183 protein-coding genes, 7 tRNA genes and 2 riboswitches (1 of these 192 cut by a window edge) are annotated in these 230,686 nt (G+C 46.6%); of the genes, 148 read left to right on the plus strand and 42 right to left on the minus strand.

Annotated elements, in window-relative coordinates; genetic code table 11:
* Positions 1–85: 85 nt before the first annotated feature.
* The 7 genes from ACTHPG_RS24015 to ACTHPG_RS24045 all read left to right on the plus strand — a co-directional run bounded on the left by ACTHPG_RS24015 (position 86) and on the right by ACTHPG_RS24045 (position 668).
* A tRNA-Gln gene (locus ACTHPG_RS24015) sits at positions 86–160 on the plus strand.
* A 9-nt stretch (positions 161–169) separates the two neighbouring features.
* A tRNA-Lys gene (locus ACTHPG_RS24020) sits at positions 170–245 on the plus strand.
* Between the two features lie 6 nt (positions 246–251).
* Positions 252–332: transfer RNA gene (locus ACTHPG_RS24025), tRNA-Leu, on the plus strand.
* Between the two features lie 10 nt (positions 333–342).
* Positions 343–417, plus strand: a tRNA-Gly gene (locus tag ACTHPG_RS24030).
* A gap of 6 nt (positions 418–423) precedes the next feature.
* Positions 424–500 (plus strand) — tRNA-Arg (locus ACTHPG_RS24035).
* 16 nt (positions 501–516) lie between these two features.
* Positions 517–590 (plus strand) — tRNA-Pro (locus ACTHPG_RS24040).
* A gap of 7 nt (positions 591–597) precedes the next feature.
* Positions 598–668: transfer RNA gene (locus ACTHPG_RS24045), tRNA-Gly, on the plus strand.
* Positions 669–861: 193 nt separating this feature from the next.
* Here the strand turns inward: ACTHPG_RS24045 and ACTHPG_RS24050 are convergent.
* Positions 862–1,197: a WGxxGxxG family protein gene (locus ACTHPG_RS24050; protein ID WP_440391873.1), complete on the minus strand. Its 336-nt coding sequence runs from the start codon at positions 1,195–1,197 to the stop codon at positions 862–864.
* Between the two features lie 578 nt (positions 1,198–1,775).
* Between ACTHPG_RS24050 and ppc the strand changes: the two genes are divergently transcribed.
* The 8 genes from ppc to ACTHPG_RS24090 all read left to right on the plus strand — a co-directional run bounded on the left by ppc (position 1,776) and on the right by ACTHPG_RS24090 (position 13,601).
* Complete coding sequence (ppc, locus tag ACTHPG_RS24055) at positions 1,776–4,568, plus strand: phosphoenolpyruvate carboxylase (RefSeq protein WP_440391874.1); 2,793 nt, start codon at positions 1,776–1,778, stop codon at positions 4,566–4,568.
* 260 nt (positions 4,569–4,828) lie between these two features.
* The gene (gene sigW / locus ACTHPG_RS24060) at positions 4,829–5,395 is read left to right on the plus strand and encodes an RNA polymerase sigma factor SigW (protein WP_017692117.1); all 567 of its coding nucleotides are present in this window, start codon (positions 4,829–4,831) and stop codon (positions 5,393–5,395) included.
* A 136-nt stretch (positions 5,396–5,531) separates the two neighbouring features.
* Positions 5,532–6,146 (plus strand): zf-HC2 domain-containing protein, encoded by a 615-nt coding sequence (locus tag ACTHPG_RS24065; protein WP_440391875.1) that lies wholly within the window; start codon positions 5,532–5,534, stop codon positions 6,144–6,146.
* A gap of 314 nt (positions 6,147–6,460) precedes the next feature.
* On the plus strand, positions 6,461–7,297 hold the full coding sequence (gene cdaA, locus ACTHPG_RS24070; RefSeq protein ID WP_017692119.1) for a diadenylate cyclase CdaA: 837 nt from the start codon (positions 6,461–6,463) through the stop codon (positions 7,295–7,297).
* The gene (locus ACTHPG_RS24075) at positions 7,290–8,783 is read left to right on the plus strand and encodes a CdaR family protein (RefSeq protein WP_440391876.1); all 1,494 of its coding nucleotides are present in this window, start codon (positions 7,290–7,292) and stop codon (positions 8,781–8,783) included. Before cdaA ends, ACTHPG_RS24075 begins: the two co-directional genes overlap by 8 nt.
* 72 nt (positions 8,784–8,855) lie before the next feature.
* A complete protein-coding gene (gene glmM / locus ACTHPG_RS24080) occupies positions 8,856–10,196 on the plus strand; it encodes a phosphoglucosamine mutase (protein ID WP_440391877.1) in 1,341 nt (446 codons plus the stop codon).
* A gap of 886 nt (positions 10,197–11,082) precedes the next feature.
* Positions 11,083–12,915 carry a glutamine--fructose-6-phosphate transaminase (isomerizing) gene (glmS, locus tag ACTHPG_RS24085; protein ID WP_440391878.1) on the plus strand — a complete coding sequence of 611 codons (1,833 nt, stop codon included), beginning with the start codon at positions 11,083–11,085 and terminating at the stop codon, positions 12,913–12,915.
* A gap of 173 nt (positions 12,916–13,088) precedes the next feature.
* Positions 13,089–13,601 (plus strand): cysteine hydrolase family protein, encoded by a 513-nt coding sequence (locus tag ACTHPG_RS24090; RefSeq protein ID WP_440392084.1) that lies wholly within the window; start codon positions 13,089–13,091, stop codon positions 13,599–13,601.
* 280 nt (positions 13,602–13,881) lie between these two features.
* Here the strand turns inward: ACTHPG_RS24090 and ACTHPG_RS24095 are convergent, their stop codons facing one another.
* A complete protein-coding gene (locus ACTHPG_RS24095; protein ID WP_440391879.1) occupies positions 13,882–14,532 on the minus strand; it encodes a nitroreductase family protein in 651 nt (216 codons plus the stop codon).
* 129 nt (positions 14,533–14,661) lie between these two features.
* Here ACTHPG_RS24095 and ACTHPG_RS24100 point away from each other — a divergent pair, with 129 nt between their 5' ends.
* On the plus strand, positions 14,662–15,027 hold the full coding sequence (locus ACTHPG_RS24100; RefSeq protein ID WP_440391880.1) for a MerR family transcriptional regulator: 366 nt from the start codon (positions 14,662–14,664) through the stop codon (positions 15,025–15,027).
* Positions 15,028–15,069: 42 nt separating this feature from the next.
* Here the strand turns inward: ACTHPG_RS24100 and ACTHPG_RS24105 are convergent, their stop codons facing one another.
* Together ACTHPG_RS24105 and ACTHPG_RS24110 are read right to left on the minus strand one after the other, a co-directional pair.
* Positions 15,070–15,744 carry a VOC family protein gene (locus ACTHPG_RS24105; RefSeq protein ID WP_440391881.1) on the minus strand — a complete coding sequence of 225 codons (675 nt, stop codon included), beginning with the start codon at positions 15,742–15,744 and terminating at the stop codon, positions 15,070–15,072.
* A gap of 28 nt (positions 15,745–15,772) precedes the next feature.
* A complete protein-coding gene (locus tag ACTHPG_RS24110; protein WP_440391882.1) occupies positions 15,773–16,648 on the minus strand; it encodes a LysR family transcriptional regulator in 876 nt (291 codons plus the stop codon).
* 168 nt (positions 16,649–16,816) lie between these two features.
* Between ACTHPG_RS24110 and ACTHPG_RS24115 the strand changes: the two genes are divergently transcribed.
* Entirely contained in the window at positions 16,817–18,001 is a 1,185-nt protein-coding gene (locus tag ACTHPG_RS24115) for an MFS transporter (protein ID WP_440391883.1), read from the plus strand.
* A gap of 39 nt (positions 18,002–18,040) precedes the next feature.
* On the opposite strand, the gene ACTHPG_RS24120 is transcribed toward ACTHPG_RS24115, so the two are convergent.
* Positions 18,041–19,012 (minus strand): helix-turn-helix transcriptional regulator, encoded by a 972-nt coding sequence (locus ACTHPG_RS24120; RefSeq protein WP_440391884.1) that lies wholly within the window; start codon positions 19,010–19,012, stop codon positions 18,041–18,043.
* Positions 19,013–19,099: 87 nt separating this feature from the next.
* Between ACTHPG_RS24120 and ACTHPG_RS24125 the strand changes: the two genes are divergently transcribed.
* Complete coding sequence (locus ACTHPG_RS24125) at positions 19,100–19,543, plus strand: VOC family protein (protein WP_440391885.1); 444 nt, start codon at positions 19,100–19,102, stop codon at positions 19,541–19,543.
* A 152-nt stretch (positions 19,544–19,695) separates the two neighbouring features.
* On the opposite strand, the gene ACTHPG_RS24130 is transcribed toward ACTHPG_RS24125, so the two are convergent.
* Complete coding sequence (locus ACTHPG_RS24130) at positions 19,696–20,175, minus strand: DMT family transporter (protein ID WP_440391886.1); 480 nt, start codon at positions 20,173–20,175, stop codon at positions 19,696–19,698.
* A 9-nt stretch (positions 20,176–20,184) separates the two neighbouring features.
* Positions 20,185–20,619, minus strand: coding sequence for a DMT family transporter (locus ACTHPG_RS24135; RefSeq protein ID WP_440391887.1), 435 nt, complete (start codon positions 20,617–20,619; stop codon positions 20,185–20,187).
* A gap of 186 nt (positions 20,620–20,805) precedes the next feature.
* Here ACTHPG_RS24135 and ACTHPG_RS24140 point away from each other — a divergent pair, with 186 nt between their 5' ends.
* The 7 genes from ACTHPG_RS24140 (at position 20,806) to mmuM (ending at position 29,866) form a co-directional block, all read left to right on the plus strand.
* Positions 20,806–21,645 (plus strand): helix-turn-helix domain-containing protein, encoded by an 840-nt coding sequence (locus ACTHPG_RS24140; RefSeq protein WP_440391888.1) that lies wholly within the window; start codon positions 20,806–20,808, stop codon positions 21,643–21,645.
* 349 nt (positions 21,646–21,994) lie between these two features.
* The gene (locus tag ACTHPG_RS24145; RefSeq protein ID WP_440391889.1) at positions 21,995–22,915 is read left to right on the plus strand and encodes a methyl-accepting chemotaxis protein; all 921 of its coding nucleotides are present in this window, start codon (positions 21,995–21,997) and stop codon (positions 22,913–22,915) included.
* A gap of 207 nt (positions 22,916–23,122) precedes the next feature.
* The gene (locus ACTHPG_RS24150; protein ID WP_440391890.1) at positions 23,123–24,835 is read left to right on the plus strand and encodes a spore germination protein; all 1,713 of its coding nucleotides are present in this window, start codon (positions 23,123–23,125) and stop codon (positions 24,833–24,835) included.
* Positions 24,836–24,867: 32 nt separating this feature from the next.
* Complete coding sequence (locus tag ACTHPG_RS24155) at positions 24,868–25,968, plus strand: spore germination protein (RefSeq protein ID WP_440391891.1); 1,101 nt, start codon at positions 24,868–24,870, stop codon at positions 25,966–25,968.
* A complete protein-coding gene (locus ACTHPG_RS24160) occupies positions 25,965–27,167 on the plus strand; it encodes a Ger(x)C family spore germination protein (RefSeq protein ID WP_440391892.1) in 1,203 nt (400 codons plus the stop codon). The genes ACTHPG_RS24155 and ACTHPG_RS24160 overlap by 4 nt, the downstream gene beginning before the upstream one ends.
* 74 nt (positions 27,168–27,241) lie before the next feature.
* Positions 27,242–27,344, plus strand: a riboswitch (SAM riboswitch).
* 91 nt (positions 27,345–27,435) lie between these two features.
* Positions 27,436–28,848 (plus strand): S-methylmethionine permease, encoded by a 1,413-nt coding sequence (gene mmuP, locus ACTHPG_RS24165; RefSeq protein WP_440391893.1) that lies wholly within the window; start codon positions 27,436–27,438, stop codon positions 28,846–28,848.
* On the plus strand, positions 28,826–29,866 hold the full coding sequence (gene mmuM / locus ACTHPG_RS24170; protein WP_440391894.1) for a homocysteine S-methyltransferase: 1,041 nt from the start codon (positions 28,826–28,828) through the stop codon (positions 29,864–29,866). Before mmuP ends, mmuM begins: the two co-directional genes overlap by 23 nt.
* Before the next feature lie 100 nt (positions 29,867–29,966).
* On the opposite strand, the gene ACTHPG_RS24175 is transcribed toward mmuM, so the two are convergent.
* From ACTHPG_RS24175 to ACTHPG_RS24195, 5 genes are all read right to left on the minus strand, one after another.
* Positions 29,967–32,369: an ABC transporter permease gene (locus ACTHPG_RS24175; RefSeq protein ID WP_440391895.1), complete on the minus strand. Its 2,403-nt coding sequence runs from the start codon at positions 32,367–32,369 to the stop codon at positions 29,967–29,969.
* Positions 32,370–32,372: 3 nt separating this feature from the next.
* The gene (locus tag ACTHPG_RS24180; protein WP_440391896.1) at positions 32,373–33,131 is read right to left on the minus strand and encodes an ABC transporter ATP-binding protein; all 759 of its coding nucleotides are present in this window, start codon (positions 33,129–33,131) and stop codon (positions 32,373–32,375) included.
* Between the two features lie 146 nt (positions 33,132–33,277).
* On the minus strand, positions 33,278–34,717 hold the full coding sequence (locus tag ACTHPG_RS24185; protein WP_440391897.1) for a sensor histidine kinase: 1,440 nt from the start codon (positions 34,715–34,717) through the stop codon (positions 33,278–33,280).
* 21 nt (positions 34,718–34,738) lie between these two features.
* Positions 34,739–35,437 carry a response regulator transcription factor gene (locus ACTHPG_RS24190; protein ID WP_440391898.1) on the minus strand — a complete coding sequence of 233 codons (699 nt, stop codon included), beginning with the start codon at positions 35,435–35,437 and terminating at the stop codon, positions 34,739–34,741.
* A 424-nt stretch (positions 35,438–35,861) separates the two neighbouring features.
* Positions 35,862–36,692: a helix-turn-helix domain-containing protein gene (locus tag ACTHPG_RS24195; RefSeq protein ID WP_440391899.1), complete on the minus strand. Its 831-nt coding sequence runs from the start codon at positions 36,690–36,692 to the stop codon at positions 35,862–35,864.
* A gap of 377 nt (positions 36,693–37,069) precedes the next feature.
* Between ACTHPG_RS24195 and ACTHPG_RS24200 the strand changes: the two genes are divergently transcribed.
* On the plus strand, positions 37,070–37,846 hold the full coding sequence (locus ACTHPG_RS24200; RefSeq protein WP_440391900.1) for a sugar phosphate isomerase/epimerase family protein: 777 nt from the start codon (positions 37,070–37,072) through the stop codon (positions 37,844–37,846).
* Between the two features lie 57 nt (positions 37,847–37,903).
* Positions 37,904–38,923 carry a Gfo/Idh/MocA family protein gene (locus ACTHPG_RS24205; RefSeq protein ID WP_440391901.1) on the plus strand — a complete coding sequence of 340 codons (1,020 nt, stop codon included), beginning with the start codon at positions 37,904–37,906 and terminating at the stop codon, positions 38,921–38,923.
* A 211-nt stretch (positions 38,924–39,134) separates the two neighbouring features.
* Here ACTHPG_RS24205 and ACTHPG_RS24210 read toward each other — a convergent pair whose 3' ends face one another.
* Together ACTHPG_RS24210 and ACTHPG_RS24215 are read right to left on the minus strand one after the other, a co-directional pair.
* Positions 39,135–40,082: an aldo/keto reductase gene (locus tag ACTHPG_RS24210; RefSeq protein WP_440391902.1), complete on the minus strand. Its 948-nt coding sequence runs from the start codon at positions 40,080–40,082 to the stop codon at positions 39,135–39,137.
* A gap of 20 nt (positions 40,083–40,102) precedes the next feature.
* Positions 40,103–41,107: a Gfo/Idh/MocA family protein gene (locus tag ACTHPG_RS24215; protein ID WP_440391903.1), complete on the minus strand. Its 1,005-nt coding sequence runs from the start codon at positions 41,105–41,107 to the stop codon at positions 40,103–40,105.
* A gap of 118 nt (positions 41,108–41,225) precedes the next feature.
* On the opposite strand from ACTHPG_RS24215, the gene ACTHPG_RS24220 reads away from it, so the two are divergent.
* The 23 genes from ACTHPG_RS24220 to ACTHPG_RS24330 all read left to right on the plus strand — a co-directional run bounded on the left by ACTHPG_RS24220 (position 41,226) and on the right by ACTHPG_RS24330 (position 86,061).
* Entirely contained in the window at positions 41,226–42,065 is an 840-nt protein-coding gene (locus ACTHPG_RS24220) for a helix-turn-helix domain-containing protein (RefSeq protein ID WP_440391904.1), read from the plus strand.
* Between the two features lie 106 nt (positions 42,066–42,171).
* On the plus strand, positions 42,172–42,585 hold the full coding sequence (locus ACTHPG_RS24225; protein ID WP_440391905.1) for an RrF2 family transcriptional regulator: 414 nt from the start codon (positions 42,172–42,174) through the stop codon (positions 42,583–42,585).
* 210 nt (positions 42,586–42,795) lie between these two features.
* Positions 42,796–43,245 carry a nuclear transport factor 2 family protein gene (locus tag ACTHPG_RS24230; RefSeq protein ID WP_074096526.1) on the plus strand — a complete coding sequence of 150 codons (450 nt, stop codon included), beginning with the start codon at positions 42,796–42,798 and terminating at the stop codon, positions 43,243–43,245.
* 301 nt (positions 43,246–43,546) lie between these two features.
* Positions 43,547–44,068 (plus strand): antiterminator LoaP, encoded by a 522-nt coding sequence (loaP, locus tag ACTHPG_RS24235; protein ID WP_440391906.1) that lies wholly within the window; start codon positions 43,547–43,549, stop codon positions 44,066–44,068.
* A gap of 294 nt (positions 44,069–44,362) precedes the next feature.
* Positions 44,363–45,358 (plus strand): 3-oxoacyl-ACP synthase III family protein, encoded by a 996-nt coding sequence (locus ACTHPG_RS24240; protein WP_440391907.1) that lies wholly within the window; start codon positions 44,363–44,365, stop codon positions 45,356–45,358.
* A 14-nt stretch (positions 45,359–45,372) separates the two neighbouring features.
* A complete protein-coding gene (locus tag ACTHPG_RS24245; RefSeq protein WP_440391908.1) occupies positions 45,373–46,089 on the plus strand; it encodes a thioesterase II family protein in 717 nt (238 codons plus the stop codon).
* Between the two features lie 25 nt (positions 46,090–46,114).
* The gene (locus ACTHPG_RS24250) at positions 46,115–46,984 is read left to right on the plus strand and encodes a phosphopantetheine-binding protein (RefSeq protein ID WP_440391909.1); all 870 of its coding nucleotides are present in this window, start codon (positions 46,115–46,117) and stop codon (positions 46,982–46,984) included.
* Positions 46,985–46,988: 4 nt separating this feature from the next.
* Positions 46,989–50,795, plus strand: coding sequence for an SDR family NAD(P)-dependent oxidoreductase (locus ACTHPG_RS24255; RefSeq protein WP_440391910.1), 3,807 nt, complete (start codon positions 46,989–46,991; stop codon positions 50,793–50,795).
* A gap of 19 nt (positions 50,796–50,814) precedes the next feature.
* Positions 50,815–58,524, plus strand: coding sequence for an SDR family NAD(P)-dependent oxidoreductase (locus tag ACTHPG_RS24260; protein ID WP_440391911.1), 7,710 nt, complete (start codon positions 50,815–50,817; stop codon positions 58,522–58,524).
* A 13-nt stretch (positions 58,525–58,537) separates the two neighbouring features.
* On the plus strand, positions 58,538–62,566 hold the full coding sequence (locus tag ACTHPG_RS24265; protein ID WP_440391912.1) for an SDR family NAD(P)-dependent oxidoreductase: 4,029 nt from the start codon (positions 58,538–58,540) through the stop codon (positions 62,564–62,566).
* Positions 62,567–62,580: 14 nt separating this feature from the next.
* The gene (locus ACTHPG_RS24270) at positions 62,581–71,685 is read left to right on the plus strand and encodes an SDR family NAD(P)-dependent oxidoreductase (RefSeq protein WP_440391913.1); all 9,105 of its coding nucleotides are present in this window, start codon (positions 62,581–62,583) and stop codon (positions 71,683–71,685) included.
* A gap of 46 nt (positions 71,686–71,731) precedes the next feature.
* Positions 71,732–72,577 carry a 3-hydroxyacyl-CoA dehydrogenase family protein gene (locus tag ACTHPG_RS24275; RefSeq protein ID WP_221820648.1) on the plus strand — a complete coding sequence of 282 codons (846 nt, stop codon included), beginning with the start codon at positions 71,732–71,734 and terminating at the stop codon, positions 72,575–72,577.
* Between the two features lie 83 nt (positions 72,578–72,660).
* On the plus strand, positions 72,661–72,903 hold the full coding sequence (locus ACTHPG_RS24280) for an acyl carrier protein (RefSeq protein ID WP_076212934.1): 243 nt from the start codon (positions 72,661–72,663) through the stop codon (positions 72,901–72,903).
* 81 nt (positions 72,904–72,984) lie between these two features.
* Complete coding sequence (locus tag ACTHPG_RS24285) at positions 72,985–74,142, plus strand: acyl-CoA dehydrogenase family protein (RefSeq protein WP_440392086.1); 1,158 nt, start codon at positions 72,985–72,987, stop codon at positions 74,140–74,142.
* A complete protein-coding gene (locus ACTHPG_RS24290; RefSeq protein WP_440391914.1) occupies positions 74,139–75,164 on the plus strand; it encodes an HAD-IIIC family phosphatase in 1,026 nt (341 codons plus the stop codon). The genes ACTHPG_RS24285 and ACTHPG_RS24290 overlap by 4 nt, the downstream gene beginning before the upstream one ends.
* Before the next feature lie 30 nt (positions 75,165–75,194).
* The gene (gene fabD / locus ACTHPG_RS24295; protein ID WP_440391915.1) at positions 75,195–76,454 is read left to right on the plus strand and encodes an ACP S-malonyltransferase; all 1,260 of its coding nucleotides are present in this window, start codon (positions 75,195–75,197) and stop codon (positions 76,452–76,454) included.
* Positions 76,455–76,539: 85 nt separating this feature from the next.
* A complete protein-coding gene (locus ACTHPG_RS24300) occupies positions 76,540–80,196 on the plus strand; it encodes a non-ribosomal peptide synthetase (protein ID WP_440391916.1) in 3,657 nt (1,218 codons plus the stop codon).
* Positions 80,197–80,466 (plus strand): acyl carrier protein, encoded by a 270-nt coding sequence (locus tag ACTHPG_RS24305; protein WP_440391917.1) that lies wholly within the window; start codon positions 80,197–80,199, stop codon positions 80,464–80,466.
* Positions 80,453–80,926: a hypothetical protein gene (locus tag ACTHPG_RS24310; protein WP_440391918.1), complete on the plus strand. Its 474-nt coding sequence runs from the start codon at positions 80,453–80,455 to the stop codon at positions 80,924–80,926. Before ACTHPG_RS24305 ends, ACTHPG_RS24310 begins: the two co-directional genes overlap by 14 nt.
* A gap of 11 nt (positions 80,927–80,937) precedes the next feature.
* The gene (locus ACTHPG_RS24315; protein ID WP_440391919.1) at positions 80,938–82,683 is read left to right on the plus strand and encodes an ABC transporter ATP-binding protein; all 1,746 of its coding nucleotides are present in this window, start codon (positions 80,938–80,940) and stop codon (positions 82,681–82,683) included.
* Entirely contained in the window at positions 82,680–84,446 is a 1,767-nt protein-coding gene (locus ACTHPG_RS24320) for an ABC transporter ATP-binding protein (protein ID WP_440391920.1), read from the plus strand. The genes ACTHPG_RS24315 and ACTHPG_RS24320 overlap by 4 nt, the downstream gene beginning before the upstream one ends.
* 32 nt (positions 84,447–84,478) lie before the next feature.
* Entirely contained in the window at positions 84,479–85,042 is a 564-nt protein-coding gene (locus ACTHPG_RS24325) for a hypothetical protein (protein WP_440391921.1), read from the plus strand.
* On the plus strand, positions 85,039–86,061 hold the full coding sequence (locus ACTHPG_RS24330) for a BtrH N-terminal domain-containing protein (RefSeq protein ID WP_440391922.1): 1,023 nt from the start codon (positions 85,039–85,041) through the stop codon (positions 86,059–86,061). The genes ACTHPG_RS24325 and ACTHPG_RS24330 overlap by 4 nt, the downstream gene beginning before the upstream one ends.
* An 86-nt stretch (positions 86,062–86,147) precedes the next feature.
* Here ACTHPG_RS24330 and ACTHPG_RS24335 read toward each other — a convergent pair whose 3' ends face one another.
* Positions 86,148–87,515, minus strand: a complete 1,368-nt coding sequence (locus ACTHPG_RS24335; RefSeq protein WP_440391923.1) for an MFS transporter — start codon at positions 87,513–87,515, stop codon at positions 86,148–86,150.
* A 205-nt stretch (positions 87,516–87,720) separates the two neighbouring features.
* Here ACTHPG_RS24335 and ACTHPG_RS24340 point away from each other — a divergent pair, with 205 nt between their 5' ends.
* The 6 genes from ACTHPG_RS24340 (at position 87,721) to ACTHPG_RS24365 (ending at position 91,926) form a co-directional block, all read left to right on the plus strand.
* The gene (locus tag ACTHPG_RS24340; protein ID WP_105601952.1) at positions 87,721–88,044 is read left to right on the plus strand and encodes an ArsR/SmtB family transcription factor; all 324 of its coding nucleotides are present in this window, start codon (positions 87,721–87,723) and stop codon (positions 88,042–88,044) included.
* Between the two features lie 179 nt (positions 88,045–88,223).
* Positions 88,224–88,412, plus strand: coding sequence for a hypothetical protein (locus ACTHPG_RS24345; protein ID WP_440391924.1), 189 nt, complete (start codon positions 88,224–88,226; stop codon positions 88,410–88,412).
* A gap of 93 nt (positions 88,413–88,505) precedes the next feature.
* A complete protein-coding gene (locus ACTHPG_RS24350) occupies positions 88,506–89,417 on the plus strand; it encodes a helix-turn-helix transcriptional regulator (protein WP_440392087.1) in 912 nt (303 codons plus the stop codon).
* Between the two features lie 28 nt (positions 89,418–89,445).
* Positions 89,446–90,444 (plus strand): hypothetical protein, encoded by a 999-nt coding sequence (locus tag ACTHPG_RS24355; RefSeq protein ID WP_440391925.1) that lies wholly within the window; start codon positions 89,446–89,448, stop codon positions 90,442–90,444.
* A 24-nt stretch (positions 90,445–90,468) separates the two neighbouring features.
* Complete coding sequence (locus ACTHPG_RS24360; RefSeq protein ID WP_440391926.1) at positions 90,469–91,485, plus strand: hypothetical protein; 1,017 nt, start codon at positions 90,469–90,471, stop codon at positions 91,483–91,485.
* A 249-nt stretch (positions 91,486–91,734) separates the two neighbouring features.
* Complete coding sequence (locus tag ACTHPG_RS24365) at positions 91,735–91,926, plus strand: Spo0E family sporulation regulatory protein-aspartic acid phosphatase (protein ID WP_440391927.1); 192 nt, start codon at positions 91,735–91,737, stop codon at positions 91,924–91,926.
* Between the two features lie 67 nt (positions 91,927–91,993).
* Here ACTHPG_RS24365 and ACTHPG_RS24370 read toward each other — a convergent pair whose 3' ends face one another.
* Complete coding sequence (locus tag ACTHPG_RS24370) at positions 91,994–92,872, minus strand: carbohydrate ABC transporter permease (protein WP_017692164.1); 879 nt, start codon at positions 92,870–92,872, stop codon at positions 91,994–91,996.
* 33 nt (positions 92,873–92,905) lie between these two features.
* Positions 92,906–93,826 (minus strand): ABC transporter permease, encoded by a 921-nt coding sequence (locus ACTHPG_RS24375; RefSeq protein ID WP_440392088.1) that lies wholly within the window; start codon positions 93,824–93,826, stop codon positions 92,906–92,908.
* 318 nt (positions 93,827–94,144) lie between these two features.
* On the opposite strand from ACTHPG_RS24375, the gene ACTHPG_RS24380 reads away from it, so the two are divergent.
* From ACTHPG_RS24380 to ACTHPG_RS24390, 3 genes are all read left to right on the plus strand, one after another.
* Entirely contained in the window at positions 94,145–95,905 is a 1,761-nt protein-coding gene (locus tag ACTHPG_RS24380; RefSeq protein WP_440391928.1) for a sensor histidine kinase, read from the plus strand.
* Positions 95,880–97,472 carry a response regulator transcription factor gene (locus ACTHPG_RS24385; RefSeq protein ID WP_440391929.1) on the plus strand — a complete coding sequence of 531 codons (1,593 nt, stop codon included), beginning with the start codon at positions 95,880–95,882 and terminating at the stop codon, positions 97,470–97,472. Before ACTHPG_RS24380 ends, ACTHPG_RS24385 begins: the two co-directional genes overlap by 26 nt.
* Positions 97,473–97,606: 134 nt before the next feature.
* Entirely contained in the window at positions 97,607–99,259 is a 1,653-nt protein-coding gene (locus ACTHPG_RS24390; protein WP_440391930.1) for an extracellular solute-binding protein, read from the plus strand.
* Between the two features lie 68 nt (positions 99,260–99,327).
* On the opposite strand, the gene ACTHPG_RS24395 is transcribed toward ACTHPG_RS24390, so the two are convergent.
* Positions 99,328–99,570 carry a DUF7662 domain-containing protein gene (locus ACTHPG_RS24395; RefSeq protein WP_440391931.1) on the minus strand — a complete coding sequence of 81 codons (243 nt, stop codon included), beginning with the start codon at positions 99,568–99,570 and terminating at the stop codon, positions 99,328–99,330.
* A 341-nt stretch (positions 99,571–99,911) separates the two neighbouring features.
* On the opposite strand from ACTHPG_RS24395, the gene ACTHPG_RS24400 reads away from it, so the two are divergent.
* The 3 genes from ACTHPG_RS24400 (at position 99,912) to ACTHPG_RS24410 (ending at position 103,485) form a co-directional block, all read left to right on the plus strand.
* Positions 99,912–101,627, plus strand: coding sequence for a DUF6138 family protein (locus tag ACTHPG_RS24400; protein WP_440391933.1), 1,716 nt, complete (start codon positions 99,912–99,914; stop codon positions 101,625–101,627).
* A gap of 89 nt (positions 101,628–101,716) precedes the next feature.
* Complete coding sequence (locus ACTHPG_RS24405; protein WP_440391935.1) at positions 101,717–102,769, plus strand: hypothetical protein; 1,053 nt, start codon at positions 101,717–101,719, stop codon at positions 102,767–102,769.
* 2 nt (positions 102,770–102,771) lie between these two features.
* Positions 102,772–103,485 (plus strand): hypothetical protein, encoded by a 714-nt coding sequence (locus ACTHPG_RS24410; protein WP_440391936.1) that lies wholly within the window; start codon positions 102,772–102,774, stop codon positions 103,483–103,485.
* Positions 103,486–103,578: 93 nt separating this feature from the next.
* On the opposite strand, the gene ACTHPG_RS24415 is transcribed toward ACTHPG_RS24410, so the two are convergent.
* The gene (locus ACTHPG_RS24415; protein ID WP_440391937.1) at positions 103,579–104,688 is read right to left on the minus strand and encodes a stalk domain-containing protein; all 1,110 of its coding nucleotides are present in this window, start codon (positions 104,686–104,688) and stop codon (positions 103,579–103,581) included.
* Positions 104,689–104,888: 200 nt separating this feature from the next.
* A complete protein-coding gene (locus ACTHPG_RS24420) occupies positions 104,889–105,095 on the minus strand; it encodes a hypothetical protein (RefSeq protein WP_440391939.1) in 207 nt (68 codons plus the stop codon).
* Positions 105,096–105,430: 335 nt separating this feature from the next.
* Between ACTHPG_RS24420 and ACTHPG_RS24425 the strand changes: the two genes are divergently transcribed.
* From ACTHPG_RS24425 to ACTHPG_RS24445, 5 genes are all read left to right on the plus strand, one after another.
* The gene (locus tag ACTHPG_RS24425; protein WP_440392089.1) at positions 105,431–107,053 is read left to right on the plus strand and encodes a copper amine oxidase N-terminal domain-containing protein; all 1,623 of its coding nucleotides are present in this window, start codon (positions 105,431–105,433) and stop codon (positions 107,051–107,053) included.
* A 189-nt stretch (positions 107,054–107,242) separates the two neighbouring features.
* The gene (locus ACTHPG_RS24430; RefSeq protein WP_440391940.1) at positions 107,243–107,701 is read left to right on the plus strand and encodes a disulfide oxidoreductase; all 459 of its coding nucleotides are present in this window, start codon (positions 107,243–107,245) and stop codon (positions 107,699–107,701) included.
* 19 nt (positions 107,702–107,720) lie between these two features.
* The gene (locus ACTHPG_RS24435) at positions 107,721–108,164 is read left to right on the plus strand and encodes a FixH family protein (RefSeq protein ID WP_440391941.1); all 444 of its coding nucleotides are present in this window, start codon (positions 107,721–107,723) and stop codon (positions 108,162–108,164) included.
* Positions 108,165–108,350: 186 nt separating this feature from the next.
* Entirely contained in the window at positions 108,351–109,847 is a 1,497-nt protein-coding gene (locus ACTHPG_RS24440; RefSeq protein ID WP_440391942.1) for an alpha/beta hydrolase, read from the plus strand.
* A 31-nt stretch (positions 109,848–109,878) separates the two neighbouring features.
* On the plus strand, positions 109,879–110,271 hold the full coding sequence (locus ACTHPG_RS24445; protein ID WP_440392090.1) for a MerR family transcriptional regulator: 393 nt from the start codon (positions 109,879–109,881) through the stop codon (positions 110,269–110,271).
* Between the two features lie 108 nt (positions 110,272–110,379).
* Here the strand turns inward: ACTHPG_RS24445 and ACTHPG_RS24450 are convergent, their stop codons facing one another.
* From ACTHPG_RS24450 to ACTHPG_RS24465, 4 genes are all read right to left on the minus strand, one after another.
* A complete protein-coding gene (locus ACTHPG_RS24450; RefSeq protein ID WP_440392091.1) occupies positions 110,380–111,057 on the minus strand; it encodes a deacylase in 678 nt (225 codons plus the stop codon).
* Between the two features lie 96 nt (positions 111,058–111,153).
* Positions 111,154–112,122 (minus strand): ABC transporter ATP-binding protein, encoded by a 969-nt coding sequence (locus ACTHPG_RS24455; protein ID WP_440392092.1) that lies wholly within the window; start codon positions 112,120–112,122, stop codon positions 111,154–111,156.
* Positions 112,123–112,144: 22 nt separating this feature from the next.
* Complete coding sequence (locus ACTHPG_RS24460) at positions 112,145–112,945, minus strand: ABC transporter permease (protein WP_440391943.1); 801 nt, start codon at positions 112,943–112,945, stop codon at positions 112,145–112,147.
* Positions 112,942–113,718: an ABC transporter permease gene (locus tag ACTHPG_RS24465; RefSeq protein ID WP_440391944.1), complete on the minus strand. Its 777-nt coding sequence runs from the start codon at positions 113,716–113,718 to the stop codon at positions 112,942–112,944. The genes ACTHPG_RS24460 and ACTHPG_RS24465 overlap by 4 nt, the downstream gene beginning before the upstream one ends.
* A 305-nt stretch (positions 113,719–114,023) precedes the next feature.
* Between ACTHPG_RS24465 and ACTHPG_RS24470 the strand changes: the two genes are divergently transcribed.
* The 10 genes from ACTHPG_RS24470 to ACTHPG_RS24515 all read left to right on the plus strand — a co-directional run bounded on the left by ACTHPG_RS24470 (position 114,024) and on the right by ACTHPG_RS24515 (position 123,072).
* Entirely contained in the window at positions 114,024–114,875 is an 852-nt protein-coding gene (locus ACTHPG_RS24470; RefSeq protein WP_440391945.1) for a DegV family protein, read from the plus strand.
* Between the two features lie 200 nt (positions 114,876–115,075).
* Positions 115,076–115,741, plus strand: coding sequence for a response regulator transcription factor (locus ACTHPG_RS24475; protein WP_440392093.1), 666 nt, complete (start codon positions 115,076–115,078; stop codon positions 115,739–115,741).
* Positions 115,738–116,670, plus strand: coding sequence for a sensor histidine kinase (locus ACTHPG_RS24480; protein ID WP_440391946.1), 933 nt, complete (start codon positions 115,738–115,740; stop codon positions 116,668–116,670). The genes ACTHPG_RS24475 and ACTHPG_RS24480 overlap by 4 nt, the downstream gene beginning before the upstream one ends.
* Positions 116,671–116,797: 127 nt before the next feature.
* Positions 116,798–117,721 carry an ABC transporter ATP-binding protein gene (locus ACTHPG_RS24485; RefSeq protein WP_440391947.1) on the plus strand — a complete coding sequence of 308 codons (924 nt, stop codon included), beginning with the start codon at positions 116,798–116,800 and terminating at the stop codon, positions 117,719–117,721.
* Entirely contained in the window at positions 117,711–118,412 is a 702-nt protein-coding gene (locus ACTHPG_RS24490; protein WP_440391948.1) for an ABC transporter permease, read from the plus strand. The genes ACTHPG_RS24485 and ACTHPG_RS24490 overlap by 11 nt, the downstream gene beginning before the upstream one ends.
* A gap of 105 nt (positions 118,413–118,517) precedes the next feature.
* Complete coding sequence (thiD, locus tag ACTHPG_RS24495) at positions 118,518–119,330, plus strand: bifunctional hydroxymethylpyrimidine kinase/phosphomethylpyrimidine kinase (protein ID WP_278298228.1); 813 nt, start codon at positions 118,518–118,520, stop codon at positions 119,328–119,330.
* 250 nt (positions 119,331–119,580) lie between these two features.
* The gene (locus ACTHPG_RS24500) at positions 119,581–120,261 is read left to right on the plus strand and encodes a response regulator transcription factor (protein ID WP_440391949.1); all 681 of its coding nucleotides are present in this window, start codon (positions 119,581–119,583) and stop codon (positions 120,259–120,261) included.
* Positions 120,258–122,006: a sensor histidine kinase gene (locus ACTHPG_RS24505; protein WP_440391950.1), complete on the plus strand. Its 1,749-nt coding sequence runs from the start codon at positions 120,258–120,260 to the stop codon at positions 122,004–122,006. The genes ACTHPG_RS24500 and ACTHPG_RS24505 overlap by 4 nt, the downstream gene beginning before the upstream one ends.
* A 21-nt stretch (positions 122,007–122,027) precedes the next feature.
* On the plus strand, positions 122,028–122,573 hold the full coding sequence (pssA, locus tag ACTHPG_RS24510; RefSeq protein WP_440391951.1) for a CDP-diacylglycerol--serine O-phosphatidyltransferase: 546 nt from the start codon (positions 122,028–122,030) through the stop codon (positions 122,571–122,573).
* Between the two features lie 13 nt (positions 122,574–122,586).
* Entirely contained in the window at positions 122,587–123,072 is a 486-nt protein-coding gene (locus ACTHPG_RS24515) for a DedA family protein (protein WP_091019228.1), read from the plus strand.
* Positions 123,073–124,114: 1,042 nt separating this feature from the next.
* Here the strand turns inward: ACTHPG_RS24515 and ACTHPG_RS24520 are convergent.
* Complete coding sequence (locus ACTHPG_RS24520; RefSeq protein ID WP_440391952.1) at positions 124,115–125,305, minus strand: cation:proton antiporter; 1,191 nt, start codon at positions 125,303–125,305, stop codon at positions 124,115–124,117.
* A gap of 380 nt (positions 125,306–125,685) precedes the next feature.
* On the opposite strand from ACTHPG_RS24520, the gene ACTHPG_RS24525 reads away from it, so the two are divergent.
* From ACTHPG_RS24525 to ACTHPG_RS24550, 6 genes are all read left to right on the plus strand, one after another.
* Positions 125,686–126,258 carry a DUF420 domain-containing protein gene (locus tag ACTHPG_RS24525; protein WP_074096493.1) on the plus strand — a complete coding sequence of 191 codons (573 nt, stop codon included), beginning with the start codon at positions 125,686–125,688 and terminating at the stop codon, positions 126,256–126,258.
* Positions 126,259–126,331: 73 nt separating this feature from the next.
* A complete protein-coding gene (gpmA, locus tag ACTHPG_RS24530) occupies positions 126,332–127,075 on the plus strand; it encodes a 2,3-diphosphoglycerate-dependent phosphoglycerate mutase (protein WP_440391953.1) in 744 nt (247 codons plus the stop codon).
* A 220-nt stretch (positions 127,076–127,295) separates the two neighbouring features.
* The gene (locus ACTHPG_RS24535) at positions 127,296–127,466 is read left to right on the plus strand and encodes a hypothetical protein (RefSeq protein WP_190945097.1); all 171 of its coding nucleotides are present in this window, start codon (positions 127,296–127,298) and stop codon (positions 127,464–127,466) included.
* A gap of 191 nt (positions 127,467–127,657) precedes the next feature.
* Positions 127,658–128,566, plus strand: coding sequence for an aldo/keto reductase (locus tag ACTHPG_RS24540; protein ID WP_440391954.1), 909 nt, complete (start codon positions 127,658–127,660; stop codon positions 128,564–128,566).
* An 85-nt stretch (positions 128,567–128,651) separates the two neighbouring features.
* Entirely contained in the window at positions 128,652–128,978 is a 327-nt protein-coding gene (locus ACTHPG_RS24545; protein ID WP_017692202.1) for a thioredoxin family protein, read from the plus strand.
* A gap of 232 nt (positions 128,979–129,210) precedes the next feature.
* Positions 129,211–129,393, plus strand: a complete 183-nt coding sequence (locus ACTHPG_RS24550) for a hypothetical protein (RefSeq protein ID WP_440391955.1) — start codon at positions 129,211–129,213, stop codon at positions 129,391–129,393.
* 271 nt (positions 129,394–129,664) lie between these two features.
* On the opposite strand, the gene bacA is transcribed toward ACTHPG_RS24550, so the two are convergent.
* Positions 129,665–130,474, minus strand: coding sequence for an undecaprenyl-diphosphate phosphatase (gene bacA, locus ACTHPG_RS24555; protein WP_315939421.1), 810 nt, complete (start codon positions 130,472–130,474; stop codon positions 129,665–129,667).
* A 214-nt stretch (positions 130,475–130,688) separates the two neighbouring features.
* Between bacA and ACTHPG_RS24560 the strand changes: the two genes are divergently transcribed.
* The 5 genes from ACTHPG_RS24560 (at position 130,689) to ACTHPG_RS24580 (ending at position 134,298) form a co-directional block, all read left to right on the plus strand.
* The gene (locus ACTHPG_RS24560; RefSeq protein ID WP_440391956.1) at positions 130,689–131,321 is read left to right on the plus strand and encodes a TetR/AcrR family transcriptional regulator; all 633 of its coding nucleotides are present in this window, start codon (positions 130,689–130,691) and stop codon (positions 131,319–131,321) included.
* 162 nt (positions 131,322–131,483) lie between these two features.
* Complete coding sequence (locus ACTHPG_RS24565; protein ID WP_074096488.1) at positions 131,484–132,335, plus strand: substrate-binding periplasmic protein; 852 nt, start codon at positions 131,484–131,486, stop codon at positions 132,333–132,335.
* 32 nt (positions 132,336–132,367) lie between these two features.
* On the plus strand, positions 132,368–133,012 hold the full coding sequence (locus ACTHPG_RS24570; RefSeq protein ID WP_017692207.1) for an amino acid ABC transporter permease: 645 nt from the start codon (positions 132,368–132,370) through the stop codon (positions 133,010–133,012).
* 16 nt (positions 133,013–133,028) lie between these two features.
* A complete protein-coding gene (locus tag ACTHPG_RS24575) occupies positions 133,029–133,775 on the plus strand; it encodes an amino acid ABC transporter ATP-binding protein (protein ID WP_440391957.1) in 747 nt (248 codons plus the stop codon).
* A 100-nt stretch (positions 133,776–133,875) separates the two neighbouring features.
* Complete coding sequence (locus tag ACTHPG_RS24580) at positions 133,876–134,298, plus strand: OsmC family protein (RefSeq protein WP_421894792.1); 423 nt, start codon at positions 133,876–133,878, stop codon at positions 134,296–134,298.
* A gap of 94 nt (positions 134,299–134,392) precedes the next feature.
* Here the strand turns inward: ACTHPG_RS24580 and ACTHPG_RS24585 are convergent, their stop codons facing one another.
* Positions 134,393–135,004, minus strand: coding sequence for a TetR/AcrR family transcriptional regulator (locus tag ACTHPG_RS24585; RefSeq protein ID WP_440391958.1), 612 nt, complete (start codon positions 135,002–135,004; stop codon positions 134,393–134,395).
* Between the two features lie 141 nt (positions 135,005–135,145).
* Between ACTHPG_RS24585 and ACTHPG_RS24590 the strand changes: the two genes are divergently transcribed.
* The 23 genes from ACTHPG_RS24590 to ACTHPG_RS24700 all read left to right on the plus strand — a co-directional run bounded on the left by ACTHPG_RS24590 (position 135,146) and on the right by ACTHPG_RS24700 (position 168,532).
* A complete protein-coding gene (locus ACTHPG_RS24590; protein ID WP_440391959.1) occupies positions 135,146–136,324 on the plus strand; it encodes an MFS transporter in 1,179 nt (392 codons plus the stop codon).
* A 205-nt stretch (positions 136,325–136,529) separates the two neighbouring features.
* Positions 136,530–138,320 (plus strand): sensor histidine kinase, encoded by a 1,791-nt coding sequence (locus ACTHPG_RS24595; protein WP_440391960.1) that lies wholly within the window; start codon positions 136,530–136,532, stop codon positions 138,318–138,320.
* Positions 138,313–139,914, plus strand: a complete 1,602-nt coding sequence (locus ACTHPG_RS24600; RefSeq protein ID WP_440391961.1) for a response regulator — start codon at positions 138,313–138,315, stop codon at positions 139,912–139,914. Before ACTHPG_RS24595 ends, ACTHPG_RS24600 begins: the two co-directional genes overlap by 8 nt.
* 174 nt (positions 139,915–140,088) lie before the next feature.
* The gene (locus tag ACTHPG_RS24605) at positions 140,089–142,998 is read left to right on the plus strand and encodes a glycoside hydrolase family 2 protein (protein ID WP_440391962.1); all 2,910 of its coding nucleotides are present in this window, start codon (positions 140,089–140,091) and stop codon (positions 142,996–142,998) included.
* Between the two features lie 278 nt (positions 142,999–143,276).
* On the plus strand, positions 143,277–144,260 hold the full coding sequence (locus ACTHPG_RS24610; RefSeq protein ID WP_440391963.1) for an ABC transporter permease: 984 nt from the start codon (positions 143,277–143,279) through the stop codon (positions 144,258–144,260).
* Positions 144,261–144,275: 15 nt separating this feature from the next.
* The gene (locus tag ACTHPG_RS24615) at positions 144,276–145,178 is read left to right on the plus strand and encodes a carbohydrate ABC transporter permease (RefSeq protein ID WP_036606894.1); all 903 of its coding nucleotides are present in this window, start codon (positions 144,276–144,278) and stop codon (positions 145,176–145,178) included.
* Positions 145,179–145,363: 185 nt separating this feature from the next.
* On the plus strand, positions 145,364–147,052 hold the full coding sequence (locus ACTHPG_RS24620) for an ABC transporter substrate-binding protein (RefSeq protein WP_440391964.1): 1,689 nt from the start codon (positions 145,364–145,366) through the stop codon (positions 147,050–147,052).
* 377 nt (positions 147,053–147,429) lie between these two features.
* On the plus strand, positions 147,430–149,133 hold the full coding sequence (locus ACTHPG_RS24625) for an ABC transporter substrate-binding protein (RefSeq protein WP_440391965.1): 1,704 nt from the start codon (positions 147,430–147,432) through the stop codon (positions 149,131–149,133).
* Positions 149,134–149,457: 324 nt separating this feature from the next.
* Positions 149,458–151,155, plus strand: coding sequence for an ABC transporter substrate-binding protein (locus tag ACTHPG_RS24630; protein ID WP_440391966.1), 1,698 nt, complete (start codon positions 149,458–149,460; stop codon positions 151,153–151,155).
* 202 nt (positions 151,156–151,357) lie between these two features.
* A complete protein-coding gene (locus ACTHPG_RS24635; protein WP_440391967.1) occupies positions 151,358–153,739 on the plus strand; it encodes a glycoside hydrolase family 95 protein in 2,382 nt (793 codons plus the stop codon).
* 16 nt (positions 153,740–153,755) lie between these two features.
* A complete protein-coding gene (locus ACTHPG_RS24640; protein ID WP_440391968.1) occupies positions 153,756–155,117 on the plus strand; it encodes a GH1 family beta-glucosidase in 1,362 nt (453 codons plus the stop codon).
* Between the two features lie 355 nt (positions 155,118–155,472).
* The gene (locus tag ACTHPG_RS24645) at positions 155,473–155,736 is read left to right on the plus strand and encodes a hypothetical protein (RefSeq protein WP_091038518.1); all 264 of its coding nucleotides are present in this window, start codon (positions 155,473–155,475) and stop codon (positions 155,734–155,736) included.
* 319 nt (positions 155,737–156,055) lie between these two features.
* On the plus strand, positions 156,056–157,030 hold the full coding sequence (cyoA, locus tag ACTHPG_RS24650) for a ubiquinol oxidase subunit II (RefSeq protein WP_440391969.1): 975 nt from the start codon (positions 156,056–156,058) through the stop codon (positions 157,028–157,030).
* Positions 157,031–157,051: 21 nt separating this feature from the next.
* Positions 157,052–159,022: a cbb3-type cytochrome c oxidase subunit I gene (locus ACTHPG_RS24655; RefSeq protein ID WP_124118137.1), complete on the plus strand. Its 1,971-nt coding sequence runs from the start codon at positions 157,052–157,054 to the stop codon at positions 159,020–159,022.
* Positions 159,023–159,643 carry a cytochrome o ubiquinol oxidase subunit III gene (gene cyoC, locus ACTHPG_RS24660; RefSeq protein ID WP_215077952.1) on the plus strand — a complete coding sequence of 207 codons (621 nt, stop codon included), beginning with the start codon at positions 159,023–159,025 and terminating at the stop codon, positions 159,641–159,643.
* On the plus strand, positions 159,644–159,973 hold the full coding sequence (cyoD, locus tag ACTHPG_RS24665; RefSeq protein WP_091019256.1) for a cytochrome o ubiquinol oxidase subunit IV: 330 nt from the start codon (positions 159,644–159,646) through the stop codon (positions 159,971–159,973).
* Between the two features lie 216 nt (positions 159,974–160,189).
* Complete coding sequence (gene kduI, locus ACTHPG_RS24670; protein ID WP_440391971.1) at positions 160,190–161,029, plus strand: 5-dehydro-4-deoxy-D-glucuronate isomerase; 840 nt, start codon at positions 160,190–160,192, stop codon at positions 161,027–161,029.
* A gap of 94 nt (positions 161,030–161,123) precedes the next feature.
* The gene (locus tag ACTHPG_RS24675) at positions 161,124–161,882 is read left to right on the plus strand and encodes a DeoR/GlpR family DNA-binding transcription regulator (RefSeq protein ID WP_440391972.1); all 759 of its coding nucleotides are present in this window, start codon (positions 161,124–161,126) and stop codon (positions 161,880–161,882) included.
* A gap of 78 nt (positions 161,883–161,960) precedes the next feature.
* Complete coding sequence (gene kduD, locus ACTHPG_RS24680; RefSeq protein ID WP_076333584.1) at positions 161,961–162,713, plus strand: 2-dehydro-3-deoxy-D-gluconate 5-dehydrogenase KduD; 753 nt, start codon at positions 161,961–161,963, stop codon at positions 162,711–162,713.
* Positions 162,714–162,750: 37 nt separating this feature from the next.
* Entirely contained in the window at positions 162,751–163,596 is an 846-nt protein-coding gene (locus ACTHPG_RS24685; protein ID WP_440391974.1) for a sugar phosphate isomerase/epimerase family protein, read from the plus strand.
* A 236-nt stretch (positions 163,597–163,832) separates the two neighbouring features.
* A complete protein-coding gene (locus ACTHPG_RS24690) occupies positions 163,833–165,140 on the plus strand; it encodes a homocysteine synthase (protein ID WP_440391975.1) in 1,308 nt (435 codons plus the stop codon).
* A 422-nt stretch (positions 165,141–165,562) separates the two neighbouring features.
* Positions 165,563–167,578 carry a heavy metal translocating P-type ATPase gene (locus ACTHPG_RS24695; protein ID WP_440391977.1) on the plus strand — a complete coding sequence of 672 codons (2,016 nt, stop codon included), beginning with the start codon at positions 165,563–165,565 and terminating at the stop codon, positions 167,576–167,578.
* Positions 167,579–167,722: 144 nt separating this feature from the next.
* Positions 167,723–168,532, plus strand: coding sequence for an alpha/beta fold hydrolase (locus ACTHPG_RS24700; RefSeq protein ID WP_440391979.1), 810 nt, complete (start codon positions 167,723–167,725; stop codon positions 168,530–168,532).
* 167 nt (positions 168,533–168,699) lie between these two features.
* On the opposite strand, the gene ACTHPG_RS24705 is transcribed toward ACTHPG_RS24700, so the two are convergent.
* Positions 168,700–169,431 carry a ZIP family metal transporter gene (locus ACTHPG_RS24705; protein WP_017692233.1) on the minus strand — a complete coding sequence of 244 codons (732 nt, stop codon included), beginning with the start codon at positions 169,429–169,431 and terminating at the stop codon, positions 168,700–168,702.
* 256 nt (positions 169,432–169,687) lie between these two features.
* Between ACTHPG_RS24705 and trxB the strand changes: the two genes are divergently transcribed.
* The 3 genes from trxB (at position 169,688) to ACTHPG_RS24720 (ending at position 173,181) form a co-directional block, all read left to right on the plus strand.
* Positions 169,688–170,629 carry a thioredoxin-disulfide reductase gene (trxB, locus tag ACTHPG_RS24710; RefSeq protein ID WP_036668032.1) on the plus strand — a complete coding sequence of 314 codons (942 nt, stop codon included), beginning with the start codon at positions 169,688–169,690 and terminating at the stop codon, positions 170,627–170,629.
* 62 nt (positions 170,630–170,691) lie between these two features.
* On the plus strand, positions 170,692–170,922 hold the full coding sequence (locus ACTHPG_RS24715) for a glutaredoxin family protein (protein ID WP_036668031.1): 231 nt from the start codon (positions 170,692–170,694) through the stop codon (positions 170,920–170,922).
* A 279-nt stretch (positions 170,923–171,201) separates the two neighbouring features.
* Complete coding sequence (locus ACTHPG_RS24720; protein WP_440391982.1) at positions 171,202–173,181, plus strand: AraC family transcriptional regulator; 1,980 nt, start codon at positions 171,202–171,204, stop codon at positions 173,179–173,181.
* A gap of 117 nt (positions 173,182–173,298) precedes the next feature.
* On the opposite strand, the gene ACTHPG_RS24725 is transcribed toward ACTHPG_RS24720, so the two are convergent.
* Both ACTHPG_RS24725 and ACTHPG_RS24730 read right to left on the minus strand, forming a co-directional pair.
* Positions 173,299–173,496, minus strand: coding sequence for a hypothetical protein (locus ACTHPG_RS24725; RefSeq protein WP_440391984.1), 198 nt, complete (start codon positions 173,494–173,496; stop codon positions 173,299–173,301).
* 147 nt (positions 173,497–173,643) lie between these two features.
* Complete coding sequence (locus ACTHPG_RS24730; protein WP_440391986.1) at positions 173,644–174,810, minus strand: ROK family protein; 1,167 nt, start codon at positions 174,808–174,810, stop codon at positions 173,644–173,646.
* A 198-nt stretch (positions 174,811–175,008) separates the two neighbouring features.
* Here ACTHPG_RS24730 and xylA point away from each other — a divergent pair, with 198 nt between their 5' ends.
* The 9 genes from xylA to ACTHPG_RS24775 all read left to right on the plus strand — a co-directional run bounded on the left by xylA (position 175,009) and on the right by ACTHPG_RS24775 (position 192,015).
* On the plus strand, positions 175,009–176,325 hold the full coding sequence (gene xylA / locus ACTHPG_RS24735; protein WP_440391988.1) for a xylose isomerase: 1,317 nt from the start codon (positions 175,009–175,011) through the stop codon (positions 176,323–176,325).
* A 506-nt stretch (positions 176,326–176,831) separates the two neighbouring features.
* Positions 176,832–178,325, plus strand: coding sequence for a xylulokinase (gene xylB / locus ACTHPG_RS24740; RefSeq protein ID WP_440391990.1), 1,494 nt, complete (start codon positions 176,832–176,834; stop codon positions 178,323–178,325).
* Between the two features lie 222 nt (positions 178,326–178,547).
* A complete protein-coding gene (locus ACTHPG_RS24745; RefSeq protein ID WP_440391992.1) occupies positions 178,548–179,264 on the plus strand; it encodes a glycosyltransferase family 2 protein in 717 nt (238 codons plus the stop codon).
* A 1,082-nt stretch (positions 179,265–180,346) separates the two neighbouring features.
* Positions 180,347–181,417, plus strand: coding sequence for a glycosyltransferase (locus ACTHPG_RS24750; protein ID WP_440392094.1), 1,071 nt, complete (start codon positions 180,347–180,349; stop codon positions 181,415–181,417).
* 253 nt (positions 181,418–181,670) lie between these two features.
* Positions 181,671–182,297 carry a bifunctional 4-hydroxy-2-oxoglutarate aldolase/2-dehydro-3-deoxy-phosphogluconate aldolase gene (locus tag ACTHPG_RS24755; RefSeq protein ID WP_440391994.1) on the plus strand — a complete coding sequence of 209 codons (627 nt, stop codon included), beginning with the start codon at positions 181,671–181,673 and terminating at the stop codon, positions 182,295–182,297.
* 165 nt (positions 182,298–182,462) lie between these two features.
* Positions 182,463–183,389 carry an alpha/beta hydrolase gene (locus ACTHPG_RS24760; protein WP_440391996.1) on the plus strand — a complete coding sequence of 309 codons (927 nt, stop codon included), beginning with the start codon at positions 182,463–182,465 and terminating at the stop codon, positions 183,387–183,389.
* Between the two features lie 227 nt (positions 183,390–183,616).
* Positions 183,617–186,010: an S-layer homology domain-containing protein gene (locus ACTHPG_RS24765; RefSeq protein ID WP_440391998.1), complete on the plus strand. Its 2,394-nt coding sequence runs from the start codon at positions 183,617–183,619 to the stop codon at positions 186,008–186,010.
* A gap of 189 nt (positions 186,011–186,199) precedes the next feature.
* Entirely contained in the window at positions 186,200–187,327 is a 1,128-nt protein-coding gene (locus ACTHPG_RS24770; protein ID WP_440392000.1) for a transglutaminase domain-containing protein, read from the plus strand.
* 164 nt (positions 187,328–187,491) lie between these two features.
* A complete protein-coding gene (locus tag ACTHPG_RS24775; RefSeq protein ID WP_440392002.1) occupies positions 187,492–192,015 on the plus strand; it encodes a SpaA isopeptide-forming pilin-related protein in 4,524 nt (1,507 codons plus the stop codon).
* 134 nt (positions 192,016–192,149) lie between these two features.
* Here the strand turns inward: ACTHPG_RS24775 and ACTHPG_RS24780 are convergent, their stop codons facing one another.
* The 3 genes from ACTHPG_RS24780 to ACTHPG_RS24790 form a co-directional block, all read right to left on the minus strand.
* Entirely contained in the window at positions 192,150–192,791 is a 642-nt protein-coding gene (locus tag ACTHPG_RS24780; RefSeq protein WP_440392003.1) for a class D sortase, read from the minus strand.
* A gap of 235 nt (positions 192,792–193,026) precedes the next feature.
* Positions 193,027–194,505 (minus strand): amino acid permease, encoded by a 1,479-nt coding sequence (locus ACTHPG_RS24785; protein ID WP_440392005.1) that lies wholly within the window; start codon positions 194,503–194,505, stop codon positions 193,027–193,029.
* 116 nt (positions 194,506–194,621) lie between these two features.
* Positions 194,622–194,837: riboswitch (Lysine riboswitch) on the minus strand.
* Positions 194,838–194,984: 147 nt separating this feature from the next.
* Positions 194,985–196,127, minus strand: coding sequence for a virulence factor (locus ACTHPG_RS24790; protein WP_440392007.1), 1,143 nt, complete (start codon positions 196,125–196,127; stop codon positions 194,985–194,987).
* Between the two features lie 246 nt (positions 196,128–196,373).
* Between ACTHPG_RS24790 and ACTHPG_RS24795 the strand changes: the two genes are divergently transcribed.
* Entirely contained in the window at positions 196,374–196,793 is a 420-nt protein-coding gene (locus ACTHPG_RS24795) for a hypothetical protein (protein ID WP_440392009.1), read from the plus strand.
* 48 nt (positions 196,794–196,841) lie between these two features.
* Here ACTHPG_RS24795 and ACTHPG_RS24800 read toward each other — a convergent pair whose 3' ends face one another.
* Positions 196,842–197,540, minus strand: a complete 699-nt coding sequence (locus ACTHPG_RS24800) for a response regulator transcription factor (protein ID WP_440392011.1) — start codon at positions 197,538–197,540, stop codon at positions 196,842–196,844.
* Positions 197,541–197,884: 344 nt separating this feature from the next.
* Between ACTHPG_RS24800 and ACTHPG_RS24805 the strand changes: the two genes are divergently transcribed.
* From ACTHPG_RS24805 to ACTHPG_RS24825, 5 genes are all read left to right on the plus strand, one after another.
* Positions 197,885–200,731 carry an ATP-binding protein gene (locus ACTHPG_RS24805; RefSeq protein ID WP_440392013.1) on the plus strand — a complete coding sequence of 949 codons (2,847 nt, stop codon included), beginning with the start codon at positions 197,885–197,887 and terminating at the stop codon, positions 200,729–200,731.
* Positions 200,732–201,113: 382 nt separating this feature from the next.
* On the plus strand, positions 201,114–202,460 hold the full coding sequence (locus tag ACTHPG_RS24810; RefSeq protein WP_440392015.1) for a cytochrome ubiquinol oxidase subunit I: 1,347 nt from the start codon (positions 201,114–201,116) through the stop codon (positions 202,458–202,460).
* Positions 202,457–203,491, plus strand: coding sequence for a cytochrome d ubiquinol oxidase subunit II (locus ACTHPG_RS24815; RefSeq protein ID WP_440392017.1), 1,035 nt, complete (start codon positions 202,457–202,459; stop codon positions 203,489–203,491). Before ACTHPG_RS24810 ends, ACTHPG_RS24815 begins: the two co-directional genes overlap by 4 nt.
* A gap of 277 nt (positions 203,492–203,768) precedes the next feature.
* Positions 203,769–204,818 (plus strand): MBL fold metallo-hydrolase, encoded by a 1,050-nt coding sequence (locus tag ACTHPG_RS24820; RefSeq protein ID WP_440392019.1) that lies wholly within the window; start codon positions 203,769–203,771, stop codon positions 204,816–204,818.
* 215 nt (positions 204,819–205,033) lie between these two features.
* On the plus strand, positions 205,034–206,659 hold the full coding sequence (locus ACTHPG_RS24825; RefSeq protein WP_433747183.1) for an ABC-F family ATP-binding cassette domain-containing protein: 1,626 nt from the start codon (positions 205,034–205,036) through the stop codon (positions 206,657–206,659).
* Positions 206,660–206,773: 114 nt separating this feature from the next.
* Here the strand turns inward: ACTHPG_RS24825 and ACTHPG_RS24830 are convergent, their stop codons facing one another.
* Complete coding sequence (locus ACTHPG_RS24830) at positions 206,774–206,962, minus strand: hypothetical protein (protein WP_017692261.1); 189 nt, start codon at positions 206,960–206,962, stop codon at positions 206,774–206,776.
* Between the two features lie 290 nt (positions 206,963–207,252).
* Here ACTHPG_RS24830 and ACTHPG_RS24835 point away from each other — a divergent pair, with 290 nt between their 5' ends.
* A complete protein-coding gene (locus ACTHPG_RS24835; protein ID WP_440392022.1) occupies positions 207,253–208,119 on the plus strand; it encodes a cation diffusion facilitator family transporter in 867 nt (288 codons plus the stop codon).
* A 112-nt stretch (positions 208,120–208,231) separates the two neighbouring features.
* On the opposite strand, the gene ACTHPG_RS24840 is transcribed toward ACTHPG_RS24835, so the two are convergent.
* Both ACTHPG_RS24840 and ACTHPG_RS24845 read right to left on the minus strand, forming a co-directional pair.
* Positions 208,232–208,744 carry a hypothetical protein gene (locus ACTHPG_RS24840; RefSeq protein ID WP_440392023.1) on the minus strand — a complete coding sequence of 171 codons (513 nt, stop codon included), beginning with the start codon at positions 208,742–208,744 and terminating at the stop codon, positions 208,232–208,234.
* A gap of 370 nt (positions 208,745–209,114) precedes the next feature.
* Complete coding sequence (locus tag ACTHPG_RS24845) at positions 209,115–209,279, minus strand: DUF1328 domain-containing protein (protein WP_017692264.1); 165 nt, start codon at positions 209,277–209,279, stop codon at positions 209,115–209,117.
* 220 nt (positions 209,280–209,499) lie between these two features.
* Here ACTHPG_RS24845 and ACTHPG_RS24850 point away from each other — a divergent pair, with 220 nt between their 5' ends.
* The 11 genes from ACTHPG_RS24850 (at position 209,500) to ACTHPG_RS24900 (ending at position 221,780) form a co-directional block, all read left to right on the plus strand.
* A complete protein-coding gene (locus ACTHPG_RS24850) occupies positions 209,500–210,009 on the plus strand; it encodes a DUF948 domain-containing protein (RefSeq protein WP_440392025.1) in 510 nt (169 codons plus the stop codon).
* Between the two features lie 68 nt (positions 210,010–210,077).
* Positions 210,078–210,611: a hypothetical protein gene (locus tag ACTHPG_RS24855; RefSeq protein ID WP_440392027.1), complete on the plus strand. Its 534-nt coding sequence runs from the start codon at positions 210,078–210,080 to the stop codon at positions 210,609–210,611.
* Positions 210,612–210,705: 94 nt separating this feature from the next.
* A complete protein-coding gene (locus ACTHPG_RS24860; RefSeq protein WP_339305640.1) occupies positions 210,706–211,050 on the plus strand; it encodes a general stress protein in 345 nt (114 codons plus the stop codon).
* 349 nt (positions 211,051–211,399) lie between these two features.
* A complete protein-coding gene (locus ACTHPG_RS24865) occupies positions 211,400–212,569 on the plus strand; it encodes a PP2C family protein-serine/threonine phosphatase (protein ID WP_440392029.1) in 1,170 nt (389 codons plus the stop codon).
* Positions 212,566–216,291 (plus strand): response regulator, encoded by a 3,726-nt coding sequence (locus ACTHPG_RS24870; protein WP_440392031.1) that lies wholly within the window; start codon positions 212,566–212,568, stop codon positions 216,289–216,291. Before ACTHPG_RS24865 ends, ACTHPG_RS24870 begins: the two co-directional genes overlap by 4 nt.
* Before the next feature lie 86 nt (positions 216,292–216,377).
* A complete protein-coding gene (locus tag ACTHPG_RS24875) occupies positions 216,378–217,250 on the plus strand; it encodes a CheR family methyltransferase (RefSeq protein WP_440392033.1) in 873 nt (290 codons plus the stop codon).
* Positions 217,251–217,266: 16 nt separating this feature from the next.
* The gene (locus ACTHPG_RS24880) at positions 217,267–218,943 is read left to right on the plus strand and encodes a response regulator (protein WP_440392035.1); all 1,677 of its coding nucleotides are present in this window, start codon (positions 217,267–217,269) and stop codon (positions 218,941–218,943) included.
* Positions 218,944–219,029: 86 nt separating this feature from the next.
* Complete coding sequence (locus ACTHPG_RS24885) at positions 219,030–219,368, plus strand: STAS domain-containing protein (RefSeq protein WP_036606989.1); 339 nt, start codon at positions 219,030–219,032, stop codon at positions 219,366–219,368.
* An 18-nt stretch (positions 219,369–219,386) separates the two neighbouring features.
* Positions 219,387–219,839, plus strand: a complete 453-nt coding sequence (gene rsbW / locus ACTHPG_RS24890; RefSeq protein ID WP_440392037.1) for an anti-sigma B factor RsbW — start codon at positions 219,387–219,389, stop codon at positions 219,837–219,839.
* Positions 219,836–220,609 (plus strand): sigma-70 family RNA polymerase sigma factor, encoded by a 774-nt coding sequence (locus ACTHPG_RS24895; protein WP_440392039.1) that lies wholly within the window; start codon positions 219,836–219,838, stop codon positions 220,607–220,609. Before rsbW ends, ACTHPG_RS24895 begins: the two co-directional genes overlap by 4 nt.
* Before the next feature lie 142 nt (positions 220,610–220,751).
* Complete coding sequence (locus ACTHPG_RS24900; RefSeq protein ID WP_440392095.1) at positions 220,752–221,780, plus strand: magnesium transporter CorA family protein; 1,029 nt, start codon at positions 220,752–220,754, stop codon at positions 221,778–221,780.
* A 20-nt stretch (positions 221,781–221,800) separates the two neighbouring features.
* Here ACTHPG_RS24900 and ACTHPG_RS24905 read toward each other — a convergent pair whose 3' ends face one another.
* From ACTHPG_RS24905 to ACTHPG_RS24920, 4 genes are all read right to left on the minus strand, one after another.
* Positions 221,801–222,166 (minus strand): DUF5665 domain-containing protein, encoded by a 366-nt coding sequence (locus ACTHPG_RS24905; RefSeq protein WP_278298293.1) that lies wholly within the window; start codon positions 222,164–222,166, stop codon positions 221,801–221,803.
* Positions 222,167–222,249: 83 nt separating this feature from the next.
* On the minus strand, positions 222,250–222,657 hold the full coding sequence (locus ACTHPG_RS24910) for a YtxH domain-containing protein (protein WP_440392041.1): 408 nt from the start codon (positions 222,655–222,657) through the stop codon (positions 222,250–222,252).
* A gap of 67 nt (positions 222,658–222,724) precedes the next feature.
* Positions 222,725–222,982, minus strand: coding sequence for a GlsB/YeaQ/YmgE family stress response membrane protein (locus tag ACTHPG_RS24915; protein WP_017692278.1), 258 nt, complete (start codon positions 222,980–222,982; stop codon positions 222,725–222,727).
* Between the two features lie 134 nt (positions 222,983–223,116).
* Complete coding sequence (locus ACTHPG_RS24920) at positions 223,117–223,818, minus strand: phosphatase PAP2 family protein (protein WP_440392043.1); 702 nt, start codon at positions 223,816–223,818, stop codon at positions 223,117–223,119.
* A 176-nt stretch (positions 223,819–223,994) separates the two neighbouring features.
* Here ACTHPG_RS24920 and ACTHPG_RS24925 point away from each other — a divergent pair, with 176 nt between their 5' ends.
* Together ACTHPG_RS24925 and ACTHPG_RS24930 are read left to right on the plus strand one after the other, a co-directional pair.
* Positions 223,995–225,014, plus strand: coding sequence for an asparaginase (locus ACTHPG_RS24925; RefSeq protein WP_440392045.1), 1,020 nt, complete (start codon positions 223,995–223,997; stop codon positions 225,012–225,014).
* Between the two features lie 138 nt (positions 225,015–225,152).
* Positions 225,153–225,878: a pirin family protein gene (locus ACTHPG_RS24930; protein WP_440392047.1), complete on the plus strand. Its 726-nt coding sequence runs from the start codon at positions 225,153–225,155 to the stop codon at positions 225,876–225,878.
* A gap of 64 nt (positions 225,879–225,942) precedes the next feature.
* Here the strand turns inward: ACTHPG_RS24930 and ACTHPG_RS24935 are convergent, their stop codons facing one another.
* Positions 225,943–226,167, minus strand: a complete 225-nt coding sequence (locus tag ACTHPG_RS24935; protein ID WP_017692283.1) for a DUF1128 domain-containing protein — start codon at positions 226,165–226,167, stop codon at positions 225,943–225,945.
* A gap of 158 nt (positions 226,168–226,325) precedes the next feature.
* Between ACTHPG_RS24935 and yyaC the strand changes: the two genes are divergently transcribed.
* The 5 genes from yyaC to ACTHPG_RS24960 form a co-directional block, all read left to right on the plus strand.
* Positions 226,326–226,883, plus strand: coding sequence for a spore protease YyaC (yyaC, locus tag ACTHPG_RS24940; RefSeq protein ID WP_440392049.1), 558 nt, complete (start codon positions 226,326–226,328; stop codon positions 226,881–226,883).
* 60 nt (positions 226,884–226,943) lie between these two features.
* Positions 226,944–227,735, plus strand: a complete 792-nt coding sequence (locus ACTHPG_RS24945) for an alpha/beta fold hydrolase (protein WP_440392051.1) — start codon at positions 226,944–226,946, stop codon at positions 227,733–227,735.
* A 251-nt stretch (positions 227,736–227,986) separates the two neighbouring features.
* Positions 227,987–228,691: a DUF6483 family protein gene (locus ACTHPG_RS24950; protein ID WP_440392053.1), complete on the plus strand. Its 705-nt coding sequence runs from the start codon at positions 227,987–227,989 to the stop codon at positions 228,689–228,691.
* 96 nt (positions 228,692–228,787) lie between these two features.
* Positions 228,788–230,035, plus strand: a complete 1,248-nt coding sequence (locus ACTHPG_RS24955; RefSeq protein WP_440392055.1) for a class I SAM-dependent methyltransferase — start codon at positions 228,788–228,790, stop codon at positions 230,033–230,035.
* A gap of 197 nt (positions 230,036–230,232) precedes the next feature.
* Positions 230,233–230,686, plus strand: the 5' portion of a protein-coding gene (locus ACTHPG_RS24960; RefSeq protein ID WP_440392057.1) for an O-antigen ligase family protein. It continues 2,183 nt past the right edge of the window; 454 of the gene's 2,637 nt are visible here — the first part of the coding sequence; the start codon lies at positions 230,233–230,235; its stop codon lies off the right edge, out of view.

Raw genomic sequence — 230,686 nt, forward strand, 5'->3', positions numbered from 1 at the left:
AGGCTTAGCTCAGCTGGGAGAGCATCTGCCTTACAAGCAGAGGGTCGGGGGTTCGATCCCCTCAGCCTCCACCATATTCTTTTAATGGGGATTAGCCAAGCGGTAAGGCAACGGACTTTGACTCCGTCATGCATAGGTTCAAATCCTATATCCCCAGCCATTTCATTATGAGTCATTAGCTCAGTTGGTAGAGCACCTGACTTTTAATCAGGGTGTCGAAGGTTCGAGCCCTTCATGACTCACCATTATATGCGCGTGTGGCGGAATTGGCAGACGCACTAGACTTAGGATCTAGCGTCTTTGACGTGGGGGTTCAAGTCCCTCCACGCGCATCCTTTATTTGCGGAAGTGGCTCAGCGGTAGAGCATCGCCTTGCCAAGGCGAGGGTCGCGGGTTCGATTCCCGTCTTCCGCTCCATATTTTGCGCCCTTAGCTCAGCTGGATAGAGCGTTTGACTACGAATCAAAAGGCCGGGAGTTCGAATCTCTCAGGGCGCGCCATTATTTTCATAAGTATCGGGATGTAGCTCAGCTTGGTAGAGCACCTGGTTTGGGACCAGGGGGTCGCATGTTCAAATCGTGTCATCCCGATTGTTATGCGGGTGTAGTTCAATGGTAGAACTTTAGCCTTCCAAGCTAATAGCGTGGGTTCGATTCCCATCACCCGCTTATGTAATGAGAAAGCCTTTGCTGATGCAGAGGCTTTTTTATTTTTACACAATTATTTTATGTAGAGTGAAATTTATTTAGAAAAAGAGCCAAGCTCCCCTTTTTATGCAGATAGGGACTCTTGGCTCTTCTGTTTACTTCTGTTGATTTAGATGTTTTATAATCGTAGAAGCTAAGGTGAAGTGACCGTAATTTAACGATCGTTGTGATCGGTTACTCTTCTACGCATGCCAGCTAAACCAAGCAGCCCCAGCAAACCAAGCCAGCCCCAATCCATGTTGTTGTCACGATTGGTTGTCGTGGCGTTGGCACGTACACTGTTGGTACGGTAGTCACCGTTGTTGCGGTAGTTCCCATCCATGTTCATGTTGGTGTTAGTACGGTTCATGTAATTGGTGTCCTGATACGATTGAACACGTGAACCATTGGTATCCATTCCTTTGCTCATATGTCCATCAGCAGCAGCAGGGCCAGCTATTGCGGCTACCAGAAGCACGGAAGCAATGATTGTAGTACCTTTTTTTATCATGTGGAATCCTCCTTTTTGGTTAGATCTATAGATTAATCTGCCCAACAAGATAAGAATATTATGTAGTAATGGTCTGTTAAGATATCCCTATTATTACAGTAGTTCAGCGCTATACATAAGAAACTTCCCTAATAAGCAGACTTGTAGTGGGAAGAAATTTATAATTACATCTTTAATTTATTGCGTCACTGTGGTAAAGTATACAAAAGCTTGCTTTGCCGGTCATGTTTCTTTGTATATCATCTGTTCTCAATCAATGAAATTATGCGGTTTAACCTTAGTTTCAGGTATATTGGACTAGATCTAAAATAACTGTATATTTATGAATTTTTAAGCATAGGTATGAGGCATTTGGTTTATGTAAAGTACGTGAAAAAGGTATCATGCGACAACATATGATCATTAATTGAAGCAGAACAAGAAAATGAATAAAAAAGCATGTTTTTGTGCTGTAAATCGGGGATAATCCCCATTTTTTCTAGTAGAAAAATAAAGATTTTCGTACCATTTTATTGTATGATGTTATGAAGGTGTCAAATTTACGTGTACGAATGGAACGATCAGATGGGAGGATAAGCATGACTGAAACTATGGTAACCGCCAGCAAAAGCCAATCCAACAACCTGCTTCGGCGAGACGTGCGGTTCCTGGGCAATATACTCGGAGAAGTTCTTGTCCATCAAGGCGGCACGGAGCTTCTAGATATCGTTGAGAAGATTCGGGAAACGAGCAAATCGTTACGTGCAGAATTTCTGCCAGAGCTCTATGCAGAGTTCAAAACGATGATCCAGGAATTAGACTCGGACAATCGTCACCAGGTTATTCGGGCTTTCGCTATTTATTTTCAATTAGTTAATATTGCTGAACAAAACCATCGGATCCGGCGTAAACGGGATTATGAACGTTCTGCAGGGGACGCTGTGCAGCCAGGATCGATTGAGAAAGCAGTACAGGATCTGAAGGAACGTGGATTGTCTCATACAGAGGTGGAAGAGATTCTGGACGATTTGTCGTTGGAACTCGTTATGACAGCTCACCCAACCGAAGCCATGCGCAGAGTTATTCTGGACATCCATAAACGGATATCTGAAGATGTCATGCTTCTTGATAATCCTACGCTGACGTTGCGTGAACGTGAACAGTTGCGTGAGAAACTGCTGAATGAGGTTATTACGCTCTGGCAGACAGATGAACTTCGCGACCGCAAACCGACTGTACTCGATGAAGTACGGAACGGGATGTACTACTTTCATGAAACGTTGTTCCACGTACTTCCGGATGTATATCAGGAGCTGGAACGCTGCCTGAACAAATTTTATCCTGACCATGACTGGCATGTGCCGACGTATTTGCGGTTCGGTTCCTGGATCGGTGGAGACCGGGATGGAAATCCTTCGGTAACTTCAGATGTAACATGGCAGACGTTGTTGATGCAGCGCAAGCTCGCTTTGCGTGAATACCAACGGATTATGATTGAACTTATGGGACACCTCAGCTTCAGCACGAACATCATCCATGTATCGGATGAGCTGGTGCAGTCGATTGAGCAGGACCGTAATTCTGTTACATTGAAGAAAGTGGATATCTGGCGGAATGAAAAAGAGCCATACCGCATCAAATTGGCTTATATGATTGCCAAGCTGAACAATGTACTGGATGAGAACAAATTAGGTCAGGCTGACCGTTATCATAGCGCTCAGGATTTGATTGATGATCTGATGATTATTGATCGAAGTCTGCGCCATCATTTTGCCGATTACGTAGCGGATACGACCATTCGCAAAATGATTCGCCAAGTCGAGTTGTTTGGTTTCCACACTGCGGCATTGGATGTACGTCAGCACAGTCAGGAACATGAAAATGCGATGTCGGAGATTTTGGCGAAAATGAACATTGTAGAAGACTATGCACGTCTAACTGAAGACGGTAAAATCGATCTGCTTGCTCGTTTGCTGGATGACCCACGTCCGCTTACTTCTCCTTATCACCAATACACGGAGGGAACCAAAGAGTGTCTGGATGTCTTCCGTACCATCAAGCGTGCCCAAAACGAATTTGGGACCGGCTGTATCACGAGTTACCTGATCAGTATGACGCAGGGCGCAAGTGACTTGCTGGAAGTTATGGTATTTGCCAAGGAAGTAGGGTTATTCACCAAAGGAAACAATGGTGAGGTTGTAGCTACACTTCAAGCGGTACCGCTGTTTGAAACGATTGACGATCTTCATGCGGCTTCGGACATTATGCAGAAGCTGTTCAACCTTCCTGTATACCGCGCAAGCGTGAAAGGACGGAATGAACTGCATGAAATCATGCTTGGTTATTCAGACAGTAACAAGGATGGCGGAGTGGTTACAGCCAACTGGGAACTGCGCGTAGCAATGAATGCGATCACGGCTGTGGGCAATGAACATGGCGTTAAGCTGAAGTTCTTCCATGGACGTGGCGGAGCACTTGGACGTGGCGGCATGCCACTCAACCGCAGTATTCTTGCTCAGCCACCGCATACCATTGGCGGAGGGATCAAGATTACAGAGCAGGGTGAGGTCATTTCTTCTCGTTACTCTCTTCAGGGGATTGCATACCGTAGTCTGGAGCAGGCAACTTCTGCTTTGATTACAGCAGCACTGAATGGTCTTGAGCCGCAAGAATCAGAATCCGAGCGTCATTGGGATAGCATCATCAAAGAGATCTCGGAAGTATCCCTGACGAAGTATCAGGATCTGATTTTCCGTGATCCGGACTTCTTTACCTTCTTCAAGGAATCCACACCGCTTCCAGAGGTGGGTGAACTGAATATTGGTTCACGTCCATCCAAGCGGAAAGGTAGCGACAAGTTCGAAGATCTCAGAGCGATTCCTTGGGTATTTGCATGGACGCAAAGTCGTTATCTGCTTCCGGCATGGTATGCGGCAGGAACAGGGCTGCAAAGTTTCTATCAGGATAAAAAGGAAAATCTGGTTGTCCTGAAAGAAATGTATGCAAACTTCCCATTCTTCCGCACACTGATTGATACGGTTCAGATGGCTGTAGCCAAGGCAGATCTGGTGATTGCCAAAGAGTACTCAGCAATGACTTCCAACAAGGAAGCACGGGATCGCATATACGGTCAGATCGAAGCCGAATTCATGCTTACCAAAGAGCTGATTCTTAAAATTACTGGAGAAGCTGGAATTCTGGATGATGTACCGGTTATTCAAGAATCCATTCGCCTTCGAAACCCTTATGTGGATCCATTGTCCTACATGCAGGTTCAACTTCTGAGCGAACTCAGAGATATGCGTGAACGTGGTGAGGATGATACGGAGCTGCTTAGAGAAGTGTTGCTGACAATCAATGGTATTGCTGCAGGACTGCGTAATACAGGCTGATCATTGAACTGCTGCATTTGAATAATTATATGTAACCAGTTACCCATTACTTTGTTGAATAAAAGCAACATTCTCTGCTCTACGGGGCGAGAGATGAAACGGGACTCCTGTGGGAGTTCCCGTTTTTACTGTTTTTGGCGGATATTTGTCATACAGTCTTGATTTTTGACCAAAGTTGAATTACGATTTGATTGGTGAATTACAAGTGTGGACGGGTATCAGAAGACGGAAGACCCATCAGCATGTCTGGGGGAATAAGGGTGGACAATTTGGAGAACAGGCTTGTGAAACTGGTGCTCAAGGGCGACCAGAGAGCCTTCGCAGAAATCGTTGAACTATATAAGGACAAGCTATTTCATTTGGCATACCGGATGCTGAACAATCGTCATGAAGCTGAAGACGTTGTGCAGGAGACATTTTTGCGTGTGTTTCGCAATATGGAGAAGTATGATCCGAACCAGAAATTTTCAACCTGGATATACCGGATCGCGACCAATCTGTGTATTGACCGACTGCGCAGAAAGAAACCTTCATACTCTTTGGATGCTGAACTGAATGATCAGGAAGGATCTGATGGTTATGCGATGCTCCCGAGTGACGATCGTACACCGGAGAGTGAAGCGCTCCTGTCAGAGACGCAGACGCTTATTCGGGAGGCCATTGACAGTTTGCCGGCCAAGTATAAGTCCGTTATGATTCTGAGATATTTACAGGACTTGTCGCTACAGGAAATCAGTGACGTGACAGGTATGCCCGTAACAACGATCAAGACACGCGTTCATCGGGGCCGTGATTTTTTACGTAAAAAATTGGAGTATAAGTTATAAATGTTAAACGCCTTTAAATATGGGCGAAATTATTTGAAACATATCCGAAACGGATGCGTATGTAATGTATGCAAGTCTTATGCGTGCTTTATAATGGCTCATGGACTAAGTGATTTAAGAAAGGATTGGCTCTCATATGGATTGCAACTCGGCCGTCTCTTTAATGCATGAATGTTTGGATGAGTCGTTGTCCCCGGCCCAGAAGGTTGAATTGAAAAGTCACCTTGTGATCTGTCCGGATTGTCGCATGCGCTTTAAAGAGTTGGAACAGACGGAAATGCTACTCTTTGCCATGAAACACTATTCACCGTCTGCCTCTGATGAGCTGACCAATCGAATTATGAATGCTCTGCCCCAGCCCAAGAGACAGCAAGTATGGCTCAAATGGGTCAAAGGACATCCCGCGCTGACGGCGGCAGCCTTCTTTTTGGTCGTGATGCTCTTTAGTGCCTTGAATTTCTGGAACCAGAATAACGAAATGGTTGTTAAGGGAAATAATCTGGACCAGATCGTGATTCAGGGTAACACGGTAATTGTTCCTGAAGGTAAGTCAATTGCTGGCGATCTTACGATAGAAAATGGAACCGCACAAGTATATGGGGATGTGAACGGCAATCTGACGATTATCGACGGACAACTGTTTCAGGCTTCAACGGCGCATATTTCAGGTCAAGTGAAAAGCATTGATCAGGCGCTGGACTGGTTCTGGTACAAAATAACCAATATGGTAAATGAAGTGGCTTATCGCTAGAACAGGGTAAAATCTTCAATGGTATATACCAAGCAGGGTACCTCCAGATTGCATGGGGTACTCTTTTTTTATACGAAACTTTGTAATTCATGGTAAATGTAATGTTTATGTGCAGTTTGAGACTGCCGTAACTTGCAACCGGAACGTTAACGTTATAACCTAGATACTAAAGAGAACATACTACTACATATAGACACGTATTTTTTCTCAAAATCGAATGAAGCAAAATGCTGAGACAAAGGATTATATAAAATCCTAATGGGTTAATATGAGATCAGGGTTTACTCATCAATGGGGATAGCGGGGGCTGGCTTATGAATTATTTTGCTGACTTAACGTGGACAGAGTCCATTAAGGACGTTATCGATATATTGATCGTTACCTATATTATGTACAAACTGATTTTACTTGTGCGGGGTACACGTGCGGTTCAGCTCCTGAAAGGAATTCTGTTCCTTGTGCTGATCTGGGCATTAAGTACGTGGCTAAACCTGTATACGCTCAAATGGTTAATGAACCAGATGTTTACGTTTGGTGTCGTTGCGGTGTTCATTATCTTCCAACCGGAATTGCGTCGTGGTCTGGAGCAATTGGGACGCGGTAAGCTGTTTGGTCGTTCAGCAGCAGCAAGTGATGAAGAATTAACGGTGTTAATTGGTGAGATTATTAAGTCAGTTAATTATTTGTCACGGCGTAAAATTGGCGCATTGGTCGTATTTGAACGTGAGACGGGTCTGAACGATTATACGGAATCGGGCATTAAGATGCACTCTCTGGTCAGCTCGGAGCTGATGATCAACATCTTTATTCCAAATACACCGCTCCATGATGGAGCGGTCATTATACAAGGAAAACAGATTTCAGCGGCAGCCTGTTATTTGCCATTATCAGAGAATCCGTTTATTAGTAAGGAATTGGGAACACGTCATCGTGCAGCCATCGGGATTACCGAAGTTGCAGATGCGATCTGCTTGGTTGTCTCCGAGGAGACAGGACAAGTGTCACTGGCAATGAATGGACAGGTCGTTCGTGATATCAAGGAAGAATCGCTGATTGCGAAACTGTATGAGGAGTTGCGCCCTACATCCAATCTGAAAAAGAATGGCTGGACGACCTTCTGGAAACGGAAGGGAGGACGTAACAATGGATAAGTGGTTTAACAATAATAATTTTGCCAAAATACTTGCACTTGCAGTGAGTCTGCTGCTCTGGTTCATGATTCATCTGGATGAAGTACCAACCACGCCTACGATCACAACAGGCACAACCAACAAGGTTGTGGAACGTACGGTACCTGTTCAACCTTATGGATTAGACAGCAACAGCTATGTGCTGACTTCATTAAGTACGGATGAGGTCCGGCTGGAGATCAAAGGGCAACGCTCGATGCTAACATCGATTTTCACCAATGATGATTACAAGGTACTGGTTGATCTGAGTCAGGTGAAAGATGGGTCCAATACACTGCCGCTGGTACCTGATTTGCCTTCCGGGGTAGAAGTGGTCAGTATGGAGCCTTCCATGGTTACCGTAAATGTAGAAAAATTGGGCACCAAATCCTTCAATGTGAATATTGTACCCGAAGGGGAACCAACAGCCGGATACAGCGCTGGAACGCCCGTAATTGAGCCTTCGACGCCGGTTAAGGTAACTCTGCCCGAGGGACAACTTGAGGCTGTAGCGAAGGTTCAGGGCAGTGTGAGCGTGAAAGATGCCAAGGAAGATGTTATACAGAAAAAAGTGAAGCTTCAAGCATACGATGCTGAAGGTAAGGTCCTTGAAAATGCGATTATAACGCCTCAAACGGTTGAAGTCCGTGTTCCGGTCAATCAGCCCTATACATCTATACCCTTAAGAATCAAATATTCGGGACAGCTTCCAGAAGGACTGGTTCTCTCCACAGTAGAGCCTAACGTGAAAGAAGTCTCGGTTTATGGATCAGAGGATGCGCTTGCGGGTATACAGTCCTACGACCAAGTAACCCTTGATCTTACACAGTTTGATCAATCGGGTACATCAACAGTTAACGTGGACTTGACGCCGCCTTCCGGTTTTGAGAAAATCGAGCCTAGTTCGATTCAGATTAAGGTCACCATATCACCATTTGACGAGGTTGAGGAGACAACCAAAGTTTTTCCGAACGTCCCCATTACGCTTACAGGTGCGGGGAATGGACTGGAAGGGACACTGGTTACGCCTCGAAGCGGCGGTCTGAACCTTACACTTACAGGCTCACCTAGCATGCTTGAGGGTCTGAGTAGTGAGGATCTCACGTTGACAGGCGATCTTGCTGGACTTGCGGTTGGAACGCATGAGATCAAGCTTGAAGCCGACCTGCCCCGTTTTGCCAAACTGGATGAATCATCTACTGCTCTGAGTGCAACGGTCAAAATCAGCGAAAAGGCTGAGGACACAACGGCTACTCCTAGCGAAGATCCGACTGACGAGGGAACGGTAGCACCTGACCCTTCACCAGCCGAGGTCGAAAATGGGGAAACGGAGCCTGTTCCTGATGAAGAAGAAACAGAATCGAATACGGATACTCAGGATCAGGGGCAACAGGGGAGCACAAGCAATCGAGGTAGTTTAAATAACAATAACAGCGGTACTGGCAGTAAAAGTGGCTCAAATCCGTAAACGTTCTAATTCTAAAAATTCTTAAAAATAATAATAGTGCTCGTATATGATGCGAATAGAAGGAGTTAAATCATGGGGAAATATTTTGGTACAGACGGTGTAAGAGGGGTTGCCAATAAAGAGTTAACGGCAGAGCTGGCTTACAGCATTGGACGTTGTGGTGGTTACGTGCTTGCAGGTGGTGTGGAAAGACCAAAAGTGGTTATCGGCATGGATACTCGTATCTCGGGATTGATGTTGGAATCCGCACTGGTTGCAGGTCTGTTGTCCATTGGGGCTGATGTGATTCGTCTGGGCGTTGTATCCACTCCGGGAGTGGCCTATATTGCACGTTTGTTGAAAGCTGATGCGGGCGTGATGATCTCGGCTTCTCACAATCCGGTTGAGGATAACGGAATCAAGTTCTTTGGCGGAGATGGCTTCAAGCTGTCGGATGAAACAGAGAACCGAATTGAAGAGCTGATGGATGCGGAGACAGATCAATTGCCACGGCCAGTTGGTGGCGGTCTGGGTACCGTAACGACGGATGAAGAATCCCGTTATCGTTACCTCGACTTCCTGAAAACGACTGTCAATGAGTCATTCTCTGGTCTTAAGATTGTTTTGGACTGTGCAAATGGAGCAGCTTATGAGCTGGCACCGAAATTGTTCAGTGAACTCGGTGCAGAGGTCATTGCTATTGGCGCTGAGCCGAATGGCCTGAATATTAATGAACAATGTGGTTCAACTCATCCAGAGAACTTGAAACAAGAAGTGCTCAAACATAAAGCGGATCTGGGTCTTGCTTTTGACGGGGATGCAGATCGTCTGATTGCTATTGATGAGACAGGCGCTGAAGTGGACGGAGACTTCATTCTGTGTATCTGTGGTGATGCGATGAATCGCGCAGGCAAGTTGAAGGACAGTACCGTTGTATCAACGGTTATGAGTAACATCGGATTCTACAAAGCAACAGAAAAACTCGCACTAAAAACAGCTAAAACTGCAGTAGGTGACCGTTATGTGATGGAAGAAATGCGCCGCGGCGGTTACAATCTGGGCGGAGAACAGTCTGGCCATGTGATTTTCCTGGATTACAATACAACTGGAGACGGTATGCTGACTGCGATTCAACTCGTGGATACGCTCAAGGCTTCAGGTAAAAAACTGAGTGAACTTAAAGCGCTGATGACCCAGTACCCACAAGTATTGGTGAATGTGCGTGTTGAAGATAAGAGCAAATATGAGGGCAATGCTGCGATCGAGCAAGCTATTGCTGTAGTAGAAAAACAACTTGGCGATAATGGACGTGTACTCGTTCGTGCTTCCGGTACGGAATCCCTGATCCGTGTTATGGCGGAAGGACCAGATAAAGACGAACTTGAACAATTTGTGTCTCAAATCGCGGATGTAGTTCAAAAAGAACTGGTATAGGATTGGTACGTGTTCAAAAAGTCTGGTTTTCAGTACCGAGAAGATGGAATGAAGCTAGAAATGGAGTAGCGGAGCGTAGGCAAATTACGTGAGCAACCACAATGTTTCCAAAGGAAACAACCTTCGTAAGCCTCCCGCTTATTTCGGCTGAATTCCATATTCGATGCTGATGATGCCGTTAGGCATGATTCGTAATCAAAAGCGGACTTTTTGAATTTCCTCTAAGGATGAATATTCCTGCGTCCCGGCCTGGTGAGACCATAGGTCCGTATATCCGGTCGGGATTGTGGGTAAATATGCTGAAATTGTCACAGGTACTTTGCTCCATTGCAAAATGGACCTGACGTGCATATAATGAGTGGAGTCGTCATTCAGACACAGAAAGTGAGGATTGTAAGGTTACAGTTACACAAGCGCCAGAGCTTGGAGTTGCGCGGGATGATGTGAATTAGATTTTCCCTTCGTAGGACGAAGAAGAAAAGACGATTAACATCAACGGCAATCAAGCTGACGAGGTGGAGGTGTTCGGATTGTTCGGCGGGGACCTCCCGGTGAAGCACCAGAGCCGTAAACCGGATTGCGGAAAATGGATGGGTGACTGTCCACACAACGCGCCGGTGCAGGTGCAAGAGTTAAACTAAAATTCAAATGAATGTGCGTGAAGAGCGTAAACAGTACGCGGACGGGAAAATGATGTACATTCATGATTGCATTCATAACAGCTTATGATGACTGCGGGGCGACACGAGGTCGCTCTGATCATTGATAATTGAATAAGTAACAAGTATTCATGAAACGTTAGGCAATCACTCATTTTTCCGATATGCCGCCTCTGCCTGTTTCTCTTCGTGACACAGTATTCATATACAAACGGAGGAAATAAACTATGTGCGGTATTGTTGGATATATTGGTAATAAGAACACTCAATCGGTATTGGTCGAAGGATTGAAGAAACTCGAGTATCGTGGTTATGATTCTGCAGGTATCGCTGTATTCACACCGGAAGGTCTGCAAATCACGAAAGCTCTGGGTCGTCTTGCGAACCTTGAAGCCAAACTGGATGGTGCACCATTGGTAGGTAATGCCGGAATTGGACACACACGTTGGGCAACTCATGGTAAACCATCGGATGAGAACTCTCATCCACACACGGATGGAAGTCAGAAATTCTCTGTTGTGCATAACGGTATTATTGAGAACTACCTGGATCTGAAAGACGAATTGATGGCTCAAGGTCACACATTCACTTCCGAAACAGATACTGAAGTTATCTCTCACCTGATCGCACGTGAATACAATGGTGATATCGTTAAAACAGTGCAAAAAGTGATCACGTTGTTGCGTGGTGCATTCGCATTGGGTGTATTGACAGAGCATGAGCCTGAGAAACTTGTAGCTGTGCGTCAAGCAAGCCCATTGATTATTGGTATTGGTGAAGGCGAGAACTTCATTGGTTCCGACATCCCGGCCATTCTGGAACATACACGTAACGTGTACATTCTGAATGATGGTGAGATGGCTGTATTGACACATGATGCTGTCGAATTGATGACGATTGAAGGCAACTTTATTTCTCGGGAAATGATTCGTGTCGATTGGGATGCTGTTACCGCAGAAAAAGGCGGATTCGAGCACTTCATGCTGAAAGAAATTCATGAGCAACCAAAAGCATATCGTGATACAATGCTGGGTCGCATCGATAATGAAAGCAAAAAAGTTCAACTTCCTGAGTTGAAAATGACTGAAGAACAAATTAAAAATATCCGTAACGTTCAAATCATTGCATGTGGTACAGCGTACCATGCAGGTCTGGTTGGACGTACAGTGATTGAGCAATTGGTTCGTATTCCGGTTGAAACAGATGTGGCTTCCGAATACCGTTACCGTTCCCCAATCGTGCACAAAGATACACTCGTAATCGTAGTGAGCCAATCCGGTGAAACTGCCGATACGCTTGCTGCATTGCGTGAAGCACAATCCAATGGCGCACATGTACTTGCAATCACAAACGTAGTCGGCAGCTCCATTGCACGTGATGCAGATGATGTTATCGCAACATTGGCAGGTCCTGAGATTGCTGTAGCTTCTACCAAAGCGTATACTTCACAGTTGATCGCTTTCAACTTGCTTGGTCTGTATCTTGCTCAAGTTCGTGGTACACAATCTGCTGAAGAGATTGCACACACACTTGCAGCGATGCAAGCATTGCCTGAGCAAGTAGAATCCATGTTGGAGCAAGCCGATGCAATCAAAGGATATGCAGAGCAAATCTCCAAACATGAACATCTCTTCTTCATCGGCCGTGGTCTTGACTATGCAGTAGCTCAAGAAGGATCGTTGAAACTGAAAGAGATCTCTTACATTCACTCCGAAGCTTATGCTGCAGGTGAGTTGAAACATGGTACGCTTGCATTGATCGAAGACGGTATCCCTGTTATTGCCCTGGCAACGCAGGAGAACGTACTTGAGAAAACAGTGAGCAATATCAAAGAAGTGAAAGCACGTGGCGCGGATGTACTGGCGATTACGTACGAAGAGCACGTAGCACCATTGCTGAAATCCGTAGACCAAGCGTTTGCCATTCCTAAGACGCTGCCACTCTTGAGCCCGGCTCTGTCTGTAGTTGCGCTGCAATTGCTGGCATACTACGCTTCCCTGGCACTGGGTCACGATGTGGATAAACCACGTAACCTGGCGAAAAGCGTAACGGTTGAGTAAGGTTAAATCTGGATTTAATATCTTTTAACAACAAGTAAATAGTTATTCGAAAAGATGATATGACCAGGTCATATCATCTTTTTTTGTTATCCAGTATACTGATCATAGGAATTTTTCATCATGAATAGATCTAAGTTGAATGAACTTATAGTAAACGAAGAGGGATGAAAAAGATGGAGACTTGTACTGATGTATTGATCGTGGTTGATCTACAAAATGGCGTTTGTTATGATGGGGATCACTTGTATGATTTGAATAATTTACTCAATAGAGTAAATAGAAGAATTGCTTTGTATAGAGAATTACATAAACCGATCATTTTTGTTCAACACTGTGATGAAGCATTAGTGCCAGGAGAAGAACCATGGGCGATACATGCCCATATTGATGTTCAAGAGCAAGATTTTTTAGTGCAGAAAACACATGCGAATTCGTTTTACGAAACAAATCTGAAACGTCTCTTGGATCAGTTAGCTGTACGTCGTATCGAGTTTTGTGGTGCCCAAACAGAATACTGTATGGATGCTACAATAAAATATGCTCATGGATTGGGATACGACAACTATATGATCCAGAATGGAACGTCCACTTTAGATAATCCATGGATGTCTGCAAAAGAGACGATTTCTTTTTATGGAAACATATGGAATCATAGATTCTTAAAATGGATAGATGGTGAATCGTAGAAAAGCGGATCGTATAAATTCATGACATGAGAATTTTCATCTGAAACGAGATATCTGAATCATGAAAATATAAGATTGAAGGCATATACAAAGGGTCCTAATGACATGAAGTATCGTCATAGGACCTCTTTTTCATTTAAATACAAGTACGCGTTTTCTATATTAACTAACAGTGGTTTAGATAAGAAGGATTGACTGAATGGCCAAGCTAGAGCTACTCGCTCCAACTATGCAAAGAAATGATCCTGCTGTCACTTCAAGTAATTTGTAAAGCTATTGATTATGCCCATGTGGTAGTCGTTTCAACCGGGAGACGATAGGAAGGATAGCCATCTTTGACTGCTTTCCCTATGGAGATCAACATCACGGGCTGAAACCGTTCTTTATCGAGGCCGAAGGTCTCAGCGATCTGGTCTTTATCATAGCCGGCCATAGGGTTTGTATCATAGCCATGAGCACGGGCAACGAGCATAAGTTGCATGGATATCAGGCCTGAATCAATGAGGTTCATATCACGGAGTTCGGATGAACTTATGTTTGCATAATAAGGTTTTACCTGTTGCATCTGCATATCCATAATGTCTTGGGGCATGTATCCAAGTTCCACCGATTTGCTGAAGATCTCTTCCATGTAATCAACGTTGTTGGCATCGTAAAATACGGCAATGACAGCGGAAGACGTTAGTGCCTGGGTTTGGTTAAAAGAGGCCAGTGGTGCAAGTTTCTCTTTGCCCTCAGCACTGTCGATGACAAGAAAACGCCACGGTTGCATGTTAATGGCCGAAGGGGCACGTGAAGCTTTTGCCAATATTTCGGTCATCTCCTCGCGGCTAATTTTCACTTCAGGATCGTAGGCTTTAACGGAATGGCGCTCCAAGACGATGGTATCAAAATCATTGGTTTTGTTAAATTGGCCGGTAATTGTATTCATATGCATATCTCTCCTCATATCTAATAATAGTGAGATTGGGGTATGGGTTATACCCTCATCCGTCTTACTATGAGGATTCTAAACTATGAAGTATACTTTATAGCAAGAAGAAGAAACGGGGAGATCCATATGAAAATTAGTGAAGTAGCGAACCATGTAAACCTTCCGATATCCACGATTCGGTACTATGAAAAAATAGGTATTATCACAGACGAACATGTGCTGAGAGATCATAATAACTATCGGATCTATGCGCAGAGCATTATTCAGCATCTGGATGTGGTCAAACAATGTCTGGCTGTGGGGTTTACGATTCATGAGATACAGTTGATGATCGCCAAAGATGGGTTTTCAAGTAAGGATCAAGCAAGCATTATCGAAGCGAAAATATCAGAAATTGAAGAAGCACAAAAACAATTAGAGAATTCCAAACAAAATCTGTACGAAATTCTTAAAGCAGATATCACGTGTGAGGAGGGTTTCGGTAAGTATTGAGCCGTATGTTCCTCTTGAGCTTTCAGTCAGTAGGTTTGTACTTCAAATCGAAACAATAGAGTACAGACCCTCTTGTAAATGTAGACTACCGGGCTTGCCAGTTTCCACCTTCACCTCCGTGGCAAATACACCGGGCATGCGCCCGTCTGGGAACCAGGGCATCTGTTTATCAATGACAATAAACATGCCTTCTGCATCACCCGTGGGAGAGAATTTTTTTCCGTCTCCTGCAAAGGGTTCAAGTCGATAATGCCCATTCAATGTGCTCATCGTCTCGGGAACATCATCCACAGGCAGGCCGATTTCACTAATACATAACAGATGCCTCGCTTCGAAAGCTTTATCGACAGCATTATCGAGTGAATGGTGAGCGATGAATTCCATCAAGTTGCCGCTTGGATCATAGAAATAAAAGGCGGTTGCATCCCAGTAGGGGAAATAAAATTCATCCTGTCCATCTTTGGAGAGTAACGGAATGTTACGATCTTGGGTCCACCTTTTCGCATCAGCAAGTTTATTCGATGGAATCGTAAATGCTACATGATAGTAAGGCTTCTCTTGTTCAGGAGCCTTCTTGAAAGAAAGGACTGAGTCTCCCACATGGAATGAAACGAAATTAGGCCTATCCTCCACAACATTCAACTCCAGTAGTGTACGGTAAAACTCCCTCATGGCCTCGATCTGATGTGTCAACAAACCAACTTCTTTTATTTTCATTTCAATACCTCTCTTTCTAAACTCATCATTAATTGAAATACTCGATCGTCTTCTCAATAAATGCCTTGGCGGATTGCGTCAGGAAACGGTCAGAGCGATGAATAATCTCAAAGTGTCGGTATGGCGGGTCATCCGTAATTCGAATACAACGTAATGATGATTCATTCATGGCTTGGATCAGAGGATAAGGCAGCAGTGTTGCTCCGACGTTGGCTTTGACCAGACTAATGATGGATGTTGCCGAACTGGTCTCCATGATGGTATTGAGGGTGAATCCGTATTTACGGCAATAACCGTCAACCAATTCTCTACCGGTAAATCCTTCGGGGAACATCACCGTTTGAATATCACGCAGTTCCTGGATTGCAATCGTACCTCGTTCTGCCCAATCATGATTCTCGGAAACGACCAGTACATATTCTTCACTGCACAAAGGAATGCGAACAAGCCGATCATCAGGGGCAGATGTGATCTCAATGCCGATGTCGACTTCATTTTCCAAAACTTGATTCACGACATAGATCGAAGAAATAACCTTCAATTGCACTTTGGGGAATCGGGCATGAAAATCAACGAGCAATGGAGTGATACGGTAATCCAAATCAGATGGAAGAACACCAATGACTAACCGACCTCGCTGATCATTGCGGAATTCTGCTAGCGCATCTTGGGTATTCTGCAGATGCCGGATCATCTGTACACAGTGCTCCAGAAACAGAGTGCCTGCCTGGGTCATCACAATCTTTTTGCCGACACGGTCAAACAAAGGAACACCAAGTTCATCCTCCAACCCACGTATTTGTTGACTCAACGTCGGTTGAGATATGCCAAGTTTCTCAGCTGCCCGAGTAAAATGAAGCTCCTCGCAAACGGTAATAAAGTTTTCCATCTGACGAATTTCCATAAACTCACCTCTAATCATTGTTTTTACTAATCATTTTAATAGAAATAATAGTATTGTTCAATCAATGTGATCATCCTATACTTAATCTTGCACCATCTGAAGATCCAGTCATTAACGAATAGGAACTATAGTGAAGGCAAGCATACTACTACCATGAGGTGATCCATAATGAAACTTTTTTATATTGTATTGGCGTTGATTCTGGCTTCACTGAACTTAAGACCACCGATTACCTCCATTTCTCCCCTAATGAGCATCATACAGAATGACCTCGGTTTGAGTGGCATGACTGCCAGTCTGTTAACGACACTCCCGGTATTATGTATGGGCATATTCGCTCCGTTCTCTGTAAGACTTAGTAGAAGGTGGGGGAACGAAGGGGCCATTGTACTGGCTTTAATCCTTATTGCGATAGGTACAGGCTTACGATTGTTCGTAGGCGCAACTCCGTTGATGATGTTCACTTCTTTTCTGTCGGGTGTAGGGATTGCATTGGCAGGGCCGCTGTTGTCCAGCTTTATTAAGCAGTATTTCCCCAACCGAGTGGCTGCCATGGTAGGCGTCTACTCTACAGCGATGGTGATGGGGGCCAGCATCAGTGTGGGATTATCGGTTCCGCTCCAGCATACGCTGGGTGAATCTTGGAGAGGGTCTTTAGCCACATGGGCATTACTAGCATTCATTGCATTACCGATCTGGTTAAAATTAACCTGGTCTGCACGTGCAGAACGGCAATCGGGACATACCTCGGCTGTAATCCATGCACCACTCCCGGTGAAGAACCGACGTGCATGGATACTGACCTTATTCTTCGGACTGATGGCAGCGATTTTCTATTCATTAACCGCTTGGCTTGCACCAGCGATTCAAAGTCAAGGATATAGCCAAGAGACAGCTGGCAACATCCAAACGTTATTTACACTGATATCACTGCCCTCAACGTTATTCATTCCGATGCTTGTACACCGGTACCAAAGACGTGTATTCTGGCTTGTTGGATGTGCAATGATGGAGTTGATAGGTATCCTGATGTTGAATCTCTCTGTCAATCCGTGGCTCGCGGCGATTCCGCTTGGTATTGGTGCAGGTGGACTATTCCCGATCGCACTGATGCTGCCGATTGATGAGACTAGCAATGCGCAGGAAGCCAGTAGCTGGTCTGCTATGACACAATCTGGTGGTTACATTCTCGGAGCACTTGGGCCACTTGCGATTGGTTCGCTTCGCGATCTGACAGGCAGCTTTGTGCAAGCATTCTATGGTTTGGCTATTATTATTGTGCTTCAGATTATTGTGCAAATAGGTATTGGCAATAAAAAAAGCGCAAATGTTGTTGGCCAGGAGTGGAGCTAAAAGTCATGTGAAGTAAAATGGACGCAGAAAATATATTCTTTATACATGGTCTAACAAGTCCATATAATACTGCCGTAATGATTCCTTTAACATGTCCGGTTCCATGATTTGAACGGATTTACCGAATCCTGCGAGGTACCGAACAATGAAATCAAGTTCATGAGGCTCATACGTACCTGCAAGAAGCATTTGTGCCGATTCACTGCCCGGTTCGTTGACGTGTATGATTTGCATGGATGGAAAATGTTCTTGCTGGAAAAGTTCAACCCCGACTTCATCAATGCGACATTGAAATGGAATAGCATCTGGTGAGGGTTGCCATAAGGAATGGGGATCCTGAGCATAAAGTTCAATAACATGAGGCAAGGGTTCAATGTCGGACACTTCCGTTGAAGTGATCCGGTCGCAACGGAACACACGATATGCCTGCTTATGCAGATCAAAAGCCTGGCAATACCAGTAGCCTTTCCTTGCATAGAGTGCAATGGGTTGAATGGTGCGAAGAGATGGCTTTTGATCAGGGGATATCCGCTGATTAGTGTAAGTAATCTGGATCACTATATTCTGCACAGCAGCCATCAATAGAAACTCCAAATGCGCGCTATTACGAATCTGCTCTGTATGCCGGAAGGAAACCCGGTGTTGAATGTTCTCAATATCCTGTCGTTGTTTGTCCGATAAGGCGCTCATAAATTTCTCATGAATGGTACGAAAAGAAATCTGAAAGGGTAAGCTGGAGAAGCTGCGGAGAGCCTGCATCGCAAAATATAGGGCATGAAGTTCACCCGTATTAAACGAAATGGGAGGCAGCTGCATCTGTTGCAGCAGTCGATATCCACCGTAGCGTCCGTATTCGACATAGATGGGCGCACCCAACTCTTCCAATGAAGCGATATCTCTGATCGCGGTTCGTTTGGAGATTTGGAACTCCTGCATAAGATCTTGCAAGGTGAATTGTTGTTTTTGATTAATAAAGCGGAGCATCTGGTTCATGCGTTCTGATTTTTTCATATCAAACCCTCTTAATGTTGTCACAGATTGGCACCTTTGATTGTTATAGTGATAAGTGTAATCCAATCGGAACAAGGAGGCAATATTATGAATTTTGAAGTGATACCATTTTTGTCGATGAACGGGGATGCGGCGGCAGCCATTGCTTTTTATGAGAAGTTTCTGGGCGCTAAAGTCATATTCAAGAAAAGTTATAAAGAAATGAAGGAGATGAACCCGGGCTTCGATTACCCTGCCGGTCAAGATGAGTATATTACACATTCGGTGCTTGCGATTGGGGTTAACAAAGTCATGATTGCGGAAGAAGCAATGGATACGGAGAGAGCATGGCAGCTGGGGAACAGCACGTCACTATGTATTCAATCCAAGGACAAACTTGCAATCGATCAACTGTATCATTCTCTGATGCAACATGAGGACGTGAAGGTACTGGTACCTTACGAGCAAAATGAATTTAGCCCGGGTTATGGCATTGTGCGGGACCCGTTTGGCATTGCAATTCAGCTATGTGTAACTGTGCATGATTTCTAAATTTAAAATATCAAAAAAGAAGAGCCATGGATATCATGTGCTCTTCTTTCTTTTGATATCTATACAAGGTCGTTTGAGCAACCAGAAATTTTGGGTTTTGGGGAATCCAAACGTAACGTTACTGGAGAACAAACATAGGGCATTACCGATCATTATTTGCCAAGCGTTAACGCTTGAGCTCGGTCATTCTTTTCACTGAAAATCAGGGCTAATGCTGCCAACATCAGGACAAGTGAGACAGCTCGCTGCCAAGAAAATGCAATGAATTCACCACCGAAAAGCCCCATGCCATCGATGATAAAACCGGCCACAATCTGACCTACGATCGCCGTAAGGTTGGCAGGTGTTACGCCCAGTTTATTTACGGCCAATGTGGACAGAAATAAATATCCGAAACCAAGGAAAACCGCAGAAAGCTGTAATTTGGGCGCATGAAGCAAATCGAGCAGATGTCCACTGCCAAAAAAATTAATGAGTACAGCCAGAATCAGTGTACCTGAGGCAAATGTGAAGAAAACCGTCTCCAACAGCCCGATATTTCGGCTAATCGTACCATTGATCGAGGACTGCGCACTAAGTACAGCTCCACCAACTAAGGTGACAAGAACAATCAATAAACCTATACCCATCATAATCCTCCTCTAGAATAAAGTAAGAGCCAGCGCCCCTAGCATAAGTATCAAGGCGGCAATTCGTTTGCTTCCTACCGGTTTGCGGTTGCTTCCCAGCCAACCGTAATGATCGATCAGAATACTGGTCACCATCTGCCCGATAACAATGGCAATCATGGAGATCCCTACACCCACAATGGGAACACCAATGACTAATGTAAGCAGGTAGGTGACCCCAAGCAATCCACCAAGTAGGTTCCACTTTGGAAATTTGGTGATGGCCGCGAGGTTTCCTCTACCGAAGAAAATCAGCAGAATCAGTGAAATAATTGCCCCCATGAAGAAGTTATAGAAGTCAGCTTCCAGTGTCCCGACTTGTTCTCCAAGTTTGCCATATAGTGCCCCTTCAAAGCTTAGAAGAGCTCCTGTTGCAACGGCGATCATATAAAAAATCAACTTTTTCAATCTATTCTCGACTCCTTGAAATGGTTTGGATGTAAAGGTGCATGACTCATCATAAGAAAATTGGGAGGGGAAGACAATGAAAGATCTTGCTTTGTTTTATCGAAAAATTATAGATCTTGCTGTGGTAAAAGGGGTATAGTAATACATCTAGAAAATAATCAGACACGAATGCAGGAGGAGACCAAAATGATCGATACAAGCAAAGAAGAATCCTCCAGGTTGTTATATATAGGAAAAGTGCAAGGCAATCCGAATTGGAATTTTCCAAGTCACATGCATGAGGATATCAGTGAAATGGTGTATGTGTCTGATGGCGAAGGTGTTATCAAGATTAATGAACATCCATATACGGTCAAAAAAGGTGATCTGTTAATTTACAACCAAGGTGTAATTCATGAACAATGCACCTCTCCCAAATGTCCACTCAGTCTGTATTATTGTGGAATAGCCAATATCTATTCGGATGGAACGCAAACAGAGCACATCATTCCTGAACACGCATCTCCGTATATCGAAACGAAGGAATACGCCAGCAGGATTGGAGATCTGTTCGAGTTTATGTATGAGGAATCCTCCAATCAAAAAGGAGGTTACGACAAGATCTGTGAGGGATTGCTTGACGTGCTATTTGCCATAGTTCAGCGGTTGGCTCAACCGAATACCTTACAAAAACAAGATTCGGATCATCTCGCCATACGCATCAAGGATTTTCTCGATGAGAACTACCTTCAGCACCTGAAGCTTCAGGATATCGCTGCGTACTTTCATATGAACCCTTATTACTTATCTCATGTGTTCAAGGACAAATATAATGATTCCCCGATTCGTTATATCGTCTATCGAAGAATGGGGGAAGCGAAGCGTCTGCTTACCACAACGGATATGAAAGTAAGTGAAATTGCACATATATTGGGCTACCAGAATGCCAATTATTTCACTATTTTGTTTACGAAGACGATGGGCGAATCACCTACCCAATATAAGAAGAATGAAAGGGTGGAACGTGTTAATCTACTGGAGACTTGAACCCGGGGATGTTTCCCGTGATGGTACACGGAGGGAATGGGAGAAGGTTATAGCGGATACAAAAAAACAGAAAAATTGTTAGAAATACAGAAGTGTATCTATATTGCTTTGTGTTACGATACGTAAAAGTAGATATAGAGACATTTTACGGATGGGGTAATCCATTACCAGCGGATGAGGTGAAGCAGATTTTCTTACGAAAAAATAAATGACGACAGGTGATCTAAAATGCCGCAAATCGGGTATCAATAGTAGAGTCATTAGAACCTGATGGATACATATGTTGCTGTAATCGTTGTTTTGCTACTTAAAGGCTGTCTATTATGGAATGAACTGTGGGGGTTATCAAGTGCCTATATTAGCTATGGAAAAGAAAGATGTTGTCACCGATGAACTGGTCATCAAGGCGATGGAGAAAAGTCTGGCTATTATTCGATTCGATCTGAATCGACGGGTAACCTATGTGAATGAAGTTTTTGCCCAGACGATGGGATACACGGTAGCTGAGATGTATGGCATGAAGCATCAACAATTATGCTTTGGCGATTTTGCGAATACCCCGGAATATGATGCTTTTTGGAATAGTATATTAAATGGTGTGAGCTTCCAGGACAAGGTCGAACGCAAGGATGCAAATGGAAATTCCGTATGGCTTGAGGCGACGTATATGCCGGTGTACGATGAGATGAATCAGAAGATACTGGGTGTCTCCAAGATTGCCACCAACATCACCAGTCGTCAAAAAAATATTACCGTAGTAGTGAATGAGTTGAAAACGATGTCACATGAGCTGAATGAGCAGGCAGATGTAGGCATTGAACGGAGTCAGGAATTAATGTCCAGTATCTCCTATATCTCAGAGGTGTCAGCTGCTAACCGTGCAACATTGACGCATCTGCAGGAACAAGCGGGATTGATTCAGGGCGTGGTTCGCACCATACGCGAAATTTCATCACAGACACAGTTGCTTGCATTAAATGCGGCCATTGAAGCTGCACATGCAGGGGAGTTCGGACGAGGATTCGATATCGTGGCTAAGGAAGTCAAGAAACTATCCACAATGGTGGAGAGTTCAATCAACGAGATTCGTGATAGCGTGACTGGAATAACCAAGGAAATTGGTAATATTACGGGTGGCACAAAAAAGGTAGAGGAATACGTCGAACGGAGCGAGAAGCAGATTGAGATCGCTTTGAATGACTTTATGGAAATTGCTGCCTCGGCTCACTTGCTGGATGCCAAGGCGGAGCATGTAACCAGAATCGTATAATACTATATATTGATAGCGGTTCCTCACAGAGGAACCGTTTTTTTGTCATGGGTACATTGTTATACACACAAGGATATTACGAGTTTGTATTTGCTGCATTTCAGGTTAGATGGTCTGCAAAAAACGGGAATTATTGTGATCAAATGGGGACACAATACTTGGGAATACCTGCAGATTCGTTATGCAGAGAAATGTTGGGGTGGGAACATGTGGTCAACAATTGTATCCTACGTGCCAGAATGGTCCTTATGGATGCAGGCATTCTTGGTCTTGATCATTCCTACAGGAATTATGATGACTACACGCTGGATCAATGCCGCCATTAAGCGTGGAAGTTTCTCTCGTTCAAAGAAACCTTCAATATCCTCCAAGGATATCTCGCCTGCAGCTGCGGGACTGGGTCCAGGTACGGAGACAGGGCAGTATGCCAATATTAAACTAACCGGTAAATACAGTGTCGATCTAATTAGTGTTAGAGAGAGCTTCGGTCAGAATGCAGATGTGCATATTCGGGAATTTACCATCAGGGGTACGAATACACAAGTTGCGGTCCTGTACACGGAAGGACTGGTGGATATTGATCTCATTGAAACACACCTGATTACGCCGTTAATGATACATGGGGTGCCTGAACTGAAACAGGAAAGTTTTCTTGACTCTCATCAAGCCAATTTTTTGTCCGAATATCTGAAAAGTCAATTGCTGCCTGTTAGTCAGATCCAGGAGACCCATTCTCTTCAAGAACTCGCAATTGGAGTACTGCTGGGTAAAAATGCATTATTGGTGGATGGACTGCCAGGAGCCATGCTGATTGGGACGTCACATGGGAAATCGCGTGGTATGGATGAACCTCTTTCAGAAGGTTTGCTTCGTGGTCCCCGTATTGGCTTTACCGAAGAGTTGAGTGACAATACTGGCATTTTGCGGCGTTATGGAAGTGATCAAAACTTATTTATACAGAAATTTGAAGTGGGTAGCCGGGTTAAAAAAGATTTGGCGGTTGCTTACATTCAGGATATTGTTGATCCGAATCTCGTTACTGAGGTCTTAAAGCGTCTGAAAACAATGGATATGGATTCCATGCTGGAATCAGGTTATGTTGAACAACTCATTGAAGATAATACACTGAGTCCGTTTCAGCAGGTTCTGAATACGGAAAGACCTGACCGTGTCATTGGTGCTTTGCTCGAGGGGCGAGTGGCTATTTTATTGGACGGAACGCCATTTGCCCTCGTGGTCCCCGTCACCTTTAGCATGTTGCTCCAATCTCCCGAAGATTACTATGAACGCTGGATTCCCGGTACATTTCTCCGGGTCCTGAGGTTTATGTCTGCCATGCTGGCCCTTCTTGCTCCAGCGCTCTATGTCTCTTTTATATCGTTTCATCCAGGGTTGATTCCGACCAAGCTGGTACTAACGATTATAGAAACCCGTACTGGGGTTCCGTTTCCTTCCATTATTGAAGTACTGATCATGGAACTCTCCATTGAGATCCTGAGAGAGGCGGGAATACGTTTACCCAAGCCGATTGGACCTGCGATGGGTATCGTTGGCGGTTTGATTATTGGTCAAGCTGCCGTACAGGCGGGAATCATCAGTCAGTTTCTTGTTATCGTTGTAGCCGTTACAGCCATATCCTCTTTCACCATTCCTGTCTATAGTGCGGGATTAACGCTACGGATTCTGCGGTTTGCTGCCATGTTTAGTGCTGCAATACTGGGTCTGTTTGGTGTCGTTATGTTCTTCTTGCTGGTTTGTACACATCTTGCACGACTCTCCAGCTTTGGAGTGCCTTATGTCGCACCAGCTGTTCCATATCACTTGAGTGATTGGAAAGATTTTGTCATTCGTGCTCCACTCAACATGATGAGAAGACGTCCAGAGATGACGAATCCGGTAGATGCAGATCGCAAGAAGTAGACAATCCACAGAAGGTCTGGAGGTACAACAAAGTGAATGACTCGCAAGTAAAAATTAACACCACACAGGCCGTTGTCATCATCGTCAACTACATGCTTGGCGCGGGCATTCTGACGTTACCGCGAACGACTAGCAGAGCGGTTGGAACGCCGGATGTCTGGATTTCCATCTTGCTGTCTGGGCTCATTGTCACAGGTATTGGTCTGATTTTGGTTACCCTGTGCCGCAGATTTCCTGAGAAAACCGTGTTCCAGTTTACCCGGGAGATCACCGGGCGCTGGATCGCCTACATACTGGGTTGTGCGACAATTTTGTATTTTATGATCATTGCAGCATTCGAAATTAGAGTCATGGCCGATGTCACGGGGATGTATCTGCTTGAGCGTACGCCTACATGGGCTATTGTGATGGTTTTTATGTGGATAGGTATCTATATGATCTCCGGTGGGCTTGTGGTCATTATTCGCGTGTTTGAGATTATCCTGCCGATTACCTTAATTATATTCGTCATGGAGATATTGCTCAGCAATCAGCTATTCGAGATTAGTAACCTCAGACCCGTATTGGGTGAGGGTATCATGCCTGTGATCAAAGGGCTGAAACCATCGCTACTCTCGTATACCGGGTACGAAGTCATGTTAGTCGTTACTGCATATATGCAAGATCCGAAGAAAAGCAACAAGGCCATGACATGGGGGTTAACTATCTCTACAATGATATATCTGATCACTGTTGTAATGGTCGTAGGCAGTCTATCCTTGGATGGAATTAAGACCAGAACGTGGCCAACATTGGATCTTGTCCGAAGTTTTGAGATACAGGGACTGATATTTGAACGATTCGAATCGTTATTGCTGGTGATCTGGATTATGCAAATTTTCTCGACATTTGCCATTACCCATTACTGTGCTTCTGTAGGAATCCGGGATTTGTTTCGGGCAAAGAAGATACGCAGGATTATGTATGCCCTGCTTCCATTCATTTATCTGACGGCAATGATGCCTAAAACTGTATTTGAAACTTTTGCACTTGGCGATATGCTAGGTAACGCATCTGTAGTGTTGTTCGCGATATTACCTCTGATATTGCTGCTTATTAGCATAATTCGCAAAAAAGGAGGCAAACACGCATGATTTCATTCCGCATGTGCTTACGAGTAACTTGTGCTTTGTTCATCCTGTGTATAGTATCAGGTTGCTGGAGCAGTCGGGAGATAGAAGATCTGAGTTTGTATGTAGGTCTCGGAATTGACGTTGGACAAGAGACCGAATTCGAGAAGAAGATTTCAGAGCAGGGCGGGCATTATCCCAAACAAAACAATGTCACAGCAACCGTTCAGATTGCCCCTGGGAATTCGAGCAGTCAAAAAAGTCAACAATCTGGTTCACCCTCTTCTGGAAAAGAGTCTTATTCCAATGAGCGGCTTACAGGAGATTCCATGTTGCAGATTTTTCGTCAGTTTTCTTTGCGGCGAGATCGTCCGCTCATTGGACATCATCTAAAGGTTATCGTGATCTCCAAGGATATTGCCAAAAAGTATGGACTGGATCAACTGCTCGATTTTGTACTCCGGGATAACGATATTCGACCAAACTGTCTCGTACTGATTAGTCATCAGCGAGCGGTTGATGTACTAACCTCAGATGATCCTTCCCGTATTCCTGCATTTTACCTTACAGGCATTACGAACAATTCATACATTTCCAACAAGATTCTGGAACCCGTTTCGCTGGCAAAACTGGATGCACAGATGCAGTCCGGTTCCAGTTTCCTGCTCCAAAATGTGCTGAATGCAAGTGGCGAGGATAAGTTCTCCGGAGGCAGCATATTTGCTGCAAAAACAACCAAATTTCTGGGGGAACTCAGCCAAACTGATGTGGAAGCTCTGTCCTGGCTTATGCCTAAAGAACGAGGTGGTGTTATAAAGACATATAGTAAGGAGGGATTCACGGTACTTTATGAAATCAAGAAGAAGAAAACCAAAATCATTCCCAAGGTTATTGGCGATGATATCTCGTTCCATGTAAAGGCAGAGTCTGAAGGATGGCTAATGGAGGATTGGCGAGCACCGGAAGAGGAGGAAAAGGGTGCATATCTGAAAGAATTGGAAAAGGATTTTGCTGAACTGGTCGACCAACAGATCAAACAGTTACTGTATAAGCTCCAGCACACCTACAAAGTTGATGTTGCTGATTTCCGCGATAGCATCCGTATTAAATATCCAAAAACGTGGAAGAAGGTTAAAGGGAACTGGGATGAAATCTTTGCCACTGTACCCATCACGTATGAGGTCAAGACCAACATCATCAATCCGGGGTCTTCTACGGAATAGCGTGGAATGTGAACACGACGGTATTTAAATATTGACACATTCATGATCAATCGCTATATTTATAAAAAATCATTTTCTTATCCAGAGAGGTGGAGGGACTGGCCCTTAGAAACCTCAGCAACAGATCTGAAGGATACTGTGCTAATTCCAGCGGGTGAACAGCCTGATAGATAGGAGCGTTTGTTTTTATTTGTCAGTAACGGCGCACTCTTTAGGCAGAGTGGGTCTTTTTTTGTTTTTCTGGATGAAGAAGTAGGGAGCAGCAAGTATGGAGAACAACAATGACAAAGGGCATTTTCAGCGGAAAATGCAGGCACGGCATGTGATCATGCTCTCTCTCGGCGGAGTCATTGGAACGGGATTATTCCTGAGCTCAGGTTATACGATCCAGCAGGCGGGGCCTCTGGGCACCATTCTGTCCTATCTGATCGGAGCCATCGTGGTATATCTGGTCATGCTCTGTCTTGGTGAACTGTCTGTTCACATGCCGGAGACGGGGGCATTTCATAGTTATGCAGCCAAATATATCGGGCCAGCAACAGGCTACACGGTAGCTTGGTTGTACTGGTTAACCTGGACCGTTGCACTGGGTTCTGAATTTACGGCTGCCGGTCTGTTGATGCAGCGCTGGTTCCCATCGGTAAACGTATGGATATGGAGCGCGCTTTTTGCACTGATGATCTTTCTGTTCAATGCGTTAACGGTGAAATTATTCGCAGAATCCGAATTCTGGTTCTCATCTGTCAAAGTAGTCACCATCGTAATATTCATTATTATCGGTGGTGCAGCCATGTTTGGGTTCATTCCGATGGCAGACTCTGAAGCGGCTCCGTTGCTGTCGAATATTACCGCATCCGGGTGGTTCCCTCACGGGGCTACAGCGATATTGATGACCATGCTTGCTGTAAACTTTGCATTCTCAGGCACTGAGTTAATCGGTATTGCCGCTGGGGAGACGGAGAATCCGGAAAAGACGATTCCCAAGGCTATTCATACCACACTGTGGCGTTTGGTTATTTTCTTCATCGGAACGATTGTGATCTTGTCGGCCTTGCTGCCCATGTCGGATGCCAGTGTATTGGAAAGTCCGTTTGTAGCCGTAATGGAGCGAGTGGGTGTTCCTTATGCAGCAGATATCATGAACTTTGTTATTCTGACGGCGATTCTCTCTGCTGCGAATTCAGGTCTGTATGCTTCGTCGCGGATGCTCTGGTCTCTGGCAGATAAAAAGACGATCTCTCCCTGGTTTGCCAAACTGACCAAACGCGGGGTACCGCTTAATGCACTTCTGATCAGTATGGTAGGTGGTCTGCTAGCTTTGCTGTCCAGCATCGTTGCGCCAGATACGGTATATATTACTCTTGTCTCCATCTCAGGTCTGGCTGTCGTTGCCGTATGGATGAGCATCAGCGCTTCCCAGTACATGTTCCGCAGACAATATATCCGGGAAGGACATGCGGTCAAAGATCTGGTCTACCGGACACCTCTGTATCCAGTGGTACCCATTGTTTCATTTATATTATGCCTGGCTTCATGCATAGGTATTGCCTTCGACCCGACACAGCGAATTGCGCTGTATTGCGGGGTTCCGTTTATCGCAGTATGTTACGCAGCTTATTATCTGACAGAACGTGTGAATAAGAAAAGAGGACAAGTACATGACGCAAGCACAACAGACTAACCCCATAGAACAGATTCTGCGTAAACATCCGGTCATGATTCTGGATGGAGCGCTGGCGACGGAACTCGAACAGCATGGATGTGATCTGGATGATCCGCTCTGGTCTGCCCGAGTGTTGCTTGAGAATCCGGATGTTATTGTTAAGGTCCATACGGATTATTTTCGAGCAGGAGCCGACTGTGCGATTACATCCAGTTATCAGGCGACAGTGGATGGCTTCCGCAAGAGAGGAATCGGAGAGCCGGATGCATTGGACCTGATTGGCAAGACGGTTAAACTGGCTGCAAAAGCGAGAGATGACGTATGGGCGGAATTGCAGGGTAACGGAGTTGAAAACAGGGAAGCCAAACTGGAAGGCAATCTAGTATCTGGCACGGAACGCCAAATGTCTGATATCTCGGAAACAGGGATCTTGGCTCGGCCACGACCGATGGTTGCTGCATCCGTTGGACCCTATGGCGCTTATCTAGCTGATGGTTCAGAGTATATCGGTCATTACGGGGTGACAGATGAGACATTGACTGCATTCCATCGTCCGCGGATGGCCGCGTTGCTTGAAGCGGGCGCTGATATTCTGGCTTTTGAGACGATTCCATCCTTGCAGGAAGCACAGGTGCTGGTAGATTTATTAAAGGAGTTTCCTCATGCGTATGCCTGGCTATCTTTCTCCTTAAAAGACGGGACGGCAATCAGCGAAGGCACACCGCTTGAGACCTGTGCACGATTGTTTGGTTCCGAGCCGCAGATTGCTGCAATTGGCCTGAACTGTGCTCCCATGGAAGTGGTGACGGAAGCCGTGAGTATTTTGAGCCGTGCCAGCGATAAACCGGTTATTGTGTATCCGAACTCGGGAGAAGTATACGATGCAGCAACGAAGACCTGGAGTGGTCAGGGTACCTGTGGCAGTATGAGTGATGCTTCGGAACAATGGGTAGCTGCGGGTGCAAAAATCATTGGCGGCTGTTGTCGAACTACCCCGCATCAGATTGGCGAACTTGCGAAGAAGTGGCGGAGCTGAGGTCTATTTAGCACAGCCAGACCTGCACAGAGAAGCCCTTTCTTATCTTATAAAGGATAGGAAAGGGCTTCTTCTGCATGAGCAATCTTCTTTGTACATGTTATTCGACGACAAGAATGCGCGGCGATGCCTGACGAATCACCTTGGACGATAACCAGGATCCTATAGCTGCGGCAAGTATACTCAGACAAGCAAAGAGTATAATGCCTCCCCAGTTCAGAATGAGAGGAATCTGCACGATACCATATCCCGATAGGACTTTTTCAAGTAACAGGGGGAGAAGGTACACGCCTACAAAGACTCCAAGCATTGAACCAACCAGAGCTAATGCAGATACTCCAGTAGCAATGGAGAAACGGATTTTTCCAGATGTCAATCCAATTGACTTATAAATACCATACGTCTTGCTTTCTTTGCGAATGCTGATTCGGCAGGTGCTGAAGATAATGATAAATGTAACCAAAATGAACAGCAGACCAATCAGAGCCATGGGGTACAAAAGGATGCTTGCAGCTTCTGCATAAACGGAATCCAGAAGCGTTTTTTGTGTGACGATGGAAGCAGAGTCTCTGAACCGCTCATTCAATTGGTTAGCAATAGCTCCTGCCTGTGAAGGATCGTTGACATTGATAAACGCGACATCTACATCTCCGTAATTCGGATTTACGCTTCGAACCGCTTGGGCTGTGACTCTTCCGGATACCGACATATTGGAGATGGCCTGATAGATACCCGAGACCATGAACGTGCGCTTTTCTCCTTCAATGTAGAGATCCATGAGATCTCCCAAATCCTTGTTTAACATCTTGGCAACACTGACCCCGATTGAAATTTCATTTTCGCGTTCCGGGTTGTTCCCTCTCAACGTCTCAAAACCAAGATCTTGATAGCTTCCATCCAGTACACTTAGATAAAGGCTTGTAGACTGGTTGGCCACGTCGGTTGACTCATCTGGAAGGATAACTCCAGTGATGTTTCCTTGCCAGCCCATATTTTTGATGCGAGGGTCTTCTTCCAAAACGTTCTGCAGCTCTGCTCTCGGAAACGTAGTTTTGTTCACAACGACAGCGGCAATGTTGGCATTGTCATAACCCCATTTGGCTGCCGTCTGATAAATTCCGGTAATGCTGGTTAGTACAACATACCCGAGGACAAGTACGGAAGCGGACATCGTCGTTAGCAATAACATCAATACCGAGCTTTTGCTGTTTTTGATCAGATTTCGTATGCCGATGACAAAAGAGACGGGCAATCGTCCAAACAACGCCCGGTTTGTGAGCGGCGAATTCATTCGTTGCGCCATACGTATATTGTCGCTCTCCGACATACCATAACGAATAGCCTGAACAGGCTCGATTGTGCGAGCTTTTTTGGCGTATAACACGACAAATGCAATAACCATGACGTGTAACAGTAGCCCTACAACTATCGCTGTGCCAATGCCCTCCATTGGAATATCACCCTGGCCAGTCCGCAGGGACGATACGGAGATATTGATGATGAATTTGGACACAGATACGCTCAGTGCCAGCCCGGGAAAAACGGCGATGATGGACAACAGGGCATATTGAATGACGTAAGTACCAATGGTCCCCCGGGAAGTGAGTCCCAGCGATTTAAGAATACCTATCGTTTTGTAGTTGGCCAGAATGGCATCGGATATGGTGAAGCCAATCGTAATGAGGGCAATAATCATCATGACGGACCCTAAGAAAATCATAATGAACCCGACGATCTGATTGATGATCAGATAAAAGGATGAGATGCTTTCAAATTCCATTTTGGTTTCCAGAAATGGGGTGCCTGTCTCGGTTGTATAACGATCCCAATAGCTGGAGTTCGTACTGTAATCATCAAAATGGATGCCCATCATGTGACTATCTTTTCCTGCAAGCGTACTAAAATCATTTTGGTAATCCGTACTGTTCATCCAGATTCTTGCCGTATTTGTGAACGGTGCTCCATAAGGGACATCCACAACAATAGCGGATACTGCGAGGTCAAGGATGGTAGATCCGGTTTTGAATTGGATGGTATCACCGACAGCAATGTTATAACCATTCGCCATGGAGGTTGGAATCCATACGTTTCCTTGCTCAGGAGCTAAATGCTGTGCACCACTTGCAAATAAAAGTTCGTCTACACTCCACGGCGGAGGAGGTGTATTCATCATGTACAGATACAGGTTAGGGATGTCAGTGCCGTCAAAAGTGATGCCCGACAAGGTACGGTAAGTAAGCAAAGGTGAGACTTGAACACCGTTCTGGGCGCCCCACCAGTCATGCACAGTTTGGGGATCATTCAGTCCTTTGTCGAACGTTAATATCTGATGGGACCCGTTGGTGCGACTGTGCATCTCCTTGAACTGGTTACCCGTATTGGCCAAAATGATGACAGATGTGGACACCAGCAGGGTAGACAGCAAAATAAGCAGGGTGATGAACAGGTTTTGAATTTTATTTTTACGCAGATAAGAAAAGCTCAGCTTTAGAATGGCGGCCATGGGTTACTCCTTCCCCGACACAAAAGCGAAGACCATGGATTCCCGATTCTGAATCTGGCTTTCGTCATATTTATCGAACTCGAGAATGCCTCCGACTTTACCATCTCGGACAAAGATCAGGCGGTCGGCCCGGCAAGCGGCCTTGATGTCATGGGTCACCATAACGACCGATTGTCCTTTCCGGTTAATATCGGTCAGGATGTCCAGCACTGCTTTCCCATGATCATAGTTCAAACTTCCGGTAGGTTCGTCGGCGAATATAATATCCGGTGAATTGATGAGTGCGCGTGCAATAGCCGCCCGCTGCTGCTGCCCGCCGGAAGTCTGGGAGGGCAGGCGATTGTTCTGGCTGTCGATGTCCATGGCCTTCATAAGATGGGTCGCCCGAGCGTTTACTTCATGTTTTTTGTTCCCGGCAATATATCCCGGAAGAGCAATATTATCCTGAATGGAAAGGTCTGGAACCAGGTTGATGCTTTGATAGATGTAGCCAATTCGGCGGGTACGGAAATCAGACATCTCTCGCTCACTGTAGGCATCGATGCGCTGATCCTGAAAATAAACCTCTCCAGCTGTCAGATGATCGAGTCCGCTAAGCAAATATAAAAGCGTGGATTTGCCTGAACCCGAATTACCCATGATCACTGTGAAGTCGCCTTCATAGATATCGAGATCGACATTACGAATAGCGTGATACTGTTCACTTCCGGTATTGTATGTCTTACATAAGTTTTGGGCACGAATGATAGATGTTCTGGTCAAGTGGATCACTCCCCGTTGCGGTATAACATTCATAATAAAGGGAAGATGTTGAGGAAGAATTATCAAATTATGAATAAAGTATTACACCATTCCGGATATATCCGAAAACAGGAAGGTGCCAGTAAAGTGACGTGATAGAGTGCAGCTTAACAGATCGGCAGGCTGAATTGAAAGAGGGTGCCCTGACCTACTTTGCTGGAAAAGCTGATCTGCCCTCCATGTGCTTCAATGATGCTTTTACAGATGGAGAGTCCAAGCCCGGTTCCTTCATATATGCTGGAAGACAAGGACGAGCTTCCCCGGAAATAGCGTTCAAACACAAAAGGCATATCCTGAGCACGTATGCCTTGACCGGAATCGGCGATCGTAAGCTTGAATTGTCCATGATCCAGTTCTGCACGAATACGAATGTAATCCCCGGGAGCGGTGTGTTTGAGCGCGTTGGATACGAGATTGGAGACAACCTGTTCGATGCGTACAGGGTCCATTCGTATGAGCACATTTGGAATAGCTTCGGACTCTTCGTATGTAAGTCCATTGATTCTTACGACATGTCCAATGGGTCTGAGCATGTTTTCAAATACGGCACGACTGTATACCTCTCGCGGCTCAACCGAAATCTGTCCAAGCTCCTGAAGCGCATGAACCAGCAAATCTTCAACGAGCCGAGCCGTTTTATCTGTATGGGTTCTCATAATCTCCATATATTCCATTAGTGTTTCCTCATCCGAGCAAAGGCCTTCCGATATGGCTTCTATGTATGCTTTTACCGTTGTAATTGGCGTTTTGAGTTCATGAGAGATGTTGGTGATGAGTTCTTTTTGGGCTTTCTCCTGCCGTATGCGCTGTTCACTCAAATGCATGATCTCCGTCCGCATCAAGTCAAGCATGGCGTAAAGTTCGCCCATTTCGTCGTTACGATTATATTGAATCTGTTCATCGTATTGTCCTTTGAGTATCGATTCGGCATGCTGTTTTAATTGGTTAACAGGAGTCAGCATACGTTGCCTTACCTTGCGAGCCATGATGATGAGAAAAAGCATCAGTATAAGGGACATGATGATCAGGCTGCCCAGAATGATTAACGGAATAGTGACAGGCTGCTGAGCAAAAACAAGTGATTTGGGTACCGTAAAAATGGCGTTTCCGATCTGGCTGCCATCCGGGCCATCCATTACGGGAAATGCAATGGCCAATGAATCGTTTCCGTCTGCGAGGTACAATGCATCTTTCAGATTATAATGAAGGGCGGATCTGAGGTTCACTTGGGTGCCTTCGGACGAAGGAGAGGAGGACAGCAAAATCACCCCATCCAGTCCGACATAGGAAAAATGAATGTTCTTTTCAATGGCAGCCGAACGAAGTTTGTCCTGAATCATCAGATCATGCAGCTTATGGTGGTTTTGCTCCAGTTCAAGCAGAAGCGGATTAATCTTGAGCCGAACCTGATTAATGGTTGGGTTGGATTCACCCGCAGTTCGTCCGGCGAGAAGATCCACAAACAAAACAACACTGCAGATCATGACCATCATCAGAAGCGTTAAGGATATCTTCAGCCAACGTGTGGACCAATTGTGAAGTGACATGAAGTAGTCTCCATTCCAGCTTTATTCATGATTGAATTTATATCCAACCCCCCAGACGGTTTTAAGTAACGTGGGATGAGAGGGGTCTTCCTCGATTTTTTCCCGCAGTCTGCGTATATACACCGTTACCGTATTTTCGTCTCCATAAGCAGCATAGCCCCAAATAGCATCCAGCAATTGGGATTTCGAGAAAACCTGATTTTTGTTGCTGGCCAGATAATGCAGAAGTTCAAATTCCTTTGCAGAAAACGAGACCTCGAGGCCCTTTAGTGTAACTTTATATGCTTTTTTGTCAATTTCGAGATCACCCAGGCGCAGCGAATCAGAGGGAGCACGTTCTGGAACGAGACTGTCATATCTTCTAAAATGTGCATTTATCCGGGCGAGCAACTCACTGAGCGAGAAGGGCTTGGTCATATAGTCATCTGCACCGAATCCAAGGCCAAGCACTTTGTCCGTGTCACTTCCTCTTGCACTCAGGATGAGGATCGGAATATTGTTCCGACGCCGAATCTCGCGGCATACATCGATGCCGTCCATATCCGGGAGCATAATATCGAGAATGATATAATCCGGATGAATAAGCTCCATGATCTGAAGGCCATCCTGTCCGGTCGCGGCAACGGCAGCGTCGTATCCATTTTTGATCAGGTAGTCTCGCAAAATGCGAGAAATATCATGTTCATCCTCGATGATGAGAACTTTGCGTTTAGAGTTCATTGTAATCTCTCCATGTATAGAATGTCAGAACGCGGGAATTCTATGGATTCTTGTTTCCTCCCTATTTTATGTCACTTTTCACCATAATAGTAGAGGAACAAAGAATAAGAGATGAATTGAATATTAAAAAATGCAACGCTTTGAAGAAGTATCTGGATGTTTGCCTCGCATAGTTATTAACGGAGAGAGAGTTGAGTTCAATAAAGTACTGTTCCTCGATAAAGGGAAGATTGTTGAGGAGGGTAGAGCGTGCCAAGGAGTTCCTGCAAAACTATTTCCGCAACAAAGGGGATCAGCGCTAACTCAGGCAGATCCAACTAACGCCTTGTGCAGACACAGGATGGATGTGCTGCCCAAGGCGTTAGTTTGTTTGTAGGGTGTGTGGGTTTGCTCTCAGGAAGGTTATTTCATGAAAGCGAGTGTGTTACACATGCTCCAGATCATCGATAGGCTCATGCTGCTTGGATTTGAGATATTCCGCTGGAGACACACCGAAGTGCGCCCGGAATACCCGGTGGAAGTAGGAATAGCTTGCAAAACCGCAGGATTCGGCAATATGCTCCAGTGTCATTTCACTATATTTCATGCGTTCCAGCGCCGCATTCAGACGGATCTCAATCGCATATTGAATCATGGTCTGGTTGTAGTGCTCCTTAAATAAGCGTACTGCACGTGACAGGCTGAGTCCCGCATAACGTGCGGCTTCCTCGAGCTTGAACGTAACCGTGGCGTGTTCTTCAATATAACGTTTTAACTTCAACGCAGAGGAAACCGCCCGATCGGTCTGAATATTCTCGGTGATTGCCCGGTCAATATACAGGCACAATCCGCGCAGTAACGCATCCTTTAGCTCCGCATTTTCTTCAAGAGGCCCACGACGCTTCTCAAGTAACATATTTCTCCACAGGCTGATGAGCTTATCATCAAGTCCGATCCGGCTGACGGTAGATCGATGCTGCCGTTTCCACCAGTTATCGATCCAGCTGCCCTCGCAGAACAGATAATAATCTCCGCTGGACAATCGTCCTTCCTTATGTGGTTCATCGACCACGAGATGATAGTCGTCGCCAGGTTTGAGCAGCAATAAATCTCCGCTAGTCATCCTGAATTCTTCTTCCTGTACATATACTTTGCACGAGCCTTCCGTCTGCAGGCGGAACAGATAGGTTTGCAGCTCGCCCCTCATATTATGAGTGAACGCCTTATAGTGGTATGAGTAGTCACAGATCAGCACAGATGTCTCTAACGTATCCAAAGATAAAATCCCCCAATATATCGATCTCTTACATAGATAATGGTTTAACTTAACATTTACACGATAACGTAGAGGACAGAAAGAACCTGAAGAAACGAAGTGTTCGCCTTTATCTCCGGATTTTATCCTTTTGAAAAGGAATTCAAGAAAATCTGGGGATAACAGCGATCGGAAGGTTGTTCTGTCATCGGAGTGCCAGTGTAAATATCTTCAGTTAAAATTAGGTACAGTGAATAGATGCAAAATGATGGAAATAAAATTTGACCAGATAGTTCATGTTCTGACTATATTGTATATGTTCATTCTAGCCTGTTTTGCGTTAGGATGATACCAGATAGAGCAATGAAAGCAAATTTGAGAACAGAGGTGTATCCTACATGAAAAAACTTAATATTGGTTTGCAATTGTTTACACTCCGTGATGAAACTGCAGCAGATTTTCGTGGTACGTTGCGTAAGGTAGCGACCCTTGGATATGAAGGCGTGGAGTTTGCCGGATATGGCGATATTCCAGCTGAGGAAATGAAAGCGCTACTAGATGAACTTGGACTGAAAGGATTCAGCAGCCACGTTTCATTACATGCGATGCGCGAAGACTTGCAAAAACAAATTGATTATCTGAAAACAATTGGTGCGCAATATATCATTTGTCCTTACCTGATGCCTGAGGATCGTCCTGAGAATGCAGAAGGCTGGACCAAGCTGTTCGATGAATTGCAACAATATGGAGCTGAAGCAGCGAAGCAAGGGTTGATCTTCGGATACCATAACCATGACTTTGAATTCCATGGCCAGGTTGGCGATGCCAATGCTTTTGACGCCATGTTCGCTCAAACATCACCGGAAGCGGTAAAAGTGGAAATGGACGTATGTTGGGTACAATTTGCGGGACAAAATCCGATCGAGTATATTAATAAATATGCGGGTCGCTTGCCGCTGCTTCATCTGAAGGACTTCAGCAAAGACGAACAAGGCCAGATGAAAACCCTGGAATTGGGACAAGGTTCGGTTGACCTGCCAGCTGTTATTGAAGGGGCTACGAATGCAGGAGTGGAGTGGTTGATCGTGGAACAAGACGTGTGTCAGAATCCTCCACTTGAGAGCGTATCCAATAGCTACAACTGGCTGAAAGAGAACTATTTGAACCAATTCTAACAGAAGTATCGAACGCTGCTAAAATGCTAATCTATTTGTCAAAGGAGACTTATATACATGAGTAAAATTAAAGTTGCTGTATTCGGCTGTGGAGCCATTGCCCAGCGCAGACATATTCCGGAGTACGCTGCCAATGAGAACGTAGAACTTGTCGCTTTTGCCGATCCGATCGTGGAGCGTGCTGAAGAAATGGCCGAAACTTACGGAGGTAAAGCTTACTCCAGTTACGAAGAATTGCTTGCTAATGAAACGGTGGATGCAGTCAGTGTGTGTACACCGAACTATCTGCATGCGTCAATGGCGATTGCTGCTGCCAATGCAGGCAAGCATGTATTGGTTGAGAAACCAATGGCGGTTTCCACTGAAGAAGGCGAGCAAATGATCGAAGCTGCCAAGAAAAATGGCGTGTATCTGATGGTTGGTCACAACCAGCGTCTGATGCCTCCTCACGTCAAAGCGAAAGAAATTCTCGACTCCGGCAAACTCGGTAAAGTCCTGAATTTCCGTACATCGTTTGGCCACCCGGGTCCGGAAGGATGGAGTGTGGACGGTGCTGAAAGCTGGTTCTTCCGTAAAGAAGAAGCTATTATGGGCGCGATGGGTGACCTTGGCGTGCACAAATCAGACTTCATCCGTTACTTGCTGAATGATGAAGTATCTGAAGTGGCTGGTTTCATCAGCACACTGCACAAGGAAGGCACTCAAGTTGACGATAACGCAACATGTTTGCTTCGTATGAAGAGCGGAGCGATTGGAACGCTTGTAGCAAGCTGGACACAATACAGAGCTGGAGATAACAGTACAGTACTGTGGTGCGAGAATGGCGTTATGAAGATCGGAACAGTGGAAGGCGATGAAGTTATCGTTGAACTGATCAATGGTACAGTTGAGACATACAAAGTTGGTGCCATGGCTACCAACGAGAAACAAGTGCCGAGTGGTGTAATTGACGCATTTGTAGAGTCCATTGTAACTCAAACACCTCCAGCGATCTCCGGGGAAGAGGGTTTGCGTTCCCTGCAAGTGATCTTGGCAGCATTCGAATCCGAGAAAACAGGTCAGATCGTTAAACTGTAATCCATACGAATGACAGTGCAATTTCTAACATTGTATATGGCTTAATCTATGATATAAGGGACTTATCTTCAGAGAAGTGTTCTGGAGTAAGTCCTTCTTTATTTGAGTTTAGCAATATCACCAAAAAAAGACTGGCACTTCCGATATCATGCGGAAGTGTCAGTCTCAATATGAAGGTTGAACCGTTCATTCGTTCAACCGAAAATCCGTCTTAGATGCCGGCAGGTACATCACTTCCCAGATCCAGCCATGCGATTTCAGCAGGAGTCAGCGTGATGCGGGAGCCTTCGTCACAGGAGAGCAGTTCCGCCTGATTCTGGGCACCGATCAGCGCACAGGTAGGGAACGCCTGATTCAATACATAAGCGAGTGCAATCTGAATGGGTGATGTTTTCTTCGAATTAGCCAATTGTTCAGCCCGACGCAACCGTTCCCAGTTGCCATCACTGTAGAATACACGCACCAGATCTTCATTATCCCGAACTTCAGGTGTGAATCTTCCAGTGAAGAAACCACGTGCTTGGGAAGACCAGGATAGCAATGGCAGCTTGGTTTGCTCATGCCATGCGAGTGTCTCTGCATCTGCTGACACACAGCCTGCCCAGAAAGGTTCGTTTGCTTTGGCGAGACTGAGATTCGGACTGCTGAAGGTGAAACCCTTCAGGCCATTCGCCGCAGCATACGCATTGGCCTCCTCAAGCCGTTGCCAGGTCCAGTTAGAGGCACCGATGGCTCCGATTTTGCCGGATTCAATATGTTCGTTCAGTGCTTCAAGAATCACATGTACAGGGGTGTTTGGATCATCCCGGTGCAAGGCATACATCTCTACATGATCTGTCTGAAGACGCTCCAGACTTTCCATCAGGTCGCTGCGGATGGCATCAGCGTTCACGCGTGGCCCATTCTGGTCATGATGTGCGCCTTTGGTGAGAATGACGATCTGGTCACGGTTACCACGTTCCTTCATATAACGACCAAGGACCTCTTCACTCTGTCCACCGCAATAAATATGTGCTGTATCTACGGTGTTACCGCCAATGGCTAGAAAAGCATCCATGTTCGTAGCTGCTTTATCATAGGCATCATGCACGAAATAATCCGTTCCTTTAATCAATCGGGAGACGCGTTTACCTGCACCAGCAATTTCAATATATTCCATAAGTCAGATCATCCTCTCAATTATAGTGTAATTCGTGTACGTTCTTCGGCTGAACGAAGGCAGGCTTCGAGCACTTTCATATTAGCTACTGCATCGGAAGGGGCGAAACGCAGATCCTTGCCCTGAAGTACGGCACGAGCCATATCATCTCCTTGCAGTGAATAGTGATTTACTTGGGGAACTTCAATCTCCCTGCGTTCACCACCTGCTGTAACATAGAAATTGGAACTGCGATCCTGACGACCGATAAATGCCGATGGTACCTCAATGATGCCATCAGAACCTAGAACTTCGAGCGTATTTCGGAAGGCTGCCCACATGCTGCTGTCAAACGTCACACCAACATGATTGTTGAATTCCAGCAGTCCGGAAGCCATCATATCGACTTGATCATGTTGTGGGGAGAACATGCCAATAACGGTAACTGCGCTTGGTTCCTGACCTAGCAGCAAACGGGCAACACTGATGGAATAACAACCGATATCATAGAGTGCACCGCCACCCCATTCTTTACGAAAGCGAACGTTGCCGGATGAATCGGAATTGTTGAACGAAAATGTGCTGTGTATACCGCGGATCTCACCAATCTCACCGCTGGCAATGATATCTCTGATCTGCTCATAACGTGGATGATGGCGATACATGAATGCTTCAGCCAGATGCACACCTGCATCTGCACAAGCTTGCACCATCTCCTGAGCTTCCAGCTCTGTCAGAGCCAGTGGTTTTTCACACAAAATATGTTTGCCTGCTTCAGCAGCCCGGATCGTCCATTCGCGATGCAGATGATTCGGTAGCGGGATATATACGGCATCAATGGAATCATCGGCGAGCAAAGCTTCATAACTGCCATATGCCTTCTCGATTCCAAGTTGTTCGGCCGTCTGTTTTGCTTTATTTTCGTCTCGACTGGCAATCGCGGTTACTTCATTCAACTCGGATTGCTGCAAGCCTGGAATGACGGATTCCACAGCAATGCTAGCGCTACCAAGAATGCCCCAACGCAATTTTTGAACTGGATTCATGTGTTATATCCTCCTGTGTGTAAATGTATATTGTGATTATAAAGAATAGACCAATGAATTAAAATGATAATATATTGAAGTTAGTTAACACAATATTGTTGATCAAGGAGAACCGGCTATGATGAGACAAAGTGTATTGCTTACCCTGCAGGATATTCCATATTTTTGTTATCCCGAGTCCGTTGGGCATTATATGGATCACGTCCAGCATTCCGTGCTGCGGGAGGCAGGTGTATTGAACAACTTTAATATCCACTACGTCGCTTCGGGTAAGGGATATGTGGAAGTGGACGGGGTCGAGCATGAACTTCGTGCAGGTCAGGCCGTACTCTATTTCCCGCAGCAGCGACAGCATTATTATAGTAGTGAAGATGATCCGTGGGATGTACGATGGGTTCATTTTTACGGTGAACGTCTGCATGATTATATGATCGAGCGGGGGTTACATCGCAATCTATTATGGACACTGCGGCAACGCAGCTCTTGGGAAGAGGCTCATCTGGCCTTGTTGACTGAAGCGGAACAGAACACCATGCTGCGTCCGGCTCAGCTATCCACATTGACCTATGCCGTACTCGCCGAGTTCGTGCAGCATGCGGTACCTTTAAAGAGCACACGTACCACAAGTAAGGCGGAGAGTCGGGTACTGGCACTTCTTCCACAGATGCAGCAGGAGGCCTGTCAACCGTTCCTGTTACAGGACTGGGCGGATCTCGCAGGTGTGAGTTCGTATTACTTTTGCAAAATGTTTAAGAGTGCTGTGGAGATGACGCCCATGGAGTTCATCACCCGTTCACGACTACAGATGGCGAAGCAATGGTTACTCGAACGGCCTACGGCCAACATTGGACAGATCGCGGAAGAAGCGGGGTATCCGAATGCCAGTTATTTTAACCGCCAGTTCATGGCCCACGAAGGGATGACACCTACGGATTACCGCGGATTGTATCATAATTAACCGGTATCCTTTCGATGTTGCCGGCGCTTGAAGTGCAGTCGTTTGACAGAGAGCCTAATCAAGTCTATTATGGATAAATTAAATCCGTGTATAATGAGGTGCCCTCATGAAATATTCAAAAGCGACAAATTATGCTTTGCACACGATGCTTCATCTTGTAAGCACTGCCCCCGAACAACTGGTTAGTGTACACCAACTTGCAGAATTGCAGAAGGTATCGCCAACCTACCTGTCCAAAATATTGACCAAATTGGTTAAGGCGGGTATGATCGAATCGACTTCTGGCGCCAATGGCGGCTACCGGCTTAGTCGTAAAAATCCCGACCCTTCCTTCCTGGAGATCATTCATGCGATTGAAGGTCAGGCGTCCCTGTTTGAATGTTCCCAGAATCATAACGCAAGCTGCTTGATCCAGCAGGTGATGGTGCAGGCGGAAGAAGAGATGGAGAGTTTCTTGAACAATAAAAAGATGTCAGAACTGGCTTCCCAGATGAAGAGTTGGAGTGCACAGTCTCAATAACTTGGTGCTGGAAGTGAAGCTGCAATCGACATGGTTAAATCGTCCGGCCATAGGTATAACTAGATCTTTCCTCATCCTCGCAAGAGGCAAGGAGAGATTTTTTGTATCGTTGTACCTAATAGAAATCGAATGGTACAATAAGGAAGGTATAGATGCATACATATTCGAGCCAATCTTACATCACATTTTACATCTCTGGAGGGACAACACATGAGCCAATCAACGATCACAGGACTGGAACAATTGCTCGCACTGGAAAACATTCGGAACACCAAGGCGCGCTATTGCCGCTATATTGATACGAAACAGTGGGACACCTTGGGTGATGTGTTTGCTCCGGATGCAGTTGCCGATTTCAGTACAGAAGGCAATCCTATTCCGGTATTAACAGGTCGCGATACCATCGTACAAGTATTCCGTGATCTGGTGGATGTTGCCGTAACCGTACATCATGTTCACAGCGCCGAAGTTGAATTTGTATCCGAGAATGAAGCGAAGGTCATCTCCCCAATGGAAGATTGGGTGACGTTCCCGGAGGGCAATGAGAACAAATCCTTCCACGGATTTGGGCACTACCACGAAACTTTTGTCAAAATTGACGGTCAGTGGTACATCAAACATACAAGTCTGAAACGTCTTCGTCTGGACCTGTTTGAATAGGATAAGGATGGATAAAGATCACTTACAGAGGTTCGGTGCTGTAAGTGATTTTTTGATTACCATGGAGACGAGTATTGTTCCGAAGTTCGATATCAGACAAAATGTGAGTGGTTTATGTGAATTCTAAGGTTATTTTACATAAAATTGAATTAATAGCATTGACGTTCCAAAAGTCTTGAGTTAAGATATTTACAACAAAACAATTACATTTTATTTCACAAATTGAAACTTAGGGATTTAATTCTTTCATATTTATATGTATATTTCCGCTTGGCTAATTTGTTAATCAGAGGATGATGCCATGAACTGGTACGCATTGTTTGTACATACAGGAAGCGAAGAAGTCATTAGGAAATACCTACATATGTATCTAGGAACCTCCATCCGAGTTTTAATTCCCAAGAGAAGAGTTCCGGAGAAGAAATCAGGTATTTTTGAAGCCTGTACCAAAAAAGTCTTTCCTGGTTATGTATTAATTCAAGTCAACATGTCCGCCGAAACATACCACTTAATCTGTTCTATTCCTCATATCATTAAAATGCTGGGAACGAATGCAAGCTGCTCGCCAATCCCGGATCATGAAATGACCACATTGCTTAACCTCATCAATCCGGAAGATATTATCGATTATTCAACCGTATATATGGAAAATACCAAAGTTGTGGTGCTGGATGGCCCGTTGATGGGACACGAAGGCATCATTAAGAAGATTGACAAGCATACACGCAGAGCAAAGGTGTGGCTTCACCTAACAGGGAATGATGAACCCAAATTAGTTGATTTGGGTGTTGAGATTTTATATGCAACACAAGAGAAACGATAATGTACTCAGATATGCTAAGGTCACATCGACAACCAAAACCGGAGGAGCAGAATGAAGCTTAGGCACATTATGCAACCAAAGGAGTCATATGCATAAACGCTGAAATACACAACGTGTATCGACAGGGCGAAGCTATGTACGTTGGAGCATTCATCCCTACATTTTGTTGAAAAAGGTATTCCTGTGACAGTACAGCGCAAACAAGCGGCTGAACTGTTTTTTTGTTGTTTTCACGAAATTTATGGTTTTCAGAAGGGCTGCTCACCTTAGATTCAGGAAAGGAAGACGTGATGCATGAGACAAATGACCATTCGGGGTATTGGCATGTATGTGCCGGAATCCGTGTTGACGAATCAGGGGCTGGAGGCCATGAACATTAACGCCAATGCGGACTGGATTTACCATAACCTTGGAATCCGTGAACGAAGAATCTCGCATGAGCATGAGTACACCAGTGATTTGGCATTGGAAGCTGCGAGACAAGCTATAGAGCAGGCTGCGATGGATGCCGAGGATATTGATATGATCATTATGGCGACCTTCACACCGGATCGTTTAATACCACATCCGTCCGCTCTCGTGAAGGAAAAGCTTGGAGCAGGCCAAGCCATTTGTCTGGATCTTCGCGCGGGCTGTGCCGGGTTCAGCTATGGATTATTGAATGCGTATTATACGTTCCAGGCTGAAGAAGATATAAGCAATATTCTAGTCATTGGCGCTGATACCTATTCGAAAGTAACGGATTGGCAGGATCGAGCAGCGTGTTCCAGTGTTGGGGACGGCGCAGGAGCATTTGTCTTACAGGAATTAGATGAAAATGACTCTTATCACAGTGTTTTTTTGAACGGAATCATGCATCACGAGAATATGGAAGATATCAGTTATGGAACACTGCCTGTTCATTATGGACACATTCCTGACGGATCTGTTTCCGTCTATACGTCCAATGGCCGATATTTATATGAACAATTGGTCAGAGGTATTCCACGGCTCGTGAACCGTCTCTTGCGCAAAGTAAAATGGAATATGGGGGAAGTAGATCTGTTTATTTTCCCGCAAACGAACAGTAATCTGATTCGGGAACTCGCCGTTGCCTTGGGCATCCCACAAGAAAAAGCCTATATGACGATGGAGAAATACGGGTATACCTCTAACGCCTGTTTGCCAATTGCGGTGTCCGAGGCTGTGAGGCAAGGGGCACTGAAAGCAGGTGATCGTGTCGTGTTGGTTGGGGCCGGGGCTGGGACGTATTATTGCGCTACAGCGATTAGATGGGGAGAAGTCGTGTAAGTGGAGAGGAGATTATGACGAAGATGCGATTATATTGTGTACCTTATGCTGGAGGATCAGCATCAATATATAACAAATGGAAAAAGGGGTTATCCGAATCCATTGTGCTGAATCCTGTTGAACTTGCAGGACGTGGATTAAAATTCTCCAAGCCGCTTTATGAGAGTATTCATCAAAGTGTAGATGATGTATTTGATTATATATCTCGCAATCTGCCAGATGAGGAGCCATATGCCCTATTCGGACATAGCCTTGGAAGTCTGATTATCTATGAATTGTATAACAAAATGCATGAAGAGCAGTTCAGGAAACCCATACACATGTTTTTCTCGGGGCGAGAGACGCCAGATTATAAGAAAGATCAGGTCTATTACCATTTGCCCGAAGGACAGTTTATAGACCGCATTAAGGAAATGGGCGGTACCCCGGATGAGTTCTTTGAGAACCAGCAACTGATGGATATGTTCATCCCCATATTACGTAAGGATCTGGAGATGAATGAGACGTATACTTACGAAGAGAAGCCTTATAAGCTGCAATGTGATATCACGATACTGAACGGAGCAGAGGATGAAAGTTACATTCTGGATTGTGCAGAACGATGGAGAGGTTATACGGAACAAGGAAGTGCCGCCCGGATATACAAAGGGGGGCATTTTTATTTATTTGAAGGCAGTATGCATCGGGTGACCAGCATGATCAATCAGACATTAACAAGTTATATGGAGTAGATCCTATACGGAGGTGAGGTGTCCAATGAATCAACGGCAGATTACTTCAATTGAACAGCTGGAGGCAACTATTCTGGACGTGTTTCATGTTGTGCTGGGGAATGAGGCGGGAGTGACAACCACGATTAATTTTTTTGATTTAGGGAGTGATTCTCTGCTTCTTGCCCAGGTCTATAATCAACTTGAAAAGTTATATCCAGCCCAAATTACGTTAACCAATATGTTTGCCTATCCTACGATCTCCAGACTTGCCAAATTCATCGCAGACCAGGAAGGCATGGAACTGGAAGCATATCCTGTTCCATTGGATTACATGCAGAATGGTGGACAGGCCCTTCAGGACCATCGGTATGAATTTCGGATCGAGAAGGATCGCTTTAATGAAATCAGGAACTTGTCCAAAACGGCAGGTTGCACGCCCGTAGAATGGTTGTGGTCTTTGTTTGCATATCTGTTGACAGAGATTGGCAATCAGCCGCAACTCACGGTATATACCCTGATTTATCGGATGAATCATATCAGTTCCATTCCGCTGGATGTGCAGGAGGTGCAGGATTTCAATGAGTTGTTTGCCGTAGCTAAACAAGCATTACATACAGCAGACGAACAGCCTGGTCATCATATTCAGGATCTGGTTAGAGCAGGGATGAAATCACAGCATGACGCCATCCGTCCGCTATTCTATGAGGCCGATTATGTCAGTGGAGGCAGGGGGGCGCTGGAGGAGCTGTTTGATGTCATCTGTGAAATTCAAAATGAAAAACGAAATATGGTGGTTACGCTGTATTGTAAACCCGGAATGAATACGGTTCAATGGAACCTTTTTTTCAGAACCTATGATCAAATGCTTGCCAAAGTGATTGAAAGTCTCCGCTCAGCGGTTGAAAGGGGATAAATCAATGAAAAATAAACTGATGGATTTCAGTGAACTGGGTATTCGTGACACAGCTAAGACAGAGTCGTCTAGTCAGCTGCCACCAGCGGCAACCTCAGCTACTATCCGCCCGGGGGATATTGCGATCGTTGGGCTCAGTGTTCGTATGCCCTTGGCAGATGATGCGGAGCAATTCTGGGATAACTTGTTGCATGGTCTGGATTGTACGAGGGATCTGCCCGAGCAGCGACGCCAGGATGCCGATAATTACATCTCTCGTAAAATGAATCCTGGTGAAGACACCAAATATTTGGACGGCTCTTATCTGGAACATATCGATACCTTTGATTATCCCTTTTTTCGCTTTACACCAAAAGAAGCCAGTTTAATGAATCCGGCTCAACGTATCTTTATGGAGACGGCTTGGGCCGCTTTTGAAGATGGAGGATATACGAGTGAAAAGCTGGCAGGAAGCAATACAGGTGTATATGTTGGACTTGTATCCGATCTGGAAGGTTATCGGTATAAAGAGATGATTCATGACGTGGAGCCGCAATCTCTGCCGATCTCGGTCACAGGCAATTTATCCTGCATTTTACCCAGCCGTTTATCATACCTTCTTGATCTGAGAGGGCCGAGTATGGTGGTGGACACAGCCTGTTCCTCCTCTTTGGTTGCAGTGCATCATGCCTGTAATGCCATTCGTTTGGGTGAGTGTGACATGGCGCTGGCAGGAGGCGTAAAACTGAATGTGCTTCCGCTGGACAAGGACTACTACCGAATGGGCATTGAATCATCGAATGGCATGACACGGCCCTTTGATGATAGCTCAGATGGTTCCGGAATCGGTGAGGGCGCGGCAGTCATTATGCTGAAACCGCTTCAGGATGCCATCAAGGACAAGGATCAGGTGTATGCGGTCATCAAGGGCAGTGCCATTAACCAAGACGGGAACTCCATGGGGATTACAGCGCCGAATGCCAGAGCCCAGAGTGAGGTCATTATGAAGGCGTGGAAAGCTGCAGGGGTCGATCCGGAAAGTATTGCTTATATTGAGACTCATGGAACCGGGACTGTCTTGGGAGATCCGATTGAAATCGATGGCATTAAGGGAGCATTTGAGCAGTACACCGATAAGAGGCAGTTTTGTGCGATCGGTTCAGTGAAGTCCAATATCGGACATTTGTATGAAAGTGCTGGGATTACCGGACTTGTTAAATCCGTATTGTCCTTAAAAAAAGGGATTTTACCCGCGGTGCAACATTTCGATCGCCCGAATCGCAATATTGATTTTAGTGGCACGCCTGTGTATGTAAACACACGTAACCGAATCTGGCCTGCTGAGGGTGAACCTGTACGAATGGGTGTCAGTGCATTTGGTTTCAGCGGAACCAATTGTCATCTTATTCTGGAGCAGGCAGGTGCAGTGGAAACGAACAGCGAGACTGAGACGCGCGAGTACCTTTTTCCTCTTTCAGCCAAGACACTTCAAGCCTTGCAACAATATATATCCAAATATACGAAGTATCTGAAAACAACCGATCACTCGTTAGCCGATATATGTTATACGGCAGGCACATCGCGGACCCATTATGAACATCGTGTGGTACGGATTGCTTCCAGCAAAGAGGAGTTGCTCGCCCAACTGGCCGAACTTGAAGAAGGCGGATCGGAATCCATTCGAGACAAGTCAGTCCCGAAGTCCAGTCAGCTGCATTTAACCGCTCATTGTGAAACCTATCTTGGGGGTGGGGAGGTAAGCTGGCCAAGCCTGTATTCAGGTGAGGATGTTCGCCGAATCAGCATTCCGACGTATCCATTTGAAGCTCATCGCTGCTGGATTGAGCTATCTGCTCCTCCTTCCCTAGCCAAGACGGATGCCAGCGCTATGGAGAACATACACCATTATGAGTTGGGTTGGGTTCCTGAACCGGAACGTAATTCCGATCGGAAGTTATCGGAAGGTCATATCGTTATTTTTATGGACGAAAAAAGAGAGGGCAAAAGAGAAGATCGTTCTCTACGCAAGGCACTACAGCAGCAGGGTCGTCAGGTTATTGAAGTGTTTGATGGACCTTCGTTCCTTCAAGTATCTTCCGAGGAGTATGTTATTTCAGACCGTCGTGAGAGCATGGAACAATTGTGGGCTCATTTGGACGAATTAACGATCACCCGGATTATTTATATTCAACAGGATCAGTCTTTTCATCCATTTTTCTATCTCCTTCAGGAGATGATAGGTGCCCAATTGTTGGAGCCTGTTGACCTGGTGTTGTTGACGAATCCAATCCATTCCATCACCGGGACCGAAGAAAATGTATTTCCTCAGGCTGCCCTGATGTTTGGTCTGGGTTTGGCTGGACGAAAAGAAGATTCACGCTTGCAATGCCGCTCCATCCAAGTGGATGCGGAGACTTCGCTCCACGATATTGTGGCTGAACTGGATCATGAAAGTGATGATTATGGTGTAGCTTATCGTGCAGGTACGCGTTACATTCAGCAGTTTGGAGCGCTGGACCCAAGTTCGTATCCTAAGTGGGACTACACGATTCACAATGACGGATTGTATCTCATTACTGGCGGACTGGGCGGCATTGGTCTGGAGCTCGGATTACAACTCGCGGAGCGATACCCGGGAATTACACTCGCACTCGTGAACAGAACTTCGCTCCCCGCACGGGAAGAGTGGGATAGCATTGTAGCAGCATCATCCAACGAAGTGTTGGCTCGGAAAATCGAAGCTGTGCAACACATGGAAGCTGCCGGAGCGACGGTTCTTCCTTACCAAGCAGACGTTTCAGATGAAGCTTCCATGCGATTGATTCTGAGCGAATTACGTCAGAAATATGTTCGCATTGCAGGTGTCATTCATGGTGCGGGGGTCGCTATAGGTGGAGATCATCCGCTTAAGGATAGAACGATAGAAGAAGCTGAACGTGTATTATGCCCTAAAGTGCAAGGAACCCGGGTCGTGGATCAACTCACCAGAGAGGACAATCCAGACTTTTTTGTGATGTTTTCATCCATTGCAACGATATTTAGCGGGCCGGGCCAGGCCGATTATGTTGCTGCCAATGCGTATCAGGATGCTTATGCAGCCTATCGCAACCAAGAGATGGACGGAACGATGACGATCAACTGGTCAACCTGGAAAGAGACAGGCGCAGCTGCCGCAACGGGATACGGAGTAGACACGCTGTTCAAAGCCATGACCAACAAAGAGGCTCTGACCTGGCTGGATCAGGTGGAAGGACGTCAGATTGAACGTGTATTGATAGGACAGATGTCAACAGATCGTGGCATGTTGAAGATGATTCGCAACTATCCGTTTAGACTTTCTCCTGAAGTGGAGAGCTGGATTGATTCACGTCTACAGAGAGCTTCATCTCCGAAGGTGCCAGCGCCAGTGACTCCGCAAAGTGTAGCCCGGCAGGACACCGTGCTGAATGGTGCGGATGACGGAGAATACACGCCATGGGAGAGAAAGGTTGCCGAAGTGTGCCAAACTATTCTGGGCTTTAATGAAATTGATATCCATGACAGTTTCTTCGAATTAGGAGCTGACTCGATTCTGGTGAAACAAATGTATGCACAACTTGACCGTCAGTACCCGGGAGTACTCGTTGTTGCAGATCTGTTCGAACATCCATCTGTGCACCGATTGGGTGGATATCTGGCTGATAAAACAGGTGATAAACGGGAGAAGAAACAGGTAGATGAGCCTGTAGGTGGTGCAATTGCGCTGGACGAGGAAGTCCATTCTCTTTTTGATCAGTTGGAAGATGGCAAGATCAGCATGGAGGATATGCTCAAAGGATTAAAACATATCTGATATGTAAGGGGACGATACATTGGAACAGTTGCTTAAATACATTATTGAGAATACGTCTGGTGGCAAAATCGATAAAAAAACGGCGATTGATATGATTACGCTGTTGAAACAGCAGAAAAAGAACACTCGTGAAGATATTGCCATTATCGGCATATCTGCGCACATGCCCATGGCTGATCATGTGGAGGAGTTCTGGAACAATATCGAGAACAAAGTGAATTCCATTGTGGAGTTCCCTGAAGCGAGACAAGAAGATGTGCTCAAATATGTACGTTTCAAACAGCAGGATGAAGATGGGCTGAGCTTTATTAAAGGTTCCTACCTGGATGAAGTGGACAAATTCGATTATCGCTACTTTAAACTGACACCCAAAGAAGCAGCACTGATGAGTCCTGACCAGAGAATTTTTCTCCAGACGGCATGGGAAGCAGTGGAAGATGCAGGTTATGGAGGCTCGAAGTTATCCGGTAGCAATACGGGACTGTATGTAGGATATTACAGCAGTACCCGGGACAATTATGCCAATATTATCGCCGATGTAGAACCGGAATCCATTTCCATCTCGGTAACGGGCAATGTGACTGCGGTACTGGCGGGGAGAATATCCTATCTGCTGAATTTGAAAGGCCCCAGCATGGTGGTGGATACCGCATGTTCCTCATCTCTTGTTGCTGTTCATATGGCCTGTCAGTCGATCCGAAGTGGTGAGTGTGATGCAGCCATAGCGGGTGGGGTGAAAGTAAATACGCTCCCTGTTTTTAATAAATATGAGCAATTTGGCATTGAGTCCTCCGATGGGGAGACGCGGACATTTGATGATGCCTCAGATGGGGCAGGTGTGGGTGAAGGTGTGGCTGCCATTCTTCTGAAACCGTTAAGTCGGGCCATTGAAGATGGGGATCATGTCTACGCCGTCATTAAGGGAACTGCTGCCAACCAGGATGGAACCTCCATTGGGTTGACTGCACCGAATCCGCGTGCCCAATCCGAAGCGATCGTGAAGGCATGGGAAGAAGCGGGGATTGACCCTGAGACCATCCGTTATATTGAAGCCCATGGTACAGCGACGGAGCTGGGAGACCCGATTGAGATTAAAGGGATTACCAATGCTTTTGAACAGTTTACCTCCAAAAAACAATTTTGTGCGATTGGCTCTGTGAAATCCAATATCGGTCATTTATATGAATGTGCTGGTGTGACCGGGCTGCTCAAAGCAGTGATGGCCTTGAAACATCAGAAGCTGCCGCCGTCTCTTCATTTTGCCAAACCCAACCGCAACATCCGGTTTGAGCAAACACCTGTATATGTGAATACACAACTCCGACCCTGGGATGCGGAAGAGGGCGTCCCGCGCAGATGTGGTGTCAGTGCTTTTGGATTCAGCGGAACCAACTGTCATGTCGTGCTTGAGGAAGCCCCAGCCGTAACTGTACAAGAACCGGGAGAGGATCAGGCTTCAGGCAAGCAACTGTTTGTGTGTTCAGCTCAGACGGAAGAAGCCCTGGTTCGATTGCTTCAGCGGTACGAGCGTTTCTTGAAGGAGAATCGTGAAGTTCCTGTTGCGAATGTATGTTATACGGCAGCTACAGGTCGTGGGCATTATGAACATCGTCTGTCCCTGCTTGTGGAAGATACGGCTCAACTGATTCACCTGTTGGAACAACCGTGGACACAATTGAAGACACAAGAGGGAGTCTATACCGGTGCTCCCGCTCCTAAGCCTACTGGAGCTGAGCGAATGGGAGCGGAAGAACGTGAGCGCACCAGACGTCAATCGTCCCAGGCACAGGAACGGATCAAAGAACTTGCTGCCAGTCCTCTTGTATGGGATGAATCAGCACTTCGGGAGCTGGCTTTACTATATGCCGAGGGTGCAACGATGGATTGGGGGCAGCTATATCAAAGGAGACAGGTACGGAAGTTGAGTTTACCCACGTATCCGTTTGAGCCCAGCAGATGCTGGATTGATATACAAGATCCCTCTGCTGTGTCGTTAAAAGACTATTTTCATACGGTACGCTGGATAGAGGACCATGGGGATACGACTTCACATACCTCGGTGCCTTCCTCTTCAGGCACGATCATGATGATCGGTCATGGTACCGAATTGGAACAGGAACTGTCCGCAGAACTGGAGGGCGAATGCAAGCGGGTAGTCCATGTGAGACCGGGTAACCAGTTCCGGCAAATATCGGAGAATCAATACGAAGTCGGCGGAGATAATCCGGCGGCCTATATTGAGCTATTAGACATGTTCACAGACGGTGAAATTACTGAAATTATCTATTTATCCTTGATGGGCAATTCATTATATCCTGAAGATCTGGCAGCTATTGAAGCCAGACAACAGGAAGCATTCTACTCACCGGTCTATCTGATTCAGGCGCTTATGAGCAAAGGCTTTGCTGAAGAAATTCATCTGAACCTGATTGCTGAATACGCTGGACAAGTCACAGGCAGAGAAGAGAGAATTACCCCTCATAATGCACTCTTAATGGGACTTGGTAAAGTGATTCAGCAGGAATATGGACATATTCGAAGCAAGTTTATAGATGTGGATCAGTCCATATCTGCAAAGGATCTCCTCAAGGAAAGACATATCAACGGTGAAGCTTATGCTGTTTCGTATCGTGAAGGCCGGCGTTATACGGAGACCTTCACAGAGATAGACCTTAATGAAAGTGAGAACGTGCCTTTCAAGGTGCGTCCAGGCGGTTTATATCTCGTGACGGGTGGTACAAGCGGTATTGGTCTGGAAGCAGCACGGTTTCTGGCTTCTTCGGAGCAAGTGAAGCTGGCGATTGTTGGTCGGACACGTCTTCCGGCAAAGGAAGAATGGGAAGACATATTGGAAACAGGCCAAGATTCCCGCTGTACCAAGATGCAAGGCATCCTTGAACTGGAAGCATTGGGCGCAACCGTTCATTATTACAGTGCGGATCTGGCCGATGTTGCGGGCATGACGGAAGTGATTCAGGATATCACCCACCGCTACGGCGACATACATGGTGTTATTCATGGAGCAGGTATTCCCGGAGACGGATTTATATATCGCAAAAGCGATGAGGAATTCCAGACTATTCTTGGACCCAAGGTAAAGGGAACCTGGATTCTGGAGAAACTGACGCGGGATCAAAAAGACATGGACTTTATGGTATTGTTCTCCTCCGGAATATCTGTCATCGGTGAAATTGGACAAGGGGATTATACGGCTGCCAATTGTTATTTGGATTCATTCGCGGCATGGAGGACGGGGCAGGGTCGCAGAACACTCTCCATTGATTGGGTATCGTGGAAAGAGACCGGAATGTCCGTGGAATTTGGTATCAATGTGGATGGCATGTTCAAGACCATTCCTACCACGGATGGTATCGCAGCGATGGAAGCAGCCATGAGCAGACGACACTCACGAGTATTCATCGGTGCGATGAATTATGGAAGCAGACATCTCGCTGCACTTGGGCAGTTCCCGTTCCGGTTATCGGATAAGTTGGAAGCTGGAGTGAAGCGGAGTAAGGAAATTGCTGACCAGGGAGCATCGAATCGTTCCAACCGGACCGTACCACAGGAGAAACATACGGGGCCCGTAGATCTTTCCGGGAATGAAGGGGGGCTCTATTCGGAAACCGAGCAGCAGGTAGCGCGCATATACAGTGAGATTCTGGGTTATCAGGAGATCAATATCTATGATAATTTCTTCGATCTCGGGGGCAACTCCATCATGCTGATCCGTATGCATGAGAGGCTGAACGAGGAGTTTCCCGGGAAAGTGAAGATTGCTCATTTATTTGCACATACATCCATTCATAAGCTGGCACTGCATGTGAACCAGGGTAACGACACGGCTATAAAAGCAAAAGCGGCTGCTCCCCTGGAGCAAAAGAAACCAATCGTTGAACAGGATGACGCCATCGCCATCATTGGGATTGCTGCGGAAATGCCAATGGCGGATACGGCAGAGCAGTATTGGGACAACATCTTGAACGGTGTGGACTGTACAACGGATTTTCCAGAGGGACGCAAAAAAGACATGGACGCCTATCATCAATGGATGAATGCCAAGCTGGGCTCGGACAAGGAAGTGCAGTACCTTCAGGGTGCATTTCTGGATGAAATTGATCAGTTTGATTATAAATATTTCCGTTTGTCTCCAAAGGAAGCCGGATTAACGGACCCGATCCAGCGGTTATTCATGAAGACGTCATGGCATGCGGTAGAGGATGCTGGTTACGGAGGGCGCATTGAAGGAACAAATACAGGTGTCTATATGGGTTTTGCAAGTAGCTTGAACGATTCCTATCTCAAAATGATCTGTGATCTGGACCCCTATCAATATCCAATGTCCATTGTCGGGAACATCACAGCCATGATGCCGACTCGTATTGCCTATCCATTGGATCTCAAGGGGCCTACGATGGTGATCGACACGGCATGTTCTGCATCACTTGTCGCTACCCATCTGGCCTGCCGGGCCATTCGTAATGGTGATTGCGAGATGGCGATTGTCGCTGGTGCACGGATCAGCCTCAGTCCGTTGGATCATGATTATTTGAAAGTCGGCATTGAATCTTCGGATGGATTAACCAAGCCATTTGATCAGGAAGCAGATGGTTCGGGACTGGGTGAGGGCGGAGCCGCCGTGGTATTGAAGTCACTAAGCAAGGCGATTGCAGATAAAGACAATATCTATGCGGTGATCAAAGGAAGTGCCATTAATCAGGATGGCGCTTCAATTGGCATTACGGCTCCGAATCCTGAAGCACAGACGGATGTCATTGTGAAGGCATGGCAGGATGCCGGTATTGATCCTTCGACCATTGGTTACGTGGAGACGCATGGTACAGCGACAAAGCTTGGCGACCCCATTGAAATGGATGGACTTACCACAGCACTGCGCCGATATACAGACAAGCATCAGTTTGTTGCCATAGGCTCGGTCAAGTCCAACATCGGCCATTTGTTTGAAGCAGCTGGTGTGGGCAGTCTGGTTAAAGCGGCTATGGCCTTGAAGCACCGGGTATTACCACCTACGCTTCATTTTGACAAGCCCAACTCATCCATTTCATTCCAGGATTCGCCGTTGTATGTCAATACAAAGTCGAGGCCATGGGATGGGAACGGCGAGCCGCTTCGCTGCGGAGTCAGTGCCTTTGGGTTTAGCGGAACCAACTGCCATCTGGTACTGGAAGAGCCGCCTGTTATCCAGGAACGGAAGATTACCAGAGATGTGGAAGTGTTCACGCTAAGTGCCAAGAGCCGCAAGTCATTACTTGCGCTGGTTGATAACTATATCCGTTTTATCTTGGAACGTCAGCAGGAACTTTCACTCAAAAACATATGTTATACCGCGAATACGGGGCGCTGGCATCATGTATATCGGATTGCCTTTGGAGTGACGGACACATCCGATCTGCTCATGAAGTTGCGGCTACTCGCTACATCAGGTCTCGAATCCGCAGGTGAGCATCAGCTCTATTATGGCGTGCATAAAGTAGTCACAGAGAAGAACGAAGGGAAAGACCATGAATTGACCGGGCAGGAGAAGTCCATCTTGAAGCAGGAGGGCAGAGATTGTCTATCCCGATACATGGAGTCTTCAGATCCGGGATTATTACATGAATTATGCAGACTGTACACAACAGGCAGTGACGTGGATTGGAGCCTGATGTACAGGGAAGAGGAAATTCGTAAAATCAGTCTTCCATTGTATCCATACGATAATACACGCTGCTGGGTGGATCTTCCCGAGCAGTCTTCAGTGTACGCACAAGCGGGCACCAGGTCGGTACCGGAAGCCTACGAGCTTGTTTGGCAACAAAAGGAGATAACAGAAGGGAACTCCGATCAGCCGATTGAAGCGAGTCACGGTAATACATTGATACTTCTGGATGGGTCCGATTATGCAGCTGAGCTAGCGGCACGTATGGAACAGACGGGGATGCAGGTATATTCCGTACTACAGGCGGATGTTCTGCGATCTGACCCGGATCGTCGAAATCTGGAACAAGTGGAAGTCTATCAGCGTGTGCTGCAACAGGCGGGCCTGGACCAACTTTCCAGAGTTGTGTATCTGAACGGTGTGGGCAGTGATGAACATGCAGCAAGTAGTTCTGGTGACATGGAATCATTAGAGTCTGTTCTGGATGAACGTGTATACGGATTCTTCCGGTTTATTCGAGCGCTGTTGTCCAGTTCTCTGAGTCAGCCCATGGAGTTAGTGCTGATATCACGTGAGGTCAATTGCATTACCGGTACGGAGCGGATAAAGCCTCATCTGGCTTCTGCCTTTGGAATGGGCAGAGTGGTAGGCAAGGAAAACATACAGGTTCATTGCCGCTGTATAGATATGGATGAGCACTCTTCTCTGGAACAGTTGTTGCAAGAGATCGGTACGACATCTTCCTATTATGAGGTGGCTTATCGCAATGGAACACGATATGTTCAGGAGTTCAGAGCATTGAATGGATCTGCACCTGTTGAAGATGCCTTTATTTTGGACAACGATGGTGTGTACATCATTACCGGTGGTACCGGTGGAATTGGCTTGGAAACCGCGCGATATCTGGCTTCCGACGCTCCAGTGAACATTGCATTAGTCAGCCGTACACCGATGCCTGCACGTGAGGAATGGGATGCCATTGTTGCAGAACAATCGAGACTCAAAGTGATTCATCAAATTACAGTAATCCGTGAACTAGAGAGCCGTGGACACCAGATTAGTTGCCATGCTGCGGATGTGTCGGATCTGGATGCCATGCGAGTAGTTCTGGATCAGCTTCGGGCAACGTTCGGGAAAATCAAAGGGGTTGTCCATGGCGCAGGGGTTGGAAGCTCGGAAATGATCACAAGCCGTTCACAGGCGGGATTCACCGAGGTATTCTCTCCCAAAGTACATGGTACTTGGGTATTGGATCAACTTACCGAACAGGATCATCTCGATTTTATGGTGCTCTATTCATCGATCGCTTCGGTATTCAGCGCCCCGGGACAGGCGGATTACATTGCAGCCAATGCCTACCTGGATGCATATGCCGACTACAGATCAATGATGGGCAAGCGCACGCTGACTGTGCAATGGTCTACCTGGAAGGAAACGGGTATGTCAGCAGAGCACGGGTTTGCCGTGGATACGTTGTTCAAAGCCATGCCAACAGAACAGGCGATGAATCAATTATCTCTTGTGATGAGACAATCATCGGTTCGCCGAGTACTTATTGGTCAGATTCATTATGAGGGTCAATTGATATCCGCACTGGCCAAAAGTCCGTTTGATCTCTCTTCCTCTATTCGCGTTCAACTGGACCAACGGATGAAGCAACTGGCCAACAAGCGTCTTCCGGTATCCTCGTCAGAGGAACGTGACGGAGAAGTGATTTTGACAGGTAAATCAGACGCATCTTATACCCCAACTGAAAAGGCACTCGCTTCCATCTGTCGAACGATGCTTGGTTTTCATGAGATTAATGTAGGGGATAGTTTCTTCGAGATGGGTGCTGATTCTATTGTACTCATACAGGTTCAGGCGCGGATTGATCAGCAGTTTCCTGGTTTGACCAAAGTCACGGATCTGTTTGCGAACTCCAATATTACCAGGTTGGCTCGTTTTATGGATGAGAAGTCCACTTCGAAGCCACAAGACATGGAGCAGGATTTGAAGCGTGTAATCGACCAGATGGAAAGTGGCGACGTTACGCTGGAGCAGGCGTTGAATAACCTGATTAACCTGTAAAGGAGGAACTGTGGTGGAGAGTGTATACAAGTTTGTCATGGAACATCTGCAAGACGGAAGCATGGACAAAACAGTGGCCGTGCAGCTGCTCAAAAAGCTCAAAGCGGAGGAGGACGCCAATATTGCGTCCGGGTCAACCAATGCTGCCAAAGATATTGCCATTGTGGGTATGGCTTTGAAATTGCCGCAGGCTGATTCTCCCGGAGAATTCTGGGACAATATCGTCAGTGGTACGGACAGCATTCGTTCCTTTCCGGCATCCAGAGTGCCAGACATCCATTCGTATCTGCAATATCTAGGCATGTCACCAGACGAAATTCAATTCAACGAAAATGCCTATCTGGATGAGATTGATAAATTTGATTATGCCTATTTCAAAATGTCACCCAAAGAAGCCAGCCTGACGGACCCCAATCACAGGCTGTTTCTGGAAACGGCATGGAAAGCGATTGAGGACGCAGGGTATGGGGGAGGAAAACTGGTGGGCAGCCGCACGGGTGTATATCTGGGCCTTTCCAACAATATTCGGGATTTATACTCACGTTTTATCTACGATGCGGAACCTGAATCCTTTGCGTACTCGCTTGTGGGTAATCTGGCTTCTGTAGCGGCTGGTCGGTTATCCTTCTTACTCGATTTAAAAGGACCGAGCTTGGTGGTGGATACGTCTTGTTCATCCTCTCTGGTGGCCATTACACTGGCATGTCAGGCGATCAAGGAGGGGCAATGTGATCAGGCGCTCGTCGGGGGAATCAAGATTAATCTGGTTCCGCTAAAGAGTGATCATATCAAAATTGGGATTGAGTCCACCGATTGGAGAACGAAAGCGTTTGATGACGACTCGGACGGATCGGGTATTGGTGAAGGCGCAGGGGTGGTAATGCTCAAACCACTGGATAAAGCGTTGGAAGACCGTGATCAGATCTACGCTGTTATCAAAGGGTATGGCGTAAACCAGGATGGTAAATCCATCAGTATCGCTGCCCCGAACCCGGAGGCACAGACCGAAGCGATTCTTCAAGCCTGGGCGGATGCGGGTATCAATCCCGAGACGGTCTCTTATATTGAGACACATGGCAGTGGCACTATGCTGGGCGATCCGCTGGAGGTACAAGGGATTGAGCAGGCATTCCGGCGTCACACGGGTAAAAGTCAATTTTGTGGAATCGGCTCGGTCAAAACGAATATCGGTCACCTGTCAGAAGCGGCTGGTGTCGTGGGTTTGATCAAATCGGCCTTGTCACTGAAACATAAACAGATTCCGGCCTCCAAACATTTTCACAGACCGAATCGGGCCATCGATTTTGCGGCATCCCCGGTCTATGTGAATGCCCGGTTGCGGGATTGGGATACCGCTGCCACGCCACGACGTAGCGGTGTTAGTGCATTTGGCATCAGTGGGACCAATTGCCACATTGTGCTGGAAGAAGCGCCGACCACTACGGTTAAAGAGCCGGAAATACGCGGGGAACATCTTCTAACTGTATCGGCCAAAACGCAGGCAGCGCTCCAGACGCTGATTACGGAATATGCTCACGTTCTCTCTCAAGTTGAAGCTCAGAATGTGCCTTCTCTGTGTTATACCGCCAACACAGGGAGGGGGCACTACTCGTACCGTTTACTCGTCACAGGGCAGGATGCGGAAGAACTCTTGCTTCGCTTAAATGAAGCTGGACAAATGATCGGATCCGATGGGAACTTTAGCAAAAGTACTGGTCCCAACGGGCACCAAAGCCCAGGGATCTATTACGGATATCACAAGGTCGGCAACGATCAGAATCGTCCGGAATCACCAGCTACAGGTGGCGAAGAGGAACACACGGGCCATCGGACTATGAGTCTGAATCCGGAACTGGCGAAGATGGGTAAGGGGCAACGGGCTGAACAGGACATGCTGGACCAGATTGGAATGTATTATATACAAGGTGCAGAATTGAACTGGGAGCTTCTATACACAGGAGACGGACTGCGCAAAACAAGTCTGCCAACCTATCCATTTACCCGGACTCGCTGCTGGTTTGAAGTTCCCGAGGCGGCTCGTACCGCCGCTACCGCAGATTGCAGCCATGCGGTCTCGGAAGAGCCGACGCCGGCCCGATTCTATCGGATGAACTGGAGGAAAGCCGATCGAACAGAGCCAGAACCCGTTCAGGGAACAGGTGCAGTTCTGATTTTGAAGGATGAGGGTAAGCGGGGAAGCGGATTGATTAAACGCCTTAAGCAGTCAGGGCGCCAAGTGATTGAGGTCGGATATGGAGAGTCTTTCAAGCAGGAACCGGACGGTTCGTTTACGGTGGATGGTTCGGAAAGCAACTTTGGGGAGCTGTTTGCAGCGCTGGGGAATACATCCATCAGTGACATTGTACATCTCTTTGCGGTGCCGACTTCTGCGGGAATTCGTACACTTCAGGACTTGGAACATAGTCAGCAAAAAGGCGTATATAGCCTGTTTTATCTGATTCGTGCGCTCATTGAACACGGAAGTGACAATGCACTGAATATGATGCTGGTCTCCGAACAGGTCTACGAAGTCACAGCCGGTGAGAGTCGACTTTCTCCCGAAGCGGCCTCGTTATACGGTTTGGGTAAAGTGCTCGCCTTGGAATATCCGCATATTACCTGTAGAAGCATTGATCTGGACGAGAGCACAGGGGCAGATGAACTGCTTCAGGAGATGGGTTCCCAAGATCAGAGTTACACCTCTGCCTACCGTAATGGGGTCCGTTATATAGAGGAATTGGGTGAGGTTCAAGCCGATGCGTTGACAGATTCTCCTGTCCATATTCAACAGGGTGGTGTGTATGTCATTACTGGGGGGACAGGCGGGATTGGGCAGGAGATGGCCAAATTTTTCGCCTCCCAAGCAAAGGTCAAGCTTGTGCTGATTGGACGTACCCCAGTTCCTGCAAGAGCGGATTGGGAAACACTTCTTAACGACCCTGAGCTCGAATCCAAGACAGCTGCTCGTCTCCGAAATTTCCTGGAGATTGAACAACAGGGTTCGGAAGTATCTTGTTATGCAGCCGATGTATCGGATTATGTAGCGATGCAGGATGTACTGGCCGATGTCAGGGAAAAGCATGGGTTCATTACAGGAGTAATTCACGGTGCAGGTGTACCGGCGGTTGGATATTTGATCCGCAAAACACAGGAAACGTTTGACGAAGTCCTTCATCCAAAAGTGCAGGGAGCCTGGATACTGGACCAGCTGACCCGGCAGGATGAGCTTGACTTCCTGGTCTTTTTCTCTTCCGGTCTGTCGCTGTCAAGTGAGGTTGGACAAGGAGATTATTCCGCGGCCAATGCATACCTGGATGCTTTGTCTTACTCGCGCAGCAAAAGCGGCCTGAAGACCTTGTCTATTAACTGGTCTTCGTGGAAAGAAGCGGGCATGTCTGTTGATTATGGTTTTAATGTGGATGCCATTACGAAAGCCCTTCCGACCGAACAGGCAACGGCCGGATTTTTTGCAGCATTGAACAAAGAGGTGCCGCGTGTGTTGATCGGGGAATTTACATATCATCCACGGTTTGCGAAAGCACTGTTGACCAAGTTTCCATTCCGATTCTCCGAAGAGATGACGAAAAGGCTGAAAGAAGCCGAGAAGTTGGAAGAATCGCGTCAGGTGGCTCCTGTTGCGGCTAAACGAAACAAATCGGCGAATGCACATGTTGAACTCAAAGGAAAAGACGGCGAGGATTACAATGGCATCGAACGGCAGATTGCAGGCATGTATAACGAAGTACTTGGTTTTGAAGAGCTGGATATCCACGATAGCTTTTTTGATCTGGGCGGGGATTCCATTCTGTTAAACCGGTTATTTTCCCTGCTCGAAGATGCCTATCCAGGCAAAATGAAACTAATCCATCTGTTTTCGTATACCAGCGTACATGCGCTATCCCAATTTGTCATGACCAAACTGGACATAAAACCGGCTGCTGAGCCAGCTCCACCGGTGGATGATTTTGAACAACTGTTTAAAGATATTGAAGCTGGTAGCCTGAGCATTGACGATGCAGTCAAGAGCTTTGAGGATCGTTGAGGAAGGAGAACCCGATGAACCAAACAAGCCAGATGCTGAGAATCATTATTGAGAATGCAGCCGCGGGCAAAATTGATAAGCAGGTTGCTGCCCAACTGCTCAAAGGATTGAAATCGGAGGGGAAGCGGAGCGACTCTGAGGGAATTGCCATTGTTGGCATATCAGCGATGCTTCCGTCGGCGGATAATATCGACGAGTTTTGGGACAACATCCGTGATCGCTGTGATTCCATTGCCAATTTTCCGGACTCTCGTCGTCAAAATATTGATGCGTATCTCCGATATGCAGGCTATGGAGAGGACATCCAATACAGTGATGGTTCCTATCTGAAAGATATCGATCAGTTTGATTACAAATTATTTCGAATTCCCCCACGGGACGCGGCGCTAATGGATCCTTTTCAGAGGCTGTTTCTGCGAACAGCCTGGAGTGCTCTCGAGGATGCGGGATATGGTGGGAAAAGCCTGGCTGGCAGCCGGACAGGTGTATACCTCGGATTTGCCAGCAATATTAAGGACAGTTACCTGCGAATGATCCAGGATATTGATATCCAGTTAACTTCGGATGCAGCTGTGGGCAATATTTCTGCCATGATGCCTGCACGAATCTCTTATCTTCTGGATCTAAAAGGGCCTTCGATGGTGGTGGACACCGCCTGTTCGTCCTCATTGGTGGCCGTGCATCTCGCCTGCCAGTCCATTCGGAATGGTGACTGTGATATGGCACTTGCCGGTGGATTGCGTGTGAACCTGATGCCTCTGGATACGGAATATTACCGCGGGGGACTTGAAGCATCGGATGGACGAACCAGAGCCTTTGACCATTCATCGGATGGGGCTGGCATCAGCGAAGGGGTTGCTACGGTATTGCTGAAACCGTTGAGTAAAGCACTCAAGGACAAGGACCAGATCTATGCAGTCATCAAAGGCAGCGCCATTAATCAGGACGGAGCTTCCATTGGCATTACTGCTCCGAACCCGGTGGCCCAAGCTGATGTGATATCTAGAGCGTGGGATCAGGCGGGAATTCACCCCGAGACCCTGTCCTACATTGAGACCCATGGAACGGGTACCAAGCTGGGAGATCCGCTGGAACTTGAAGGCTTGGAACTTGCCTTTCAAAAGTACACGGATAAGAAGCAGTTTTGTCCGATTGGTACTGTGAAATCGAATATGGGTCATCCCTATGAAGCGGCAGGTCTGGTTAGTCTGATCAAGGCGGCACTGGTTATCAAAAACCGTGAAATCCCGCCGTCACTTCATTTTGACAGGCCCAATGGACAAATCGATTTCAAGACATCACCTGTGTATGTCAACACCAGGCTCCGCAAATGGGAAGGAAAAGAGTCTCCGATGCGCTGTGCGGTCAGCAGTTTTGGCTTTAGCGGAACGAACTGTCATCTGGTGCTGGAAGAAGCACCGGTTGCCACGGTTGTTGACTCTTCTTATGCGAAGGCAGGTCTGGTCGTGTTGTCCGCCAAGTCAGAGCCGGCTCTGCGGGAACTGGTCACAACATATAGCCGTTTTGTACAGGACAAACCGCCTGCATGCCATCTGCAGGATCTGTGTTATACCGCGAGTGTTGGCAGAGGACACTACAACTTCAGGTTGGCTATAGTGGCAGAGAATCTCGCGGATCTGGGATTGAAGCTGCAAGTGCTATCCTTGGCGGGGACGTGGAATGAACCTGAGTCGTGGTTCAGCTTTGGGGAGCACAAGATTGTACCTGCCAGCAAATCACAACTTGAACCTGGTGATATGACAGAAGCGTCACGGAAGAAGCTCGATCGACGGGTACAGGAGATTACCCAAGGGGTTAACCTTTCCGAGTGGGATGATGAGGCAGGCGTGTCCGAACTTGGTTCGTTATACGTCCAAGGGGCCGATGTGGATTGGGTGGAACTGTACAAAGGTTCGGGGGTGCGTAGAGTCAGTCTACCCGTGTACCCTTTCGAATCCCATCGCTGCTGGATTGATCTCCCTGACGAATTGGTATCCAGTCGTATTGACAGAGGCGCGGCAGTGTCTGAACAACTCACGGATGACTTTCATTATACGATGCAATGGAGAACCGCTGAGTGGAAACGTACAGGCAGCGGGATCTCCGTTTTGCCGGGAACGGTATTGTTGATTGAAGCCATGTCTGGTGCAGCTGATTCTGTAGCTCATGTGCTTGCACGAACTGGCGTGAAAGTGATCCGGGCAGCACTGGGCTCTGCTTTTGCAGACTTGAGAGATAATCGATATACACTTGGTGATCAGGAGTCGGATTATGACCGTCTCTTCGCAAGCCTTCGGGGCAAGTCGGTGGATCACATCATTCATGTTGGCTGTTCTCTGGATACCGGGCAGTCGGGTATTCAAAGTTTGAATGAATTGCAGAGCAGTCAGCGCCGAGGTGTGTACAGTGTGTATTATTTGGTACGTGCTCTGATGAGAAGTGACTTTGCCGAGATTGCTGGTATGACACTGATAGCACAGAATGCTCACTATATTACGGGAGACGAATCCACTCAGCGGCCAGAACATGCGTCATACCTGAGTCTAAGCAAGGTACTGAACCGTGAGCATCCGTCCATTTCTTTCCGCTCCTTGGACGTCGATGCAGATACTGCCGCAGATGCCTGGATCGAGGAAGCGCTGGGGACAGAAGATCAGGGGGACTATCTGATCGCGTATCGTGGTGGACAACGTTACGTTGAAGAATTTACGCGTGTGCAGGTTGCAGAGGATACCCCAATATCTGTACGCCCTCAAGGTGTGTACCTTATTACAGGAGGCGGTGGTGGTATTGGTCTGGAAACAGCGCGTTTCCTGGCTTCCAAAGCTCCCGTGCGTCTGGCTCTGATCAATCGCACCTCGATACCGGAGCGTGTACATTGGAACAACCTGATGAATCAGCCCTGTCAAGCCAAGCTTCGTCGTTTCATTACAGCCGTTACGGAGCTGGAGGCCGCAGGTTCGGAAGTCTCCTGGTACAGTGCGGATGTGGCTGACCGGGAAGCGATGGATCGGGTAATTCGGGATATGCGTACACGTTATGGTGCTATTCATGGAATCATTCATGGTGCGGGTGTCGGTGGAGATCAACTTCTGGTAGATCGAAGTGAAGAACGATTCAGCGAAGTGCTGGCATCCAAAATATATGGTACCTGGAATCTGGACGAACTGACTCACAGTGACGATCTGGATTTCTTTGTGATGTATTCTTCTGTAGCGACGCTGTTCAGTGGCGTAACGCAAGCAGACTACGTGGCGGCTAATGCCTACCTGGATGCCTTCGCCGATGAGCGTTCCCTGAGAGGAAAACGCACACTCACCGTGAACTGGACAACATGGAAAGAGACGGGCATGTCGGTGGATGCTGGTTTCACCGCAGATACCATATTCAAAACAGTCCTTACAGCACAAGCCATACAGGGCTTGGAACAAGCCATGAACTCCTCCATTCGCAGGGTCCTGGTCGGGCAACTGAACTTCAGTGGCGGCGGCGTTCGTTTGCTGGATAAAATGCAGGTTCGATTGTCCACAGAACTCAGAGGCAAAGTGGCTGAATATCTGCAAAGTGCTGCTTCCAAAACGAGGTCGACCAAGAAGGCTGGCAGTTCAAGCGGTGAGGTGAAATTATCAGGCAAGAGCGAGGGTGGATATACGGTTACTGAACGACATGTAGCCAGCGTATGCAAAGAAGTTTTGGGATTTGACGAGATCGATATCTACGAGAATTTCTTCGAGCTTGGTGCTGATTCCATTCTGCTGTTGAAAATTCACGCGGGACTTTCCAAAAGATATCCGGGCGTCCTTGCCGTAACGGACCTGTTTGAATTTTCGACGATCCACAAGTTGGCGGAATATATTTTCAAGGAACATGGTGAATCGGAAGAAGAGACGGTTGCTGTACTGGGCGACATGGATGCTTCTGCAACCAGCGAAGAACAGACATCACCGGAAACTGCGAAGCAGGCAGAGACGTATCCTCAAGATCAGCAGCCTTCAGGGCAGACGGCTTCCGGACCATTGTCCGGGGATCTGGCCATTGTAGGGATGGCTCTGAATGTGGCTTCCACAACCGATGTATCCGAATTCTGGGAGCATATTCAAGGCAAGGTGGATCATATCCGTCCTCTCCCGGAACGACGACAACAAGATCTGGACTGGTATTTGCAGAATACAAGGCTGGACCTCCCGGAACTGGATTCCAAAGCGGGAGCTTTTATAGAAGATATTGACTTATTCGATTATTCATTCTTTAAATTATCACCGAAAGAAGCGAGTCTGACAGATCCGAATCAGCGTCTCTTTCTGGAGACTGTGTGGAGGGCCATTGAGGACGCGGGTTACGGCGGCGGGAAACTGGCCGGTTCGGATACCGGTGTCTATTTGGGTTATTCAACAAACACGGTTGATATGTATTCACGATTCATATATGAGACGGATTTGGGCGCTCTGCCGGATGCCGTGGTGGGTAACACACCATCCATCATTCCTGCTCGCATATCGTATTTGCTGAACTTGAAAGGGCCAAGCATGTTGGTGGATACGGCCTGTTCTTCATCCCTTACAGCGGTGCATATTGCTTCGCGTGCCCTGTTAAGCGGAGAGTGCAGCATGGCCGCAGTGGGTGGGATCAAAATCTCAACCATGCCGATCACCAAAAAGAACGAAAACATGCTCCAGGGTCTGGAGTCTGGTGACGGAAAGACCCGAGCATTTGATGATGACTCTGATGGTGCCGGGCTTGGTGAAGGCATCGGAGTAGTCATGCTAAAAAGACTGGAGGAAGCGCTGAGGGATGGGGATCAGGTATACGCTGTTCTCAAAGGTACTGCCATGAATCAGGATGGCAGTTCAGCCGGCATTACGGCTCCCAATCCAGCGGCTCAACAGGAAGTCATTACGAAGGCCTGGAAACAGGCAGGTATTCATCCCGAGACGATCACGTACATGGAAACGCATGGTACAGGAACCGCGCTGGGTGACCCGATTGAAATTAAAGGCATCCAAAATGCGTTCCGACAATTCACAGATCGACGTCAATTCTGTGCGGTCGGTTCCATTAAAACCAACCTGGGTCATACCTCTGAGGCAGCAGGTATGATCAGCCTGATCAAGGCGGCACTTGCTGTCAGGCACGGTGTGATTCCGCCGAATCTTCATTTCAATCGTCCAAACCGAAATATTGATTTTCATGCTTCGCCTGTATATGTGAATACACGATTACGACCGTGGAAGGTGAAGCACGGACCTCGCCGCTGTGGTGTCAGTGCATTTGGCATCAGCGGAACGAATTGTCATGTCATCCTGGAAGAACCACCAGTAATTACACCTGTATCTGCACCAGCACGTCCTCATTTGCTGGTATTGTCTGCTCGATCCGAAGAGGCACTCCAGCGGCTGGTTGCTGAATATGTTCGTCTGCTGGATCGGAACAACCAATATGAACTCGTAGATATGTGCAGTACTGCAAGCACAGGACGGGGACATTACCCGTTCCGATTGTCACTTATGGTACGAGATACGGAAGGCTTGCTGAATACCTTGAGACAGCTGGAGAACAGATCATTCCAATCCATTGCACTGCCGGGAGTCGAGTTCGGTGAACATCGGACTGTTCCCAAGAGTAAGAAGGATAGGGCAGCTGGTGAGATGACCGAATCGGAAAAAATGGGTCTGAGCCAATTAATGCGTTCGGCCATTCAGAGCTTTGTACAGAATGGACGCGAGTCGGAGTATTTGTTAAAGCAGATTGCCCATCTGTATGTACAGGGAGCAGATGCGGACTGGGAAGAAATGTACGCAGGTGAACATGCTCGCAAAGTCAGCTTGCCCGCGTATCCGCTGGAACGGAAGCGCTGCTGGATCCATATTCCCGAACGTCCACAGCTGCGTGAGGTCTCTATAGAAGAGGCCGCGGCTCCATTGCATTATGCGGCTATGTGGAAAGAAATGAATCGAATATCAATGGACCAGCATGGAGGCAATACAGAGCCGGTTGTGATGTTGATGGACAGAAGTGGCATTGCCTCATCCGTAGCCGGGAAACTGGAAGCGGAAGGGCGGCTCGTGATCAAGGTACACCGCGGAGAGTCCTATACCAATCAAGCCAATGCCGAATTTACCATTCGATCATGTGAAGAAGACTATGAACGGTTCATCCGAGCGGTAGAGCCTTATAAAATCTCGCAGCTCCTTCATTTCTTTGCACTGGATCAGCATGCGGATGAAGGTACTGTGGGCGAATTGGAAGAGTCGCTTGATCGCGGCGTGTATAGTCTGTTTTATCTGTCCAAAGCGATGTCCAAGGTTCATTTCAAACGACCAGTCGATCTGGTGCTGGTGACATCTTGTACACAAAGCGTTACAGGCAGTGAGCCGTACATTCGTCCAGAGCACGCACCCATGGTTGGGCTTGGCAAGACCATCTGCCATGAGATGAATCAATTCCGCTGTCGAAGCATTGATATCGATGACGAGACACCAATGGATCAATGGCTGCAGGAAATTCGTGATCCTGACATCTTATATCTTGCCGCTTACCGTAAGGGGCGTCGATATGTCCAGGAGCTGGGTGAAATCCCAATGTCCTTGCTGCCCGACCGACCAATACACCTGCGCGAAGGCGGTGTGTACCTCATCACTGGAGGCACAGGCGGGATTGGACTGGAGACAGCGAGTGCATTATCTTTGGCGCCGGAGAAAATCAAACTTGTGTTGATGAATCGTTCACCGTTTCCAGAACGGGCAACATGGGAAGGGGTGCTGTCCTCCGGTGAGGAAACCAAGTTAACGGCTCAGATTGGGCGGATCAAAGAGATGGAAGCTCGGGGCACAGAAGTACATCTATACAGCGTAGATATTGCTGATCCTCTTCAGCTCGCATCGGTGCTAAGCAAGATCAGACAGCAGCACGGTCCCGTGTCTGGTATCATTCACGGCGCTGGTGTGGCTGGAGAAGGTTTCCTGTTGAACAAAGAACGTGAAGCCTTTGAACGTGTCATGCGGCCTAAAGTGCTGGGGACATGGAGTTTGGATCAACTGACACGTGTGGACCAACCGGACTTCTTTGTCATGTTCTCCACGGCTACAACGTTCTTTAGTGAACCTGGACAAGGAGACTATACTGCTGCCAATGCCTATATGGATTCGTTTGCGGCTCATCGCAGGCAGGCAGGTCTGTCCACCCTTGCCGTGAACTGGACCGCGTGGAAAGAAACCGGCATGGCCCGGGATTTTCATGCCAATTCAGATGGGGGATTCAAGGCGATCACGACGGCCAGAGGTATACAGGGACTGCAAGAAGCCATGGGCAAGGATGTAACCCAGGTTCTGATCGGGGAACTTAACCGGGAGGGAATCTATCAGCATGTCTCTGATGACATGCCGCTCATGCTGTTCTCATCTGACATTAGTGAAGCTATTGAAACCGGACGCAAGGGGAATGCCAGTCGTGCACAGGAAGAATCGGGCGACATGAAGTTGTTGGGCAGGACAGACGAAGATTATTCCATCATTGAGAGAGCTTTAGGTCGATTATGGAGTAAGTCACTTGGGGTCAATGAACTCAGTATTTATGATGATTTCTATGAGCTGGGTGGAGACTCCATCCTGGGTCTCAAGATCGCCAATGGTCTCACCAAAGAGTTATCGATCCTTGTGAATACAGCAGAGATCCTGATGTATCCAACCATTGCGGAATCGGCTGCTTATCTGGAAGAGTCGTATGGTCTCTCCATCAGCGGAGATTCCGAGGGAGCACTGCCTGTACTGACTCGCGTGGAACCGCAACCGTATTACCCGGTTTCTTCTGCGCAGAAGAGATTCGTAGTTCTGGACCGGCTTGAAGGTCAAAATACCAATGCAAACATCCCAAGAGCCTCCATCATGGAGGGAGATTTCGAGCACGGAGCATTTGAAGAGATCATTCGCAAGCTGATTCAACGTCATGAATCTTTCCGGACTTCGTTTGAATTTCTGGACGGAATTCCTTATCAGAAGGTGTGGGATCAGGTCGACTTCAACGTCGGTTACTCGGAGTCCACTCGGGAACAACTCACCGAGAAGCTCCTTGGTTTCGTGAAACCTTTTGAGCTGGATCAGGCGCCTTTATTCCGCTTTGAGGTGGTTAAGCTTGGTGATCGTGTACACGCCGTATTTTTTGACATGCACCACATTATTACGGATGGCATGTCGATGGACATCATTATGCAGGAGATCATCGATCTGTATGAAGGGCGTGAGCTGAAACCACTCACCATCCAGTACAAAGATTATGCGGTGTGGCATAATGCCTTGCTCTCTTCCGGTGCTCTGCTCAGACAGGAAGAGTATTGGCTGAACCTGTACAAGGATTCCATCCCGCAGCTCAGATTGCCTACCGATTATCCTCGTCCTTTGGCTAATGAATTCGAAGGAGATCAGGTTGTGTTTATCGGCAATGAAACCTTGACTATGGATCTGGAGCGCATGGCTGCCAAGACAGGAACAACCTTGTTTATGTTGCTGCTTGCAGCGTACAACGTGTTGCTGGCCAAATATGCTGATCAGGATGATATCGTTGTGGGCTCTCCCATTGCGGGCAGATCTCACGCCGATCTGGAGGATGTTGTTGGTGTGTTTATTAACATCATCACGATTCGTACCAAACCACAATCCGGAAAAACATTCCTGGAACTGCTGGCCGAAGTCAGGGAAGCTGCCTTGAAATCTTACGAGAATCAACAGTTTCAGTTCGAGGATCTGGTGCGGAAGCTTAACCTGAACAGAGACAGACACCGCAATCCTTTATTTGATGCGATGTTTGCACTTCAGAATGTAGGTACAGTGGACGTTACAGTCGGCAAATTCACCACAACTCCGTATGAGTTTGGAGGTGCGGAAAGCCGTTATGACGTGTATCTCGAAATCATCGAGAAACATGACAAGCTGCGATTTAATCTGGAGTATCGGACCAAGCTCTTCAAACGGGAAACGGCGGAGAAGATGCTTCACGATTACGTAGCGCTGCTGCAACAGTTATTGCTTCATCCGGAACAGAAGCTGGGCGAGATTGAACTGGAAAGCAGCAAGCATATGCTGGTTTCTTACGATTCAGCCGCAGAAGATCTTGATTTTAATTTCTGATCAGGGAGAGAACGGCTTCTCCCCACAAACAGGAGGAACAGGAACGATGAAGAAGATCGGGGTAATTGGAGCAGGGGTGATGGGCCGCGGTGTAGCCCAGAGTTTTGCACAGACAGGTCATGAGGTTGTCTTGGTGGACATCAAGGATGAAGTGCTGGAGATCGCCGGAGAAGAGATCTACAACAATATCCGAATGCTGAAGTTATTCAAGAAAGTAGAGGGACTGGAAGATCCGGAGATCATTATGGAGCGCATCCATATGACGACAGAACTGGAGATGCTTCGTGAAGCGGATATCATTGTTGAAAATGTGAATGAACAGTGGGACATCAAAAAGGAAGTGTACGGCCGGATCGATTCGATCTGTCATGAGGCATGCATATTTCTGGTGAACACTTCGTGTATCTCGATTACCAAAATTGCCGCTTTAACCAAACGGCCGGATCGGGTCATTGGTACTCATTTTATGAATCCGGTTCCCCTGAAATCAGCCGTTGAAGTGATCAAGGGCATGCATACCTCGGAACGTACCATTGAAGAAGTAACTGAACTATTGTCATCAATCGGTAAAGAGACGATTCTGGTCAACGACTATCCCGGATTTGTCTCCAACCGGATTTCACATCTGTTTATGAATGAAGCTGCTTTTGTTCTCCAGGATCAGGTGGCTACAGCACGTGAGGTGGATGATATTTTTGTTAAATGTTACGGCCACACGATGGGACCTTTGGAGACTGCGGATTTAATCGGCTTGGATACCGTTGTGGATTCGCTTGATGTGCTGTATGAGAGCTATCAGGACCCCAAATTCCGTTGTTGTCCTTTACTGAGAAAGATGGTGCACGCCGGACAGACGGGAAGAAAATCAGGGGAAGGTTTCTATAGTTACTAATCAACGGCATGAATAGTTCACGGCATAAACAAGCTTTATTGCGTATTCAAAATCATTTTAATGAGAGAAAGGGAGTTATACACATGGAAGAAGTTAAAGGTAGAGTTCGCAAGTTTTTAGGTCGTTTTTTCAAAAAGCATGAGCTTCAGGACGATGAGGACATCTTCGCCCTTGGTTTTGTGAATTCGTTGTTTGCGATGCAGCTTGTTATGTTTCTGGAGAAGGAATTCTCCATTCGGGTTGACAATAAAGATCTGGATTTGCAGAACTTCAAGTCCATCAATGCCATTGTTGAGCTGATTGAGAGCAAGACGGTCAGTTCCTAAGAAGACGCCAAATCTCTTCCAAGTACAGTGTGAAAAATGTGCATTCATCCGGTCCCATTATAGGAGGTTAACGTATTGAAAATGGAATTGAACGAACAGCAGCTCCAATGCAAGCAGGATGCTGCATCATTTACCAATCAATATATCGTCCCGTACGCAGGCTTGCACGATAGAGAAGAACGGCTTCATCACGAGGTGATCGACTCGCTGAAATCCTCAGGTTATTTGGGTTCTATGATTTCTCGGGAATATGGAGGTATGGGGCTTGATCCAATATCGGTTGGGGTGCTGAATGAGGAGATCGGAAGAGGATGTTCATCCGTACGAAGTCTGCTTACGGTTCATGGTATGGTTGCCATAGCCATTCAGAAGTTTGGTTCTGAAGAGATGCGCTCCTATTGGTTGCCACGCTTGGCTTCGGGTGAAGTCATTGGAGCTTTTGGTCTGAGCGAACCCGGAATCGGTAGTGATGCCAAAAGCATTGAGACTGTAGCCGAATTCAATGGCGAAGGATATCGGTTGAACGGGAAGAAAAAGTGGATCACGATGGGTCAGCTTGCTGACTTATTTCTCATCTTTGCCCAGGTGAATGATAAACCAACCGCGTTCCTGGTGGAACGGAACAACCCGGGATTGAAGATACAGCCGATCAACGGGATGCTGGGGGTTAAAGGCTCGATGCTGGCGGAACTACATCTGGAGCATGTTTACGTTGAATCCGATCGCATGGTGGGGAGTCCAGGTATAGGTGTCTCTATGGTGGCCTTGCATTGCTTGGATTATGGTCGCTACACCGTCGCTTGGGGCTGTGTTGGACTGGGACAAGCCTGCCTGGATGCTTCGCTGAGTTATGCAGGCAGCCGCCGTCAGTTCGGAGCCCTCTTGCAGGAGAATCAGTTAATTCAGAAAATGCTGACGGAGATCATTGTGGATGTGAAAGCGGCGCGGCTTTTATGTTATCAATCCGGATATCTGAAAGAAGTGATGGACCCGGATTCCATTATGGAAACCTGGACGGCGAAATACTATGCGGCAGATATGGTCAACAAGGTAGCGCACCGTGCGGTACAGATTCATGGAGCCAAGGGCTGTAGTGCGGAGTATCCGGTGGAGCGATTCTACCGGGATGCTCGTGTGAATGAGATTATCGAGGGCACCACACAAATGCATGAGATGGTTATTGCTTCATATGCTGCGAGTACCCATGAATCCGTACAAGAGGAGGCTGTTCTGTCATGAAAAAAATTAAATGTGTGATCTGGGACTTAGACCATACCATTTGGAACGGAATTTTGCTGGAGGATGAACAGGTCACGCTGAAAGAAAATATTGTGGAAGTTATCCGTACGCTGGATGAACGAGGAATTCTGCAATCGATTGCCAGCCGTAACGATCATGAACTGGCGATGGCCAAGTTGGAAGAATTCGGTCTGCGTGAATATTTCATCTATCCACAAATCAATTGGAATGCCAAATCCCGATCGGTGAAAACCATTGTGGAATCCATCAATATCGGAATGGACACGATTGCCTTTATCGATGATCAGCCTTTCGAACGTGAGGAAGTATTATTCACTCACCCCGACGTCCTCTGTATCGACGCGATGGCCTATCTTGAATTAACGGATATGGATGAGATGAAGCCACGTTTCATTACCGAGGATTCTGCATTACGCAGAAAGATGTATATGAATGATATTGCCCGCAATGAGAAGGAGGAGGAGTTCGAAGGTACTCAGGATGAATTCCTGGCCTCCCTTGGCATGATCTTCACGATCTCTGAAGTGAAGGAAGGGGATCTACAGCGTGCAGAAGAACTGACGGTCAGAACACATCAACTGAATGCCACAGGTTATACCTACTCTTACGAGGAACTCGATCAATTCCGGTATTCACCACGCCACAAACTGCTGATTGCAGGACTGGAGGACAAGTACGGCACGTATGGCAAAATCGGTCTGGCGCTGCTTGAATTAAATGATGAAGTGTGGACACTGAAACTGCTACTGGTGTCCTGCCGCGTCATGTCCAGAGGAGCAGGAACATTGCTGCTGCATCATGTGATGCGTATGGCTAAGGAAGCAAATGTGCGTTTGCAGGCCGAGTTTGTATCAACAGATCGCAACCGTACGATGATGATCACTTACAAATTTGCCGGATTCCGTGAGATTGAGCAGAACGGAGATTTCTATTTGTTTGAGAGTGATCTGAGCATGATCCAGGATCAGCCTGCGTATGTGTCCATGGAAGTTATCGCGTAAACCCAATCTAAGAGGCGAGGTGTGTAATCAATGGAAAAAATAGCATTTCTGTTTCCAGGGCAAGGTTCTCAATATGTAGGGATGATGAAAAACTTCTATGATCAGTACGAGATTGCAAGACAAACGTATGAAGAGGCCAACCATATTCTGGGCTTTGATTTGGCCAAATTAAGTTTTGAAGGCAGCCTGTTTGATCTGAACAAACCTTCCAATATGCAGCCGGCACTGTTGACAGCAAGTGTGGTTGCCTATCGTGTCTACATGGAGGAGATCGGGATTAATCCGCAATTCTGCGCAGGCCACAGCCTGGGTGAATATGCGGCTCTGGCGTGCTCCGGTGCCATGACATTCGGTGATGCTGTGCGGATCACCAAGCGACGGGGGGAATTGACGGAACTTATCGCAGAGGAAGCAGATGGAGCCATGACCATCATTGATGGTGCCGATGAGGAGATGATCCGCAAAGCCTGCGAGCAAGTGTCAACCGATACGGCTTGGTCTGCGATTTCCTGTTACAATGCTTCGAGCCAGTATGCCATATCCGGTCATCAGGATTCGATTGAACAAGTGGAATCCATCCTGCTGGATCAAGATGCCCAGACGACCCCGTTGATGATGAGTGCGCCGTTCCATAGCGGCTTGATGGAGTCGGCTGGTGAGCAGCTTGGGGTGGAACTTGCCAATTATCGTTTCCATCCATTCAAGTGGCCTGTCGTATCCAATGTGACCGCTACGCCGTACACCGAAGCCGGGCGAATTACGGGACTGCTCCAAAGGCAGCTGTCCCAGCCGGTCAAATGGGCACAGACGATGCAATATCTCAAGAAGCATGGCGTTACGCTGACAATTGAACTTGGACCCAAAAATGTCCTGAGCGGATTGGTAGAACTGGATAAGCTCGGTATGAAATCTTTTGCCTACGGACAGAAAGAGGATCGCAAAGCACTGAAAGAGCTGCTGGATCAGGCGGTTGTATCCAGACCGAGACCAACGGTAGTAACCAAATGTATGGCCGCGGCTGTAGCTACACCCAATCGGAATTGGGATCAGGAGGAATATCAAAAAGGAGTCGTTGAGCCATATAAACAGATTCAACAGCTTCAAGAGGAGCTTGAGGCGGCGGATCAGGCTCCGACTACGGAGCAGATGAAACAGTCGCTGGAATGGCTGGGAACCATATTTGAAACCAAACAAGTAGAGCAGGAAGAGCGGGATGACTGGTTCCATCAGATTTTGGACGAGACGGGACAGTATTATTTATGGAGTGACCTGAAAGTTCCTACGGCATAAACAAGCACGTGTACAACAATCAACCGGCATGACAGGTGAGATCAACACTTGTTGTGCCGGTTTACTATGTATTCGGGGTGAGACCATGGATATCCATCTACTTAATGTTATGATGTCGAGTGATAAATTTAAGGAAGAACGAGCCTATTGGCAGAAACAACTAGATGGCGATATTCATATTGGAACGTTGTTTGATGGAATTCTGCAACCTTTGATACAGACGGGAGAACCCAACGTAGAGGTCCTTTCCTTATCCTTTCCAGATGAACTGTCCGCAAGATTGATCCGCATGAGTGGGGGATCAAATTTGGCGTTATATATATTGCTCTTATCGGGATTTCAACATCTGTTGTATCGTTATGATGGACAGCAAGATAAGTTGCTGGGTATGCCCCTGACTCCAGAACAAGTCGAAGACTTTCGAAGTTCCCACCTGCTCGCAATTCGTGGAAAAGTGGACGAGGCAGCATCGTTCAGACAATTGGTATTACATACCAAAGCCGAAGTCATGTCAGCCCGAACATACTGGCATTTTCCTTACGATAAGATGGCAGAGAAGCTGGGGCGGCTTCCCGAGGAGTGCGAGTTGAAGACGATTTTGTATATGAAAGGCATCCATGAGGAGCCTGTTCTGGATGAAAGAACCCATTGTTCACTGGCGTTTGACCGGGTAGATCAACGAGTTCACATGACGCTCCGTTATGGTGCCACATCCCTTGAACCCAGCCAACCTGAGCGTTTATGTTCCCACTACATACGATTGCTGGAACAGACAACAGCCTTTCCAGATCAACCGCTATCCATGAGTCAGCTCCTTTCTCTGGAAGAGGAGAATGAAATCATGGAAAGATGGAACAGGAGTCCACGTTTGTTCCTGCCGGAGGCACATTCTGTGTGTGCTCGATTTCTTGAACAAGTTAACAGAACACCCGACCAGACTGCGGTTATAGAGGGAAATCGCCAGATTTCGTATCAGTCCCTTGAGGAGCAATCCAATCAGCTTGCCCGTCTCCTGATTGCTTCCGGGGTGACTGCGGAGAGTCCAGTCCCCGTTATGATGGCAGGCTCCATGGAGTTAATCATTACGATCCTGGCGGTGTTCAAGGCAGGAGGAACCTATATTCCTCTTCATCCCGATTATCCAATGGAGCGTATACGCCATATTTTAATGGAATCGGATGCCCGTATTTTTCTTACGGGATTGTTGGAAACGGATGTACATCGGGCTTTAGAGGAGATGACATTGGCTCTGCCTTCAGGTTCAGGCATAGAGATGATTAAGCTGGATGCTGCCCCATGGAGAACAGAAGATGGAAGTGGTTTAAGTGTCGTACACGATATGAATGGTCTAGCCTACATTCTGTATACGTCCGGATCAACGGGTGAGCCCAAAGGGGTCGGAGTAGAGCAACGAAACTTGAGTGCATACGTGAACGCTTTTCAGGCCGAGTTTCAACTCCATTCAACAGACAAGGTGCTTCAACAAGCTGCGAGTACCTTTGATACTTATATGGAAGAAGTGTTCCCAGCATTAACTGCCGGGGCAACACTAGTTGTGGTTCAACGGGAACAACTGCTGGATATCCACGGACTGGTGCAGTTGCTGGACAGACACAAGGTCACCCTAGTCAGCACTACACCTCATATCCTGAGGGAACTTAACCGGATGCCCAATCTTGCGAGTGTTCGCACCATTATCAGTGGTGGGGATGTATTGAAGATGGCGGATATTGGACATCTGCTCACCTATACGAATGTATACAATACGTACGGCCCCACCGAGACGACGGTATGTGCACTCTACGAGAAGCTGTCATCAGAGACTGTTGATCCGATTCCAGTGGGGCGCCCTATTCAAGGTTACTTTGTACACATTGGAGATCGTCATGGACGAATGTTGCCCGTAGGCGTACCCGGAGAAATATGTATTTCAGGCAACGGGGTGTCTCGAGGATATATAGGATTGCAGGAATTGACGGACCAAAAGTTTATCGAGTCACCTTTCGTTGAAGGAGAGCGGATGTTTCGCACAGGGGATATAGGCATGTGGACAGCGGAAGGCCGCGTGTTGTTTCTGGGAAGAATGGACAAGCAGGTTAAGGTCAGGGGCCATCGGATTGAATTGGCAGAAGTAGAGCGACATCTGAACCGTTACGGTCCGATTGGCGAATGTATTGTACTAACGGCCGGAGCTGAAGGTGAGAAGATACTCACCGCTTATATTGTGGCCGATACGGAACTGTATGTCATGGATATTCGCCAATATCTGATGTCATTGTTGCCGGAATATATGCTGCCTTCAAGATATATTCAAATATCACATATGCCGCGAACGGTCCACGGGAAGATAGACACAAAAGAGTTATTGAACCAGAGGCAGTCCTTACATTTTGGAATGAACTATGCACCGCCCACGAGTGAGCTGGAGCATCAACTGGTGCAAATTTGGCGTACATTGCTGGAGATGGAACGGATCGGTATTGACGACGACTTCTTTCAGCTTGGCGGGCACTCCCTGCTTGTGATCCGAATGGAGGTTGAACTGGAGAATCTCGGTATTCGGGTCCTGCCTTCCATTCTGTATGACAATCCCACCATACGGATGCTTGCAGAGGTTCTGAAAGAGAATCCCGAGCTTGCTGATTCATATGAAATTGAACATAACGGACAGCCATCTGACGTTGCAAAGGTTAATAAGACGTCATCATCATTGGGCATGGAGCATTCACAGCTAAGACATTCGGGTGGATATCAGCCTTTTAACGAAGTTTTTTTCAAATTATGTTTCTATAACTCTCTATTTCCCATTGTATTGCAACAGAACAAAAGCATACATCCGTTTTTCATCCATCATGTGGATGAGTATCTATGGTCTGAGAATGAGCAATTTCTTGTGAATGGTTTCTTCTCCTGTCGCAAGGATACAGACATTCTGGACGATCTGGGCATTGGTTATGAAATGGTAAAAGCTAGCGAGGACATTATACAGGATGTCAGTCGGGTGGTTCTGAACGCGGAACCGGTTATTGTCTGGGTTGACGTCTATTACACATCCATACGCAATGATACGTATCTCAAAAAGCATATTCCACATACCTGGCTTGTATACGGTGCTGATCCGATCAACCAGACGTTTACCGTGATGGAGCATAAGCATCATGATAACTTGTCGTATGAAGAACGAATTGTTAGTTATCAGGATCTGTCGGATAGTTATCATGGCTATATCGAGCATTTTAATATGGAAAACCACACCTTCTATACGTTCTACAATAAGCATTATCCGGTGATGCATCAAAGAGATGCCAGTTTGAAACAGTTGGAGGCTTACTGGAAGATCTATGTGGATCATATTGAGGAGCAACAGGAGCGGGTAGAGAACAGTCTGGCAAGACTGAGGGAGAGTGTGCCGCAGTTTGAGGCCGTTGTTCAGGATCAACATGTGGTGTCTTCCATAGCGGAGGATTGGGTCATTTCGCTTCATAAATTGATCAGTGCCAAAAAGGCCGAGGTGTATCGTTGTGCCAATCTAACCGGCGCGGATTCCAGACTGACACGTATTCGTGAGCGTATTGTCATGGGGTGGAGTGACATTCGCGCAGTTCTGGCCAAGTATGTGCTTACTTCTTCATATAAGCCAACATCGTTTCATAAACTCCCTGAGATATACAGAAATATAAGTGTGCTTGAACGGGAGTATTACGATGAGTTGGTTAAATCTCACATGATGGGGAGGATCTGAATGAGTGAAATCATGACATTGGAGACTCAAATAATACAGGTCATCGACAAGGTTATGAAGTATGGAACGGATATTCAGATGCATCAAGCCTGGGGGGAACTTGGTACGAATTCACTCGATTACATTAAAATTGTGGTGGAGATGGAGAAAGCATTCAACATTGAAATAGACGATGACCAATTGGCATTTGTGCAAACCGATACCATAGCCGATTTCAGGGATTACCTGGTCGGACTCATTGAAGGAGATTCGGAACATGAACCGGACTAAACGAATAGGCCAGATCTGGTTCCGGCTTTCTATTCAATTACCCGTGGCTGCGCTTGTCATAATTGGATTAACTGTATCCGCATTAGTGACGTTAGCCATGCAATTCCATACGACCTCCTATCTGCGCAGTGAGACGGCAACGGTAACGGCAGTATCTGAATCTCTGCAAGGGGAGGATGCCAAAGTACACATTATAGCTGAATTTACCGAAGAGCCTATTACGGGGTTTCAGAAGGGCGACTCCTTGATCTGGTACACAGAGGAACAAGGTAAACGTTACGCTGCCCAGATCCTTGAGGTTAACCAAGATCCCGCATCAGCGACCACTCGCATTACAGCTGAAGGTGTATGGAATGAGGAGCTGGCGGAGCGGATGAAGTTATCCCATACAACAGAGTTCCCGATTGTTACCGAGGTACAATCCCAGAGCCAGACCGTACTTGAGAGCTGGATATCCTAGAGGAGGATGGCATGGAGAATATTTCACTGAGCAAACGAATCCGTACATTCGCCAAACCCTACCGAATCAGCTTGGTTACCATGTTGTTCTGCGAGCTAATCATGGTGGTGGTGGATCTGATTGGACCGCTTATTTTTGCCATCTTGATCGACGAAGTATTCTATCACCGTAATCTTCATTTCTTCGGCTATGTTATTTTGACTTATATTGCTTTGTATGTAGGTGTAAGGGCTCTAAGTTGGATCATTAAATCCATCTGGATTTATCTGAATGTTAAATTTCTATTTGATATTCGAAAAAGTTTATTTGATCGCATTCTTCATTTTAAAGCATCTTATTTTCAAAAAGCCCAGACCGGTGATCTGGTCACACGTCTAACAAGAGACACGGATTCTGTCATGCAGTTAATAGAGTTAATCATTTTTCAGATGGCGGCTCCATTCACGAAATTGCTGGTTTCGTTTGTTTTTTTATTTTATCTCAATCCGTATATCGCCCTGGCCATGATGGTGCTGGTTCCGGTTTCGGTCTGGGTATCGCAGTATTTTAATCGTAAGATGACCAAGCAGCAGACCATTTTGCGTGGGAAATACGGCCATTTTGTCAGTTGGATGCTGGAGATGCTTCAAGGCATGAGAGATATTCGTTTGTTGGGGAGTGGCAGAAGGGTCACTACACTGTTCACGGGACAGAGCGCAGACGTTATTCGTCTCGACAATCAGACAGAAGTCATGAAATGGATGTCTACCCGCTCTAATGCATTTATTTTTTTGCTATCGGATCTGTGTATCTACGCCATTGCGGGTGTGCTTATTGTTCAGGGACAGCTTACGGCAGGAGCCTTTGTTGCCATCATGTCGTATCTGACCAAGAATAATCAATCTATGATGATGATCTACGAGGCGGTTGTGAATCTGCCCAAGCTGACAGTCCAGTCCCGCAAAGTCTTTGATCTTCTGGATGAAGAGATGGAGAGAAGCGGTGGTCAATCGGATATTGAGATGGAAAATGGGGAGACGTCATTCGAGCAAGTGAGATTTCGGTATGAGGAACAGGGTCCCTATGTGCTGGACGGTCTCACCTTGGAGATCGGTGCCCATGAATCTGTTGCGCTTGTAGGTAAAAGTGGCTCGGGCAAAACAACGATTGTGAACATGCTGCTCGGTTTCTATACCCCGGAGGAAGGGGAGATTCGAATTGGCGGCAGGCATATCGATGACTATTCTCTGTCTCGACTGCGCAAGAGAGTAGGAATTGTGCAGCAGGAGGCCATTCTGTTCCATGAAACCATCCGTTACAATCTGATGCTTGGCAGCGCCCACGCGGATGATGAACAATTGCTGGAGGCATGTGATCAGGCCTATATTGGAGACTTTATTCGTTCTCTTCCTCAGGGTCTGGACACCGTTATTGGCGCAGGAGGAATGGAGTTCTCCGGTGGACAAAAGCAGCGTCTGTCTATTGCCCGCATTTTTCTGAAGCAACCCAAATTAATTATATTCGACGAAGCCACTTCCGCTTTGGACTATGAAGCTGAACAAGCGGTCCAGCATTCCTGGCAGCAATTGAGCAAGGATCGTGCTTCGATTGTCATCGCCCATCGCTTATCCTCCATCCTGAATGCTGATCGGGTTGCTGTTGTACATCAGGGACGCATTGTGGCTACAGGCACGCATGGATATCTGCTGGAGAATAGTGAGCACTACCGCGAGTTATTTGCAGAAGATTTCATCCGGAAGGAGGGACTGATGTCGTGACAAAGACACCGTCAACTTCCCGGTATGCACTCTTTAAACAGATTAAGCCGTTTATCAAAAATGCGAACCGTCAAATCTTCATTCTAGGTACACTGAAATTGGCCTTGACTGCTATTGCGCTCATGATCCCTTATCTGTACAAGCTGCTCATTGATCATGTCATGGTTGGACGGGAGCTTGGAATGTTACCCTATATCCTTGCCGGATACCTGGGCTTATTTGCGTTGGAGACAACCGCTCTGGGTTTACAAACGCTGTTCAGTAACCGGTTATTAGGTCGGACCAAGCTCGATTTACAGCTGAACATGTGGAAAAGACTAGTGCGCATGAAGCCAACTTTATATGAGCGCTATAGTGCGGGAGATCTGAAGAATAGGCTGGATGGAGACGTCACACTGGTCAAAGACTTTATCTTTTTGCATTTGATTGATTATACGTTCAAATGGATCAGCGTAGGGGCGTATGTGGTTATTCTGTTATCGCTGAATTGGAAGATGGCTTTGCTGGGTTTTATTATGCTTCCCATTTCCTTTGTCATCAGTTCCCGATTGGGCAAAAAGGCTAAAGTACTGGTCTCTGAATTCCGCCAGACTACCGGAGAATATGAGACATGGATATCGAACAGCTTCAGACACTGGAAGGAAATCAAGGCACTGAATATGCAGCGCAAAGAATCCATCAAGTTTGTGGGATATTGGAAACGTTTTGGCAAAATCAAATTCCGACATCTGGCATATACGTATGCCAATGAGCTGTACTACACCTTTCAGGATGACTTTATTAATAAGATGAATCTTTATTTTATCGGCGGGTTGCTGATTTTTCAGGGAGAATTAACAATCGGGGGACTGCTTGTTTTTCTGACATACTATCAACAGATGATTAACAACATTAATGAAATTAATGCCTCCAATGTTCAACTTCATGATGTGACACCTTCCATTGAACGGATCGTTGAATTGCTGGAACTTCCCGTTGTGTCACAGAGAAAGCTCGGACTACAGCCAGCGTTCCAAGGGCATCTCGAATTCAAGAATGTCTCCTTTCGTTATCAGGAGAATCAAAGTGATGTCTTGCATGAGATTAATCTGAACATCCAGCCTGGTGATTACACAGCGATCGTAGGTAGAAGTGGTTCGGGTAAGAGCACGTTAATCAAACTTATTCTAGGGCAGAATGAGACACAGCAAGGGGCTATTCTCGTGGACGGACAGCCCATTGGTGACTTGGGATCAGAATACCTTTATCAACATATTGGAGTGGTTATGCAGGAGAATGCCTTGTTCAGTATGTCCATCATGGATAATCTCAGACTCGTACAGCCACGGGCTACAGAAGAAGAGATACGAGAGGTTTGCCGCATGGCTTTGCTGGATGATTTCATTGAAGAGTTACCTGACAAGTACAATACGGTTCTGGGTGAGTCAAGTATTAAGCTGTCCGGAGGCCAGAAGCAGCGTTTGGCGCTTGCGAGGGTGCTGTTAACAAGACCCCGAATGCTTATTCTGGATGAAGCAACCTCTGCTCTGGATAATGACTCGGAACGCAAAATAAATGAGGTGATCCGCAGGATCGCACAGCATATGACGGTGCTTGTGATCGCCCACAGGTATTCAGCTATTCAGGATGCCGAGCAAGTCATTGTGCTTGATCAGGGAGAGATTGTTGCTACGGGCACTCATCTGGAACTGGCCGGGCAGCATGAGGTGTATGACACGTTGTTCAAGGAGCAGCGGCAAGGTGTCGGGTCAACTGTCACCTGACGTAAATAGAATGATTCTAGGAGGTTCATGACATGACTATCTATTGTCCACTACCTTTGGAAGAGCACTATAACAACAATGGTTTTAGCTATCTGGCTACAAACCAGATTGGGAATTTCACGACCTTTGGTTCCTCATACCCGGGTGACGAACTTCCTGATCAGGAGAATGTGCAATGGCAGGATGTTCCGTTTCATTTCCCTTTACGCAGACAAGCATTTAATAATATAGAACTGGATAGCCAGCACATTCCGGTACCATTGGATCTATATTCGACAGTATATATTCTGGGTGCGGCAGATAATGGTTCATACCATGAATTCATTGGTTTTGAACGAGCTGGAGAGCGGATGGGGAGAGCATCACTGGATCTGACCAACTGGACCGCGACGACTCCACATTATAATGAAGAGATTATGTTTCAATGTAGTGGGACGTGTACACAAAAGGGGACCTTGCTGACATCCAAACAGCCTATTATTTGGTTTCAGCAGATTACGCTGGAAGAACCCATTTCATTTGACAAGATTCTAATGCCAGACAATCCATGTATGCATATCTTTGCACTAACCTTAGGGAAGGAGTGGAATATATGAATATTCAGCCAAGAGAAGCACATACAGAAGGGGAAGATTGCTTTACCCTATGTGTAAGCAGCATTCTCAATTATAAGGAAATCACGAATTTCCTGGCGGTATGGAAGCAATGCGGGATGATGTACCATGAAGACCCGGAGAGAGGAACCCCGAAACTTGTCCCCACATATATGACTGTTGAAAATGAGTTTCAACGCATTCATCGTATTGATCTGAACATCGTCAGAAACAATGAACGGGCCGAGGTTATCCAGGAAATCATGACGTTGCTTCAGCAAAACGAAGCAGTCATTGTATGGGTTGATGTATTTTACATGAAGTACAATTCACTCTATCAATTACTTCATTCATCGCATTGTATTGTCTTGTCCGACTATGCAGACGGACAGTTTGAGTTTATCGATGACTTTTATCATTTGAAAGGCAAGATGGATGAACAGACGTTATTTGAAGCGCTTGATCTAGGTCAGACGCCATTAATTCGTGAGGGCACCCGTTATCGTTATGCTACATTAGATGTTGGGAATGCCGTTGAGCAGGTGAAAGAGAGAGAGTTCTACGATATGCTTCATCAAAATCATGAAATCATGGATGGAAAATCCGGGCGGCTGACCAAACAGATTGAGTGGTATGAATTGGTTAACCCGCAAGTTGGTCTGCCTGCCATTGAAAAGTATATAAACTCTACACGTCAGCATATGCAGGACTCATCCGCGTTGACGGAAGAATACCTGGACAATATGTATGGCGACTTGGCGGGCATAAGTAATAACAGATATTTGTATGGCCATTTCCTAAGAGAAGGAATACCGTACAATCCGGATATTTCCCAACTGGTGGAGACGTACGAATATGCTGCGCAGCGATGGAATCTCGCGGCTAATATGACATTGAAAAGTCAATACCTGGATCTGGATCGTCGACATCACATGTTAGATCGAGTGCTGGGTAAAATCGGAGAAATTATAGCTCTGGAACAAGAGGCCCATGACTTGGTTAAACATCTTGTTGCCAGTTAAGGATATTGCTAATCTTACGACAATTAGTAAAAAAGGCTCGTAAAGCGAACTTCGCTTTACGGGCCTTTTTTATGACTTGCTTCATATTAAGCAGCAGCTTTTTTCTGTGACTGCATTCTCAGATACACCTGAGAGAATATAACGGATGCCAGTGCGACCACGGTCATACCCCAGAAAATATTGGTGTACGCCGAGGAGAGTGGCAAGTTCTGCATCGCTGTTAAGGCTACGCCAGTAACAGCAACGCTGAAAGCACCACTGAAGAACTGACTGAGTTGGAACAGTCCCATACCGGCGCCTACCTGATCCATGGTCAGATTACCAGACAATTCATTGGACACGCTGGTGGTCAGGGATGAGAAACCAACGCTGAGCAGCACATACACAGCCATAATGGCGTAGATGTTATTGTCTGCAAATAAGGCGAACAATCCGGCCGCGGCCAGCAGCAACCATGGTGCAAACTTCAGCAGCAACGTGTTGCCATGTCGGTCAATCATGCGGCCGATCCGATTGGATAGCAGCATGGATACGACTGCACCCGGGAAGATGACGAGTCCGGATTGAGCTGGGGTCAGTCCGTACAGATGCGCCAGAATCTGTGGCAGCAGGAACAGCGTTGAAAAGTTATTGATGTACGATACAATCCCCAGCGAGCTGAGGATCATATATTTTTTGTTTTTAAACAGAGCAGGTTGGACAAAAGGATCTGCCGCGCGCCGAATTCGGAGCCAGAACAGAAGCAGTGCCGCAGCACCGATGACAATTGTAAACCACTGACGGGAAGTCAGGAATAACAGCACACCGGTCGTACCGATGGCGAGAAGCACGGCACCCAGCAAGTCAAATGAACCTTTTTGGGGTGTTTCCCGCGGAAGCAGTTTGAAGAATACGGGAATCAGGAATAACGTTAATCCCGTAACGATAAACAGATCATGCCATCCCAGAAACTGTGTAATGCTTCCTCCAATGACGGGACCGAGTCCAAGACCCAGTGAACTGGCGGACATGATGACAGCCATTGATTTCCCCCGGCGATCATTGGGAATGTATCGTGTAATCAGCACAATGGCGAGCCCCGGAACAGAAGCAGCACCCGCAGCCTGAATAAGACGTGCAATAAGCAATATGATGAAATGATTACTGAAGAATCCGAGAACGGATGCTGCACCAAGTAACGTAAGCCCGGTCGTGAATAAGGTACGAATGGGTATGAAATCCGATAGACGTGAGAACGTAATCGAGGAAATGGCAAATACAATGGAATACCCTGTAACAATCCATGAGGAAGCGACGGATGTAAGCATGAATTCGGCTGCAATTTTGGGCAGCGCCAGATTAAACATCATTGTATTCATAACAACGAGTACAACGGTGAAGCCAAGCAAGCTTACAATTAATCCTTCCTGTATTCCGGTCCGTTCCCCTGATGATGCGGTTGCGGTGTTGTTCATAAAAACCTCCTAGAGTGATGTGTATTTCGCAACATTTCAGAAACGGTGTGTAACATTTGCAAAATGTAGTATGATGTCAATCCCGTGCCTGACAGCAGGGGTTACATAACGAAATCATTAAAGTTCGATTGGTGTCGAACATTAGAAATATATCATGGATTTGTGTTAAAATACAATGGATAGTCTGAGAAAAGGGGACTACAGTATGAAAATTTTACATCATCCACAGGTGTCGGATATTGAACTTTCCTCCGTATTGTATGCATTAAGCGACCCAACACGTCTTGGGATTGTTGCCGAAGCAGCCAGAAGCGGGGAGCAACCGTGCAGTCATTTTCATGCACCTGTTGTGAAGTCCACGATGTCACACCACATTCGCACGCTGCGGGAAGCCGGAGTTATTCGGGTCAGGGTACAGGGCACACAGCATTTTCTTACCCTGCGATCCGATGATTTGGAAACGCGCTTTCCAGGTCTCTTACAACCGTTATTGCAGGCCGCAGCTCAGTCGAGCACAGATCTTTCCTAAATGGTGTCCTTTCTTCAGGTTGAAGAGGGGACATTTTTATTTTTTGAAACTCGGTTCAAAAAATAAACGATTCAGCATCTTTTGAACTAACTCTAATACTGATGCGACATTCTGTGTCGTATCATGCCCTATATAATAACGGTGAACACAAAAACATATCGAAAAGAGGTTCACAACCATTGGCAAAAACCAAAAGAGGACGTGTCTTGTGGAGTCTTCCTTCCAGAGGCCGGGGAACATGCCCGGTGTGCAGCAGTACCCGAATTAAATTGTTGTATACGCAGACCAAAACAGATGGTACCAGTCTTAAAGTATGCAAGAAGTGCTCCAAAGCAGTGCAATCCAGAGTGGATATGGCACACATATAACATAACTGGCCTGTTCTACGGAACGGGCCATGTCTTTTGATATAATGGAACAAACTAGGATTTGACTGAGAGGAGGGCGGGAAGGTGAGCAATATGCATCGGATTCACTGGTTTGACGAACAGATACGGGGTGGCCGTTTTCCAAACAGTAGCTGGCTTGCCCGTGAATTTGAAATCTCCCGTCGTCAGGCTCAGCGTGATATTGAATATATGGCAAGTTCCCTGCGAGCCCCTTTGGTGTATATGGCGAAATATCGAGGCTATTGTTATGAGGATCAGACTTATCGATTGCCCCATTTATATATGACGGAAGAAGAACAGCGTGTACTGAAATATCTGGCGCATCGTTATCGACATTATAATTATGATCAAGCAGACGCGGTGAAACGGGTAGCGCATTTGCTGGAGCGTTTTACGTTGGAGGAACAACAGATGGGAAGTCGCGAGCTTCCGGTGTTTTCGGCGCAACCGAAGCAGCTGCAATTCTTTGAATTGTTGTCCCATGCCGTAACTGATTTGCGTAGAGTACATATTCACTACAGGGATCACGATGGAGAACGGCAATTTTCCTTTTGTCCATTGAGGATGATATCCCAGTTTAACGCCGATTACGTGGTGGGTTATGAGGCAGATCCTGCACAGCATGTAGCCATTCGATTGGAGGGCGTTGTTCATGTATCGATCTTGGATGAGAGATTTGAGTACAGGTCAGATGCTCTGCTAGGTGGATGGGAAGAACCGCTGCCTGTGCGAAAACCGTTCGTAGCTGAGATTCGTTTGAAGGAAGTGCAGCAAATGGAGATGTGGCAGGGGTATCGTATTCGGGCAAGCCAAGATCGGATTTATTCGATTGAATTTTATGACACGGACGCTTTCTTGCAGCATTTGTTTATTAGCGAATGGGAGGAACTTTTATCTCCTGGGTGGCTCAGACGCAAGCTTCAGCATAACGCAGAAGGAATAATGGACAGGATCGCGATACAATGTAAGCAAAACGTGGAATAAACCAGCGTAGAGAGGAGAAGATACGTCTTTGTCTGAGATTTTTTTAGATAATCTTGTTATGAAGCGGGAGTCCAAATCGTACGTGGATAGTTTGCATGCAGTACTCACCCATACGGGCCAGTTTCAGGGTTCCAAATATGTACTTGCCGGATATACAGGCATGGCTTTCAAGCTGGCGGTGCATCGCAGACTACTTCCCATGTCGGTCACAGCGTATGGACAATGGGGGGAAGCGCATCGACCGGGAATGGATAACCTCGGGATATTCACAATCTGGGATGGGGGACGTACACGTCATCCCACGTTCGGTTATTATCAGCAGGATGCAGTGAATTGGGTGAGACGGAGCCTTGATGAGGGCATAGGTGTGATCTACTGGATTCCTGAATTCGGCGTCATTCATGGATATGATGACAGTGATCGCATCTTTTATGTGCAGGACGGATGGAGCAAGGAACCTCAGATTTTGCTATATGATAATTTCGGCTTAAACTTTACGGGGTTTTGGTATTGTCAGATTTTTGGGGAACAGGTCCATATCTCTGAGGAGGAGATGGTATTGGAATCCTTGCGACTGGGAATCGAGGATTGGGATATCCCCTATCGTCTGTTGCCTGACCGAAGTATTGCCTCAGGTGTACAGGCGTATGACGTGTGGGTGAGTGCTCTCCAAAGTGGGGATTTTGATGAATCAGGTGCGGCTTATATCTTGGAATCCTTCTGCCATGCTCGAACTGAAATAAGAATGTATTTGCAAGATGTTCGAGGGATATGGAACGAACTGGATCAGGCTTATGCATGTTACGAACAGCTTGGGACGTTAATTGACCAAATGAAAGGATATACGATTCAGCAGCAAAACAGACGTGTCTTGCGACCAGATACCACAGAAGATCTAGCACAGGTACTAGTGAAGGCGAAAGTGCTGGAAGAGCAGGCTATTGATTATTTTCGATTGATATCCGAGAAGTATCCTGACCTTAAACGGACCACGATACCACGATGGGGGGCACATTCCGCGCGATAGGATGAGAGAGGAAGGGAGTGAAGGATGATGGCCACAAAAGTATTGCAGGACTGGATTCAATCCCCGCCTGTGAATTCTGCTGATGAATATAGGTCATTGAGCGGTGTGAGCACGTATACAGATGCGATGTATCGTATTTTATTACATAAACTGTGGACGGATTTCCCGCGATATATGATTGCAGGTATGACAGCAAGTGCGTTCCGATTCGTGGTGGATCGGCGTCTGACGGCCGAGTCAATCTCGGCGTACAACTGGATGGCAGAGAACTTTGTCGCAGCCGACTTCATTGGCGTGACGGCGAGCCAGGCAGCGGGCTTTTCGTTCGAACCCACCTTTCCCCTATATCAGAAGCAGGCTCTGCTGGACATTAAAGCTTCCGTTGACCGAGGCGTAGGTGCAATTCTCTGGCACGATGAATTTGTCATTGTTACTGGATATGATGATGTGGAACAGGTACTATTCATCTGTGAAAGTAAAGGCAATGAAGTTGTTCGTCTGCCCTATGATTCGCTGGGGAGGAACAGTACTCCCTACTGGTACTATCAGGTGCTGGAAGCCTGTGCACCCATAGATCTATGGGAAGTCTGCAAGGAATCGTTAATCCAGGCCGTGTACAAATGGGAAGCCCATGACTATATGCTGCCGTCCCAAGATTATGCCTGTGGAGCGGCTGCGTATGAAGCCATTGCTGCAGTGTTGCAGTCAGGAACATATGACGCAGAACAAGCAGCAACTGTACTCCGTTATTATGCTCAATCACGAATGGATATTGCCTCTTATGTTGCAGGTCTTAAGCATCTGTCCATTCATATGGGTCAGGTTATAGACGAGTATGAGCTGCTCGCAAACCTGCATACAATGATCGTTGAGTTGATGGATGACTGCATCCCTTGGGATTCGAGAGAACCAGAATGTGTTCAAAGCATGATTGAGCTTATAAGGAAAGCAGGGGCTACGGAACAGCGGGCCATTGATGCGATTAAACGTGCTTTTCCAGAGACGATAGGCAATCGCTTTGATGACGTTGGCTTAAGATGAATGGAGCATGATAGAGAAAACTGAAAAGCTCAGCATGAATAAAACCGGACAGGCCGCAGCCGATCCGGTTTATTTGCATTGAAAAAATATGCACATCAGGTTATGTGATTGATGCTCATCATCATTTTTACAAGAAAAAATAACCAAAATTTTAATTTTGGGGTAATCCAAACCCGCTCTTGTTCCGAATATTATATTAGATGGTCTTTTTTGGATGATGGATATTTAAGAACAACAGGGGGCGGGAGTATGGTACATAATCCGGAAACCATTCAGGAATGTATCGAACATGCACGGCAAAGACTCTACCAGATTGCAGCTCAATACCCGGAACTGTGGCATCCGGAGGTTATTCGCCAATCCATGGTGCTGGATGAGTTAATTAATGAATATAACAACGCAACTCGCGCGAGAACGAATGCGAATCAACTGAAATCATGATCATGAACTTATTGAATGCCCTTATGCAATGAAGAAGAATCCCATGAAGGGATTCCGTGTGTTTGCCTTACTCTTTTACCGCCCCAAGCACAATTCCCTTTACGAAGAAACGCTGCAAGAACGGATATACGAGCAGAATCGGCAGAGCGCCAATAAAGATCTGAGCCGCGTTCACCGTCCGTTGAGACATGTTCTGGAGCTGTGTGGCATCCACGTTCATGTTGGAGAAATCCTGCTGTACGATGATGGTCTGCATTAACGTGGCGAGTGGATATTTGGAAGCATCATTCATGTAGATCAACCCGTCGAACCAGGAATTCCACTGACCTACCATGGTGAATAAGGAGATCGTGGCAATGGCGGGCATGGATACTGGCAGGTAAATTTTGAACAGCGTCGTGATGTGGTTGGCACCATCGATAAATGCGGCTTCTTCCAGCTCTTTCGGCACGTTGCGGAAAAAGTTCATCATGAGAATCAGGTTCCAGACAGCGACCGCTCCCGGTAAAATGAGAGCCCACATCGTATTAATCAGTCCAAGCTTCTGGATTAAAATATAGGATGGAATCAATCCCCCGCTAAACAGCATCGTGAAGATGAAAAACCACGCATATAGCGAGCGCCCCTTGAAATGCAGACTCTCCTTGGATAACGGATAAGCCGTCAGGAAGACAAGTGTCATACTGAGCAGTGTGCCCAGAACCGTACGCTGGACTGAGATCCAGAGTGCACTGAGAAAGTTGCTGTTACCAAATGTTTTGGTATACGCGTCCACCGTAAAATCAATCGGCCAAAGTGTCACCAGATTGGCGGATGCTGCCGCTTTACCACTGAAGGAAACGGCCAGAATATGTACCAGCGGCAGGATGCACAGGATCGAGACGGCCGCGATGAATATCAGGTTAAAACCATTGAATATACGGTACCCGGTTGTTTTGTGATACACCTTGATTCCCCCTTAATGCATTATGCTAACGCTTTAGAAAATACGATAATTGGCGATTTTGTAAGCCATCCGGTACGCAGTGATAACCAGGAACATCGCGACAAATGATTTGAATAGTCCAACGGCAGTCGCAAAGCTCATTTTGCCATTCAGAATCCCCATCCGGTAGACAAAGGTATCGATAATATCACCTTTCTCGTACACCAGCGGATTGTACAGGTTAAAGATCTGGTCAAAACCTGCATTCAGAATATTGCCCAGCGATAACGTACCTACCACGATAATCATCGGCACAAGTGCAGGCAGGGTAATGTGTAATGTCTGTCTGAGCCGTGTTGCCCCGTCCACTTCGGAAGCCTCATACAATGCGGGATTAATGCCCGCAAGTGCTGCCAGGAATACAATTGTCCCGAATCCGAATTCCTTCCATACATCACTGACAACCACCGTGACACGGAACCAGTCGCCATCCCCCAGAAAGAAGATCGGTTCCACACCAGCCGCCGCCAGCACCTGGTTTACCAGCCCACCTTCCGGTGATAACATATCGAGCAGAATGCCGCCCAGGACAACCCAGGACAGGAAATGGGGCAGATACACCAAGGTCTGTGAGAAACGTTTGAACGTGGAGTTTCGAACCTCATTCAGCAAAATGGCGAACACTACAGGGGCCACAAGTCCGGCCACAATCTTCATCGAAGCGATTAGCACCGTGTTCCAGATGACCTGAACGCTGTCAGGATATTCGAACATGAACCGGAAGTTGTCCCAGCCCACCCATTTGGAGCCAGTGAACCCCAGCCACGGTTTGAAGTCTTGAAAAGCAATAATAATGCCGCCCATGGGCACATAGGCGAACAGTAAAGTGAGCAGTACAGCAGGCAGCAGCATCAGATGCAGCGGCCACGTGCGTTTGAGATTCCAGCGGGTACGTTTGCGTGGATGGGGTGTCATTTTTCGTACCGGCGTATTGGTTGTTAACGGTTGTTCCATAGCCATCAGGGTCCCTCCTTTATCTCGTCCACCCCCGGCAATATGAGACGATCAGGCCTCTGCACAGAGTGGAGCAACTGAATTATAGCAATGGAAAAGGGCGCACTATAGAACAACATTTCAATGCGGATGTTGAAATATTAACTTGTTGATGGAAACAGGGGATTACAAATGGCAAGAAAGCAGGCGAATATAAAATCAACTAGAAATGTAAGGGTTTTCAATATAAAATAGGACTTCGATGTAGCACGACTTCAAATTCAGGGACAGGGTGAAACGATGAAATTCACAGTATTTGCGAAGACGGTCATTCTCTTAATCTGCCTGCTCGTACCCATTCTGCTGCTCTATACATACGCCAACCAGGCAAATGTCGATATGGTCGTTGAAGAGAAACAGCAGTCGAGTCTGAACCAGTTCAATTATTTCAGTTCTCAAGTGGATAAAAATATCGAGCAGCTCTCGCTGTATGGCCTGACATTGCTGCGAGATCCGAGTATTTTGCATTACCGTTACATGACGGATTCAACCAGCCAATATGAGAAAAACAGCATCTATCTGGATATTCTCGACAAATTATCATTGTACCAGTCCACCAGCCGCTGGAAGAACGATATTACTATTGTCCTTCCACAAGCGGAACTTGTGTTATCCACCATGTCCAGCCGTACGGTCTACGATGAGAAGATGTTGACGTTTCCGCAACCTGGCCAATGGCAGTTGGAGCAGGGGAGTTTCACCTACTTTTTCACGGATAACTACGAGTGGAATGAAAAACCGGTGAACACAGGCGTGCGAACGGTGATGGAGATTAATTTTGACCCGATGAACGTGGTTGCCATGTTGGATGATTTCAAAGAAACACAGGGTGGAGATCCCTTCTTGATCGTACCAGGTCATGATCCCTTGCTGAACCGTACGGCAGACCCCGAACTGGTTGAAGCAATCATGCGTGATATCCCCTTTAACGGACCGGAGAGGGAAGGCAATCATCAGCTGGAGGTAGGTGACAAGCAATATCTGGTCAGTTACGTGCACTCCAAACAACTGCAAGCGGTTTATGTGAACCCGGTGGTGCTTGACGATCTGTTGAACCCGATGGACAAGAGCCGAAATATGTTTATTACCTCCATCCTGTTACTGCTCGTGCTGAGTATCGGGGCTGCACTGCTTTTGTATCGAAAAGTTCAGGTGCCCATCCATCGCTTGATGAGAGGACTGCAACAGATTCGCAAAGGCCAGTTGTCCACGCGGATTCCAGTCGATCACTCCCGTGACGAATTCGCGTACCTGACCCAGAGCTTCAACCATATGGCGGAGCAGATTCAGGAATTGATCGAGAAGGTATACGAGGAACGTATCCGCTCACGGGAAGCAACACTGAAACATCTGCAATCACAGATCAATCCCCATTTTCTGTATAACTGCCTGTTTTATATCAAAAATATGACCCAGCTCGGCAACCGTGAAGCGGTTATTGCCATGTCGCTAAGTCTGGGAGATTACTATCGCTACATTACGCGGGGCGAGAATGACATGACGACAGTGGAGGAAGAGATCCGGCTATTAGACCATTATCTGTCCATCCAGCAGATGCGGACCAACCGGCTGACCTACGAGATTGCCGTACCGCAGCAATTGATGCAGCTCCATATTCCGCGGCTTCTCATTCAACCCATCGTAGAGAATGCGGTAATCCACGGCATTGAGCCGATGGAGGGCAGTGGGCATGTCGTCGTAACGGGGATGGCGGTACCCGAACATATTGAGGGTCGCCAATATACCCGATATAGCCTGTTTGTTGACAATGATGGTGTCACGCTGACAGCGGAAGAGATTGCCGATTTGGAACGGGAAATCAATGAGCCGATGGGCGAGGAGATTGGAACAGGCACGTGGAATGTGCATCAGCGTCTCGTTACGCGATATGGGCTGTCGTCCGGGCTTCATTTTGGAGCGATTCCCTATGGCGGGCTTAGTGTAGAAATTCGATGGTTCGAGGAGGAACAACCACATGATGAATCTGATGGTCGTGGATGATGAACATTCCGCAGTAGAATCGATCGCTGTCTCCATACCGTGGAGAGAACACGGGATCGGTCAGGTATTCAAAGCTTATTCAGTCAAAGAGGCACTGGAACATATGGCAACACATCAGGTTCATATTATTATCACGGATATCCGCATGCCGGGTCTGTCCGGTCTGGATCTGGTCAGTCATATCAGGCAAAAATGGGAACAGACGAAATGCATTATTTTATCGGGGCATGCTTCCTTCGATTATGCGAAGCAGGCGCTCAAACATGGGACAGTGAGTTATCTGCTCAAACCGGTCCGGGACGAGGAACTGATCGAATCCGTGCAGCAGGCTGCCGTGCAGATTCGCCTGGAGGGTGAGAAGCAGATGCTGCATCAGCGGGCCATGTATTCGGTAAGGGAACATCTGCCGGAGAAGCGGGCGGAGCTGATGAAGGATGTACTGTTAGGACATAAATTTGCGAATGACGAACTTGTAAGTAAGCTGGAGCAACTGGAGATCGGATTCCGTCCACAGGATAAAATGCAACTGCTGCTCATCCGGTATGATGACCATCAACCCACACATAAAGCGTTTCGACTGATGAAGTACGCCATCTCCAATGTGGTGGAAGAGATCTACGGCAGTACCTACCATCTCTGCCATACGGATGACGCTTACGATGACCTGGTCTTTATGACCAGTCCCAAACAAACCCAATCCGAACCGGAAATGTTAATGGGCCGACTTGGAGAGCGGTTGATCCACAGTGTAAGGCAGTATCTGAACGCGACCATTTCCCTATCCGTTAGTCGTATGGGGCGTTTCCCAGATCAGGTGCCCCAGCTATATCATCAAGCCGTGAGTGCGCTTCGCAAGCAGGCAGAGGCGGGCAAAGGATTACATCTGAATGCGGCGGCGGGAACCAATGGGGCCACATTAAAGTCACTTGCGGCACTGTATGAACCGCCGGGTCTAACGACGTTAATGGAAGCGGGGCGCATGGAGGATGCACACCGCAAGATTGATCAGATCTTTGCCGAACTGTCGAACAGTGTGTTCCCGGAGCATGTGTATGTGGCTTTTCATTATCTGGCGGCGGCATTCTCAACGATGGCTCATCGGGAAGGAAGACAGTTAACCGAAGTGCTTGGCGAGCAGTACCAGCAGTTGCTCAAGGACGGCTATGGTGTCTCGCTGCGCAGTCTGGAAACGTGGACTCGATCTGTGATGCAGCAGTGGGCAGAGAGCACCAGCGATGCGGGTCAGGATGCCGGATCAACGTTGATTCGGCAGGTGCAGCAATGGATCGATCATCATCTGGGCGAGGATCTGTCGTTGCAGGTCATTGCCGGAGAGGTACATCTGCACCCGGTATATCTGTCGAAAATGTACAAACAATCCACAGGTGAGGGCATCAGTGATTATATTATCCGTTCCAGAATGGAACGTGCGGTTCATTTGCTCAAGCATACGGCGATGAAGATCTATGAAGTCGGTCAGGAAGTGGGGTACAACAACACGCCTTATTTCATTCAGGTGTTCCGCAAACATTATGGACTGACCCCGCAAGATTTTCGGAACGGTTAACAAATCAATATGAACATTGAAATTGTGATATATGTTTGCCTTCCCGGCTGCACTATCCTTTTCATGTAAGGTGCATTTGGCATCAATCCAATTGCACAAAAGGGTATCCAAGTTACCTGAGGAGGGGTTAGTTCATGTATAGAAAAATGATGACGACATTGCTCGCAATCACGATGGTTGCCGTAACGGCATGTAGTTCGGGGGTCAAGGAAGAACCAGCGAAGGAAGCCGCTGCACCACTTGCTCTGCAAGACGGGAAGTATGAACCGGCGGTACAGATGAGTTATTTGCGGGCCTGGAATGATGATACAAAATTCAAGAATGGGGAAACGGCACAGAACAATGTGCATACCAAATGGGCCAAGGAACGACTTGGCATCGATCTGACCACACCGTGGGCTGTGTCGGTGACCAATGATGCATTTTACACGAAATTGCGCTTGTCTCTGTCCGCTAACGAAGAACTGCCGGATATCGTCTCGATTCGGGGAGACTACAATCTGGTACGGGAATTAATTGAGTCCGGCAAATTTGCAAATGCAGGCGAGTTGTTTGACAAGTATGCTTCGGACACCTGGAAACAGGCATCCGAATCAGCACCGGAAGAATGGTATCCATACATGTATGAGGGCGAGCGTTATGGCATTCCAATCTTCGATTATGCCTACAACGGCGATTCGGTCATGTTCATCCGTGAAGACTGGCTGAAGAAGCTTGGACTGGAAGAACCAAAAACCATGGATGAGCTGGTTACGGTCATGGATGCTTTTACAAATCAGGACCCGGATGGAAACGGCAAGAAAGATACGTATGGTCTGACCGTCGGCATGAAAAATGCGCTGAATACCTGGATGACGGAATCGGGTTGGATCTTCGGCATGTACAACACGATGCCTGGACAGTGGAATGATGCCGGAGATGGCACACTTCAATATGGTTCCATCCAGCCAGGTGTGAAGGAAGGCCTGGCAACAATGAAAGATTGGTTGTCCAAAGGTTACCTGCCCAAAGAAGCGGGTGTCTATGACGAGATCAAGGCAGCAGAACTGTTCACCGCAGGTAAAGCAGGCATTATTGTGGGGCCACACTGGATGCCGAACTGGCCGATTGATGATGTGAAGAAAAATGTGGACGGTGCCACATACAAGGCTATTGCCTTACCTACAGGGCCAACGGGCGAGAGCCACCAACATGGTTCCGGGGCAAGCAATGGAGTGGTACTGATTAACAAGGACATGGCGAATCCGGAGATTTTCTTCACGTATCAGAATTATCTGTTCGACAACTTTGCGAACCCTGAAGTCGGCAGCGAGTTCGAACATGGCTTCGCGCAAGGATACGATTATGACATTGTGGACGGCAAAGTGGTTGGTGAAGCCGAGGTGAAGGACGGCGTATCACCACTCAAATATACAATTACGTATGATGGTGCACGAATTCCGAATCTGATGATGGATACACTGGCGGAACTTGCGAAGGGTAAAGAGCCGGAGACGCCTTTTGAGAAAAATACGAAGATTGCCAACAAACCTGAAGTATTTGCGGCCGCTGAGGTCGTCGTGGCGAATAAAGATAATGCGATCAAGAACAAGTTCACGGGAGCACCGACGGAGACAATGAAAATGAAGAAGGACGCAATCGACAAGCTGGAGAAGGATACGTTCAGCAAGATCATCTATGGCCAAGTGGGCATTGAGGAATTTGATGCGTTTGTGACGAAGTGGAAATCCATGGGCGGCGATGATATTACGGCCGAAGTTAACGAGTGGTATAAAACAGTCAATTAAACAACAAAAGCAGGGTAGAACGATGAATTCATCGGATCTACCCTGCTTTTTGGTATATCTCAGACCTATTATGACTCGCAGCGGACAAAGGTAACGTTTTTTCCTAAAATCACATTATCCACCTTCCATCCGGCATTTAACCAGGAAAGTGCCTGTGTATGATTCATGGAATTATTCACCCACCATTGCTCGCGATTATAGGCTGTCGGAGGTAACGTAAATCCGAGAATGTCCTCAAGTTCTGCATATGTAAGGGTGATTGAAACCTGATTCAAATAATTTTCCAAAGGGAAGTATTTGCTGTAGCTCATTTCGTCAGACCTCCTGAAAAGGAATACAATGATTATACAACGTGGTCATGATGATAGCGAGGGGATACCGAGAGCCTACCGAGAGCCTACATAGATGTGAAAGGCATCCGTAGATCTCTTTGACTAGGGCGTGTCTTAAATACCACTTATGGATATCTCTCACCATCTTTTCTCCCCCTGCTGCCTTATTGTTCCCTATGCACTTGAGAGAGTAAAATAATAGGTAGTATACGAACATCAATACGTATTTATAACATAATGCCCCGGAATAATCCGGGATTCATAGAGGTTCAAGTTCGGTTGATGAACATCATTAGATACATGGGAAGGCAGGAGATTAGATGAGTACACTTTATGACCAGGCAATGGAAGAGATGATGACGACAATTCATGAATGGTTTGATGAACAGGAAAAGCGGGATGACTTGGAAAACGTTACGAAGCGAACTACACTTCAAATGGGTATCTTTAATGATATTTTGCTGGATTATAGACCTGGACGGACTATAGTAGACAGTGTGGATTTGGGTTTGGATGATGGTCTACAATCGAAGCAGGCAGGAGCCTTTACCGAGGAACAGGTTCGCAACGAGATTGGCCCTAAGCTTGTAGAGGTTGTTCAGGGAAGACTGGACAAGCTGGCCGATTCCCCGTTGATTGACTATCAATTTACCTTTCGCGGTAAATTCCCTACAACAGAAGGGAAACTGCAACTGACTTTGCTGGAATACATCAATGAAGAGAAAAAGCAGCAATTGCTTGAGCGTATTCATACATATATTGATAAGAAGCTGGAGAACGGTGCATATCCAACAAAGCCGCTGGAATCCTTCTTTTTGACGCGTCATCTGCTTGACCCTAAACTGTTTCCTGAATTGGATGCCGCATGGATCCTCAGGCAGTATGACCGGATTCAAGAGTTGAATCAGGGTCGCCCGGATGCACTTGCCGAACATCGTGGTGATATTACTCGTGCGTTGAAGGCATGGGCGGAGAGTCAGTTTTTGCCACAGTATTATGATGTGCAGTCTTCTGCGTATCGTACCAATGAATATTCGCTTAAGCCAGGAGCGACGTTGGAATGGGATGTTGAATCACAGACAGGCCAACATTCGGACGAACAGGAGAAGGCGCAAACACCGGGGACTCAACCCATAGATTTGCTGTTATACGCGGCGGTGATGATTCTACGATATGAGCCGAATTATAGCAAAGCCGAAGGTCAGACTTACCTGGAACTCGCGAAGCAACTCGGCAGCAGACGTGCGGCACTGATGATGACGGAAGGTAGCGGGACGTATGCGAAAGACGATATTCATGTGAAAACGGAAGAAGTGGAATGCAAAGCAAATGATGTGTTTGCTCTGATAACCATTCACATTCGGAAGGAAGAGGCGAGTGCCTATCAGCAAGCACTTACCTTTATCACTCATCTATTGAAACAGGGCTTTCCGAAAAGTTATAAGATCAAGCTGAAATCTGCCGTAAAACAGTATTTGCCGATCAAGGGTCTCGCGAAGTCGGATACCCACCGTTTCTTTGCCAATGCACTGGCGTATCCGGAGTTGCATCCACTCCTGGAAGAGTATGCACGTGAGGCTATCCAGGAGTTTGAGTTTTATGAGGATACCGAGGGAGAGAAAAACGGTATGCCAGGCAGTTATGCAACCTTTGGGCTGGGGCTCGTGGATGAGCGTTATTTCTCGCTGATTGAATATTACATGGACGAAGTGGATGATGAACATCAGTTAATTCAGGATAAGTTCATTGCGGCATTTGTGGAACAACAGGGTGTAACAGCACAATCCATACCTGCGTTAGTCGCCAGCTTGCGTCGTTCAACCGACAGTCTGAAACTGAAGATTCAACCTGAGCTGGAGAATGATGAAATACTCGAACGGTTGGTTAGGCAGATTCAAGGACTTGAGCATTTTGAAACGGAACGTGTACTTTACCCAATCTTCGGCAAGGTGGAGAAGCTTGCAACGCTCGCTCGTAAAGCAGAGGGAAAACGGAAGGAATTACTGCTGGAACTGTTGCAGGCCGCAGGGAAATAGAATGCAAACAAGGCAAGTCAGATTGTACTGGGCCAGACAGTTGAGCATTTTAGCGAATTGAAAGTGCATTAGGAGAGGCGGGGGAAGTTATGGAAGCTTTGAGTCGAGACATGTGGCAAGGGTTGAATGCTCAGGACAAAGAAGCCTGGATGCGTAAGCTTGTTCGTCAATTACCGGAAGGTATGGTATATGAGGGTCTCGAGACATTTGAACGATTCGGTCAGCGAATCGAGACAGGCGTATTTAGGCATGAGGAGGAGAGGTTTGTATTTGTACCTGGGGACCGCATAACCCTCGGCTGGGATCGTTGGCAGCGTGGTATGAACGAAGAAACCTCAGCCGACATGCATGAAACGGTCAGTGAGTATGGTGTGGAGGACGTGGATTCGTTTCTCGCGAGTCAGATGTCACCTGTGAGAGAAGTTACTATTGCGCCGATGCTTGTGGAATGTGAACTGATCTCGCTTGGTTGGATTGAAGTATCGGAGGAGGAAGCATTCGCACAGGAAGACCCTGATTTCCCCGCGGCACTGGAGCAGTTTAAGCCATCGGATATACGTGAATATGAATTGCATCAACAATTCCGTCTGATTAGCCAAAGTGAAGATGAAGTTCGAATCCTGTGGTTTAACGAAGGAATAGAACTGGAAGACGTTGTGAGAGAGGAAGCAGCGGCAGGCTTTGGCTTGCTGACTGAAGATGAATGGGAGTATATCTATGGTGGCGGTTGTCGCACGTTATTTCCTTGGGGGGACAGCTTCGATTATACGATGAGATTGAAGCACTTTGGAATTCCGGAAGGCGTGGATGAGATTGTGGATGCTTCGCTAGAACCGGACTCTTCACGGATTAAAGAAAAGGATGATCATTCTTATGATTTGGAAATGCCGAATTTCTTTGGCATAAAGTTTGCTGGCGATCCCTACAAATATGAGCTTACGCTCGATTCGGATGGGGATGTGATGCCCAAAGGCGGAGACGGCGGGAGTCTGATATGTGGTGGTACAGGGCCGCTGGTTGGTTTCTTGCCTGCTGCTGCGGTGTATTATCGAGACGTTAATGCCAGTGAACTCGACTGGGAGGATCTCATGGATTCGATGTACTATCGCAGGGTTGTTCGTTTAACGGAACGGGCATTGTAGTTATGACGCAACGTATCTATCAAAGAAGAGATTTAACGACGAACAATAAACGTTCAAATCCGTATAAGGATTCAACTCACGTCATCTATGCTGTAGACGGTATTCGGCTGAATGCAGGCATACTTGTCGTGTTTTTTCTTAACGTATTTCTGCTTATCCCCGTGTTCAGTGTCCCATTCCAATCACTGTATGCGTATATTCTCGTGCCACCGCTAGCCTTTATGAATATATGGGCGATTGCCCTGATTGCTGCCCCACGCAGACTCCAACTGAATTATGTATTGTTCCGAGGGGTATTTGGCATTGTATGTTCTGTGGGATTTATGGTGATTATACAAAAGTTTGCCTACGGGACACTGGGCCTGACGACCCCTTGGTACGCCATTGGATCATTTGCGGTGTATGGTTTTGCCCTGTTCCAATACGTGAAGTTTCGTTTGCGTATGCTGCAGCAGCCTCCTCAGCGTAAAAAAAGGGATAAAAGCACGGGTGTACCTGTTGCCACATTAACGATGATTACGGGCGGAGCATATCTTCTGGCCAATATTTCACTGGCTTTTGTTACACAACAGACTGTGTCTGTTGTGCTGATGTGTGTATACATTATGATGGCCTTTATCGTGTTTCACTTCATTATGGACTTGCATCGGTATTACTGGCTTCGCCAAGTCATGAACAAGGCAGAGGTCTTTGCAGAAGAGCTTGAGCATACGTAACACACATCAACCACATCAAATCAGTCCCAACTCATAGAGCGGGACCGAAATGATGTGCGTTTTTATTTTCTATTGATAAGAATCGTGCTTCGATTATTTCACTTTTTGTACAGATACCGCCATTTGCTCCAGTTGAGTGTGAGTCAATTGGTTATTCGGTGAGCTGATGGTTACATAACGATCATCCAGTTTGAACGTGAGCATATCCGTTTGTTCTGGTGTATACCATTTGGCGGATACGCTATTAGGCAGTTTTATCGTTTTGCCATCATAGCTGAACGAGTAGTCTTTAGGAGATACCGTTACATTCATACGATTGAATACAAAGTTTACACCATCGCCGCCTGCACCTACGCTTTTGAACGTATCTCCAGCAACCATATGTTGTGGGGCATAGGCTGTTGTGAACCCGTCAAACTTCGCAAATGCTTTGCGAATGTTATCCAATTGTTGCTTGCTGTAGTTCACATCTGCGAATGCAGAGATCCCTTGATCATTATTGCTGTTAGACTTTTGAACAGAGACCGCGACTTGTTGCAATTGAGCCTGACTCAACTTATGATCCGGCGAGCTAAGGGTAACGTAGCGATCATCCAGTTGGAACGTGAGCATGCCCGTTTGGTCTGGAGTGTACCATTTGGCAATCACGCCATTGGACAGTTTCACGTCTTTGCTCGTATAGCTGTCCGAATAATCTCTTGGAGATACATCCACTTTCATATGGTTGAAAACAAAGCTGACGCCGTCGCCACCCGCACCTACACTTTTGAACGTGTCACCTGCGATCATCTGCTGAGGGGCATAAGCTGTCTCGAACCCATCGAATTGTGCAAAAGCCTTTTGAATTGCCTCTTTTTGTGCTGCGCTATACGTTACATTCGTCAAGGCCGAAGGATTGTTTGTCGTTTGGCCGATAATGACCTGACCTTTTTTGCCGTCATAGGAGACAGGCACATGCAGCGCATCGGCAAGGGCACGTACAGGCAGATAAGTAGAGTTGTTATAGGTAATTGGAGCGAGTTTGTTGCCATTGCCATCGGTTGGTGTGTAAGCCGCTCCATCGACATTGAAGCTGATTCCATGGTTAAGGTATGCAGAGATTTTCTCAAGCTGCGTTCCGGCAAATACACCCGTCGCTCCTGTTAATGTCATGCCTAGTACCATCATCGTTGCTACAGATTTCTTCATGTTTTTTTTCATCATATATCTCTCCTTCAAGTTGGGGTTGGTTTAGTTTAATGGGCTCGCTGTCCCTTATGGCTTTATATTAAACCCCGAACATATCCAGAATAATTCTGAATTATCTCCAACTTGTAAACATGTGTATATAGACAGGAGAATGTAGAACGAAAACGGAAACTGCTAGGCATGTTTGAACGTATTCTTTGCCGAATCGAAACATTTTAGTTGAAAAGATAGAGGATTAGTCCGCCAAAACCAAGTACAATCGCACCAACATATACATAGGAAAGTTTGCTTAGGTTTTGCTTTGTACGGCGGTCATATTCGGGGTTGCTGGTCTGATTGGCTTTGGAATTTCCGATGATCAGGGTAGCAACACCTCCAAACAAGGCGATACTTATAATTAAAACATAAGGCAACCAGGTCATGAATGGACCTCCTTCGCGAATAAGTTGATATGTCTTTATTGTACTTCAGGATAACCTTGGATGTAAGCTTTAGTTGAGAAATAAAGGGAAATGAAGTAACTGTCTTACAGTATGTAGGTAGTCATTGATCAGAAAGATCACTATAATTTTATATTTTTTTAACTCAAAAAAACCTTGATACAACAGGCATTCGCAGCTTTCTTCACGGAAAGCTGTGATTTTTTTTGCCTATAGAGTGATCCAGAATGGAGAACCCTGCGTTACACCCTATGAAGACGACGACGAGGAAAGAAATTATACACAAAACATAATCGAGGAGTGAACACGTAATGAAAATGAAAATGAAGAAGTTTATCGCACCTGTACTTAGCTTGACACTGTTGATGCCGGGGATCGCTGGAGCAGCTTCCGCACCACAGACACCAATGACAATGATGAAAGCTTCCGTGAATACACCTGCGGCTGACTTGAGAGCAAACCTGGACCACCTGCTGTCCGAGCACTTTGCACTCGCAGTAACGGCAATGGCAAAAGCATATGACGGAGCAAAAGATGCAGATGCAGCTTATAAAGCACTCGACCAAAATGCTCTGGATATGCAACCCGCGATCGCTTCCCTATATGGGGATGCAGGTGCCAAAGAATTCGAACGCATCTTCCGCGCTCATAACAAATACACCGATGATCTGGTGAAAGCAACCAAAATGGGCAACCAGGCTGGGATCAAACAAGCGCAGGCAAACATCAACGGTTTCGTGGATGAGTTCTCCACGTTCCTGAGCACAGCTACCGAAGGCAAATTGCCAAAAGCAGCAGCCAAACAAGCTCTGCAAGTACATGAAGATCTCGTGCAAAAAGTATTTGATGAGTATGTAGCTGGAGATTACGCTGATGCATACAAGGCCTATCGTGAAGGTTTCAAAGAAATGTTCGACGTAAGTAAGGCACTCTCCACGGCAATTACGACACAAATGCCTGAGAAATTCCAAAATACCAAAGCGGATACCAAAGCAGCTGATCTGAGATCTGCACTCAACCACTTGGCTTCCGAACACTTTGCGCTTTCGGCTCTGCAGATGCAAGAGGAATATGATGGACGTACAGCCGCTTCCAACGCACTGATTACAGCTGAAGCTGGAAACACAGCTGACTTCAAAGCAGCGATTGCTTCTGTTTACGGTAACGATGGTGCCAATGCTTTCGAGAAAATTTGGGTAACCAATCACGTTAATGCGCAAAGCGACTATGTAAAAGCCGTGAAAAACAAAGACGCTGCGGCTCGTGCAGCAGTAGAGAAACGTATTGACGGATTTACAACAGAATTCGCGACATTCCTGGATTCGGCAACAGCTGGCAATCTGCCAAAAGCAGCAGGACAACAAGCACTGACAACACATGAAAAACAAGTGCAAAACGTATTGGATCAATATGCAGCAGGCAACTATGATGCTTCTTACACAACCAATCGTGAAGGCTTCAAAGTGATGTTTGGTGTAGGTCAAGCCTTGGGTAACGCGATTGTGACTCAATTTAACGACAAATTCCAAGAGCCAGCAACACCTGCACCAGCGCCAGAAATGACAACGGTGTGGATGCAACTGAACAGCAAAATGCTGAAAATTAACGACAAAACAACCAACATGGACACCACACCAGTGCTTTGGAAAAACACAACCTACATTCCACTGCGTTTCTTGAGTGAAGGTATCGGCGCAACAGTGAAATGGGACAAAAAAGCACAGCAAGTAACGGTAATGGCTGGCGATGATACCCTGGAATTCTGGGTGAACAACAACGTCATGGAAGTGAACGGCGTGAAGAAAAACGTGGGTGCAACAGTATTTGTAAACAAAGATGGACGTACGCAAGTACCTCTGCGCTTCATTGCTGAACTTCTGAACTGGAACGTGAAATGGGCACAAAAAGATGGTTCCATTACGCTGACTAAATCCATGTAATAGGTAGTTTAAATAAGATGAAACCATAAAGAGCTGCCCCACATGGCAGCTTTTTTTGGTTTCACCCAAAAGTTCAAATATTTGGTATAATCATCGGGTAATGACCTACATAACAGCTGGGATAGCCGATGGAGTCCAGAATGAGGTATGATAATTTGGTATAAGCAAAATGAAGAGGGGGACAGAGGAATGAGTACATCATCAACATCATCAAAATCGGAGCGTCCAGCGAGAAATGTGGATACCCGGTTATTTGTTGCTTGGGCCGTTTCCGTTATTGCAACAGGGGGGAGTCTCTATTTCAGTGAGATCAAGGGATATCTACCATGTGATCTGTGCTGGTATCAGCGTATATTCATGTATCCACTAACCATCTTGCTGGGCATTGCCTACTTCAAGGATGACGTGGGCATCACGAAATACGTACTCCCACTTAGTTTCGTCGGTGGCGGCATTTCGTTGTATCATGTAACGATCCAGCGTATTTTTTCGGCTACAGGTAATGCCGTGGCGTGCGGCAAGGTTCCATGTTATACCGACTATTTGAACTGGTTTGGTTTCATCACCATTCCATTACTGGCACTGATCGCCTTTATTATCATCATCGTTATGCTGTGGGGTATCGGCAAAACACCAAAATCTTCTTGATAGGAAAGGATAGATGGTGATGAGCGGACAAGCTCGTTGGTTCACGCCCTTTCTGGTGCTAATGCTTTTGGTTGCTGGCTGCTCCTATGAGGAACAGTCTGCTTCCGGAGAGATGCCAGAGATGGTCCGGGTGAAACTCATGATGCCTGATCAGGCGAAAGTGAATGAAGAGGTCGCCTTGCAGATCAAGCTGACACAAGGGGAACAGCCTGTAAATGATGCAGATCATGTACAGTTTCAGATATGGAATGAAGGGGATGAACCCGAAGCACCTTCATTTGATCAAGGAATGATGAGTGAAGAAGAGCTCGAATCTCGGGGAGCGACGAAGGCTGTATCAATAGGCGATGGTATATATGAAGTGAAGCATGCGTTTCAGGCACCTGGAGTGTACGTCGTTCAGGCGCATGTGACCTCAGGATCGATGCATACAATGCCTAGAACAAAGGTAACCGTAGAATAGTCATTGGTGGTCGCCCGATGAATATACCGTACTAGAGCAACCGGGCTGTATGTAGGGGATATTCACCGGGTGTTTGAATTTGTTAAAATAGGTTGTTTGATCTATTGTTCGTTCATATATTCAGCCTTGACCTTGAAGTATACTTCAAGGTTTATTCTTGATTCATCAAGAAATACTGGAGGCTGAATGATGAAATTAATGGAATGGATATTGGTACTCGTAACGATTGCCGCAGTGGTGTGTATACCCATGTATTCGAAGCGGCGGAAGCTCATGGCAGGCATGTTTGCTGCTTTGATATTGGCAGTGGCACTTCACGGCATACTGGATTCGTTTCGCGTGATGCTGCTGCCAACGTATCTTGTTGCAGGCATAATCTTCATCGTATTAATCATTAAGTTCGTGAAAAGGTATCGTAACAGAGTCACTGGGCAATTTGCAGAGAAGCAGAAACCGAAATGGCGTTCATGGCTTCAACTTACGCTGGTTGGGTTGCTGGCTCTGGTCTCTGGCGCCGGATCAGGACTGCTCACTTGGTATTTTCCAGCGTTTACAATGCCTGAACCTACGGGGAAGTTTGCAATTGGTACGTTTTCGCAACAATTGGTGGATGAAACCCGTGAAGAGACATTTACACCCGAGAACGGGGACAAACGGGAACTGATGATTAACGTGTGGTATCCAGTGAACCCGGAGGATGCAAAAGGGATAACTCCGGAATCTTACCCGTCTGAACTTGGAGAAGCCATCAGTCTGGTATTTGGCATCCCGCCTAAAGTGTTCAGTTACCTTGATACCATTCCGACACATGTGGTTAAAGGCGCAGCCATATCAGACGCAAGCCTTTCTTATCCGGTGGTGCTGTGCTCTCCCGGTGTCCGTTCTGCCCGTTTCCAGAGCATGACTGCTGTCGAGGAACTGGTCAGCCATGGCTATATTGTTGTTGGTATGGATCATCCTTATACCTCAGCTCGCGTTACCTTCCCCGATGGGCGTAAAGTGTCTTATGAAGCCGGGCCTGAATTTGCAACGTCAGAAGAACTGTATCAATATAATGTGGAGGGGGTAGGCATTCGTGCAGCAGATGCACGTTTTGTACTCGACACGCTTGAACAGTGGAACCTGAATGATCCCAATCAGGTGCTGGAGGGCAGGCTTGACCTGAATCATACAGGCATTATGGGGCATTCATATGGTGGGGCAACGACAGCAGAAGCATTGGCACAGGATGAACGATTCCAAGCAGGACTGAGTTTGGAAGGGGGATTCTGGGGCAGCGTTTCCAAGACGTCGTTAAAACAACCTTTTATGTACATCATGTCTGGCGAAACGGCAAAAAGCTTCGATCCGAATGCTTCGTCCAAAGATAACGTGTTTTACCCTGAATTTGAGCCTGATCTGGACCAAGTGATGACGAGCAGTCTGAATGATACCTATTATCTGACAGTGGAGAAATTCTTCCATCAGAGCTTTACGGATATTTCATTAATTTCACCAAAACTGTTTGCCCGAGGCATGACACCAGAACATAATGTGGATATAACAAGATCTTATGCGCTGGCATTCTTTGACCGTTATCTGAAAGGGGAAGAGCAGCCATTGCTGCAAGGATCTTCAGTGAATTATCCCGAGGCCACCTATGATACCACGTATACCAAGATACGCAACGAACGAACACAATAAATTCGCAGAAGGTGGAGGAGTAGGTATGGAAATGGAAACCATGACAAGAGGAACGTTGGCCAAGCGTACCGGTGTGAGTATGGCCACCCTCCGTTATTACGAAGATAGTGGAATTCTGCCTGCTCCCCGTCGATCCTCCAACGGATATCGGGTGTATACCGAGGATTATCTGGTCAAAATTAAGTTCATTAAGGATGCCCAGTTGCTGGGTTACTCCTTAAAGGAAATACAAGAGACGTTGCAATTGCTCAGTCAGGAGGATATGGAAAGTGACACATTAAAAACACTCGTCCGTGACCGAATCGCTGATATTCAGAAGCATATTGACCATCTGGAACAGATGCAGATTCATCTGGCACGACTGTTGCATACACCGGAGGACGATATTCACAACTATATTCAATCCTTTAGGGTGAATAAGTGAAAACCTGGATGCAATGATGCTGAGATAAAACCTCGAACAGAGCGCCTGAAGATTACTTCGGGCGCTCTCTGTTCGAGGTTTCTTTTAGTTCTATTGTAATGCTCTTCATCATGACATGCCCGCTTCACGCAGAAAATGGTGAACAATCTCCGTCTGATACTTGATACGGGTAGAGCGTTTCAGACTCCAGCAAGTCTCTACCGTGACGGAACGGGCATGTAATAGTCTTGAAGCCGCTGTACGGGCAGATCCCGGCAATTCATGCTGCTTGAGGTTAAAGTGACGATCACGAATGGATATCGACCGATTCATCCGTTCGATGACTCTTCTGCAAGCCGGAATGGTGCGACTGCCGGGATTGGTGATCAACGTCTGTCCAAGCACTCGGGAACTCCGTTGAGACAGGCCATTGGCTTCATGCAGATCGAGCCACCAGTCGGCCTGATGTTCACGCGCCAGCTGAAAAACTGCCGCAGCGAGCGGATGTTTGGCCTTGCCTGACATACGGCGTGGAAACGTACGATTCAGATCTGGCTTGCCTCTGATTTTCTTGGCGTAGGCTTGCTGGTTCACACGTGGCACGATAATTAACAGCCCTCGCCGAATGCTGTGGCGACCAGTCGCACAATCATCTGCGAGTTTTTGCGCAGCAGCCATGCTCGCCGTTTCGTTCCCGTGAACCCCGGATGTAATAAACATTACCGGTCCCGGCATCATGCCACGTACGATGAAATAGGGAGTGGCGTGTACACTGGATGCTGCAATGACATGTTTGGTCACAAGAATGACGCTTCACCTCCATTAGTACAGTACGCCATGTCCCTCTTTCATGTAACGGCGTAAGAACAGGTCTTCATCCCATTTCCTCACAAAATGGGCCAACTAATACACCCGGTGGATGATATCTTCGAAATCGGGTTCCTTCATCTCTACATCTTGAATCTCTCCCCAGTGTTCCAGCTGCTTCAGAATGTCCATCGTGCTCCATTCCTTCCGGTTAACTTCGACAGTGACAATCTGCCCTTCCACTCCTGTAATCTGAATGGCAGACGGTATGGTATCAGGCATATGAAATGAACCCCGATACGTAACTCGGATAAGTGTTGGCAGACCGATAGTGTCACGCAGAGAAGGGATCGAGCCGTCATATGTAAGTTGACCATGGTTGATCACCATGACCCGACTGCATAACTGCTCGATGTCGTCCATGTCATGGGTGGTCAGCAAAATCGTTTTGCCAAACTCCTCATTTAATGAACGTAAAAATTGGCGAATGTTCCGTTTCGCGTTCACATCCAGTCCAATCGTTGGTTCATCGAGAAAAAGCAGTTCGGGATCATGCAGCATGGAGGCTGCCAGATCCGCACGCATGCGCTGTCCAAGCGAGAGCTTGCGGACAGGCGTGGCCCAGAATGATTCAAGGTCCAGTAGCTCCGCGAACTGGGACAGCCGTTTCTTTTTGTCCTCGGTACGGACACCGTACATCTCGGCCAGAATATCATATGAATCTTTCACGGGCAGATCCCACCAGAGCTGGCTGCGTTGTCCAAACACGACGCCCAGTCGACCAACGGTTCTGCGCCTGTCCAGATGCGGGTTCATACCGCCAAGCTGTACCTCACCCGAGGTTGGGTGCAAGATACCTGTCAGCATTTTGATCGTGGTAGACTTGCCAGCCCCGTTCGGACCGATATAGCCGACAAACTCACCAGGGCCGATATCAAAGCTGATATCGCGTACCGCTTCCTTGGACACAGTCTCACGTGAAAATAACGTACGTAACCCGGAGAAACGTCCTTCGCGAATAACAGGAGTTTTGAATTCCTTTTGCAGATGCCGTGCTGTGATCATGTTCATAATTCGTTTCGCCTCCTTAGCTACCTGTACTTTGATATTTGGTCAAGCCAAATTGCCAGAAACGCAGACTTGCAGCCAAGCTCAGTACGGCAACCGCAGCAACAGCAACAAGAATCCACGCTCCTCCTTCACCCCGGAGCAGGTAAAGTGACGGAATGTAGTTGACGAATCCTACCGGAATCACCGTTAGCAGAATGCCAGACATCCATTTGGGATATAACGTTAGCGGATATTGGGCAGCCGTTCGTGCTGCATCTTCAGTGATCGTCTGTAATTCCTCGATACGTGTGGTCCAGAATCCGAGTGTGGCAGTAGCGAGTCCGATGGAGAAGAGAATGACTGCGCCCGTCAGGATAACGAACAGGGAGAAGGGAATGGCGATCCAGCCAATCTGTCCGCTGTGCATCATACCTGCCAATGACCAGCAGAGAATGAACCCGCCTTGCAGGACTTCCCCAGCCATGATGCGGAAGTTTTGCGGCAGCAGTGCCAGCAATACGGGCATGGGGCGTGTTAACAGTTGATCAAGCTCACCATTAACCAGATATTTTTCCAGATGATGAACTTCGTTTCCGAATGTGCGATACAGCGTTTTGGATAACGTCATGATGGCAAAGAGATAACCGATCTCATGGAGGGACCAGCCTTTAATTGCTCCGAATTTGTGCAGCACGAGAGCAACCATCAGAAACTCGGAGATCTGAATTAAAGCGGCCAGTACGGACGCCATGATGAAATTGAACTTGTATTGCATCCGGCTGCGGATGCTTGTTCGAATCAGCATTTTATATAAATTGAACCAGGAAGTTCGCTTCATCCGCCTTGTACCTCCACTTTACGACGTAACACTTGGGTAATCGCAAGACAGATCAACGTCATACAGACACACCAAAGCAAGGTTCCCCATAACAAGGAGCCATCTTCGAAACCAAGATAGATTCGGGTAGGTACATAGAGCAGGAAAGGGTAGGGGGATATCCAGGCAAGTTGTTCAAGCCAGTCCGGTAGCCATTCCAGCGGAATGAAAAAACCAGCCAGCAGATTCATCATCGCGTGATTGCCCCAGTGAAGCCAGGAGGACTCCGTGGTCCACATCGACGTAGCACCGATGATGTAGTTCATGCAGATGGACAAGTATGCGGCGCCGGCAAGACCGAGTGCGGCATAGAATAGTGTTGAAACGTCTGAGGGCCAATCCAGGGAAAAGACAATGGAGAAGAGCAGGTAGATCGGAATACTTTTGTACACAAACTGGTAGGCAATCTGCCCCCATTCGCGTGCCATCAGGTGGGTGAACAGATGAACAGGCCTCATCAGATCCAGTGCGATCTGCCCTGTCCTGACGGATAAGGGGATACCCAATCCATTCGTGAGAAAACCCGAGATCCAGAGTGAGGATTGCGTGAACGCAATGTAACTGATCATCCCCTGTGTTCCGTATTCTCCGAGATTATGGTCGGCCCCGATGCCGATCCAGAGGCAGGCATACATGTAACCAAACATGGCGCTTGCCAAGTTATGTACCATGTGTGCCCCGCGGTATTGCAGATTCCGGGAATAGGCTTTGGAAGCCAGAGTGAAATAAAGCATGTGACACCTCCGATAAGTGGATTGAACGGCGTTTCCGTTCACTTCAGTCAAGGCGAAAAAGAGAGAAGGACAACAGCATACCAATATATTCCTTCACAGGCAAGACATTTTTTTAGTTAAAAATGGAATTATCAGGGTTGTTCATGATTGCGCCACAAGACAACGGTCTGTCCATTCCTTTATAATTAAGAGGTAATGTCGCAAACGTTTACAATGTGAAATATTCAAATTTTAAATAAACCGCCGGGCTTGTGCCTGACGATTGAGGATACAGAACGAACAATCCGGCAAGAGAGAAGGATGTCATGAAGAAAATTGCATGGGTCACCGATAGTACCAGTACACTGGATCCCGTTTTTGCGGAGCAAAATCATATCTATATCGTACCGCTGCGCATCGTCTTTGGAGAGGAATGTTACCGGGAAACCGATGACATTACATCTGAAATGTTCTATGAGAAACTTGCGGAGGCTTCACGTGCGAGCAGTTCGCAGCCACCCATTGGGGAGTTCATTGAACTGTATGAGTCGCTCAAAGACAAGTACGATGAGATTATTACGATTCATTGCTCAACAGAGCTTAGCGGAACGCTGCATACGTCTATCCAGGCTGCAGAGATTGCAGGAGTGACGGTGACCGCAATTGATTCAAAGGCAGGCGCCTACCCCCTTCGTGAGATGATTATCCAAGGATTGGAATGGCAGAAGCAGGGGTGTCCGGCTTCCGAGATCAAAGTAAATATTGAACAGATGATTGATAATATGTCCTTTTACCTCATACCGGCCAGTCTTCAGAATCTTCATCGCAGTGGCCGGGTGTCCGGCACACAGCTGATTATCAGTCAACTGCTCAAGATCCATCTGCTGCTCCGATTTGAAGAGGGCAAAGTGGTTGTGAATGAGAAGATTCGCACATTCAAGCGGACGAAAGATCGCATGCTGGATATGCTTAAGCTGGATATGGAGAAAGTAAAGCATGTATGCATCATGCATGCAAATAATCAAGAAGAAGCCGTCACGATCAAGAAGCAGATTGCTAATCTGCTCCCCAAATTAAAGACCGAAATCATGCCTTTCATCCCGGTGGTAAGTATCCATGCAGGTGCAGGAACCATAGGATTGTGCTGGATAAACAGCGAGAACGGATATAGAAATTAGACGTACACGCATGAATATATAGACTCTTATAAACCTGGCAGAAACACACTTGATGTCAAAGTGATGCTCCTGTCAGGTTTTTTCATGTCATTGCCAATTCAAACAAACTATGAGGTAATAAAGAAAATGTTCATATTGGAGGGAAGCTTGTGTTAAGTCACCGCTTGTTGCTTGTTGAAGATGATCGTTCAATTAGTGAGATGGTCGGACCTTATTTGGAAAAGGAGGGCTACAACGTCACTTATGCATATGACGGCATAGAGGCAGAACGTCTGTTCAGCCAGTCACAATCTGGTTATGATCTGGTTATTCTGGACCTGATGCTCCCTCTCAAGAGTGGGATGGATGTGTTGCAGACCATTCGGGCAGTCAGTCTGGTGCCTGTGCTCATTCTGTCTGCAAAGGATGGGGAGGTGGACAAAGCGCTGGGTCTGGGCTTCGGCGCAGATGATTACTTGAGCAAACCGTTCTCATTAATCGAACTGACCGCCCGTATTAAAGCTGCTATTCGTCGCGCCAATTATACGGCTCAGCCTGTGGCCGAAGTGGCTAAGGATCAGCGTATTCACATCGGAGGACTAGTGGTCGACATGGAGACGTACGAGGTGGAGCGTGAAGGTACACCCGTCAGGCTGACGTCCAAGGAATTTGGAATCCTGAAACTATTGGTAACCCATCCGGGCAAAGTGTTCACCAAGGCTCAGATCTACGCTTCGGTCTGGGATGATCATTATTATGGAGACGAAAATATTATTAACGTACATATGCGCCGTTTGCGTGAGAAACTGGAGGCGGATCCGTCGGATCCTCAGTATATCAGAACGCTCTGGGGCATCGGATATAAGCTGGAGGCGGAGCAGGCATGACACTGATTTTTGCCAGTACAACAGGTATTCTAGCGATGGTGGTCCTTGGAATGTGGATGAGATTGCGGAAACGGAGTCAACACCTGTCCTATATTCATCAGAAAATATCCACAATTCTGGATGAAGGCACCTTTGAGCGTGTGCTCGTATTCAATAGTGATGACCAAGTCAGCCAGCTCTTGAAAGATATGAACAAACTGCTGGACCATGCGCATCGCGCTAGAGCGGGTTATACGAATCAGGAGAAGGAGATGCGCAATATGCTCTCCAACATTTCACATGATCTGAAAACCCCGCTTACGGTTGTGTTGGGCTATAGTGAGACTTTGCTGCATAGTTCATCGTTGAACGATCAGGAACGGAAGATTATGACGGAGAAAATACAAGATAAGGCGCAGGAAGTTTTGCGTTTAATCCATTCCTTTTTTGATCTGGCGAAGCTGGAATCCGGAGACACGGAGCTGGTGCTTGGTCGAGTAAATATAAGCGAGTTATGCCGATTGAAGATGCTCTCTTTTTATGAAATGTTAACGAATCTTGGGCTTCATGTAGAATTGGAAATACCTGAAATTGATATCTTCGTGCAAGCGAACGAAGAAGCATTGGACCGTGTGCTGGACAATCTCATCACGAATGGTATGAACTATGGAGCAGAGGGTAAGGTACTGGGGCTCTCGCTTAACTATTCGACAGGTGGACCTGTGACGCTGCAGATCTGGGACCAAGGAAAGGGGATTCCTGAAAGCGAGCATAGTCGTGTGTTCGAACGTATGTATACGTTGGAGGATTCCCGGAATCGCCTCTATCAGGGCAGCGGGCTCGGTCTTACGATTACGAAGCGGCTGGTTGAGCGAATGGGTGGGACCATCCATTTACATAGTGTTCCACATCAACGGACTGTATTTTCGGTTACTTTACAGGCCAGGTAGAACCTGTTTCTCGATTCTCCGGTGAAGCTTAAGGTTTTTGTAAGATTTGATTAATAAAAAAGAAGACTTTTCTCTTTACAATACAGATATAGGAACCCGGTCGGGAGACGTAAAGGAGAATAAGACGATGACTTATATCGCACGAACGATAGATGTAACCAAGGTATATGAAGGGGCAGAGGTTGTATCCAACGTCAATATGAATATTAAGCAAGGTGAGATCTACGGGTTTCTCGGGCCGAATGGTGCAGGCAAAACGACCATTATGAAAATGCTGACCAATCTCGTCAAACCAACAACAGGAGAGATTGAACTGTTTGGAGAGAAGCTTACGCCCACCTCCTACGAAGTGCTGAAACGAATGGGCAGCATTATTGAATATCCTTTTTTCTACGATCGGTTATCTGCTCGGGAGAATCTGGAGCTTCACTGTGAATACATGGGGTTTTACAACAAAAAGATCATCGACAACACGATGGAAATGGTAGGTCTGAAGAACACCGGCAAGAAATCTGTGAAGGACTTCTCTCTGGGCATGAAGCAAAGACTCGGGCTGGCTCGTGCACTCATAACCACACCTGAACTGCTCATTCTGGATGAACCGATTAATGGATTGGATCCTGTCGGGATTCGGGAGATGAGAGATTTGTTCAAGCGTCTTAGCAATGAGTACCGGATCACCCTGTTGGTCTCCAGTCATATCCTTGGCGAAATAGAGCAGATTGCTGACACAGTTGGTGTTATTCGCGGCGGTCGCTTGGTGGAGGAAGTATCCATGGAGAGTCTTCGTGGAAGTCAAAATGAGTACATTGAGTTACAGGCTGTAGATATCCGCAAAGCGACCTATGTCATTGAACATCAGCTCGGTTTGAGTAATTATAAATTGGTCGGTGACCATACGTTACGTATCTATGATCTGGGAATCATTCCGTCGGAATTAACCACCAAGCTGATCCAGCACGGCATTGAGATCGAATCGATATCCAAACGGGCACATTCCCTGGAAGAACACTTCATGAAGCTTGTGAAAGGGGATGGAGATGTTGCTTAAACTGATTAGGCTTGAGATGCGTAAGCACCGCTTTGCACGAAATTTTGCAGGTGCAGGTATTGCCAATATAGCTGTTCTTCTTTTTCTGATTATGATTGGATTTGTGGATGTTGGAGCAGAAGATTATGCCTATGCCGATTACCAGACTGCCTTTATGATTATCGATACGTTTGTGAGAGCGACCTTTATCATATTTGCAGGAGCTTTATTAACCAAGCTGGTGATCAGTGAGTATCGAAATAAAACGATGAACGTCATGTTCACGTATCCAATCCAGCGTCATAAAATCATAGCTGCCAAATTGATCATCGTGTTTGTTTTTACATTTGTGATGGTTATGTTTACCGATCTGTTGATGGGTTCGCTGCTGTTGATTGCTAATCATGTCTACTCCTTTATTCCTGGCTCACTGACCGATAGGGAAATAATGGGATTTATACTGAAGTATGGCATGAGTTCCTTATCTGCAGCGAGCATGGCACTCATTCCTTTATTCTTCGGGATGCGTAAACATTCCGTTACAACCACAATGGTCTCATCCATTCTGCTGGTTTTAGTTGTCTGCTCCGGGTTCAACGGGTCGGAATTTTCCATTCATTCGCTTATTATAATCCCTCTGACCCTTGGAGCTATTGGGATATGGATTGCTTCGATGTCCATGATTCGTCTGGAGACCAGAGATGTGAACTGAATCATCGTGAAAGCCATGCTCCGTATGGCTTCAGATGCCATTGACATCCGCTCGTACAAGGGATAGGATAATGTCAACTGAGACACGAAGGAGAATGCAACTATCATGACGATTCCAAAGACATTAACAATAGCTGGTTCGGACACGAGCGGCGGTGCAGGTATTCAGGCTGATTTGAAAACTTTTCAGGAGCTGGGTGTGTATGGCATGACCGTACTGACTACAGTTGTGGCGATGGAGCCCGATACTTGGGATCACCAAGTCTTTCCTGTGGAATTAAATGTGGTTGAAGCCCAGCTACGCACTGTTCTGGATGGTATCGGTTTTGATGCCATGAAGACAGGTATGCTCGGTTCTGTAGATATTATTGAATTGGTAGCAAAACATATTCGTCGTAGCGGCCTGCCACAGATCGTTATCGATCCAGTGATGGTCTGCAAAGGTACAGATGAAGTGCTGCAACCTGAAAATACGGAAGCGATGATTGAATTCCTGTTGCCAGGTGCGGATCTGGTTACACCTAATCTGTTCGAAGCATCCCAGCTGGCGAAGAGTGGACCGATTCGTTCCAAAGAACAGATGGAAGCAGCGGCAGCAACAATTCATGCCCATGGCTCGAAACATGTTCTGATCAAGGACAGAGGTGTAATTAGCCCGGGTAAAGCAATGGATCTACTCTATGATGGAACTAACTACGAATGGTTTGAAGCCGATGTTGTCGGTTCCGGGTATACGCATGGTGCGGGTTGCACAACATCTGCGGCAATTACTGCAGGGTTGGCTCGTGGTCTTTCAGTGAAAGAGGCTGTTCGTGAAGGTAAAGCCTTCGTGACCAAAGCGATTGCCGGCGGATTCCCGCTGAATCGTTTTGTTGGTCCTACACTGCATGTGGCACACCGTCTGGAGCAACAACGCTAAGTGTTACCTGTGAGCGAGCAGTAGCGCATCACTTCTGGATAACACAACTCGATTTCATTCAAGTAGCTGTCAATGAGCAGGAGGTTGCTCGTTGACGGCTTCTTTTTTGTGCGAATTTTGATAAAAATTAGTAACTTTTGGCTTATATTAATCGTATATATCATGGAGTTCATTCCAAAACATGTCTGGACACATGAACGACACATGGAATAGGTATGTTATGATCAGAAACTTAAAAGGAGAGTCGGTCATGATCAGAACAGTGCTTCTGGTGGAAGATGAAAGCCGCATTCGTGAGATTGTGGCCGATTATTTCATAAAAGAACAATGGAACGTCATAGAAGCAGAACATGGAGTACAGGCATTGGAACTGCTGGCTCAGCATGAGGTGGATCTGGTCATTCTGGATGTTTTGATGCCTGAAATGGATGGATGGACGTTATGTGGGCATATTCGAACCCAATCCACCGTACCTATTATCATGCTGACTGCGCGGTCCGAGGATGACGATAAAATTCATGGATTTCAGCTGGGCGTTGATGATTACGTCACCAAGCCATTTAGTCCACGTGTGCTGGTTGCACGTGCAGAGACATTAATGAAACGTGTTGAAGGCGCATTGGGACGAGAGCAGGGCGCGATTCGCTTCGGACAGGTGATCCTTGATCCATGGGCTCGACGGCTGGAGAAGGATGGGGTTGAAATCGAGCTTGCGCCAAAGGAATATGACCTGTTGCTCTATTTGGTTCGAAATGCAGGCATTGTGTTATCCCGGGATGCCATTTTGAATCGGATCTGGGGATTTGATTTTGAAGGAGACTCACGTGTTGTGGATACTCACATCAAGAAGCTGCGCAGCAAATTGGGTGACGAAGCCAAATGTATCCGGACAGTGATTGGCACCGGATATCGTTTCGAGGCAGAAGCATGAGAAGAAATGGCGTAACGATGAAGCTTTTCCTGGTGATGGCAGGGTGTCTGGTTCTTCTATACGGAACGACGGTATTTGCCCAGTTGGTCTGGTTTCCCGACTTCTATCAGCATCAGAAGATTAGCAGCATGAAGAAAAAGCTGTCCAAGTTCGAACAGCAATATTCGAAAGGGCATTGGAGTGATTTACAGCTAGCTAAGGAGACCGGGAAATTCATGCGTCAGAACCAGTCGCATCTGGTCATTCTGACGAACAATGGAAGGCTGATTAATGACCCTTTCCACATTACGTTACTTCAGGACGATGGGAGTCACGTGAAGGTGTCCCTGTCCTTGTTTATCAATAGTGAGAATGCTGGCTGGATTACATCCCATCTGAAATATGGGCAAGAACTGACGGTGAGAGGCCCGGCCAGCGGGTCTATGGTCTACCCATTCAAAATCCAGGATGCTACTTCCGCCGCATGGGGAACAGAAAGCTTTCAGGAATCCATTGAACCGGTAAAGGAATGGTCAGGCGTACTGACCGAGGTAGTTCTTCCCAATCTGGCAACGTGGAGTCAGAGACAGGGACTGCTGGTGCAAGCACTGGATAGCCGATTCCCTTTGTCCACAGAAGACCAACTTGCGTTGGCCAATGGCAAAATGCTCAATGAAGAATGGATGGATAGCTGGAGTGGTGTTCGCAATGTCATCACTATTGCTCCAGTGCATCGTTCCGGACCCGAACAGCAACTGATTTTCTCGCTCACCTCTCTTCAGGAGATGAGAGAAGCAAATGAGGCAACACGGTTGTTCTATGCATATTTTGGCATTGGGGCATTTATATTGATTCTGTTGCTGGCGTTGCTCCTGTCCCGAATTGTAACGAAGCCGCTCTTGGCCTTGAACCATGTTGCCAAGAAAATGTCTACGCTGGATTTCACAGTGAAATCACCCATCCGGCGCAATGATGAAATCGGCAGCCTGTCCAACAGTCTCAATGCCTTATCGGGAACCTTGGGGCAGACATTGGAAGAGCTGAGGCAGGCCAACACGCAGATGCGCACAGATATGGAAATGAAACAGCAGATTGAACAGCGTCAGCGCAAGTTTTTTGCCGATGCATCCCATGAGCTCAAGACACCAATCAGTATTATTAAGGGATATTCCGAAGGGCTGAAGGATGGCGTGAGTGAGAGCAAGCGGGAGCGTTATATTGAGATTATTGCCGATGAGGCGATCAAAATGGAAACGATGGTTGAAGAGATGCTGGATCTGGTGCGACTGGAATCCTCAGCGATTCAATTGAATACGGATGCTGTTGCACTGGCTGACATGATTGAAGACATCGCCGGCCGTCTGGGTCCGCAACTGAAGGATAAAGGTTTGGATGTGGTGCTTGTATCTACAACAGAACAGACGGTTGAGGGTGACCGAAGCAAGCTGGAGCAAGTTATCTTCAATATCATGATGAATGCTATACGTCATGCGATACCGCATACCGATATAACTATTGAGATCAGCAGGCGTGAAGGTTTTGTCCATATTTCCATTGAGAACAAGGGCGAGCAGATCGCTGAAGCTGAGCGTCAATATATATGGGAGAGGTTCTATCGGGTAGAGCGCTCACGTAATCGCAAAATGGGGGGAACCGGGCTCGGTCTGGCCATTGCGAAGCAGATCCTCGATCTGCACGGGTGCAATTATGGAGTGGAGAATACACCGGATGGAGTCCGTTTTTATATTATTTTTCCTAAAGCCTAGTACGAAAGGGAGTCAAATCTTATGAAGTCTTTACCATCGATTTTAACCTTGGGGAATCTGAGTTCAGGCATGCTGGCAGTCATTATGGCTATTCATGGTGAATTCGCCCTGGCTGTGATGATGATATGGGTAGCGATGTTCTTTGATCTGTTTGATGGCTATGCAGCCCGCAAATTGCATTGTGAGGGTGAGTTCGGTAAAGCCCTGGATTCGCTTGCAGATGTAGTTTCATTCGGAACAGCCCCTGTGCTGATTCTGTATCTGAACTCCATGAATGAAGTGAGTGTGCTGGGGATGGCACTGACCGCATTGTTTCCGGTTTGCGGTGCATTGCGCCTGGCCCGTTATAACTGTCAGAAGACAACAAGCAGCGGTTTTGTTGGAATGCCGATTACATTTGCCGGTGGTCTGATGTCCTTTTTCGCGCTCTGGAGTCCTTATTTCACACATGGTGTAGCTTATCTTGTCATTATTGTATTATCCGGTCTCATGGTGAGCCAAATCCGATTCCCGTCTCTAAAACAAGTGCTAGCCTCACATGAGAAGGATATTGTGGAACCGAAATAAGGAGCGAGTCAGTATGGAATTTGCAAAAGAATTTATTGGTCAATATGGTTATTTCGCAATATACGGACTACTGGCTCTTGGCGTTATTGGCATGCCGATTCCGGATGAGGTGATGATGACGTTTGTTGGTTATCTCGCCTCCATCTCGGTATTGAATTATTCCGTATCCATCGCCGTCAGTTTCGGTGGCGCATTTACCGGGGGTCTGCTCAGCTACATGATTGGCAAGAAGGCAGGCAGGCCGCTGTTCGATAAGTATGGCAAGTGGATTGGCGTAAATGCCAAACGATTTAGCAGGGTGGAGTCGTGGTTTCTGAAATATGGATACTGGTCGATCATCCTCGGTTATTTCATTCCGGGCATTCGTCATCTGATGTGTTGTTTCTCCGGGATGAGCCGCATGGCGATTGGCAGATACGTAGTTGTATCGGGCATTGGTGCATTCGTCTGGTGTGTTGTCTTTATCTCGATTGGTTTTTATGTTGGTGTGTTAACTTAAAATGGGACAGCCTGTTGCAATAACAGGCAAAGATCGAAGACCTCTTGAGTGTAAGGTGGTCTTTTTTGTTTGTTCTATTTATGGTCGGAGACCTCTTCTAAGTAAATTCAGGACAAAAATAAACTTACCCGCGGAACTGTAGAGATAGCCCATAAGCTATTGCGGGAAATACAAGTTCAGAGCTAATCCAGCTATTCTCTGAGTAAATCTTCGTATAATCCTCTATGTAACTCTCCGTGTAACTCTATTATTCAACTCTCCAAGTAAATTGTTAGTGACTCAAGGATCTGAAACCCCAGTAACTCCAGTGGTTCGCATTAAAGTTTAAGAATAGTGTAGTAACTCCAAGGTTTCAAAGTCATCTCCAAAATTCTAACGAACTCAAATGAGCTTATTATCGAGATATGAGGCAGTTGGAATTCTAACGAATCCCGGAAACTTTATTTCACGAAAATGCCCCTCAAACTGCCCTGATTTACTCTATCTCATCACAATAAGGTGTCCTGAGTTCGTTATAAAATGGACATGCACCATATTGGCCAAATAACGTGTCTCATGTTCGTAAGATATAGGTTCAATATCGTTGAGTGCCACTAGCGACATGTAATACCTCTTGATCAATCAGACTATGACGAACTCTTCGAGCGTGCTGATCTGTGATTCGCAGATGCGTACCAAACGGAACGCAAAAATTCCAATGTGCTATGTTCCAATCCATTTTCTACTCTGGAAAGCACTAGGGGGTTCGTTTCCTTCACCAAAAGGGAGTGCATCCAAAATTCGTAAGCTACATTAAATCAATGCTCATCGTCTTCATCTCCTCTAAAAATAATAAAATCAAACGAACTTGAAAGGCCTCAAGTCGTCATGTGAAAATACAAAAAGCCGCTCTGACCATCTCCAACCTTCATGTCGAAGGGGATATGTTCAAAGCGGCGTGTGCTTCACGACCGATATATTATTTTCTAAATCAAGTATAGCTTCAAATACAGAATGATTTCAATACCTGTTAACTAGACCAAGTTTTGAACGGGGGCACCCCTCATCCACCAAGATGTGACTCCTCAATACCTCTTTCCACCCGCTGTTCACCCTTTTTGCGTGCAAAGGTGATTTTGAGCAGAGGTGGCGTAACCAATGTGGTCACAATCACCATGATCACAACGCTGGTGAAGTACTCTGAATCAAGTAATCCTGAGGCGAGTCCAGTCGAAGCGATTATCAGAGCAACTTCTCCTCTGGAGATCATGCCTGCCCCAATAGCGAGAGAAGAGGGACGGTCGAATCCAGTCAGTCGTGCACCAGCTCCGCCACCGATTAGTTTGGTGACAATAGCAATGAGACTGATGACGATAATGAACCAAATCTGTGAACCCACACCATCAAAGGTGACATTTAAGCCGATGCTGACAAAGAATACCGGGACAAAAATTCCGTAAGCAATCGGCTCAATTTTGGTTTCAACCTCGTGTTTGAAGGTGGTTTGGGAAATGGCGATACCTGCTGCAAAAGCACCGATAATGCCCGCAACACCCATCCACTCAGCAAAGTATGAGAATCCAAAACAGATGATGAGCCCGGTTGTAATCACCGTTTCGGTGACCCGAAGCGGGGCCATCCATTTCATGATCCGCGGCACAAGCCACCAGCCTGCTGCAAAGATGATGACGAAGAATAGAAGTTTCTTGCTAATCAACCATGCAATAGAGACATCCCCTGCACCAGTGCCGAGCAAGCTCATCATAACGGCGAGCAGAACTACGACGAGTACATCATCGACAACGGCTGCACCCAGAATTGTAGTACCTTCACGTGAACTCAGCTGATTCATGTCCTTCAATGTCTGAACAGAGATACTGACTGATGTTGCACAGAACAAAAGTCCGAAGAAAAGCGCGTGTGTCTGTGACATACCAAACGCCAAGGCCGAACCATATCCTCCTACAAAAGGTAAAATAACGCCGCCAACTGCCACAGCAAAGGCGGACTTCCAGTTTTTCTTCAACTGCTCCAGATCGGTTTCCAGTCCGGCAATAAACATTAGCAGCAATACCCCGATCTCGGCCATATAATGAACGAAATCACTTTGTTGAACCCATCCAAGCAGGGCAGGACCAAGAATAACACCAACAATCAATTTTCCCAATACTGAGGGCTGTCCAAGCCGCACAGACAAATCCCCAGCCAACTTCGTAAAGATTAAAATAAGTGCAAGAACCAAAATAAATTCCATAGGTGTACTCCTCTCCAGCATTAGCGTCAATAGGATAACCTGTCCAAGGGTGAAACATGCCCATCTTCGGATTGAAGCAAATAAAAAGACATGGAACCACTCCGAAAAGTGCCATCCATGCCTGAAAAAAAACAAAGAGGGGCCCTTGGTGACAGGCTCCTCCAGTTTGAACGCGTATGTGATTAATTGCATTAATTATACCACAAATAAAGACTTGGGTAAATGGGAACCAGATTGGATTTGATTGAAAATGGCCGCGAAGGGGCATTTTATAGGGGAGTGCGGCGTTTTTTGTTCAGAGTGTTGTCACTTAACAGCCCGGAATTGCCGAGATATAATGATATAGAACATAGAAGTTAGGATATGAGGAGGATTTTGCATTGGGCAAAAATAACAAAGGGGAACCGAACATCCAGTCCCCGACGAGCAATAAAAATTTCGCAGGCATCATTATCACGATTTCCATTCTCGCTAATGTCATTATTTTATTATTGTTCTTCGCACCGTCCATTGGTTACAAAGGTGATGTAACTTTTGATATTACGGTGTTGCCGCGGTTTAATGCCGTGTTTAACAGCTTTACCTTCATCTTCCTGCTCGCAGCGCTTATTGCTATCATCAAGCGGAATGTGAAGCTGCACAAACGATTTATTCTTGCCGCATTCTCTACAACGTTGTTATTCCTCGTGACCTATCTGACGTTCCATTACCTCTCACCAGAGACGTCCAAATACGGCGGCGAGGGCATCATTCGTTCCATCTATTTCTTCATTCTGATCACCCACAGTATACTGGCAGCCCTGATCGTTCCTTTGGCGTTGTTCACACTTGTATGGGGTTGGACGAATCAATTGAAGAAGCACCGCAAAATTGCACGTTGGACTATGCCGATCTGGCTGTATGTCAGCTCTACAGGTGTTGTGGTATACCTGATGATGGCACCTTATTATTAATGTTATGAGCGTTTCGCTGTGCTAATTCGTTTGACTTGAGGGTAATGTTTCCATGGAAGGAGGATTCACGGTTATGTACAGAGTTGTATTGATTCGCCATGGACAGAGCATGTGGAATGTAGAGAATCGTTTTACCGGTTGGACAGATGTGGATCTGACAAAGGATGGTTACGCTGAAGCTCGTAAAGCAGGCAAGATCATGAAAGAACAGGGATTTGATTTTGATTACGCTTATGCATCCGTGCTGAAACGTTCCATCCGAACACTCGACATTGCGCTGGATGAGATGGACCTCATGTGGATTCCCATAACGAAGACATGGAAGCTGAATGAGCGCCATTATGGTGCATTGCAAGGACTCAACAAACAGCAGACTGCCTTGAAGTATGGCGAAGACCAAGTGAAGGAATGGAGACGCTCCGTTAGCGTATCTCCGCCCGCATTGGACGAAACCGATGAACGATATGTGCAGGATCTGGACAAGTACAAGCGGCTAGGATGCACAATCCCGTTTACGGAGAACCTGATGGATACATCACAGCGAGTGCTGGAGTACTGGAATGCGGAGATTAAACCGATGGTGTCGGCAGGCAAAAGGGTGCTGATCTCTGCGCATGGTAACACGCTTCGTTCACTCGTCATGCATCTGGACCAGTTGTCCGAAGCAGACGTGATGGCGCTCAATATCCCGACAGGCATTCCGCTTGTCTACGAATTGAACGAAGACCTGCATCCCATTGGCCACTTCTATTTGACCGCCGATGGCTCGACCTATAAACATGAAGAAATGACCCATGTGGCAACACCTTCGGATTAATGGGTATTGAATATAGGTCTTGATTGTACGAAATCTTGTTGTTTGATTCATCTCGTTCAGTTGATGTTTCAACCAGGATGATTGGAAGATGACCGCTGAATTTTAATTCGGAGGTCATCTTTTTTTGACCAATCAAGCTTGGACTTCGTTTCGTTTTGCTCCCACAGGGTAATTGTCAAACAAGACACGATGTACATTTATCCTGAAGGAGGAGAAGCACATGTCTAAAAGAAGAGGAATACTGATGACAGCTATCGGCGCAGGTGTAACTTATCTGATGAGGAACAAACAAGCAAGAGATAAGCTGTTTAGCACGGTATCGGGTATGATGAAAAGCTCCAATTCGTCCAATGGAACCAGTAAAGCCAGACCACGCGTGGAAGTGAAATAGATATCGGGCGTTCGTTTATCGATTGAATTAAATCGGTTGAATTAAAATGATTATGAGAAACCTGGAGATGAAGTCAATCCAGGTTTTTTTGTGCCATCGAAGGCAAACCCTTGCTTTCATGTGTAATGCGATTTTTGCCAGCAAGAATGATACAATGGATACTTGCAGAATGTATGGAGGGAGATGCACATATGAAGAAAAATCGTCTGGGTACATCCGAACTAATGGTGTCGGAGATTGGGCTGGGATGTATGTCCCTTGGAACCGAAGTGGAGCCTGCTATAGACCTGATTCATGAGGCGCTGAATCATGGGGTCAACCTGCTGGATACAGCCGATCTGTATGACGCAGGGCGTAATGAAGAAATTGTGGGGCAAGCTATTAAGGGCCGTCGGGACCAAGTCATTGTGGCGACCAAAGTAGGTAATCGTCGTCTGCCCGGCAAAGAGGGCTGGTCATGGGACCCGTCCAAAGCCTACATTAAGCAGGCTGTACATGAAAGTCTGAAGCGATTACAGACCGATTACATCGATCTTTATCAGCTGCATGGCGGGACCTTGGATGACCCTATCGAAGAGACGATCGAAGCGTTTGAAGAACTGAAGAAGGAAGGACTTATCCGATATTACGGAATTTCTTCCATTCGTCCCAATGTGATCCGGGAGTACGTAAAGAGGGCATCCATCATCAGTGTAATGAACCAGTATAGTGTTGCTGACCGCAGAGCGGAAGAAGAAGTGCTGCCTTTATTGGAGCAGAAGGGAATCAGCGTAATTGCCCGTGGGCCCGTAGCTAGCGGTGTGCTTGCCGAATCCGGGTCTGCCAAGGCAGACAAAGGTTATCTGGACTATACGCCAGAGCAACTATATACCATTCGGCAAGGGCTAGGTCGTCTTGTTACGGATCAGCGCAGCATGGCTCAGACAGCTATTCGCTATGCATTATCCCATCCTGCCGTAGCAGCTGTTGTCCCAGGTGCCAGTTCAAGAGATCAGTTGCTGCACAATATTGCCGCTTCGAATTCGCCTGCACTCACAGCTGCGGAAATTCAGGAAATACGAGAGCTCAGTCCCGCTAATCTGTACAAGCAGCATCGGTAACGCCATTAAGCCTATTTTCAATTGTAACTATACAAGGTACAATGGAGACTAGCCATTGAAGGAACATATAAGGGAGAGAAGACATATGGAAAGAATTCAAAGTGAACAGCAATATTTGGATACAATTAATTCTGATGGTTTTACCGTCATTAAATTTGATACAACCTGGTGCCCGGATTGCAAAAACCTGGATCGGTTTATCGGGGATGTTATCGACCAACATACGGATAAAACCTTCTATGCCCTGGATGCAGAAAAGTTCCAGCCGTTCGCCGAAGAGAACGGTGTACGCGGCATTCCAAGCCTGCTCGTCTTCCAGAACGGCAAGAAGATTGCACATCTGCATAGCAAATGGGCTAAAACGCCTGCACAAATCTCCGAGTATCTGGAGACGCTTGAATCCAAAGTTTAAAGTGGAAGGCAAAAGCAGCTTGTTTCATGAACTATTCATAAACTTAACTACAACTTAACTACGGAGACCTCTTCTTGTCCTGCGACAGGAAGGGGTTTTTCTGCTTCATTCCAGCACGCATGATGTGCATGTGGCGAACTGAAGATGAGGATCAACGCTTGTTTAGAATTTGTTCAGTGCTCCCGTGTATACTGTGAGAACAAACTGAATATGTGGAGTGAAGAAGATCCGTATGAAGAATGAAATTTTTGAGGAAATGCATCAATTAAGCCACAATGATGACCGAAGATACCGATTGTTGATGATCGGAGTGAAGCAATTGCTCCAGGAACAAAAGGAGAATAGATATAATCTGCGTGAGAGATTGAAGTATCGGAAGAGACACCGGAACTTTCAAGTGAAAAAATGGTCCTAAACCAGCAAGTTTTTCAGAAGTGAATATACATCTGAATGTCCATGATACATAGTAACCTAGTCCGCATCATCAATGATCCAACTCAACATAGAAGGAAGTCATGAAGTGTAAGACTTCTTCTAATTACAGATATTCCTGTATCTTGGCAGCAAAAGGAATCCTAAATCAACTGATGATGATGTAAAGGAAGTATAGTATAGAACATAAAAATGGCGGCCTCGTTCCATATGGAACTTGAGGCCGCCATTGATTTTGCCTGTCCAGTTGATGATTACATCAAAATAATAAAGAACACGGCTGCCAAGACGAAGCGATACACAGCAAAGACGGTCAGGCTCAATTTTTTCAAAATGGACAGGAACGTCTTGATCGCAAGCATGGCGACGATGAAAGCAGCGATGAATCCAATCGCGAAGATTGGGAAATCACTGCCGTTCAGGTGATCGATACTTTTGTACAGGTCATATCCCGTAGCACCAATCATAATTGGCACAGACACGAGGAATGTGAACTCCGCAGCGGCTACACGGCTTACCCCTGCAAAGAGACCGCCCGAGATCGTTGACCCGGAACGGGAGAAGCCTGGCCACAATGCCAAGATCTGAAATAGACCTACCGCAAATGCCTGTTTGTAGGAAATATCATCGACATCATGGGTAGTAATTCGTTCACTTTTACGGCTCCAACGTTCGGCAACGATCATCAATATACCACCTATAACGAGGCTGTACAGCACTGTTTCCGGACCAAACAAATGTGCTTTGATCCAATCACGGAATACAAGTCCGATAACTACGGCAGGAACCATCGCCAGGAAGATATGTCCCAGATTGAGGCGGCGGGAGTAAGGTCTGCTGCCTCCGGTGAAGCGGAACATATCAATGAATTTGTTCCAGTACAGTACAACAACAGCAAGTACAGCTCCGAGTTGAACAACCACCTCAAACGTTTTGACTGACTCGTTGTCCTCCGATAAACCCAGCAAGTGGGCAGTCAGAATCATGTGTCCAGTAGAGGACACGGGCAAAAACTCAGTCAAACCTTCGATGATGCCCATAATAATGGATGATATAATGTCCAATTCTCTTCCTCCTTGAATTGCAGGTGACAGCACAGGCTGTCCTGCTTGACCATGCCTGTTCATTTGAACAAGGCTATCACCTATTATGATCACAAATGCACTCAACTTCAACTTATGCTTGTAATCATTTGTTTAAAACTATATTGACAAAAACCTAGTTATCCCATAGGATATAACTTAACTGACTGACTGATCAATCGGGAGGGTTACAGGAATGACCAAAATCAACAGTTTGGAACCCGGTGAAGAACGCCGGGACCAGATCATTCGCATAGCGATGGAGCGGTTTGCAACCCAAGGCTACCATCAGACGAAAATTTCCGATATCGTCCGTGAAGCTGGTGTGGCGCAAGGAACGTTCTACTGGCATTTCAAGAGTAAAGAAGCGATTGCTTCGGAGATTGTCTTAACGGGCAAGGAGAAGTTGCTTGAGTCGATTGGACAAGGATATCGCAAGGATGCCGGATCGGTAGAAGATATGGTGAAAGCATCGGAAAGACTGTTCACTGACCTGTTCATGTTCGCCGCACAGAATCGTTATTTTATGGAACTGTTGCTCAAAGGCATCGTGACGGAAGAATCCGTACAACGCTTGGTTGAGGAGACACGCAATGCTGTCGAAACTGCGTTTCGCCACAATATGGAACGTGCCATCGAACTCGGCATGTTGCCCAGGAGCATGGATGTACCGCTTCGGGCAGCGCTGTTGGTAGGCATGATCGAAGGCATGATATCGCGCTGGTTGTTCGGTTCCGATGAGTTGCATAGCAAGTTCTCAGCCATGACAGCTTCTTCGCTGGCCGCTGAGGCAGCAAGCTTTGAGTTTTACGGACTATTGGGCACATAAGCAATGTGCAGCGTTCGCAGCTTTATTTTTCAAACGCGAGACCAGAGATTCACATGATTAAACAGGCAACAGGGAATAATGGGTACAACTGCGGTTTAGTGACACAATATAGTGACCAAATGTACATCCAGAACAATACATGACTGAGAGGAAGTTAACGTAATGAACAAAACATACGGATCGAAAACTCGTAAAGGCTGGTCTCTGACAGCGATTCTGCTGATGACCGTGCTGGTACTTAGTGCTTGTGGAAGTAAGGCGACAGACAATGGAAGCACGAATGGTGCACAGGCAAGCAATGAACTGGAGCAGATCAAGTCTGCTGGCGTGATTAAAGTGGGCATGATGGGCACATACGCACCATACAACTTCCTGAATGATAAGAAAGAAATGGATGGCTATGATGCAGACATCGCGCGTGAGGTTGCGAAGCGTCTTGGGGTTGAAGTTGAATTTGTATCCCAGGAGTTCTCCGGTCTGACACCGAGTCTGCAAGCCAAAAAGCTGGACGCAATTATCAGCCAGATGACGATCACGGATGATCGTAAGAAAGTACTCGACTTCAGTGACCCGTATATTACGAACCAAGTGAAAATCATTGTAAAAGAAGACAATAACGATATTACCAAGCTGGAAGATTTCAAAGGGAAAACGATTGGCGTAGGTCTGGGTACAAATGATGAATCCTATTTGCGTAATGAAGTGTTGCCTAAAGTGGGAGACTTCACGATTAAAACCTATGACGATGTAATCTCTTCACTGAAAGACCTGAATGCAGGACGGATTGACGCCACAATCAACAACATGTATGCACTGAAACCAATCGTGGATGCCAACGGATTGAATATCAAAGCTGTAGGCGAAGCAATCAAGAGTGACCAGGCAGGAATAGCAGTACGTAAAGACAATCCGGAACTCGTAGCAGCGCTGAATGATGCTCTCAAAGGCATGAAGGATGATGGCACGTACAATACCATTTTCAAAAAATGGTTTGGTGAAGAGCCTGCGCAATAATGAACTGGCAAGGCGAAGGGAAGATTTGACTCATGGAACTGGTATTTGAGAATATCCCCTTCTTTTTGAAGGGGGCGTACTATACGCTGTATGTAACTGTGATCTCCATGTTTTTTGCGTTCATCATCGGGGTGCTCGTTGCAATCGCTCGTTTGAAAGGACCGATGTGGCTCCGGTTGATCGCCAGATTCTATGTATCCATCATGCGGGGAACCCCGCTGCTGGTGCAATTATTCGTCATTTATTACGGATTGGTTGATTACGGAGTGACCTTGGGGTCGCTCACGGCTGCCTGTTTGGGACTAAGTCTGAATGCAGGTGCGTTTCTGTCGGAGACGTTCCGCGGAGCCATACAGGCCGTACCTAAAGGGCAGACGGAAGCTGCATATGCAACGGGAATGACCCCGGCTCAAGCGATGAGACGGATTATTTTCCCGCAGGCTGTGCGCATTGCCATCCCGCCGATGGGGAATACGTTTATCGGCATGTTGAAGGAAACATCACTTGTAGCAGCGATTGGTGTGACCGAGTTGCTGCGTTCCGCACAGCTTCTGGTGTCGCAGTATGCACTGAACATGCCGTTTTATCTGGCCATCGGTGTAATCTACTGGATTATGAGTATCGGCTTCTCGGCCATTCTGGAACAAGTGGAGCGCCGGCTGGCCCGGGCTTACTAATGGGAGGAGAGAACCGATGATTACAACAACTGGGCTAACCAAACGATTTGGACAAAATGAAGTGCTCGCGAATATAGATCTGCATGTCGATGCGAAAGATATTGTTGTATTGCTTGGCCCAAGTGGTTCAGGCAAGAGTACCTTGCTTCGCTGTCTGAATGGACTGGAAGAGCTGTCTGGCGGACAGATTGAAGTGAACGGTGTAGTAGTGAACAGTGCTGATCCGTTGCGGGTCCAGCGCGCCCGGGTCTTGGAGATTCGTCGCCAGACCGGCATGGTCTTCCAGCAGTTCAACCTGTATCCCCACAAGACGGTGCTAGGCAATGTGATGGAAGGTCTCGTGACAGTGAAAAAAATGAAACGTGACGAAGCGGCTGAACGTGGCCGGATTCTACTGGATCGGGTGGGTCTGTCGGACAAGCAAGATCAGTATCCGTCCCGATTGTCCGGTGGGCAACAACAGCGGGTTGCCATTGCACGTGCACTCGCGATGGAGCCGGAAGTGATGTTGTTCGATGAGCCAACTTCTGCCCTTGATCCCGAACTGGTTGGAGAGGTGCTTTCCGTCATGAAGGAACTGGCTGAGGAAGGCATGACCATGCTGGTTGTGACACATGAATTGAAGTTTGCCCGTAATGTGGCGAACAAAATCGTCTTTATGGCAGACGGATCTATAGTGGAAGAAGCAAGTCCACAGGCCTTTTTTGAACATCCGACGCAAGAACGCACACGTCGTTTCCTGCAGCAAATTACTGAATTTTGATGAAGATAACAGCGATCGGAAGGTTATTCTGTCATCGGAGTGGCAAGTGCAAACCATTTTCGCTTGAACTTAACCTATTTTAAGAAAGAAGGATAACATCATGAATGTAACAACCGTATGGAAAGGCAAACGCGCATTTACTTCCGAAGGACCCTCTGGCTACGCGGTTGGCATGGATGCTACTGCTGCTTATGGTGGTGACAGCAAGGGTGCGACCCCGATGGAATTGTTACTGGCGGGTCTCGGCGGCTGTATGGGAATCGACATTACGATGATTCTGGACGCATTCCTGGACAAAATCGAGTCCATTGAGATCGAAGCGCAAGGCACACGCAGCGAGGATATGCCTAAGGGCTTCACATCCATTGATCTGATCTTCAAGGTCGATGGTGATATCCCGGATTATCGCATCTGGAAAGCGATCCAGATGGCTGAAGAGAAATATTGTGCAGTCTCGGCTTCGCTGAGCGCCGATATTCATCCAAAACTGATCCTGAACGGGGTAAGCACACCTCGTCCTTAACAGCATATGAGCAAATTTTATATTGCGCAGGCACTTCCAATCGTGGGAGTGCCTTTTTTGGCTTTTCTAACCTATCCATCGTTCGTGAATAAAGTCAGGCTGAATGTTGAATCAGGTTCCAGATGCCCATGAATTCCGTGATAGCCTGATCGATTGTGGTAAAAGGAACGCCGTCCCGGGCTTGTGTAGATATGCCTTGCATAAAGGCATCAAATACGGTGGTTAGCATGTCTACATTCGTGGAAGCAGGAATTTCACCGTTATCCACAGCACGCTGGATGCAATCCTGCAGGCGGTTGCGAGTCAGCTTTCTTTTCTCAGCGGCAATGTCACGGATATGATTGTTTTTGGAAGAACATGTGCTGGCTGACAGCACAATTAAACAGCCAGATGGATGCGTGCTGTCTGTTTGCATTTTTGCGGTACTTCTTAATGTTGTTTCAATCGCTTCTCTTGGTGACAGCGTGAGATCCGAGAAACTTTCCGTCACACGTCCAAACGTTCCCATATATCGTTCTACCACTTCTTTATATAGCGCTTCTTTGGATTCAAAAGCTGCATAAAAGCTGGCTGCTGAAATATCCCCCATGGCTGCTCTAAGCTGAAGTAAGGAAGTGGCCTCGAATCCTTGCTCCCAAAAGAGCATCATTGCCTGGAATAGGGCTTCATCCCGATCGAAAATGCGTGGACGTCCCGTTCTTGCCATAAGAGATTCCCCCTTTTTTCTTAATTATATACTAATCGATCCAAAAGTCATTGACAAGCGAACATACTCTGAATAATATAAGGAATGATCGATCCATAATTCGATTACTTGTTCTATACTACCTTAAAAGGAGCTGCACAGATGTCAGATATATCTTCTCATCGTTTTCCATGGTTGGGGTTGCTTGCCCTTGCTATGGCTGGTTTTATAGCCATTATGACCGAAACACTTCCTGCGGGGCTGCTGCCGCAAATTAAAGAAGGGCTGCAGATCTCTGAGGCAGGGGCGGGGCAACTTGTCACCTTTTATGCTGTTGGGTCGCTGGTTGCTGCCATACCAGTGGCGGTGCTAACAAAGGGCTGGCGGCGGCGTCCGCTTTTACTCCTGTCCATTATCGGTTTTCTTGTCTTCAACACCATCACTGCCTTCTCGTCAAACTATGGGCTGACACTTTTCGCTCGTTTCTTGGCCGGTGTTGCAGCTGGTGTCTCCTGGGGTCTGATTGGTGGTTATGCATTACGGATGGTACCTGAGCATCTCAAGGGAAGGGGCATGGCTGTGGCTATGATTGGAACGCCGATTGCCTTATCATTTGGTGTTCCGGCAGGTACGCTGCTGGGTTCATTTATGGGCTGGCGCTCGGTGTTCTGGCTGATGTCGTTGCTGGCGTTTGTACTGATTTTCTGGGTGCTCTGGAAAGTACCTGACTATCCGGGGCAGTCAGCGGATAAGCGGATCTCCGTCAAGCAAGTCCTGTTCACCCCTGGTATTATTCCCATTTTGACTGTCGTTTTGGCCTGGATGTTGGCTCATAATATTTTATACACATATATTGCTCCTTTTCTCGCCGATGTCGGTTTGGAATCCAAGGTTGGACTCATTTTACTTGTATTTGGTTTGATGGCATTGGTGGGCATTTGGATTACAGGTATGTTCATTGATCGGTGGTTACGTATGCTGGTTCTCATGAGCCTTGCAGGCTTTGCTTTGATTTCCCTTGTATTGGGTCTTTGGAGTGAGCACGTTGTTGTCATCTTCGGTTCTATTGCCCTGTGGGGTCTGACATTTGGCGGTGCGGCTACCCTGTTGCAGACCGCACTTGCTCAAGCTACGGGCGAACAAGGTGTGGATCTCGTCATGCCGATTAATACAACCGTATGGAATCTGGCTATTGCCTTTGGGGGAATGGCAGGAGGTGTTCTTCTGGATCAATGGGGAGCTTCGTCATTTAACTGGGCCATCTTGGCTTTATCACTGGTGGCTTTGATTGTTGCATGGCGTGCCAAAGGATATGGATTTCGCCCATCTAGGAGTCACTAAACTTCTGTCAACAAAAATAACTCGGTTAGCCCGGTCGCCATGTGAATGGCGGCCTTTTGTTGGAGGTTATGCCCCGGCAATAGATATATCCATTTCAAGACAATCCGAATTCTGGCGGTTATGTGGTATGATTAATCAAAAGAACAGGACATCCTGATCCTGCTCTTTATATGTAAGCGCTTATACAGATGACGGAAGGTGCGACATGTTTAAAAGGTTGATACGAACAACTAATAATCTCAAATTAAAGCATAAATTGCTTATTTCCTATGTCCTGGTCGTCATGATTCCGGTCCTGATTGTGGGTCTGGCTGTGACCAGTTATTTTCGCCAACAAGCTTTGGACAATGCGATAGGACAGACCATCATCAATGTGGACAAGATCAAGAGCCAGACGGCGACGATGTTACGTGTACCGACGGATATATCCAACCTTTTAATGTTTAATGCGGATCTCAAGGAGATCGTGAATAAACGGTACAAGAGCGTTGTGGAGCTAACCTCGGCTTATCTTGCATACAAAGATTTTCAGGAGTACAGGCGTTTGTACCGTGAGATAGCGGGTATTCGCTTTTACTCCACGAACCCAACTTTGATCAACAACCTCGAATTCATCCCGGTAGACAAGCAGACGGAAGAGAGCTATTGGTACCAACAGGCACTGAAAACAACCAGCATTGGGTGGTTCTACATTCCGGACAAGGAGGATAATCCTGTACACAAGCTCAGTCTGGTGCGCAAAGTACCTTTTGCCGAATATCGAACCGAGGGCGTGTTGATGATTGTGATCAATCAGGATGAGCTGAATGGATTGCTCCGTCAGGAACAGTTCGAAACGATGATTACGGATGAGCAGGGTTATGTGGTTGCAGCCAAGAATACCGAACTGGTAGGGAAAACGCTGGACGAGCTTGATTTTGGCGTTGATCTGCAGAGTCAGGCCAAAGGCACCATTGAAGCTGATTTTCGCGGTGAGCCTTCCAATATTGTGATTGATGAGTTGGGCCCTGGGTCAAGTATGAACAGCCTGAAGGTTATTTCAGTTTTTGCCACCAAAAATATAGTCAAGGATGCCAACAGAGTCAGCATGATCGGCATGATTTTCATTATCCTTGTGCTCGTTATCGCCCTATTATTCGTATATATCATCTCGTTCCTCACTTCGAACCGATTGCTCCGGCTGAGTAAACACCTCAACAAGCTGGCATTAGGTGACCTGAATGTGACTTCGCGGATTGATGGAAACGATGAGATTGGACAACTATCACGCCAGTTCAACTATATGGTGAAAAGTATCAATGAACTCATGACGCAGGTGGTAGAAGCGACGGAGCAGAATAATCAATTGGAAATCGCCCAAAAAGAGATTAAACTGAAAATGATGGCGAGCCAGATCAATCCACATTTCTTGTTTAATGCATTGGAGTCCATTCGGATGAAAGCGCATATTAAGGGTGAGGCAGAAATTGCCAACATCGTCAGATTGCTGGGCAAGCTGATGCGCAAGAGTCTGGAGATTGGAAGTGGAAAAACAACCTTCCGGGCTGAACTTGAAATGGTACGTTCCTATTTGGAAATTCAGAAATTCCGTTATGGGGATCGCCTTGCATTCCAGATCGACATCGATCCCGAGGTGGAGAAGATGTACATTCCGCCTCTGATTATTCAACCTCTGGTTGAGAATGCGATTGTCCATGGTCTGGAAAATAAAGAGGGTACAGTCCGCGTTCATATAAGTATTCATTTAGTAGAGAACATTGTGCAGATTCGTGTGCATGACAATGGTGCAGGAATAACGCCAGAACGACTGGTTGAGGTGATGCAGTTTATCTGCGGGCCGGAGGAACAGGAGAAGAGTCGGATCGGCATGCGTAATGTACATCAGCGCTTAACATTGACGTACGGGGAGCCATATGGATTGCAGATTAAGAGTGTATATGGGGAAGGAACAGAGGTTTCTTTCACTTTGCCAGCAGGAGGGGACCAACATGTATAAAGTGTTTTTGGTGGATGATGAGCCGAGCATACGTGAGGGACTGACCACCATTATTGAGTGGGAAAAATACGGATTTCAGGTCATTGCTACCGCTGCCAGCGGGCGGGAGGCTATCTCCCGGTTTGAGGAATTGGAGCCTGATCTGACGATTATTGATATTCGCATGCCTGGTATGACCGGGCTGGATGTAATTGAAGAAGTACGCCGGAATCATCCCGATTCGCACTTTTTGATATTGAGCGGTTATGCGGATTTTGATTATGCCAAGAAAGCGATCAGTTTTGGTGTGGATGGTTATCTGCTTAAACCGGTGGATGAAGAAGAGATTATTGGTGAGCTGGAGCGGATTGCCACGATTTTGAGCCGTGAACGGGAGACAATGGCCCGTCAAGCTGGTGAGGATACCGTCTATAGGGAGCATCAGATCGAAGCTTTGCTCTTTGACAGTCTGGAGGGTGCGGGCAGCATGGAAGAAGATAGCCTGGGGCTGCACTGGCCTCACTATCAGATTGTACTGCTTGAGATGCATGCTGCTCCCGACCTGCAACGGGGAAGTGTGATGAAACGCAAACTGGTTGAAGCATTTGATCAGAAGAACCGGGGCATCGTATTCTCGTTCCATTCCGGTCTGGGGCTATTAAGCAAGGAAACAATCACATCCGAAGCATCTGCAAGAAATCTGTATGATGAGTTGGAAGGACTTCTGGGAGAATGGGAGGTTCGCATGTATGGTGCTGCAGGTGAACCCGTACATTCCACTTCTGAAATTGCGCGGTCATACACACAGGCGAATCGTATACTCGGTGAACGCTTCTTGTTCACGGAGCAACGCATTATGCTGTGGACTGAAGGTAGCGAAGACGAAGGCGTTGTTAAGCCAGGAGTTGAAGCTGCAGACGAAACACCGCATGAGCCAGTTGAAGACGAACTTGCGGACAAGCTGTATTATGCGTTAGACATCCGCAGCAGTGAGTCTGTCATGCGGGTACTGGGTGAGATGGAAGAGCGTCTGGTCCCGTATCACCGAACAGAGCAAGCCATCAAAACGGCCTTCTCACAGGTATTCTCCCTGGCGTTCAACAAGCTTGCAGCAACGAATCAGCATATGCACTCCATTATGCAGGAACATTCGGTTCTGATTAATGAAGTCTATCATCAATTTACGATGTCTGAGCTCAAAGTTATAGCAGCAGAACATTTTAATCGACTTATTCAACGTATGGGTGGGGGAAGTAAGGATACTGTATTGAAACAGATGATTGAATTTATCCAGCGTAACCCTGGCGAAAATCTCAAGCTGGAGGTACTTGCTGAAGTGTTTAACTATAACAGCAGTTACTTGGGGAAGTTGTTCAAGAATCATACGGGAGAGTATTTCAATGCATTTCTGGACAAGGTTCGTATGGAAAAGGCCAAGGAATTGCTGGATGAAGGACTGAAGGTCCATCAGGTCGCGGCGAGAGTGGGGTATGCGAATGTGGACTACTTCCACGGTAAGTTCAAGAAATATGTAGGTGAATCCCCTTCGGCTTACAAACAGGCCAGAACTCAATCCTCACCCAAAGGGACGGATACGGGTACAAACGAGGAATAAGTAAGGAGTGTTGGGCTTTGCCCTTACCTATTAGGTAAAACGTTTTCGGTATGTCTGATAATTTCATGATTCATCATATTGTCCATGCACTTCCCATGATAAGCAATGGTCACGGCATGCTTCACATCTTAGACTGGATTTACAGGAATCCAGAGGAAGGGATGGCTCTACGATATGAATTTGTCTGATATAAGTGCTGTACGTCATACATTGAACTTAAATGGAACATGGCAGTTTCGTTTGGATCCGGCGTCCGATGAACTCATTGAACAGGAGATAATACCGCCTTCAAAGTCTGAAAATACATCATGGGAGACCATTCAGATTCCCGGTTCATGGGAAGAGCAAGGATACGGAGATAAGCCTGAATACGAAAGGATCGATACATGGACAAAGGTACGAGAGTACGAAGGCTCAACCTGGTATGCTCAGGATATTCATGTTCCATCAGACGATCTCGGATGCCATTATATATTTAGACTGAGGGGTGTCCGATGGACAACGAATCTCTGGATCAATGGACAGTACGCCGGGCGGCAGGATAGTCTGGTGAATCAACAGAAGTGGGATGTTACCTCTCTGGTGAAGCAGGGAGAAGTGAACCGTGTGGAGATCCGTGTGGATAATACGATGAAACTTCCGCTGGCTGGTAGCCATATTCATTCATTGCATACGGCGACAGCCTGGGGGGGAATTACGGGTGGCGTGTATCTGGACATTCTGCCCCCATGCCGATTACAGACGTTACGGATTCAACCAGATGCTGAAAATGGAATGCTTCTGATTGATTGTACTGTAAGCGCTCCCGCAAATGAATCGGCCAGATTGATGCAAGTGCTTGTGGATATCCAGCATCCAGACGGCACATGGCATGATCGTTATTCTTGTAATGTGAATCTGAGTGTTCAAGCACATGTGGATATAAGATCAGCAGGTTTAACTGAAAGCCATGCTGTACTAGATCAGATACGATTGGAACTTGGGACAGGGAAGTCTATCGCAAGATGGTCGGATGAATCCCCTGAATTATACAGGGCAGTGATCCGTCTGCATAACGGTGAACAGGAGCTGGATCGGCTGGAGCAAGCATTTGGTGTACGCTCTTTTGCAGCAAACGGAAAGCAGCTTGAATTGAATGGGACACCAGTATATCTGCGCGGGTACGTCGATTGCTGTATCTTTCCACTGACAGGTTATCCTGTGTGGGACAAGGAGCATTATCTTCAGCAGTTTCGAGTCGCCAGATCATACGGATTCAACCACGTCCGTCTGCATGGGTGGAGCGCACCGGAGCCTTTTTGGGACGCGGCTGATGAAGCCGGTATGCTGGTGCAGGCAGAACTTCCACATTGGTCTCGTTTCTTTGAGCAATCGAATCAGTCTGCGCCAGCTGAGGTATTCTCCTATCTGACACAAGAACTGGACGGGTTGCTTCAAGCGCTGCACAGACATCCTTCATTCGTCATGTTCTCCATGGGGAATGAACTTATTGGTGCGAATGGCCATCCTGAACTCAATGCATTGGTATCAAAGGCAAGGGATATGGATCCGACCCGCATATATACGGACAATACAGGTTTTGGACAACTTCCGCCACAAGGAAGGGAAGCGGATTATTATATCCAGTCGTTGAACTGGCATCCCCCGTTGGAATCTGCATATTCTGCTGTACCGGATACCACGCTCGATTATCATGCAGTCACCCGGCTTGCCGAGCAACCCGTCATTGGGCACGAACATGCACAATACACGATGTATGTGCGGCCCCAAGAGCGAGCAAAGTACACGGGTGTATTGCGCCCTAGCTGGTTAGAGCCAGTCGAAGAATCGTTGACAAACAAAGGCATGATGGCAGATCTGGAGCATTTTCAACAGGTCAGTGGTACCCATCTGGTACGTTCCCTCAAAGAAGCCATGGAGCGGATTCGGAGAACACCAGACGCTGCAGGCGTACAGTTGCTGGACATTCGCGATTTTCCAGGGCAGGGACATGCTACGACGGGCATTCTGGATGTGTTTTGGGATGACAAAGGCATTACGACACCTGAAGAATTCATGTGTTTCAACGCAGATGTGGTGCTGTTGCTAAGCTGCAAAGAGCGTACATTCTACGCCGGAGAAAACATTCATGTCGATGTACGCATCTCTCACTACGGTAAAGATCCGCTTGAGGAACCGATCATTCTGTGGAAGTTAATTAGCGATGATGGGATACTTACTGAAGGGGAATGGAAGACCGGAGATATCCCATGCGGGTCCGTCAAGTCACTGGGAAGCATTGTCGCTATAGCACCTAGGGCAGGAGCAGCGGCTTTTCGCATTGAAGCGGAGCTGCGATCAGGAGATTTGGACAGAGCTGTAGCGAATGTATGGCATGGCTGGTCGTTTCCTTTTTATCAGTCTCATCCGGGTTCGAATCGGTTCTGGAATACCGTGGCAGAGTTGAAGCCATTCCTGGGTGAAGCACATGATGATTGCGTAGATCGAATCGATGGATTTCAGTTGTTGAAAAATCGGGAGATTGACTTGGTTATCGTTCAGTCGTTAACACCAAATGTCGTTGATTATGTGGTCAACGGGGGGAGTGTTTGGCTACAGCCAACCGCAGAAGGGTTATATGATTCAGTGGAGACCAAGTATCTGCCTGTATTCTGGAATTACCTGATGTTTGCTACACAGCCTGGTGCAACGATGGGTATGTATCTGAGAGATCGGCTAGCACTACTAGGCTCCTTCCCGCATGATGGAGCTTCGGACTGGCATTGGTATCACTTGGTGAACGCTACACCAGCGATATGTTTGGATACGTTGCCCGGGGTGGAACCGCTGATCGAAGTGGTGGACCATTTCCATCGGGCCAAACGACTCGCTTATGCCTTTGAGGCAAAAGTAGGGAAGGGCAAGATTTTGGTATCCTCACTTCCGTTTGCCAATCTGGCTTTAATGAAGCGTCCGGAAGCTGCCTACTTATTTCAGGAGATACTTGCGTATCTAAATGGAGATCAATTCCGTCCAAAAACCTCGATATCCGTAGCGCAACTACTCGGGATCGTTAAACTGCAAACTATTCAATTTACATTGTAATCAGAGGGACCCGAAAGGGTCCTTTTTGTATGCCATGTGGTTAAAGTAAACGATTACTATAAAACGTTTTCGACATTCATCACTATAGATACATTTTTACCTTAATATTACTTTTATATCATTTAAATGTAGAATTTATCACTGATTTTAACGAATTAATGTCTGATTATATATGCCTATATCTAATTTTTATATGATTTTCTCTAAAATCCAGATGGTATTTTGAAAACGCTCTATCGAGTATGATTATTTTATAAAACAGAGGAGGGGGAACGGAGATGGAAACGCTAACAAAAAAATCCGCTTCCGCGAACAGAAGCAGTGACCCCAAACCGCCTTTAAAGAATCGGCGGAACGGAATTTGGGACAGAATGAAACAGCAGAAATATCTCTATCTCATGTCATTGCCATTCGTAGCTTGGGTTTTCGTATTTAACTATCTGCCATTATGGGGATGGACGATGGCTTTCCAAAACTATAAACCTGCCAGATCGTTTGGTGATCAAGAGTGGGTTGGTTTTAAACACTTTGTAGAGCTGTTCAGTGATGATCGTTTCTATCTGGTACTTCGAAACACACTTGCAATGAGTTTGATGGGACTAGTTGTCGGTTTTATCGTACCGATATTCTTCGCTATTCTCCTGAATGAAATGAGAGGCATGTTCTTCAAGCGTGCCGTGCAAACGGTATCATATCTGCCTCACTTTGTATCCTGGGTCGTTGTTGCCGGGATCATTACGAAGATGCTTTCTACGGATGGCGGTATCATCAATGATATATTGGTAGGCTTGAACATTATCGATCAGCCGATCCAGTTCATGGCCAAGGGGAACTTGTTCTGGTACATTGTAACCGCTTCAGATATGTGGAAAGAAACCGGTTGGAATGCCATCATCTATCTGGCGGCGATTACAGGTATCGACAATGAGCTGTATGAAGCTTCCCGTGTAGATGGAGCCAACCGTTGGAGACAGATGTGGCACATTACGCTGCCTGGCATACGGACCACGATTTCCGTACTTTTCATCATGTCAATTGGACATCTTATCAGTATCGGTTTCGAGAAGCAGTTTTTGCTTGGCAACAGTCTGGTCACAGACTACTCGGAAGTACTTGATCTATACGCGCTCAATTATGGTTTGAATATGGGACGATTCTCATATGGTACAGCCATAGGTATATTCAACTCCGTTGTCAGTATCATCCTTCTGTTTACTGCGAACGGCTTGTTCAAAAAATTCACAAAAGAAAGCATCATGTAGGGAGGGGACGACATTATGGCGAACAAAGCATTCAATGCTACTCGGGGCGATAAACTGTTCGATATATTCAACATCCTCGCGATGACCATGGTGCTGGTTGTAACACTTTACCCATTCCTTAACGTACTGGCCATCTCACTCAATAACTCGACAGATACAGTACGTGGCGGAATTTACTTATGGCCTCGCGAATTCACATTACAGAACTACAAAACGATTTTCCAATATGATGGATTGCTACAAGGTTTGCAGATCTCCATTCTGCGTACACTTGTAGGTACCGTGCTCGGATTGATCAGTTCATCCATGATCGCCTTTACACTGAGCAGACCGGATTTTGGACTTCGGAAATTTGTTTCCACAACGCTCGCGCTCACGATGTATTTCTCCGGTGGTCTGATTCCGGTGTACATTCTGATGCGTGACTTGAACCTGATCGGTACATTCTGGGTATATGTATTGCCTGGCATGATCAGTGCATTTAACGTCTTCATTATCCGTTCATTCATTGATGGCCTGCCATACTCATTGCAGGAATCCGCGAAGCTGGACGGAGCGAATGACTTTACAATCTATTACAGAATCATCCTGCCACTGTGTAAACCAGTGCTTGCTACCATCGCATTGTTCCTGGCTGTAGGTCAATGGAATGCGTGGTTCGATACGTACCTGTATAATGGTTCAAAGGCACATCTGACCACACTCCAATATGAGCTGATGAAAGTATTGCAAAGTACGCAGCAAGGCTCAGGTGCTGGACGGAATGCCAATGATATGGCGCAGCAAATGACACAGATTTCACCGGAATCGATCAAAATGGCGATTACGATCGTTGTAACGGTTCCAATCCTCATTGTATATCCATTCCTTCAAAAGTACTTTGTTGGCGGTATGACACTGGGCGCAGTAAAAGGTTAAGCAAGCTTGTACAGGTTGCCACATAGAGCGGCCGTACATCCAAATGAAGCATCAGGATACCCGAAGCGCAGCCATGTGGTCTGCGCTTCACCGTATAGGGCTGCGGTTTGGTATTCATGAAGCTATAGACAGGGACAAAAAAGTCCCGGATAAGACAGACATATGAAACAGGGAGGATTACCATTATGGCAAGTTCCAAAATGAAGATTGCACTGGCTCCAGTGCTTGCGATGTCATTGCTCGCAGGTTGTGGTGGAGGAAGCGGCGGAGATACGTCCTTCAAGGATACAAGCGCAGAGACAACTCCACTTACATTTGATTTCTTTAGTGTGGATCCCAGTCCGAACTGGAATGGGATGAAGGATGAAGTGGGTAAAGTTCTTACAGAAAAAACAGGCGTAACGCTTAACGGTGAATTTGCCGTTAGTGGTGGTCAGGATAAAATCTCCCTGATGGCGGCGAGCGGAGACTATCCGGATATCGTCTCACCCAAAGGAGAACTTAGCAAACTGGTGGATGCCGGGGCAATGCTCGATCTAACGGAACTGATTGACCAATATGCTCCCAATCTGAAGAAGCTATATGGTAATTACATGGACCGGTTGAAATACAGTAATGAGGATCAGGCTATTTATGTGCTGCCGACGTATTATGCGGTAGACCAGAAGTACTTTGATGCAGGTGGCGGATTTGGGATACAGCACCGTGTACTGAAAGAACTCGGATACCCGGAAGTGCGTACACTTCAGGATTACGAGAATGTATTGAAGGCGTACAAAGAGAAACACCCAACAATTGATGGTCAGCCAACGATCCCGTTAACACTGGACGCGGATGATTGGAGAATCATGATCACTGTAACGAATCCTGCCTTCCAGGCAACAGGTGCACCGGATGACGGTGAATATTACATCGATCCAGAGACGTATGAAGCAAGTCTGCATTACAAACGTCCAGAGGAAAAAGAGTACTTCCGCTGGTTGAACCATATGTACAATGAGGGACTGCTTGATCAGGACAGCTTTATCCAGAAAACAGATCAATACAAATCCAAAATTGCAAGTGGACGTGTTCTTGGTGTCATTGACCAGGATTGGGGTTATTCCGATGCAGAAAATGCACTGAAATCTGCGGGCAAAGATGAAGCAACGTATTCACACTTCCCGGTGACCCTGTCCAAGGATATCAAGGATCAGACCTTCCAAGACCCTGGTTTTGTATCCGGTTGGGGTGTAGGAATCACAACATCGAATCCTGACCCGGTTCGTACGATCAAATTCTTCGATTACCTGGCTTCTGAAGAGGGGCAAGTTCTGATGAACTGGGGAATTGAAGGTAAACAGTACGAAGTGAAGGACGGCAAACGTGTCATTCCTGCCGACATTCAAGACCAGAAAACCAATAATGCAGCCGTATTCCAGAAAGAAACAGGTATTGGGCTGTACACCAATTTGTCTGGTCATTATGGAGACGGTGTGAAGGACTCAACGGATAACTATTATACTACGAATTTCCCTGAACAGATCGTGGCGGCATATTCCGATGCAGAGAAAGAAACACTCAAAGCTTACGGCGCTACAACATGGAAAGATCTCTTCCCGAGTGAAGACGAGTTCCCAATCAAACCTTGGGGAGCAGCATACAATCTGCCAACACCAGGTGACTCTAACTATAACGTCATCTTCAAGAAAACACAGGATATCATCCGGAAACGTATCCCAGAAGCCATTCTGAGTACACCTGAACAGTTCGATGCGATTTATGACGGCATGATTGCAGAAGTGAACCAAGCAGGCGCGGAAGATATGGAAAAACAATATACAGAGCTCGTTCAAAACCGTGTTCAACTGTGGAGCGGTGAAGAGGCTAAGTAAGTGTATTGAATAGTCATATTTTAACCGAGAAAGAACCCGGGCAACCGGGTTCTTTCTTATGCCTAAAACGTTTTCTAAAAAACGTTTTCAATTTTACAAATTCACTATTGACAAGGACTATAGGAGCGATTATTATTCAATTATGAAAGCACTTACATTAACTTGTACATCTTGTTATATTCACCTGAAACTCAAAGTGAGCAGGTACAGGAATGAACAAGAATTAAGGCAAGAGTAGAACAATTTTATTTTTTCAGAAAACGCTTCAAATGTTATAAAAACAAGAAAATTACATTCGTCTCATCTGGTCACGGTATGCGCAGGTCAGCCTGTTATACAAATATACAGCTTCATTATATCCATAAGGGGGATTACACATGAAGGGCAAAACACCAAAAACATTCGCAATGCTTCTGTTAGCCAGTGCTCTTGCAATTACAGCAGGATGCAGTGGCAATGGAGGAGGAAGTAACGCTTCAGAAAAGCCGGTTGATTCCGGAGACACAACCAGTCCAGTAACCTTTACATTCTTTGGTGCAGACGCGAGTCCAAACTGGAACAACATGAAGGATGCTGTCGGTCAAGAGATTACTAAGGCAACGGGAGTTACAATTGAAGCTGAGTATGATGTGAATAATGGTGGTGACCAAAAGATTCCTTTGATGGCTGCCAGTGGTGATTACCCTGATATTATCTATCCTAAAGGCAACTTGTCGAAGCTTGTGGATGCAGGCGCGATGCTGGACCTGACCGATCTGATTGAGGAGCATGCTCCCAACTTGAAAAAAATCTATGGAGATCAGATGAACCGTCTGAAATATAGTTTGGAAGATCAAGCGATCTATACGATTCCGACTAACATGGGTGTGGATAATGTTGCGTTTGATGCAACAGGCGGATTCGAAATTCAGCAAAGAGTATTGAAAGAACTCGGCTACCCTGAAGTAAAAACGCTTGAGGACTACGAGAATGTACTGAGAACGTATTATGAAAAACATCCAACAATTGATGGTCAACCGACTATTCCGTTAACATTGAATGCAGATGACTGGAAGATCATGATCACGGTAACGAATCCTGCATTCCAAGCTACGGGTGGACCGGATGATGGTGAGTATTATATCAATCCTGAAACCTACGAAGCCGTTCTCCACTACAAACGTCCTGAAGAAAAGGAATATTTCCGTTGGTTGAACAAAATGTATAATGAAGGCCTGCTGGACAAAGATACATTTGTTCAAAAGGATGACCAATACAAGTCCAAAATCGCCAGTGGCCGTGTACTTGGTCTGATCGACCAGGAGTGGAACTACGGTGAGGCGGAAAATGCTTTGAAATCGTCTAACGGTGGCGATAAGACATATGCCCACTTCTCCGTGTCCCTGAACAAGGATATTGTGGATCATACGTTCCAACCGACAGGATTTGACGGTTATGGTATTGGAATCACGACTTCGGCCAAAGATCCGGTACGTATCATCAAATTCATGGATTGGCTTGCTTCCGAAGAAGGTCAGGTCCTGAGAAACTGGGGCGTTGAAGGTCAACATTATCAAGTCGAGAATGGAAAACGCATTATTCCGGCTGACGTACAAGACCGCAAAACCAATGATAACTCCGCCTTTACCAAAGAATCAGGCGTAGGCATGTATAACATCTTTAGTGCCAGATACGGTGATGGTGTGAAAGATGCGACAGATAACTACTATACAACGAACTTCCCTGAACAGATTCAAGCAGGCTACACAGCAGCTGAGAAGGAGACGCTGAAGGCGTATGGTATTACAACATGGAAAGATTTCTATCCTTCCGAAGATGATCTGAAACTGAAAGATTGGGGCGCAGCATACAACATGCCTGTACCTTCCGACACGGATTACAACGTAACGTTCCAGAAAACACAAGATATCGTACGTAAACGTATTCCAGAGGCTATCCTTGCCAAACCTGAGAACTTCGACAGCGTATATGACGGTCTTCTGGCTGAACTCGATAAAGCGGGTGCAGTTGAGATGGAGAAACAATACACCACTTGGATTAAGGAACGTGTAGCACTCTGGACTGGAAAAGATGTGAAATAAGATTGAAAACCAAGCATGAAAATCCATGGTTTTCATAGCGAAAAAAGCCCTTGAGAAAGGGCTTTTTTTATTGTTGACGTATGGTGTCGAATAGCCTATAATCTATCGTGTAAGCACTTTCAGTAAGCGTTTTACAATATGTTTCGAAAACGTTTTACGTATGTTAGAAGAAAGAAAGTTCAGAATAAGTGCTACTGCATGTTGGGCTCCAACAATCTGGTTTTTACAGCACGTATCGTAAGCGTATTCAATAAAAGTGGTATCCTCAGGCAAAAAGCCTGTTATACAGATAAAACCTTCATAAATAATAGGGGGAACTAGACAATGAGAGGCAAAATGAAAGGCAATACACCCAAGACGTTTGCAATGTTAATGCTCGCAAGTGCAATGTTGGTTACAGCCGGCTGTGGGAATTCGGGATCGAAAGAGACTACAGAATCCAGCGGTACCGAACCAATAACAGTGACGTTCTTCGGAGCGGATGCAAGTCCAACCTGGAACAAGATGCAAGATGCTGTTGGTAAAAAGATCACGGAGCAAACAGGCGTAACAATTGAAGCTGAATATGATGTGAACGATGGTGGTAACCAGAAGATTGCACTGATGGCTGCCAGCGGTGATTTTCCTGATATGATCTACCCTAAAGGTAACTTGTCCAAACTGGTGGATGCAGGCGCGATGCTGGATCTCACGGATCTGATTGAAGAGCATGCTCCCAATTTGAAAAAAATCTATGGGGAACAGATGAACCGTTTGAAATACAGTCTCGAAGATCAAGCGATCTATACCATTCCAACCAATATGGGTGTCGATAACGTTACGTTTGACGCTACAGGTGGATTCGAAATTCAGCAAAGAGTATTGAAAGAGCTGGGTTACCCTGAAGTGAAGACACTTGAGGATTACGAGAACGTACTGAGAGCTTATTATGAAAAACATCCAACGATTGATGGTCAGCCAACCATTCCTTTGACATTAAATGCGGATGACTGGAAGATCATGATCACGGTAACGAACCCGGCCTTCCAGGCGACAGGTGCACCGGATGACGGTGAATATTACATTGACCCTGAAACGTATGAAGCTAAGCTGCACTACAAACGTCCAGAGGAAAGAGAATATTTCCGCTGGTTGAACAAAATGTACAACGAAGGCCTACTGGACAAAGATGCTTTTGTTCAAAAGGATGACCAATATAAGTCTAAAATTGCCAGTGGCCGTGTCCTCGGTCTGATTGACCAAGAGTGGAACTACCAGGAAGCGGAGAACGCGCTCAAATCATCGGGCAAAGATGATGCAACATATGCTCACTTCTCTGTATCACTTAACGATGAGATTGTGGATCACACGTTCCAACCAGCCGGATTTGACGGTTATGGCATCGGGATTACAACTTCAGCCAAAGATCCAGTGCGGATCATCAAATTCATGGATTGGCTTGCTTCCGATGAAGGACAAGTTCTGAGAAACTGGGGTATCGAAGGCGAGCACTATAACGTAGAAGATGGAAAACGTGTGATTCCAGATGAAGTTCAAGATCGTAAAACAAATGACAACTCCAATTTCAGTAAGGAAACAGGAATTGGGATGTATAATGTATTTAGTGCAAGATACGGTGATGGTGTAAAAGATTCTACAGATAACTACTACACAACAAACTTCCCTGAGCAGATTGTAGCTGGTTACACAGCTGCCGAGAAAGAAACATTGAAAGCTTACGGAATTACGACATGGAAAGAGTTCTATCCAGCTGAAGAAGATCTGCCAGTTAAGGATTGGGGCGCAGCGTATAACATGTCAGTACCTTCCGGTACAGACTATGAGGTAACTTTCCAGAAAACGCAGGATATCATCCGTAAACGGATTCCGGAAGCTGTTCTGACTACACCAGCGAACTTTGATGCAACATACGATGCTTTACTGGCTGATTTGGACAAAGCTGGTGCAGTTGAAATGGAGAAACAATTTACGGTTTGGGTTAAGGAACGTGTCTCCCTGTGGACAGGAAAAGATGTAAAATAATATGGATTGCCTGCAATCATAGTTAAACAAGGAAAGGCCCTGTGAAGGGCCTTTTTTGATGTGGTTGATGTGTGATGATTTGCATTGACGCAAATTTGGAAATCACATATAATTTCCTTATTGTAAGCACTTACCGAAAACGTTTTACGTTATGAAGAAATATTTAAGTTTTCTAAAGTCGATTAAGGAACAGGAGCTAATCATGTCCCAACACAATAACCAAACTAAAATCAATCGTCTATGGTATCGACAACCGGCAAAACGCTGGGAGGAAGCATTGCCCATCGGAAACGGCCGTCTTGGAGGCATGGTGTACGGTGGCGCAGCAGATGAACGAATTCAGCTCAATGAAGATACATTATGGTCAGGGTTTCCACGGGATACGATTCAATACAGCAGTCAGCGGTATTTGAAGCAGACGCGGGAGTTGATTATGTCTGAACAGTATGGTGAAGCTGAGGATTTGTTGAACCGTGAAATGCTCGGCCGTGATGTGGAAGCCTACCAGCCGATGGGTCATTTTCTGTTGCACCATGAGGGTCTGGATGATCTTTCGTATGATGCATTTGAGCGTGAGCTTGATCTGGAATCGGGTATTGCGACCACGACGTACTCATGGGAAGGAACTCGTTATGTACGTGAAGTGTATTCCAGTGCTTCAGATGATCTGATGGTCTGCACATTGACTGCTGATCGGAAGGGCGCTGTGAGTGTAAGTGTTGCCCTGGATAGTCCTCATCCTTATCGCATGGAGACTTCAGGAGATGCACTAACCATGTTCAGTCGTTGTCCAAGTCATGTGGAGTCCAATTATTTCAGGGATCACCCGGAATCCGTCCTCTATGAAGAGGATCGGGGAACCGCATATGCTGTGCGTTTGGAAGTTACGGCAACAGGCGACCAGGCACAGGTCTCCAATCTGGAAGGCAAGTTACATATTCAGGGTGCTGATCAGGTTGTTTTCTATCTGGCGGCGGCTACGTCCTTTGAACGTTACGATGTGTTGCCTGTGAAGGAGAACCTGGTGCTTGAAGAGGAATGCGAGAATGTCATCTCCAAGGCGATCACACATGGTGCGGAAGTGCTTCGGGAACGACATGTGCAAGATCATCGTGTGTTGTTTAACAGAGTCTCTATTGATTTGGGTGTATCGGTTAATGCCGAATTGCCTACGGATGAGCGGTTACAGGCCTATCAGGCTGGGGAACAAGACCCTGGACTGGAGGCAATTTATTTTCAATATGGAAGATATCTGTTAATGGCTAGTTCGCGTCCGGGCAGCCAGCCTGCCAATCTGCAGGGAATCTGGAATCAGCAGGTAGAACCGCCATGGCATAGTGATTACACCATCAACATCAACACCGAGATGAATTACTGGCCGGCAGAAGTCTGCAATCTCAGTGAATGTCATGAGCCGCTGTTTGATATGCTGACCGATCTCAGTGATACAGGACGCAGAACGGCGCGCATTCTGTACGGAGCACGTGGATGGACCGCGCATCATAACGTGGATATCTGGAGGACCTCTACGCCGACAGGCGGAGATGCAAGCTGGGCTTTCTGGCCGATGGGCGGGGTATGGCTTACCTCGCATCTATGGGAGCATTATCAATTTACCGGTGATCAACGTTTTCTTGAGGAACGTGCCTACCCCATCATGAAAGAGGCTGCGCTGTTCTGTCTCGATTGGTTGGTGGAAGGGCCCGATGGTTATCTGGTTACGATTCCCTCCACCTCACCAGAGAACAAGTTTCTTACTGATGCTGGAGAGGCGCGGAGTATATCGATGGCTTCAACAATGGATATGAGCTTGATTCGTGAGTTGTTCAGCCGTTGTATTGAAGCCGCGAAGCAACTGAATTTGGATGAGTCACTGGCAAGTGAGTGGCGTGAGGCTCTAGAGAAGCTTTATCCATTCCGAATTGGAAGTGAAGGACAATTGTTGGAGTGGTTTAAGGATTTTGCCGAATCCGAGCCAGGGCATCGTCACGTCTCTCACCTGTATGGACTGTATCCCGGGGAGCAGATCAATCGAGTCCACACACCGGAACTGGTGGAAGCAGCACGAATATCGCTTGAACGTCGTATCTCACAAGGTGGCGGGCATACAGGATGGAGCTGTGCTTGGTTGATCAATCTGTATGCACGACTGCTGGATAGCAGCCAGGCACATCAGTTTGTGCGCACATTGCTCGCCCGATCCACACATCCGAATCTCTTTGATGATCATCCACCATTCCAGATCGATGGTAACTTTGGAGGCACGGCTGGAATCGCCGAGATGTTATTGCAGAGCCACTTGAACGAACTGCATTTACTTCCAGCATTGCCTGACGTCTGGGCTCAAGGCCGTGTGGAAGGACTTCGTGCAAGAGGTGGTTATACGGTGGGCATGACGTGGACAGACCACAAGCTTGCTTCAGCGGTCATCGAGGCAGACCGAAATGACTCGCTGTCTCTTCGCAGTGCTTATCCGCTGCGAGTGGACGGACATGAACAGGCGAAGGCAGAACTTACGCCTCAGGGCGATTATGTAATTCATTTAACCATGGCCGCAGGACAGACGATCCGCGTGTCACTATGAGACGGAGGAGTAAACCATGACGATTTTTAAATTTCCGCAAGATTTTCGCTGGGGTACAGCAACTGCTTCCTATCAAATCGAAGGAGCCGCACAGGAAGGTGGACGCGGGGTATCGATCTGGGATACGTTTGCTCGCACCCCTGGCAAAGTATATAACGGAGATAATGGTGATGTCGCGTGTGACAGTTACCATCGGTACGAGGAAGACATCGAACTGATGAAGAAACTTGGGATTAATACATACCGGTTCTCCATTGCCTGGCCACGTATTATTCCTGATGGGGATGGTGAGATCAATCGGGAAGGGCTGGATTTCTACCACCGCTTTGTGGATGCATTGCTGGAGGCTGGGATTGAACCGTTTCTCACGCTGTACCACTGGGATCTGCCACAAACGTTGGAGGATGACGGTGGCTGGGGCAACCGCAGAACGGTCGATGCCTTTGTAAAATATGCCGAAGTGATTTTCAAAGAGTTCTCAGGCAAAATCAACTTCTGGCTGACATTCAATGAACCATGGTGTATCGCGTTCCTGTCGAACCTTCTCGGGATTCATGCGCCAGGAAACAAAGACCTGCAAACGTCAATCAATGTTGCTCATGGCTTGTTGGTTGCTCACGGTAAAGCGGTCCAATCTTTCCGTCGCTTGGGTATAACGGGACAGATCGGCATTGCTCCGAACGTCTGCTGGGCTGAGCCGTACAGCAAATCTCCCGAGGACCAGGCTGCGTGTGACCGATCGATCGCGCTCAATACCGATTGGTTCCTTGACCCGATCTACAAAGGCACGTATCCGCAATTTATGGTGGATTGGTTTGCAGAAGCGGGTGCTACTGTTCCCATCCAAGAAGGTGACATGGAAATTATCTCGCAACCGATCGACCTGCTCGGCATTAACTATTACACAATGGGAATCAATCGCTTCAATCCGGAAGCAGGTGCTCTTCAATCGGAAGAAGTTGATATGGGCTTGACTAAGACGGATATCGGCTGGCCAGTGGAATCACGCGGGTTGTATGAATTCATGCATTACTTGCAAAAGTACGGCAATGTGGATGTATACATCACGGAGAACGGTGCTTGCATCAATGATGATCTGGAAAATGGCAAAATTAATGATGATCGCCGGATTGCCTATTATGAACAGCATTTGGCTCAAATTCACCGCATCATTAACGACGGTATTAACCTGAAAGGGTACATGGCGTGGTCATTAATGGACAATTTCGAATGGGCAGAAGGCTACCGTATGCGTTTCGGTCTCGTTCATGTGGACTATCGTTCACTTGTAAGGACGCCGAAGGAGAGTTATTACTGGTATCAGAATGTCATTAAGAATAATTGGCTGGAAACACGGAACGAACATAATCCACAATAGATGCATTCGTGTTTGGGAAAAGCAGGTCCTCATTATATATGGATACCTAATTAATGAAGAGAAAGACGGTAACATTGGAGTATTCCAATGCACCGTCTTTTTTTGTTTTTTTACTGTTGAAAATGAGTAGTTCATAAAGGTTTCATAAGGTCAAGTGTCTTTCCTGTTATGAAGAGACGATTTTTGGGTTATAAGAAGTAAGGAAGAACTTAATAATGTTTTGTCAACGGGTAAAATAAAAATAAAGTGTCCAAATTGAGAAGAAAATTTGAACATTTGTTGACTAAAAATCATACTGATGTGGTATATTGGTATAAGGAAAGCACTTACAAAAAGGGAAAAGGAAGTGTTTACTATGGCATCGAAGACAGCAATGGTCAGCCAATTGGAGCGCAAAGACAAAAATATGCGGCGCGCCGTCTTGACGATGACAGTTCTGGCATGGGTCGCACTCATTACGGGAGTGGTCATGTGTCTAATCAATTTGAATGACTTTAATGATCGTAATCTTGGTTTGATGGTCGGTATAGGATTCCTTGTAGGTAGTGTGTTTATTTACGTTATTGCCAAAGCGATTGGCCTTGTTCATACACGCCGGGAAGACGAAGGCGCCGATTGATTATAATCCTGCGTTAATTCGTTCATAATAAGACTGGATAAGTACCCGGAATCCAGTCAATAAAACCCTTTGCGGATTCGTTGACATTGTTCAACGGGGACTGCAAAGGGTTTTATTTTGTGACTTGATGTGTAAAGATTACAATAAGCAAATATCAACCATGCAAGCGATTTGTGAGAAAAAATTCACACATTTAAGGTGTAAAATCGACAAATTTGTTAACATGAACAAAAAAGTTGTTCATTTCTGATATCTTTAGTAGGAAGAGAGTAGTATACTGATTTTTCAGTATGAGCGAATTTAAGGAGAGGGGATCAAAATGAACAAGAAACCTAGGTCGCTAATCCGGATTATCATTCCGGTTGTCCTGACGTTGGTTACAATTGCATTGATTGTCTGGCCAATGCTGGCAGGCGGGCAGTACGTTGTTCTGGATCCGAAGGGGCCAATTGGCGCTTCGCAGAGAGATTTGATTGTCATCTCGACAATTTTGTGTGCTGTCATCATTGTGCCAGTACTCATTTTGTCTGCCGTAATCGTATGGCGTTACCGCGATAAGCCGGATAACAAAGCTGCTTATGAGCCTAACTGGTCTCATAGTACGAAGGCGGAGGCAATCTGGTGGACGGTTCCGATTATCATTATTGGACTGCTTGCCATTGTTACTGTTCGTTACACGTACGATCTGGAGCCTTCGAAGCCGTTGGCTCACGAGAAAGCACCAATTACTATCCAAGTGTCTTCACTGGATTGGAAATGGTTGTTTATGTATCCTGAGCAAGGGATTGCAACGGTCAACACGCTGAATATTCCGGCAGACCGGCCCGTGAAATTTGAACTCACTGCGGATTCACCAATGAACTCATTCTGGATTCCGCAACTTGGAGGACAGATTTATACGATGTCGGGTATGGCGATGACCTTGTATCTGCAGGCAGATCATGAAGGCAAGTACTGGGGTTCAGGCGCTAACTTCACAGGTGAGCATTTCGGAGAAATGCGTTTTGATGTGAATGCTACATCGGACGAAGATTTTGACAAATGGGTAGCTGAAGTGAAACAGAATTCCCAGGAGTTGACTACAGAAGGTTACAAGGCGCTGGCTGAACCAGGAACAAGCAATGTTGCTTATTACTCTGCGTTCCCAGAAGGATTGTTCCAAAATATTGTGACCAAGTATGTTGTAGATGGTCAAAGTGCTCACAGTAAGCATGGAAGTTCAAGTGAAGCTTCTGGAGCCATCCAAAGTCCAACCAATGTGTCCAATCAAGATGAGGACAAGAGTGCTAACTAAAGATTCGAAAGGAGGCCCCCAATGTTAGAGAGACTTAAAGAGTTTGCATCGGAGTTTTTCGTAACTGGCGACCCGCTGATCTATGGAGCAGACGTGGCCATCGGTATTACGATGATTACGATCGTAACGGTGCTGACTTATTTCAAAAAATGGGGCTGGCTCTGGCGTAACTGGTTAACTACCGTCGATCATAAAAAGATCGGTATTATGTATATCATTGCTTCCATTATCATGTTGTTCCGTGGTGGTGTGGATGCATTGATGATGCGTCTGCAGCTGGCTATGCCTAACATGGATTTCTTACATCCTGAACATTATAATCAGGTCTTTACAACTCACGGCACGATCATGATCCTGTTCATGGCGATGCCATTTATGTTTGGTTTGTTTAACGTTATCGTGCCATTACAGATCGGAGCAAGGGACGTTGCCTTCCCGTTTCTGAATGCATTGAGCTTCTGGTTATTCTTCCTGGGAGCAATGCTGTTTAACCTGTCCTTCGTTATCGGTGGTTCACCGGATGCGGGATGGCTGAGTTATCCACCTCTATCGGAGCTGTCACACAGTCCGGGGGTCGGACAAAACTTCTATATATGGGGTATACAGATATCGGGTATCGGTTCCCTGGCTACCGGTATCAACTTCCTGGTTACCATCATTAAAATGCGTGCGCCAGGCATGAGATGGATGAAAATGCCGATGTTCACATGGTCGGTATTCTCCACATGTATCATTATCTTGTTTGCTTTCCCGATCTTGACTGTGACACTTGCATTGCTATTCCTCGACAGGTTTGCCGGGGCGCATTTCTTCACACTTGATCTGGGCGGTAACCCAATGATGTATATCAACTTGATCTGGATGTGGGGTCACCCTGAGGTATACATTGTCGTCTTGCCGGCATTCGGTGTGTTCTCCGAGATTGTAAGTACCTTCTCTCGGAAAAAACTGTTCGGTTACAAGTCAATGGTATTTGCAATGTTAATTATCAGCTTCCTGTCCTTCTTTACATGGGCGCATCACTTCTTCACGATGGGTTCGGGAGCGGACGTGAATGCATTCTTCGCCGTAACTACGATGTTGATTGCCATTCCAACAGGGGTTAAAATATTTAACTGGCTATTTACCATGTATCGAGGAAGGATTCGCATGGCGACTCCGATGATGTGGACACTTGCCTTTATCCCGTGCTTTATTGTCGGGGGTATGACAGGCGTTCTGTTATCCGTTGCTCCTGCTGACTTCCAGTTCCACAACAGTTACTTCCTGATTGCCCACTTCCACCAAGTATTGATCGGTGGCGTTGTCTTTGGATACTTCGCTGGTCTGTATTACTGGTGGCCTAAAATGTTCGGTTTCCAACTCGAAGAGAAACTGGGCAAATGGGCATTCTGGACTTGGAATATTGGTTTCTATGTCTGCTTCATGCCGCAGTACGCTGTTGGTCTAATGGGTATGACACGTCGTCTGAGCACATACGGCTGGGATACCGGCTGGTGGGAACTTAACTTCGTATCCACAATCGGGGCATTCCTGATGGGTGTCGGATTCTTGTTCCAAGTTGCACAAATTGCAGACGGTATTCGCAAATACAAAACACTTAAAGCATCCGGCGATCCATGGGATGGTCGTACGCTCGAGTGGTCGATTCCTTCACCAGCTCCAGAGTACAACTTCGCTGTTACACCGCGCGGAGATGATATTGATGAGTGGTGGGAAGAGAAAGAACGTCGTGCGAAAGGCATTCATCCGCCTGAGCCTGTATATGAGCCAATTCATATGCCGAAGAATTCTTCGATTCCGTTCATTATGTCTGTCTTCTGGTTTGTAGCCGGCTTTGGCTTCGTATTCGGTTGGCTGTGGATGGCGATTCTTGGACTTGCTGGCGTAGGCATCTGTATGATCGCCCGTTCATTCTCTTACGATACGGATTATTACATTCCGGTCGACGAAATTAAGCGTACCGAAGCGTCGTTAAGGGGGTCGGTATAGATGGCTCAAGCAGCCGCTAAGCACGGTGAGAATCATGCGCATGGTCATGACCATGGCCACCATGATCCACAGGAAATGAAAATTCTCGGATTCTGGTTCTTCCTGATTTCCGACGTTATCTTGTTCTCCGTATTGTTCGCAACCTTCATTGTGTTGCGTGACAATACGGCGGGCGGACCGATTTTGTCCGAACTGATCAAAATGCCTGGTGTTATCGCCGAGACATTTATCTTGCTCACGAGTTCATTTACGAGCGGACTTGCCGTTCTGGCAATGAACCAGGGTAAAGTAAAACAATTGATTAACTGGCTGATTGTTACAGCTGTTCTGGGTGCAAGCTTTATCGCCCTGGAGGTTTACGAGTTTGTTGAGATGGTTCACGAAGGCTTTAGTTACACAACGAGTGCAGCATCTGGTGCATTCTTCACCCTCGTGGGTACTCACGGACTTCACGTATCGCTTGGTCTGATCTGGATGATCGGACTCATGTTCCAACTGAAAAAACGTGGGATTACCGACGTTACTCGCGGTAAGATCAACGTTATCAGCTTGTACTGGCACTTCTTGGACGTCGTATGGATCTTCCTCCTGTCGATCGTCTATCTCATGGGGGTGATGTAGATGGCAGAGCACAACTCACATGATTCCCACGGCCATGAACAACATGGCTCACTGAAGTCTTATGTCATCGGCTTCATTCTGTCTGTCGTACTGACAATCATTCCACTTGTAGTGGTTTTGAATGACATGATGGGCAAAACAGGAACACTCATTGTGATTCTTGGTACAGCAGCACTTCAGTTTGTGGTTCAACTCTTCTTCTTCATGCATATCCGTGAAACAGAGAAACCGCGCTGGAATGTCATGGCCCTTATTTTCGGATTACTGATTATGATGACCATCGTAATTGGTTCGATCTGGATCATGCTTAACAACGCTGTTGCACATTAATAGTTAAATCAAAGAAGATCTCCCGGTCTGTGTTACAGACTGCGGAGATCTTTTTTTTGCTCTTATTTAAGAGATAAACATCATTACTGATTAATGATATGAATGATTTTAAAAATAAAGGTACACAAAAGATACATAATGAACTAAAATGAACTTATATGAACATTTTCAAACTCAATCCCAACTAATTTAAATGACGAAAGGAATGGATTAATAATGGAAAATCGTTATGCTGCACATCCCAATGAAGTGAAAACGTATGATACATCTCGCCTGCGTGAGGAATTTTTGATGGAGCAACTGTTCGCAACCGATGAATTGGTAACGGTGTATTCTCATGTGGATCGTTATATTGTGGGAACGGCTGTACCTGAGAGCAAGGACATTTCCCTTGAAGTGAACCTGAAAGATATCGGAACGAACTTTTTCCTGGAACGTCGTGAAATCGGTATCATTAATGTAGGTGGTCACGGAACAGTAACAGCGGATGGACAAGGTTATGAGATTGGTGCCAAGGAATGTCTCTATATCGGCAGAGGTGTGAAGGAGGTTGTGTTCACGAGCAGTGACAAGGCTCAACCTGCCCAATTCTACTTTGTATCCACACCGGCTCACCACACCTATCCAACAGTAAAAGCAACACAAGAACAAGCTCAGCCGAATCATCTGGGCAGCATCGAAACTTCCAATGAGCGTACGATCTATCGTTACATTCACCAAGGAGAAGGTGGAATTCAGAGTTGTCAGTTGGTGATGGGTATTACCGAACTCGACAAGGGTAACATGTGGAATACCATGCCTGCACATACCCATAACCGTCGTTCCGAAGTATACTTGTACTGGAATCTGCCTGAGGATGGCGTTGTATTCCACATGATGGGTGAGCCGGACGAAACGCGGCATCTGGTTGTACGCGACCGTCAGGCGATCATCTCCCCAAGCTGGTCCATTCACAGTGGTGTGGGTACGAGCAATTACACTTTCTGTTGGGCGATGGCTGGTGAGAACCAGACGTTCGAAGATATGGACGGCGTAGCGATGAAAGACTTGAAATAATAAATTACAGATGTCTGCGTTAATTGGCAGGTAATGTGGACACGTGAACTTATTCTTGTTCAATTAACTCAGGTAGTATAGGAAGTTGATTAGGATGAATCCATTGAAAAGACATGAAAAAATTATGGAGGCTCTGCTGGAGCGCCAGGAAGTAACCGTCAGTGATCTGAGTGAGTTGTTGCAGGTGACTGGGAAAACAGTGCGAGAGGATCTCGACAAGTTGGAGAGTATGGGACTGCTTGTACGTGTCCATGGTGGGGCTATGCTGGCTCAGAATGACCAATATGGCATCTTGAATAGCCGCGGAGTTATCGAGAAGCATCATTCGGAGAAAACGGAGATTGCTGAACGTGCCCTGGCTTACATTCGACCTGGAGATATCGTTGCTCTTGATGGTGGCAGCACGACGCTGGAGATGGCCAAACGTCTCGATAATCAGCCACTGACGGTCGTAACCAATGACTTGTTCATTATTGCGGAGCTTACCAAGAAGGAGCAAGTGCGACTGGTTGTGCCTGGCGGGGCTCGTGTACGGAATATGCTGGTGGGGGATGATACAGCTGCCTTTATCTCCGGTCTTAACATTCATAAAGCCTTTATATCCACGACAGCACTTCATCCGGAATTTGGATTATCCATATACACGGGAGATCTCGTTCCTTTGAAAAAAGCAATGATATCTGCCTCGCAGCAGGTATACGGCGTTGTGGATCATTATAAATTCGGACAATTTGCACTGCGAACTTTCGCCCAGTGTTCGGAACTGGACTATATTATCAGTGATCATCGTTTGGATGAAGAGACAGTTGCCTTATATGAGCAGAGCGGTGTCACAGTGGATTATCAAAGTTAACCTCATTCATGATTCATGGGATTAAAGAACGGACAGATCTATGGATTGCATATCAAAACCATGCGGAGGGAATCATTCATGAACCCATTTGATTTAAGCGGACAAGTTGCACTGGTGACAGGTACCTCGGGAGGACTTGGACAAGGGATGGCCATTGGCTTGGCAGAAGCAGGTGCTGATGTGGTGCTGGTCTCTTATTCCAAACCTGCGGAAACGGCAAGTGCGATTGAAGCACTCGGACGCAAAGCTTATGTGATTGAAGCGGATTTAAGTCGGGAAGATGAGTTGGCGGCTGTGTTCGAACAGGCTCTTGCCTTCCAGGGCAGAATTGACATTCTCGTCAATAATGCCGGAATCATTCGCCGCACACCTGCGGCTGATCATGCAGGACAGGATTGGCACGATGTAATTGGCCTCAACCTGAACACGGTGTTTTTCCTGAGCCAATTGGCTGGCAGACATATGATTGAACGCGGAAGCGGCAAGATCATTAATATTGCATCCATGTTGTCCTATCAAGGTGGAATTAATGTACCTGGTTATACAGCCAGTAAACATGGTGTTGCGGGTTTAACCAAAGCACTCGCCAATGAATGGGCAGGCAAGGGAATCCAGATTAACGGTATCGCACCTGGTTATATGGAAACCGACAATACTACCCAGATCCGTGCAGACGAAAATCGTTATCGGGATATTACAGCCCGTATTCCTGCGGGACGCTGGGGTACTCCTGAAGATCTGAAAGGCCCGGTTGTCTTTCTGGCATCCGCGGCTTCGGATTATCTGAATGGTCATGTGCTGAATGTCGATGGCGGCTGGATGGCACGTTAATCTCTTGATAATCGGATTAGCATAAGGAGGCAGTGAGATGAAACTTGGTATTCTGGCGCATACATTTGGCAAACAGCCTACAGCACAGCTTGCGCAGACGATTGCAGATAACGGATTCAATTCTGTACAGCTGGCGCTTGCCAAAGCATTATCCGATGTGGACTCATCGAATGGCAAGCTAAGCCCCGGTCTGGCAAATGAGATTGGAGACCAATTTGCACAGCGCGGAGTGAAGATTGCGGTACTGGGCTGTTATATTAATCCGATTGACCCTGATCCCATAAGCCGGCGGGCAGACATTGACCGATTCAAGGAGCATCTGCGTTATGCCCGGGATTTTGGTTGCAGTATGGTAGCAACGGAGACCGGAAGCTTGGACACCTATCAGGGTACACATCCGGATGGATATGAAGAGAAGGCGTGGAGTGTGCTGAAAGAAACGGTGGAGGAGTTGACTGAGGAAGCGGAGAAGTGGGGCGTGCATGCGGCAATTGAGCCTGTGTCCACACATACCCTTCATACGCATGAACATATGACCCGTTTGTTTGAAGAGATCCCTTCATCCAATCTGGGGATGCTGTTCGACCCGTGTAATCTGATCAAATATCCACATGCAGCAGATCAAGGGGCTTTCTTGCGCGAGGTGATGGAATCGCTGTATCAGCGCATGATTGTGATCCATGCGAAGGATGTAGCCTTCGATGCACAGGGAGAGAAGTTCAATCCTGTACCTGGGGCAGGCATACTGGATTACCCGTTATTTTTTGAATTGTTAAAAACGTATAAGCCACATATCGATATTTCACTTGAAGGTGTAACTGCAGAGGAAGCCGTGCCTGCGGCCAAACATTTGCGTGAAGTATGGAATGCAGTTCGTGTCTAAAAAACCTGCATCAGGTATGGTATACTGAAGCCAAAGTAGCTGGAAAACCTTTGCGAGGGCAAAGGTTTTTTTGGTACAGATATTGATAAAATACATACTAAATTTTTCTTATCGGAACAATCGGAAATAAGTCTTTTCAAATGCGACATCTTGTGAGAGAATATGGAAAACATACGCCATCATGAGAAGACATTAGGAACTTAAAGAACGTATATATCGAGGGAGGATTCAGATTTATGTCAAACGAACGTGAGCTTTCATTTGAAACATTGGCAATTCATGCAGGCCAGGAGATTGATCCAACCACCAACGCACGAGCAGTTCCTTTGTATCAGACAACATCCTATGGATTCAAGGATACCGAGCATGCAGCTAACCTGTTTGGTTTGAAAGAGTTTGGCAACATCTATACTCGTCTGATGAATCCAACAACCGACGTATTCGAGCAACGGATTGCGGCGTTGGAAGGTGGAGCTGGGGCATTGGCTACAGCTTCTGGTCAAGCAGCCATTACGTTTTCACTTCTGAATATTGCTGGTGCAGGCGATGAGATCGTGTCTTCGGCGAGTTTGTATGGAGGTACATACAATCTATTCTCGACGACTTTGCCGAAACTGGGTCTGGACGTAAAATTTGTGGATTCCAGTGATCCTGAAAATTTCCGGGCAGCGATTACGGAGAAAACGAAAGCATTGTATGCCGAAACAATCGGTAACCCGAAGGGGAATGTACTTGATATTGAAGCGGTGGCAGCGATCGCTCATGAACATGGTATTCCTTTGATCGTGGATAATACGTTCCCAAGTCCGTACCTGCTTCGTCCAATCGAACATGGAGCAGATATTGTCGTTCACTCTGCAACGAAATTTATTGGGGGTCATGGTACATCCATCGGTGGCGTTATCGTGGATAGCGGAAAATTTGATTGGAAAGCAAGTGGTAAGTTCCCAGGATTGACGGAGCCGGACGCCAGTTATAACGGTGTTGTATATACGGAAGCGGTTGGACCGATTGCTTATATTATCAAAGCTCGTGTACAACTTCTACGTGACTTGGGTGCAACGATCTCTCCATTTAACTCATGGTTGTTACTGCAAGGACTGGAGACATTACATCTGCGCGTAGAGCGTCATAGTAGCAACGCCCTTGCGGTTGCGGAATTCCTTGAGAAACATGAGGATGTGTCTTGGGTAAGTTATGCAGGTCTGCCGAGCCACGGTTCTTACGAGCTTGCACAGAAGTATCTGCCAAGAGGGCAGGGTGCCATTCTGACCTTTGGAATCAAAGGCGGTGCGGAAGCGGGTCGCAAATTGATTGAAAGTGTCAAACTGTTCTCTCACCTTGCGAACGTCGGCGATTCCAAGTCACTGATTATTCACCCGGCAAGTACGACTCACGCACAGTTGACCGAAGATGAACAAACTGCCGCAGGGGTTAATCCGGAGTTGATTCGTCTGTCGGTGGGTACGGAGAACATTCAAGACATTATCTATGATCTGGAGCAAGCAATCAAAGCAAGTCAGGGAGCAAGTGTAGGCGCGTAAATGGTACTGGGTGAATGTGAAACATTTACTTAAGCGATATGCCATAAAATGTTCAAACGCCTATCAATAGATGCTTTAAGCCGTTGTCCTCATGGACAGCGGCTTTTTGCCTTTTTGAACACGCATTTAGGAGTGGCCGTCGAAAAATACCCATTTACAAATGCGGATCACAGGCATATACTGATTAAAAGTTGTATTGGGTAAAAATAATTGCATAAGTACAAAAATGATTATCATTCTCATTGGAGAATGATTGCAAAATCATTCACAAAACCATGCTGCTGCGGGATTCCCGCAGCAGCATGTGTCATTTTTAGGGCATTAACAATGGCTCTCATTCTCAATACAACTTCATGTATGGAAGCGGAACTTGAGCACATTCACTGTCCGCAAACCTACCATTCGAAAGGAACGTGATCCATATGCAAGCGATACATCAACCGCTACACAGACAGAACCAAGCAGAACAAAGCTCATCCCAGACACCCGGCCCCAATCGGGGCAAGAAGCCTGATTTTCGAGCCATGGTGCAGAATAAAGAGATGCAATCGGCATTGGGCAGCGGGTTGTTGATGCTGATTGCCTGGGGAACTGCGCCTTATTTTGGTACCTTCTCCATCATGCTTTACATTGTGGCGTATGCCGTGGGCGGTTGGACCAAAGCGAAGGAAGGCATCGAGACACTGGTCAAGGACCGTGATCTGGATGTGAACCTGCTGATGATTGCCGCATCCCTTGGGGCAGCAGCCATCGGTTACTGGAATGAAGGCGCGATGCTGATCTTTATTTTTGCACTCAGTGGCGCTTTGGAAAGTTATGCGACAGAGCGCAGCCATAAGGATATCTCATCTTTACTGGCGCTTAAGCCAGAAACTGCATTGCGGATTGAGGACGGACGGATGAACCTTGTGGCTATTGATGACTTGCAGCCGGGTGACTTGCTGTTGGTCAAACCGGGAGAACTCATTCCAGCAGATGGTGTCGTGTACCGGGGAAGTTCTTTTATCAATCAGTCGTCCATCACAGGAGAATCCCTGCCTGTGGACAAAGTTGCCGGGGAAGAAGTCTATGCAGGTACGGTAAACGGGGAGGGCGCATTATACGTAGAGGTCACCAAATCGGCGGAAGGGTCACTGTTCGGCAAAATCATTAAACTGGTGGAAGAAGCGCAGGCGGAAGTGCCGGATTCCCAGCGTTTTATGGAGCGGTTCGAAGGAATATATGCACGAATGGTTGTAGCGGTTACTTTACTCGTGATTGCAGGAACTCCACTGCTGCTTGGCTGGACATGGAATGAGGCATTCTATAAAGCGATGGTATTTCTGGTTGTTGCTTCGCCTTGTGCACTGGTGTCTTCGATCATGCCTGTCATACTGTCCGCGATGTCCAGCAGCGCCCGCCGTGGCATTCTCTTCAAGGGAGGGGCCCATATGGAGAATATGGCTCGCACGCAGGTCGTGGCTTTTGACAAAACAGGTACATTGACCATGGGCACCCCGCAAGTCACAGATATTATTACGGCTGAACATGTAGATCGCGCCGAGCTGTTAGCTGCGGTAGCAGCAATTGAGAACATCTCCATGCACCCTTTGGCTCGTGCCATCGTAGATCAGGCGAACAAGGAGAACATTACACTTCAGGAAGCGGAGCACGTACAGGCCCTAACAGGCTGGGGCATCGAAGGAACGGTAAATGATGTGGTCTGGAGCATTGGCAAAACAAATGGATTGGGATCGATGCAGTCAGAGAAGATGAAAAACGGTAACATGGATGAACCGGATAAACAGGCTGTTAACCATGCGAAGGTATCTTCTGAATGGGAAGATGTACGCTCCCGTCTTGAGGGGGAGGGAAAAACCGTATCTGTTGTTATGGCGGATGGTGAATTGGTGGGGCTGATCGCCATGCGGGATACGGTACGACCTCAGGCAGCAGCCGCAGTGAGAAAGCTGGAAGCGATGGGTGTTAAAGTGGCAATGTTAACAGGAGATCGAACCAGATCCGCTTCTGTGATTGCGCACGAAACGGGGGTAAGTATGGTCTATGCAGACTTGCTGCCGGAAGATAAAGTGAAGCAGGTACAAGCGCTCCGCAAACAGTATGGACCTGTGCTGATGGTAGGGGATGGGGTTAATGATGCACCTGCAGTTGCGGCGGCGACGGTCGGTATGGGGATGGGATTATCCGGCAGTGGAACTGCACTGGAGGTTGCTGATGCGGTACTGATGAACGACAACATTGAAGAGATCGCTTGGGTGATTGGGCAGGCACGCCGAGCACAGCGGACGGTTAAACAGAATATGTGTTTTGCCATCACCGTTATTCTGGCTTTAATTGCGGGTAACTTCCTCCAAGACGTGGCATTGCCTCTGGGTGTGGTAGGTCACGAAGGCAGTACAATTCTGGTTATTCTGAATGGGCTCAGGCTGCTAAGGTAATTCGTTTTTGAAGAGGAAAGTGAAGAATTGGTTTTCGCTGGTCGTATGCGGCTGGTTGAACGGCTCGGGTTTGAACCTTGGGTCAGCGGGTAATGATGCGAAGAGAAAGTTGCTATCATTCGAGGATAAAGGGAGCTGTGAAAGATGGGGCGTTACGTACAAGTGGAACCGAATGTAAAAGTATATGTTGAAGATATCGGCGAAGGTACACCGGTTGTCTTTTTGCACGGCTGGCCTGTTAATTATAAAATGTTTGAATACCAATTGAACGTACTTCCGAACCATGGCATTCGTGCCATCGCGTTAGATTTTAGAGGATATGGCTTATCGGATAAGCCTTCCACAGGATATGATTATGATCGCATGGCAGACGATGTTCGTGCCGTTATTGATGATCTGGAGCTGAAGGATGCGGTACTCGCGGGATTCTCCATGGGTGGTGCAATCGCAGTTCACTACATGGCTCGTCATAAGGGACACGGTGTCTCCAAACTGGCCTTGTTATCTGCGGCAGCCCCTGTGTTCACACAGCGGGAAGGTTATCCATATGGATTGACTTCAGAGCAGCTGAACGAACAGATCATTGAGCCAATCTTTGCAGATCGTCCGAAGTTGCTGGAGACGTTTGGCGGCATGTTTTTCACGAAGAAACACAGCCAGCCGTTCATGGATTGGTTCCATGCACTGGGCATGGAGGCTTCATCCTATGGTACCATTCGCAGTGCAATCGCTCTGCGTGATGAGGACTTGCGAGGTGACCTGAGTTCAATTCAGGTGCCGACAGCCATTTTGCATGGGAAAAAGGATGAGATCTGTCCGTTCGAATTTGCGGAGCAAATGCATAAGGGCATCGCTTCGTCTCAATTGATTGCTTTTGAAGAAAGTGGTCATGGTGCATTCTATGATGAATTGGAAAAATTCAATTCGGAACTGATTCGATTTATTCAATCCTGATCAGGATAGGGCGTAAGGTCTCTGACAGGCAATCCCATTAATTTCATGGAATCTTCATTTGTGGCTAAAAAAAGAACCCGGTCGACAGCTTTAGGCTGTCTGCCCGGGTTCTTCTTGTTGTGATTTAAGGCGCCTTATTCGTTGTCATGTAAGTATTCGCTCTGCAATCAGAACAGTTCGGTCAAACCGATCATCGTAATGAGTCCGAGTAAAAATGAGATGGTCGCTACACGTGCATTGCCGTCACCATGACTCTCTGGAATGAGTTCCTTATAGACAATGAACATCATCGCACCGGCTGCAAATGCCAAACCATAAGGGACAAGGCCGGCTACGAGACTGCTTAATGTGTAACCAATCATTGCGGTAATAATCTCGACCGCTCCGGTTAGGGTGGCAATACCCAACGCTTTGAAGCGACCAATGTTCTGATTCACTAGGAAAAGGGCCACGAGGAATCCTTCCGGTGCATTCTGCAGTCCGATGGAGAAGGCAATGAGATTGCCCAAGTTCTCATCCGAGCTTGCATAGCTGACTCCGACGGATAACCCTTCGGGCAGGTTATGCATGGTAATGGCTGCAATAATCATGAAGGCTTTGGCTTCAATTTTAAAAGGCATTTTCTCGGGATTCTCCAGATCGACGTGTGGAATCTTCATCTCCAGCACCAGTAGCACCAGGCTACCAAGCATAATACCAAATGCGAGCACAAAGAGATTCGATTGGCCAAGCGCTTCGGGAATGAGATTATACACCGAGGCCGAGGTCATAATACCTGCGGCGTATGCCAGCAAGATATCACGCAGACGGTGCGATATTTTGCGCATAAATAGAATGGGTACGGCTCCTAGGCCGGTAGACATGGCTGATATAAAACTGCCAATGAGTGCATCGTTCATGCTTCCATTTTCCCTCCTGATGAAGACTTCTTCATAATCGCTGCCGAGCATTGACACCGTACATAAAAGAGATCATAATGAACAACAGATTAGAATGATTATAAATTAGAATTCCGTTTCTGCATAGGGCATTTGTCATTACACGGGCAGGTCTTGTGGACATGATATGGGCTTTTCGTTCTAGTGTATGCAAAAGCATAAGCTTTTGATGCCGGAGGGACTAACCTTTTTGCAGAACCCGGGGGAGGAACTATACATGTATAAATCAATTATTATTGGAACAGGCCCTGCAGGGCTGACAGCAGCAATCTATCTGGCACGTGCCAACTTGAACCCACTCGTTATCGAAGGACCACAACCTGGTGGCCAACTGACAACAACGACGGAAGTGGAGAACTTCCCAGGTTTCCCTGATGGCATTATGGGTCCTGAACTGATGGACAACATGCGTAAACAAGCTGAGCGTTTCGGTGCTGAATTCCGCACAGGTTGGGTGAACAACATCGACATGAGCGAGCGTCCGTTCAAGATTCAAGTAGAAGGTATGGGGGAACTCGTATCCGAAACATTGATCCTGTCTACCGGTGCATCTGCTAAATACCTGGGTATCCCTGGTGAAGAAACGAATGTAGGCCGCGGTGTCAGCACATGTGCAACATGTGATGGATTCTTCTTCCGTAACAAAGAGATCATCGTTATCGGCGGTGGTGACTCTGCCCTGGAGGAAGCAAGCTTCCTGTCCCGTTTCGGTTCCAAAGTAACGCTGGTGCACCGTCGCGAAGAACTGCGTGGCTCCAAAATCATGCAGGATCGTGCACGCAGCAACGAAAAAGTAGAAATGGCTTTGAACCGTACACCACTCGAAGTACTTGCTGGCGACAATGGCGTAACCGGATTGAAAGTGTTGAACAACGAAACAGGTGAAGAAGAAGTGATTCCGGCAAGCGGCGTATTCGTAGCCATCGGTCACACACCAAACACGGGATTCCTTGGCGGACAGATCACTACGGATGAACACGGTTATATCCTGACTACACCAGGTACATCCGAGACAAACATCCCAGGCGTATTCGCATGTGGTGACGTTCAGGATACACGTTACAAACAGGCGATTACAGCTGCAGGTAGCGGATGTATGGCTGCCATGGACACAGAGAAATACATTGAAAGCTTGGAACACAGCGCAGTTGTTCTGTAATAGAATGAGCTGTTTTCAACCAAACTATAGATTAATATAAAACCATATGAGGTGAATTAAACATGGAAAACGTAATTGTATACACATCGACGAACTGCCCGAACTGCAAATCCGTAAAAACATTCCTGGCTGACAAAGGGATCTCTTATGAAGAGCGCAACATCGAAACTAGCGATGAGTTTGCACAACAAGTGTGGGACATGGGTGTACGTGCCGTGCCATTGACGGTAATTGGTGAACACCGCATTCTGGGTATGAACAAAACCCAATTCGCCAAAGCATTGGACGCTTAAATTACGCTGAGATCTGGAACATGATATGTTGAAGAACGTTTCGATTCATGTGAAATTCCGGTTTTCGCGAGCCGTTAGGATATAGAAAGAACCGTACCCGGAAGGGTACGGTTTTTCGTGCATTTACTCTGAGTAAATTGGATGGATTGGAAGCTGGTCGCAGACACCTTGAAGTTGTAAGGTGATGTCACAATGAATAATCGCTTGGAATTGTCCAATGCCCAGAAGTACGATATCCTTTTCTTAAGTCGCGGAGCATAAATGAGGTGAACAAGCAGCATGATTGTAGATCAGCAGAAGCATTTTCGCTTCTGGGAGCAGGCGAGTATACGAGACATCCATGTTGAAAGAGTCATTCTTGCAAAGGGGGAAAGAACATTATTCACGGTGCAGTCCAGCAGTTTTATCTGTATGAAGCGAGGGGACTTGCTAGTATTGCTCAATCAGAAGACCTATTCTATCCATCATTTTGAGATTATTCATGCTCCTTCCAAAAGTCTGTTTGAAGTTAACGCAGGTCCAGACGGAGCAGAGTATATATTGATCTCGTATAAAGCAGAACCGGGACCATCGCACGGCAGTGAGCCGATGATGGTAGATGAACACAGATATCCAACTGACGTTACATATCGTGTGACACTTACGCAGCCATTGATCTTATATGAAATTGCAGAGCGCATGCTAGAGGCTCAGCGGCAAGAGTCACATTCGGTTCCGCTGCAACTCAAAGCATCATTCTACCAATGGGTTTATCACCTTGTGGAGCAGTATGATCTACAGCCTCTGGTCGTGAAAGGCTCCAGCCCCGTCGAGTTGGTTATCCAGACTCTGGAGTACCTGTTGCAGAACTATGCCAAATCGCATACGTTGGACTCTTTGGCGACAGCAATGGGGCGGAGTTCGGGGCATCTCTCGAATTGTTTTAAACAAGTGCTCGATCGTGGACCCATTGACTGTCTAATCCGTTTGCGTATGCAAAAAGCGTGCAAGCTATTGACCGAAACGAAGCTTCCCTTACGAATGATTGCGTCGGCTATCGGGTATCAGGATGGGTACTATTTCAGCAATGCCTTCAAAAAGTATATGGGGCTTTCCCCGCATAAATATCGTAAGCAAATTGTAGAGGAAGATGTTACATCCTCAGCAGGAAGAAATCATATTGTTGGCAATCCAGACCAATGTTATATTCCTTTATATGATAATGATAATTATTATCAATATATAGGTGGAGGGTCTGATGAAATGTTAAGAAATATAAAGAGAGTCCCGATGGCTTTGCTGATGGCTTTTGGGTTGCTGTTAAGTGCATGTAGTGTTGGTTCTTCAGGGAATACAGGGGCTGCAACAGGAGATGGAAGGACAGCTCAATCTGAAGCACCAGCTTCCCAAGCCAACAGTTCAAGCGAAAATAATACAAATGAAAATGCCCAAGCAATATCTCGTAAAGTGAATACTTCCATGGGTGAGGTCGAAGTGCCTGCTAATCCGCAGCGTGTCGTAACAGATTTCTTCTTGGGGCATATTCTGGCATTGAACGTTAAGCCCGTGGGTAGTAATGGCCTGTTCATGCAAAATCCTTATTTAGAGGGACAAGTTACGGGTATTGAGGATGTTTCGGATAATCTGGAGGCAATTACGGGTCTGAATCCGGATTTAATTGTTACAGGCGATGCTCAAACGTACGAGGCATATTCCAAAATTGCACCAACTGTCTATATGGACAACTCGGCACCCGTTCGTGATCAGGTCAAGGAACTTGGAGTCATACTTGGTAAAGAGGCGGAGGCATCGGCGTGGCTTGTCGAGTTTGAAAAGAATCTTGCTTCAGCCAAGGAACGTTTGAGCGGCATTATCAAAGAGGGAGAAACGGCTACGGTCTTTGCCGGGGGAATTGTCAAGAACATTACGCTCTACGGTAATGCATATACAGGCAGAGGTATCCATGGTGAATTGGGTATCCCCATGAACGAAAAGGTGAAAGGAGAAATTGATCCGAAGGTGGGTTGGGCTACAATCTCAAGCGAAATTGTGGAGACATACGCCGGTGATCGTGTGTTTATGGCAGTGGATGCCAAAGCGGAATCGTTTGACTATTCGAGCGATCCGGTGTGGAGGACGTTAGACGCAGTCAAAAATAATGAATTATACGAAATTGATGGCTACAAATTTTATTTCTCCGACCCTATCTCAGTCATGGGTCAGATTCAGGATATTGTTGACATGATGGAAGAACGTGCTCTGGAAAAATCTAAAAAGTAGTGATTTAAACTAGGTAACGTGAAAAATCCCCTTGCCGTTGTAATGTGGAGCACATGGTAACATGGACTCCAGAAATTACTGCGAAAGGGGATTTTGCAATTAAATTAAATATATTCTTTAGAAAAAAATACTCATGAAAGTCTGAAACACAACATACACCAGCAATCCTGACAGCATGTACATGAAACCAGCCTTCTTTTTGCTCTGAAACAATCGGAGTATGCCAAGGCTGAATAGGGGCGCAAGCACAATCAGGAACAGGAGGACGGTGACAAATACTGGCGCCGAGATATCTGAAGTATCCACGTAGGTCACGCTTCTTTTCACTCCGTTTCGTTATCGGAATTAACACAGCCTCATTCACATAGCCATGACAAAAATCACATAACCCCATTATACATCTGGATTTCTTTAACAAAAAGGGAGGAAATGGGGCGAAATGATGTCATTTTTGATCTGTTATTAGACGGAAACCCGAATTTTTCCTAAAAACTGGGAAATTGCAGAGTAAGCTGCACCAACACGGGTGGAACGGCTGCCCAGAGCTGCCCATTCGATCTGCAAACTGCGGCGGTGATAAGGTAACGTACGTTCCTCCACAACCTGTTTTAGCGCTGTTTCAATCCAGGGACCTGCTTCAGAGAGCGGACCACCAATGATAATACGTTCCGGGTTGAAACTGTTAACGATATTTGTAATGCCAATCCCCAGTTTGCGTCCAATCGTGTCGTATAATTCCTGAACATTCTTGTGGCCTTGCTCTGCATAATGAATCAACTCTCGTGTGGTATGGGCAGGTAATTTCAACTGATGATCCGGGTGTTCGTATGCTTTTTCCGATGCGTATAACTCCCAACAACCACGATTCCCACAGGAGCAGGGCAGACCTTCCGCTTCAATGGACATATGGCCAGTTTCCCCTGCGTAACCCCATGCGCCTTTGTATAATTCACCATCCACCATGATGCCTGAACCAATCCCCATGCCTGCACTGATGTAGATCATGTGACGGACACCGATGCCTGCACCAAAATTCAACTCTCCATGAGCACCGGCATTGGCTTCATTATCGATGGTTACAGGCAGTCCAAATTCTTCTTCAAGCCTGTAGCGCAGCGCTACCTTCTCCCACCCCAGGTTGGGTGCAAACAGGACCGTTCCTGCCTCATCCACCATGCCAGGCACCCCGATACCGATGCCAATGACACCGTGAGGGGAAGCAGGAGCTGCTTCAATGAGCTGCTTTGCTGCCAATTTCAGTTGCTCCAATACAGAGGACACATCATGATGTTCCAAGGTCACTGCGTACTCTGTAATGATGTGTCCTTCCAGATCTGTGAGCACGCCTTTTAAATGGGTCACACTGAGTTCCAGGCCGACTGCATAACCTGATGTCCCACGAAACAGCAGCATGAGTGGTTTGCGTCCGCCACTGGATTCTCCAGGGCCAATCTCCTGCACCAGATCATCACTGATCAGATCGGCAACCAGGTTGGATACCGTTGCTTTGTTCAGCCCCGTAACCTCGGACACTCGCGCGCGAGAAAGAGGGGCATGGCGACGGATCGTATCCAGAACGATCGATTTGTTTATTTTTTTGACCAGCATCTGGTCCCCGGTAATTTTCATATGATTAAGGCACTCCTATTCTTCTGATAAAAGGGTTCTGACCCACATCCGAAACAAGTTATTCGACTATTATAGCGTAAACAAACATGTAAAAAACAATTTTATTTTACTTTGTTTAACCAATAGACAAAGTTAATTCGATGTGATAGGATAACGGTGTAAACGATTTCTTAAAACTATTGAGGAGGCATTTTACACATGGCCTATTTTGAATCCGTTAATAAAATTTCATTCGAAGGTAAAGATTCCAAGAATCCTTTTGCTTTTAAACATTATAATCCGGAAGAAGTGGTAGCCGGCAAATCGATGGAAGAACATTTCCGTTTCGGCATGGCTTACTGGCATACATTAACTGCAGGCGGCAGTGACCCGTTCGGTGCGGAGACAGCTGTACGTTCTTGGGATAGATACTCCGGTCTGGACCTCGCGAAAGTACGCGTGGAAGCGGCATTTGAATTTTTGGAAAAAATGAATCTTCCGTTCTTCTGTTTCCACGATGTGGACATCGCACCAGAAGGCAACAACCTGCGCGAGTTCTATAGCAACATCGACACAATCGTTGATCTGATTGAAGATCATATGAAATCCAGTGGCAAAAAATTGCTTTGGAACACGGCGAACATGTTCTCGAACCCACGTTTCATGTTTGGTGCAGCTTCCACGTGTAACGCAGATGTATATGCTCACGCTGCAGCACAGATCAAGAAAGGTCTGGAAGTGGGTAAACGTCTGGGCGCTGAAAACTATGTATTCTGGGGCGGCCGTGAAGGTTACGACACATTGCTGAACACAGACATGCAACTGGAGCAAGACAACATTGCTCGCATGTTCCACATGGCTGTAGACTACGCGAAGGAAATAGGCTTTGACGCACAATTCCTGATCGAGCCTAAACCAAAAGAGCCAACGAAACACCAATATGACTATGATGCAGCAACTTCCATTGCATTCTTGCAAAAATACGGTTTGGACAAACACTTCAAACTCAACCTGGAAGCGAACCACGCTACACTGGCTGGTCATACATTCGATCACGAAATCCGTGTTGCTCGTACAAACGGAATGCTCGGTTCCCTCGATGCGAACCAAGGCGATATGCTGATCGGTTGGGATACGGATGAGTTCCCGGTTGATATGTACGATGCGACATTGACGATGTATGAAGTATTGAAAAACGGCGGTATCGGCCGTGGTGGTGTGAACTTTGACGCGAAAGTACGTCGTGGTTCCTTTGAAGCAGACGATCTGTTCCTGGCACACATCGCAGGTATGGATACGTATGCAAAAGGTCTGAAAGTAGCAGCAAAACTGATTGAAGATCGCGTATTCGATGACTTCATCGAAAAACGTTACAGCAGCTTCAGCGAAGGCATTGGTGCAGACGTGGTTGCAGGTAAAGCAACACTGGCTTCCCTAGCTGAGTATGCATTGAATAATGAAAGCCCACGCAAAAACCAATCCGGACGTCAGGAATTGCTGAGAGCACAACTCAACCAGTACATCCTGGCTGACTAATAGCGGGTTAGGCAGGCTGGATGCAATTCGATCACCGATGGTTACACATAGTGGTTGGACATGAGTATCCAAGCCAGCCTATTCACAAAATTAGCTTGTACCACGGAACGCCTGAACAAGCATGACATTCGGACCGTCCCCGACTTTCCCCTGGGAAGGCGGGGACGGTTTTTTGATAAATGAGTAATTGATGTACAAGTGATCTACATGCGTATCAAAGTTTCTTTATGTACACGTCGTTGGCACGATTTTTCGCTACAAAAACGAGTACGTTTTTACTGTTTTGATATAAATGTTCTTCTAAGATGGTGCATGCAGAACGGAGTGAGCAGAAAGGACCCGAGGAAGCAAAGCGGTCGCATTTATCCCCGGATTTCTCCCTTGCCAAAGGGAATAAAGGAAATCCGGGGGTAACGGCGATCCAAGGGTTTTCTGATCGCGTAGTGACCACATGGCATCAAGGGTTTCATTTATACAATCTTGTCACAAACGAGAGGAGTTAACCTATGAGTTACGTAATTGGCGTCGATTTAGGAACGAGTGCGGTCAAAACTGTGCTGGTCAATCGTGAGGGAAAAGTGGCATTTGAAGCATCCGAGGCGTACCCGTTGTATCAGCCCAAGGCCGGATACAGTGAACAAAATCCTGAAGATTGGGTAGAGCAGACCATTGTTTCCCTGCGTAAATTGCTCGAAGTGTCTGGCGTGCAACCTTCCGAAATCGAGGGTGTGAGCTTCTCGGGCCAGATGCATGGACTGGTCTTGGTAGATGCTGAAGGCAAACCGCTGCGGAATGCAATCCTGTGGAACGATACACGTACGACGGCTCAATGCCGCCGAATCGAAAAAGTGCTGGATGGCAAGCTGTTAAGCATTGCCCGGAACCGTGCTCTTGAAGGTTTTACCTTGCCGAAAATCCTGTGGGTCCAGGAGAATGAGCCTGAATTGTTGCAGCAAGCATCCTTGTTCCTGTTGCCGAAGGATTACGTGCGTTATCGCCTGACAGGGGATTACGCCATGGACTATTCCGATGCAGCAGGCACCTTGTTGCTGGACGTTGCAGGCAAGCAGTGGAGCAATGAGATTGCAGAAGCATTCGATCTGCCAATCTCCCTATGTCCACGTCTTGTGGAATCGTTTGAGGAAGTGGGCACCTTGTTACCTGAGATTGCGGATCAGACGGGTCTGGCGACTGCGACGAAAGTATACGCAGGTGGTGCGGACAATGCTTGCGGTGCGATTGGCGCAGGCATTCTGAGTGAAGGGCAGACGATGTGCAGCATCGGAACGTCCGGGGTTGTGCTTTCCTACGAAGAGCGCAAAGATCTCGATTTCGAAGGCAAAGTACACTTTTTCAATCACGGGGAGAAAGATGCCTTCTATATTATGGGGGTAACGCTTGCCGCAGGATATAGCCTGTCCTGGTTCAAGGATACGTTTGCCGCGGACAAATCATTTGATGTGCTATTGCAGGGCATTGATCAGATTCCAGCCGGCAGCAACGGATTGTTGTTCACACCTTATATCGTAGGGGAACGTACACCTCATCCGGATGCGAATATCCGTGGCAGCTTCATCGGTATGGATGCGGGACACAAGCTGGAGCACTTTGGGCGTGCGGTAATGGAGGGCATTACCTTCTCGCTGCGCGAGTCCATTGATATTCTGCGCGGCGCAGGTAAAACCGTCAATGAAGTCATCTCCATTGGTGGTGGTGCCAAAAATGAAGCCTGGTTGCAAATGCAGGCGGATGTCTTTAACGCCACGATTGTGAAGCTGGAGAGCGAACAGGGTCCTGCGATGGGTGCAGCGATGCTGGCTGCCTATGGTTGTGGCTGGTTCCCGTCTTTGCAGGAATGTGCAACGGCGTTTATTCGTCCAGCAAAGTCCTATGAGCCGAACCCGGAAACGGTTGCCGTCTATGATGGACTGTTTGCATTGTACCAGGAAGTCTATGGACAGACACGTAGTCTCAATGATCGTCTGGCTGAATACCGTTAATTCATGTACTTCACTATATTAATCTTGTGATTACATTCAAAGCATCCGCGAAGGCGGGTGCTTTTTTTGTCGTTCATCAAGACTAATCCCATGAAAGGTTTCCTTGGCCTGCATATCCGCATTCCGGCTCTGCATAGATTGAGAATAGAGGATTGTGATCTGTCCAGATATTGGGTATCCGGCGATTTTAACAGGTAGAAGCTTGAGCATGGGGGTGAAGCTGTGGATGAACATAAGGAGCATGGAAGACCACATATTACCTTGTCGATGATTGTTCGTAATGAGGAGAATCGGTATCTCAGGCAGGCACTGGAGACACATCGTCCCTGGATTGATCGCGCAGTAATTATTGATGACGGGAGCACGGATGGAACGGTTGCGATGTGTCGGGAACTTCTGGACGGTATTCCACTCGTATTGGTGGAGAACGCAGCTTCACGTTTTGCAGACGAGGTAAGTCTGAGGAAACAACAATGGGAAGAGACCGTGGCAACGGACCCGGAGTGGATTTTGAATCTGGATGCGGATGAGATTCTAACCAGTGACTTTGGGGTGTTAAGGGATCTGCTGCTCCGTGACAATGAAGATGCGATCTATTTCAGATTGTTTGATATGTGGAGTGAGACGCATTACCGGGAGGATGAGTTCTGGCAGGCCCATGCCTATTATCGGCCCTTTCTGATTCGGTATCAACCGGGGTTGAGTTACGAATGGAAGGAGACACCCCAGCATTGTGGGCGTTTTCCGTTAACGATCCAGCACTGGCCCTATGGATGTCATGCTCCGCGGGTGAAGCATTATGGCTGGGCGCGCGCAGAAGACCGCATCCGCAAATATGAACGCTATCAAGCACTGGACCCTGAAGCAAGATACGGTTGGAAGGAACAGTACGAATCGATATTGGATCAAGAGCCTCGACTGTTGGCATGGTTCGAATAAAGAGAGGGGGAGTGAGCACGTTGAAGAAAGACCCGTTACACCAATCGCAAGAAGAATCTAAACCTCAAATAGAAATGAGTTCCGAAGAAAACGAGAATCAGGAAGAGAAGCAACATGAAATCCAACATGAAAACCAGATAGAGAGCCAGAGTGATTATCCACCGTCCAGACGTTCTGCCAAATCGCAGAAAACCCGCCAATCGGATAAGCATGAAGCGCTTGGTCAGGAGAGAGTACTGATCGCCAGCCCGGTTCGTCAGACAACCCCGGTGCTCCGTGAATTTCTGGATTCTCTGCATGCACTGGAGCGAACAACGGTGAAGACGGACTATCTGTTTGTAGACGATAACGTGGAAGAACCCGCATCGAATATATTGCGTGAATTTGTGCTTCAGCATGAGGGAACGGTTATTCAAGCAGATGAATATGGCAGCGGTGGTCCTGACAATAAAGGGGTGTACACCAAGGATGAGGGAGGGCACTATTGGCAGGGTGAGCAGATTTGGCGTGTAGCCGGTTTGAAAAATCGCATATTGCAATATGCACGCGACAACGACTACGATGCGGTCTTCCTGATTGATTCTGACTTGGTGCTGCATCCACGGACGCTGGAGCAACTTGTATCGAGTGGCAAAGACATTGTATCCAATATCTTTTGGACCCGCTGGCAGCCGGATGCCAGGGAAATGCCACAGGTATGGTTGCAAGATGAGTATGCCTTGTATCGCCGCGGTGGCAAAACATTAGACGGAACCGAGGCGGAGGACGAGGGCACACAAACGACTGCTTTTCTGAATCAGCTGCGCATCCCGGGTTGTTATGAAGTTGGAGGGCTAGGGGCGTGTACCCTTATTCGCAAAAATGTCCTGACTGCTGGAGTTTCCTATGACCAGATTCCGAATGTATCCTTCTGGGGTGAAGATCGTCATTTCTGCATTCGTGCTCAGGCACTGGGTTTTCGTTTGTTCGTGGATACTCATTTCCCCGCGTACCACATCTACCGTTTGTCTGAACTGCCGGGCGTATCCGCCTTTAACCGCAGGGCCAGACGTGGCGAAGAGACAATCAGTATTACCCTGTGTATGATTGTGAAAAATGAAGAAGCTTCCCTCGCCAGATGTCTGGATTCGGTCAACGGTATTGCCGATGAGATTGTAATTGTTGATACCGGTTCGACGGATCGTACCCGTCAAATCGCTGCCAGATATACAGATCGTATCGTTGATTTTGAATGGGTGGATGATTTTGCAGCAGCACGTAACTTTGCCTTCGATCAGGCGAAGAGTGAATATATTCTGTGGCTGGATGCCGACGATGTGTTTGAACCCGAAGATCGAGCGAAACTGATCGCCTTGAAACGTTCGCTGGATCCGGAGGTCGACAGTGTCACGATGGATTATAATCTGTCTTTCACACCAGATGGCAGGGTTGCCTACAGCCTGCGCCGGAATCGCCTAGTGCGTCGGGATCGGCAATTTCGCTGGATTGGCGCGGTGCATGAATATCTGGCTGTGGCGGGCAATCTGCTGCATAGTGATATCGCGGTTACCCACAAAAAAGATAAGGAGTATACCGATCGAAATCTGCGGATCTATCGCAAAAGGGAACAGGCCGGAGAGGAGTTTGGACCCCGTGACTTGTACTATTTCGGTAATGAACTGAAGGACCATGGACAGCATGAGGATGCGGTGAAGTATTATGAGAAGTTTCTGGATACCGGGCTGGGCTGGGTGGAAGATCAGATCGCTGCTTGCCAGAAAATTGCGGATTGTGAGGCTGCACTTGAACGTCCAGAACAGGAAGTCACGGCGTTGTTTCGATCATTTGCCTATGACTTGCCAAGAGCCGAGATTTGCTGTCGTTTGGGTGGTTATTTTGCCGACCGTGAAGATTATCGCAAAGCCCTGTTCTGGTACGAACAGGCAACTCGTGCAGTGCGTCCTGATGATCCTATGGTGGTGCTGAATGAAGCAGCCTGGACCTGGATGCCGCATCTGCAACTCTGTGTCTGTTATGACCGGATGGGTAACCGTGCCAAGGCCCGGGAACATAATGATATCGCACTCGCCTATCATCCAACGCATCCGAGCATGTTATATAACGATCGTTACTTTAAAGATTTGGAGAAGGATAACGTATTGGAAAATGCGTAGTATTTCGTTAGCAATGCAATGATGCCTCTTTCGTGGAATTGAATGGGTGAATCAGCCCCATTTCCATGAAGAGGTATTTTTACGTTGAAATGCAATCATTTCATAGACTCTCTCGAATTCGGATTCACTTCAGAGATGGATTAATGTATTTCATCCAGGGGAGGATATGCTTTACAATAATGAATAACGGAAAAGCGGTGAACATGATTACCTGTCTTCGGCTGCCGAATTGATGAAGCAAGGGGAACTGGATATGAATCTCACGGAAGTATTATTGGAATCGAGGCTGGTCGCGATTGTGCGCGGTATTAGCCGTGAAGCGGCAGTAACAGCTGGACAAGGTATGACAAGTGGTGGAATCCGACTGATGGAAGTCACACTGAACACTCCTGGAGCACATGATATTATTGCAGACTGGCGGGAGCAGCATGAAGGAAAGGCTTACGTTGGAGCGGGTACAGTACTGAATGTGCAGATGGCGAAGGAAGCAGTCGCTGCAGGTGCACAATTTCTGGTGTCTCCCAATGTCGATCTCTCTGTCATTGAATATGCTGTAGAACATGGTGTCGAGATCTGGCCTGGAGCCATGACACCCACGGAAATTGTCGCTGCACATGAAGCGGGAGCGCGAGTTGTGAAGCTGTTTCCGATGGCAAGTCTGGGTATTCCGTATCTGCGGGAGATCAAAGCTCCACTGAACCACATTCCTCTGTTGGCAACAGGTGGTGCCACACTGGAGAATATTGCTGATTATTATGCAGCGGGCGCAGCTGCAGTGGGTCTGGGAAGTGCACTTTTACCACGAGAAGCCCTTATAGCAGGAGATTATGAGCAGATTGCAGCATGTGCACGGAGATTTGTTGAAGCAGCTAAAGCCTAGACTCCAGTGTCAGATGAGGAATATGTATATTTGGGTATATATAAGGGTGCCTTTAGATTATCTTTGAATCAATCTTTATCATAAAAACCCATGTCGTTTAACGTGCCGTTCATTCTATTGCTTTATGATGGATGTATGCCAGAATTCGGAGAGGAGAGATGCCCTGTGAAAGCTAAAACAATGATAGGCGGCATGCTCGCCGTGGCCGCAGTAACGGCAGGTGGATTATGGAAGGCGGCGGTAAAGAGCCAAACGCCCAAGAAAATCCCCATCACCCTGACACCTCCAATGCCATTTGAGGATGTGACCTTTGACAGCGGGGGAGGTCGGGTGCATGGCTGGTTCATCCCGGCCAGAGCCGACATTCCGAAACCATGGTCGCTCGTTATTATTGCACATGGCTGGGGCTCCAATCGCTCCCGTGTTCTTCGTTATGCAAGGCCGATCTGGGAAGCGGGATATGCCTTGTTTATGTACGATGTCCGCAGTCATGGGGCCAGTGATCCGGTTCGTGCTGCATCTGCCTACTTGTTCCGGGATGATCTGCTCGCGGCGTTGCAGTATACGACTGCACGACCAGAGATTGATGCCGATGCCATCGGAGTGCTTGGACATTCTCTGGGTGGTCTGGGTACGATTCTTGCTGTGACGGAAGGAATTCCTGTATCAGCAGTGATAACGGATTCCATGCCATCCCAATTTGAGGTTATCGTCAGTTCGGAGCTAAGACGCCGACATCTGCCCTTGTTTCCACTGGCCCAGTTAATTCCGAGAATCTGGTTCTGGCGACTGGGTGAATCTCTGAAATCCTATCGTCAGCGTGATCCGGTAATGATGCTGAATGAACGGCGCAGGGGCATGCAACTGCCGATGCTGATGGTGCATTCCAAGGGAGATAATTTCATTCCTCCGAGTGAGCTTGAATATTTTATGTCCAAAGCTGATCCACCTGTGGAACATCTATGGGTCAACAGCGGAGGACACAGTTGTTCCGAGGAAGATCCCGCCTTCTGGGATACCGTTATTCCCTTTTTAAAAACCCATGTCCACTGTCAGGCGAAGCCGAACGATTCGTCTAAAGTGAGTAGTTAACAGGGTAGATTCAGCCTACATATGTGTGCAGGCTATCCAAAAAAACGCCAACGTGGTTGGCGTTTTTTTTGCTTTTATGGGCAATATGCAAAAATTCACAATTGTAAAATTACCCGGAAAACGACGATTAAAAAGGAAGCTTATGGTATCATAGAATAGACTGGCAATATTCATGCGAGGTTATTTGTTATGCTTCTTTGTATGAAATTGAAGGGAGAGGTCCAGATTTGAGTTTGAATTGGAAGTTCAACGTACGTATCAAAATGTTCGCAACCAAAGCAACAACTGCAGCGATGGCAACACTGCTGCTTGCTTCGCAAACACCAGGTTTTGCAGGCAGCGCATCAGCCGCGCAAGCAGAGCAGGTGAACGAAGCGACAACGGGGGAAAATGAACAACTAGACGCAACCAGCAATGACGTGCCGGAGGGAGCGAAAATCTCATCCAGGCAAGCCAGTGAAAATATACTTAGATTATTTCCATTGTTAAAAAAGGCAACGATCACATCTGCACGATTCGATTCACCTAATTCCTATCCACCGCCCGACTACAAGGCATGGGAGATTGGATTCCAGATCACACAAGGCAATCATACGTCGGGATTTAGTGGAACTGTACATGCAGACACAGGGGAAGTGTTAAGTGTACATTTGCCGTCGGATATCCTGGACAAACATGTCTCGGAATCGGATGTGAAGTTAACCAAAGCTGAAGCTGAAGAAAAGGCCGTGGCATTGTTGTACCAAGCGATTCCAGGTCTTAAGGACAATGAATATGCTCCGCTTGGAGATCTGTATTCTTCCATCGAGCAACAGTCATTGTTTGGCAGAACAGAGTATCGATATGCTTACCAGTTAAAACATGAAGGGTTGTTATCTGACGCAGAGACGGTCTACATCAATGTGGACGAAAGTGGTTTGGTGACAGGCTACTCGCGAGGTACTACAGGAGCCAAGTATCCGTCATCAAAACCGGCAGCTTCAGAACAGAAGGCCAGACAGCAGTTTGAAGAACAGTTCGATGTGGAACTGGCTTATATCTCCAAAGATCGTCTGTCTTCCAAACAGGGTCAGCAGTACTACCTTGGATATACACCGAAAGAGACCAGTATCGTTCCGATTGAAGCTAATACGTTGGAACGAATTAATACATTAACAGGTAAAGCTTTAGATGAGAACTCTTTACAGCAGGATACGAAGTTGAAAGGGGATGCGGCTCCCTTTGTCCCGGCCACTGGTACGCGATTAAATGTACAGCAGGCCGCCAATCGGGTCATAACGAACTTTGATATTCCCAAGGGTTATAAGCTGGAACATAGCCAGTTAAGCAAGGGATATTACTCAAGTCCGAACAATCAGGTTTGGAGTCTGAGCTGGAGCGATCGAAGTGCCAATATGTCCTATATGTTTATGCGGGATATCTCGGCACAGGTCGATGCAGTCACTGGACAGATCTACAGTTATACGATGATGCACCGAATGGGACCGGAGATGGATCAGGAGAAGCCAGCTGTAGAGAAGGAAGGAAGCACCGTAACGCGGAAGCAGGCGGAGAAACTGGCGATGAACACGGTCATTGCGCTAGTTCCAGATGCAACGGAGCAGTTCCGACTTGCCAATGTTATTGAGGTGGACGATGCACGTACATTTATGTTCCAGCGTTATCTTAACGGGATTCCGGTTAAGGATGATACTGTACAAGTACAGGTATTGAACAACGGTACGATTAACGAGTTCTATACGCGTATTGCGGCAACGCCTGAACAATTGCCGGCAGATGTCAAGCCAGCCATCAGTTATGAAGAGGCCAAGGCACTCTATCTGGAGGAGTTCAAGCTGATTCTTGCCTATTCCCGTTATGGGGGTTATGGGTTAACCAGTGGTCAAGTCATCCCAGCGGGGGTGAACCTGGCTTATATGCCTACGCGTGATGAGAATGCAATCTATGGCAACTATGAAGCGCTCGATGCGAACACAGGAAAGTGGACGCTTTTATATGGAGACACCAGCTCTGCAACCAAGGCTGAACCTACGGATATCTTGGGTCATGTGGCGGAAGCAGCTCTCCGCAATATGACACAGCATGGCGTATTGCTTGCGGATGAGCAGGGACGTGTATTCCCTGATCGTGTGATCACCCGAGGAGATTGGTTTAACTACCTGGCAAGAGCGATTAATCCAAATATGGATCTGTACTACAGTGGGGACGGAGAAGACAAGCTATACGCTGATGTGAAGCCTGATAGCCCGTATTATAAGGCAATCAAGGTGCTAATCGATCAACGCTGGCTTGCGGGAGCGGACCCTGAACAGAATTTGAATCCGCAGGAAGAGATGACGCGTGAAGAATTGGCTGTGCTGCTTGTGCGTATATTGCGCTATGAGAAGCTGGCCGGATTCTACACGTTGCCATCGGATCTTCCAAGCATCGCGGATGCCAGTGCCATTTCGAGTAAAGGGGCGGTTTCCCTGAGTTTGAAGCTGGGATTGCTTCCTTCGATTGAAGGACGATTCATGCCTGCACGCAAAGTGACCGTAGCTGAAGCGTCACAGGTATTGGAACGGCTGGCGAAGCTTCAAGGCAAGACAGATACGTTTATGAGCGGGAATCGTCTGTACTAGACGAGGAATCACTCATATTATGCCCATGTGAATCATAGGCTGAAGATAACGGGTTCATTGAACTGAAGATAAAAGAGACCTTCCATAGAAGGTCTCTTTTGATTTGCTTTGACAAAACTGGAATGACGACAGAGCCTTTTATGATACAATAGGGCGTGAGAACTTTGCAAAGAAGGGTGGGTTCCTTTCATGGGTAAGAACGGGAAACGAATTATCACCATACTGCTGGCAGGCTGTCTGATTGCTGTAGCGTTACCTCGTACGGTTGATCTGGATCAATTGTATGCTGCATCAGGAACATCGGATATATCCTCGGCAACGGATTTGCGCCAGACCTTGCTTACCGCAATGTCACAGCGGACGGAGGAACTTGTTTTTACATACAAAGGCAATGTGAAAGGCCTTAAAAAACAATTGCAAACCTCCATCGATGAGGCAATGAAGAGTGACCCCTATATCCAATATACCGTTAAAAGTTATGCATTTAATTATAAAGGCTCCAATGTATCCGCCGAAGTCCATGTGACGCTCTCCTACCGGGAGACCAAGGAACAGACCGATTATGTGAATCGTAAAGTCACGAACGTGTTGAAAGAAATCATCAAACCCGGCATGACGGATCATGAGAAGGTCAAGGTCATCCATGACTGGATTGTGCTTAACCTTTCCTACGATACTTCGCTCAAGAAATATACGGCTTATGACGGGCTTGTTACAGGCAGTACCGTCTGTCAGGGATATTCATTGCTGGCTTATCGGATGCTGGAGCGAGTAGGTATCGATAACCGGATTGTGGAAGGTACAGCAGGGGGACAGCTTCATGCCTGGAATATCGTAAACCTGGATGGCAAGTGGTATCATATGGACACCACCTGGGATGATCCTACCCCCGATCGCAAAGGCAAGGTAAGCCACAGCTATTATTTGCTGAGCGATGAAGAAATGGCACGTGACCATATCTGGACAGGCAAAAGCAAGTACCCTGCTGCACCAGCCCCGTATCGGGAAGCTTTATTAAAGCTGGTGAAGGCCGGAGATAGCAAAAAGGCCGCTTATCAGAAGCTCTACCATGCTCTGGACTATTCCCTGTATGATGAACAGGATGCGGTTAAAGGTCATGCTGCGCTGAAGACCAAGGTTCAAAGTACACTGAAGGAAGGCGGAACCTCGCTCACATTCAGGTACAAGGGTACGGAGGCTGGACTGATTGAAGATTTGCAGGATTTATATCAACTTGGTATGAAATCGATATCCTACTATGTGTCCAAGATGGAAGGTACCACGGATCTGCGTGTAAAAATTAACTGGACGTTATGAACATCGTTATAAGCAGGATGCTCCGCTTGAGGAGTGTCCTTTTTTGCATTCTAATTCGGGATCAAAGCCGAAGGTTTATGCGTTGTCTATTTTTTGTATATGTCGCTTTGCTATTCTAATCTTCGGCGTATGCCAACACTACGTACGAGGAGGATATGCAAAAAATGAGGAAAAAAGTGAGCATAGTGATCATTGCTCTGTTGCTGGTCACGCAAATGATGCAGGGTTGGATATTTACACCAACGATGCATGCTCAGGATGAATTAACTAATTTGCCAGCCAGTGCAATGAGCGATACAGCGGTAGAAGATGGTTCGGCAGGTTCGGGAGAAGTGAAAGAAGATCCTGCCATTCCGAAAGAGGATAAGGATGCCAGTACTCCGGAAGATCAGGAGGAAAATACGATGCATCTGCTTGGTGCAGCTGCAGGTCCGGTAATTACAGATCAATTGATTACCAGTGTGCAGATGTACAATCAGGCACCGCAAGACAATGGGAATGGAACGATTGAAATCAAAGGCGATAAGATTGAGGATATTCGTCCACGCATTCAGGATGAGGTGGCTGTCGTCTTTACATGGGGACTTGCAAATGACACCCACAACTACAGCGATGGTTCCACGTATACCTTCAACTTGCCTGATAAATTCATCATAGGATCACAGCTAAAAGGGGATCTGGATGGCGGTGTTGGGGAGTATGTGGTGAATCCAGACGGCACAATCATCTTTACCTTTAATGAACTGATCGAGCATGCGCAGCTGGAAGGCAGCTTCTACGTGTGGATTAAGTTCGATGAGAGCAAGATGGAAGATGGATTGAAACAAAAGATAGACTTTAGTTCCGTGGGGCAGGGCATCATTGATGTGCATTTTGCCAACACAGCCATAGATAAGTTGAAGAAGTCGGGAAGCGCAAACAAAAACAACTTCAACTCGGATGAAATTAAATGGACCGTGGACTTTAACCAGGGTGAGAAGGCATTGAAAAATGCGGTTCTTACGGATACTTTTCCAGCAAATCTGGAACTCAAGGGAAATATCGAAATTCGCGAATTGGAAGTGCAATTGAATGGATCTGTAAAAGAAGGTCCAGTGGTTCAAACGGAACCACAGTTTCCCATTCTATTGGGAGACACCGATAAAGCCTATCGTGTAACCTATACGACGAGTGTTAAAGCACCAACCACTGCTCCATTCACCAATGTGGAGGTTCAAAACCAGGTTGCGCTTACAACGGATCAGAGCGAGCATAACGAGACGGATATTGGCCGAGTTCGTGTGAGTTTTAATGAGCCCTTGAACAAGTCAGGGCAAGATAGTGCGTATGATCCGGTGACACAGACGATCACATGGAAAGTGCAGTATAACTACAATCAGCAAGAAATCATGCAAGCGAATGCATGGATTGAAGACCGTTTTGATACGGCCAAACAGCAACTAATCAACAATTCAGTCAACGTGTACCAAGTGGATATTAATGCAAGCGGAACGGCTTCGAATCGGACATTGATCAATCCTAATGAGTATACACTTGAAGCGATAAATACAGGATTTGACGACGGTTTCAGATTACATTTTAAGAACGACATTAACAAGGCTTATGAGATCGAATATGCTACACAATCCATTCATCGTGTTTATACAAATGATACCATTACGAACACAGTGAACATGTATGATGGCACTTCAAAAACAGGCCGGAAAGACATTCGGGAAGTCATTTTTGCAAAAAGCGTAAAAAGTGAAAACTTCAACACAAAAGAAATCGAATGGCAGATGGTTTTGAACCGTGATTTGCAGGACATGACGGATATCGTCATAACCGACAATTACGAAGGCAGACACATGAAACTGATTCCGGGTAGTCTGCAGATTAGTGGTGTCAACAAAGACGATTTTGAACTGACTCCAGACCCGGCAGATCCAACGTATGAAAAAGGGTTCTCCTTTCGCCTGAAGGACGGCGTTACTATTAACACGGAACATGTTATTACCTATACGACAAGCTTTGACCCGACGGCAGGTATGCCAACGGATAACGAATATCGCAACTCGGCCAAGATTAATTGGGAAGAGTCCGATGTAGCACAGACAGCGATTACCAAATCGGCGATGGTCAAACCGCAGGAGTACACCATTCAAAATGGTAACAAGAAGGGCGAATACAGCGCCAGAGACAAAACGATCACGTGGACAATTGATGTAAACTACAACTTGTTCGATATACACGAAGCCATCCTCAAGGATGCCTACACGGGTAACCAATCTTTTGTAGATGGTTCATTGAAGGTTCATGAGCTGGTATTGCAGGGAGAAAATAATGTTACTGCAATCGGTGACGAGGTTACGCTGACAGATGGACAATTCCAGCTGAACACGGACGGTAAAGGTTTTGCATTGGATCTGGGTAACATCGGCAAAACAGCTTATCGCATTCAGTATCAAACGAGCCTGGATGGACCTTATTCCGTCGAAGGCACGTATGCCAACCAGGCTGTACTAACCGATGGTGAGGGCGGTGAAGAGCGCTTTAACAGATCAGCGAGCGTCACGCCAGCTCACGGTGGTGTGTATGTACAAAAAACAGGTCAACAGATCGGTACAACGGATAAAGCATCATGGACGGTAAACATCAATCCAAGTCAATCTTATGTTCCAGCGGGTACATCATTAACGGATACCTTGTCGGAGAACCAAATTTTATTGGCCGATTCATTGAAATTATATGCAACGAACCTGCCTGCTAACAATTCAGGCAATGTATCCAACAAAGCTGGACTGGTTGATCCGGCTGATTATGAATTGATCGTGGAAGGCAATACATTTACCTTCACCTTCAACAAAGATATCCATACGGCATTCATTCTGGAATATCAGTCCTATATTAATGCCGATCATGGCGCTCGAATTGAGAATAAAGTTGAATTCGCAGGTCAGTCTTCCTCAGTGGTGGGCGAAGGCAATCAGGTAGGCATCAAAGTTTCATTGGCTGGAGCGGGTGGAGGAGCTTCCACTGGTCTGGGCAAGATTAGAATTCACAAAGTCAGTGATACAGGGCTTCCACTGGAAGGTGCGATATTCGCAATCTATAATGCGTCTGGAACTACACTCCTGGAAACATTGAAACCAACGGATGAGAACGGAGTAGTCGAAAGCTCCAGAAACTATCGTTTGAACAATCTGACGAACGGTGTACCTTATACGTTAAAAGAATTATCTGCACCGGCAGGATACTTGGTTGATCCAGAGTATGGCTCTGCCTCAGGTAAAACGATTGAATTCAAGGATGCGGATATCGCCTTTGAAATTGAAAATAAAAAGATTCGTCAAGGCTTCGAATTAACCAAGGTAGATGCAATTGACTCATCCAAGAAGCTCCAGGGTGCAACGTTTGAATTGTACTTGAACAATGGCGCAACCCGAGAGAAAATAGACGAGTTAACGACAGGGGAAGATGGGAAAATCGCCAAAGGGGATCTCTTGCCTGGGGATTATGAACTGGTCGAAGTTGGGGCACCCGAGTTTTATCAGTTGGATGCTACCCCGATTCCCTTCACCATTGTAGAGAAGCAGACTCAGATTATTTCACTGACGAAGACGAATGAAATGGGGACGGGTGGTAAACTTGTCGTTACCAAAGTCAATGCGAAGGATCAATCCGTATTAAGTGGAGTTGAATTCGAATTGCGTGATCACTCCAATGCGATCATTGATACGAAAGTAACGGATCTGAACGGGGTCATTGAGTTCAATGGACTAACCTATGGTTCATACACATTGGTAGAGACCAAGGCAGAGGGCTTTGTTATTGAACAGCCCGAGACACTTGTATCTATTATCAAACCGGAAACTCAATTGACCATTGAAAATAAAGAAAATGATCGTTCCGTGAAATTGATTAAAACCAATTCAAGTCGAACTCAGCATTTACAAGGCGCAGTGTTTGAATTACGGGCTCAGACTGCATTGATGGATGCAAATGGGAATTGGGAGTTCCACAAGGTAACAGGCCTGGATGAAGCTACACTGACAACCAATCAACAAGGTGAAATTGTACTTAAAAACCTGGATATCAATAAATATCAGTTGGTTGAAATAAAAGCACCTAACGGATATGTCTTAGACACGACACCCATACCATTTGAAATTACGAATACACAAACGGAAGCCGTAGTTGTGGAAAAAACAAATCAGGCTATCCCGGTATCGGGTGGTGGATCGAGTGGACCTTATAATCCCGGAACACCTACTACAGGAGGAACACCAGATCCGGAGAAACCAGTAACACCGGGACCGGAAACACCAGGAACGTCTATCCCAGGCACAGTTGTTACTGGTCCTACTGAACCTGAAGACGGAACCGAAATTCCATCAGATGAAGATAACGGAGTTGCTCCTCCTTCACCTGGCGTCTCCAACGGTGACGACACTGCACCTCCAGTGGGGGATACAGAAACACCGGATGGGGATGGTGCACTGGCACCTCCTGCTGGAACGGATACAGATGGATCACAGGGGACTGGAAATGCTGGATCACAACAGACCGGAAACTCTGCATCACAGGGAATGCTGCCGAAGACAGGCGAAGAGAGCACACTGGCTTTCACGTTTACAGGCATGATGCTGATGGCATTGGGTAGTCTGGGATACGTCTACTTCCGACGTAAACAACAGCTTCAGCGCTAGATCGTAGCACGTCATGCAGGAACCGATAATTATATTCAAATAAAAACACCCTCTAGCTTTCACACGTGACCCAGGGTCACTGTGTGAATATACTAGAGGGTGTTTTTTTTATTTCTTCTGAACCTTAGGGAGGATCAAAATCCGGCAACCTCCGGATTCACCTCAATAGCTCTTACAATTAGCCGATGTGTTGGATTGACGAGTGGATCACAGGTAATCAAAGTAAGGACCTGTCCAAGTCCGGGATCTTCCAGCACAGATAAGTCATTTGGCTCCACAACGGATATTTGATCCACCTTATATTGAATCATCGTTCGATCTGCCAAGGTGACTTCCATTAAATCGCCAATCTGTAATTCTCCCAGGCGATTGAACAGTCGTCCTTTTTTATGGGCGCGATGGGCGGCAATGGCGGCATTACCTTTGTTCCCAATCTTAGCGGTTTCGACAAGGTGGGTTGCAGCTACCTTCATGTTGTTCTCCGTGGCGCCCTCCAAAATCGGTAAGCGGACATCAATCTTGTCAATGGAGAGTACCCCCAACGTATCCGAAGATTCGTCTTGTACTATATCTGTATTGTCAGTAGTTGGCTCGGCGGAAGCTGTATCCTGTATACCTTGTTCGAAGGCGTGATTCAGCTTGGACAAGCCGTTTTGCAATTGCTCCAGATCGTTCATCACACGGGTTTGCTGCCAGTCATAATACGTGTCCCGCAGGAAAGGAAAGCTGATGATCACGATGCCCAGCAGAATGAGCAGGATAGAGAATTTTTTCATTATGCGTCAACTCCCGTTGTTCAAAGAAAAATAGTATACCTTTCTCTATTTTACTGACGGACCTATACAAAATATGGACAAGGACAAAAGGACGAGGAGGTACAGCATATTCGAAGGGGGCCGACCCCAAAAAAACCTCCCCGTATCGCTACAGTAGGAAAACTGCAACGTTACGGGGAGGTTTTATTATATGGGGTCAGATTGTAACCGTAGATGATGGTATACGTTGGAGCGACTATTTATCAGCTGGTGCATCGGTAGGTGTGAAATCACATTCCTTCAGTGGTACCACTTTGGTCTTTTTGATCCATTTGTAACCGAGCCACAACACCAGGAACAGGGGTACACTCAGGTAGGCAACGATGGCTCCACTCCAGTCGATCGTGTCACCCGTAAATGCCTGATAGTTCTGTCCAATGATTACGATAATACACAGGACAAAAGCAAAGATCGGCCCAAACGGGAACCAACGTGCACGGTAAGGAAGATCGTTCAAGTCCCTGCCTTGTGCAACGTAGGCACGACGGAAGCGATAGTGACTGATCGCGATACCTAGCCAAGTGATAAATCCGCACATTCCGGATGCATTCAGCAACCAGGTATAAACAATGCCATCGCCGAACAGGGAGGCAAGAAATGCCAACATGCCAACGGCTGTTGTCAGCAGCAAGGCATTCATGGGAATGCCTTTTTTGTTCAGCTTACCGAGGAAACGAGGAGCTTTACCGTCTCGGGCAAGGGCATAGAGAACCCGGCTTGAAGCATACATGCCTGAGTTACCAGCCGAGAGTACGGAAGTTAGAATAACCGCGTTCATGACGGAAGCCGCAATGGCGAGTCCTGCTTTCTCAAACACCAGTGTGAACGGGCTGACACCGATATTCTCCAGATCTCCTTTGAGCAGATTCGGATGAGTATACGGGATGATCAGACTGATCACGGTAATCGCCAAAATGTAAAAAATCAGAATGCGCCAGAATACCTGACGAATGGCACGAGGTACATTTTCGCGCGGGTTTTCACTTTCCCCGGCAGCTACCCCGATAAGCTCGGTACCTTGGAATGAGAATCCCGCAGCCATGAATACCCCTAACACGGCGAAGAATCCACCATGAATGGGTGCATCACCGATGGTGAAGTTGCTGAAACCAACGGCTTCTCCGCCCATAATACCGAAGATCATGAGCACACCAACGGCCAGGAAGATGATCACGGTAGCTACCTTGATAATGGCGAACCAGTATTCGGACTCCCCGTAGCCTTTAACAGACAGGACATTCAAGGCAAAGATCAGTACGAGGAACAGTAAGCTCCATAACATGGATGAACTGTCGGGGAACCAGTATTTAATAAGGACTGTAGCGGCAGCAAGCTCTGCTGCAATGGTTACCGCCCAGTTGTACCAGAAGTTCCAGCCCATCGCGAACCCGAGAGCAGGATCGACAAAACGTGCGGCATACGTATTAAATGAACCGGAGTCCGGCATAAAGGTTGCAAGCTCACCAAGGCTGGTCATGAGGAAATAGACCATGATGCCAACGGCCGCATAGGCAATTAATGCTCCTCCAGGGCCTGCGGTTGAGATGGCGGTGCCACTTGCGAGAAACAGCCCGGTACCAATCGAGCCACCGAGGGCGATCATCGTCATATGGCGTGCGCGTAATCCTTTTTTCAGGGAAGGTCCAGTTGTTGTTGGGTTACTGCGGTCTTGCATGGAAACACTCCTTCATTCGATATACTGATGTTTGCGATAATTGCTTCATAAACAAAAAGACCACAGGCATCAGCCTGCGGTCTTTAATATTTCAATGTCCGCACCATGTCCCAGATGATTAAGATAGCTCAACACAGAAGAATTCATACCTTTGGATAAAGGAAATGTACTTCCGTGACAGTTCTGCGCCTTTCGACAGCAGCCCCAGCCCACCGGACCATATAAGGAACGTCCAGTGAGCTTCGGCGGGTACACCTTTCGGCTGATATCATAAGCGGCTCCTTAGCGCCTCCTTCAGCGTACTGATCGCACCCGCGACCTCTACCTCACCATCAATGGATGAGGTGTATCTATTGTCTATGAAATTATGATCAACACAACTTAACACGATGTGTCCTGTTTAGTAAACAGACAATCAGTATAACGCGCATGGTTTTCCAGTGCAATAACAATTGTTGGATGTGAGGTTTGAGGGACGACTATTCCTCTTTCTTGTTCCGGCCAGCCATCTGCTGCCATACCGTTCCGGCAGCCTGTTCGCCCGATTCGATTCGCTCCAGAGCCATCTTGGCCTGTAGGCTGACTTCGAATTCGGGATCATCAGCTGCAACTCGCAACGCTTGCTCTGCTTCTTCAGTTCCGACCTCATAGAGAAAACGTGCTGCACGCCAGCGTACAAGTTTACTTTTATCGGATAACGTGGCTGTCATAGCTGGAGTGGCGGCGGGGTCACCGATGTCGGACAAAGTGTCACCAGCAGTACGGCGTACCGCAGGAGAACTGTCCTGAAGCGCTTCATACAGCAGTTCCATCGCTTCCGGTGTACGAATGTCACCCAGGTATACCACGGCCAAGCGACGTATCTGCATTTTGTTATCATGCAGGGCATGGGCTACGAGTGGAAGTCTTTCCGCTGTAGGCTCCATGCCGTCAAATGCCGCATATCGAACATTCCAGTCTTCACTCCGTAAAGCCTCTTCAAGCTCAGCTCCGTCCAATTCGCGACGGCGCTCGACGAACTCTTCGGATTTGCTACCATGTTCAATGGCTTGTTGGATAACCTGCTCCAGCCGTTCCGGCGGGTAAGCCGCTTCCAATTCCTGCTCGACTTCACGTGCGATGTCCGGTAACTCGCCATATCGAACGCCGTAATCACTCAGTTTGCGTTCTTTGATCATCGTCGCACTGGCGACTTCCGTTACGGCTTTGACAAAGCGGTCGGACAGTGAGATTCGTTCTTCCTTGGAACCAGCTTTGACCCTGATCTGCATGGGCACGCCACGGAAGAACTGCACAAATACCTGTGCTTCCCCAAAGTGTTCGCCTGAACCATCTTCGGACTCAATCCAGTCAAGATCGATGCCTTGTTGTCCAAGGCGATTTTGGACTTCGCCCAGGATAACGGACCAGTCGGCATTCCCTTTACGATCAAGTGCCACGAAGTCTGTCGTGTGGAACACACTCTTTACACCGGGAATATGAAGCATCTGGCGAATGAACGCCGGAGCGGACCGTTCGTTGTCCAGTGTATATGTTTTGCGAATTCCGTCTTCCAGACGTTCATCGAGATGCAGCATCATCGTGTTTGGACTGGGTGTTGGTTCAATGGATACAATATTCATCAGTGTAACCTCCTATAATACCAGATTCATCCTTCACTCCCCGTAAATTAAATCACACGGGTATTTCTCTATTTTACATCAATGTGTGGAATCTGCGAAATCATCCACAAGTGGAGTGGACGTAACGACTAACACGTAATGTGAAGAAGTACGAAATTTGTTAACACTTCTTTCATGTTCACGCACAAACATTCTTAAACGTAAGTTGGCACAATATAAGATAAGAATCAACTGGAGGTTATGTCTATGGAACCAATTACCGTGCTCTCGGATGGAAAACGTCGTATTGCATATGAGGATATTATTCAATTGTTCAAGAACTGGATTGAGGAATCAACTTCTGGTTCTGCAATAGAAACACATCGGGGAAGTTGGGAAAACTCCCGTTATTGTATTGTTGATTATCAGATAGCCGAAGAAGCGGTGTCAGCAGCAAATGCTATTCGTGCCTTTATGCCGCAGATTCCGTTACTTGTCATTACGGATTTCAAATCCCTTATTCGGAAGCGCCACCTGCAACAGATTACAGGCACAGGTGAGATGAAGATGATTCTCTGGAGCGAGCAGAGCCCGGATCATCTCATCAAGGATATGGAACAGTGGTTGCATTCGTCGTCTGCCCATAAATCACAAATAGCCATACCGCCCATCTTGTCCATGAGATAAGAGAGGGATATGGCCAAAGGTTCTTAACTTCCTAACACTGCGATTGAATTAGATCACGTATTTATAGCCTGTTCCCCAAACCGTTTTAATATAACGTGGGTTCTTGGGGTCAGGCTCAATTTTTTTACGCAGACTTGAGATATGAACATCAATGGTACGATCCAGATAGGCGCGTTCGGAGCCTTTGATCCGATCCATCAGTTCATTACGGGTGAAGACTTTACCGGGATTTCGGTACAATTCCTTCATAATCTCAAACTCAATATGAGTGACCTCGATTTCAATGCCATCCACAAACAGGGTTCTTCTGTACTCATTCACATTCACATGTCCAGTAACCTCTGCCTGCTTGTCTTCTTTTACCGGTTTATCCTGATAGGAAATAATAGATCTTCGCAGCAGTGCTTTAATCCGAGCATCCAACTCTTTCAAACTGAATGGTTTGCACAGAAAGTCATCCGCACCATTATGCAATGCGCGAAGTCGATCATTCAGCATGGTACTTGCCGAGATCATCAGGATGGGTACAGTGGAGTGCTGGCGAAAGGCTTCTACGAGATCATTTCCATCCATTTCAGGAAGCATGAGATCCGTGACAACAATATCCGGTTGGAATTCTGGAAACAGTTGAAGTGCCTCGCGGGCATGATGAACCCGTTCAGTGATGTATCCTTCCTCCTCAAGAAAGAAAGCAATCATGTCGGCCAGATTTTTCTCATCTTCTATAAGAAGTACTTTGATCGTCATAGGGTCACACTCCTGGTGAAAAATAATATGTTAAGAAAATAATAAAAAAACAAACTCAATTGTGAATAAATACCGCAAATTTTTTAATGTTTCTATCCCAAAATATAGGATGTATATGTAGAGGAGAACTACGATTTTTGAACGAACTTCAATATTTTAGCATGGATGTGGTTAGGTTGCCGATCAATCAGAATTTCCCAAAGCTACATGAACTACTAATTACAGTATAATGGATCAGAACGATTTAAGGGGAAAAAAGTAGATTGTATCCGCTTAAGTTTATAGGGGGAAGCAATGTTGTTGTTGAAAACTAAAGAAAAAATGATCCATGAGGGCAACTACATATGGATCGGATAAAGGCAAGACAAATGCTGGATTGGGTAGTATTAAAGCTGAGAATACCTTGGATTGGGACCACCATTCTGATCATTCTGGGATCATTAAGCACTATTTTTCCGTTAACTTTATTCTATGGTGTACAGTTTATGATTGGGAGTGCGGCAGCACTCGTTGCTCTACGTTTGCATGGGGCCATCTATGGATTTATTACCCTTACAGTCATTCATCTGCTGAGTACTGTCTGTGTTGGCTTCCAGCCGCACAATTTATCTATAATGCTTGCCCATTTCATGGAATTGATCTGGATGTTCGTTTGGCAGATTCGGTGGAAAAATGGCAGCTTAATCAAGGCTAATGCTGTCTTTTGGGTAGTCATGTTGCTTCCCGCGATCTATGCCGGACATTTTATTTTGGGTTTGAATATAAACGATTTGAAATATGAGTATATGTATATTGCCGTGATTGGTATGGTGAATGCGCTGATTGCGGGAATTGTAGTCGATTTCTGGATCACCACGGGTGAACACAAATCCAAGCGGACAGGAACCATTCCTCTCACAAGAATCGCGTTTAAATACGTAGTCGCCTTTGTGGTATTTGTTTCTCTCATGCTTTTATCCGCAGATAGCCGCAGACAATTGACTCAAATGAATGATGCCATATTACGTGATATGAAATATGCAGCGAGTGCGGTTACTCAGGATCTTGATGAAGGGTATGTTACCTCCGAGAATATGGAGCAGAATATGGCGCGTTATCACCATCTACTGGGTGTGAATGTGATTCTGCTGAATCGGGATGATACCGTCGTCGCTTCTGGTTTGAATACACTCCAGGCAGGCGAGTACCTGGACATGGACAGATTCAGTCTCTTGAAGTCGAGAGATAACCTCATTCTGTTGAGTTCAGCAAATATCCATTACAGTGATGTATTGAAGCATTGGAAACAAGCCTCTTTTATCTATGAAGCAGAAATGACAAGAATAACACCTTATCGGGTGTTCATTGTAACCGACTCGTCCAAGTATTACCCCCGAATCGAATCGATTTATCTGACTACGCTGCAATCCCTGTTTATCATCATCCTGACTTCAATGATTGTAGCGGCTCCGCTCAGCCGTAAGGTCGTTAGCCCGCTGTTAAGGCTGACCAGGATGACAGGCTCTCTGCCAAGACTGCTGTTTCGCAATGGAAAATTGGAGTGGCCAACCAGCCATGTAACCGAAGTACAGATTCTTATTGGTAATTTGCGCAAAATGGCCGATGTGCTGCTGGAACAATTTGAACAGATTCGTCACGACAAACTAACGCTGGAAGACAGGGTCATAGAGCGGACCAAGGAACTCAAGAACAGTGAAGAGGTCAAACGTGCCATTATTGAATCCTCTATTGACGCGATTATCGCTGTGGACTCCAATGGGCTGATTGTTGAGTTTAATCCGGAAGCCGAAAGAATGTTTGGATTGCGCCGGGAAGAAGTGATCCTGCAACAGGAAGCGCCGTCTCTTTTCCAAGGGGCAAGTTGCATGGAGATCAAGAAATTGTTGGAGCGATTCGAATATGTGGAAGGTAAAAGATACACGATCGTAGATGAAATTTCGGGAATTCGCCGGGATGGTTCCGTCTTTCCGATTGATTACAAAATTGTTGAGATTCAGCTCGGCAAAAATGAGACGTTATACAACCTGTTTATCAAGGATATTACAGAGCGGACCAGAGCGGAAGAAGATCGTGTGCGTCATGCTCTTGCGCTGGAGAAGCTCAACTCGGAGTTGTTCAATGAAAAGATTGCCATTCAGGAACAGCGAGATATCAGTGAGCAATTCATTGAATCCGTACGGGAAGGGCTCGTGATGTCTGATCGATCAGGGACCATAACCATTGTCAACCGAAGGATAGAAGAGATGTTTGGCTTGGGTGATTTCCTGGGCAGATCTATTGAAGATTTGGCGCAGGCCATTGATACGATGGTGTTAACAGACAACTTCAACCTGATGGAACAGACGAGAGCATTCCTGAACGGAGAAACAGCTTTTATTGAGACCGAATTTATATTTAATAATGTGGATAAAAGTGTATTTTCCCTGTATATGAAGCAGATGGATGTCCCGGGCAAAAACCATGGTTTTCTATTGGTGTTCCGTGACCGGACAGGAGAAGAACGGCTGGATCGGATGAAGAATGAACTGATCAGTGTGGTATCTCATGAGCTTCGAACGCCTGTAGCCACCATTATGGGATATGTGGAATTAATGATGATGTATGACCTTCCGGCAGCTCAGCAGCAGGAATTCATGCAGACCATCGCTTCGGAGGGCAAGCGGCTGAGCAGTTTGCTCGATGACGTACTCGATATTCAGCGCCTCGATAACGAGGGCATGGCTTACCATATGACGTATGTACCGCTGGTTGAGTTGGTAGAAGGGGTTGCCGAACAGTGGAATATGAAGTCCGCCCAACGTATCTATGTGCATACGTTTAATGGAGACTTTTTTGCCTACGCTGACCAGAACAGGATGGTTCAGGTTCTGCATAATCTGGTGGGCAATGCAGTCAAGTATTCTCCGGGAGCTGATCGGATTGATGTTACGTTATGGGAAGAAGAGGAATGGTTATGTCTTGATGTGCGTGATTACGGAATAGGGATTGCGGAGCAAGAGAAGGACATGTTATTCAACAAATTCTATCGAGTGGATAATTCGGATCATCGGCAGATTGGTGGAACAGGAATCGGGTTGTACATTTCCCGAAAAATTGTGGAGGATCACAAAGGAACGCTGACCTTTATATCTGCACCGGGCAAGGGAAGTACGTTCAAGGTACGATTGCCCAAGCAGGACGTATTGGTTTGAATGTAATGATGGATGAAGAGATGCATTTCCTATTTTATGAACATTGTTGATGTATGAGATCTATGTATAGAGCCTTTGCCCTTCAGCGCGTAAGCGTGATAAGGTGAAGGCTTTTTTTTGTTTTTCAATTTCCGGGATAAAAAAACAACTTCTTTTGCAAACTGTCTATAGAGCCATAATTTGCATCTCATGCAAAAGGAGGACGGCAGGAATATGTTCCGTAAACAAGAGAAAACACTCATCATTGTCTGTCTGGTTGCAGCTGTGGTTGTGCTGTATGCCGTTGTGAAAAGCATCATCCGAATCATGAGTTATTGAGATACACGTTCAAGCAGAGGAACTGCTGTTGTACATAACGATTATGTGAAAGAGGAGTGTAACCATGTCATCTCTGGACCCTGTTTTGCTCAGCCGCATACTAACCGGTCTTACCCTGTTTGTACACATTGTCTTTGCCTCTATTGGTGTAGGCGTTCCACTCATGATTGCCTTGGCCGAGTGGCGAGGGCTACGAACCAATGATATGCATTACACCTTGCTGGCACGCCGATGGGCGCGAGGTTTTGTCATCACCGTTGCCGTTGGTGTCGTTACAGGCACCTCGATCGGATTACAGCTTAGTCTGCTGTGGCCGATGTTTATGCGGGTAGCGGGTCAGGCCATCGCCCTGCCGCTATTCATGGAGACGTTTGCCTTTTTTATAGAGGCGATATTTCTTGGCATCTACCTCTATACGTGGGATCGTTTCAAAAAGAAATATACGCATATGCTGCTGTTGATTCCGGTAGCTCTAGGCTCATCTGCATCCGCGATTTTCATTACGACAGTGAACTCCTTTATGAACCAGCCTCAGGGATTCACCCTGATTAATGGCATCATGAAGGACATCCATCCGATTGCAGCCATGTTGAATCCGGCAACACCAACCAAGGTGTCCCATGTACTCGCCTCATCCTATACCCTGAGTGCAGGTATCCTGGCGGGGATAGCCGCCTTCAGTTTGCTTCGGGGACGGGATCATGTCTATTACAAAAAAGCACTGAAACTCACGACGGTATCTGCGCTTGTATTTGCTATCAGTACCGTTATGATCGGCGACTCCTCGGGTAAATTCCTGGCGAAATACCAGCCGGAGAAGCTGGCTGCCGCAGAATGGCATTTCAAGACGATGAAAGAGGCACCGCTTGTGTATGGCGGTATTCTGGATGAGAACAATGAGGTGAAATACGCGATTGAGATTCCTTATGCACTCAGCATTTTGGCGGGGAATCGTCCCGATACGGAAGTGAAAGGACTCGAAGAATTTCCTGCGGACCTGAGGCCGCCACTGTCCATTCATTATATGTTTGACCTGAAGGTCACAACCGGAGTGATTATCCTGATGATTCCTGTGTTATATGTGCTGCGGCGGTGGTTGCCAGGGCGTAAGCCATATCCCAAATGGCTGTTGCTCGGCATTGTCTTGCTGGGGCCGCTGGCCATGATTGCTATCGAGCTGGGGTGGATGTTCGCCGAAGTTGGCCGGCAGCCTTGGATCTTACGCGGGTATATGAAGGTTTCGGAAGCGGCCACGACGTCAACTTCGGTAGGATGGATGCTGGTGTTGTTCATTTTGCTGTATCTGATTCTATGTTTCTCGTGCATTCGGGTACTCAGCAAGCTGTTCCGCAACAAGGAAGCAGAGAAGGAACTGGAGTCTCTGGGGCTTGAAGGAGGGATTGTGCATTGAGCTTCGAAATTGCGGGCATTGCGATATTGTGGACGTTTTTGTTCGGTTACCTGATTGTCGCTTCGATTGATTTTGGCGCCGGGTTCTTCAGCTTTTACAGCATTTTGACCGGGCATGAGAACAAAATCCATAACATCATTCAGCGCTACCTGTCTCCCGTGTGGGAAGTGACGAATGTGTTTCTGATTTTTTTTGTGGTCGGATTGGTCGGGTTTTATCCGGACAGCGCCTTTTATTACGGGACAGCTTTGCTGGTGCCGGGTTCGCTGGCCATTGTATTGCTTGCCATCCGGGGCGTGTATTACGCGTACAATACCTATGGCAACCATGGGAAGAACAGCCGGATCTACATGGCACTGTACGGAGCGACCGGATTGCTCATTCCGGCGGTATTTTCAACCATTTTGGCTATATCCGAAGGTGGAATCATTGAGCAGGTGGGCGATCAGGTTTTTTTTCGCTGGCGTGAATTTTTGACGAATCCCTATACCTGGTCGGTTGTATTACTTGCACTAGTCAGTGTGCTCTATATCTCAGCCATGTTTCTGTCCTATTACGCCAAGCGGGCAGGGGATGAGCCGGCCTTTGAGGTACTTCGAGAATATGCACTGTTATGGAGCTTGCCAACCATCTTTGCGAGTTTTCTGGCATTTCTGCAGATTAACAAACAGAATCCCGCACATTTTGAACAGATGGTGAATATTTCATGGATGTTCATTGCGTCGTTTATCTGTTTTGTCATTGCAGTGTCGTTGGTGTGGAAACGCAAATATCTGGGCTGGTGTTTTATCGCTGTCATGCTTCAGTTTGCCTTTGCCTGGTATGGTTACGGGCGATCTCACCTTCCGTATATCCTGTATCCCTACATTAATATTTATGACAGCTTTACGAATCGTACAATGGGCATTGCGCTAATTACGGCGTTCAGCCTGGGGCTGCTCGTGCTCATTCCTTCGCTAGTGCTGATTATGAAACTGTTCCTGTTCGATGCCAATTATGTACGTGGTAATTCCGGTAAAAAGAAAGGATGAGTCTGTCCATGCTACTGAACATGTTCTTACTCATGACTTCCTTGCTGCATCCACTATCTACTGAGGGAGTCACGGGGATACCCGGCATAACCGGGTTGAGTTTTTTTGAGACATTCACCATTATGTACGCCCCCCCACTTATCATTATGGCTGCGATTGTGTTTTTGTTCATATATCTGGCCGTATGCAAAAATCCGAAGGATTGATTAACTGGTACGTACATTCCCATTCGGGGTAATCTGTTGTTAAGAAATGAGGAAGGGAGGAGGGCCCTTTCATGCCTAAAATCCGTTATAACAACATTGATAATGTAAGTACGGACAAAACGCTGAAGGAATTCAAGCAATGGAGGGAGCAGCGGCGCAATAAGGTGAAGGATTACTCCTACACCGTTCCCAAACATCCGCCTGAACTCGATTATCTGCATGCCAATCGGGAGGATACGAGTATTACCTGGATTGGTCATTCCACTTTTTTCATTCAATATTATGGATTGAACATCGTGACTGACCCGGTGTGGGCCGAAAAAATGGGATTTCAACGAAGGCTCGGTGCCCCCGGCATTCCGATTCAGGATATTCCACCATTGGATGTCATTCTGATATCCCATTCCCACTATGATCATCTGCATCTGGCTTCCTTGCGTAAGCTGATTACGGCCAAGACGTTGCTGATCGTACCCGATGGTCTGAAGCGCAAGATGGTCCGCAAAGGATTCCATCGATGCCAAGAGATGAAGTGGTGGGATCATATTACACTTGGCGGAGTCAAAATAACCTTTGTCCCTGCACAGCACTGGACGCGCCGAACGCTGTTCGATACCAATACGTCCCACTGGGGCGGTTATGTGTTGGAACAGCATCATCTGGCGACGACTTCTGCAGCGGAAAGTGCTGCAACAACGAGCGATCAGGATCATTCATCCACGGCGGAATCAGGGAAGAACAAAACACCCAAAGATTCGGGTGGCCCGCCTGTATTGTATTTTGTGGGCGATACAGGTTACTTCCAGGGATTCAAAACGATTGGAGAGCGCTTTGACATCGGTATTACTTTGATGCCTATTGGTGCGTACGATCCGGAATGGTTCATGACTTCCCAGCACGTGACACCCGAAGAAGCGTTGCAGGGGTTCTTTGAAACCGGCTCCCAGCTTATGGTGCCGATGCACTATGGCACATTCAAGCTGGCGGATGATACGCCGAAAGAAGCGCTGGATCGGCTGGAAGTCGAACGTGAACGACTGGGCATTGGTAAAGAGCGGATTCGGGTGCTTGGTCATGGTGAAACGCTTCGCATCCGGCATGAGAAAAGCAAACAGGGCTAACAAAATCGAGCCAAATATGTTAATGTAGGGATATACCCGCATGAACAGTACATTTACCAAATCTTTAATAAGTAAAAAGCGGCCAATTTTCGAATTTGCCGCTTTTTTGTGTTATAATATGGTGCCAGAATAGGCATCGGGATATTGAATCCATGATTTACGCAACTTGCTATTCATGCAGTATGCAGATTAACCAATAAAGGATGGTATGCTTAATGATCAGTACAAGCGGCATCACGCTCCGCTACGGAAAACGTGCACTTTTTGAAGATGTGAATATCAAATTCACGCCAGGCAACTGTTACGGCTTGATTGGGGCGAACGGAGCCGGAAAATCAACATTTTTGAAAATTTTGTCCGGTGAGATTGAAGCCAACTCGGGAGAGGTGCACATCACCCCGGGCGAACGTATGGCCGTTTTGAAGCAAAACCACTTTGAATATGATGAGTATCCGGTTCTCGAAACGGTAATTATGGGTCATAGTCGTCTCTATGCCATTATGAAAGAAAAAGATACGCTGTATGCCAAAGCGGACTTTACCGAAGAAGACGGCCTGCGTGCAGGTGAGCTTGAAGGTGAATTTGCGGAGCTCAATGGATGGGATGCTGAGCCGGATGCAGCGGCACTCCTGATCGGTTTGGGTATCGACCGTGACATGCACGATAAAAAAATGAATGAACTAAGTGGTAACGAAAAAGTTCGTGTCCTGCTTGCACAAGCATTGTTTGGTCGTCCAAACAACCTGTTGCTCGATGAGCCTACCAACCACTTGGATCTCGAATCCATTCAATGGCTTGAGAACTTCTTGATGGACTATGAAGGTACTGTTATTGTGGTATCCCATGACCGTCACTTCCTGAACAAAGTATGTACGCATATTGCGGATATCGACTTTGGTAAAATCCAGTTGTACGTAGGTAACTATGACTTCTGGTATGAATCCAGCCAATTGGCACTTGCGTTGCAACGTGATGCCAACAAGAAAAAAGAAGAGAAGATTAAAGAGCTGCAAGCCTTTATTCAACGTTTCTCTGCGAATGCCTCGAAATCAAAGCAGGCGACTTCCCGGAAGAAACAACTCGATAAAATCACGCTGGATGACCTTCGTCCATCGAACCGTAAATATCCGTTTATCAACTTCAAACCTGAGCGTGAAGCCGGTAAACAATTGTTGACCGTAGATCGCATCAGCAAATCCATTGATGGTGTGAAAATGCTGAATGATATCAGCTTTGTCGTGAACAAAGGGGATAAAATCGCATTTGTGGGTCCGAACGGGAATGCCAAGTCACTGTTGTTTGATATTCTTATGGGTGAAACGGAATTGGATAGCGGCGAATACACTTGGGGTGTAACAACAACTCAAGCTTATTTCCCGAAAGACAACTCCAAGTATTTTGACGGTGTAGACATGACGCTCGTGGATTGGCTCCGTCAATATTCCAAAGATCAGGATGAAACGTATCTGCGCGGATTCTTGGGACGTATGCTATTCTCAGGTGAGGAATCCTTGAAAAAGGCAAGTGTACTCTCCGGGGGCGAGAAAGTTCGCTGTATGCTGGCGAAAATGATGCAGACTGGTGCTAACGCATTGATTCTGGATGAGCCTACAAACCACTTGGATCTCGAATCCATCACAGCGCTGAACAATGGTATGATTGATTTTGACGGCACAATGCTGTTCACATCTCATGACCATCAGTTCATTCAAACGATTGCTAACCGGATTATCGAAATTACGCCGAATGGCATCATTGATCGCCAAATGAGCTATGATGAGTATCTGGAAAGTGATGAAATCAAAGAACTGCGCAATAAAATGTACCCGGTAGAAGCTTAAACGAAGTACCATCTACGGCACATTATTATAGGAACACCAAAGAACCGCAAGCCTCTGTGAAGAGGGCTTGCGGTTCTTTTTGTCATTGAATGAGTCTCTCTGCGGCTTTAAGACCTAGGATCCACCCGTACGGCGACGTTGATTGTTAGGCTTCTTGTTGTTCTGACTCTTCATCGCTTTAGGTCCGCCTTCAAAGTAGGCGCTGGATTGGTTACCGGAATTTGCCTGTTCTTTCTTTTGCGCCAGCTTTTGGCGTATAGCATCCTGCAAACTGACCTTTTTCGGTTCGTTATTTTCGCTCATCGTTATTTCCCTCCCGGTCTTACAGTGAGCCGTCCAGATTGGACGGGATGTACCTATTTTATACGTTTTATAAAAGCCCCACAAGGGCAACCTGATAAAATGCTCCAAACCTCTGGTTTTACCCAGGCCAACAATTTTTCTCATTAACTACAGCCCTGCCGTCTGGCAACTTTGTTTCGGCTTGCCTACAGCAATGCGGCCTGGCAACACTGTTTCTGTAGACCCACACGCTCCGCATTTGGTAACATGTAAAAACCGTAATACGAAACGTTAAAGGAGTGTCGCCCGGTTTGAATGCATATGAAGAAATTCGAAAAGGGGAGCGAGGAGCCTGGGTTAGTATTGTAGCCTATCTCGTCCTGTCTGCTTTTAAGCTGATCTGTGGATATGTATTTGCATCCAGTGCCTTGCTGGCCGATGGTTTTAATAACCTTACAGATATTGTGGCATCTGTTGCTGTATTAATCGGACTTCGGATCTCCCAGAAACCACCTGATTCGGATCATGCCTATGGCCATTTTAGAGCGGAGACGGTTGCTGCCTTGGTGGCTTCATTTATTATGGCTATGGTTGGGCTGCAAGTATTGGTTGAAGCAGTTCGCTCCTGGTATGAGGGAGCCTTTGTTGCTCCAAACCTGTGGGCGGCAGCGGTGGCTGTAGTCTGTGCTTTGGTGATGTTGGGCGTGTATCGTTACAATCACCGTCTGGCTAAACAGATTAATAGTCAGGCTCTGATGGCAGCGGCGAAAGATAACCGTTCGGATGCCTGGGTCAGCATAGGCGCTGCAGTTGGAATTATAGGTGCGCAGTTCGGACTTCCATGGTTGGATAAAGTAGCTGCGATTGCTGTGGGTCTGTTGATCTGTAAGACCGCCTGGGAGATTTTTCGGGATTCTACACATCGTCTTACCGATGGATTTGATCAGAAGGAGTTGACGGATCTCAGGTCCTCGGTAGCTCGCGTTCCAGGTGTTGAAATGATTAAGGATGTGAAGGCACGCGTGCATGGCAGTCATGTACTTGTGGATGTAGTCATTGAAGTGGACGGCGGCTTAAGTTTGATTGAAGGCCATCAGATCTGTGATCGGGTGGAAGAGCGGTTAAAGCGATCGCATAACATCATGCATGTGCATGTACATGTGGAACCGAAGAAGTAAGAAGCTACAGGGAACTCTTGAACAGGGAGTGAACAGCAGGGAAAATCAAAAGAGGACAGCCGCGATTGTGCGCGCTGTCCTCTTTACTTATCGTTAGAACGATTATACGATGTTACTGAATGGCAACGTGGATCCACGCTTTGCCTTTCCAAGTGTACACTTGCACCCATTCGCCACCGTCGAATCCGTCAACCACTTCACCTGTTGTATCAATGACTTGGGAGCTCAATGCACCGATTGGTTTACCGTTAGGTGCATCATAGAACCAAGTGCGCTCCAGCAGGTTCAGCAACATTGTAGGTGCCAGTACTTCATCGCCTGGTTTAACCAGTGGCTCTTCAAACATTTTATCATCTGTAGTTGTAGCTGGAGTTTCAGTTGTTGTCGAAGTACCTTCTGCACCTGTAGTGTCTGTTGTTGTACCGGTTACTGTCTCAGCAGTACCTTCTACTGTGTCTACAGCAGGTTTGTTCACTTCAACAGCCGGAGTTGTTGTCGTTGTTGTGGTGGCTTCTGTTCCTTTTTCCGGAGTTACCGTTCCGGTAACCGCTTCCTCAGCACCTGCAGCAGCAGCCATCGAACCCATCAACGTTAAAGCAGCGGCAAAACTCACGATTTTTTTCATTTGTTTTTCCTCCTCGGTTAGGTATGTAATTTGTTGTCCTGTGTTAAAAGTAACCAAGCGAGCTACCTTATGAATCACAAATTATAACAATATTTTCTTGCATTCTCCAGTGTCAACTGGCGCATATGTGGGTATATAGCAAGCCTGTAAATATCATACTTCGGTGGGATAAAACCGGGTTGGCTATCTCAAAAAAGTCCTGTTTTTTTGGGATTCATACGAGTGCGGATTGGAATAAAGCAGAAGGGAGTGCAATACATAATATAGAAAAGTTGACCTATGCCTGAACGCACAAAAGCCAATCGGCTTGGAAGCACGATTGGCTTTTGTATGTATTCGTTAATATGAATCAGTCAGATCAGAGCCGAGGTTATCGCATTCGGCTACGTCCCGTAATGAGGGAGATTACGAACAGTACAACAAAGATGAAGAAGAGTACTTTCGCGATTGAAGCAGCTGCTTCAACAATACCGAAGAATCCAAAAATACCTGCTACCAGTGCAATGATTAGAAATAATACAGACCATTTCAACATAAGGTTTCATCCTTTCGTTTACTTGATTATGCAGTGAGTTGTGTTCACCTCACCGCCTTGTGTAGTTTAACTTTAACCGGGGGTTATCCAGTTGAAACATTGGTTTTTTTTCCAATCGAAGGCATATATGAAGGGATATATAATATTGTTTCGTCCGGGAAATCGCCGGGTAACTATAGCAATAACAAACTGATGCACATATGGAAAGTGAGGTTCTTCTATGATCTATCAAATTAGCGTGGCCCTGATTGCAGTGGCATTTGCTGTACTGGTTTTCTTTTTAATTCGTACCTTGAAATCCGCACAGGGTTCTTTGGAAAATGTCTCGCAGACATTACAGGAGGTACAGAAAACCATTGATGAACTTAGTTATGAAGTGAAGCAGACGGTAAGGCATGCCAATGATATTACCGTGGATGTGCAGCACAAAATGAAAAAAATTGATCCTGTTATGGAATCTGTTGAGAATCTGGGAGAAGTGTTGAATGAAGTGACAGCAGCAGCCAAACAAGTCTCCACTACGCTGATGGCGAAATTTCAGACCAAACGCAACAACGCTGAACAGACTAAGCATGCTGAATCGGTTCATGTAAATGCACCGCCTGCTACATCAACGGATCGCACCCTCCAATCCTATGAAGCTACATATAATGGTGAAGCTAAGGGTGGAAATAACTGGATGAAGTATGTTGATGTTGCAGCAAATGTATGGCAACGGATGCGCAAGTAACATGACCGCTTTGTAACCCATGAAGAAGCCTTCAGAGCGGTGATGAACCTGATGAAAGGGTGAGAATCATGATGAAACTACTGCTTGTGATGTTTAGCGTAATTTCTCCCTTTTCCGTTCAACCGGCAGCGGTACCTGCTGCTCACGATATGCAATGGACGGCAATGGAAGAGAAGGCGTCAGAGGTGACTCTGGCTGTTGATCGATCCGAGACTTTCCAGCATTTTCGGACTCTGAATGGCATTTCTCTGGATGATACCATGGACGATTTGTTGGCCAAGAAGGGCCAGCCAGTGAATAAACAGGAAGATCCTTATCTGGGATGTCCTGAATATCACTTTCATGATGTAAAGGTTGGTTTGTGTGAAGATACGGATGTTATTCAATATGTGCATATCGATGCATCGGAGAATCACATCATGTTAAACGGTAAGAAAATTGAGCTGAATATGGAAGCAATCCATCAGGCTCTCGGTACCCCGTATTATGTAGCCGAGGATGGAGAAGTGTTTCTCCGTGGAGATCAGGCGCTGAAGGTATATATGAAGTCAGGCTCTCAGCAGATTGAAGGCATTGATCTTTTTGATGACTCGGTTTCCTAGAAATGGTGTTTACCGAATCGTTTCAACCCCATTTAGTATGGTTATATATTAAGTAGCTCGATACAGAAGATTAAATCAGAGGAGAGTGGAAACGATGAATTCAACCAATGAGCAAGCTTATGCAAAAGTGGTAGAAAACGGAGTCCAGGCGGTAGAAGCGGTGAAAGAATTGCAGATTACCGGATACCTTGCTGATCATATCTTTGTTCTCGCCCATGAGAAGGATCGTACAGATCGAATTGCCGATACAGCAGATGCCAAAGAAATTGGCATCAAGGAAGAAGGCGTATTTGATTCCTTGGCGAATCTGTTCCGCTCACGTGGTGATGAACTCCGGGCCAAAATTGTGTCGATGGGCTTTACCGAAGCCGAAGCTGACTTCTACGAAAGTGAGTTGGACAAAGGTAAAGTACTCGTAATTGCCAAAAAGAAAGACTAACCCGATATACATTGCAAGTTGAAGTTTGCTGCACATGGACAAGCTTCTGAATGACTTGTGTATAATGCTTAAGCAAAAACATAGATAAGGAATGGGGCTTTCCCCATTCCTTATCTATGTTTTTGCAAGTTTGGAAGCGGGATCAGGACGCTGCAAAAACAGGGCGAAAGCGGTGAAGATTACCCGTGATGGTGCCATTTACTGATAGAGTTTTTTTGGTTTTACGATTATAGTTATACTAGGAATTATTATGTCTACTGCCGCTTTGTATGCAAAATTTGTATAATCAACGTTCGTAATTACCTAATAAGAATCGACAAACCCGGACGCCACAGATAAGGAGATATCAATGAGAATACTTATTGTTGACGACAATCCGACGAATGTCATTATCATTCGAGAAATTCTGAAAAAAGAGAACTATCGTGACATTGTAACGGCGAGTTCCGCCATGGAAATGTTTGAAGTGTTGGGGATTGGTGAGGAAAGTAACGAACTTCGTCCAAGACCGTCGGATATTGACCTGATTTTGCTGGATATGATGATGCCCGAGATGGACGGCATCGAAGCCTGCAGTATTGTGCAAAAATTTGAAAATCTGAAGGATATTCCGATTATTATGGTGACTGCCATCGGTGATTCCAAGAAACTTGCTGAAGCATTGGATGCAGGTGCATCTGACTATGTAACCAAACCGATTAATAAAGTCGAGCTGATGGCCAGAATTCGACTCGCACTTCGTTTGAAACAGGAAAAGGATTGGCATAAAGAGCGTGATCAACGTATTCAGGATGAGCTCAAGTTGGCAGCGATGGTCCAAAATGCTGTATTAAGTCCAGCGATTAGAGACCCGCTATTCCAAGTGCATGCCATCTATAAACCTTCGTTTGAGCTTGCGGGTGATCTGTATTCTTGGTACCCCCTTGGGGAAGGCCGTTACGGAGTTCTGCTGCTCGACATGATGGGACACGGGATATCTTCATCCCTGTTTACGATGTTTATCGCTTCGGTGTTGAAAGATACAGTTACCACCTATGTCGATCCAGAGAAGGTCATTCAGGAGTTAAACCGTCGTTTTAACCAGCTCCATCTGGAGAAACAATTGGTGCAGTATTATTTCACGGCAATTTACCTGGTGGTTGATACACGAATGAAGCGTATTGATTATGTTAATGCAGGGCATCCACCTGCTTTATTTTTCCGAAACGACGGAAGTGTCACCACATTTGACAGCAACTGCTGTCCTGTTGGTTTATTTGACAAAATGGACATTGAACCACAAACGATTCATTACGAGGGTGACGGACACATTGCACTGTATACGGATGGATTATTGGAAGCTGTTCAGGGCTCGCAGGAGGAACAACATGAATTCCTGATTGAAAAACTTACCGGCTCACATCATTGGAATGAAGCTGCCATGCAGGCACTATTTTTTGATGATGAAATTCCCCAGGAGCGGGATGATGATAAATGTCTGGTCTGGATTACTTTGGATAAAGGGGCGGGGGATGAATGAAGATCAGGAATAAACTGCTGATTGGTTTTACCGCTCTGATGGCTATTCTGATCGTGCTTACGTTTGTGAGTTATGAACGGCTCAACAGCAGTAATCAACAGATTGACCAGATGTATCAGGATCGCTATCTCAAAGTAAGATTCACTTCTGCTGCACGTGGAGAGGTCAATGATATTGCCAAAGTGCTGGCTAACTTGTTACTGAATCCGAATAATTCGATTGGTGCTGCTGAAGGTGACCTGAAGGATATGAAGGAGCGGGGCGATCGTAACCTCGAAGAAGTGAGAAATCGGGCGGACAGTGCACCAGAACATCAGCTGGTGGATCGTGTGAATTCGGCATGGAATGCGTATACAGCCTATGCTTCGAGACAGATTAGCCTGATGTCCCAAAACCGGGTAGAAGATGCAAATAACTACCGTAATTCAACAGGACTTGCGGTGCAAAAAGAAGCCGTAGATAGTCTGAATGCACTCTCGCGTTACCAGGACCAAGAGATTGATACGGAGATTAAAGACGCTAACGCAGCATATACGAGAGCAGTACAGATCACCATAAGTATCATGATTGCGGGATTATTGCTGGCACTAGGTGTCATTATGTGGGTGCTGCCGAGTATTACACGGGGACTGAATACCGTATCCATGATGATCACAAGTTTTGGTAAAGGGCGTTACCGTACAATCAGACGTATTCAGGTCAAATCAACGGATGAGATTGGTCAGATTGCCAGTGTGTTCAAAGATGTATCCAGTGATTTGGAAGAAAAACTGGAGATCGAGAGAGCTTACGTACAGGCTCAGCAAGATCAAAACTGGATGAGTTCCAACATTGCACGAGTGCCTGAGCTGCTCCGGGGCATTGGTTCCATTCGACAAATCTCACAGATGTTTATCAGTGAGTTTACACCGGTGCTTGGTGCTCAGCTGGGTGTCGTGTATCTGGTTGATGAGGAGAAACATCCCGACGAATTGAGACGTTATGGTGCATACGCATTTGAAGAGAATGAAGATGTTGGTAAAGAAATGTATCGCATTGGTGAAGGCCTGATTGGTCAAGCTGCGCTGGATATGACACCGATTGTTCTGGAACATACGCCGGAAGATTATGTGCATATTGGTTCAGCTTCAGGTTCAGCACGTGCTGCAGGTATCATGATCTATCCTGTCGTGTTTGAAGATGAATTGATTGGTGTTGTTGAGCTGGCTTCCTTTGAAGGGTTCAATGAACTGCACAAACAATTATTCGCTCAACTGATTATGAATCTGGGTGTCATTCTGAATAACGTTCGACGTCGTTTGCGTGTGGAAGAGCTGCTGCGTGAATCCCAGGCACTGACTGAGGAACTGCAAGTTCAATCGGAAGAGTTGCAGACACAGCAAGAAGAACTGCGCCGGTCCAATGAGAATCTGGAGGAGCAGACAGAGGCGCTTAAACGTTCCGAAGAATTGCTGCAGCGTCAGCAGGAAGAGCTGGAGCATTTCAATACCGAGCTGATTGCCAAGACGCGTGCGCTTGAAGAGCAGGTACGTGAAGTCGAAGAGAAGAATGACGAAATTGAGAAAACGAAGACACAGCTGGAACAACAAGCTACACAGCTGTCGATGACAAGTAAGTACAAGTCCGAATTTTTGGCGAATATGTCGCATGAACTCCGTACACCATTGAACAGTTTGCTCATTCTGTCTCAGTTGTTGTCGGAGAACAAAGGTGGAAATCTGACTGACAAGCAGCAGGAATATGCGCAAACCATCTACATGTCGGGTGCGGATCTGCTGAAGATGATTGATGAGATTCTGGACCTGTCCAAAGTGGACGCAGGCAAGATGGATATCAATTATGAGACGGTTCGAATGGAAGAGCTAACCAGCTTTGTTCAGCAGAACTTTGGAGCGATGGCGAATAAAAAAGAATTGAACTTGAACATCGAGTTCGACAGCGATCTACCAAAATGGGTATACACCGACAGCCATCGTGTCAAACAGATCCTGCGGAACTTGTTGTCGAATGCGTTCAAATTTACCAATCGTGGTTCGGTCAGCCTGATTGGAAGAAGGATGAAACCGGAAGAACTGCCGGGTTATATGAACACCAATCAGGAATATCTCGGATTTAGTGTAAAAGACACTGGCATTGGCATTCCATCAGACAAGACGGATCTGATCTTTGAAGCGTTCCAGCAAGTAGACGGTACAACAAGTCGGAAATACGGCGGAACGGGTCTTGGATTGTCCATTAGCAGGGAATTGGCGCGTTTGCTTGGTGGTGCAATACATGTGGAATCTTCTGAGGGTGAAGGCAGCTGCTTTACCTTGTACCTGCCGGATAATCATGAAGAGGAAGCGCTGGCGGAGGAAGGTGCTTCAAGAGAAGCAGCCGTATCCTCAGAGGATCTTTATGAACAATCCAGCGAAGCAAGAACCATGCTCTCAAGTCATCAGTCCATTCTCTCTCCTGATCCGGAGCAGAGCGTCGGTAAAGATCTGTCTCCTACCCACACTCCAGATCTCACCCAGATTGAAGATGATCGGGAGAATCTGATGGAAGGTGACAAAATCCTTCTCATCATTGAGGATGATGTGAACTTTGCACACATTTTGATGGATATGGCGAGAGGAAGAGGATTCAAAGCACTGGTTGCCCTCCAAGGGGATAAAGGACTTGAGATGGCACGTCAATATCTGCCTGATGCCATTATTCTGGATATTCAATTGCCTGTGATGGATGGTTGGACCATTCTGGGCGAATTGAAGAGCAGTTCCGCAACACGCCACATCCCGGTACATGTCATTTCAGTCATTGATGATATGAAGCAAGGTTTGATGATGGGTGCCATAGCTTATCTGAAAAAACCTTCGAGCAAGGACTCACTGGATAAAGCCTTCTCGCATATCAAATCATATACCGAGAATCAGTTGAAACGGCTGTTGATTGTGGAAGACGATGAAATTCAGCGTAAAGCTATTATTGAATTGATTGGTCATGATGATGTGGCAATCACGGCAGTATCTACAGGCAGCGAGGCATTGAATGAATTACACAGCCAGCGTTATGACTGCATGGTACTGGATCTGATGTTAACGGATATGACCGGTTTTGAGTTGCTCGACCAGATTCGGGATGATGAATATCTGAACGATCTGCCGATTATAATTTATACAGGCAAGGAACTGGATTCCAAGGAAGAAATGAAGCTGCGCAAATATGCGGAATCCATCATTATCAAGGATGTGAAGTCACCAGAACGTTTGCTGGATGAAACCACATTGTTCCTGCATCGGGTAGAAGCCAATTTACCGGAAGACAAGCGTCGCATCTTGCAGAAGTTACACAACAAGGAAACGTTATTTGAAGGGAAAAAGATATTGCTTGTTGATGACGATATTCGTAATGTATTTGCTCTTTCAAGCGTCCTTGAAGGTTACCGGATGGATGTGACGTTTGCAGAGAATGGCCGAGAGGCTTTGGAGATTTTGGAGAAAAATCCGGAGTTTGACCTGGTACTGATGGATATGATGATGCCGGAAATGGACGGTTATGAAGCGATGACACGAATCAGACAGATTCCGCAGTTTGAAAAGTTGCCGATTATAGCGCTCACGGCCAAAGCGATGAAAGAGGACCGCGGCAAATGTATTGAAGCGGGAGCATCTGATTATGTGAAAAAACCGATCCAGACAGATCAATTGTTATCCTTAATGCGCGTATGGCTGTATTCGTAAGTTCATTATTCGGATGTTCATGGTTTGGGTAATGAAAGACAATACAACAATTACGCAAGTAACAAATGAAGAAGTGGAGAGAATTTATGACAGCGTGGGAACCTACCGAGACGGGGGCAGATTTGGTCCGTATGCCGCAAGATGAAGAGCGCGAGCTGATCGAGATTGAGTTGCTGTTGGAAGGCATGCACCGTTTGTATGGATATGATTTTAGAAACTATGCACTGCCATCCCTGAGACGAAGAATCTGGCATCATGCACATGCAGAAGGGGTTAAGAGTATATCCGGCTTGCAGGAGCGTGTCCTTCATGATCGTTCTGCATTTGAACGTTTTGTACAGAACTTGTCCATCCCTGTAACGGAAATGTTTCGAGATCCTTCGCTTTTCCGGATGTTTCGGGAGCAGATTATTCCTATCCTGAGAACTTATCCGTATATCCGAATATGGCATGCGGGTTGCTCGACGGGAGAGGAAGTCTATTCCATGGCGATCATGTTGCATGAGGAAGGGCTGTATGACAAGGCGAGAATCTACGCAACGGATATGAATGATCGCTCTTTGCAACAGGCCAAAGAAGGCGTATACGGTATTGAGAAAATGAAACTATTTACTACAAATTATTTGGAGGCAGGGGGTACCAGAGCCTTCTCCGAGTACTATACAGCGAAATACAATTCGGTGATATTTCATCCTTTCCTGAGGAAGAACATCATTTTCGCAGAGCACAACCTGGCAACAGATCGGTCATTTAACGAGTTTAATGTTATCTTTTGCCGAAATGTCATGATTTATTTTAATGATGAATTGCGGAACCATGTGCATGGGCTGTTTCACGAGAGCTTGAGCCACTTTGGAATTCTGGTTCTGGGGTCAAAAGAATCGATACATTTTACAGAGTTCAGTGATACCTATGAGCCGTTAGACCGAACCGAAAAAATATACCGGAAGATCAAATAGGGGGTTAGGGTTAGCCATGGGGCTCAATGAACCAATCCACATATTATTGGTAGATGACCGCCCTGAGAACTTGCTTGCTCTTGAAGCAGTTCTGGAATCGGAACAATATAAACTCGTTAAGGCAACTTCTGGAGAAGAGGCACTCCGTTGTCTGCTTAAAGACGAATTTGCGGTTATCGTTCTCGATGTGCAGATGCCTGGAATGGACGGAATTGAGACAGCAAAGTTAATTAAGGCACGGGACAAGTCCAAGGATGTGCCGATTATATTCATCTCTGCGAACAGCAGAGAAGCGGAGCACTTGTTTGCCGGATACTCAGCCGGGGCCATTGATTATATGGTTAAGCCATTTATTCCTCAGATTTTGAAATCCAAAATCGAGGGCTTTGTGGAGATGTTTATCACCAACAAAAGGTTGAAGACACAGACGATGCTGCTTCACCAGAAGACCCAGGAACTGGAGAAGATGAACCAGCAACTCATTCAGGCCAAGGAAGAAGCAGAGATTGCAGCTAATGCAAAGACCGAGTTTCTGGCGATGATGAGTCATGAGATTCGTACACCCATGAACGGAGTCATTGGCATGGTGGATCTGCTAATGGATACGGAACTGAAGGAAGATCAGAAGGAATATGTAGACATCGTTCGTCGCAGTGCAGATGCACTGGTCACGGTCATCAATGACATTCTTGATTTTACCAAAATGGAATCCGGCAAAATGGAACTTGAGGAGCATCCATTTGAACCGGTCTCCTGTATTCGGGAAGTGCTGGGATTGTTTGCTGCCGAAGCTGGCAAAAAGAATCTGGAGCTGGATTATTTCCTGGAAGATTCGGTCCCTGAATTAATCTATGGAGATATGGCAAGACTGCGCCAGGTTCTGTTGAATCTTATTGCCAATGCGATCAAATTTACCGACCATGGCGGAGTATATCTGATCGTGTCAGTTAAGGAAGAAAAGGATGGGCAAATGGCATTGGAGTTTGCCGTTAAGGACACGGGAATAGGCATTGCGTCAGACAAGGTAGATCGCCTGTTTCAGCCGTTTTCCCAGCTGGATACATCAATGACTCGTAAATACGGTGGAACTGGCTTGGGGCTGGCAATATGCAAGACTCTGGTTGAAATGATGGGTGGACAGATCTATCTGGATACGACAGAGCAACGGGGAGCGACATTTGTATTTACCATTCAGGCGAAACGTTATGTAGAAACCGAACTGGTCCAGAGGAACGGGGAAGAGAAGCTAACGGATGTGAAGAATGAGAATAAATTCCCGACGGTATTAATTGTTGATGATCATCCCATTAACCAAAAGTTGATGGCCATTATGCTCGGTAAGCTTGGGTTACTCTCCGACATTGCGGAAGATGGGCAGAGCGCACTGGATATGGTACTTGGCAGCCGTCATCCCTATGACTATGTATTCATGGATCTGCAGATGCCAGTGATGGACGGTTTGGAGTGTACCCGCCGGATTCGAGAGAGCCTGTCCCAGTCCGATCAGCCAATCATTATAGCCATGACTGCAAATGTGATGGAGGGTATTCAGCAGCGCTGTATTGCCGCAGGCATGGATGATTATATTAGTAAACCGGTGAAAATGGGCAGTGTTAAACAGAAAATAACCCATTTTCACAAACAGCGACAAATGTTAAACCCAGGACCATCTGCCATGAATCAGGCCAATTGAAACTTTTACCAAGTTTCTTTTTGTTTCACATATGAGTCAGTTGGGTTAATAGGTAAAGAAATCATTGATCAGGAGAGAGATGTCTAATGAATACAAATAAAAATGAAAAATTCAATGCAAGAACTGAAACACAGGATGGCGTATGCACAGTGTATCTGACTGGCGAACTGGATTTATCTGTTGCTCCTGACTTTCGTCTGGTGATGGAGCCGCTCGTGGATAACAAGGAACAGGATCTTGTAATCAACATGAAAGAATTGAAGTATATCGATAGTACAGGGATTGGTATCCTGTTATCTGTCCTGAAGGCCAGACATGGAATGGAAGCTCGCTTCGAAGTACAGGAAGTTCCTGCTCAAATTCAGAAACTTTTTGACATGACGGGCATCGCCAAATTCTTTGTCACTCAAAAGAATTCCCAATAGGAAAGGATCGAAGAAGGAATGAATGCAGAAGTTCAAAGAGTCACCCTTAATTTACCGGCGACAGCTGATTACGTTGATATTGTAAGACTTAATCTTTATGGAGTAGCATCCAAAATGGGATTCTCTTATGAAGACATCGAGGATATGAAAGTGGCTGTATCCGAGGCTTGTAACAACTCTGTACTGTATGCCTACTCACACGAAGGCGGCATGGTTGAAGTGGTATTCGAAGTGGATGGCGAAACATTATCCATTACTGTCAAGGACGAAGGTGCCAGCTTCGAGAACATGAATCCTGCTATGTCACGTGCCGGTCTTCACGACACAGAACTGACAGAAGCACAGATTGGCGGACTTGGGTTCTACCTGATGCAAGCCTTGATGGACGATGTCAGTGTGGAAAGTGAGACGGGCAAAGGTACGAAAGTAGTACTCGTAAAACGTCTTGCAAGAAGTGAGGAGAAAGTATGAATGAGAAAGTGACTCCCCCAGAGTCCATGTCTGAAGCTATAGGTTTGATCTGGGAGTACCAGCAGACCCAAGATAATGAAATTGCAACAGTCCTCATCCGTAAATATGAACCGATGGTTAAGATGGCAGCAGGTAAAATTGCTCGGAATCGCCCCGATCTATACGAAGATTTGTATCAGACCGGGCAGATGGCCTTGATTCGTTTGCTTAAGCAATACGATATCAATCTGGGTATTCCGTTTGAACCTTATGCCATGAAGAGCATGATCGGTCATATGAAGAACTATTTGCGTGACAAGTCCTGGTATATTCAGGTGCCCCGGAGGATTAAGGAAAAGGGAGCGCTTGTGCAACATGCTATTGATGAGTTAACCGTGAAGCTGGAGCGCTCACCAGGTGTGAATGAAATTGCTGAATACCTTGATTTGACTGCAGAAGAACCGATTGAGGTTCTGGCTGGTCGCGAATGTTATCACTATGTTTCACTGGACTCTCCTTTATCTCAGGATGATAGTGCAGCAACATTGGGTGAACTGATCAGTGCAGATGTTAATGACTATGATTCGGTCGAAAAGCGGATGGACTTGCAACAGGCATTGGGACAATTGAAGGAACAAGAGCAGCAGGTACTTATTCTAGCATTTCAGGATGGCCAATCTCAGCGGGCAATTGCCCAGAAACTTGGCGTCTCACAGATGAGTGTATCTCGAATTCAGAAGCGAGCTACAGAGAAATTGAAACAGATCATGTCGAATGCTTCAATGTTATGAAAAATGGAACCCTAATGTTGTTGAATACGGCATAAAGAAGGACACGTCATTGCGCTGAAATGCATACGTGTCCTTTTTGGGATAAAATTTGGATAAATAGAAGGGTATGCATGACAACATAAGTGCAGGAGTGGATACTGTGATTGTGAACCAAATCAAGTTGGAAGCTCGTCGTGACAATTTATCTTGTTCGGAACATTGGCAATGGTGGGATTGGGTTGCACCTGACACCGATAGTATGAACAATGCTTTGGAGGAACTGACAGAGGTATTTCCGGATATGCAGTATTGGCTGGATAAAATTCCGGAAGTCGAATCCAATTATTTGTCCGTCCGTTTCGTGAATGGTACTGAGCCAGTCATATTTGGTTCCTTGTTGTATGCGATCAAGAATGAGAGAGATGACCAACGCCAAGATAATCAGATGTTTTTTTATGTCGATCGCAATAATTTGGTTACTTTAAATATGGATAACAATACCCGAGGGATTATGAAGACGGATGAACGTGCCCATATGTTACAGCAATGTAGTGAGGCCAGAGACGGGATGTTTGTACTTTTTCGAGCTATACTGCATTACTACCATGTGGGGATGGATCATTTTGAGATGAACCTGCGCGATCTGGAAAGGAAAATGGAATCCCGCAATGCCCGCACCTTGATGGACCAGATTTTGGCGGCCAGATTTGAATTGTTATACTGGAGCAATCTGTTTATTCCCTACTCGGAACTGATGGCCGCTTCACATGAGGCTTATCTTGATGAAATCAATGAAAATCGATACTTCCAACAGCTCCAACATCGAGTAGAGCGAATGGAACGATTGTTTCGTCATTATGAGAAAGAAATAGATACGTTAATCTCCATTGATAATGCAATCTCTGGTGTACGTGGTAATGAGATTATGAAAACACTGACTATTGTCACCGCTGTGTTCATACCCGCGACCGCTGCTGGCGCGATATGGGGGATGAACTTTGAGAACCTGCCCTTTATCGATAAATCATGGGGAGTTGTATTGGTCCTGGTTGTCATTATCTTAAGCATGATCAGCATGTATGTATGGCTGATGATGAAAGGATGGACAGGGGATCTGCTCAAAGTGAAATCCTCACAGCCTTCAGCTGAGGAGACAGAGAAAAATGGAGCAACAGAAAAGCGTAAAGGCTAGCCTACTGTTGGCCAGTCCTCTTAGTTTTTGTAGTCTTCAATATAGCCAAGCAAGTCAGCGATATATTGTCCAACAATCGGCATATTGACGAATTGGCTGAGAATGAATGCGAGCAGACCCAGAACAACAAAGGTACCCACCGTCAAACCGAGTCCTCGTGCCATACCTGCTGTAAAGTTGGTAATAATGCGCTTTTTGGGACTGCTGTAATTCTCAATAATATCTTTGATCTGTGCTCTTTCCAGACTGTCCGCAATCTGGTCCAGACGTGTGTTCAGTCGCTTTACCTCGTGCCGCAATTCAAAAGGATGCTCGCTTGTATCATACTGTTGTGCCGGTGTTCCTCCCGCAATTGGAGTATTACCGTTAATTGTAACCTTACTCATGATTTTTTCCCCCTCAACTCGCATTGGATAAAAAATAGCCAGCTGGAGTGCAGCTGGCTATTGGTTACTCGATCTGAATCGCCTTACAGGCTAGTCGAGTTTAGTTCTTTACGTGCATCTTCCTTCGCTTCTGTGGAAGCGGCAGCCACTTCTTCGGATGCACGGGATGCCTCATTAGCCACATCTGCGGACGCTTTTCTCACAGATTCCATGACATCATTGCGGCCTTGGTTTACTGTTTTTGCAATGTCGGAAGTTTTGGATGAGACCGTTTTAGCGAGTTCAGATGCTTTATCACCTACAACGGTTGCCACTTCTTTCGTGCGATCCGTTACCATGCCTACTTTCTCGGAAAGGTCACCACGCAATTCACGTCCCGGTTTAGGTGCGAAAAGTAGCGCTGCGGCTGCTCCCAGCAAACCTCCGATGAAAATCCCTTTGGCGAAAGTCGAACCCGTCTGTACAGGATATTGCTCTTCTGCTTTATTCATGTCTAATCACTCCTTCTTCAAATTAAGAAACAAATACGAAACAACGAACACCTTGTTGTTGCCCGAATCAGGCAGCCTGTCTTAGCAGTCTGGACACAAGCCCCAGCAAGAAAACAAAGAGCGCTGTACCAATGATGGCAGGGATGATGGCAAAGTTGCCGATAACGGGTCCCCAGTTACCAAGCAAAAGTGCTCCCAGCCAGGCTCCGGCAAATCCGGCAATCATTGCACCGATGATGCCGCCAGGCATGTTGTGACCGGCAAGTGCATCCCCGATCAAACCGATGATGACAGCCATCACAATACTGATAATGATGCCCCACATAACAACCGCCTCCTTTATACTTGATGTAGGATGTTGTCTGTTCGCGTTTGCTTACTTCGTATATAAACGCCGTGCAACCCTGTGAAACAATAAAGATGAGTATGAATGAACTGGAAATCAGAGGAATTCATTCTTTAGCGGCTATGTTTAATACCTTTAATCATGCAGAAGATCCATGCCAATCCAGCAGCAAATCCCGTAAATACATCCGTAGGATAATGAACGCCGAGCATGATGCGGCTGAGGCCAATCAAGAAAATAAAACTGATACCGCACAGGACTGGAAGCCACACACCGGAAGGTTTATGTCGCTGTTGTTCAATGGCCCAGATGACAAAGAGCATACCGTAGAAGCCCATGGAGATCATGGCATGTCCGCTGGGAAAGCTGTATCCGTGAACAACCAGCAGATGATCCAGTTCAGGTCTGCTTCGTCTGAAAAACTCTTTCAATACCGTGTTCAGAATCCACATCATGGCAAAACTTCCCGAGATTGCATATCCATATATAACAAACCTTGGGCTGCGTTGTATGAAGAAAAGAAGAGCAAAACCTCCTGCAGCTACAGCAGAGATTTTGAATGAGCCCAGTGCGGTGATGAATGCAGTATAAGGAAATAGATAAAGACGTGAATCCGAATTCAGATAAAATAATTGCTGAATTTGATCATCCAGACGAATAATAGAATCATCGCCCAACCAGGCACCCAGACCTGCCAGAATGAATACAACCGAAGCGCTGATAGCCATACCGGCCAAACTCCAGTTGAGGAGGGGGCGTAACAACTTGCCATGGTTTGGACCTGGTGAGGATAAAGTAGACATTTTGCGCGGCATAGTGAGTTTCTCCTTCAGTATGGTAGTAGATGAACATAGATGATAAAGCTATACCCGAAATGCCTGTCGAAAAAACTGTAAAAACGTCGCTTTTGTACTATACTATTTAAGATATCCCATGCGGCGTCGTGACGCAAAGCAGAGATGAAATTGGGAGCACAAAGGAGAGAACTCGCATGGAGAGTGCCTTATTAATTAAAGAATACCGTGCAGGCGTTGTGGAATGCGCCCATTACGGTCACATAAGTATTACGGATGAGCATGGCCGAATCGTATACTCGGCTGGCGATCCTCATTTTAGAGCGTTTACTCGCTCATCTGCCAAACCTTTTCAAGCCATTCCAGGAATTCGGGCAGGGATTGCCAGTCACTATGGCCTGTCAGCACAGGAGATTGCCATTATGTCCTCTTCGCATCGTTCGGAACCGGAACACATTCGGGTGTTGGAGGAGTTATCCGGTAAAATCGGATTGGGTGAAGAATGTCTGATCTGTGCACCAAGCTACCCGCTTAATGAAGAAAGCCGTAACCAATGGATACGTGGACAAGGGGAGAAACGTCGCATCTTGCATAACTGCTCCGGAAAACATCTGGGTATTCTGGGGTATAGTCAGATGAAGCAGGTTGATCTGGGCAGCTACGCTGAACCCGATCATCCCGTGCAACGAGAAATTCTTGAAACCTTTGCCGGCCTGGCTGGTATTGAGGAAAAAGAGATTGAGCTTGGGACGGATGGCTGCGGCTTTCCGGTATTTTCTTTGCCGTTGTCAGCATTGTCGAACGCCTATCTGAAGCTCGCTTGTCCAGATCTTATCGCCGATCCTGCCACAAGAACAGCCGTAGAGACCATCACATCAGCTATGAATGAACATCCGTTAATGGTAGGGGGCACAGAGCGTGTAGATTCAGTGCTGTTGGAAGACAATAACATTGTAGCGAAGGGCGGATTCAAGGGCGTATTCGGTTTTGGGCTGAAAAAAGAAAGATTGGGAATCACCTTCAAGGTACTGGATGGTTCCGAGGAAGAATGGGCCTTCATTACCCAATCCATCTTGAAACAGATTGGTTATTCCAATGAGAGAACCATTGCACGATTGGCAGAAGTGTTCCCTTCGGACATCCGAAATGATGCGGGTACCCTTGTAGGTCATGCAGATAGTGAGTTCATTCTCCACTCACTTGAAGATAGCGTATAACCTTAAGAAGGGGCGTGATTAGAGTTGCCGGACCCCGGGTAAAGATGATTTACCAACTGGTATTCATCTATACAATTCATATACACGCATGGACTGTTGCGGTACGTAGCAGCCCTAAACCCCTGGAGGTGGATGAACATGATTAAAGTGGTGACATCAGAAGAAAGGCACACGTCGGATCGAGGTTGGATACACAGTGAATTCAGCTTTTCCTTTGCGGATTATGATGATCCAAGCAATGCCCATTTTGGGTGTCTGCTGGCTCATAATGAGAACACGCTGATGCCGCAAGAAGGCTTTAAGAAACATCCACATCATGATCTTGAAATTGTCAGTTATGTCATATCAGGTACACTCAAACATACGGATAGTATGGGAACAGAACAATTGCTTGAACCAGGCACGGTCCAAGTGATGAGTGCAGGTACGGGAGTGGAGCATTCGGAGACCAATCCGTCAGTAGATGAACCGGTACGTTTCCTTCAGATGTGGTTTTTGCCATCGGAGCGAATGCTGAAACCGTCCTATACGAATCGGAGAGTGGAGCCGCAGGAGCATCTGAATCGTCTATGTCCAATTGTATCCGGGCAAGGGGGCGAGGGAACCGAAGGTGCATTGCCTATTTCCCAGGATGTAACCTGTTACTTGTCGCATTTGGAGTCCGGGAAGAAGTTGATGTACCCGCAACACGAAGATCGACGGACACACCTTTTCCTGATCAGCGGACATGTAGAGATTCAATGTTCGGATGGCAACTTCAACCTCAAGCCGGGGGATGCCGCACGAATTCGCAAAAGCTGTGATCTGCAAATTACGAGCACAGACAGCGAACCTGCCGAATTTGTTCTGGTTGACCTGCCTTAAGGAGATAAATGTAAGAAAAAGGACCTGTTTCCACGTTGATGTGGAAACAGGTCCTTTTTTTGGCTTAGGATTTACGAAGATTACCCAGTTCCGAAGCGACAGCTTCCACTTCAGAGATACTGAGATGTTCCTTGCTCAAAATCATTTCATACAGGTCAAACAGATCTTCATATTTCTCAAGTGGGAATGACGAAGCTTGCATGGCCGCACCGCTTGCCATACGAAGTTTGGTTTTGATCGCTTCAATCATATATTCCATATTGGCTGCTGTTGCTTGTGTTAAATCCATCGTTAAGTTCATCCCTTCCGTATCGGAAACTCTTGTTATTGTATCATGATTGGAAGTGCTCAGGCCAATGCTTTTGCGGGGAAACGAAGCATCGGTTACAATGATGGATACAACAACAGGATTTAGTGGAAACCTGAGTATACTGGAGGGAACACAGCTTGGCAGCGTATAAGCGAGAAATGGTTCGCCATCAAGGAAGAGAAGTCCGCAAAGGCGTGCCTGCAGAGGATCTGGTTTTATTTTTTAAAAACATCGTTCAACTTCACTCTCCAGATGAAATCACGTTGGTCTGCATTGGTACCGATCGTTCCACCGGAGATGCTCTGGGTCCCCTGACCGGAAGTTTACTCCAAGAGAACGGAATGGGGAACGTGATTGGCACGCTGTCTTCCCCTTGTGATGCAGATACGCTGGAGAAGAAATTGGCACATATTCCGTCACACCATGCCATCATAGCGATTGATGCATGTCTGGGTCCAAAGCATGCCGTAGGTACATACTATCTCTCGAATAACCCACTCATTCCGGCTCAATCGGTTGGAGGCAAGCTGCCCCCTGTCGGACAATACAGTGTAGCTGCTGTGGTTAATGCCAATGGACCAAGGCCCTATTCCATTTTGCAGATGACCTCGCTACACTTGGTCATGGAGATGTCCCGAACGATTGCAGACGCTGTAATCGAAGCATGGAAATGGAGACAAACGTTTCATTCATGATATGTAGGCTTAATAATATACAACCTGAATTATTTAATTCGCGCAGAGAGAGGGATTCATATGGAAAAAGTGATGTGTGATGGAACGACGATTTGTTATGCCGAACAAGGTAAGGGAGAAGCCCTCATTTTGCTCCACGGATACTGTGGCAGTTCCTCGTATTGGGATGAGGTCGTACCTGAACTGGCACGAAGCTATCGCTGTATCGTACCTGATCTGCGTGGACACGGAAAAACAGATGCACCTGTAGGAAGTTATACCATCGAACAGATGGGCAATGATGTTTTGCAGTTGATGGACGAATTGGATGTGGAAAAGGCGGTCCTTCTGGGACACTCAATGGGGGGATACATTGCGCTCTCGATTGCACAACGTCACCCGGAGCGTTTGAATGCATTTGGCCTGATTCATTCCACCGCCTACCCGGACAGTGAAGAAGCCAAGGAGAAACGTCTTCGCGCCGTTTCCACCATTCAAACGGAAGGAATCGTCAATTTTGTAGATGGATTGGTTCCTGGCTTATTTGCACCGGAACATGTGGAATCGTTATCTAAGCAAGTCATACGTGTGAAGGAAATTGGTTACCAGACTGCCCCTCAAGGTGCAGTTGGGGCTGCACTTGCTATGCGGGAACGCCCGGATCGCCGCGATGTGTTGTCTGCAACACCTTTGCCTGTTCTGCTGGTCGCGGGAGAGAAGGATGCGGTTATCCCGCCAGAACGTACATTTACAAGTGACAAGCCACATATCGTGCAGGCTGTTATTGCTGGTGCGGGTCATATGAGCATGTATGAAGCTCCTGAAGAGTTAATTCAGGTCATTAAGCAATTTATGGCTGGATTATCGAAGTAATTTATTTTGATTTTATTAAAATAAAGATGGGACGATGCTTCCTTTTGTGGAGGAGTGTCAGTACCATCCCAACCAAACCCCTGCCTATAGGATAGGCAGGGGTTTGGTGTATTCGTCGCCAGAGTGACAGACGCACGCGCGTCTTGTTTTTGGCTTTTTGTCATGGCATGAATTAAAATAATTACATTAGGACGATATGAGATGAGAACGATTAAATGAATAGGGTCGAATGATAAGGGGGGGCATACAGCATGTTTAGAAAAGATTATCTGCTTCGCATGATGGAGGAAATGACTGAAGCCATTGGCAAAGTGTTCACGCTTAAACAGCAGCGCAAGCACACCGAGGCTTTGTCCGAACTGGATGAGCTGATGCGCAGGCAGTTCGGGTTGAACTTATCTCTATTGAACTCATTGCCAGCAGAGGATGTTATTGAAATGTTCCGTTTTCGCGGAATGATTGAGGTAGACAATCTGCAGCAAGCCGCGAGGCTGATTGAAGAAGAAGCATATATTTATCAAGAGAAGGCCAAGGTGGAAGGCATTGATGATCAGGAGAGAATGGATGCAGAGGATGAGGCTGTCATTCGATTGATGAGATCACTTCATTTTTATCTGTATGCATTGAATCATGGCGCGAACCCCCAGTTATTGAATGCACCGGAACGGGTGGAAGGTGTATTAGAACTTACCAAAGAATATGAACTTCCTGCTCGAACCGTAAGACAGCTTGCCCTCTATCATGAACAAGAAGGACGTTACGACCAGGCAGAGAACAGTTGGTACAGGCTGCTCCAGCTTGGTTCTGAATTCCCGGTGAGCTACCGAGATGATGTACAGACGTTCTATGAAAGGTTGAGCCAACTCACGGATGAACAGCTGAAGCAGGGCGGTCTGCCAAGAAACGAAGTTGAAGAGGGGTTAGCTGAACTAAGCCGTCAAGAGATTAACTCATAAAATATGGATTGGATCAAGGCTTGTTACATGCCTTTACTTGGAGAGGGAACGGAATTGTGGTATGGTAACGGTTGACCAAACCAAACCGAAAGTGAGATGTACCCCGTGGATTCATTGCGAAAGCTTATACAAGACATCTTTGAACAGAATTCGCTGATTACAGCGACCTGGAGCCAGCTGCGCAGACGGGACAATGTCTCGTATACCAAAGTGCAAGTCAAGCCGGTGACACTGAAAAATCAGCTGCATTATCAATTTGCATTTCATTATAACAACAAAGTGCTGCACGAAAATTTGACTCCGGCTGAAGCGGCAGAGCGCATGACTTTGCTATGCGAAGAGACATTTCGTCAAGGACTGCTCTGTACGACCGAGGCAGACTATCAAATTTTGATCAGCAAAAAATATAAAGTCTCCATTCTGACCAAATCTGCTTCCAAGACTGCAGTGGATCTGTCGCATAATCGCAAGAAGCAATATGTATTGGAAGAGGGAGTGCCCGTCTCGTTCCTCGTTGAACTTGGCATTATGAACGAATCAGGTCGTGTGCTCGCCCGCAAGTATGACAAGTTCAGACAGATCAACCGTTTCCTCGAAATGGTGCAGGATGTTATTCCGCATCTGCCGGAGGGACGCCCACTGACCATCGTTGATTTTGGCTGTGGCAAATCCTATCTGACCTTTGCGTTATATCATTATCTGTCTGTACAACAACGGCGTTCACTCAAGATTATCGGGTTGGACTTAAAGGCAGATGTCATTGAACACTGTAATGATCTGGCTAAACGATTGCATTATGGCGATCTGAAGTTTCTGGTTGGAGACATCGCGGACTACGATGAGTTGAACGAAGTGGATATGGTTGTTACGCTGCATGCCTGTGATACAGCTACCGACGCTGCTTTGGAGAAGGCCGTTCGTTGGGGGGCCTCTGTGATTCTGTCTGTTCCTTGCTGTCAGCATGAACTGTTTGATCAGATTGAGTCTCCCGTGATGAATCCATTGTTGTCCCACGGTATACTCAAGGAACGTTTCTCTGCACTGGCTACGGATGGGATTCGTGCCAAGTTGCTTGATCTGATGGGATACAAGACACAATTACTTGAATTCATCGATATGGAAAATACGCCTAAAAACATATTGATTCGTGCTGTTCGTGGTCAGGCGGGCGAAGTGACGGAGATGTGGAATGAATACACGGCATTCCGTGATTTTATCCATGCCGATCCATATTTGGAGCGGGCTTGTTCCGATTTGCTTCCTGGCGATGGCAAGCAGGTCAGTGGGGAAGCGAAATCGAGCAAAGAAACCGTTCAAGATTCCGCGAATTGCGACCTTTGCTGAGTGTGCCAATGCCAATCCAGGGACATACTGCAACTAGGGTCCCTGAATGTGAACTTCAATATTATGCACATCCTTTGTAACTAGCAACATCATAACTGTCAGCTATGTATCAGACAGAAGGACCCGTTATCGGGAACTTCTGTCTTTTTGTTTTTGTTATGCATATGGAGCAGTGTAAGGAAGGAGGGGGGATAGTGATGAAGAATAGGACTATGGATAAGGGAGTTATAAGGTATAAACGAGGTCATGCGGCGAGTAAGGAAATGATGGAACGGGCGTTTAAGGGGGTTCACCGTACCAATGATAGAAAGTATATAGATAACAGGGATTTATATGATGAAGGCAGTAGAGACGGTAGGGACAGTAGGGCCCATAGAGACAGTACATATATTAGGGAAGGTACATACAACAAAGATGATACGTATCAAAAAGATGATGAGACATATCATTCAGATGATACATATGATTCAAATGGAACTATCCAAACTGAGGGGTCAGGCAGTCCTTCTCGAAGTTTGAGGAATGAATATTATTCAGGGTCGGGATGGACTGGGGCAGTGGGCATACTCTCCATTGTCTTGCTGCTCGCAGGGTGTCTGCGTCGGGGACTGTACTATTCGACCGATCTATATCCTGTCCTTCTGATCGCAG

It is taken from the genome of Paenibacillus sp. SAF-068 (assembly GCF_051967555.1).
Taxonomy (GTDB): domain Bacteria; phylum Bacillota; class Bacilli; order Paenibacillales; family Paenibacillaceae; genus Paenibacillus.

Excerpts from the sequence above, each read along its gene's own strand:
- ACTHPG_RS24050 (WP_440391873.1), bottom strand. The coding sequence starts at position 1,197 with ATGATAAAAAAAGGTACTACAATCATTGCTTCCGTGCTTCTGGTAGCC.
- ppc (WP_440391874.1), top strand. The coding sequence starts at position 1,776 with ATGACTGAAACTATGGTAACCGCCAGCAAAAGCCAATCCAACAACCTG.
- ACTHPG_RS24065 (WP_440391875.1), top strand. The coding sequence starts at position 5,532 with ATGGATTGCAACTCGGCCGTCTCTTTAATGCATGAATGTTTGGATGAG.
- cdaA (WP_017692119.1), top strand. The coding sequence starts at position 6,461 with ATGAATTATTTTGCTGACTTAACGTGGACAGAGTCCATTAAGGACGTT.
- ACTHPG_RS24075 (WP_440391876.1), top strand. The coding sequence starts at position 7,290 with ATGGATAAGTGGTTTAACAATAATAATTTTGCCAAAATACTTGCACTT.
- glmM (WP_440391877.1), top strand. The coding sequence starts at position 8,856 with ATGGGGAAATATTTTGGTACAGACGGTGTAAGAGGGGTTGCCAATAAA.
- glmS (WP_440391878.1), top strand. The coding sequence starts at position 11,083 with ATGTGCGGTATTGTTGGATATATTGGTAATAAGAACACTCAATCGGTA.
- ACTHPG_RS24090 (WP_440392084.1), top strand. The coding sequence starts at position 13,089 with ATGGAGACTTGTACTGATGTATTGATCGTGGTTGATCTACAAAATGGC.
- ACTHPG_RS24095 (WP_440391879.1), bottom strand. The coding sequence starts at position 14,532 with ATGAATACAATTACCGGCCAATTTAACAAAACCAATGATTTTGATACC.
- ACTHPG_RS24100 (WP_440391880.1), top strand. The coding sequence starts at position 14,662 with ATGAAAATTAGTGAAGTAGCGAACCATGTAAACCTTCCGATATCCACG.
- ACTHPG_RS24105 (WP_440391881.1), bottom strand. The coding sequence starts at position 15,744 with ATGAAAATAAAAGAAGTTGGTTTGTTGACACATCAGATCGAGGCCATG.
- ACTHPG_RS24110 (WP_440391882.1), bottom strand. The coding sequence starts at position 16,648 with ATGGAAATTCGTCAGATGGAAAACTTTATTACCGTTTGCGAGGAGCTT.
- ACTHPG_RS24115 (WP_440391883.1), top strand. The coding sequence starts at position 16,817 with ATGAAACTTTTTTATATTGTATTGGCGTTGATTCTGGCTTCACTGAAC.
- ACTHPG_RS24120 (WP_440391884.1), bottom strand. The coding sequence starts at position 19,012 with ATGAAAAAATCAGAACGCATGAACCAGATGCTCCGCTTTATTAATCAA.
- ACTHPG_RS24125 (WP_440391885.1), top strand. The coding sequence starts at position 19,100 with ATGAATTTTGAAGTGATACCATTTTTGTCGATGAACGGGGATGCGGCG.
- ACTHPG_RS24130 (WP_440391886.1), bottom strand. The coding sequence starts at position 20,175 with ATGATGGGTATAGGTTTATTGATTGTTCTTGTCACCTTAGTTGGTGGA.
- ACTHPG_RS24140 (WP_440391888.1), top strand. The coding sequence starts at position 20,806 with ATGATCGATACAAGCAAAGAAGAATCCTCCAGGTTGTTATATATAGGA.
- ACTHPG_RS24150 (WP_440391890.1), top strand. The coding sequence starts at position 23,123 with ATGTGGTCAACAATTGTATCCTACGTGCCAGAATGGTCCTTATGGATG.
- ACTHPG_RS24160 (WP_440391892.1), top strand. The coding sequence starts at position 25,965 with ATGATTTCATTCCGCATGTGCTTACGAGTAACTTGTGCTTTGTTCATC.
- mmuP (WP_440391893.1), top strand. The coding sequence starts at position 27,436 with ATGGAGAACAACAATGACAAAGGGCATTTTCAGCGGAAAATGCAGGCA.
- mmuM (WP_440391894.1), top strand. The coding sequence starts at position 28,826 with ATGACGCAAGCACAACAGACTAACCCCATAGAACAGATTCTGCGTAAA.
- ACTHPG_RS24175 (WP_440391895.1), bottom strand. The coding sequence starts at position 32,369 with ATGGCCGCCATTCTAAAGCTGAGCTTTTCTTATCTGCGTAAAAATAAA.
- ACTHPG_RS24185 (WP_440391897.1), bottom strand. The coding sequence starts at position 34,717 with ATGTCACTTCACAATTGGTCCACACGTTGGCTGAAGATATCCTTAACG.
- ACTHPG_RS24190 (WP_440391898.1), bottom strand. The coding sequence starts at position 35,437 with ATGAACTCTAAACGCAAAGTTCTCATCATCGAGGATGAACATGATATT.
- ACTHPG_RS24200 (WP_440391900.1), top strand. The coding sequence starts at position 37,070 with ATGAAAAAACTTAATATTGGTTTGCAATTGTTTACACTCCGTGATGAA.
- ACTHPG_RS24205 (WP_440391901.1), top strand. The coding sequence starts at position 37,904 with ATGAGTAAAATTAAAGTTGCTGTATTCGGCTGTGGAGCCATTGCCCAG.
- ACTHPG_RS24210 (WP_440391902.1), bottom strand. The coding sequence starts at position 40,082 with ATGGAATATATTGAAATTGCTGGTGCAGGTAAACGCGTCTCCCGATTG.
- ACTHPG_RS24215 (WP_440391903.1), bottom strand. The coding sequence starts at position 41,107 with ATGAATCCAGTTCAAAAATTGCGTTGGGGCATTCTTGGTAGCGCTAGC.
- ACTHPG_RS24220 (WP_440391904.1), top strand. The coding sequence starts at position 41,226 with ATGATGAGACAAAGTGTATTGCTTACCCTGCAGGATATTCCATATTTT.
- ACTHPG_RS24225 (WP_440391905.1), top strand. The coding sequence starts at position 42,172 with ATGAAATATTCAAAAGCGACAAATTATGCTTTGCACACGATGCTTCAT.
- ACTHPG_RS24230 (WP_074096526.1), top strand. The coding sequence starts at position 42,796 with ATGAGCCAATCAACGATCACAGGACTGGAACAATTGCTCGCACTGGAA.
- loaP (WP_440391906.1), top strand. The coding sequence starts at position 43,547 with ATGAACTGGTACGCATTGTTTGTACATACAGGAAGCGAAGAAGTCATT.
- ACTHPG_RS24240 (WP_440391907.1), top strand. The coding sequence starts at position 44,363 with ATGAGACAAATGACCATTCGGGGTATTGGCATGTATGTGCCGGAATCC.
- ACTHPG_RS24245 (WP_440391908.1), top strand. The coding sequence starts at position 45,373 with ATGACGAAGATGCGATTATATTGTGTACCTTATGCTGGAGGATCAGCA.
- ACTHPG_RS24250 (WP_440391909.1), top strand. The coding sequence starts at position 46,115 with ATGAATCAACGGCAGATTACTTCAATTGAACAGCTGGAGGCAACTATT.
- ACTHPG_RS24255 (WP_440391910.1), top strand. The coding sequence starts at position 46,989 with ATGAAAAATAAACTGATGGATTTCAGTGAACTGGGTATTCGTGACACA.
- ACTHPG_RS24270 (WP_440391913.1), top strand. The coding sequence starts at position 62,581 with ATGAACCAAACAAGCCAGATGCTGAGAATCATTATTGAGAATGCAGCC.
- ACTHPG_RS24275 (WP_221820648.1), top strand. The coding sequence starts at position 71,732 with ATGAAGAAGATCGGGGTAATTGGAGCAGGGGTGATGGGCCGCGGTGTA.
- ACTHPG_RS24280 (WP_076212934.1), top strand. The coding sequence starts at position 72,661 with ATGGAAGAAGTTAAAGGTAGAGTTCGCAAGTTTTTAGGTCGTTTTTTC.
- ACTHPG_RS24285 (WP_440392086.1), top strand. The coding sequence starts at position 72,985 with ATGGAATTGAACGAACAGCAGCTCCAATGCAAGCAGGATGCTGCATCA.
- ACTHPG_RS24290 (WP_440391914.1), top strand. The coding sequence starts at position 74,139 with ATGAAAAAAATTAAATGTGTGATCTGGGACTTAGACCATACCATTTGG.
- fabD (WP_440391915.1), top strand. The coding sequence starts at position 75,195 with ATGGAAAAAATAGCATTTCTGTTTCCAGGGCAAGGTTCTCAATATGTA.
- ACTHPG_RS24300 (WP_440391916.1), top strand. The coding sequence starts at position 76,540 with ATGGATATCCATCTACTTAATGTTATGATGTCGAGTGATAAATTTAAG.
- ACTHPG_RS24305 (WP_440391917.1), top strand. The coding sequence starts at position 80,197 with ATGAGTGAAATCATGACATTGGAGACTCAAATAATACAGGTCATCGAC.
- ACTHPG_RS24310 (WP_440391918.1), top strand. The coding sequence starts at position 80,453 with ATGAACCGGACTAAACGAATAGGCCAGATCTGGTTCCGGCTTTCTATT.
- ACTHPG_RS24315 (WP_440391919.1), top strand. The coding sequence starts at position 80,938 with ATGGAGAATATTTCACTGAGCAAACGAATCCGTACATTCGCCAAACCC.
- ACTHPG_RS24325 (WP_440391921.1), top strand. The coding sequence starts at position 84,479 with ATGACTATCTATTGTCCACTACCTTTGGAAGAGCACTATAACAACAAT.
- ACTHPG_RS24330 (WP_440391922.1), top strand. The coding sequence starts at position 85,039 with ATGAATATTCAGCCAAGAGAAGCACATACAGAAGGGGAAGATTGCTTT.
- ACTHPG_RS24335 (WP_440391923.1), bottom strand. The coding sequence starts at position 87,515 with ATGAACAACACCGCAACCGCATCATCAGGGGAACGGACCGGAATACAG.
- ACTHPG_RS24340 (WP_105601952.1), top strand. The coding sequence starts at position 87,721 with ATGAAAATTTTACATCATCCACAGGTGTCGGATATTGAACTTTCCTCC.
- ACTHPG_RS24350 (WP_440392087.1), top strand. The coding sequence starts at position 88,506 with ATGCATCGGATTCACTGGTTTGACGAACAGATACGGGGTGGCCGTTTT.
- ACTHPG_RS24360 (WP_440391926.1), top strand. The coding sequence starts at position 90,469 with ATGATGGCCACAAAAGTATTGCAGGACTGGATTCAATCCCCGCCTGTG.
- ACTHPG_RS24365 (WP_440391927.1), top strand. The coding sequence starts at position 91,735 with ATGGTACATAATCCGGAAACCATTCAGGAATGTATCGAACATGCACGG.
- ACTHPG_RS24375 (WP_440392088.1), bottom strand. The coding sequence starts at position 93,826 with ATGACACCCCATCCACGCAAACGTACCCGCTGGAATCTCAAACGCACG.
- ACTHPG_RS24380 (WP_440391928.1), top strand. The coding sequence starts at position 94,145 with ATGAAATTCACAGTATTTGCGAAGACGGTCATTCTCTTAATCTGCCTG.
- ACTHPG_RS24385 (WP_440391929.1), top strand. The coding sequence starts at position 95,880 with ATGATGAATCTGATGGTCGTGGATGATGAACATTCCGCAGTAGAATCG.
- ACTHPG_RS24390 (WP_440391930.1), top strand. The coding sequence starts at position 97,607 with ATGTATAGAAAAATGATGACGACATTGCTCGCAATCACGATGGTTGCC.
- ACTHPG_RS24395 (WP_440391931.1), bottom strand. The coding sequence starts at position 99,570 with ATGAGCTACAGCAAATACTTCCCTTTGGAAAATTATTTGAATCAGGTT.
- ACTHPG_RS24400 (WP_440391933.1), top strand. The coding sequence starts at position 99,912 with ATGAGTACACTTTATGACCAGGCAATGGAAGAGATGATGACGACAATT.
- ACTHPG_RS24405 (WP_440391935.1), top strand. The coding sequence starts at position 101,717 with ATGGAAGCTTTGAGTCGAGACATGTGGCAAGGGTTGAATGCTCAGGAC.
- ACTHPG_RS24410 (WP_440391936.1), top strand. The coding sequence starts at position 102,772 with ATGACGCAACGTATCTATCAAAGAAGAGATTTAACGACGAACAATAAA.
- ACTHPG_RS24415 (WP_440391937.1), bottom strand. The coding sequence starts at position 104,688 with ATGATGAAAAAAAACATGAAGAAATCTGTAGCAACGATGATGGTACTA.
- ACTHPG_RS24420 (WP_440391939.1), bottom strand. The coding sequence starts at position 105,095 with ATGACCTGGTTGCCTTATGTTTTAATTATAAGTATCGCCTTGTTTGGA.
- ACTHPG_RS24425 (WP_440392089.1), top strand. The coding sequence starts at position 105,431 with ATGAAAATGAAGAAGTTTATCGCACCTGTACTTAGCTTGACACTGTTG.
- ACTHPG_RS24430 (WP_440391940.1), top strand. The coding sequence starts at position 107,243 with ATGAGTACATCATCAACATCATCAAAATCGGAGCGTCCAGCGAGAAAT.
- ACTHPG_RS24435 (WP_440391941.1), top strand. The coding sequence starts at position 107,721 with ATGAGCGGACAAGCTCGTTGGTTCACGCCCTTTCTGGTGCTAATGCTT.
- ACTHPG_RS24440 (WP_440391942.1), top strand. The coding sequence starts at position 108,351 with ATGATGAAATTAATGGAATGGATATTGGTACTCGTAACGATTGCCGCA.
- ACTHPG_RS24445 (WP_440392090.1), top strand. The coding sequence starts at position 109,879 with ATGGAAACCATGACAAGAGGAACGTTGGCCAAGCGTACCGGTGTGAGT.
- ACTHPG_RS24455 (WP_440392092.1), bottom strand. The coding sequence starts at position 112,122 with ATGATCACAGCACGGCATCTGCAAAAGGAATTCAAAACTCCTGTTATT.
- ACTHPG_RS24460 (WP_440391943.1), bottom strand. The coding sequence starts at position 112,945 with ATGAAGCGAACTTCCTGGTTCAATTTATATAAAATGCTGATTCGAACA.
- ACTHPG_RS24465 (WP_440391944.1), bottom strand. The coding sequence starts at position 113,718 with ATGCTTTATTTCACTCTGGCTTCCAAAGCCTATTCCCGGAATCTGCAA.
- ACTHPG_RS24470 (WP_440391945.1), top strand. The coding sequence starts at position 114,024 with ATGAAGAAAATTGCATGGGTCACCGATAGTACCAGTACACTGGATCCC.
- ACTHPG_RS24475 (WP_440392093.1), top strand. The coding sequence starts at position 115,076 with ATGGTCGGACCTTATTTGGAAAAGGAGGGCTACAACGTCACTTATGCA.
- ACTHPG_RS24480 (WP_440391946.1), top strand. The coding sequence starts at position 115,738 with ATGACACTGATTTTTGCCAGTACAACAGGTATTCTAGCGATGGTGGTC.
- ACTHPG_RS24485 (WP_440391947.1), top strand. The coding sequence starts at position 116,798 with ATGACTTATATCGCACGAACGATAGATGTAACCAAGGTATATGAAGGG.
- ACTHPG_RS24490 (WP_440391948.1), top strand. The coding sequence starts at position 117,711 with ATGTTGCTTAAACTGATTAGGCTTGAGATGCGTAAGCACCGCTTTGCA.
- thiD (WP_278298228.1), top strand. The coding sequence starts at position 118,518 with ATGACGATTCCAAAGACATTAACAATAGCTGGTTCGGACACGAGCGGC.
- ACTHPG_RS24500 (WP_440391949.1), top strand. The coding sequence starts at position 119,581 with ATGATCAGAACAGTGCTTCTGGTGGAAGATGAAAGCCGCATTCGTGAG.
- ACTHPG_RS24505 (WP_440391950.1), top strand. The coding sequence starts at position 120,258 with ATGAGAAGAAATGGCGTAACGATGAAGCTTTTCCTGGTGATGGCAGGG.
- pssA (WP_440391951.1), top strand. The coding sequence starts at position 122,028 with ATGAAGTCTTTACCATCGATTTTAACCTTGGGGAATCTGAGTTCAGGC.
- ACTHPG_RS24515 (WP_091019228.1), top strand. The coding sequence starts at position 122,587 with ATGGAATTTGCAAAAGAATTTATTGGTCAATATGGTTATTTCGCAATA.
- ACTHPG_RS24520 (WP_440391952.1), bottom strand. The coding sequence starts at position 125,305 with ATGGAATTTATTTTGGTTCTTGCACTTATTTTAATCTTTACGAAGTTG.
- gpmA (WP_440391953.1), top strand. The coding sequence starts at position 126,332 with ATGTACAGAGTTGTATTGATTCGCCATGGACAGAGCATGTGGAATGTA.
- ACTHPG_RS24535 (WP_190945097.1), top strand. The coding sequence starts at position 127,296 with ATGTCTAAAAGAAGAGGAATACTGATGACAGCTATCGGCGCAGGTGTA.
- ACTHPG_RS24540 (WP_440391954.1), top strand. The coding sequence starts at position 127,658 with ATGAAGAAAAATCGTCTGGGTACATCCGAACTAATGGTGTCGGAGATT.
- ACTHPG_RS24545 (WP_017692202.1), top strand. The coding sequence starts at position 128,652 with ATGGAAAGAATTCAAAGTGAACAGCAATATTTGGATACAATTAATTCT.
- ACTHPG_RS24550 (WP_440391955.1), top strand. The coding sequence starts at position 129,211 with ATGAAGAATGAAATTTTTGAGGAAATGCATCAATTAAGCCACAATGAT.
- ACTHPG_RS24560 (WP_440391956.1), top strand. The coding sequence starts at position 130,689 with ATGACCAAAATCAACAGTTTGGAACCCGGTGAAGAACGCCGGGACCAG.
- ACTHPG_RS24565 (WP_074096488.1), top strand. The coding sequence starts at position 131,484 with ATGAACAAAACATACGGATCGAAAACTCGTAAAGGCTGGTCTCTGACA.
- ACTHPG_RS24570 (WP_017692207.1), top strand. The coding sequence starts at position 132,368 with ATGGAACTGGTATTTGAGAATATCCCCTTCTTTTTGAAGGGGGCGTAC.
- ACTHPG_RS24575 (WP_440391957.1), top strand. The coding sequence starts at position 133,029 with ATGATTACAACAACTGGGCTAACCAAACGATTTGGACAAAATGAAGTG.
- ACTHPG_RS24580 (WP_421894792.1), top strand. The coding sequence starts at position 133,876 with ATGAATGTAACAACCGTATGGAAAGGCAAACGCGCATTTACTTCCGAA.
- ACTHPG_RS24585 (WP_440391958.1), bottom strand. The coding sequence starts at position 135,004 with ATGGCAAGAACGGGACGTCCACGCATTTTCGATCGGGATGAAGCCCTA.
- ACTHPG_RS24590 (WP_440391959.1), top strand. The coding sequence starts at position 135,146 with ATGTCAGATATATCTTCTCATCGTTTTCCATGGTTGGGGTTGCTTGCC.
- ACTHPG_RS24595 (WP_440391960.1), top strand. The coding sequence starts at position 136,530 with ATGTTTAAAAGGTTGATACGAACAACTAATAATCTCAAATTAAAGCAT.
- ACTHPG_RS24600 (WP_440391961.1), top strand. The coding sequence starts at position 138,313 with ATGTATAAAGTGTTTTTGGTGGATGATGAGCCGAGCATACGTGAGGGA.
- ACTHPG_RS24605 (WP_440391962.1), top strand. The coding sequence starts at position 140,089 with ATGAATTTGTCTGATATAAGTGCTGTACGTCATACATTGAACTTAAAT.
- ACTHPG_RS24610 (WP_440391963.1), top strand. The coding sequence starts at position 143,277 with ATGGAAACGCTAACAAAAAAATCCGCTTCCGCGAACAGAAGCAGTGAC.
- ACTHPG_RS24615 (WP_036606894.1), top strand. The coding sequence starts at position 144,276 with ATGGCGAACAAAGCATTCAATGCTACTCGGGGCGATAAACTGTTCGAT.
- ACTHPG_RS24620 (WP_440391964.1), top strand. The coding sequence starts at position 145,364 with ATGGCAAGTTCCAAAATGAAGATTGCACTGGCTCCAGTGCTTGCGATG.
- ACTHPG_RS24625 (WP_440391965.1), top strand. The coding sequence starts at position 147,430 with ATGAAGGGCAAAACACCAAAAACATTCGCAATGCTTCTGTTAGCCAGT.
- ACTHPG_RS24630 (WP_440391966.1), top strand. The coding sequence starts at position 149,458 with ATGAGAGGCAAAATGAAAGGCAATACACCCAAGACGTTTGCAATGTTA.
- ACTHPG_RS24635 (WP_440391967.1), top strand. The coding sequence starts at position 151,358 with ATGTCCCAACACAATAACCAAACTAAAATCAATCGTCTATGGTATCGA.
- ACTHPG_RS24640 (WP_440391968.1), top strand. The coding sequence starts at position 153,756 with ATGACGATTTTTAAATTTCCGCAAGATTTTCGCTGGGGTACAGCAACT.
- ACTHPG_RS24645 (WP_091038518.1), top strand. The coding sequence starts at position 155,473 with ATGGCATCGAAGACAGCAATGGTCAGCCAATTGGAGCGCAAAGACAAA.
- cyoA (WP_440391969.1), top strand. The coding sequence starts at position 156,056 with ATGAACAAGAAACCTAGGTCGCTAATCCGGATTATCATTCCGGTTGTC.
- ACTHPG_RS24655 (WP_124118137.1), top strand. The coding sequence starts at position 157,052 with ATGTTAGAGAGACTTAAAGAGTTTGCATCGGAGTTTTTCGTAACTGGC.
- cyoC (WP_215077952.1), top strand. The coding sequence starts at position 159,023 with ATGGCTCAAGCAGCCGCTAAGCACGGTGAGAATCATGCGCATGGTCAT.
- cyoD (WP_091019256.1), top strand. The coding sequence starts at position 159,644 with ATGGCAGAGCACAACTCACATGATTCCCACGGCCATGAACAACATGGC.
- kduI (WP_440391971.1), top strand. The coding sequence starts at position 160,190 with ATGGAAAATCGTTATGCTGCACATCCCAATGAAGTGAAAACGTATGAT.
- ACTHPG_RS24675 (WP_440391972.1), top strand. The coding sequence starts at position 161,124 with ATGAATCCATTGAAAAGACATGAAAAAATTATGGAGGCTCTGCTGGAG.
- kduD (WP_076333584.1), top strand. The coding sequence starts at position 161,961 with ATGAACCCATTTGATTTAAGCGGACAAGTTGCACTGGTGACAGGTACC.
- ACTHPG_RS24685 (WP_440391974.1), top strand. The coding sequence starts at position 162,751 with ATGAAACTTGGTATTCTGGCGCATACATTTGGCAAACAGCCTACAGCA.
- ACTHPG_RS24690 (WP_440391975.1), top strand. The coding sequence starts at position 163,833 with ATGTCAAACGAACGTGAGCTTTCATTTGAAACATTGGCAATTCATGCA.
- ACTHPG_RS24695 (WP_440391977.1), top strand. The coding sequence starts at position 165,563 with ATGCAAGCGATACATCAACCGCTACACAGACAGAACCAAGCAGAACAA.
- ACTHPG_RS24700 (WP_440391979.1), top strand. The coding sequence starts at position 167,723 with ATGGGGCGTTACGTACAAGTGGAACCGAATGTAAAAGTATATGTTGAA.
- ACTHPG_RS24705 (WP_017692233.1), bottom strand. The coding sequence starts at position 169,431 with ATGAACGATGCACTCATTGGCAGTTTTATATCAGCCATGTCTACCGGC.
- trxB (WP_036668032.1), top strand. The coding sequence starts at position 169,688 with ATGTATAAATCAATTATTATTGGAACAGGCCCTGCAGGGCTGACAGCA.
- ACTHPG_RS24715 (WP_036668031.1), top strand. The coding sequence starts at position 170,692 with ATGGAAAACGTAATTGTATACACATCGACGAACTGCCCGAACTGCAAA.
- ACTHPG_RS24720 (WP_440391982.1), top strand. The coding sequence starts at position 171,202 with ATGATTGTAGATCAGCAGAAGCATTTTCGCTTCTGGGAGCAGGCGAGT.
- ACTHPG_RS24730 (WP_440391986.1), bottom strand. The coding sequence starts at position 174,810 with ATGAAAATTACCGGGGACCAGATGCTGGTCAAAAAAATAAACAAATCG.
- xylA (WP_440391988.1), top strand. The coding sequence starts at position 175,009 with ATGGCCTATTTTGAATCCGTTAATAAAATTTCATTCGAAGGTAAAGAT.
- xylB (WP_440391990.1), top strand. The coding sequence starts at position 176,832 with ATGAGTTACGTAATTGGCGTCGATTTAGGAACGAGTGCGGTCAAAACT.
- ACTHPG_RS24750 (WP_440392094.1), top strand. The coding sequence starts at position 180,347 with ATGATTGTGAAAAATGAAGAAGCTTCCCTCGCCAGATGTCTGGATTCG.
- ACTHPG_RS24755 (WP_440391994.1), top strand. The coding sequence starts at position 181,671 with ATGAATCTCACGGAAGTATTATTGGAATCGAGGCTGGTCGCGATTGTG.
- ACTHPG_RS24770 (WP_440392000.1), top strand. The coding sequence starts at position 186,200 with ATGGGTAAGAACGGGAAACGAATTATCACCATACTGCTGGCAGGCTGT.
- ACTHPG_RS24775 (WP_440392002.1), top strand. The coding sequence starts at position 187,492 with ATGAGGAAAAAAGTGAGCATAGTGATCATTGCTCTGTTGCTGGTCACG.
- ACTHPG_RS24780 (WP_440392003.1), bottom strand. The coding sequence starts at position 192,791 with ATGAAAAAATTCTCTATCCTGCTCATTCTGCTGGGCATCGTGATCATC.
- ACTHPG_RS24785 (WP_440392005.1), bottom strand. The coding sequence starts at position 194,505 with ATGCAAGACCGCAGTAACCCAACAACAACTGGACCTTCCCTGAAAAAA.
- ACTHPG_RS24790 (WP_440392007.1), bottom strand. The coding sequence starts at position 196,127 with ATGAATATTGTATCCATTGAACCAACACCCAGTCCAAACACGATGATG.
- ACTHPG_RS24795 (WP_440392009.1), top strand. The coding sequence starts at position 196,374 with ATGGAACCAATTACCGTGCTCTCGGATGGAAAACGTCGTATTGCATAT.
- ACTHPG_RS24800 (WP_440392011.1), bottom strand. The coding sequence starts at position 197,540 with ATGACGATCAAAGTACTTCTTATAGAAGATGAGAAAAATCTGGCCGAC.
- ACTHPG_RS24805 (WP_440392013.1), top strand. The coding sequence starts at position 197,885 with ATGGATCGGATAAAGGCAAGACAAATGCTGGATTGGGTAGTATTAAAG.
- ACTHPG_RS24810 (WP_440392015.1), top strand. The coding sequence starts at position 201,114 with ATGTCATCTCTGGACCCTGTTTTGCTCAGCCGCATACTAACCGGTCTT.
- ACTHPG_RS24820 (WP_440392019.1), top strand. The coding sequence starts at position 203,769 with ATGCCTAAAATCCGTTATAACAACATTGATAATGTAAGTACGGACAAA.
- ACTHPG_RS24825 (WP_433747183.1), top strand. The coding sequence starts at position 205,034 with ATGATCAGTACAAGCGGCATCACGCTCCGCTACGGAAAACGTGCACTT.
- ACTHPG_RS24830 (WP_017692261.1), bottom strand. The coding sequence starts at position 206,962 with ATGAGCGAAAATAACGAACCGAAAAAGGTCAGTTTGCAGGATGCTATA.
- ACTHPG_RS24840 (WP_440392023.1), bottom strand. The coding sequence starts at position 208,744 with ATGAAAAAAATCGTGAGTTTTGCCGCTGCTTTAACGTTGATGGGTTCG.
- ACTHPG_RS24845 (WP_017692264.1), bottom strand. The coding sequence starts at position 209,279 with ATGTTGAAATGGTCTGTATTATTTCTAATCATTGCACTGGTAGCAGGT.
- ACTHPG_RS24850 (WP_440392025.1), top strand. The coding sequence starts at position 209,500 with ATGATCTATCAAATTAGCGTGGCCCTGATTGCAGTGGCATTTGCTGTA.
- ACTHPG_RS24855 (WP_440392027.1), top strand. The coding sequence starts at position 210,078 with ATGATGAAACTACTGCTTGTGATGTTTAGCGTAATTTCTCCCTTTTCC.
- ACTHPG_RS24860 (WP_339305640.1), top strand. The coding sequence starts at position 210,706 with ATGAATTCAACCAATGAGCAAGCTTATGCAAAAGTGGTAGAAAACGGA.
- ACTHPG_RS24865 (WP_440392029.1), top strand. The coding sequence starts at position 211,400 with ATGAGAATACTTATTGTTGACGACAATCCGACGAATGTCATTATCATT.
- ACTHPG_RS24870 (WP_440392031.1), top strand. The coding sequence starts at position 212,566 with ATGAAGATCAGGAATAAACTGCTGATTGGTTTTACCGCTCTGATGGCT.
- ACTHPG_RS24875 (WP_440392033.1), top strand. The coding sequence starts at position 216,378 with ATGACAGCGTGGGAACCTACCGAGACGGGGGCAGATTTGGTCCGTATG.
- ACTHPG_RS24880 (WP_440392035.1), top strand. The coding sequence starts at position 217,267 with ATGGGGCTCAATGAACCAATCCACATATTATTGGTAGATGACCGCCCT.
- ACTHPG_RS24885 (WP_036606989.1), top strand. The coding sequence starts at position 219,030 with ATGAATACAAATAAAAATGAAAAATTCAATGCAAGAACTGAAACACAG.
- rsbW (WP_440392037.1), top strand. The coding sequence starts at position 219,387 with ATGAATGCAGAAGTTCAAAGAGTCACCCTTAATTTACCGGCGACAGCT.
- ACTHPG_RS24895 (WP_440392039.1), top strand. The coding sequence starts at position 219,836 with ATGAATGAGAAAGTGACTCCCCCAGAGTCCATGTCTGAAGCTATAGGT.
- ACTHPG_RS24905 (WP_278298293.1), bottom strand. The coding sequence starts at position 222,166 with ATGAGTAAGGTTACAATTAACGGTAATACTCCAATTGCGGGAGGAACA.
- ACTHPG_RS24910 (WP_440392041.1), bottom strand. The coding sequence starts at position 222,657 with ATGAATAAAGCAGAAGAGCAATATCCTGTACAGACGGGTTCGACTTTC.
- ACTHPG_RS24915 (WP_017692278.1), bottom strand. The coding sequence starts at position 222,982 with ATGTGGGGCATCATTATCAGTATTGTGATGGCTGTCATCATCGGTTTG.
- ACTHPG_RS24920 (WP_440392043.1), bottom strand. The coding sequence starts at position 223,818 with ATGCCGCGCAAAATGTCTACTTTATCCTCACCAGGTCCAAACCATGGC.
- ACTHPG_RS24925 (WP_440392045.1), top strand. The coding sequence starts at position 223,995 with ATGGAGAGTGCCTTATTAATTAAAGAATACCGTGCAGGCGTTGTGGAA.
- ACTHPG_RS24930 (WP_440392047.1), top strand. The coding sequence starts at position 225,153 with ATGATTAAAGTGGTGACATCAGAAGAAAGGCACACGTCGGATCGAGGT.
- ACTHPG_RS24935 (WP_017692283.1), bottom strand. The coding sequence starts at position 226,167 with ATGGATTTAACACAAGCAACAGCAGCCAATATGGAATATATGATTGAA.
- ACTHPG_RS24945 (WP_440392051.1), top strand. The coding sequence starts at position 226,944 with ATGGAAAAAGTGATGTGTGATGGAACGACGATTTGTTATGCCGAACAA.
- ACTHPG_RS24950 (WP_440392053.1), top strand. The coding sequence starts at position 227,987 with ATGTTTAGAAAAGATTATCTGCTTCGCATGATGGAGGAAATGACTGAA.
- ACTHPG_RS24955 (WP_440392055.1), top strand. The coding sequence starts at position 228,788 with ATGTACCCCGTGGATTCATTGCGAAAGCTTATACAAGACATCTTTGAA.